At 54.7% G+C, this 229810-nt stretch carries 210 protein-coding genes, 1 tRNA gene, 1 rRNA gene and 1 pseudogene (1 of these 213 only partly in view); 107 read left to right on the top strand and 106 right to left on the bottom strand.

Annotation, left to right across the window (positions count from 1 at the left end):
- On the bottom strand, positions 1–829 hold the beginning of the coding sequence (amt, locus tag QHL1GM_RS03255) for an ammonium transporter (protein WP_071693193.1). The gene continues 2552 nt to the left of window position 1, outside the view; 829 of the gene's 3381 nt are visible here — the first part of the coding sequence; the start codon lies at positions 827–829; the stop codon falls past the left edge of the window.
- Between the two features lie 312 nt (positions 830–1141).
- Here amt and QHL1GM_RS03260 point away from each other — a divergent pair, with 312 nt between their 5' ends.
- From QHL1GM_RS03260 to QHL1GM_RS03275, 4 genes are all read left to right on the top strand, one after another.
- Positions 1142–2383, top strand: coding sequence for an FAD-binding oxidoreductase (locus QHL1GM_RS03260; RefSeq protein WP_071693194.1), 1242 nt, complete (start codon positions 1142–1144; stop codon positions 2381–2383).
- Positions 2384–2523: 140 nt separating this feature from the next.
- Positions 2524–2733: a putative motility protein gene (locus QHL1GM_RS03265; protein WP_071693195.1), complete on the top strand. Its 210-nt coding sequence runs from the start codon at positions 2524–2526 to the stop codon at positions 2731–2733.
- A 246-nt stretch (positions 2734–2979) separates the two neighbouring features.
- Entirely contained in the window at positions 2980–4569 is a 1590-nt protein-coding gene (locus QHL1GM_RS03270; protein WP_071693196.1) for a peptide chain release factor 3, read from the top strand.
- A gap of 23 nt (positions 4570–4592) precedes the next feature.
- Positions 4593–5360 carry a TatD family hydrolase gene (locus QHL1GM_RS03275; RefSeq protein ID WP_071693197.1) on the top strand — a complete coding sequence of 256 codons (768 nt, stop codon included), beginning with the start codon at positions 4593–4595 and terminating at the stop codon, positions 5358–5360.
- Positions 5361–5381: 21 nt separating this feature from the next.
- Here QHL1GM_RS03275 and QHL1GM_RS03280 read toward each other — a convergent pair whose 3' ends face one another.
- Positions 5382–6353 (bottom strand): folate-binding protein YgfZ, encoded by a 972-nt coding sequence (locus tag QHL1GM_RS03280; RefSeq protein WP_071693198.1) that lies wholly within the window; start codon positions 6351–6353, stop codon positions 5382–5384.
- 176 nt (positions 6354–6529) lie between these two features.
- On the opposite strand from QHL1GM_RS03280, the gene QHL1GM_RS03285 reads away from it, so the two are divergent.
- The 7 genes from QHL1GM_RS03285 (at position 6530) to QHL1GM_RS03315 (ending at position 14261) form a co-directional block, all read left to right on the top strand.
- Complete coding sequence (locus QHL1GM_RS03285) at positions 6530–6727, top strand: hypothetical protein (RefSeq protein ID WP_007114205.1); 198 nt, start codon at positions 6530–6532, stop codon at positions 6725–6727.
- On the top strand, positions 6727–7134 hold the full coding sequence (locus tag QHL1GM_RS03290) for an OsmC family protein (protein ID WP_071693199.1): 408 nt from the start codon (positions 6727–6729) through the stop codon (positions 7132–7134). Before QHL1GM_RS03285 ends, QHL1GM_RS03290 begins: the two co-directional genes overlap by 1 nt.
- A 22-nt stretch (positions 7135–7156) precedes the next feature.
- A complete protein-coding gene (gene uvrB, locus QHL1GM_RS03295) occupies positions 7157–9181 on the top strand; it encodes an excinuclease ABC subunit UvrB (protein WP_071693200.1) in 2025 nt (674 codons plus the stop codon).
- A 4-nt stretch (positions 9182–9185) separates the two neighbouring features.
- Positions 9186–10007, top strand: coding sequence for an endonuclease VIII (gene nei / locus QHL1GM_RS03300; RefSeq protein ID WP_071693201.1), 822 nt, complete (start codon positions 9186–9188; stop codon positions 10005–10007).
- A 222-nt stretch (positions 10008–10229) separates the two neighbouring features.
- On the top strand, positions 10230–11735 hold the full coding sequence (locus QHL1GM_RS03305) for a fumarate hydratase (RefSeq protein ID WP_071693202.1): 1506 nt from the start codon (positions 10230–10232) through the stop codon (positions 11733–11735).
- Positions 11736–11859: 124 nt separating this feature from the next.
- Positions 11860–13281, top strand: a complete 1422-nt coding sequence (cls, locus tag QHL1GM_RS03310) for a cardiolipin synthase (RefSeq protein ID WP_071693203.1) — start codon at positions 11860–11862, stop codon at positions 13279–13281.
- 62 nt (positions 13282–13343) lie between these two features.
- Positions 13344–14261, top strand: a complete 918-nt coding sequence (locus QHL1GM_RS03315) for a LysR substrate-binding domain-containing protein (RefSeq protein ID WP_071693204.1) — start codon at positions 13344–13346, stop codon at positions 14259–14261.
- A 17-nt stretch (positions 14262–14278) separates the two neighbouring features.
- On the opposite strand, the gene QHL1GM_RS03320 is transcribed toward QHL1GM_RS03315, so the two are convergent.
- Positions 14279–15373, bottom strand: coding sequence for a bifunctional nicotinamide-nucleotide adenylyltransferase/Nudix hydroxylase (locus QHL1GM_RS03320; protein ID WP_071693205.1), 1095 nt, complete (start codon positions 15371–15373; stop codon positions 14279–14281).
- 154 nt (positions 15374–15527) lie between these two features.
- Between QHL1GM_RS03320 and QHL1GM_RS03325 the strand changes: the two genes are divergently transcribed.
- The gene (locus tag QHL1GM_RS03325; RefSeq protein ID WP_071693206.1) at positions 15528–16427 is read left to right on the top strand and encodes a YihY/virulence factor BrkB family protein; all 900 of its coding nucleotides are present in this window, start codon (positions 15528–15530) and stop codon (positions 16425–16427) included.
- 35 nt (positions 16428–16462) lie between these two features.
- Positions 16463–16738 (top strand): acylphosphatase, encoded by a 276-nt coding sequence (locus QHL1GM_RS03330; RefSeq protein ID WP_071693207.1) that lies wholly within the window; start codon positions 16463–16465, stop codon positions 16736–16738.
- Between the two features lie 35 nt (positions 16739–16773).
- Here QHL1GM_RS03330 and QHL1GM_RS03335 read toward each other — a convergent pair whose 3' ends face one another.
- Complete coding sequence (locus QHL1GM_RS03335) at positions 16774–17715, bottom strand: D-2-hydroxyacid dehydrogenase (RefSeq protein WP_071693208.1); 942 nt, start codon at positions 17713–17715, stop codon at positions 16774–16776.
- 266 nt (positions 17716–17981) lie between these two features.
- On the opposite strand from QHL1GM_RS03335, the gene QHL1GM_RS03340 reads away from it, so the two are divergent.
- The 13 genes from QHL1GM_RS03340 (at position 17982) to QHL1GM_RS03400 (ending at position 28984) form a co-directional block, all read left to right on the top strand.
- Positions 17982–18281 (top strand): FmdB family zinc ribbon protein, encoded by a 300-nt coding sequence (locus QHL1GM_RS03340; RefSeq protein WP_071693209.1) that lies wholly within the window; start codon positions 17982–17984, stop codon positions 18279–18281.
- 65 nt (positions 18282–18346) lie between these two features.
- The gene (gene aspS / locus QHL1GM_RS03345; protein WP_071693210.1) at positions 18347–20128 is read left to right on the top strand and encodes an aspartate--tRNA ligase; all 1782 of its coding nucleotides are present in this window, start codon (positions 18347–18349) and stop codon (positions 20126–20128) included.
- 79 nt (positions 20129–20207) lie between these two features.
- On the top strand, positions 20208–20771 hold the full coding sequence (gene ruvC / locus QHL1GM_RS03350; protein WP_175540344.1) for a crossover junction endodeoxyribonuclease RuvC: 564 nt from the start codon (positions 20208–20210) through the stop codon (positions 20769–20771).
- Between the two features lie 104 nt (positions 20772–20875).
- Positions 20876–21484 carry a Holliday junction branch migration protein RuvA gene (gene ruvA, locus QHL1GM_RS03355; protein WP_071695896.1) on the top strand — a complete coding sequence of 203 codons (609 nt, stop codon included), beginning with the start codon at positions 20876–20878 and terminating at the stop codon, positions 21482–21484.
- Positions 21485–21597: 113 nt separating this feature from the next.
- Positions 21598–22635: a Holliday junction branch migration DNA helicase RuvB gene (gene ruvB, locus QHL1GM_RS03360; RefSeq protein WP_071693212.1), complete on the top strand. Its 1038-nt coding sequence runs from the start codon at positions 21598–21600 to the stop codon at positions 22633–22635.
- On the top strand, positions 22632–23057 hold the full coding sequence (gene ybgC / locus QHL1GM_RS03365) for a tol-pal system-associated acyl-CoA thioesterase (RefSeq protein ID WP_302847850.1): 426 nt from the start codon (positions 22632–22634) through the stop codon (positions 23055–23057). The genes ruvB and ybgC overlap by 4 nt, the downstream gene beginning before the upstream one ends.
- A gap of 58 nt (positions 23058–23115) precedes the next feature.
- Positions 23116–23811 carry a protein TolQ gene (gene tolQ, locus QHL1GM_RS03370; protein ID WP_071693213.1) on the top strand — a complete coding sequence of 232 codons (696 nt, stop codon included), beginning with the start codon at positions 23116–23118 and terminating at the stop codon, positions 23809–23811.
- 11 nt (positions 23812–23822) lie between these two features.
- Positions 23823–24260, top strand: a complete 438-nt coding sequence (gene tolR / locus QHL1GM_RS03375) for a protein TolR (RefSeq protein WP_071693214.1) — start codon at positions 23823–23825, stop codon at positions 24258–24260.
- A 16-nt stretch (positions 24261–24276) separates the two neighbouring features.
- Positions 24277–25443 carry a cell envelope integrity protein TolA gene (gene tolA / locus QHL1GM_RS03380; protein WP_071693215.1) on the top strand — a complete coding sequence of 389 codons (1167 nt, stop codon included), beginning with the start codon at positions 24277–24279 and terminating at the stop codon, positions 25441–25443.
- Positions 25443–26729, top strand: a complete 1287-nt coding sequence (gene tolB, locus QHL1GM_RS03385; RefSeq protein WP_071693216.1) for a Tol-Pal system beta propeller repeat protein TolB — start codon at positions 25443–25445, stop codon at positions 26727–26729. The genes tolA and tolB overlap by 1 nt, the downstream gene beginning before the upstream one ends.
- Positions 26730–26783: 54 nt before the next feature.
- A complete protein-coding gene (gene pal / locus QHL1GM_RS03390; RefSeq protein WP_035579258.1) occupies positions 26784–27323 on the top strand; it encodes a peptidoglycan-associated lipoprotein Pal in 540 nt (179 codons plus the stop codon).
- A gap of 80 nt (positions 27324–27403) precedes the next feature.
- Positions 27404–28198 carry a tol-pal system protein YbgF gene (ybgF, locus tag QHL1GM_RS03395; RefSeq protein WP_071693217.1) on the top strand — a complete coding sequence of 265 codons (795 nt, stop codon included), beginning with the start codon at positions 27404–27406 and terminating at the stop codon, positions 28196–28198.
- 24 nt (positions 28199–28222) lie between these two features.
- Complete coding sequence (locus QHL1GM_RS03400; RefSeq protein WP_071693218.1) at positions 28223–28984, top strand: YciK family oxidoreductase; 762 nt, start codon at positions 28223–28225, stop codon at positions 28982–28984.
- 45 nt (positions 28985–29029) lie between these two features.
- Here QHL1GM_RS03400 and QHL1GM_RS03405 read toward each other — a convergent pair whose 3' ends face one another.
- Entirely contained in the window at positions 29030–29698 is a 669-nt protein-coding gene (locus QHL1GM_RS03405; protein WP_071693219.1) for an HAD-IA family hydrolase, read from the bottom strand.
- Positions 29699–30442, bottom strand: coding sequence for a bifunctional 2-polyprenyl-6-hydroxyphenol methylase/3-demethylubiquinol 3-O-methyltransferase UbiG (gene ubiG, locus QHL1GM_RS03410; RefSeq protein WP_071693220.1), 744 nt, complete (start codon positions 30440–30442; stop codon positions 29699–29701).
- Positions 30443–30593: 151 nt separating this feature from the next.
- On the opposite strand from ubiG, the gene galU reads away from it, so the two are divergent.
- From galU to QHL1GM_RS03445, 7 genes are all read left to right on the top strand, one after another.
- Positions 30594–31484: a UTP--glucose-1-phosphate uridylyltransferase GalU gene (gene galU / locus QHL1GM_RS03415; protein ID WP_071693221.1), complete on the top strand. Its 891-nt coding sequence runs from the start codon at positions 30594–30596 to the stop codon at positions 31482–31484.
- Between the two features lie 3 nt (positions 31485–31487).
- Complete coding sequence (locus tag QHL1GM_RS03420; protein WP_071693222.1) at positions 31488–32780, top strand: nucleotide sugar dehydrogenase; 1293 nt, start codon at positions 31488–31490, stop codon at positions 32778–32780.
- A 9-nt stretch (positions 32781–32789) separates the two neighbouring features.
- Positions 32790–33611, top strand: a complete 822-nt coding sequence (locus tag QHL1GM_RS03425) for a hypothetical protein (protein WP_071693223.1) — start codon at positions 32790–32792, stop codon at positions 33609–33611.
- 104 nt (positions 33612–33715) lie between these two features.
- Entirely contained in the window at positions 33716–35569 is a 1854-nt protein-coding gene (locus QHL1GM_RS03430; protein WP_071693224.1) for an autotransporter assembly complex family protein, read from the top strand.
- A gap of 48 nt (positions 35570–35617) precedes the next feature.
- Positions 35618–39649, top strand: a complete 4032-nt coding sequence (locus tag QHL1GM_RS03435; RefSeq protein WP_071695898.1) for a translocation/assembly module TamB domain-containing protein — start codon at positions 35618–35620, stop codon at positions 39647–39649.
- Positions 39650–39660: 11 nt separating this feature from the next.
- Positions 39661–40293, top strand: a complete 633-nt coding sequence (msrA, locus tag QHL1GM_RS03440; protein WP_071693225.1) for a peptide-methionine (S)-S-oxide reductase MsrA — start codon at positions 39661–39663, stop codon at positions 40291–40293.
- Positions 40294–40343: 50 nt separating this feature from the next.
- Positions 40344–40871 (top strand): cytochrome c, encoded by a 528-nt coding sequence (locus QHL1GM_RS03445; protein WP_071693226.1) that lies wholly within the window; start codon positions 40344–40346, stop codon positions 40869–40871.
- A gap of 42 nt (positions 40872–40913) precedes the next feature.
- On the opposite strand, the gene can is transcribed toward QHL1GM_RS03445, so the two are convergent.
- Entirely contained in the window at positions 40914–41561 is a 648-nt protein-coding gene (gene can, locus QHL1GM_RS03450) for a carbonate dehydratase (protein WP_071693227.1), read from the bottom strand.
- 203 nt (positions 41562–41764) lie between these two features.
- Between can and gorA the strand changes: the two genes are divergently transcribed.
- The 4 genes from gorA to QHL1GM_RS03470 all read left to right on the top strand — a co-directional run bounded on the left by gorA (position 41765) and on the right by QHL1GM_RS03470 (position 45790).
- Entirely contained in the window at positions 41765–43147 is a 1383-nt protein-coding gene (gene gorA, locus QHL1GM_RS03455; RefSeq protein ID WP_071693228.1) for a glutathione-disulfide reductase, read from the top strand.
- Between the two features lie 205 nt (positions 43148–43352).
- Positions 43353–43931 carry a diaminobutyrate acetyltransferase gene (ectA, locus tag QHL1GM_RS03460; RefSeq protein WP_071693229.1) on the top strand — a complete coding sequence of 193 codons (579 nt, stop codon included), beginning with the start codon at positions 43353–43355 and terminating at the stop codon, positions 43929–43931.
- 109 nt (positions 43932–44040) lie between these two features.
- Positions 44041–45309, top strand: a complete 1269-nt coding sequence (gene ectB, locus QHL1GM_RS03465) for a diaminobutyrate--2-oxoglutarate transaminase (protein WP_071693230.1) — start codon at positions 44041–44043, stop codon at positions 45307–45309.
- Between the two features lie 91 nt (positions 45310–45400).
- Positions 45401–45790 carry an ectoine synthase gene (locus tag QHL1GM_RS03470; RefSeq protein ID WP_007114243.1) on the top strand — a complete coding sequence of 130 codons (390 nt, stop codon included), beginning with the start codon at positions 45401–45403 and terminating at the stop codon, positions 45788–45790.
- A 130-nt stretch (positions 45791–45920) separates the two neighbouring features.
- Here QHL1GM_RS03470 and QHL1GM_RS03475 read toward each other — a convergent pair whose 3' ends face one another.
- Positions 45921–46451 carry a DUF3833 domain-containing protein gene (locus QHL1GM_RS03475; RefSeq protein WP_071693231.1) on the bottom strand — a complete coding sequence of 177 codons (531 nt, stop codon included), beginning with the start codon at positions 46449–46451 and terminating at the stop codon, positions 45921–45923.
- 238 nt (positions 46452–46689) lie between these two features.
- On the opposite strand from QHL1GM_RS03475, the gene QHL1GM_RS03480 reads away from it, so the two are divergent.
- From QHL1GM_RS03480 to yidD, 6 genes are read left to right on the top strand one after another with little or no spacing between them, the layout of a single operon-like run.
- Positions 46690–47526, top strand: a complete 837-nt coding sequence (locus QHL1GM_RS03480) for an ATP-dependent zinc protease (RefSeq protein ID WP_071693232.1) — start codon at positions 46690–46692, stop codon at positions 47524–47526.
- Between the two features lie 33 nt (positions 47527–47559).
- Positions 47560–49083 (top strand): inactive transglutaminase family protein, encoded by a 1524-nt coding sequence (locus QHL1GM_RS03485; protein WP_071693233.1) that lies wholly within the window; start codon positions 47560–47562, stop codon positions 49081–49083.
- Positions 49080–50093 (top strand): alpha-L-glutamate ligase-like protein, encoded by a 1014-nt coding sequence (locus QHL1GM_RS03490; protein WP_071693234.1) that lies wholly within the window; start codon positions 49080–49082, stop codon positions 50091–50093. Before QHL1GM_RS03485 ends, QHL1GM_RS03490 begins: the two co-directional genes overlap by 4 nt.
- Before the next feature lie 43 nt (positions 50094–50136).
- Positions 50137–50583 (top strand): transcriptional repressor, encoded by a 447-nt coding sequence (locus QHL1GM_RS03495; RefSeq protein WP_007114248.1) that lies wholly within the window; start codon positions 50137–50139, stop codon positions 50581–50583.
- A gap of 5 nt (positions 50584–50588) precedes the next feature.
- Positions 50589–51065, top strand: a complete 477-nt coding sequence (gene hisI, locus QHL1GM_RS03500) for a phosphoribosyl-AMP cyclohydrolase (RefSeq protein ID WP_071693235.1) — start codon at positions 50589–50591, stop codon at positions 51063–51065.
- A gap of 2 nt (positions 51066–51067) precedes the next feature.
- Complete coding sequence (gene yidD, locus QHL1GM_RS03505; protein ID WP_071693236.1) at positions 51068–51400, top strand: membrane protein insertion efficiency factor YidD; 333 nt, start codon at positions 51068–51070, stop codon at positions 51398–51400.
- 9 nt (positions 51401–51409) lie between these two features.
- Here the strand turns inward: yidD and QHL1GM_RS03510 are convergent, their stop codons facing one another.
- Together QHL1GM_RS03510 and QHL1GM_RS03515 are read right to left on the bottom strand one after the other, a co-directional pair.
- Positions 51410–51826, bottom strand: a complete 417-nt coding sequence (locus tag QHL1GM_RS03510) for a SufE family protein (protein WP_071693237.1) — start codon at positions 51824–51826, stop codon at positions 51410–51412.
- Positions 51827–51892: 66 nt separating this feature from the next.
- Complete coding sequence (locus QHL1GM_RS03515) at positions 51893–53056, bottom strand: tyrosine-type recombinase/integrase (protein WP_071693238.1); 1164 nt, start codon at positions 53054–53056, stop codon at positions 51893–51895.
- 211 nt (positions 53057–53267) lie between these two features.
- On the opposite strand from QHL1GM_RS03515, the gene QHL1GM_RS03520 reads away from it, so the two are divergent.
- Positions 53268–54308: a DNA-binding protein gene (locus QHL1GM_RS03520; protein ID WP_071693239.1), complete on the top strand. Its 1041-nt coding sequence runs from the start codon at positions 53268–53270 to the stop codon at positions 54306–54308.
- A 64-nt stretch (positions 54309–54372) separates the two neighbouring features.
- Here QHL1GM_RS03520 and nfuA read toward each other — a convergent pair whose 3' ends face one another.
- Positions 54373–54996, bottom strand: a complete 624-nt coding sequence (gene nfuA, locus QHL1GM_RS03525; protein WP_071693240.1) for a Fe-S biogenesis protein NfuA — start codon at positions 54994–54996, stop codon at positions 54373–54375.
- Between the two features lie 292 nt (positions 54997–55288).
- Between nfuA and metH the strand changes: the two genes are divergently transcribed.
- From metH to QHL1GM_RS03545, 4 genes are all read left to right on the top strand, one after another.
- Positions 55289–58984, top strand: coding sequence for a methionine synthase (metH, locus tag QHL1GM_RS03530; RefSeq protein ID WP_071693241.1), 3696 nt, complete (start codon positions 55289–55291; stop codon positions 58982–58984).
- Between the two features lie 3 nt (positions 58985–58987).
- Positions 58988–60313 (top strand): MATE family efflux transporter, encoded by a 1326-nt coding sequence (locus tag QHL1GM_RS03535; RefSeq protein ID WP_071693242.1) that lies wholly within the window; start codon positions 58988–58990, stop codon positions 60311–60313.
- A 155-nt stretch (positions 60314–60468) separates the two neighbouring features.
- The gene (locus QHL1GM_RS03540) at positions 60469–62121 is read left to right on the top strand and encodes a nitrite/sulfite reductase (protein WP_071693243.1); all 1653 of its coding nucleotides are present in this window, start codon (positions 60469–60471) and stop codon (positions 62119–62121) included.
- On the top strand, positions 62114–62662 hold the full coding sequence (locus QHL1GM_RS03545) for a DUF934 domain-containing protein (protein ID WP_071693244.1): 549 nt from the start codon (positions 62114–62116) through the stop codon (positions 62660–62662). The genes QHL1GM_RS03540 and QHL1GM_RS03545 overlap by 8 nt, the downstream gene beginning before the upstream one ends.
- An 81-nt stretch (positions 62663–62743) precedes the next feature.
- Here the strand turns inward: QHL1GM_RS03545 and smrA are convergent, their stop codons facing one another.
- A complete protein-coding gene (gene smrA / locus QHL1GM_RS03550; protein WP_071693245.1) occupies positions 62744–63334 on the bottom strand; it encodes a DNA endonuclease SmrA in 591 nt (196 codons plus the stop codon).
- 208 nt (positions 63335–63542) lie between these two features.
- Here smrA and QHL1GM_RS03555 point away from each other — a divergent pair, with 208 nt between their 5' ends.
- Genes QHL1GM_RS03555 through QHL1GM_RS03565 form a run of 3 tightly spaced genes read left to right on the top strand, consistent with a single transcriptional unit; the run spans position 63543 to position 65090 of the window.
- Complete coding sequence (locus QHL1GM_RS03555) at positions 63543–64022, top strand: gamma-glutamylcyclotransferase family protein (protein ID WP_254795251.1); 480 nt, start codon at positions 63543–63545, stop codon at positions 64020–64022.
- Positions 64023–64080: 58 nt separating this feature from the next.
- Positions 64081–64704, top strand: a complete 624-nt coding sequence (wrbA, locus tag QHL1GM_RS03560; protein WP_071693246.1) for an NAD(P)H:quinone oxidoreductase — start codon at positions 64081–64083, stop codon at positions 64702–64704.
- A complete protein-coding gene (locus QHL1GM_RS03565) occupies positions 64701–65090 on the top strand; it encodes a DUF2069 domain-containing protein (protein ID WP_071693247.1) in 390 nt (129 codons plus the stop codon). Before wrbA ends, QHL1GM_RS03565 begins: the two co-directional genes overlap by 4 nt.
- 14 nt (positions 65091–65104) lie before the next feature.
- On the opposite strand, the gene QHL1GM_RS03570 is transcribed toward QHL1GM_RS03565, so the two are convergent.
- The gene (locus tag QHL1GM_RS03570) at positions 65105–65794 is read right to left on the bottom strand and encodes a cytochrome b/b6 domain-containing protein (protein WP_071693248.1); all 690 of its coding nucleotides are present in this window, start codon (positions 65792–65794) and stop codon (positions 65105–65107) included.
- Between the two features lie 206 nt (positions 65795–66000).
- On the opposite strand from QHL1GM_RS03570, the gene pdxH reads away from it, so the two are divergent.
- Positions 66001–66645: a pyridoxamine 5'-phosphate oxidase gene (pdxH, locus tag QHL1GM_RS03575; protein WP_071693249.1), complete on the top strand. Its 645-nt coding sequence runs from the start codon at positions 66001–66003 to the stop codon at positions 66643–66645.
- Positions 66646–66730: 85 nt separating this feature from the next.
- Here pdxH and QHL1GM_RS03580 read toward each other — a convergent pair whose 3' ends face one another.
- Positions 66731–69478, bottom strand: a complete 2748-nt coding sequence (locus QHL1GM_RS03580) for a bifunctional acetate--CoA ligase family protein/GNAT family N-acetyltransferase (protein ID WP_071693250.1) — start codon at positions 69476–69478, stop codon at positions 66731–66733.
- A 103-nt stretch (positions 69479–69581) separates the two neighbouring features.
- On the opposite strand from QHL1GM_RS03580, the gene QHL1GM_RS03585 reads away from it, so the two are divergent.
- On the top strand, positions 69582–70523 hold the full coding sequence (locus QHL1GM_RS03585) for a histone deacetylase family protein (RefSeq protein WP_071693251.1): 942 nt from the start codon (positions 69582–69584) through the stop codon (positions 70521–70523).
- Between the two features lie 124 nt (positions 70524–70647).
- A complete protein-coding gene (locus QHL1GM_RS03590; RefSeq protein WP_071693252.1) occupies positions 70648–71280 on the top strand; it encodes a helix-turn-helix domain-containing protein in 633 nt (210 codons plus the stop codon).
- Positions 71281–71314: 34 nt separating this feature from the next.
- Here the strand turns inward: QHL1GM_RS03590 and QHL1GM_RS03595 are convergent, their stop codons facing one another.
- The 5 genes from QHL1GM_RS03595 to QHL1GM_RS03615 all read right to left on the bottom strand — a co-directional run bounded on the left by QHL1GM_RS03595 (position 71315) and on the right by QHL1GM_RS03615 (position 73507).
- Positions 71315–71665, bottom strand: coding sequence for a TusE/DsrC/DsvC family sulfur relay protein (locus QHL1GM_RS03595; RefSeq protein WP_071693253.1), 351 nt, complete (start codon positions 71663–71665; stop codon positions 71315–71317).
- 2 nt (positions 71666–71667) lie between these two features.
- A complete protein-coding gene (tusB, locus tag QHL1GM_RS03600; RefSeq protein WP_071693254.1) occupies positions 71668–71958 on the bottom strand; it encodes a sulfurtransferase complex subunit TusB in 291 nt (96 codons plus the stop codon).
- Between the two features lie 17 nt (positions 71959–71975).
- The gene (gene tusC / locus QHL1GM_RS03605; RefSeq protein WP_071693255.1) at positions 71976–72341 is read right to left on the bottom strand and encodes a sulfurtransferase complex subunit TusC; all 366 of its coding nucleotides are present in this window, start codon (positions 72339–72341) and stop codon (positions 71976–71978) included.
- 10 nt (positions 72342–72351) lie between these two features.
- Complete coding sequence (tusD, locus tag QHL1GM_RS03610) at positions 72352–72741, bottom strand: sulfurtransferase complex subunit TusD (RefSeq protein WP_071693256.1); 390 nt, start codon at positions 72739–72741, stop codon at positions 72352–72354.
- A gap of 85 nt (positions 72742–72826) precedes the next feature.
- A complete protein-coding gene (locus QHL1GM_RS03615; protein ID WP_071693257.1) occupies positions 72827–73507 on the bottom strand; it encodes a Bax inhibitor-1/YccA family protein in 681 nt (226 codons plus the stop codon).
- Positions 73508–73681: 174 nt separating this feature from the next.
- Here QHL1GM_RS03615 and QHL1GM_RS03620 point away from each other — a divergent pair, with 174 nt between their 5' ends.
- Positions 73682–74440 (top strand): dienelactone hydrolase family protein, encoded by a 759-nt coding sequence (locus QHL1GM_RS03620; protein WP_071693258.1) that lies wholly within the window; start codon positions 73682–73684, stop codon positions 74438–74440.
- A 94-nt stretch (positions 74441–74534) separates the two neighbouring features.
- Here the strand turns inward: QHL1GM_RS03620 and QHL1GM_RS19305 are convergent, their stop codons facing one another.
- The gene (locus QHL1GM_RS19305) at positions 74535–74705 is read right to left on the bottom strand and encodes a hypothetical protein (RefSeq protein WP_175540345.1); all 171 of its coding nucleotides are present in this window, start codon (positions 74703–74705) and stop codon (positions 74535–74537) included.
- 147 nt (positions 74706–74852) lie between these two features.
- Positions 74853–75035 (bottom strand): hypothetical protein, encoded by a 183-nt coding sequence (locus tag QHL1GM_RS03625; RefSeq protein ID WP_071693259.1) that lies wholly within the window; start codon positions 75033–75035, stop codon positions 74853–74855.
- Positions 75036–75247: 212 nt separating this feature from the next.
- Here QHL1GM_RS03625 and QHL1GM_RS03630 point away from each other — a divergent pair, with 212 nt between their 5' ends.
- On the top strand, positions 75248–76309 hold the full coding sequence (locus QHL1GM_RS03630) for an ion channel (RefSeq protein ID WP_071693260.1): 1062 nt from the start codon (positions 75248–75250) through the stop codon (positions 76307–76309).
- A gap of 56 nt (positions 76310–76365) precedes the next feature.
- Here the strand turns inward: QHL1GM_RS03630 and QHL1GM_RS03635 are convergent, their stop codons facing one another.
- Both QHL1GM_RS03635 and QHL1GM_RS03640 read right to left on the bottom strand, forming a co-directional pair.
- Entirely contained in the window at positions 76366–79101 is a 2736-nt protein-coding gene (locus QHL1GM_RS03635; RefSeq protein ID WP_071693261.1) for an HAD-IC family P-type ATPase, read from the bottom strand.
- Positions 79102–79161: 60 nt separating this feature from the next.
- The gene (locus QHL1GM_RS03640) at positions 79162–81828 is read right to left on the bottom strand and encodes a bifunctional acetate--CoA ligase family protein/GNAT family N-acetyltransferase (protein ID WP_071693262.1); all 2667 of its coding nucleotides are present in this window, start codon (positions 81826–81828) and stop codon (positions 79162–79164) included.
- Between the two features lie 474 nt (positions 81829–82302).
- On the opposite strand from QHL1GM_RS03640, the gene QHL1GM_RS03645 reads away from it, so the two are divergent.
- The gene (locus QHL1GM_RS03645) at positions 82303–82752 is read left to right on the top strand and encodes a hypothetical protein (RefSeq protein ID WP_071693263.1); all 450 of its coding nucleotides are present in this window, start codon (positions 82303–82305) and stop codon (positions 82750–82752) included.
- Positions 82753–82795: 43 nt separating this feature from the next.
- A complete protein-coding gene (locus QHL1GM_RS03650) occupies positions 82796–84523 on the top strand; it encodes an alpha/beta hydrolase (protein ID WP_071693264.1) in 1728 nt (575 codons plus the stop codon).
- 43 nt (positions 84524–84566) lie between these two features.
- On the opposite strand, the gene QHL1GM_RS03655 is transcribed toward QHL1GM_RS03650, so the two are convergent.
- The 4 genes from QHL1GM_RS03655 to QHL1GM_RS03670 form a co-directional block, all read right to left on the bottom strand.
- The gene (locus QHL1GM_RS03655; protein ID WP_071693265.1) at positions 84567–85472 is read right to left on the bottom strand and encodes a PHB depolymerase family esterase; all 906 of its coding nucleotides are present in this window, start codon (positions 85470–85472) and stop codon (positions 84567–84569) included.
- 279 nt (positions 85473–85751) lie between these two features.
- Positions 85752–87374 carry a BCCT family transporter gene (locus tag QHL1GM_RS03660; protein ID WP_071693266.1) on the bottom strand — a complete coding sequence of 541 codons (1623 nt, stop codon included), beginning with the start codon at positions 87372–87374 and terminating at the stop codon, positions 85752–85754.
- 367 nt (positions 87375–87741) lie between these two features.
- Positions 87742–88989, bottom strand: coding sequence for a carboxylate--amine ligase (locus QHL1GM_RS03665; RefSeq protein ID WP_368087068.1), 1248 nt, complete (start codon positions 88987–88989; stop codon positions 87742–87744).
- A gap of 381 nt (positions 88990–89370) precedes the next feature.
- Positions 89371–90492 carry an endonuclease/exonuclease/phosphatase family protein gene (locus tag QHL1GM_RS03670; protein ID WP_071693268.1) on the bottom strand — a complete coding sequence of 374 codons (1122 nt, stop codon included), beginning with the start codon at positions 90490–90492 and terminating at the stop codon, positions 89371–89373.
- Positions 90493–90776: 284 nt separating this feature from the next.
- On the opposite strand from QHL1GM_RS03670, the gene QHL1GM_RS03675 reads away from it, so the two are divergent.
- Both QHL1GM_RS03675 and QHL1GM_RS03680 read left to right on the top strand, forming a co-directional pair.
- Complete coding sequence (locus tag QHL1GM_RS03675) at positions 90777–91718, top strand: cobyrinic acid a,c-diamide synthase (protein ID WP_071693269.1); 942 nt, start codon at positions 90777–90779, stop codon at positions 91716–91718.
- A gap of 63 nt (positions 91719–91781) precedes the next feature.
- Positions 91782–92993 (top strand): toxic anion resistance protein, encoded by a 1212-nt coding sequence (locus tag QHL1GM_RS03680; RefSeq protein WP_071693270.1) that lies wholly within the window; start codon positions 91782–91784, stop codon positions 92991–92993.
- 57 nt (positions 92994–93050) lie between these two features.
- Here the strand turns inward: QHL1GM_RS03680 and QHL1GM_RS03685 are convergent, their stop codons facing one another.
- Entirely contained in the window at positions 93051–93338 is a 288-nt protein-coding gene (locus QHL1GM_RS03685; RefSeq protein WP_071693271.1) for a conserved coiled coil protein, read from the bottom strand.
- Positions 93339–93503: 165 nt separating this feature from the next.
- Positions 93504–94409 carry a LysR family transcriptional regulator gene (locus QHL1GM_RS03690; protein WP_071693272.1) on the bottom strand — a complete coding sequence of 302 codons (906 nt, stop codon included), beginning with the start codon at positions 94407–94409 and terminating at the stop codon, positions 93504–93506.
- A gap of 240 nt (positions 94410–94649) precedes the next feature.
- Here QHL1GM_RS03690 and QHL1GM_RS03695 point away from each other — a divergent pair.
- A pseudogene (locus QHL1GM_RS03695) lies at positions 94650–95384 on the top strand (SDR family oxidoreductase).
- Positions 95385–96073: 689 nt separating this feature from the next.
- On the opposite strand, the gene QHL1GM_RS03700 reads toward QHL1GM_RS03695, so the two are convergent.
- On the bottom strand, positions 96074–96604 hold the full coding sequence (locus tag QHL1GM_RS03700) for an outer membrane beta-barrel protein (RefSeq protein ID WP_071693273.1): 531 nt from the start codon (positions 96602–96604) through the stop codon (positions 96074–96076).
- Between the two features lie 189 nt (positions 96605–96793).
- Here QHL1GM_RS03700 and QHL1GM_RS03705 point away from each other — a divergent pair, with 189 nt between their 5' ends.
- Both QHL1GM_RS03705 and QHL1GM_RS19310 read left to right on the top strand, forming a co-directional pair.
- Positions 96794–96991 (top strand): hypothetical protein, encoded by a 198-nt coding sequence (locus QHL1GM_RS03705; protein WP_254795254.1) that lies wholly within the window; start codon positions 96794–96796, stop codon positions 96989–96991.
- A gap of 27 nt (positions 96992–97018) precedes the next feature.
- A complete protein-coding gene (locus QHL1GM_RS19310; RefSeq protein ID WP_175540346.1) occupies positions 97019–97180 on the top strand; it encodes a hypothetical protein in 162 nt (53 codons plus the stop codon).
- A 492-nt stretch (positions 97181–97672) separates the two neighbouring features.
- Here the strand turns inward: QHL1GM_RS19310 and QHL1GM_RS03710 are convergent, their stop codons facing one another.
- The 3 genes from QHL1GM_RS03710 to QHL1GM_RS03720 all read right to left on the bottom strand — a co-directional run bounded on the left by QHL1GM_RS03710 (position 97673) and on the right by QHL1GM_RS03720 (position 100975).
- A complete protein-coding gene (locus tag QHL1GM_RS03710; RefSeq protein ID WP_071693274.1) occupies positions 97673–98635 on the bottom strand; it encodes an SLAC1 anion channel family protein in 963 nt (320 codons plus the stop codon).
- A 494-nt stretch (positions 98636–99129) separates the two neighbouring features.
- Positions 99130–99220 (bottom strand) — tRNA-Ser (locus QHL1GM_RS03715).
- Positions 99221–99268: 48 nt separating this feature from the next.
- Entirely contained in the window at positions 99269–100975 is a 1707-nt protein-coding gene (locus QHL1GM_RS03720) for a potassium/proton antiporter (RefSeq protein ID WP_071693275.1), read from the bottom strand.
- Positions 100976–101187: 212 nt separating this feature from the next.
- Between QHL1GM_RS03720 and QHL1GM_RS03725 the strand changes: the two genes are divergently transcribed.
- A complete protein-coding gene (locus QHL1GM_RS03725; RefSeq protein ID WP_254795255.1) occupies positions 101188–102264 on the top strand; it encodes an ABC transporter substrate-binding protein in 1077 nt (358 codons plus the stop codon).
- Positions 102265–102303: 39 nt separating this feature from the next.
- Positions 102304–103689: a 3'-5' exonuclease family protein gene (locus QHL1GM_RS03730; RefSeq protein ID WP_071693277.1), complete on the top strand. Its 1386-nt coding sequence runs from the start codon at positions 102304–102306 to the stop codon at positions 103687–103689.
- A 35-nt stretch (positions 103690–103724) separates the two neighbouring features.
- Here QHL1GM_RS03730 and QHL1GM_RS03735 read toward each other — a convergent pair whose 3' ends face one another.
- The 3 genes from QHL1GM_RS03735 to QHL1GM_RS03745 form a co-directional block, all read right to left on the bottom strand.
- Entirely contained in the window at positions 103725–104528 is an 804-nt protein-coding gene (locus QHL1GM_RS03735) for an alpha/beta fold hydrolase (RefSeq protein WP_071693278.1), read from the bottom strand.
- Between the two features lie 42 nt (positions 104529–104570).
- Entirely contained in the window at positions 104571–105239 is a 669-nt protein-coding gene (locus QHL1GM_RS03740; protein ID WP_071693279.1) for a 7-cyano-7-deazaguanine/7-aminomethyl-7-deazaguanine transporter, read from the bottom strand.
- A gap of 229 nt (positions 105240–105468) precedes the next feature.
- Complete coding sequence (locus QHL1GM_RS03745; RefSeq protein WP_071693280.1) at positions 105469–107406, bottom strand: propionyl-CoA synthetase; 1938 nt, start codon at positions 107404–107406, stop codon at positions 105469–105471.
- Positions 107407–107704: 298 nt separating this feature from the next.
- On the opposite strand from QHL1GM_RS03745, the gene QHL1GM_RS03750 reads away from it, so the two are divergent.
- A complete protein-coding gene (locus QHL1GM_RS03750; protein WP_071693281.1) occupies positions 107705–108025 on the top strand; it encodes a metalloregulator ArsR/SmtB family transcription factor in 321 nt (106 codons plus the stop codon).
- Between the two features lie 17 nt (positions 108026–108042).
- Here QHL1GM_RS03750 and sohB read toward each other — a convergent pair whose 3' ends face one another.
- On the bottom strand, positions 108043–109086 hold the full coding sequence (gene sohB / locus QHL1GM_RS03755; protein ID WP_071693282.1) for a protease SohB: 1044 nt from the start codon (positions 109084–109086) through the stop codon (positions 108043–108045).
- Between the two features lie 197 nt (positions 109087–109283).
- On the opposite strand from sohB, the gene QHL1GM_RS03760 reads away from it, so the two are divergent.
- Complete coding sequence (locus QHL1GM_RS03760) at positions 109284–109595, top strand: SCP2 sterol-binding domain-containing protein (protein WP_071695900.1); 312 nt, start codon at positions 109284–109286, stop codon at positions 109593–109595.
- A 25-nt stretch (positions 109596–109620) separates the two neighbouring features.
- On the opposite strand, the gene nudC is transcribed toward QHL1GM_RS03760, so the two are convergent.
- The 13 genes from nudC to pqqA all read right to left on the bottom strand — a co-directional run bounded on the left by nudC (position 109621) and on the right by pqqA (position 126275).
- Complete coding sequence (gene nudC / locus QHL1GM_RS03765; protein ID WP_071693283.1) at positions 109621–110406, bottom strand: NAD(+) diphosphatase; 786 nt, start codon at positions 110404–110406, stop codon at positions 109621–109623.
- Positions 110399–111157, bottom strand: a complete 759-nt coding sequence (dnaQ, locus tag QHL1GM_RS03770) for a DNA polymerase III subunit epsilon (protein WP_071693284.1) — start codon at positions 111155–111157, stop codon at positions 110399–110401. The genes nudC and dnaQ overlap by 8 nt, the downstream gene beginning before the upstream one ends.
- A 454-nt stretch (positions 111158–111611) precedes the next feature.
- Complete coding sequence (fdhF, locus tag QHL1GM_RS03775; RefSeq protein ID WP_071693285.1) at positions 111612–114515, bottom strand: formate dehydrogenase subunit alpha; 2904 nt, start codon at positions 114513–114515, stop codon at positions 111612–111614.
- Between the two features lie 21 nt (positions 114516–114536).
- A complete protein-coding gene (locus QHL1GM_RS03780) occupies positions 114537–116270 on the bottom strand; it encodes an NADH-ubiquinone oxidoreductase-F iron-sulfur binding region domain-containing protein (RefSeq protein ID WP_083570968.1) in 1734 nt (577 codons plus the stop codon).
- Positions 116271–116398: 128 nt separating this feature from the next.
- Positions 116399–116968: an S-(hydroxymethyl)glutathione synthase gene (gene gfa, locus QHL1GM_RS03785; protein WP_071695902.1), complete on the bottom strand. Its 570-nt coding sequence runs from the start codon at positions 116966–116968 to the stop codon at positions 116399–116401.
- A gap of 138 nt (positions 116969–117106) precedes the next feature.
- A complete protein-coding gene (locus tag QHL1GM_RS03790; protein WP_071693286.1) occupies positions 117107–118216 on the bottom strand; it encodes an S-(hydroxymethyl)glutathione dehydrogenase/class III alcohol dehydrogenase in 1110 nt (369 codons plus the stop codon).
- A 162-nt stretch (positions 118217–118378) separates the two neighbouring features.
- Complete coding sequence (locus QHL1GM_RS03795; RefSeq protein ID WP_139245598.1) at positions 118379–121024, bottom strand: insulinase family protein; 2646 nt, start codon at positions 121022–121024, stop codon at positions 118379–118381.
- A complete protein-coding gene (locus QHL1GM_RS03800; protein ID WP_175540347.1) occupies positions 120996–122819 on the bottom strand; it encodes a prolyl oligopeptidase family serine peptidase in 1824 nt (607 codons plus the stop codon). The genes QHL1GM_RS03795 and QHL1GM_RS03800 overlap by 29 nt, the downstream gene beginning before the upstream one ends.
- Before the next feature lie 8 nt (positions 122820–122827).
- Complete coding sequence (gene pqqE / locus QHL1GM_RS03805; protein WP_071693288.1) at positions 122828–124006, bottom strand: pyrroloquinoline quinone biosynthesis protein PqqE; 1179 nt, start codon at positions 124004–124006, stop codon at positions 122828–122830.
- Positions 123999–124280 carry a pyrroloquinoline quinone biosynthesis peptide chaperone PqqD gene (gene pqqD / locus QHL1GM_RS03810; protein WP_071693289.1) on the bottom strand — a complete coding sequence of 94 codons (282 nt, stop codon included), beginning with the start codon at positions 124278–124280 and terminating at the stop codon, positions 123999–124001. The genes pqqE and pqqD overlap by 8 nt, the downstream gene beginning before the upstream one ends.
- On the bottom strand, positions 124277–125059 hold the full coding sequence (gene pqqC, locus QHL1GM_RS03815) for a pyrroloquinoline-quinone synthase PqqC (RefSeq protein ID WP_083570970.1): 783 nt from the start codon (positions 125057–125059) through the stop codon (positions 124277–124279). Before pqqC ends, pqqD begins: the two co-directional genes overlap by 4 nt.
- Before the next feature lie 70 nt (positions 125060–125129).
- Positions 125130–126059: a pyrroloquinoline quinone biosynthesis protein PqqB gene (gene pqqB / locus QHL1GM_RS03820; RefSeq protein ID WP_071693290.1), complete on the bottom strand. Its 930-nt coding sequence runs from the start codon at positions 126057–126059 to the stop codon at positions 125130–125132.
- A 144-nt stretch (positions 126060–126203) separates the two neighbouring features.
- A complete protein-coding gene (pqqA, locus tag QHL1GM_RS03825; protein ID WP_071695905.1) occupies positions 126204–126275 on the bottom strand; it encodes a pyrroloquinoline quinone precursor peptide PqqA in 72 nt (23 codons plus the stop codon).
- A 359-nt stretch (positions 126276–126634) separates the two neighbouring features.
- Here pqqA and QHL1GM_RS03830 point away from each other — a divergent pair, with 359 nt between their 5' ends.
- The 8 genes from QHL1GM_RS03830 (at position 126635) to QHL1GM_RS03865 (ending at position 134558) form a co-directional block, all read left to right on the top strand.
- Positions 126635–128476 carry a methanol/ethanol family PQQ-dependent dehydrogenase gene (locus tag QHL1GM_RS03830; protein ID WP_071693291.1) on the top strand — a complete coding sequence of 614 codons (1842 nt, stop codon included), beginning with the start codon at positions 126635–126637 and terminating at the stop codon, positions 128474–128476.
- A 151-nt stretch (positions 128477–128627) separates the two neighbouring features.
- Complete coding sequence (locus QHL1GM_RS03835; RefSeq protein ID WP_071693292.1) at positions 128628–129116, top strand: cytochrome c; 489 nt, start codon at positions 128628–128630, stop codon at positions 129114–129116.
- A 127-nt stretch (positions 129117–129243) separates the two neighbouring features.
- Positions 129244–130026 carry a quinoprotein dehydrogenase-associated putative ABC transporter substrate-binding protein gene (locus QHL1GM_RS03840; RefSeq protein WP_175540348.1) on the top strand — a complete coding sequence of 261 codons (783 nt, stop codon included), beginning with the start codon at positions 129244–129246 and terminating at the stop codon, positions 130024–130026.
- Positions 130023–130655 carry a hypothetical protein gene (locus tag QHL1GM_RS03845; RefSeq protein ID WP_071693294.1) on the top strand — a complete coding sequence of 211 codons (633 nt, stop codon included), beginning with the start codon at positions 130023–130025 and terminating at the stop codon, positions 130653–130655. Before QHL1GM_RS03840 ends, QHL1GM_RS03845 begins: the two co-directional genes overlap by 4 nt.
- A 45-nt stretch (positions 130656–130700) precedes the next feature.
- The gene (locus QHL1GM_RS03850; protein ID WP_083570971.1) at positions 130701–131954 is read left to right on the top strand and encodes an ABC transporter substrate-binding protein; all 1254 of its coding nucleotides are present in this window, start codon (positions 130701–130703) and stop codon (positions 131952–131954) included.
- The gene (locus QHL1GM_RS03855; RefSeq protein ID WP_254795256.1) at positions 131939–132979 is read left to right on the top strand and encodes a PQQ-dependent catabolism-associated beta-propeller protein; all 1041 of its coding nucleotides are present in this window, start codon (positions 131939–131941) and stop codon (positions 132977–132979) included. The genes QHL1GM_RS03850 and QHL1GM_RS03855 overlap by 16 nt, the downstream gene beginning before the upstream one ends.
- Positions 132976–133752 carry an ABC transporter ATP-binding protein gene (locus QHL1GM_RS03860; protein ID WP_254795257.1) on the top strand — a complete coding sequence of 259 codons (777 nt, stop codon included), beginning with the start codon at positions 132976–132978 and terminating at the stop codon, positions 133750–133752. Before QHL1GM_RS03855 ends, QHL1GM_RS03860 begins: the two co-directional genes overlap by 4 nt.
- A complete protein-coding gene (locus QHL1GM_RS03865; protein WP_071693295.1) occupies positions 133749–134558 on the top strand; it encodes an ABC transporter permease in 810 nt (269 codons plus the stop codon). The genes QHL1GM_RS03860 and QHL1GM_RS03865 overlap by 4 nt, the downstream gene beginning before the upstream one ends.
- On the opposite strand, the gene QHL1GM_RS03870 is transcribed toward QHL1GM_RS03865, so the two are convergent.
- The 7 genes from QHL1GM_RS03870 to QHL1GM_RS03900 form a co-directional block, all read right to left on the bottom strand.
- Complete coding sequence (locus QHL1GM_RS03870) at positions 134559–134948, bottom strand: cytochrome c family protein (protein ID WP_071693296.1); 390 nt, start codon at positions 134946–134948, stop codon at positions 134559–134561.
- Positions 134948–135268 (bottom strand): hypothetical protein, encoded by a 321-nt coding sequence (locus QHL1GM_RS03875; RefSeq protein WP_254795258.1) that lies wholly within the window; start codon positions 135266–135268, stop codon positions 134948–134950. The genes QHL1GM_RS03870 and QHL1GM_RS03875 overlap by 1 nt, the downstream gene beginning before the upstream one ends.
- 151 nt (positions 135269–135419) lie before the next feature.
- Positions 135420–136223, bottom strand: coding sequence for an ABC transporter ATP-binding protein (locus tag QHL1GM_RS03880; protein ID WP_071693298.1), 804 nt, complete (start codon positions 136221–136223; stop codon positions 135420–135422).
- The gene (locus QHL1GM_RS03885) at positions 136220–136966 is read right to left on the bottom strand and encodes an ABC transporter permease (RefSeq protein WP_071693299.1); all 747 of its coding nucleotides are present in this window, start codon (positions 136964–136966) and stop codon (positions 136220–136222) included. The genes QHL1GM_RS03880 and QHL1GM_RS03885 overlap by 4 nt, the downstream gene beginning before the upstream one ends.
- Positions 136963–137985 (bottom strand): ABC transporter substrate-binding protein, encoded by a 1023-nt coding sequence (locus QHL1GM_RS03890; RefSeq protein WP_254795259.1) that lies wholly within the window; start codon positions 137983–137985, stop codon positions 136963–136965. The genes QHL1GM_RS03885 and QHL1GM_RS03890 overlap by 4 nt, the downstream gene beginning before the upstream one ends.
- 109 nt (positions 137986–138094) lie before the next feature.
- Positions 138095–138565 (bottom strand): ribonuclease HI, encoded by a 471-nt coding sequence (gene rnhA, locus QHL1GM_RS03895; RefSeq protein WP_071693300.1) that lies wholly within the window; start codon positions 138563–138565, stop codon positions 138095–138097.
- A complete protein-coding gene (locus QHL1GM_RS03900; protein WP_071693301.1) occupies positions 138558–139430 on the bottom strand; it encodes a class I SAM-dependent methyltransferase in 873 nt (290 codons plus the stop codon). Before QHL1GM_RS03900 ends, rnhA begins: the two co-directional genes overlap by 8 nt.
- Positions 139431–139541: 111 nt before the next feature.
- On the opposite strand from QHL1GM_RS03900, the gene gloB reads away from it, so the two are divergent.
- The 6 genes from gloB to QHL1GM_RS03930 all read left to right on the top strand — a co-directional run bounded on the left by gloB (position 139542) and on the right by QHL1GM_RS03930 (position 147367).
- The gene (gene gloB, locus QHL1GM_RS03905) at positions 139542–140309 is read left to right on the top strand and encodes a hydroxyacylglutathione hydrolase (RefSeq protein WP_071693302.1); all 768 of its coding nucleotides are present in this window, start codon (positions 139542–139544) and stop codon (positions 140307–140309) included.
- 30 nt (positions 140310–140339) lie between these two features.
- Entirely contained in the window at positions 140340–141563 is a 1224-nt protein-coding gene (locus QHL1GM_RS03910; protein ID WP_071693303.1) for a transglycosylase SLT domain-containing protein, read from the top strand.
- Between the two features lie 42 nt (positions 141564–141605).
- Entirely contained in the window at positions 141606–143561 is a 1956-nt protein-coding gene (locus QHL1GM_RS03915) for an extracellular solute-binding protein (protein ID WP_071693304.1), read from the top strand.
- A gap of 77 nt (positions 143562–143638) precedes the next feature.
- Entirely contained in the window at positions 143639–144712 is a 1074-nt protein-coding gene (locus tag QHL1GM_RS03920) for a microcin C ABC transporter permease YejB (RefSeq protein ID WP_007114307.1), read from the top strand.
- A gap of 2 nt (positions 144713–144714) precedes the next feature.
- Positions 144715–145791, top strand: a complete 1077-nt coding sequence (locus tag QHL1GM_RS03925) for an ABC transporter permease (protein WP_071693305.1) — start codon at positions 144715–144717, stop codon at positions 145789–145791.
- Positions 145784–147367 (top strand): ABC transporter ATP-binding protein, encoded by a 1584-nt coding sequence (locus tag QHL1GM_RS03930; protein WP_071693306.1) that lies wholly within the window; start codon positions 145784–145786, stop codon positions 147365–147367. The genes QHL1GM_RS03925 and QHL1GM_RS03930 overlap by 8 nt, the downstream gene beginning before the upstream one ends.
- Positions 147368–147489: 122 nt before the next feature.
- Here the strand turns inward: QHL1GM_RS03930 and QHL1GM_RS03935 are convergent, their stop codons facing one another.
- Entirely contained in the window at positions 147490–148194 is a 705-nt protein-coding gene (locus QHL1GM_RS03935; RefSeq protein WP_071695910.1) for a pseudouridine synthase, read from the bottom strand.
- 2 nt (positions 148195–148196) lie between these two features.
- On the bottom strand, positions 148197–149009 hold the full coding sequence (locus QHL1GM_RS03940; protein ID WP_071693307.1) for an amidohydrolase: 813 nt from the start codon (positions 149007–149009) through the stop codon (positions 148197–148199).
- 72 nt (positions 149010–149081) lie between these two features.
- On the opposite strand from QHL1GM_RS03940, the gene rarD reads away from it, so the two are divergent.
- Complete coding sequence (gene rarD, locus QHL1GM_RS03945) at positions 149082–149990, top strand: EamA family transporter RarD (RefSeq protein ID WP_071693308.1); 909 nt, start codon at positions 149082–149084, stop codon at positions 149988–149990.
- Here rarD and QHL1GM_RS03950 read toward each other — a convergent pair.
- The gene (locus tag QHL1GM_RS03950; protein ID WP_071693309.1) at positions 149961–151628 is read right to left on the bottom strand and encodes a methyl-accepting chemotaxis protein; all 1668 of its coding nucleotides are present in this window, start codon (positions 151626–151628) and stop codon (positions 149961–149963) included. The two genes, rarD and QHL1GM_RS03950, sit on opposite strands and share 30 nt — an antisense overlap.
- Before the next feature lie 245 nt (positions 151629–151873).
- On the opposite strand from QHL1GM_RS03950, the gene QHL1GM_RS03955 reads away from it, so the two are divergent.
- The 8 genes from QHL1GM_RS03955 (at position 151874) to QHL1GM_RS03990 (ending at position 162799) form a co-directional block, all read left to right on the top strand.
- Complete coding sequence (locus QHL1GM_RS03955; RefSeq protein ID WP_071693310.1) at positions 151874–153574, top strand: SulP family inorganic anion transporter; 1701 nt, start codon at positions 151874–151876, stop codon at positions 153572–153574.
- Between the two features lie 224 nt (positions 153575–153798).
- Positions 153799–154959 carry a TAXI family TRAP transporter solute-binding subunit gene (locus tag QHL1GM_RS03960; RefSeq protein ID WP_071693311.1) on the top strand — a complete coding sequence of 387 codons (1161 nt, stop codon included), beginning with the start codon at positions 153799–153801 and terminating at the stop codon, positions 154957–154959.
- Positions 154960–155009: 50 nt separating this feature from the next.
- On the top strand, positions 155010–157016 hold the full coding sequence (locus QHL1GM_RS03965) for a TRAP transporter fused permease subunit (RefSeq protein WP_071693312.1): 2007 nt from the start codon (positions 155010–155012) through the stop codon (positions 157014–157016).
- A 19-nt stretch (positions 157017–157035) separates the two neighbouring features.
- Positions 157036–158181 carry a TAXI family TRAP transporter solute-binding subunit gene (locus QHL1GM_RS03970; protein WP_071693313.1) on the top strand — a complete coding sequence of 382 codons (1146 nt, stop codon included), beginning with the start codon at positions 157036–157038 and terminating at the stop codon, positions 158179–158181.
- A 44-nt stretch (positions 158182–158225) separates the two neighbouring features.
- Positions 158226–159659, top strand: a complete 1434-nt coding sequence (locus tag QHL1GM_RS03975; protein WP_071693314.1) for an enoyl-CoA hydratase/isomerase family protein — start codon at positions 158226–158228, stop codon at positions 159657–159659.
- Positions 159660–159661: 2 nt separating this feature from the next.
- Positions 159662–160855 (top strand): acyl-CoA dehydrogenase family protein, encoded by a 1194-nt coding sequence (locus tag QHL1GM_RS03980; RefSeq protein WP_071693315.1) that lies wholly within the window; start codon positions 159662–159664, stop codon positions 160853–160855.
- Positions 160856–160865: 10 nt separating this feature from the next.
- Positions 160866–161984, top strand: coding sequence for an acyl-CoA dehydrogenase family protein (locus QHL1GM_RS03985; RefSeq protein ID WP_071693316.1), 1119 nt, complete (start codon positions 160866–160868; stop codon positions 161982–161984).
- A gap of 35 nt (positions 161985–162019) precedes the next feature.
- Positions 162020–162799, top strand: a complete 780-nt coding sequence (locus QHL1GM_RS03990) for an enoyl-CoA hydratase/isomerase family protein (protein WP_071693317.1) — start codon at positions 162020–162022, stop codon at positions 162797–162799.
- Here the strand turns inward: QHL1GM_RS03990 and QHL1GM_RS03995 are convergent.
- The 7 genes from QHL1GM_RS03995 to QHL1GM_RS04025 form a co-directional block, all read right to left on the bottom strand.
- Complete coding sequence (locus QHL1GM_RS03995; RefSeq protein WP_071693318.1) at positions 162781–163740, bottom strand: nitronate monooxygenase family protein; 960 nt, start codon at positions 163738–163740, stop codon at positions 162781–162783. The genes QHL1GM_RS03990 and QHL1GM_RS03995 overlap by 19 nt on opposite strands.
- An 81-nt stretch (positions 163741–163821) precedes the next feature.
- A complete protein-coding gene (locus QHL1GM_RS04000) occupies positions 163822–164748 on the bottom strand; it encodes an electron transfer flavoprotein subunit alpha/FixB family protein (protein WP_071693319.1) in 927 nt (308 codons plus the stop codon).
- A gap of 28 nt (positions 164749–164776) precedes the next feature.
- A complete protein-coding gene (locus tag QHL1GM_RS04005) occupies positions 164777–165526 on the bottom strand; it encodes an electron transfer flavoprotein subunit beta/FixA family protein (RefSeq protein WP_071692892.1) in 750 nt (249 codons plus the stop codon).
- A 147-nt stretch (positions 165527–165673) separates the two neighbouring features.
- Positions 165674–167062 carry a hypothetical protein gene (locus QHL1GM_RS04010; protein ID WP_071693320.1) on the bottom strand — a complete coding sequence of 463 codons (1389 nt, stop codon included), beginning with the start codon at positions 167060–167062 and terminating at the stop codon, positions 165674–165676.
- Entirely contained in the window at positions 167059–167529 is a 471-nt protein-coding gene (locus QHL1GM_RS04015; protein WP_071693321.1) for a PaaI family thioesterase, read from the bottom strand. Before QHL1GM_RS04015 ends, QHL1GM_RS04010 begins: the two co-directional genes overlap by 4 nt.
- Positions 167526–169127 carry a class I adenylate-forming enzyme family protein gene (locus QHL1GM_RS04020; RefSeq protein WP_071693322.1) on the bottom strand — a complete coding sequence of 534 codons (1602 nt, stop codon included), beginning with the start codon at positions 169125–169127 and terminating at the stop codon, positions 167526–167528. Before QHL1GM_RS04020 ends, QHL1GM_RS04015 begins: the two co-directional genes overlap by 4 nt.
- Complete coding sequence (locus QHL1GM_RS04025; RefSeq protein ID WP_071693323.1) at positions 169127–170278, bottom strand: acyl-CoA dehydrogenase family protein; 1152 nt, start codon at positions 170276–170278, stop codon at positions 169127–169129. The genes QHL1GM_RS04020 and QHL1GM_RS04025 overlap by 1 nt, the downstream gene beginning before the upstream one ends.
- Before the next feature lie 220 nt (positions 170279–170498).
- Here QHL1GM_RS04025 and QHL1GM_RS04030 point away from each other — a divergent pair, with 220 nt between their 5' ends.
- The 7 genes from QHL1GM_RS04030 (at position 170499) to QHL1GM_RS04060 (ending at position 177803) form a co-directional block, all read left to right on the top strand.
- Positions 170499–172022, top strand: a complete 1524-nt coding sequence (locus QHL1GM_RS04030) for a 3-hydroxyacyl-CoA dehydrogenase (protein WP_071693324.1) — start codon at positions 170499–170501, stop codon at positions 172020–172022.
- 26 nt (positions 172023–172048) lie between these two features.
- Positions 172049–173257, top strand: a complete 1209-nt coding sequence (locus tag QHL1GM_RS04035) for a 3-oxoadipyl-CoA thiolase (RefSeq protein WP_071693325.1) — start codon at positions 172049–172051, stop codon at positions 173255–173257.
- Positions 173258–173359: 102 nt separating this feature from the next.
- Complete coding sequence (locus QHL1GM_RS04040; RefSeq protein WP_071693326.1) at positions 173360–174181, top strand: IclR family transcriptional regulator; 822 nt, start codon at positions 173360–173362, stop codon at positions 174179–174181.
- A gap of 93 nt (positions 174182–174274) precedes the next feature.
- Complete coding sequence (locus tag QHL1GM_RS04045; protein WP_071693327.1) at positions 174275–175408, top strand: ABC transporter permease; 1134 nt, start codon at positions 174275–174277, stop codon at positions 175406–175408.
- Positions 175408–176232, top strand: a complete 825-nt coding sequence (locus QHL1GM_RS04050; protein ID WP_071695911.1) for an ABC transporter ATP-binding protein — start codon at positions 175408–175410, stop codon at positions 176230–176232. Before QHL1GM_RS04045 ends, QHL1GM_RS04050 begins: the two co-directional genes overlap by 1 nt.
- Before the next feature lie 6 nt (positions 176233–176238).
- Positions 176239–177180 (top strand): MlaD family protein, encoded by a 942-nt coding sequence (locus QHL1GM_RS04055; protein WP_071693328.1) that lies wholly within the window; start codon positions 176239–176241, stop codon positions 177178–177180.
- Positions 177177–177803 carry an ABC-type transport auxiliary lipoprotein family protein gene (locus QHL1GM_RS04060; RefSeq protein ID WP_071693329.1) on the top strand — a complete coding sequence of 209 codons (627 nt, stop codon included), beginning with the start codon at positions 177177–177179 and terminating at the stop codon, positions 177801–177803. The genes QHL1GM_RS04055 and QHL1GM_RS04060 overlap by 4 nt, the downstream gene beginning before the upstream one ends.
- A gap of 25 nt (positions 177804–177828) precedes the next feature.
- Here the strand turns inward: QHL1GM_RS04060 and QHL1GM_RS04065 are convergent, their stop codons facing one another.
- The 10 genes from QHL1GM_RS04065 to QHL1GM_RS04110 form a co-directional block, all read right to left on the bottom strand.
- A complete protein-coding gene (locus QHL1GM_RS04065; RefSeq protein WP_071693330.1) occupies positions 177829–179676 on the bottom strand; it encodes a protein kinase in 1848 nt (615 codons plus the stop codon).
- Between the two features lie 11 nt (positions 179677–179687).
- Positions 179688–180980, bottom strand: a complete 1293-nt coding sequence (locus tag QHL1GM_RS04070) for a 2-oxo acid dehydrogenase subunit E2 (RefSeq protein ID WP_071693331.1) — start codon at positions 180978–180980, stop codon at positions 179688–179690.
- A gap of 38 nt (positions 180981–181018) precedes the next feature.
- A complete protein-coding gene (locus QHL1GM_RS04075) occupies positions 181019–181996 on the bottom strand; it encodes an alpha-ketoacid dehydrogenase subunit beta (RefSeq protein WP_071693332.1) in 978 nt (325 codons plus the stop codon).
- Between the two features lies 1 nt (position 181997).
- Positions 181998–183200 carry a thiamine pyrophosphate-dependent dehydrogenase E1 component subunit alpha gene (locus QHL1GM_RS04080; RefSeq protein ID WP_071693333.1) on the bottom strand — a complete coding sequence of 401 codons (1203 nt, stop codon included), beginning with the start codon at positions 183198–183200 and terminating at the stop codon, positions 181998–182000.
- Between the two features lie 182 nt (positions 183201–183382).
- On the bottom strand, positions 183383–184162 hold the full coding sequence (locus QHL1GM_RS04085; protein WP_071693334.1) for an ABC transporter permease: 780 nt from the start codon (positions 184160–184162) through the stop codon (positions 183383–183385).
- Positions 184149–185111 (bottom strand): ABC transporter ATP-binding protein, encoded by a 963-nt coding sequence (locus QHL1GM_RS04090; RefSeq protein ID WP_071693335.1) that lies wholly within the window; start codon positions 185109–185111, stop codon positions 184149–184151. Before QHL1GM_RS04090 ends, QHL1GM_RS04085 begins: the two co-directional genes overlap by 14 nt.
- On the bottom strand, positions 185108–186307 hold the full coding sequence (locus QHL1GM_RS04095) for an ABC transporter permease (protein WP_071693336.1): 1200 nt from the start codon (positions 186305–186307) through the stop codon (positions 185108–185110). Before QHL1GM_RS04095 ends, QHL1GM_RS04090 begins: the two co-directional genes overlap by 4 nt.
- Before the next feature lie 48 nt (positions 186308–186355).
- Positions 186356–187282: an ABC transporter substrate-binding protein gene (locus QHL1GM_RS04100; protein WP_071693337.1), complete on the bottom strand. Its 927-nt coding sequence runs from the start codon at positions 187280–187282 to the stop codon at positions 186356–186358.
- A 141-nt stretch (positions 187283–187423) separates the two neighbouring features.
- Positions 187424–188827, bottom strand: coding sequence for a cysteine--tRNA ligase (gene cysS / locus QHL1GM_RS04105; protein WP_175540413.1), 1404 nt, complete (start codon positions 188825–188827; stop codon positions 187424–187426).
- A gap of 19 nt (positions 188828–188846) precedes the next feature.
- Complete coding sequence (locus QHL1GM_RS04110) at positions 188847–190526, bottom strand: glutamine--tRNA ligase/YqeY domain fusion protein (protein WP_071693339.1); 1680 nt, start codon at positions 190524–190526, stop codon at positions 188847–188849.
- Between the two features lie 74 nt (positions 190527–190600).
- On the opposite strand from QHL1GM_RS04110, the gene QHL1GM_RS19805 reads away from it, so the two are divergent.
- The 3 genes from QHL1GM_RS19805 to QHL1GM_RS04120 are packed head-to-tail and all read left to right on the top strand — an operon-like array spanning position 190601 to position 191982.
- On the top strand, positions 190601–190723 hold the full coding sequence (locus QHL1GM_RS19805; protein ID WP_007114329.1) for a hypothetical protein: 123 nt from the start codon (positions 190601–190603) through the stop codon (positions 190721–190723).
- A complete protein-coding gene (locus tag QHL1GM_RS04115) occupies positions 190695–191195 on the top strand; it encodes a peptidylprolyl isomerase (RefSeq protein WP_071693340.1) in 501 nt (166 codons plus the stop codon). Before QHL1GM_RS19805 ends, QHL1GM_RS04115 begins: the two co-directional genes overlap by 29 nt.
- 13 nt (positions 191196–191208) lie before the next feature.
- Positions 191209–191982: a UDP-2,3-diacylglucosamine diphosphatase gene (locus tag QHL1GM_RS04120; RefSeq protein ID WP_071693341.1), complete on the top strand. Its 774-nt coding sequence runs from the start codon at positions 191209–191211 to the stop codon at positions 191980–191982.
- Positions 191983–192065: 83 nt separating this feature from the next.
- Here QHL1GM_RS04120 and QHL1GM_RS04125 read toward each other — a convergent pair whose 3' ends face one another.
- From QHL1GM_RS04125 to QHL1GM_RS04160, 8 genes are all read right to left on the bottom strand, one after another.
- The gene (locus QHL1GM_RS04125; protein WP_071693342.1) at positions 192066–193886 is read right to left on the bottom strand and encodes a SurA N-terminal domain-containing protein; all 1821 of its coding nucleotides are present in this window, start codon (positions 193884–193886) and stop codon (positions 192066–192068) included.
- Between the two features lie 126 nt (positions 193887–194012).
- Entirely contained in the window at positions 194013–194285 is a 273-nt protein-coding gene (locus QHL1GM_RS04130) for an HU family DNA-binding protein (protein WP_007114333.1), read from the bottom strand.
- Between the two features lie 193 nt (positions 194286–194478).
- Complete coding sequence (gene lon, locus QHL1GM_RS04135; RefSeq protein WP_071693343.1) at positions 194479–196890, bottom strand: endopeptidase La; 2412 nt, start codon at positions 196888–196890, stop codon at positions 194479–194481.
- A 272-nt stretch (positions 196891–197162) separates the two neighbouring features.
- A complete protein-coding gene (gene clpX / locus QHL1GM_RS04140; RefSeq protein ID WP_007114335.1) occupies positions 197163–198443 on the bottom strand; it encodes an ATP-dependent Clp protease ATP-binding subunit ClpX in 1281 nt (426 codons plus the stop codon).
- A 74-nt stretch (positions 198444–198517) separates the two neighbouring features.
- Complete coding sequence (gene clpP / locus QHL1GM_RS04145; protein ID WP_007114336.1) at positions 198518–199135, bottom strand: ATP-dependent Clp endopeptidase proteolytic subunit ClpP; 618 nt, start codon at positions 199133–199135, stop codon at positions 198518–198520.
- Between the two features lie 68 nt (positions 199136–199203).
- Complete coding sequence (tig, locus tag QHL1GM_RS04150; RefSeq protein WP_071693344.1) at positions 199204–200556, bottom strand: trigger factor; 1353 nt, start codon at positions 200554–200556, stop codon at positions 199204–199206.
- Between the two features lie 278 nt (positions 200557–200834).
- The gene (locus tag QHL1GM_RS04155; RefSeq protein ID WP_071693345.1) at positions 200835–201212 is read right to left on the bottom strand and encodes a hypothetical protein; all 378 of its coding nucleotides are present in this window, start codon (positions 201210–201212) and stop codon (positions 200835–200837) included.
- Positions 201213–201215: 3 nt separating this feature from the next.
- A complete protein-coding gene (locus tag QHL1GM_RS04160) occupies positions 201216–201680 on the bottom strand; it encodes a flavodoxin (RefSeq protein WP_071693346.1) in 465 nt (154 codons plus the stop codon).
- 143 nt (positions 201681–201823) lie between these two features.
- Between QHL1GM_RS04160 and QHL1GM_RS04165 the strand changes: the two genes are divergently transcribed.
- Positions 201824–202030 (top strand): DUF2788 domain-containing protein, encoded by a 207-nt coding sequence (locus QHL1GM_RS04165; RefSeq protein ID WP_071693347.1) that lies wholly within the window; start codon positions 201824–201826, stop codon positions 202028–202030.
- A 161-nt stretch (positions 202031–202191) separates the two neighbouring features.
- Here QHL1GM_RS04165 and QHL1GM_RS04170 read toward each other — a convergent pair whose 3' ends face one another.
- The 13 genes from QHL1GM_RS04170 to QHL1GM_RS04230 all read right to left on the bottom strand — a co-directional run bounded on the left by QHL1GM_RS04170 (position 202192) and on the right by QHL1GM_RS04230 (position 214647).
- Positions 202192–202491, bottom strand: a complete 300-nt coding sequence (locus tag QHL1GM_RS04170) for an integration host factor subunit alpha (protein WP_035579533.1) — start codon at positions 202489–202491, stop codon at positions 202192–202194.
- Positions 202492–202619: 128 nt separating this feature from the next.
- Entirely contained in the window at positions 202620–205001 is a 2382-nt protein-coding gene (gene pheT / locus QHL1GM_RS04175) for a phenylalanine--tRNA ligase subunit beta (RefSeq protein WP_071693348.1), read from the bottom strand.
- A 26-nt stretch (positions 205002–205027) separates the two neighbouring features.
- Complete coding sequence (gene pheS / locus QHL1GM_RS04180) at positions 205028–206047, bottom strand: phenylalanine--tRNA ligase subunit alpha (RefSeq protein WP_071693349.1); 1020 nt, start codon at positions 206045–206047, stop codon at positions 205028–205030.
- A gap of 159 nt (positions 206048–206206) precedes the next feature.
- A complete protein-coding gene (gene rplT, locus QHL1GM_RS04185) occupies positions 206207–206560 on the bottom strand; it encodes a 50S ribosomal protein L20 (RefSeq protein WP_007114344.1) in 354 nt (117 codons plus the stop codon).
- A gap of 64 nt (positions 206561–206624) precedes the next feature.
- A complete protein-coding gene (gene rpmI, locus QHL1GM_RS04190; protein WP_009724291.1) occupies positions 206625–206819 on the bottom strand; it encodes a 50S ribosomal protein L35 in 195 nt (64 codons plus the stop codon).
- Between the two features lie 82 nt (positions 206820–206901).
- A complete protein-coding gene (gene infC / locus QHL1GM_RS04195; RefSeq protein WP_007114346.1) occupies positions 206902–207393 on the bottom strand; it encodes a translation initiation factor IF-3 in 492 nt (163 codons plus the stop codon).
- Between the two features lie 60 nt (positions 207394–207453).
- Entirely contained in the window at positions 207454–209376 is a 1923-nt protein-coding gene (thrS, locus tag QHL1GM_RS04200) for a threonine--tRNA ligase (RefSeq protein WP_071693351.1), read from the bottom strand.
- A 220-nt stretch (positions 209377–209596) separates the two neighbouring features.
- Positions 209597–210466, bottom strand: coding sequence for an OmpA family protein (locus QHL1GM_RS04205; RefSeq protein ID WP_071693352.1), 870 nt, complete (start codon positions 210464–210466; stop codon positions 209597–209599).
- 338 nt (positions 210467–210804) lie between these two features.
- Entirely contained in the window at positions 210805–211263 is a 459-nt protein-coding gene (locus QHL1GM_RS04210) for a DUF2489 domain-containing protein (protein ID WP_071693353.1), read from the bottom strand.
- A gap of 132 nt (positions 211264–211395) precedes the next feature.
- Complete coding sequence (gene cyoE / locus QHL1GM_RS04215; protein ID WP_071693354.1) at positions 211396–212313, bottom strand: heme o synthase; 918 nt, start codon at positions 212311–212313, stop codon at positions 211396–211398.
- Positions 212314–212327: 14 nt separating this feature from the next.
- Positions 212328–213380 (bottom strand): heme A synthase, encoded by a 1053-nt coding sequence (locus tag QHL1GM_RS04220; protein ID WP_071693355.1) that lies wholly within the window; start codon positions 213378–213380, stop codon positions 212328–212330.
- Positions 213381–213412: 32 nt separating this feature from the next.
- Positions 213413–213922, bottom strand: a complete 510-nt coding sequence (locus tag QHL1GM_RS04225) for a hypothetical protein (RefSeq protein WP_071693356.1) — start codon at positions 213920–213922, stop codon at positions 213413–213415.
- Between the two features lie 5 nt (positions 213923–213927).
- Complete coding sequence (locus tag QHL1GM_RS04230; RefSeq protein WP_071693357.1) at positions 213928–214647, bottom strand: SURF1 family protein; 720 nt, start codon at positions 214645–214647, stop codon at positions 213928–213930.
- Between QHL1GM_RS04230 and QHL1GM_RS04235 the strand changes: the two genes are divergently transcribed.
- On the top strand, positions 214646–214837 hold the full coding sequence (locus tag QHL1GM_RS04235; protein WP_071693358.1) for a DUF2909 family protein: 192 nt from the start codon (positions 214646–214648) through the stop codon (positions 214835–214837). The two genes, QHL1GM_RS04230 and QHL1GM_RS04235, sit on opposite strands and share 2 nt — an antisense overlap.
- A gap of 5 nt (positions 214838–214842) precedes the next feature.
- Here the strand turns inward: QHL1GM_RS04235 and QHL1GM_RS04240 are convergent, their stop codons facing one another.
- The 5 genes from QHL1GM_RS04240 to QHL1GM_RS04260 all read right to left on the bottom strand — a co-directional run bounded on the left by QHL1GM_RS04240 (position 214843) and on the right by QHL1GM_RS04260 (position 219556).
- Positions 214843–215703: a cytochrome c oxidase subunit 3 gene (locus tag QHL1GM_RS04240; protein WP_071693359.1), complete on the bottom strand. Its 861-nt coding sequence runs from the start codon at positions 215701–215703 to the stop codon at positions 214843–214845.
- A complete protein-coding gene (locus QHL1GM_RS04245; protein WP_071693360.1) occupies positions 215700–216347 on the bottom strand; it encodes a cytochrome c oxidase assembly protein in 648 nt (215 codons plus the stop codon). Before QHL1GM_RS04245 ends, QHL1GM_RS04240 begins: the two co-directional genes overlap by 4 nt.
- Positions 216348–216388: 41 nt before the next feature.
- Positions 216389–218023, bottom strand: coding sequence for a cytochrome c oxidase subunit I (gene ctaD, locus QHL1GM_RS04250; RefSeq protein ID WP_071693361.1), 1635 nt, complete (start codon positions 218021–218023; stop codon positions 216389–216391).
- 48 nt (positions 218024–218071) lie between these two features.
- Positions 218072–219184: a cytochrome c oxidase subunit II gene (gene coxB / locus QHL1GM_RS04255; RefSeq protein ID WP_071693362.1), complete on the bottom strand. Its 1113-nt coding sequence runs from the start codon at positions 219182–219184 to the stop codon at positions 218072–218074.
- Between the two features lie 126 nt (positions 219185–219310).
- Positions 219311–219556 carry a DUF2970 domain-containing protein gene (locus QHL1GM_RS04260; RefSeq protein WP_368087060.1) on the bottom strand — a complete coding sequence of 82 codons (246 nt, stop codon included), beginning with the start codon at positions 219554–219556 and terminating at the stop codon, positions 219311–219313.
- A gap of 130 nt (positions 219557–219686) precedes the next feature.
- On the opposite strand from QHL1GM_RS04260, the gene QHL1GM_RS04265 reads away from it, so the two are divergent.
- The gene (locus tag QHL1GM_RS04265) at positions 219687–219902 is read left to right on the top strand and encodes a hypothetical protein (protein ID WP_071693364.1); all 216 of its coding nucleotides are present in this window, start codon (positions 219687–219689) and stop codon (positions 219900–219902) included.
- Between the two features lie 27 nt (positions 219903–219929).
- Here the strand turns inward: QHL1GM_RS04265 and hrpB are convergent, their stop codons facing one another.
- A complete protein-coding gene (hrpB, locus tag QHL1GM_RS04270; protein WP_071693365.1) occupies positions 219930–222368 on the bottom strand; it encodes an ATP-dependent helicase HrpB in 2439 nt (812 codons plus the stop codon).
- Between the two features lie 7 nt (positions 222369–222375).
- A complete protein-coding gene (locus QHL1GM_RS04275) occupies positions 222376–223050 on the bottom strand; it encodes a TetR/AcrR family transcriptional regulator (RefSeq protein WP_071693366.1) in 675 nt (224 codons plus the stop codon).
- A gap of 189 nt (positions 223051–223239) precedes the next feature.
- On the opposite strand from QHL1GM_RS04275, the gene xdhA reads away from it, so the two are divergent.
- The 4 genes from xdhA to guaD are packed head-to-tail and all read left to right on the top strand — an operon-like array spanning position 223240 to position 229306.
- Entirely contained in the window at positions 223240–224709 is a 1470-nt protein-coding gene (gene xdhA, locus QHL1GM_RS04280) for a xanthine dehydrogenase small subunit (RefSeq protein WP_071693367.1), read from the top strand.
- Entirely contained in the window at positions 224693–227116 is a 2424-nt protein-coding gene (gene xdhB, locus QHL1GM_RS04285) for a xanthine dehydrogenase molybdopterin binding subunit (protein WP_071693368.1), read from the top strand. Before xdhA ends, xdhB begins: the two co-directional genes overlap by 17 nt.
- Positions 227113–227988, top strand: coding sequence for a xanthine dehydrogenase accessory protein XdhC (gene xdhC, locus QHL1GM_RS04290; protein WP_071693369.1), 876 nt, complete (start codon positions 227113–227115; stop codon positions 227986–227988). The genes xdhB and xdhC overlap by 4 nt, the downstream gene beginning before the upstream one ends.
- Before the next feature lies 1 nt (position 227989).
- Complete coding sequence (gene guaD, locus QHL1GM_RS04295) at positions 227990–229306, top strand: guanine deaminase (RefSeq protein ID WP_071693370.1); 1317 nt, start codon at positions 227990–227992, stop codon at positions 229304–229306.
- A gap of 231 nt (positions 229307–229537) precedes the next feature.
- On the opposite strand, the gene rrf is transcribed toward guaD, so the two are convergent.
- Positions 229538–229653 (bottom strand): 5S ribosomal RNA (gene rrf / locus QHL1GM_RS04300).
- Positions 229654–229810 lie beyond the last annotated feature (157 nt).

A 229810-nucleotide genomic window follows, 5' to 3' on the forward strand; every position in this document is an offset into this window, starting at 1 on the left:
CCGCAATGGCGCCATTAATCGCAAACATGACGTCGGCATAACGCCGCGTGCGCAGTCCCATCAGCATCCCCGAGAGGATCCCGCCGACCGCGCCCAAAACAGTATTGGCTATTATGCCGGGTATTTGCTCGGTAACGGCCAGGGTGCTGCCGCCGTTAAAGCCAAACCAGCCTAAGATCATAAACAGTGCGCCCAGCATAGCGAGGGGTAAGTTGCCCGAAGGAAAGGCAGTGGGAGGCTTACCACGGGTGAAGCGACCGCTGCGTGGGCCGATGCAGAGTACCGCTGCCAGGGCTACCCAGCCGCCCACGCTATGCACGACCGTCGAGCCGGCAAAGTCGACAAACCCAAGGGAACCAAGCCAGCCTTGGGCGCCACCCAAAAGCCCGCCCCATGCCCAGTGACCAAAAACCGGATAAATAAGCAAGGCTATCCAGAGGGCCGTCCAGGTATAGGCTAAAAAGGGCATACGTTCTGCCACCGCCCCCGACACAATGGTGGCGGCGGTGGCACAGAACATTGCTTGGAAAATGAAAACGGTAATCACCCAGCTGCTGGAAGCTTCTAATTGCCAACCCAATAGCGTTGTGCCGATCAAGCCATGGTGGGAGTCGCCAAACATGAGGCCAAACCCGACCAACCAAAAAACACTGACGGCAATGGCAAAGTCCGCTACGTTTTTCATAGCGACGTTGATAGCGTTCTTGGTGCGCGTAGTGCCAGCTTCCAGACAGAGAAAGCCAGCTTGCATCACAAATACCAGGGCTGCGGCCCACAGTACCCAGAGCGTATCGAGCAGTGAACTATCAAGATCTAGCGTGGCAGGCATGGTGTTTTCCTTGGCAACTTTTGGTGCAAGTACGCTTCTTTTTAGTGCTTTATTTGTTTTGCCCGTTGGGAAAAGTGGCCGTTATATCGGCACTATCCGAATGCTATTAAGGTTTCCTAATAGAAGCTAAGCAATTGTTATGCCGTTAATAGTGGAGTCATCCTTTTTAACGCGCATGACAGTATAAATTACTGATTTTTGGAATTAAAACAGCGTTTTAAGCTATATAAATGCGAGTGAATTGGTGATATTTTTCAAATAGTTATCGGTGTTCAATTGTGGCTTTGAATCGGCAAAAGGGAGTGCATCAAAATGGCACGTCAAACGGTAGTTTTGGGAGCAGGCATGGTGGGTGTCAGCATCGCTTGGCATCTGCGTCAGCGTGGGCATGAGGTCACCCTGGTCGATCGCCTTCAACCTGGCCGCGAAACCTCGTTTGGCAATGCGGGTATCATTCAGCGCGAAGCGGTAAGGCCTTACCCTTTTCCCCGCGACGTTAAAACGCTGCTTAGCGTTTTACCGAACCGTCGGGTAGATATTCGCTATCGCCCCGCGGGTATGGTCAACGCCGCCTCCCCGCTATTGCGCTACTGGATGAACTCTGCGCCCAAGGCTTACCAGAAAATTGTGCCGGAGTACGCCTCATTGATTCAGCTTTCGCTGAAAACCCACGGCCCGATGATTGATGCCGCAGGCGCCGACCACTTGGTGCGCCGACAAGGGTGGCTTGAGCTATATCGCACCCCTGAAAAACTCGCCGCACGGATAAAAGAGGCCGAAGAAGCGCGTCGCCTTTATGGCGTACAGTTTGAGCAGCTGGATAGGGCTGCGCTTGAGGAGAAAGAGCCTTCGCTGAGTGACGCCATTATCGGTGCGATTCATTGGCTTGACCCCTGGACTGTCGCTGACCCAGGTGGGTTGGTCGCGGCTTACGCCCAAGCGTTTAGCAATGATGGCGGGCGTATTTTGCAGGCGGATATCAAGTCGGTTCAACAAATGGGTGACCGCTGGCAGGTCAATACCGCTGCTGAAGCGTTAGAAGTAGATGACGTCGTTGTGGCTCTAGGACCCTGGGCGGGCAGCTGGCTTAAAGAATTGGGCTATCACTTCCCTACCTTTGTAAAACGTGGCTACCACATGCACTACGCGCCCCAAACGCCAGCCAAGCTAAATTTCTGGGTCATGGATGCAGAAGTGGGCTACCTGCTGGCGCCGATGAACGCAGGGGTTCGATTAACGACTGGCGCCGAGCTGGACCGGTTGGATGCACCTGCTGACGTCAATCAATTAGGCGCCGCCGAGAAAGTTGCGCGCAGCGTGTTCCCCTTGGGCGAGCGCCGTGATGATGCCCCTTGGAAAGGCGCGCGGCCCTGCTTGCCGGACATGAAGCCGGTGATTGGACCAGCGCCACGGCATCCTGGCCTATGGCTTGCCTTTGGTCATGGTCACCAGGGCTTTACCTTAGGGCCAGCAACCGGTCATTTGCTGGCGGATATGATGGAAGGGCAGCCAACGGCCATTGATATGGCGCCATTTCGTGCTGACAGATTCTAGCTAGCGCTATATACATTAATGGTTAGGCAATTTAAGCCGATAATAGTAGATACTAGCATCGTTAATAGGAACGATATTTTTGCGCGTAACCTAATGCTTTGCTAGTTTATAAGCACATTTACACACCATGAGGTGGATATATGGATGTAGGCATCAGCAGTTCAGTGAGCGCGTCGCTTTATATGAACCAAGCGCAAACTCCCGAACAGGCTCAAATGCAGGTGTTTAAAGAAACGCTAGATACTCAGGCACAACAAGTGACTGAAATCATGGCCTCTGCGGATACTGGTTCTCAGCCAGATTTAGCCAAAGAAGGCAGTGTAGGTACGCAGGTTAATACCTACGCCTAGAGCACGGTATTTAGTGACTAGCATCGGCCTTGTGCCGTTTAGTACGATAAAACGCTGACCTGGTCAGCGTTTTTTTTGGTCCTTTTCAAGGACGTCCTCAAGAGCATCACGTTTCACGCCACCCGCGACAACAACTGCCTCCAAGCGTTACAATTGCCCCAATGGACATTGCTCATTGCGCGGCGGCTAGTTATCGAGAGCTGCTGATTGGGTGCTGCGCTGAGTAACAATATTTGAAGAGGCATAATGAAAGAGACTCAATTAGCCCGTGAAGCTGAGCTTCGCAGGACATTCGCTATTATCTCGCACCCCGATGCTGGTAAAACCACGATTACCGAAAAGATGCTGTTGTTTGGCAACGCCATCCAGTTGGCCGGCTCGGTGAAGAGCAAGCGTAACGATCGCCACGCAACGTCGGACTGGATGAAAATGGAGCAGGAGCGGGGTATCTCAGTGACGACCTCGGTGATGCAGTTCCCCTACGGTGGCCGCATCGTCAACCTGCTGGATACCCCTGGTCACGAAGACTTCTCTGAAGATACCTACCGCACACTCACAGCGGTTGATTCTGCATTGATGGTAATCGATGGCGCTAAAGGCGTTGAGGATCGCACCATTAAATTGATGGAAGTGTGTCGTCTGCGTACCACGCCGATTCTCACCTTTATCAACAAAATGGATCGCGATATCCGTGACCCCATTGAAGTGATGGATGAAGTCGAAACGGTGCTGAATATTCAGTGTGCGCCGATGACCTGGCCGATTGGCATGGGTCGCCACTTTAAGGGCGTTTATCACCTCTATAACGACGTGATTCATCTTTACACCCAGGGGCAGGGCAGCCGGATCCCCGATGATAAGCGCATTGAAGGCCTGGATAGCCCCGAAGTGGATGCCGTTCTGGGAGAAGATCAGGCCGAAGAGCTACGCATGGAAGTGGAGCTGGTGCGCGGTGCTTCCCATGAGTTTGACCTGGATGCTTATCGCCGTGGTGAGCTTTCGCCGGTCTATTTCGGTACCGCCATGGGTAACTTTGGGGTGCGCGAGATGATGGATGGCTTTGTTGAGTACGCACCGCCGCCCCAGGCTCACGAAACTAATACTCGGGTAGTCACTTCCGAGGATGATCGTTTCACCGGTTTCGTGTTTAAAATCCAGGCTAATATGGATCCCAACCACCGCGATCGCATTGCGTTTTTGCGGGTCTGTTCAGGCAAATACGAAAAGAACATGAAGATGCGCCATGTGCGTATTGGTAAGGACGTTAAAATTGCCGATGCGTTGACCTTTATGGCCTCTGATCGCTCTCAAGTTGAAGAGGCTTGGCCTGGCGACATTATCGGTCTCCACAATCACGGTACGATTCAGATCGGCGATACCTTTACCGTAGGTGAGGATATGCGCTTTACCGGCATACCCCACTTCGCTCCCGAGCTGTTTAAGCGCGTGCGGCTTAAAGACCCGCTAAAGATGAAGGCATTACAAAAAGGCTTGCAGCAGCTTTCCGAAGAGGGTGCTACCCAGGTCTTTATGCCGATGGACAACAACGATCTGATCCTTGGCGCGGTAGGTACTCTGCAGTTCGATGTTGTCGCCCATCGCTTGAAAGAGGAGTACAAAGTCGACTGCTTGTACGAAGGCGTCAATGTTCAGACCGCTCGCTGGGTCTACTGTGAAGATGCCAAAAAGCTCGAAGAGTTTAAGCGTAAAGCTAGCGCTAACCTGGCGATTGATGGCGGCGGTTACCTCACCTATATTGCGCCTACCCGGGTTAATCTGCAGATGACCCAGGAGCGCTGGCCGGATATTCGCTTCCAGCCTACCCGCGAACACTAAGTTTTAACTATCTAGGCATGCAAATGCTGATCGATGCCCACTGCCATCTCGATTTTACCCAGTTCGATGATGATCGGGCTGAGGTTTATGAAGCTGCTAGGGCAGTGGGTGTGGCGCACTTTGTGGTACCGGGTACGACCCGTTCGCGCTGGCAGCAGGTGCTAGCGCTGGGCGAGCGGGTGGATACGTCAGTATGTCTTGGCCTACATCCTTACTTTATCAATGAGCATCAAACGTCGGATATTACCGCGCTTGATCGTTTGCTCGCTGAGCACCCAGAGGTGGTAGCTGTGGGGGAGTGCGGGATCGATGGCCGCTTTACCGACACGCTTGAAGCGCAGTGGCACTACTTTGATGCCCAGTTAAAGCTAGCGAAACAGCATTCGCTGCCTGTAGTGGTGCACTGTGTCCGCGCCAACGATAAGGTCGCTAAGCGCCTTCGCCAGCTCGCGCTACCCAAGGCAGGGCTAATTCACGCCTTCTCAGGCTCCATTGAGCAAGCGACCAAGTTTCTCGACCTGGGGTTCAAGCTGGGGTTGGGCGGCGCAGTCACCTATGAGCGCGCCAAGCGGTTGCGGCGAACCGTTCAGGCACTGCCTGATGATGCTTTTGTGCTGGAAACCGATAGCCCCGACATGCCGCTTAGCGGTTATCAGGGCAAACGTAATGAGCCGCGCCGAGTTGCCGAGGTATGCAGCGTTGTGGCCACACTGCGCGGGCAAACAGCGGAGCAGGTCGCGGCTCTGAGCAGACATACCGCCGCGACACTGTTTAATTTGCCTTCAAACTAGAAACGCTAACCTAGAGCAAGCCTAGCCGTTAAGGGTAACCGCCAGCTGTTCTGGGTCAACGCGCTCAATCGCATAGGGTAATGGGAGAAGGGTTGCTGGCGCCCCATCTAAATAGAGCGGCATGGTTTCTTCGGCGACTTTGGTGCTCATGACTGCCAGCAATTCGACGCCGCCTTGATGATTAAACGCGCTGACCACCACTTCGCCTACCGCCTTATCGTCACCATTAACCACGCTAGCGCCAACCTCGGGCGGCCTTGTAGTCTCTATACTGATACGCATTAAGCGCTTTTTCACCTGGCCACGGAAGTGCGCTCGGGCGACGACTTCCTGGCCGGTGTAACAGCCCTTTTTAAAGCTAATGCCACCCAGCGCTTCCCAGTTCAGCATTTGGGGGAGGAAGTGATCCTGCTGAGTATCGGTTAGCCACGCTAAACCGCTACGAATATCCTCAAGCTGCCAAGCGTTTCGGCCCGCTTGGTCATCCTGAAGCGACGCTACATCGGCTGTGGTGTCATTATCGAAACACAATAGCCAGCGGGGTGTCTCACCTGGGTAGCGGAGTACGCAGGCTTGGTCGTTATTGGTGTGGGTGCCTACTCTATCAGGTAGCTCCATACTCAGCTGATCCGCAAACGCTTGGGCCTCATCGCTAGCACCAATAAATACCAGGTCGCGTTGAGTGGTTAGTTCAGCGCGGTAAAAAGCGGCGAATTTTTTAAGATGATTCGCTAGGCTATCTAATAAGGTGTTGCTGAGCAGCAGACGATAATGCTCTTCGCCCAAGCGCATCAATTGGGCGTTGGCAAGCATGCGGCCCTTAGGCGTACAAAAACAGGTGAGCGGCGCAAAGTATCCGTCGGCCAGGCTGACCTGGGCGCTGGTCTGGCCCTGTAGGAACTTTTCTGCATCCGCCCCCTTCACATCCAGCGCGGCTAAGTGGTTAAGGCGGACGCTGCCAAGGGCGGGGGTGCTAGCGGTAACGGTCGCCATAAAAACTCCTGCAAAAGTGGGAAAGCGTTCAATAGTGATGCATTCAGTACGAAAAAATAAAAGTGCCTTTAGGGCTATTAAGTGTGGGCAGTCGGCACTGATTGCAAGGCACCATTAGCGTGCTAGACTCTTTCTCTTGTATCAGTTTTGCACAGGTCAACAGGTAGGAAAACGCTATGGCGCAGCAGTCGTTAACATTTCAGGGTGTTAAATCGGTCGATCAGGTGAACAAAATCACCACGGCGCTCATGATGCTTGATGGCGTTGATAGTGCCGAAGTGGGGCGCCATGGCGCCGATGTGGATGGTCGGGCAAAACGTGAGACCCTGATTAATGCCATTGAAAAACTCAAGCTAGGCGTAAAGGTATCCTAATGCACCCTCCCATTACCGTGATCAGCGAACGCAACCATGTCTTTAGGCAGCGAGTTGAAGTCAATGGCTTGGAAGATCTATACGCCGATGTGCCACCGATAGTAGGTGGCGAGGGCAGCGCCCCTGATCCCCACGACTATTTCGATATCGCTCTGGGTACCTGCAAAGCGATTACCGTGCAGATGTACGCCAAGCGTAAAGAGTGGCCGCTTGAGGGCATTACCGTCACCGTGCAGCGGGACGATAGCCAGGAAAAAAAGGGCATCTACAAGCTAGACGTAGCATTAACGCTACACGGTATTGATGACCCCGAGCAGCGCGCTAGGCTGGAAGATATTAGCCACCGCTGCCCCATTCAGCGGTTGATGACCCAGTCCACGGTCGAGATCGCCACCCGTTTAGTTTAAATTCTCTTGTTTAGGAGCACCGATGAGCAAAGCCTTTCGATTGCAGTCAAAATTTCAGCCCGCTGGCGACCAGCCTGCTGCCATCAAGGGGCTGATTAGTGGCCTGGAATCTGGGCTTGCCCACCAAACGCTGCTTGGTGTAACCGGGTCGGGTAAAACCTTCACCATGGCCAATGTGGTGGAACAGCAGCAGCGCCCCACCATTGTGATGGCGCCAAACAAGACCCTGGCTGCCCAGTTGTATGGTGAGTTCAAGGCGTTTTTCCCGGATAACGCCGTAGAGTATTTCGTCTCCTACTACGACTACTACCAGCCGGAAGCCTATGTGCCTTCATCGGATACCTTTATCGAGAAAGATGCCTCGATAAACGACCATATCGAGCAGATGCGGCTTTCGGCCACCAAAGCACTGTTAGAACGCCGCGATGCGCTGATTGTGGTATCGGTGTCGGCAATTTACGGCTTGGGTGACCCTGATCAATATTTAAAGATGCGCCTGCACTTTACCCGCGGCGAACTCATCGATCAGCGCGCTTTCCTACGCCGTTTGGCCGAACTTCAGTACACCCGCAATGATATGGATTTCCGTCGCGGTACTTACCGGGTGCGCGGTGATGTGATCGATATCTTCCCTGCCGACTCTGACGAGGAGGCGGTTCGGGTGGAGCTGTTTGACAGCGAAATCGACACTATCCGACTGTTTGATCCGCTCACCGGTGCTGTCCGCGGCGAGGTGCCACGGATGACCATCTACCCTAAATCCCACTACGTCACCCCGCGGGAAACCATCCTGGGCGCCATCGATGCCATTAAAGAGGAGCTCAAAGAGCGCCTGGTGTGGATGCGTAAGCATGAACGACTGGTAGAGGCGCAGCGTCTTGAGCAGCGTACCCTTTACGATATTGAGATGATGCTGGAGCTGGGTTACTGCAACGGGATTGAAAACTACTCCCGCTACCTCTCTGGCCGTGCCCCAGGCGAGCCGCCACCGACATTCTTTGATTACCTGCCCGATGACGCACTGCTGTTTATCGATGAGTCCCACGTCAGCGTGCCCCAGGTAGGCGGGATGTACAAAGGCGACCGCTCGCGCAAAGAGACCCTGGTCGAGTATGGCTTCCGGCTGCCCTCGGCGTTGGATAACCGGCCCATGAAATTTGAAGAGTGGGAGGCTATTTCCCCACAAACCATCTTTGTTTCTGCCACCCCGGGTCGCTATGAGGGTGAACACGCCAGCCAGACCGTTGAACAGGTGGTGCGTCCCACTGGGCTGCTGGATCCTGAAATCGAAGTGCGCCCGGCCAGTACCCAGGTAGACGATCTGCTTTCGGAAATTGGCCTGCGCACCGCGGTAGGCGAGCGGGTGCTGGTGACCACGCTAACCAAGCGTATGGCGGAAGACCTGACCGAGTATTTTGACGAGCATGGCATTCGGGTGCGCTACTTACACTCGGATATCGACACCGTCGAGCGGGTTGAGATTATTCGTGATTTACGCCTAGGCAAGTTTGATGTGTTGGTGGGCATCAATCTACTGCGCGAAGGCCTGGATATTCCTGAAGTGTCGCTGGTGGCAATTCTCGACGCCGATAAAGAGGGCTTTCTGCGTGCAGAACGATCGCTGATACAGACCATAGGCCGCGCTGCCCGTAACGCCCATGGTAAGGCGATTCTTTACGGTGATCGGATTACTGACTCTATGCGCAAGGCGATCGATGAAACCGAGCGTCGCCGCGCCAAGCAGACCGAGCACAACCTAGAACACGGTATTACGCCAACAACGGTTACCCGCTCAGTGGCCGATATCCTTGAAGCCGCCCAGGCACCAGGCAAGAAGAGCAGTCGCCGTCGTGGCAATGAGCGCAAGGTGGCGGAAAGCGCCGCCGAGTATGATGTCACCACGATGAGCAAGCAAGACCTGCTGGGTGCCATCAGCAAGCTCGAAGACGCCATGTTTGAGGCAGCGCAAAATCTGGAGTTCGAAGAGGCGGCGCGGCTTCGCGACCAGCTACATCAAATGAAAGACAAACAGCTGGCGCTGGGCTAGCGGTATGCCGGAAGGCCCAGAAATTCGCCGCGCGGCGGATCGTATTGAGCAGCAGATAGGCGGACGGGCGATCGACGATGCCTGGTTCGCCTTCCCAGAACTTGCCGAGCAGGCAGCATCATTTATGGGTGTTCGGGTTACCCGAGTAGATACCTGGGGCAAAGCAATGCTGATCCGGTTTGCCGATCAGCGCGTGCTTTACTCCCACAATCAGCTCTATGGTGTTTGGAAGCTGCATAGCGAGGATAAGCCTCCCAGCACCAAGCGTACGCTGCGCGTTCGATTAAGCGCAGAAGGGCGCTGCGCCAGTCTCTATAGCGCCTCCGATATTTCCCTCTGGCACGCAGAAAATCTCACCGAACACCCTTTCTTAGCCCGCTTGGGTCCTGATTTGTTGAGTCAAGATGTGGCTCCCTCCGATGTGCAGCAGCGGCTGAATTTAAAGCAGTTTCATAAACGCAGCCTGGGGGCGCTGCTGCTCGATCAGGGGTTAGTCGCCGGGCTGGGCAACTATTTGCGCTCTGAAATTCTGTTCTGCTCACAGCTTCCACCCAGCGCTCGACCGGTGGATTTAACCCCAGAACAGCAGCAAACCCTGGCTGAATGCATCATTGACGTTACCCGCCAAGCCTACCAAACCGCAGGCGTTACCAATCGTGAGGCCTGGATTGCGCAGGCCAAAGCAGCGGGTGAGCCGCGCAGACAGTGGCGTTTTGCGGTTTTCGAGCGGGCAGGGCTAGAGTGCCACCGCTGTGGAAAGGTGATCGAGCGCAAAATGATTGGGTCGCGAAGACTCTATCTATGCCCAAACTGTCAGTCGGCATGAGCAGGCCTTTAGCGCGCTGATGGCATACGCTATCAATTTTTATACCGTTATCTTGTTTAATAGTATCCATCGACTAAAGCCCTAGCCATAGTGTTCAGATAGCCGCCAGGGATTGCTGCTGCGTAAGGGCCAATACGGTATACTAGGGTCACGCTAAGACGGCACCTCCGCGGGCGCGGAAGAAAGCCGCAGACTAGACGATAACCTAGGAGCTATTAGTCCATGACCGTGATTCGCCAGGACGACGTTATTCAAAGCGTTGCCGATGCTCTGCAGTACATCTCTTACTACCATCCCAAAGATTTCATCGACGCCATGGCCGCCGCCTATGAGCGCGAAGAGAACCCCGCCGCCAAAGACGCCATCGCTCAGATTTTGATTAACTCGCGCATGTGCGCCACTGGGCACCGTCCAATCTGTCAGGATACCGGCATCGTCACCGTGTTCGTTCACGTGGGCATGAACGTTACCTGGGAAGCGGACATGAGTTTGGACGACATGATCAATGAAGGGGTTCGTCGCGCTTACTTGCTCCCCGATAATATCCTGCGCGCCTCGGTACTGGCAGATCCAGACGGTAAACGCGCCAACACCAAAGACAACACCCCGGCGATTATTCACCACTCGATTGTGCCCGGTGATACGGTCGATATTCACGTAGCGGCGAAGGGCGGTGGTAGCGAAGCAAAATCCAAGTTCGCCATGCTGAATCCCTCCGACAGCGTGGTTGATTGGGTGATGGAGCAGCTTCCGAAGATGGGCGCTGGCTGGTGTCCACCCGGGATGCTGGGGATTGGCATCGGCGGCACCGCTGAAAAGGCCATGATGATTGCCAAAGAGGCGCTACTCGATCCTATCGATATCCAAGATCTACAGGCCCGTGGCCCCAGCAATCGTGCCGAAGAGCTGCGTTTAGAGCTGTTTGATAAGGTCAACAAGAGCGGTATCGGTGCCCAGGGGTTAGGCGGCTTAACCACCGTGCTGGATATTAAAGTCAAAGACTACCCAACCCATGCGGCCAACAAGCCGGTAGCGATTATTCCCAACTGCGCGGCGACCCGTCATGCCCACTTTACTCTGGACGGTTCTGGCCCCGCGGTACTTGAAGCGCCGAAGCTTGAAGATTGGCCGGAAATCACTCGCGAGGCGGGCGAGAACGTCAAACGTGTCAACCTTGATACAGTGACGCCCGCTGAAGTCAAAACCTGGCAGCCCGGGGATACGCTGCTGTTGAACGGTAAGCTGCTCACGGGCCGTGACGCTGCTCATAAGCGCATGGTCGATATGCTGGCCAAAGGCGAGCCGCTGCCGGTGGATATGAAAGGTCGCTTTATCTACTACGTCGGTCCGGTTGATCCCATTGGTGACGAAGTCGTGGGCCCCGCTGGTCCAACCACCGCTACGCGAATGGATAAATTCACCCGCACCATGCTTGAAGAGACTGGCTTGTTGGGTATGGTCGGTAAAGCAGAGCGTGGCCAAGTAGCCATTGATGCTATCCGTGACAACGAAGCGGTGTACTTAATGGCGGTCGGTGGGTCGGCTTACCTGGTCGCCCAAGCGATTAAAAAATCGCGGGTAGTGGGCTTCGAGGACCTAGGCATGGAGGCGATCTACGAATTCGAAGTTGAAGATATGCCGGTGACCGTAGCCGTTGATAGCCTGGGCATATCGGTACATCAAACCGGGCCTGCGAAGTGGAAAGAGATTATTGCCCAGTCGGCGTAATGTGGTGGTAAGGTTGATTAGGCTTTTAATGCATAAGTTTTTAAACATTTAGCTTTTTAAACGCATAAGGGCCTCGCTGACGGCGAGGCCTTGTGCTTTGTAAGGGCTTGATAAGGAAGTGGTTATGACCTCCTGGTTGCTAGGGACCAGCATCTTACTGATACACCTGATGGGCATCGTTTCAGCCATTATGGCGCTGATGTCTAGCCGCACCTCCCAGGGGGCCGTGGCATGGATCATATCGCTCCTGACATTTCCCTATGTGGCGCTTCCCGCTTACTGGTTTTTTGGGCGGCCGCGGTTTTATGGCTATGTGTCTGCACGAGGCCAGCGGGACACCGTGCTACGCCGGGTTCTAGTGCGCTATCGGGCTAATGTGCAGCCCTACGTCGCACCTTCTAGCAATGCGGATATTCAAGCAGTCGAACAGCTTGCCATGATGCCGCTAACTCATGGTAATCAAGCGACACTGCTTATTGACGGGCCAGCAACGTTTGAAAGCCTGTTTGATGGCATTGAACGTGCGGAACAGTATGTCTTGGTGCAGTTTTTCATTGTTCGAAACGACGCCCTTGGACAACGTTTGAAACACCATTTACAGCATGCTGCTCAGCGCGGCGTACGGGTATATTTTCTTTACGATGAAGTGGGCAGCCGCAAGTTAGCCGATAGCTACCTCAATGATTTAATTAGCGATGGTGTGGCCGTGAGTGCCTTTCGCTCATCGCGTGGCTTTAAACACCGTTTTCAGCTTAACTTCCGCAACCATCGCAAAGTAACGGTGATAGATGGCAAGAAGGGCTGGATAGGGGGCTTTAATGTCGGGGTCGAATACCTCGGTGAGAATCCTCGACATGGGGCTTGGCGGGACACCCATCTCAAGCTTGAGGGGCCCAGCGTGTTGGGTTTGCAGGAGGCTTTTTGGGAGGATTGGCACTGGGCGAGGGATGAAGTGATTAGCCTGAACTGGATGGCCGACACGTCTTCCTCTGCCATCGACCACCATGTGGTGATCGTGCCCTCTGGGCCCGCTGATCGTCAGGATACTGCCAGCCTGCTCGTCCAGCAGGTCATTCATAGCGCCAAACAGCGGCTGTGGGTGACCAGCCCTTATTTCGTTCCCGACCAGGGAGTTCAGGACGCGTTGCGGCTAGCGGCGATGCGCGGCGTCGATGTTCGGATCATGATTCCGGAGCGTCCCGACCACTTGTTGGTTTTCCTCTCTGCGTTCTCATTTTTACCCGATATGTTAAGAGCGGGCGTTAAAATATACCGTTATCTTCCTGGGTTTTTACATCAAAAGGTTATGCTGGTGGACAACGACGCAGCCACAGTTGGCACTGTTAATTTAGATAACCGCTCGTTCCGGTTAAATTTTGAGATTACTGCGTTTATTCCTAGCCGCGATTTTGCTACCAGCGTCGAGGCGATGCTTGAACAAGACTTTGCACAATGCCGTCGTGTCACCATTGATGAGATTAGTCAGCGCCCAGTGTGGATGAAAGTTATTTCGCGGGCGGCCTATTTAATGGCCCCGGTTCAATAGATACGTCAGCCTAAAAGGAAAACCGAGATGCTCAAACGCAGGGTGAGACAAGGAGTCATGGGGTGAATCTTGAAACAAAATGGCTGGAAGATTTTGTAGCGCTTGCCAATACGCGTAGCTTCTCTGCGTCAGCACGCCAGAGACACGTAACCCAACCGGCATTTAGTCGTCGTATCCGAGCATTAGAGCAGGCCGTTGATGTTACCTTGGTGGATCGTTCAACCACCCCCGTGGGGTTAACGCCAGAAGGGCAGCTGTTTTTGGTCACTGCGCGCAATCTGGTCGAACAGTTAAACGAATCGCTAAGCCATTTGCGCGGCCTCTCTATCGCCAATGAAGCGCTGGATATTGTTGCGGCACACTCCCTGGCATTGAGCTTTTATCCGCCTTGGATCTCTCGTCTGCAGCAGGGCTTGGGCGAGTTGCCGACTCGCTTGGTGGCCATGAATGTGGGGGAAGCGATTCATGTGCTGCGGGAGGGCAACTGCGATTTAATGCTCGCCTACTACGATCCCTTTGCGACGATGCAGCTGGACGCCGAGGTATTTCCCTCATTTTCTATTGGAAAGGTCAATATGCTGCCCGTTTCGTTGCCCGGCGAGAATGGGAAAACAAAGTTTTCACTTCAGCACGACACTTCCATTCCCTATCTGTCTTACACCCAGGGGGCCTTTTTAGGGCGCAGCGTGCGCATGCTGCTGAAGAATGACCCGCTGCGTATGAAGCTGCGTACGGTATATGAAACGGCCATGGCCGAAGGTCTAAAGGGAATGGTGCTCCAGGGCGTTGGCGTAGCTTGGATACCCGACTTTTGTATTCGTGAAGAGCTGAAAAGTGGCCGTTTGGTGAGGGCAGGTGACCCGAGCTGGGATATCCCTTTGGAAATCCGCTTATACCGCTGCTCGATGGTGCATAAGCCCGGCGTAGAGCGTTTGTGGCGGCAGATGATGAAGCTGCCGCGGGATTTCCTGCAAGCATAACGCTTGTCAGTGAGCGTTTAGCTACTGCCAAAATCGGCGGGTAGCCCTAAGAAGTTCTGGATAATAAAGAAGTGATCTTCAAATAGGCTGTCGGGCTCAAGATCGGCAAGCGCTACCCAGCGTGCATGATCACCGCCTTTAACGGGCTTTAGGCGTGGCAACTGCTGATCAGGGCGTAGCGCAAAATAGAAAGCTTCCGCCAGGGTACGCCCACGCCAGCTGCGGTGGGGCTCATCAAACAGGCGTTGGCCACGCAGTGAGCCTTTGAGTACGGGTTCGGGAACTTTTAAGCGTATGCGCTCGCGAAGTTCCCGCAAGCAAGCATCCAACAGACGCTCGTGGGGGTTAATAAACCCCCCAGGCAGGGCATAAAGCCCTTTCCCCGGTGCTGCCGTGCGCCGCACCAGCAGCACATGCCCCGACTGCACGACCACCGCGTTGACCGTAACAAAAATAGGCGGGTAGGGCGCGTGAGCCCAGGCCTGACGGTACTGATCCAATAGCTGCTGTTCTTCCAACAATCGCTGGTAGGCGCGTTCATTGCAAAAGTGTTTGACGCTCTCCACCACGCCCGGCGGTAAATCGTGGTAGGCGCCGGTGCTTAGATAATCATCCGTTGAGCTGGGGGAGCGAAACAGACGCTCGCGTATTTGACTGGCTGAAATTCCCTCCACTGGTGGCACGCTGACCGACTCCCATTGAGGAAATAGTGAAAGGTAGTAGCTGGACTGGCCACGGCTGGCTCCAATCAAGCCAATACGGGGTAGACGGGCATTGGCAGGTGCTGCCAAATCGCGGACTTTGCGCTGCACATCGCGCACCCAAACATCGTCGTTATAGAGGGCGTCGAGTAGGGGAGTGATTTCTAAGCGTTGATTATCGGCGTCGTCAAATCCCGCGCGAAGCATGGCTTGACGCTCATCGAACCGCCAGGGGTTGCGCAGTGAGCGCGCCTGCCAGGAAGAGCCGACCAACACAATGACCTGACGCGCACGTTTGAGCGCCTCACGTATAATCGCTAGATGCCCCAGGTGCGGCGGCTGGAAACGGCCGATAAACACCAAACAGTCGAAGTCGCAGGCGGTCGCGGAGCGCGAAGTTTCAGTAGCCATCCAAGCTTCCTTTTTCGTTTGGTGATATCAGAGATGCAACGTACCAGAAAACTGCGCTAAACGCTGTGGTTAGGTATGCTAGAAAAATAGGATATTGATAACGCTTATAAAACGTCCGGATACTTAAAATCGATACCCAGCACAGGGAGTGACTATGATTAAAAGCGCGGCTATCTTTTGGTGGAGAGTAGTACAAGACGCCACGTCACTTTGGTTGGAGCGGAATGCCTTTAGCTACGCGGGCTCACTAGCGTTCTATACACTTTTCTCCTTGGCGCCCACGATTATTATCGCTGTCACGGTAATCGGTGTTGTATTGGGTGAAGAGGCTGCCCATGGCCAAATAGTCGCTCAGCTACAAGGCACATTGGGAATGGATGCAGCAGTGGCTATTGAACAGGCTGTTGCCCAGTCGAGAATAGAAGAGTCCGGTATCTTGCCAACACTTTTAGGCGTGGGAGCGCTGGTGATTGGGGCGACGACAGTCTTTGCACAGATGCAGTTTTCGCTCAATACCATTTGGGGCGTAACAGCAAAGCCCACCTCTAATAGCGCTTTGCGCTTTATTAAAAGTCGATTGCTCTCGTTAACGGTGGTGCTCTCCATCGGATTTATACTGATGGTATCGCTGGTGTTAGGCGTTGTTTTGCGCGGTATGCTTCAGGCCGCCGATAATTTAGTGCCTTATGCCAGCTTATTAACCACGTCCGTTGAGTCGCTGGTCTCGCTGGGCGTCGTCACCTTACTATTTGCCACCATTTTTAAAGTACTTCCCGACGTTGTTTTGCGTTGGCAAGATGTGTTTATTGGTGCTGTCGTAACCGCCGTGCTGTTTACCATAGGCCGTAGCGTGATTGCTATTTACTTGGCGTATACCGCAACAGCATCCACCTATGGCGCTGCCGGGTCGGTGGTAATGATTTTGCTATGGGTCTACTACAGTTCACTAATACTGCTGTTTGGGGCAGCGTTCACCCGCTCACTACTGCTACGCCGTGGCCGTCCTCTGATTCCGCGCAACAGTGCAGTGATTGTCAAACGCGAGTTTGTTTAACACTTCGGTAAGGCCAGCAAGGTAAGGAGGTAATGATGAGCGATTGCTGTGTACGTGCTTTGGTGACCGGCAAGGTGCAGGGCGTCTGGTATCGCCGTGCTACTCTAGAGAAAGCCCTTCAGCTTAGCCTCACCGGCTACGCCAAAAACTTGCCTGATGGCCGCGTTGAAGTGTTGATGTGTGGTCACTCTGACGCAGTCAAGCTGCTGAGCGAATGGCTATGGCAGGGCTCAGAAGGGGCGCAGGTTACCCATGTGGAGCTCGAGGTGCTAGATAATTGTCGCGCCCCGAGCCACTTTGCCACCCAGTAAGACCTTTTAAGAAACTCTGGCTAGTCGGCAAGTTTCTATTTAGCGCTTTTCCATTCAAGAATATTGTTGGCCGTTAGGCTGACAATATTCTGGCGCGCTTCCGGTGTGATCCAGGCGTTGTGAGGCGTGACGATTAAGTTGAGCGGCTCGCTAAGGGCATCCAGCAGCGGATGGCCATCTCTGGGCGGTTCAGCGGGCAGTACATCGACACCTAATCCACCCAGCTTGCCGCTACGCAGCGCCTCCAGCGCGGCCACTTCATCGATAACCCCGCCACGGGCGCAGTTGATCAATAGCAGCGAGTTCTTGGCGCGCGCTAAGCGTTCCCGGTTAATCAAGTGTTTGGTGGCCTCGCTCAACGGGCAGTGCAGACTGATAACATCGGCATCCGGTAGCAGGTCGTCCAGGGCAGGGCGCTTATCATTCGCCTCATTACCCGGGCGGGCGGCAAAGGTGACCTGCATGCCAAAGGCTTCCGCCAGGCGTGCTACTTCAGTACCTAATTCACCTTGACCAACCATCACTAGCTGTTTGCCTGACAGCTGGAGCGTTGGGTAATCCTGCAAGCAAAAGAACGAGCTACGCTGCCATTCGCCGGCGGCGACATCGCGCTGGTAGCGGGGGAGGCGATTGGCTAACGCGAGGATGAGCATTAAAGTGTGTTGAGAAACGCTGGCGGTGCCATAAGCCGCGACGTTTTTAACTTCGATATTGTGTTCTTTTGCACTCTCAAGATCGATATTATTGAGGCCTGTCGCCAACACGCATATCAGTCGCAGTTTAGGCAACTGCTGAAGCGTCTCGGCGTCCAGCACTACCTTGTTCACAATCGCTATATCGGCGTTAGCAAGGCGTTCCCGCGCTTGTTGAGTCGTGCTCTGCTCAAACACCTCAAGGTTTGAAACCGTCTCTTCAATGGCGGCCAAATTGATCTCGGGACCGAGGCTTTGCGCATCCAGTATCACCGCATGGGGCATTTTCTTCTCTCCATTAACTGCAGGGGGCTGTATAACCTTGCTCGCTAGGGGGCACAAAAGGGTATAATGGCGGCGCTTTATCAACCGCAGCCTTGGAATTTACCCCGACTGGCCACATATTGCAGCCTGGCAGCGTTTGTGTTCGCCATTGTTCTCTCTTTTCAGAACTGAGTCTTTTAGAACTGGGTCTGCCAGAGCTAAGCCTTTTAGAACTATGTTTGCCAGAACCATGCTTGTCAGGGTTGAGCTTATTAGGAGTCATCAAGATGCCCATCTACGAATATGAGTGCAAGGCCTGCGGCCATCGCATGGAAAAATTGCAGAAAATTAGCGCCGATCCCCTTAAGGATTGCCCTGCATGCCAAAGCGATGGTTTGGAACGGCTTGTCTCGGCAGCGGGTTTCCGTTTGGCCGGCGGCGGTTGGTACGAAACCGATTTCAAAACGGGTAGCAAAAAGAACCTGGTTGCTGATGGCAAAACTGCCTCTGCAGATGCCGGTAAAGCAAGCGATTCCAGCGCTACCGCTAAGAGCGTTACTCCCACAGACAAGGGCGCCGCGGCATAGCCGCAGCAGTCAGGGTCGGGACGCCCGCGACACACTCATTGCCACGTAACAGAACAGGATTTGACATGCGCAGCCATTATTGCGGCCAGCTAAACGAAACTTTGGTGGATCAAACGGTTACGGTATGCGGGTGGGTTCATCGCCGCCGTGACCACGGTGGGGTAATTTTCCTCGATATGCGCGATCGCGACGGCATCGCTCAGTTCGTGGTCGACCCTGATACCGCCGAGGCGTTCGCTAATGCCGACCGTGCCCGTAGTGAATTTGTCCTGCGTATCACTGGTCGTGTTCGGCTGCGCCCAGAAGGCACCCAAAACGCCAACATGCCGACGGGTATGATTGAGGTGTTGGCAAAAGACGTTGAAGTGCTCAATACCGCCGTTACCCCGCCATTCCAGCTGGATGAGCATGGTAGAGTTGGTGAAGAGGTGCGCTTAAAGCACCGCTATATCGATCTGCGTCGCCCGGATATGATCGAGAAGCTGCGCCTACGCTCGCGTATTTCTCATAACGTGCGCGCTTACCTCGAAAACCAGGGCTTCCTGGATATCGAAACGCCGGTGCTCACCCGCGCGACGCCAGAAGGTGCTCGTGATTATCTGGTGCCTAGCCGTACCCACGCGGGCAGTTTCTTTGCGCTGCCCCAGTCCCCGCAGCTGTTTAAGCAGCTGTTGATGGTGGCGGGCTTTGACCGCTACTACCAAATTGCCAAGTGCTTCCGCGATGAAGACCTACGCGCCGACCGTCAGCCTGAGTTCACCCAGATTGATATCGAGGCGTCTTTCGTGGAAGAGAATGACATCATGGGCATTACTGAAACCATGATTCGTCAGCTGTTCAAGGACGTATTAAAAGCCGAACTACCTGAATTTCCGCGCATGACCTGGCAGGAAGCGATGGATCGTTTTGGCTCTGACAAACCGGATCTACGCATTCCGTTGGAACTGACCGATGTCGACGACCTTATGAAGCAAGTCGATTTCAAAGTCTTCTCTGGTCCTGCCAGCGCAGATGATGGCCGTGTTGCGGCGCTGAAAGTGCCCGGTGGTGCTAAGCTGTCGCGCAAAGAGATCGATGAGTACACCAAGTTTGTCGGCATCTACGGTGCCAAAGGCCTGGCGTGGATTAAAGTCAACGAGCGCGCCAAAGGGCTTGAAGGTCTGCAGTCTCCGATCGTCAAGTTTATGGAAAATATCGTTGAAGAGCTGCTCGATCGTGTGGGCGCTGAAGATGGTGACATTATCTTCTTTGGTGCCGATAAAGCCCGGATCGTTAACGAAGCCATTGGCGCGCTGCGCGTCAAGCTGGGTGCTGATCTGGAGCTCTATACTCAAGAGTGGGCACCACTTTGGGTCGTCGACTTCCCGATGTTTGAAGCCGACGACAATGGTCGCTTAAGCCCGCTGCACCACCCCTTCACTGCGCCTTCCTGCACGCCGGAAAAGCTCAAGGCCGATCCTGCCAAGGCGCTTTCACGCGCTTACGATATGGTGCTCAACGGCACCGAGTTAGGCGGTGGTTCGATCCGTATCCACGACCAAGCCATGCAAAGCACGGTGTTTGAGATCCTTGGTATTGGTGAAGAAGAAGCCCAAGAGAAATTCGGCTTTCTGCTGGATGCGCTTCAGTACGGCGCGCCGCCTCATGGTGGCTTAGCTTTTGGCTTGGATCGCTTGGTCATGCTGATGGTCGGTGCCAAGACTATTCGTGAAGTCATCGCCTTCCCGAAAACCCAAAGCGCTGCCTGTTTGATGACCAACGCACCGGGCGAAGTCAGCCCCGAGCAGTTGAAAGATTTGAACATCCGTCTACGCCAGAAAGTCAAAGCGGAACCCACCGCCGAATAAATCGGTTCGGTTGGCCGTTCAACACCGACGCCACGGCGTCGGTGTTTTTGTATGTTCTAGTCACACGAGTAACGACGCCATGGAAGAGCAAAAGCCCGTCGTACCCATTCGCATTTTGGGCATAGACCCTGGCTCACGGGTAACCGGTTACGGGGTGATCGATATTATTGGCGTTAAGCCCAGCTACGTAGCGAGTGGCTGTATTCGTACGGCGGAAGGGGCCTTAGAGCAGCGCTTGGCGCAAATTTACGCCGGCCTTAGCGAAGTCGTGGGCCTGCATCGACCTTCCCAAGTGGCCATTGAGCGGGTATTTATGGCCAAAAACCCCGATTCAGCGCTAAAGCTGGGCCAGGCTCGGGGGGCGGCAATGGTGTGTATGGCCAATCATGGCTTGAGCCTTGCAGAGTATGCCGCGCGGCAGATTAAGCAGGCGGTGACCGGCCAGGGCGGCGCGGATAAAGAGCAGGTGCAGCATATGGTGACTGCTATTCTGCAGCTCTCTGCTACCCCTCAAGCTGATGCCGCCGATGCGTTAGCCATTGCGCTAACCCATGCTTATAACGGCTCTGTCATTAACACCCAAGGGTTGCCCGCTGCGCCATCTAGGGGCCGGCGTCGCTCCACCGGACGCTGGCGGCTTTAATTCCCGCTGTACCGGTGGCTGAACTACTGGTCACCTGTACAGAGTCGCTTTATAGTAATCATCTGTTTTTTACTCTATTTTTTCATTCCGGTGCGAGCGAATTTATGATTGGACGTCTGAGTGGTCAGCTAGTGGCAAAGCAACCTCCCTGGATTGTGATCGACGTTCACGGCGTAGGTTACGAACTGGAAACCTCAATGAATACGCTGGTTGCACTTCCGGCGATCAACGAGAGCGTTTCATTATTCACTCATTTAACCATTCGTGATGACGCCCACTTACTCTATGGGTTCGGCCGTGAGCACGAACGTGCTCTCTTTCGCGCATTAATTAAGGTCAATGGCGTAGGGCCCAAGCTTGCACTAGCCATCCTGTCGGGTATGGACGAAGACGCCTTTATGCGCTGCGTCCGTGATGACGACAGCAAAGCGCTGACAGCACTGCCAGGGGTGGGTAAGAAAACCGCTGAGCGGCTGATTATTGAAATGCGCGACCGTTTCCCCGAGTGGGAAGACGGCAGCAACACGCTGCTGCCCCTTGAGGCCACTAATGGCCGCGCCGCTGCCCGTGATAGCCTCGCCGATGCGGAAGCCGCATTAGTTAGCTTGGGGTATAAACTGACTGAGGCGTCGAAAATGCTCGCCGATATCGACCCCAATCAGTCCACCGAAGCGCTGATTAAAGCCGCTCTCACCCAGCGCATGAGTGGCTAAGCAGAGCGGAATAAATACGAAATTGCGGGTAGCGGATAGTCCTTTGTTAATAGGCCTTTGTTAATAGGCCTTTGTTAATAGACCTTTCTGAATCGCCATAAAGAAGAGCACCTATGTTAGAACACGATCGGCTGATCGCCGCTGAGCCTGAACAGGGGGAGGGGCGTATTGATTACGCGATTCGCCCTAAGCGGCTGGATGACTATATTGGCCAGCCGCGTGTGCGTGAACAGCTGGAAATCTTTATCGGCGCCGCCCGGCAGCGCGAAGAGAGCCTGGATCACACCCTAGTATTTGGCCCCCCAGGGTTGGGTAAAACGACCCTTGCGCATATTATTGCCACCGAGATGGGGGTCGGTATGAAATCGACTTCCGGCCCGGTACTTGAGCGGGCAGGCGATTTAGCCGCCATGCTGACTAATTTAGAGCCTGGCGATGTACTCTTTATCGACGAAATTCATCGCCTTTCGCCGGTGGTTGAGGAAGTGCTCTACCCAGCCATGGAAGATTTTCAGCTCGACATCATGATTGGCGAAGGGCCTGCGGCGCGTTCGATTAAACTGGATCTTCCCCGCTTCACCCTGGTGGGTGCCACTACCCGGGCAGGGTTACTGACTTCCCCGCTGCGTGACCGGTTTGGTATCGTGCAGCGGCTTGAGTTTTATAACCTCGAAGAGCTAACAGAAATTGTCTCGCGCTCGGCGCGCTTGTTAGGCGTTGAAACCAGCCACGATGGCGCCATTGAAGTAGCCAGACGTTCACGTGGTACGCCGCGAATTGCCAACCGATTGCTGCGCCGGGTGAGAGATTACGCCGAAATGAAAGGCAACGGCGTAGTCGATGTCGCCATGGCTGATGCGGCACTCAACATGCTCAATGTGGATCATCACGGTTTGGATCATATGGATCGACGACTACTGCTAGCCATGATCGATAAATTTGACGGTGGGCCGGTGGGCATTGATTCACTCGCCGCTGCGATCAGTGAAGAGCGTGACACGATCGAAGACGTTATTGAGCCCTATCTTATTCAGCAGGGCTTAATGATGCGGACCCCCCGAGGCCGGGTGGTCACCCGCCAGGCATGGCTGCACTTTGAGCGCGTGCCTCACGAACAGGCAACCGATATGGAAGGAGAGCGCCGTCCGTGAGTAAGCAAGTGAGCGTGCCTGCGAACGATAGTTATCGCCTGCCGCTGCGCGTTTATATGGAAGATACTGACGCAGGCGGCATTGTCTACTACGTTAACTACTTGAAGTTTATGGAGCGTGCGCGCAGCGAATGGCTCCGACAGTTGGGCCTGAATCAGCAAACGCTGCTAGACGAAGGTACACAGCTAGTGGTATACCGCTTGGCCTGTCACTACGCGAAACCGGCTTGCCTAGACGATGCGTTGCAAATTAGTGCTCACATTTCCGACGTTGGGCGCTGTCGAATGACATTTGAACAGCAGGTTTGGCGTGGAGAGGAACTCCTTTGCTCTGCCACAGTCGAGATAGCCTGCTTGAGCACCGAGCGTCTACGGCCAAAAGCATGGCCAGCGTCGCTTAAAGTTTTGACCCGGGCCTCTTAACCAAGAGGTCACTCACTGCGTCGGCAATCCCGACCCTAATAGATTGATGAGGGCACCTGTGAACGATAACACCATGTCCATTCCCCATTTGATAATGAGTGCCAGTACGGTAGTGCAACTGGTAATGCTGCTACTGCTGGTGGGGTCGATCCTCTCGTGGGTAGTAATTTTTCAGCGCAGCATTGCGTTGGGCCGCGCCAAGAAAGAGTACAACCAATTTGAGGAGGCTTTTTGGTCAGGTGTCGACTTAAACGAGCTCTACCGTGAGATCCCAGCGGACGACCCGCGCCACGGCGCCGAACATATTTTTCAATCCGGTTTCCGCGAATTTAACCGCTTGATGCCTAAAACCCGTGACCCGGATACCGTGCTAGAAGGCGTGCAGCGTAGCATGCGGGTCGCGTGGTCACGGGAAGAGGATCGCTTAACTCAACATTTAGTATTCCTGGCCACCGTTGCCTCTGTTAGCCCCTATATCGGCCTGTTTGGCACTGTATGGGGAATCATGGGGTCTTTTCAGGCGCTATCTCTGACGCAACAAGCAACCCTAGCCACGGTGGCTCCCTGGATTGCCGAAGCGCTAATTGCGACAGCCATGGGTCTATTTGCGGCGATCCCAGCGGTGATTTTCTATAACCGACTGTCCAACACGTCTTCTCGCCTGCTGGGTAAATACGAAGACTTTGCTGAAGAGTTTCACGCTATCCTGCATCGCAATTTGCAAGGGCGTGACGGCAAAACGAGCGCCAGCTAAGGGAGAGAGCCATGCAAGGACCATTCAATCGTAGCGGTAAAAGCAAGCCGATGGCGGAGATTAACGTTGTCCCTTTCATTGACATCATGCTGGTACTGCTGGTGGTTTTCATGATCACCGCGCCCATGTTGACCCAGGGCGTACAAGTTGAGTTGCCGCAAGTCACCTCTCAGCCCATTGAGACCCAGGAAGATAATGATCCCATCATTATCTCGGTTAATCGCGACGGTGGGTACTTCATCACGCTGGGGGAAGACTCCACGTCGGTCACGCTGGATGAGATGTCCTCAAGAGTGACAACGATTCTAGAGCGTCGGCCAGGTACACCCGTGATGGTGCGCGGTGACCAAAATGTGGCCTACGGACAGATTGTCGTCTTGATGAGTACCCTGCAAGGCGCTGGTGTGGCTAACGTGGGGCTGCTTTCTGAGCCGCCACAAGATGGGTAAGGGCAAGGCGCAGCACATGGCACTGAAAACCCCGCGCGATCCTCAAGATGTCGGCTACAAGTGGCCGACTGTTCTGGCGGTAGGCGTGCACGTCGCGATTGTAGCGTTTAGTTTGATCAGTCTACCTAGTCGCGACGCAGAGCCTGACAGCTCCTCAATTGTGCAGGCGACGTTGGTAAGTACCGAAACGTTTACCAATCAGGCACAGCAGTCAACAGAAGAGCAGGCGGCGATGAATGCGCCCGCCGAAGCCCCTACCGAGCCTGAAGCACCGGAAGAGCCTTCAGCCAGTGAAGAGCAGGCCGCTGCCGAACAGCAAGCCGCAGATGATGCGGCCCAGCAGGCGGCGGAAGCAGAGGCGCAAGCGTTAGAAGAAGCACGTGCGGCCGCGGAGAATGAGGCCCAGCGCAGAGCTGAAGAAGCGGCTGAGCAGGCTGAACAGCAGGCGGCCGAAGCGGCTGAACGTGAAGCCGAAGCGGAAGCTGCCGCACAGCGCCAGCGTGAAGTGGAAGAGGCGCAACGCCAGCAGGAAGCCGCAGAGCAACAGCAACGCGAAGAGGCGGAAGCAGAACGCCAACGCGAAGCGGAAGAGCAGCAGCGCCGTGAGGCGGAAGAAGCCGAACGTCAGCGTGAAGCGGCAGAACAACTGCAGCGCGAAGAAGCTGAAGCAGAAAGCCAGCGTGAAGCCGAAGAACAGCGTCTTCGCGAGCAAGAGGAGGCGCAGCGGGAGCAGGAGGCTGAAGCACAGCGACAACGCGAAGCGGAAGAGCAGCAGCGCCGTGAAGCAGAAGCTGAGCGCCAACGTGAAGCTGCGGAAGCTGCAGAGGCGGCTATGCAACGCCAACTCGCCGGTGAGGCCGAAGCGGCTGCCAATGCCCAACAGGCTGAACAAGCGGCTAATAGCTTTATTAACATTGTTCGTCGTGCTGTTGAGCAGGCCTGGGTGATTCCGCCCGGTGCAAGTGATGCGATGAGTGCTACCCTACAGGTACGGCTAGGGCCTTCAGGAGAGTTGTTGGCAACGTCGATTGTGACATCAAGCGGCGATAGTGCTTTTGACCGGTCTGTGATGCAGGCCGTGGAACATGCTGCACCGTTTGGTGAATTGCGAGATTTACCAGCCGATCAGCAGCGTAATTTACGTCAGTTTAATCTGCGATTTACTCCAGGAGATGTTCGCTGATGCATAGCTTGAGCAAAGTGTGGTTGTTCTGTCTGTTGCTGCTAGTCAGCAGTGCGGCAAGTGCTAACTTAACCATTGAGATCACGCGAGGCAGCGATCAAGCGCTGCCAATTGGGGTGGTGCCGTTCGCTGGTTCAGACGGTCTACCCGAAGATGTCGCACAGATTGTTCAAGATGACCTTGAGCGCAGTGGCTATTTTGCCCCCTTAGCGCGTAGCGCTATGTTTGAGCAACCTAGCCAATCTGATGATGTTCAGTTTGACACCTGGCGTTCGCTAGATGTGCGCTATCTGGTCGTCGGCCAGGCAGAACAAACTGACGGTGGCTTTGAGCTTCAGTTTGAACTGATGGATATCAGCGGACAGCGTCGAATGATTGGTGAAACTGTAACAGTGAGAGGCGATGACCTGCGTGGCGCGGCACACTATATCAGCGATCAAATCTTTGAAGAGATTACCGATATCCGCGGCGCTTTCTCCACCAAAATTGCCTATGTCACTGCTCAGGGTATCGGTGACGATATGCAGTTTGGTCTGTACGTTGCCGACGCCGATGGCCGACGCAGCGAGCAGGTGTTGACCTCTGATGAGCCTATAATGTCACCAGCGTGGTCACCCGATGGTACCAAGCTCGCCTATGTCTCCTTTGAGACTGAGCGCCCGGCAATCTATATTCAGGATGTGGCTACTGGCCAGCGCGTGCAAGCGACCTCGTTTGAAGGCATTAACGGCGCACCGGCATGGTCACCAGACGGTCGACGTATCGCCATGTCACTGTCTAAAGATGGCCAGCCTGAAATTTACATCATGGATGTTGGCAGCCGTTCCGCAGAGCGCATCACCAACAATAACAGCATCGATACTGAGCCAGCATGGGCGCCAGATGGCCAAAGCCTGCTGTTTACCTCCGATCGTAGCGGTGGTCCCCAGCTTTACCAGTATTCATTGGGTGGGGGCGAGGCCCAGCGCCTGACATTTACCGGTAACTACAACGCCCGTGGTCGCTACTCGCCGGATGGTGAGCAGATATTTTTGATCCACCGCTCAAGCAATGGTTATCAAGTGGCAAGGCAGGATCTAAGCGGTGACCGCTTAGTGGTATTAAGTGAATCAACAAGAGATGAATCTCCTAGTGTTGCGCCGAACGGGACCATGGTAATCTTCGCTACCCAACAGGGTGGTAATGGGGTGCTTAGTGCTGTTTCAGCAGATGGTCGCTCATCATTTAGGTTGCCATCAGCACAAGGTGATGTACGTGATCCAGCTTGGTCACCCTTCTTAAATTGATCAAATTAGTCGATAAACATCGAAATTTTTAGTTTTCAGGCAAGGAGTCTGATTATGCAACTTAAACCGTTGGCTCGCTCATTAGCAGCAGCGCTATCTATCGTGGTAATCGCTGGCTGTTCCAGCACCGGCGGAACCCAAGACGGTGACTCGTACGGTAGCCAGGATGGCAGCACGACCGGTTCCAGCACTTCGGGTACAGGCACGGGTAGTCAGTATGGTTCCACATCTGGTTCAGGCGCTGGTCAGCAGGCTGATTCACGCATCCCAGAAGTACGCACCATCTATTTCGATTACGACCGCGATACAATTAAGAGCGAGTACGAATCCGTTGTAATGGCACACGCGCGCTATTTGCGTGCCAACCCTAATGCTCAAGTGGTACTCCACGGACATACCGATGAACGCGGTACCCGTGAATACAACATGGCGCTAGGTGAGCGTCGTGCCGGTGCAGTAGAACGCTTCCTGAATATTCAGGGTGTTTCTTCTTCACAAATGAGCGTGGTTAGCTATGGTGAAGAGCGTCCGGCCGTCAATGGCCAAGACGAGAGCGCTTACGCTCAGAACCGTCGCGTCGTATTTAACTACTAAGCATTTAACAATTGAATGCTTAACCACTGATGAATCCGGCGTGCGGCTAACCGCACGCCGTTTACGTCTCCGGAGTCATCATGAATCACAGTCTCAAGCGTTTTATTGAGAGGCTGTGCGGTGCGGGAGCCATAGTGCTCCCGCTATCCGTATTGCCTTTAACGGCCGCCGCTCAACAGCCACTCGTGCAAGACCTATCCAACTCTTCCAACAGCAGCTTCTATCAGCAGACGCAGCGCCAGGAAGCATCCAGCGGCAATCTTGTGCTGTTTAACCAGGTACAGGAGCACCAGCAGGAAATTCAGCAGCTACGCGGTCAGATTGAAGAGCTTCGTCACCAGTTGGAACAGCTGCGTCGCCAATCACAGCAGCAGTATCTCGATATTGAAGATCGACTGATGAGCAGCGGCCCAACTCAGATTGAGCAGTCAACCCCAGCGGTAGAGCCTGCAGCCGCCGAGGAAGTTGTCAATGCGCCTTCTACCCGCAACGTAAGTGAGGGTGCCCAAGCCGATTACCAAGCCGCCTTCGGACATGTTCAGGCGCGCCGTTTTGACGAAGCGATCGCGGCCTTTGAGGCCTTCGTTACCGATCACCCTGATACTAGTCTAACGGCTAATGGTCACTACTGGCTGGGCGAGCTATATGCTGCGGAAGGCGAGCTGGATGCCGCTGACCAAGCGTTTAGCCGTGTGATCGATGAATATAGCGGCAGTAGTAAAGTGCCGGATGCGATCTATAAGCTAGGCTTAGTGAAAGCGCGTAAAGGCGAAGCAGAGCGCAGCCGTGAGCTACTTGAGCAAGTGCGCGATGACTACCCGCAAAGCAGTGCCGCGGGCCTTGCCAATGACTTTTTACGCCAATCAGCAAGTTAAAATTTTTTGCTTCAAGGAATCAGCATGAGCTGCAAGATCGACTATCAACCAGCGCCCAACCTATTGGAAAATCGCATCGTGTTGGTAACCGGCGCAGGGGACGGGATTGGCCGTGCGGCAGCGTTGAGCTATGCCCAACACGGAGCAACCGTGATTCTATTGGGGCGCACTATTGCCAAGTTAGAGCGCGTTTATGATGAAATCGAAGCCGCTGGGGGCCCGCAGCCAGCGATTTTCCCGCTCAATTTTGAAGGCGCCACGTTAAAAGATTTTCATGATATGGCGGAAACGCTGGATAAAGAGTTTGGCCGCTTGGACGGTTTGCTGCATAACGCCGGGCTGTTGGGTCGTATCACGCCTTTCGAGCAGTATAATCCGGAGCTTTGGCAGCAGGTAATGCAGGTGAACATTAACGGACCAATCTGGATGACCCAAGCGCTATTGCCTCTGCTGCAAGCGTCTGACGATGCATCGGTCATTTTTACCTCCTCCAGCGTCGGCCGTAAAGGCCGCGCCTATTGGGGGGCATACTCGGTCTCTAAGTTCGCCACCGAAGGGTTTGTCGAGGTGTTGGCCGACGAGTTGGATAACCAAACCAATGTACGCGTTAATTCTCTCAATCCTGGGGCTACGCGCACTCAAATGCGGCGTACCGCGTTTCCCGGTGAGGATCCCTTCACTTTGCGCACGCCGGAAGACATCATGCCTACATACTTATGGCTTATGGGGCCAGACAGTAAAGGCACCAACGGCCAAAAGCTTGATGCCCAGCCACCACGGGTATAGCGCTTACTTTTAAAACCCTTATCTGCCAGTCGATGCCCGAGGTACTTAGCGTTTAAATTCGTTCAGGGCATCGACCAGTGCGTGGCACTCTCCAAACCACAAGTCAGCAGGCCACTGCTGATAGTCATCCTCTTCGCTGATATAGCCGTAGCCAACGGCCACGGCGGTCATGCCTGCGGCGACGGCCGCCTCGATATCCCGGGCGTGATCGCCGATATACCAGCACTGCTCAGGTTCAACGCCTAGTCGCCGGGCAGCTTCCCAGAGTGGCTCAGGGGCTGGCTTTTTAACACTCAGATCATCCGCACACAGCAGGGCGCCGGGCTGGAGCGCTAATGCGTTTAATAACGGTAGCGTATAGCGGCGAGGTTTATTGGTTACAATCCCCCAGGGCCGCTGGTTACCATGCCACTCTTTCAGCCATACATCGAGCGGCGAAAAAACCTGGCTATACACGGCCACTGCCTGCTCGTAGGCATCCAGCAGAAACTGCCGTGCTTGAATATGTCCGTCCGCTTTCGCTTCTAAACCCAGCGCCAGCGTAACTAGCGCGCTACCACCATTAGAGACCTGTCGACGGATCACTTCAAAGGGAAGCGGCTCTAACCCGTGATGAGTACGTAGTGCATTGGTAGCTCGGGCCAAATCGGGGGCGGTATCGACCAGGGTGCCGTCTAAATCGAAGAGAATCGCTTGGGGCGCTTGCATCGGCATTTATTCGCTCACCTTACGGCAGTACATCATGTAGTTGACCGAGACATCATGGCCAACTAAACGGTAGTGTCGGGTTAGCGGGTTATAGGTAAGACCTGTCTGTTCACGTACTTCTAAACCACTGTCGCGTGACCAAGCGGCCATTTCTGAAGGGCGGATAAATTTCGAATAGTTATGCGTACCCCGGGGCAGCAGTCTAAGCACGTACTCGGCGCCTAGTATTGCGAATGCGTAGGACTTGGCAGTGCGATTCAGCGTAGAAAAGAACACATAGCCACCTGGGCGAACCAAGGCACTGCAGGCTCGAATGACAGAGGCGGGATCGGGTACGTGCTCAAGCATCTCCATGCAGGTCACTACATCGTAAAAGCCGGGCTTTTGAATCGCCATGGCTTCCACACTGATGTGCTGATAATCAACCTCAACGCCGCGTTCTTCCGCGTGCAGCCTAGCCACCGCTAGTGGCGCTTCACCCAGATCAATGCCGGTTACTTTCGCCCCGCGATTGGCCATCGATTCACTCAAAATGCCGCCGCCACACCCCACATCCAGCACTTTTTTACCCGCCAGCCCTGCGCGCGCATCAATAAAATCGAGGCGCAAAGGGTTAATCTCGTGGAGCGGTTTAAATTCACCCTGCGGATCCCACCAGCGGCTAGCGAGCGCTTCAAATTTAGCGACTTCGGCGGCATCGACGTTGCCTTGATAGTGACCAGCAGTGCTATCCTGTGGTGTCGCTTGCATGTTTTGACTCCCATTGTCATTGAGCATTAAGCGAAAAGTTGACGCTTAATCACTGGTTATCGTCCATTGGCGAGGTGGCATCCATCCACGCCTTCAGTATTATGGACATTCTAACCACTCCTGTGTCGGAACGCATGAAAAGGACCTCTCTATGATTCGCAAGGCCGTACTTCCTGTTGCTGGGTTTGGCACCCGCTGCTTGCCGGCTTCGAAGGCTATTCCCAAGGAGATGATTACGATTGTTGATAGGCCAGTCATTCAATATGTGGTCGAAGAGGCGATTGCCGCGGGTATTCGCGAGATAGTGCTGGTCACCAGTAGCAACAAAAGCGCTATCGAAAACCACTTCGACACCCACGCCGAGCTTGAAGCCAGCCTGGAAGCGAAGGGTAAGCACGAGCTTTTGGCGATGCTACGCAACTTAGTGCCTGATGATGTCAGCATTATCAGTATTCGTCAGGGTGTTCCGTTAGGGCTGGGTCACGCGGTGCTATGCGCTCGCCCGATCATTGGTGACAATGAGCCTTTTGCTGTGCTGCTTCCCGATGTGCTGGTCGATAATAGTGCCAACGAGTCGACCGATTTGGCCGGCATGTTGGCGGCGTATGATCAGCAGCAAACGGCGCAGCTGATGGTAGAAGAGGTAGCCTGGGAGCAAGTTGAGAAATATGGCATCGTGGCGCCAGCCGGTGACGTGCCTGCCCCAAATCAATCGGCAGATCTAGTGGGTATGGTGGAAAAGCCGAAGCGTGATGCGGCGCCCTCAAATCTAGCAGTGATTGGTCGTTATGCGCTGCCAGGCCATATTTTCCCTATTTTAGAAGCAACACAGCCCGGTGCGGGCGGTGAAATTCAACTCACCGATGCGCTGGAGACCCTGCGCGAACAGTCGGGCGTTCAGGCATACCGTATGCAGGGCACTACCTATGACTGTGGTCAGCCGCTGGGTTACCTTGAAGCCACGCTTGCCTATGCGCGTCGTCACCCTGAGTTTGGTGAGGGTTTCCAAGCCCTGCTATCACGTTACCAACAGGGAGAGTAACCCATGCGGGTGTTACTTTACGGTAGCGAATTGAGCGCAGCGACAGCCGCCGCTGCGTTGGCCTGGGTGGGGCATCAGGTGCAGTGGTTGCCACACGCTGATGCCCCCTGGTCAGCACTTTCCCAAGTAGATTGGCTCCGCAGCGAACCTCAACTGATGGCGCATCTGGAGCATGGCCTTGCGGAAGGGACGCTGCAGGTCATTGAGCAGCTTAAAGAGGCCCACACGCCTGAAGTGATCTGGCTGGCGTTATCTCCTGCGCAGCGTAGTTCAGCCAGTGCGCTGGTTGAAGACCCGCTGCTGGTCGATCAGCACGGCATCGTGCTTATCAATAATTCAACGTTCCCGGTTGGCGAGACCGAGCGCCTGCATGCGCTGATGGGCATGCAGCACACCAGCGTGGCGCTCCCTGATACGTTGGAAGAGGGACGGGCGTGGGACTCGTTTACCCGCCCCACACGGCGGCTATTAGGCTGCGACGATGCCACTGGTGAGCAGGTGACCAGGGAGCTCTTACGCGCCTTTAACCGCCGCAGCGAGGTATTTCAGTGTATGCCGCGCCGCGCTGCCGAGCTCACCAAACTGGCTATTAATGGCATGCTCGCCACGCGCATCAGTTATATGAATGAAATTGCGGGCTTGGCTGATACCCTGGGGGTGGATGTTGAGCATGTCCGCCAGGGGATGGGCGCCGACTCACGCATCGGGTTTGAGTATCTCTACCCCGGTTGTGGGTTTGGTGGGCCGAACTTCTCCCGGGACTTGATGCGTCTGGCCGATGTTCAGCTGCAAAGCGGCCGCTATTCAGCACTGCTTGAGCAGGTAATGGATATTAACGAACAGAAGAAAGAGACCCTATTCCGTAAGCTCTGGGCTCACTTTGCGGGCGAGTTGGCAGGTAAAACAGTGGCAATATGGGGCGCGGCGTTCAAGCCTGGCACCGCGCGTATTGACCACGCGCCAGTGTTAACGCTGCTCGAGGCACTTTGGGCGCAGGGTGTTCATGTTCAACTCCACGACCCGGCGGCAGTGCCTGCGCTTCACGCCTTGGTAGGCGAGCGTGACGACCTGCGCACCTATACGCATGACCCCTACCAAGCCTGTGAGGGAGCCGATGTACTGATGCTGGTGACCGAATGGAAAACGTATTGGAACCCAGACTGGCACCGACTCGGCGCACTACTAAACGCTAAGCTCGTCTTAGATGGACGCAATATTTACGACCCTGAGTTTGTTGCCAGCTGTGGATTAATGTACCGAGGTATTGGCCGTCGTGCCGACCCGAAGACTCTTTGAGGAAATGTCATGCCAGACGCCACCGCATCCTCTCGTATAGTGCCCGATGTGGATCAAAGCTTGACGGCGCACCACTTGCGTCACCGAAAGGGGCCCACGCTATGGCCACTATGGCTATCTTTGCTACTGATTATTGCGCTAATGGGCGCAGCGGCGGCTGGACTTTGGTACGAACGTGAACGACTGTTAGATGAGTTGCATCGGGTGAGTGGGGAAGTCTCCAATGTGCATGCTCGGTTGGATTCGGATGACACTGGCGTACAAGATACGATAACCTTTGTACAAGCTCAGATGTCGACTCTTTTCCAAGAGCAGGAGCAGCTATCAATGTCGTTGGCCGCTACCCGGGAAGAGTTATACGGTTTTCTCACTTCTAGCGAGGATACGGTCTCTAGTGATTCCATCAACACACTGGTGCAGCAGTTGTCTCAGCTTAGAGAGCAAGCCGAACTGCGCGATAGTCAATTAATGGCGGTGCGGGAATCTCTTGACGCCTTGGAACAAACGGGGTCGTCGGGCCGTCAAAACCTTGTTCAGGAAGTGTCTCATCTGGAGCAATTGACCGACCAGCGCATTGAGGGACTGGATAGCCAGCTCAACAGTATCAGTAGCGCTTGGGAAGAGCAGCTGGCGGCGCAAAGAACCGCGATAGAGGCCCGTTTTGATGAGCTGGAAACATCCGTTGCAGAGATAGAGGCACCAGTAGATCAAGCAGCCCTGGAAGCGTTGGAGCAGGAGTGGTCTCAACGGCTTAATTCGCTGGAAAGCGATGTGCGTCAAGTGCGTCAGGCACAGCTTGCCTTCAGTGCTCAGTTAGAAATGTTGCGTTAATGAGTCTCATTGGAAGTATGAGTGTGATTGCTTAATTTTTAACATGCTAATGCGTTGAAATGCTTAGGCGATGAAGCCGCTGATTTAGGTTTGGATAAAAATGTATGGGAAGACAACGGCGATGGACATCAGCCACAGAGCGCACCTTTACAGTCGTGCTATCGCTGCTGTGCGTTTCACCTGGCGCATGGGCATTAGAAGCGACTATCGAGGGTGTTTCTGATGAGGTCGAAGGCAATATTCAAGCCTATTTACAGAACATCGATGCGGCACAATACACCGAGGTGCGTTTAGAGGGCGAGATTCGTCGGCGTACCGAGGAAGCAATGCGTGTTTATGGCTATTACGAACCTGAAATAACGCTTGAACGCGCCACTGATGAACGTGCGTGGCTTGAAATCGAGCCCGGCCCTCAGGTTGAGATTGAAATTCTGTCAATCAATGTGGAAGGCGATGCGAGTGAAGACCCGCCTTTCCAACAGGCCGTAGAAGACTTTCCCCTGGAAGAAGGGGATGTGTTACGGCATGCCCCCTGGGATCGATTAAGCAGCCAATTTTCAGGATTGGCTATCGAGCGTGGCTACTTTGACTGGGGCTTTACAGATCGGCGCATGGAAGTGCGTCCGTACCTACAAAGTGCGCGCCTCTATATGGGTTTTGACAGTGGCCCCCGCTACCAATTTGGTGAATCCTCCATTATAGGCAGCCATATTGAGCTTGATCGGCTGCGTCGCATGCAGCCCTTTGAGCGAGGCGACCCCTATTTGGCACAGGCCCTGGCAGACTATAATCAATCGCTTGCTGAAACCGGCTGGTTTAGCTCGGTGTCAGTGCGCCCGCGCCTTGAAACAGCTCAAGAATTAACCATCGCTCCCTCTGGTGGTGGTGATCCTTGGTGGAGTGAAGCCACCGCCTCTCAGCCAGAGCGCCCGCGAGTCACCAGTGCTGCTTTGGCCAGCGCGCTTGGTCTCAATACCTCCAGTGATAAACAGCTGCCTATCGACGTCACTGTTGAACCCGCTGATCGTCACCAGTTTGAAGTGGGTGTGGGCTACGCCACCGATGTAGGGCCGAGGCTGCGTTTCGGCTGGGAACAGCCATGGATTAATCGCTATGGTCATAGCCTTGATCATGACCTCTATTTATCCGCTCCGGAGCAGCGATTTACCGGCGTATATAACGTGCCGCTTGAGGATCCACTTCGCGATAGTTATCGGCTTCAATATGGCATCCGTAATATCGACGATAGTGATACCCAGTCGCTAGAAGGTACCGTCGAGCTGGCCCGGCGATGGGAGTTTGATAACGATTGGGTCCAAACGGTCTATTTCCGCACTACCTATGAGGACTTCGAACAGGGCGGTGAAGCGGATCAAGTGTGGCTCTTCTATCCAGGTATCCAGTGGTCGCGTACGCGGACACGCCCTCAGCGCTTTCCATTATGGGGTGATCGTCAGCAGCTCTCGTTAGAGTATTCCGATACCGTTTGGGGCTCGGATGCAACATTCGCCCGCATCACGGGGGATACGGAGTGGATCCGTATGATCGGCAACGACAATCGCTTCTTGGCGCGTATTAGTTTAGGCGCCATTGAAACCGATGACTTTGCCAAAATACCACCATCGCTGCGTTTTTTCGCGGGTGGTGACCGCAGCGTGCGTGGTTACTCCTATGAGAGCTTATCTCCCCGCAACGAAGAGGGACGGCTACGCGGTGGGCAGCAAATGCTCACCTCGACTCTGGAATATCAGCGTCGAGTAACGGGGGATTGGTGGGGCGCCACCTTTATAGATAACGGCGATGCATTTGATAACTGGGGGCCTAATGATTTGAAAACGGGCGCCGGGGCCGGGGTGCGCTGGGTCTCGCCGGTGGGGCCCATTCGCTTTGACATCGCCCACCCTTTTGACCACGAAGACGATTGGCGTTTGCACTTTTCCATCGGACCGGAATTCTAGGAGAAAGACTTGTCGCAGGTTGCACCAGCTACGTCTGATAAACGCCGTATGTTGTCTCCCAAATATCGCGTCTGGCTCCTGTTCTGGAGCCTTGTGCGACTCGTGATCGTACTGCCTATTTGGCTGTTCGGCATTGTGGCGCTGATTGTGGGGATAGCGTTATCACCCTGGGGCACCGGCGTGCTGCTCTCCCAGGGAGAACAGCGCGATTTTTTCTCCTATGCACATCATGAAGGTGGCTTGCTCGACCATTTTCAGCTCGAAGATTTCCAGCTACAGCTGGGCGAAACTCGCGTAAACGTGGATGAGTTCGAACTGCAGTGGGCGGATGACTGTGTGCTGTCAGGGCGCTTATGCATCGATACGCTGCGTGTGGTAGGCGCCGACATCCGGCTAGGTTCATCCGGTGAGCAAGCGCCACCTCCCGAAGAAGCAGGGAGCCCGCTGGCTATTCGTTTTCCTTTTCCCATCGAACTTCGTTCGCTACTGCTGGACGATGTTAGCCTTAGGCTTGCCGATGGTACCGAAGTGGCGTGGCGCTCATTAAGTTCGGCGGCCCTTGCTGAAGGAAACTCGGTACGACTCTCGCCAACGCACCTGGAGCAACCCCGCCTATACTTGCCACCATCGTCGGGCGTTCTGCTAACTCAAGGCATTGAAACAACGCTTTATGCTGAAGCTATCGATGCCGCCATCTTGCTCAATCAACCACCCCAAGAGGTCCAGGCGGCGGTGGATACGCCAGAACAGCAGCTCGAAGAACGCGAGCGCCTGGAACTACCGGATATCACGCTACCGGTAGATATCCAAATACCTGAATTCACGCTCAACGATTTCCGATTGGAAGGAGCCACCGAGTACCGCGTTGAGCGACTGCGGCTTGGGTTGTTAACCGAAGGTGATAACGTCGAAGTAACTGAGCTTTCCGTTGTTACCCCGGATGTAGAGGCTGAATTAACCGCGAGCGCCACCTTAACCGGAAATTACCCACTCGAAGCACGTTTAGCCGTCGAACTGTTTTTACCTGAGATATACCCAGAGTTAAGTGGTGAATCTTTAATCTTGACGCTGTCTGGCCCACTGGATGCACTTGAAGCCCAGTTGGATGCATCCGGTGCGGTCAATGCGTCACTAAGCGGTCAAGTCGACGCACTCGCCCCGACGCTGCCGTTTCAACTGCAGCTGCAAAGTGACCAAGTGCAGTGGCCTTTGCCTGTCAGCGAAGATATCAGTAGAGATGAAAGCGTCGATGACAGCACTGAAAACGCGACAGCCCAAGGCGAAGCTTCCACCGAGCCTTATATAGTCGATGGCCTGGATCTACAGTTAACCGGCAGCCTAAGCGATTATAGTGCTCAGTTAGCTATGACGGTTGAGGGCCCGAGCCTGCCGCGCACGCAAATTAGCGTCACCGGCGAGGGCGATCTAGAACAGTTCAGCTGGCAACCGCTCACCCTCGCAGTCGACGAAAGCTCCCTGCGCAGCGCAGGCAACATCAGCTGGGTAGCACCGCTACAGGTCAATACGACTATCCGTCTGGATCAGTTTAACCCTGCCCACTTCGTGGATCAGCTAGAGGGTAATTTAAACGGTGATATTGAGCTTACGCTGAGTCAGCAAGAGGACGAGTGGGCGATTAGCGTACCCAATTTAGCGATTGACGGTGAGCTGCGCGACTACCCACTAACCCTGCAAGCGGCTTTTGATGCTAACAGCAACCTGGAACTGGATATTGAGGAGTTGTTGTTTACCCAAGGGGATAATCGTTTAGAGGCGGCTGGACAAATCAGTGAACAGGCCATGTCGTTAAACGCCGATATTGCGCTGCGCCAGTTGCAAACGCTCTCCCCGGACTTGGCGGGCACTATCGTGGGCACGCTAGAGGCCAGCGGCAGTTTTAATCAGCCGCAATTACTCGCCAATTTACAGGGTGATGGCGTGCGTTTTGGCCAAAATCGCATTGAACGGCTTGCCTTAGATGCCGATGTGCAGGGTATCGATGACCCTATCCTCGACGTACAACTGGCACTACAAAACGTCAATGCCGGGGGGCAGGCACTTACTAATATTGAGGCCAATCTTGCCGGACGCCTCTCTGAACATCAGCTTGAACTGACCGCCCAAGGCGCCAACAACAGCGTTCTAAGCCGTGCGCAGCTTGCTTTAGCTGGCCGTTTCGACCAACAGGGCCAGCTGTATCAAGCTCGTGTTACTCCTCTGGAAATCGATTCTGACGCGGGGGATATTCGTCTTGAAGCGCCCCTAGACCTGCGCTATGACCTGGCCAATGGTCAGGCGCGCCTGTCACCGTTCTGTCTGCGCCGTGAGCAGGGCGGGTTGGTCTGTTCTGAAGAGGAGATCAATGCGTCTGCGCAACAGGGCAACGCCGTGCTTTCGGTGCGGGAAGTGCCGATGGAAATGCTGGAGCCCTTTTTGCCGGAAGAGTGGCAATTAGAGGGTGATACAACGGCGGATCTCGTCGCCAACTGGGGCCAGGGCGGTGCCCAATGGCAGGCAGATCTACAAATTCTTAGCGAACTCGCGATTACCGCCGTGAACGATTATGGTCAGCCTGTGCAACTGCCGGAAATCAGTTTAGACGCTCAGATTGAAGCCAACCAAGCCCAGGCGGATGCCAATGTATCTCTCTCGCTTGCCGAGGCGGGTGACCTCAACTTAGATTTGTCGGTCAACGACCCACTTGGGGCCGGCGCATTATCCGGTGAGCTGCGCGCCAACAATGTATCGTTACAGCCTTATCGGCCCATGCTGGTGGGGATGGAACGATTGGAAGGCGATCTTAGCGGCAGTGTCCAAATTAGCGGTTCGAGCGCTGCGCCGGACTTACAGGGTCAGCTTGGACTGCGCGGCATAGGGGTAAGTGGCCCGGATATACCTGTCGATGTTCAAGATGGTGAACTGGTGGTCTCTTTCGACGGTGAACAGGGAGATATTGACGGTTATCTGGCCGCTGAGCGCGGGCGTATGGAAATCACCGGTGACGCTTATTGGCCAAGCGGCGATGGTTGGCGAATTGGTGTTGACCTGAATGCCGTCCAAGAGCCTATTTTGGTCGTATTGCCCCAGTTCGGCCGGCTTGAGGTAGCCCCTGATATACGTATCCGGGTTACGCCGGAAAGACTGCAGGTGAGAGGGGATGTCAATTTGCCCTGGGCACGGCTTGAAATTGGCGATATGCCCTCATCGGCCGTCACGCCGAGTGGCGATGAAGTGATTATTACCGAGCGCGATGATCGCCAGGCGGAAATTGAGGCTCAGCGAGCGGCTGCCAATGAGGATGGCCCCAGCGCCGCGGACGAGCTTGCTGCTACCGGCATGGCTATTGATGTGCTGGTGACGTTAACGCTGGGCAGTGATATGCAAATTTCAGCCTACGGTTTGGAATCTGGCTTGGGAGGCTCACTGGAAATTCGTCAAAGCAGCGGGGCGTTGCAGCTGTTTGGCGATGTTAATTTGGTTGATGGCCGTTTCCAAGCGTTCGGCCAAGACCTGGTTATTCGCCGTGGTGAGCTGCTGTTTAGTGGACCGCCAGATCTACCTACACTCGACTTCGAGGCCATTCGTAACCCTGACGTTACCGAAGATGATGTCATCGCAGGCTTGCGGGTAACAGGCAGCGCCGAAGCGCCGAACGTCCTGATCTTTTCTGAACCGGCGATGGATGAATCCCGTGCGCTCTCTTATCTATTACGGGGTCGCGCGCCGGATTCCTCAGGTGGCGGTGTTGATAGCGCACTAACCACTGCTTTAATTGGTATGTCATTAGGGCGCACCGGTGGTGCGGTGGGCTCCATTGGTGAAGCCTTCGGTATTGAAGATTTAACTCTGGATACCGCTGGGGCCGGCGACGACAGCCAAGTCGCTGTCAGTGGCCAGCTCACCGACGATTTAAGGATTAGTTACGGCGTGGGAATTTTCTCGCCGATTGCCGAACTAACACTACGCTACACGCTGTGGCGTAACCTTTATGTACAGGCCGTATCGGGTACCAGCCAAGCGGTGGATTTAATCTACACTTTTACCCGTTCCGGTGATCCTGAGATCATACAACAGCAATAAGTGAGGGCGAAATGTCATTGTTTTCAAAAACGTTTTCAAGTGCTAGCCGTGTACTACCTGGGCGCGATGCGCCCATAGAGACAAGCGACGTACATACCATTAATGGCCATTCGCTACATACGCCATTTCCCGAAGGCCACGAGGAAATCGTGCTAGGTATGGGCTGCTTCTGGGGCGTTGAGCGTCTGTTTTGGCAGTTGCCCGGCGTATATGTCACTGCAGCGGGTTATGCCGGCGGAGAGACACCTAACCCTACCTATGAAGAGACGTGCACTGGGCGTACTGGCCACACCGAAGTGGTGAGGGTGATTTATGACCCACAGCAAGTTGAGTTGGAAACGCTGCTGCAGGTTTTCTGGGAACAGCACGACCCGACCCAGGGAAATCGCCAGGGTAACGACATTGGCTCGCAGTATCGCTCCGCCATTTTTACCACCAGCCAAGCGCAGCAAATGGCAGCCGAACAGAGCGCAGCAGCCTATCAACAGGCGCTCGACAAAGCGGGCAGAGGGCCGATCACCACCGAGATAAAGCCGCTAGAAACGTTTTATTACGCGGAGGCCTACCATCAGCAGTATCTGGATAAAAACCCCAATGGCTACTGCGGGCTAAAAGGTACTGGCGTCACCTGCCCAATCGGTTAAAAATCGTATTATTAACTATTTAACCAACGATTCATCGACAGGAAGCCGTTATGCAGCAACGTTATCACCAGAAGTGGGCTTCCCCGCGCGGCGCGCTAGCCAGCGCCTTGGCATTATTGCTTTGCACGCCGCTGGTTTGGGCAGGCGAGGAGGCGAGTGCGCCAGCTATGCCCCAAGCCGTTAGCGACACGCCATTCGCAAGCGAACGCGAAGCCGTTATTTGGCGCCGCGAGGAGCTTAAAGATATTGAGAGTCTGGTGCGACAGCTACGCTTTGATCTGATTAACAATCAAGATATAGAGGCCGCCACGCCGCGCCTTCTCGAGCTACAAGAGCGCGCCAGCGCACAACGTTTGCTGCCTGCGTTTATAGCGGGCACCCACGGCAGTGGTTCCGAGGCGCGAGCCTCAATTTGGGAGGAGTGGGAGGACTTTGGCGCTGGTTTTATCGACCTCGAAGGTAAAATCGCCAATTTAATAGAGGTGGCCGAACAAGAGAATCCCCGTGACACTACACGCGCGCTTTCAGAGGTAGGTGCCAGCTGTAAGAGCTGTCATCGCACCTACCGCTACGACTAGCGTAGCGGCAAGTGCTGGAGAAATGGGCGCGGAGGAGGGCGTTTAGTCGCCTTGCTGAACGCGATCAATGCGGTAAAGCGTTTCTACCTGTTCTAAGCCACTTACAGTGCAATTAAGATCTTTAACGCGGCCATCACTTAACCCGTAGACCCAGCCATGCACTGAGATCTGCTGTCCACGCTGCCAAGCGCGCTGCAAAATCTTGGTGCGGCATAAACTATTAACTTGGGCTTTAACGTTGAGCTCACACATGCGATCGATTTGATCTTCAAGTGGGAGATGATCCAGCGAATTCCTGTGGTGGTTGTACTGTTCGCGCACCGAGTGCAGCCAGTAATCCACTACGCCACATTCGCCTCCCATCATGGCAGCCTTGATGCCCCCGCAACCATAGTGACCGACGATCATAATATGGCTGACTTTAAGAACATCCACCGCGTACTGAACCACCGAGAGGGCGTTCATGTCGGTGTGGTGAAGCAAGTTGGCGACGTTGCGGTGTACAAAAACTTCCCCGGGCGGGAGTGCAATAATTTGATTCGCTGGCACGCGGCTGTCGGAGCAGCCAATCCATAAATAATCGGGGTTCTGCTGGTTCGACAAGCGTTTAAAATAGTCGGGGTCTTCTTCGCACATGCGCTCAGCCCAGGCGCGATTATTATCGAGTAGCGTCGCAATAGGGTCAGACATAGCGTCTCCAGAAATGTTAAAGGGCGTCAAAGCGGATGATCAAGGCCCTACTCAGGGTGAAATTAGGCCGTGTATGACGTAGGCCAGTACAGAATAGCAGAAGAAGGTTTTAACCTTCCCAGGTAGTCAGGTCAACCACTGGACTTGGCCAATGGGCAACACGATATTGATTCATACGAATTCTAACTCCCCAGGAGCAAATCATGGCAGACGTTTCTGAATACGAATATGACCTTCTGGTTATTGGCGCAGGCTCTGGAGGGGTACGCGCGGCGCGAATGGCCGCGGCTACCGGCGCCAAAGTGGCCATTGCCGAAGATCGCTATTTGGGCGGAACCTGCGTCAATGTCGGCTGTGTGCCCAAGAAGCTTTACTCCTACGCTGCCCATTTCCATGACAGCTTTGATGATGCGGCAGGTTTTGGCTGGCAGTTGCCTGGCCCCGCCAGCTTCGATTGGGCCACACTACGTGACAACAAAATCAGTGAAATCAAGCGTCTAAATGGCATCTATCAACGCATGCTGGAAGGCGCTGGAGTGACACTCTTCAACGCCAGAGCACGCCTGGCCGATGCGCACACGGTGACGTTAAGCGGCGAGCATGGCGATACATCGGTGACTGCTCAAAAAATCGTTCTCGCTACCGGTGGATGGCCCTGGGTGCCCGACTTTCCCGGCAGTGAACACGCACTGGATTCCAATCAGATTTTTGATCTGGATACGTTTCCTAAGCGCTTTTTAGTGCTGGGCGGGGGTTACATTGCGGTGGAATTTTCGAGCATCTTTAATGGACTGGGCAGCGAGACGCACCTCATCTACCGGGGCGAGCTGTTTTTGAAAGGCTTTGATCAACAGGTTCGCGAGTTCACTTGCGCTGAAATGGAAAGAAAGGGGGTCTACCTCCACTTCAACACTAACATCGAGCGTATTGAACCCAGCCAGGACGGCTACAATGTTCATCTTACCAACGGCGATGTGCTTGAAGTCGATGTGGTGCTTGCAGCCACTGGGCGGAAAGCCAATATTCGTGACTTAGGACTTGAAGCGTTGGGATTATGCTTGGATGACGCGGGCAAAATCCCCGTAAACGAGCGGTTTGAAACAGCGCTGCCTTCAGTTTTAGCGTTAGGCGACTTGATTGATGGGCCTGAATTAACGCCGGTCGCGCTGGCAGAGGCGATGCAGCTTGTCGATATTCATTTTGCCGATACGGTTCCCCAGCCGTTGGATTACAGTACGATTCCTACCGCCGTTTTTTGCCATCCTAATATCAGTACCGTAGGGCTTTCCGAAGAGGCCGCACGGGATAAATTTACCAATATACGTGTGTATAGCACCGATTTTCGGGCCATGAAGCACACGCTGTCGGGTAGTCATGAGCGCACCTTAATGAAGCTGATCGTGGACGATGCCACCGATGTAGTCGTCGGGGCCCATATGGTTGGTGATGATGCGGGTGAAATCATTCAGGGAATTGCTATCGCGGTAAGGGCTGGTCTTACCAAGCAGGACTTTGACCGCACCGTGGGCATTCACCCTACGGGGGCGGAGGAGTTCGTCACGCTACGTACGCTCACGCGTACTTAACAACACTCAAGGATAGGCGTGCCAATGGCGCGCCTTTTTTGTCAGCTGCTTGCGCTATTCTAAAGGTGATAGCGGTGAGCGGTGATTGCATCATCCTCTCATAACAGAAAATTATGGAAAGCGAGACGGAGAATAATATGGCTTTTGAATTGCTCATAATCAGCTGTTATAATGATCATCAAATTCGCTACAGCGAAGCATAACTATGAGCACGCCGACACAACCTTTTACTCCGTCTGCTGACCTTGCTAGACCAACAGTGGCTGATGCTGTCGTGGGTCATGCGGAGACACCGCTGTTTATTCGCAAACCCAATGCGGATGATGGATGGGGAGTTTACGAGCTTATTAAAGCCTGCCCGCCGCTGGATGTGAATTCCGCCTATGCCTACCTGCTGCTTGCGACCCAATTTCGTGACACCTGTGCAGTGGCGACCAATGAAGAGGGCGAAATCGTTGGTTTTGTGTCTGGTTACGTCAAGGACAACGCTCCTGACACCTACTTTCTATGGCAAGTGGCTGTCGGTGAAAAGGCGCGTGGTACCGGGCTAGCGCGGCGCTTGGTCGAGGCGATTATGTCGCGCCCCGAACTTGACGATGTGCATCATCTTGAAACCACCATCACGCCAGACAATCTAGCCTCTTGGGGCTTGTTTCGTCGCTTGGCTGCACGCTGGCATGCGCCGCTTAACAGCCGCGAATACTTCTCTACCGAACAGCTCGGAGGAGAGCATGATCCGGAAAACCTGGTTCGTATTGGCCCGTTCCAAACAGACCGCATCTAATACACCGCTTTTAAACGGTAAACACGTATTGGACTTACTGTTTTTCCCGCTCATGTTGCTCCGGGCAAGCAACGCCTAAAGGCAAACTGATCAACTAAGGAGGTCGCTAATGCAGACCCAGACGCTTGAACGCATGGAATCCAATGTACGTACTTATTCTCGTTCATTTCCGGTGGTATTTACCAAAGCGCAAAATGCGCGTCTAACCGATGAGAATGGCCGTGAGTACATTGATTTCCTCGCCGGCGCGGGCACGCTTAATTACGGCCACAACAATCCTCACATGAAGCAGGCGATGATTGATTACCTGTCGACTGACGGTGTTGTTCACGGTTTGGATATGTGGACCAATGCCAAGCGTGATTATTTGGAAACGCTTGAAGAGGTTATTTTTAAGCCGCGTGGGCTTGACTACAAAGTGCATCTGCCTGGGCCAACCGGTACCAATGCCGTGGAAGCCGCTATCCGCCTAGCTCGAGTGGCTAAAGGACGCCATAATATTGTCACTTTCACCAATGGTTTCCACGGTGTCACCATGGGTGCTTTGGCGACTACGGGTAATCGTAAATTCCGCGAAGCGACCGGCGGTATACCCACTCAGGGCGCTAGCTTCCTGCCTTTTGATGGCTACATGGGTGAGCATACCGACACCCTGGATTATTTTGAAAAACTGCTCGGCGACAAATCTGGCGGTTTGGATATACCGGCGGGTGTCATCATTGAAACCGTGCAAGGCGAGGGCGGTATTAACGTTGCGGGCCTAGAGTGGCTTAAACGCCTGGAAGGAATCTGCAAAGCCCACGATATTCTGCTGATTATTGATGATATCCAGGCAGGCTGTGGCCGGACCGGTAAGTTCTTTAGCTTCGAGCATGCGGGTATTACGCCCGACATTATTACCAACTCCAAATCGCTCTCCGGTTTTGGCCTGCCGTTTGCGCATGTACTGATGCGGCCAGAACTGGATAAGTGGAAGCCGGGTCAATATAACGGCACTTTCCGTGGTTTCAGCTTGGCGATGGTGACAGCCACAGCCGCGTTGAAAAAGTACTGGACTAATGACACCTTTGAACGCGATGTTCAGCGTAAAGGACGCATTGTAGAAGAGCGCTTCCAGAAACTAGCGGCACTATTGACGGAGCACGGCATGCCCGCCACGGAGCGTGGTCGCGGTTTGATGCGCGGCATCGACGTAGTGTCTGGTGACATCGCCGATAAAATTACCAGTAAAGCTTTTGAACACGGGCTGGTGATTGAAACCAGTGGTCAGGACGGCGAAGTGGTTAAGTGCCTGTGCCCGCTAACCATTAGCGATGAAGACCTGATGGAAGGTTTGGATATTCTCGAAATGTGTGTAAAAACTGTTGCTAGCGAGTAATTAAGCGTTACGCTGAAGCAGTAAGCTCAATAGTTTTAGTCAAGGATATAGCGGCTGGTAATCGCCAGCCGCTTTGCAACGGAGTACTCCTATGATCGTTCGTAATATTGAAGAAGCGCGTAAAACAGAGCGTCTAGTGACCGCCGAAAATGGCAACTGGGACAGCACGCGCCTGGTGTTGGCCAACGACGGTGGGAACTTTTCTTTTCATATCACGCGAATTTTCGAGGGCACTGAAACACATATTCACTACAAACATCACTATGAGTCTGTGTACTGCATCGAAGGCGAAGGCGAGGTGGAAACCCTAGCGGATGGCAAAATTTGGCCTATCAAGCCGGGCGATATCTACATCCTTGACCAGCATGATGAACATTTGCTGCGGGCACATAAAACCATGCACCTAGCATGTGTATTTACACCGCCAATTACGGGCAACGAAGTTCACCAGGAAGACGGCTCATACGCACCTTCTGAATAGCTACAGCACTTAACGAACGCTTTGTTGTCTCAAGAGTAGACAAGCAATGGAAAAAGCAGTCTGCTAAAGTAGGCTGCTTTTTTTGCTAAGTATTTGTTTTTCTGTGATTAAATCCTGTTTTAACAAAGGGTTATGATTTATCAAATACTAGCGTAATTTCACCAAGCGTGAAGCCAAATTTGCGCATGGCGGTTCGATTAATCAAGCGGCCATCCGGCTGAAGGTACATCCAGTCATCCATGGTGAATGAGATCATTCGACCATCGATTTCGACCTCTAACGGATAGCGCATGTGGAAAGCGTGACCGTATTGACGTGCTTCGACTTGGCCCTCCACGTCATTGGCAGTGCCAATCCAACGGTGCTCATCGATTCGGTCAAATGTCCAAACGCGTCTATCGGTTTCACCGTCTGAAAACACGAAAGACTCGTCCAGTGTCAGGGTGTTATCTTCGTAACTGCCTTGGATCTCCACGGTAAAACGTCGCTGTACCTCGCCGGAGTAATCCTGCACCATGCCCCAGGCTCGGGTGGTGCCCGCAAAGTATTCGGCGATATCCAAACGAGGTTCAGAGTCAGCGTAGTCTTCAATATCAACGCCAGCACAACCAGCCAACACAAAAAGTAGTGCGAAAAAGCTAATACGCAGTGAGCGGATCATAAGTCATTTCCTATATGAAAACGGATATCGGTACAATTGTGGTAAAATATTTTAATAGCATAGAACACCTCAGAGCTTATGACTACAGCGTACGGACGAGTTCGCTTAATATATATTATGTTAAATCAAATAAACTAAGCTTCTGTAAATTGGTATCCGAAAAGCTGTGATGGCGTTGGACACTAGTCTCCCATCTCCTTATCATTCCCCAACCTATTGTCCAAGGATATCTCTTGATATGCGCCCAGGTGTTTTGTGGCTTATAGCTGGCTTGTCACTTTCGATCGCAGGTTGTGCAGCAACCAAGCCGGAAACGAATCAACCGCCCCCTTTAAGTGAAGCCTCATTCAATTCTCGTATCCTGGAATTAGAAAGCCAGTTAGCGCAGCAATGCGACACAGGTACGGAGCTGCAGGAACGCCAACTTGATCAGCAGCAAACACTGACTGCCGATATGCGTGAAGTGGGCAGTTTGCTGCGCTACCTTCGCCAGGATGTGCAGCAGTTAGAAGCCATGCGTGAAGAGCCTGTCATCATCCGTGAAGAGTGTGAAATTGACGAGAGTTTGACCACTAAAACCCTATTGGGGCGCAACGAGTGGGTAGGTTTTCCGAGCCTAGGAACGTATTTAAAAGCGCGTGTCGATTCCGGTGCCAACACATCTTCACTTTCAGCGGACGAAATAACGCCTTTTGAGCGCGATGGCGAAGACTGGGTACGTTTCAAATTGGCGCTTAACGAAGAAGATGTAGCCGTAGATTCACAGCGAGAAGAGTGGATTGAAGCGCCAATCGTTCGCCGAGTACGCATTATTCAAGCTTCCGGTGAAGAGTCACGCCCGGTCATTTCTCTATTAATGACCCTAGGACCAATTCGCGAAAATGTCGAATTCACGCTCAATAACCGCTCTCATCTCGATTACCCGGTGCTGCTTGGACGGCGCTTTATAATGGATATAGCGTTGATTGACGTCGCTAGCACCTATTTACATGACCGCCCCGAGTTTCCTGGTGGCGAGCCAGCGGAACAAGCTGGTGAAGATGAAGCGGTTGATGAAGACGATAGCGAAGAGTAACCGCTCTGACGCTTTACGAAGAAAGGAATCTCCATGTCACGGTTAATGTTTTATATTATTGTCGGCTTCCTGCTAGTCGTAGGTGTTGCTACCAGCGTGCATCGCCATGTGCAGTTTGAGATTCCCTGGCTGCCCGGTGAACAGCGTCAGGTGTGGGAAATTGAGGCTGGCATTACTTTTAATGCTCAGGATGGTCCCGTTCAGGTCGACTTGGCTTTGCCATCACACCAGGCTGGCTACCGTGTATTGACTGAAAACACGGCTTCATCTGGGTATGGGCTTGCATACCAGGCGGATGAATTGGGCCGTACTGCCCGCTGGACTATTCGCGAAGCCGTGGGTAGCCAAATGCTTTACTACTCGGTGCAAATGCTGGTATCTCAAGATGCGCGTTCACCGGTACAGACACCTCCTGAAGCGCCCGCTAGCACGCCCTGGGAAAGCCCCTATGACACGGCGGCCAGCCAGCTAATTGAGCAAGCTTGGGCACGCAGTGCCAATAACGCTACCTTTGCTCGCGAGCTAATCCTCGATATTAACGGTGAGCGCCAGGGTGAAAATGCGCGGCTGCTGCTTTCACAAGAAAACCCTGCGGCGCTAGTGGTTCGGTTACTCAACCAAGCGGGCGTTCAAGCTCGTGAGGTAAGTGGTCTGCTGCTGGAAGATGGGCGTCGTCGCCAAACGCTAAGCAGTTGGATTCAGGTGTTTGATGAAACTGGCGAAGAGTGGGCCATTTTTCACCCGCTGACGGGTGAGCAAGGCAAACCGGATAATTTGCTGCTGTGGGAAACCGGTGGCAGAGCCGTGTTGGAAGTTCAGGGCGGCACCAATTCCCGGGTCACCTTCTCCATGATGACCCATGATCAGCCTGCTTCGGCGGCGGTACGTAATCACTACTCTGAAGACACGCTGCTGAATTTCTCCATCCACAGCCTGCCACTGGAAGAGCAAGCTCTGTTCCAAACTATCTTGCTCATTCCCATTGGCGCGTTAATGGTGGTTTTTTTGCGTGTGCTGGTGGGCATTAAAACGTCCGGTACCTTTATGCCGGTATTGATCGCCCTCGCCTTCATTCAAACCACCCTTCCCACCGGCTTGATTGGTTTCCTGCTCATCGTTGCCGTTGGTCTGATTATTCGTAACTATCTTTCCTACTTGAATTTATTGCTTGTAGCCAGGGTCTCGGCGGTAATAATAACGGTGATTGCGATTATCTCGATCTTCACCGTGCTGGCCTACCGTATGGGGCTTAGTGCTGGCTTAACGATTACCTTCTTCCCGATGATCATTTTGGCCTGGACCATTGAGCGCATGTCGATTCTATGGGAAGAGGAAGGCCCTAAGCAGGTGTTAATCCAAGGCGGCGGCAGTTTGATCACGGCTGTCCTTGCCTACCTGGCGATGAATAACCCCTGGGTGCGCCACATTACCTTCAACTTCCTTGGTGTTCAGTTGATATTGATGGCGTTGATCTTGCTGCTGGGCAATTACACCGGCTACCGTTTACTAGAGCTGCGCCGCTTCAAACCAATCACTGACGATGAGAAGCCCTCATGAGTTGGCTGAAGAACTGGACGTGGCCCACGCGCTTGCGGGATAAAGGCATTATCGGCATGAATCGCCGCAATATTCGCTACATTGGGCGATATAATAGCCGCCGTCTCTATCCCCTGGTCGATGACAAGCTTAAAACCAAGTTACTGGCTCAACAGTATGGGATTACCACGCCCGAACTGATTGGCACGGTAACGACACAGTTTGGCGTTAAGCACATTGGCGCGATGCTCACGGGGCACGCAGGTTTTGTCATCAAGCCTGCCAAGGGGAGCGGCGGCAAAGGCATACTGGTGATTGAAAAAGTTGAAGATAATAACTTTATCAAACCCAGTGGTGCGAAACAGACGCTTGTTGATATTGAACGTCACGTTTCGAATATTTTGTCCGGCCTCTACTCATTGGGCGGCTCACCCGATGTGGCGGTGATTGAAACGCTGATTAATTTCGATGAAAGCCTGATGGATTACACCTATGAAGGGGTTCCCGATATCCGGGTTATCGTCTTCAAGGGTTACCCCGTTATGGCCATGATGCGTCTCTCCACCGCGGCATCCGACGGCAAGGCTAACCTGCACCAAGGGGCAGTGGGCGTTGGCTTGAACATTGCGACTGGTGCTGCCCTGCGCGCCGTTCAATTTGATAGGCCCTGCTTTAGCCACCCGGACACGGGGCACGATCTGGCAAGCCTGGTCGTACCCCAGTGGGAAACGCTGCTTAACTTGGCGGCGGGATGTTATGAAATGACCGGGCTAGGCTATCTAGGTACTGATATGGTGCTGGATCGTAAGTATGGTCCTATGCTGCTTGAGCTTAACGCGCGGCCCGGTTTGGCTATTCAAATGACCAATGGTGAGGGTTTGCGCCGCCGCCTTGATCTCATTGAGCGTCAACCCGACAACGTGCCCCCGAAACAACGAGTGGCCTTTGCCCAACACCATTTTGCGCGGCAAAGTGAGCTGGTAGACAGCGAGTCGGTAGAAAGCTCTGACACCTCGTCCACCGGCGCGTAGACTACTAACGAGAGCTAGGCTAACAACGTTCAACGAGTTGCCCATGACCCAAGCGAGTACACTACTACAGCAGGCGGAGTCGCAGTGCCATATCCGCGGCGTCCGCTTCACCCCTATTCGCCGCCGCGTGCTGGAGATGATTGCCGAAAATGGCGGCGGGCTAAAAGCCTACGACCTGCTTGATAAGCTCTCTACCGAGCATGCGGCCGCCCGCCCACCGACAGTTTACCGGGCGCTGGAGTTCTTGATTGATCAAGGCTTGGTGCATCGCATCGAGTCGCAGAATTCCTATGTGGCCTGCGCTTGCCCAGAGCATGCCCACGGTTTTCAGCTACTCATTTGCCGTCACTGCGGTTATGTCGAAGAGCTGCACCTGGATGAGATTAGCGATCAACTGGCAGCGCTGGCAAAACGCCAGGGCTTTAACGTTGAGCGCCAAACCATTGAGCTCCAAGGGCTCTGTCAGGATTGTCGAACAGCTAGCGAGTAAATTGTATGTCCCGTTTTGATCACATCGCACCGGATGCGCTGTTTAAGCAACTAGAGCGTGCCACTCCCGAAGACAGTCTACCCGCGGTGTCTACCCTGCTAGCGGCAGTGCGTTTTAATGCTGATGGTTTGATCCCCGCCATTGCACAGCAGCACGATACGAACGAAGTGTTGATGATGGCGTGGATGAACCGTGAGGCGCTGGAAGAGACGCTAACCACCCGGCGTGTTTGCTACTATTCGCGCTCGCGGGAAAAACTATGGCGCAAGGGTGAGTCGTCGGGTCAGCAGCAGCAACTCGTCTCTGCCGCCCTTGATTGCGATGGCGATACGCTATTACTACAAGTCGAACAAACGGGCCCTGCTTGCCACACTGGGCGACGCAGCTGTTTCTATATCGCTGTAGAGAAAGAGCAGGCCTCAATTACCAGTAATCCGCTGATTGACCCTGACGACCTTTACGGCAAGAAAACCTCGTCATAGCCATGGCACAATGGATTTCAGCACTGCGAGCTGGTTCGCGCTGGTTATTGATGAAGATGATGATTGGCTGCGTAAGAGTCTATCAATATACACTCAGCCCCCTTTTAGGCCCGCGCTGCCGCTTCTGGCCGAGCTGTTCGTCTTACACGATCGAGGCGATTCAGGTACATGGGCCATTAAAAGGCGGCTGGATGGCACTCAAACGGATCGTTAAGTGCCACCCAGGTAATCCTGGTGGTATGGATCCAGTGTCTGGTGGCCGCAGCGAACAGCTTTGCCGCGAGGATGATGAAAAGGCATCGTCGCCCTCTTGCTGTGATCATCACCCTCGCTAGCTTGTTTTGCTACTTCTGCTGCGCTACCGCGTAGATCTTCTCGAGCATGGCGTGCAGGCCATTGCTACGTGTAGGTGACAAGTGCTTGTCTAACCCTAAATCAGTCATAAAGTGCGGTTCGGTAGCACGGATTTCAGCGGCTGTGCGTTCACTATAAATACGCAGCAAGACGGCAATCAGTCCGGATACGATGGCTGCATCAGAGGTCGCTTTAAAAACCAGCTTATCGCCCTCCTCCTCATGGCGCATCCATACGTTTGACTGACAGCCCTGAATTTTAAACTCCTCGATCTTCCACTCTTCGGGAAAGTCAGGCAGCTGCTTACCCATATCGATAATGTACTGATAACGATCCATCCAGTTATCGAATATCTCGAAATCTTCGATCAGCTCTTGCTGGGCCTGCTCGGCGCCGGAAGTGCTCATGCTATTTCCTTCTCTATTGGAATTGGCGACTGATATTTTGAGTCATAGGGATACTCATTGGGGCCATTATAACGGCTCGAAGGAGTCTTGAGGGAGGTTGTGTCCTGAAACAGTCAATCGATGGCGCTGCTGCTCGCGATGCCACTCATTATCTTCGGTATGGAGATAGCGTGAGGTGGTATCGAGGCGCGCGTGACGGGCACTTTCGGCCAGATGGCGCAAGCTAATGCCCGATTGAGCTTGGTGGGTAATCGATGTGTGCCGTAACCAGTGCGGCGTTGCTTGGTTAAGTGCGGCAATATGTTCAGGTGCGCCGCCATTATCTTCAAGTGCTTGCGCAGCCTGCTGAAATGTAGTCCGAATAAGCCGATAAAGCTGGTTATGCCCCAGGCCGCGCTGGCCATCCAGGGCGCGAAGCAACGGTGTCTCTGCGTCCAGCTGGCTGGGACTATCAGACAGGCCCAGTGTTTGGCGCCACCGCTGCAGGCAAGTCAGCATATCCTCGGGCAGCGGAATTCTTGCCATTTTGCTGCCCTTGCCCACCACATGCCACCACCAGCGCCCTTCGCTGCGCTGGAAATCGCCCATACGCGCATCCGCCATTTCGCTAATACGTGGCGCAAGCAGATAGGAAAAGCCAAAGATAAAGCGCCGCCGGGCATGTTCAAAATGAGCGCGATCGCCCTCCCCAGCTTCTAACGGTTTATTCAACCACTCCCACAGCCATGCCCATAGATCGCCCTCAAGATAGCGCTCAATTCGCGGCGTTTGATTATTCAGGCGGCGGGATTTATCGCGCATTAAGCGGAACGGGTTGTGGTTAACCCACCCCGCTTCTACCAACCACGCGAACAGACCTTGCAGTATCACCAAGCTTTGACGCCGGCTGGCGGGCGATAACACGCCGCGAAATGGCCGCCACGCCGGGTGCGCACGGGGCTTGGAGGGCCCAACCCACTGCTCACTAGGCTGTGGGTCAGCAAGAAAGGCTTCAAAGCGGCGCAGCGTTTCGCGATTTATATTGTCAAGCGTGAGCCCTTGGCTAGCCAGCCAGAGCAGTAGCCGCTCCGCCTCTCGACGGTACGTTTTCCAGGTTTGCGGGCTGTCCACGTACTCCTCAAGCCATGCGGATACTGCCTGGGCATCGTTTTGGGCGCTAATACGCCCTCCATTGGGCGTCTCTTTTAGCGTCAATAGTTGGCTGGTGGGTGTAATAACTTCGTTCGCCATGCCCGTAGCTACTCTCTTTTAAAGGCCTTTTATATCCAATGGCCTGAAGTGTGCCTCTGTAGTCGTATAAATTCAAGATAAGACGGGTAATCTTGAATTTATGCCTATTATCATAAATAAAATTACGTATTACATAATACGTAAATATTGCCTTTTGCCCGGTAAATCCCGACAATGGCGGTCACAAAAGCTCTCAAGGAAGGATCATTTCATGGCCCGCAACGGCATACAGTACAGCGATGTTCAACAAGCCATTGATGCCCTGCTGGCCCGTGGCGATACACCTAGCGTGCAGCGTATTCGCGATGTGCTGGGCACCGGCAGCTTCACGACGATTAGTGATCACTTTCGCTTGTGGCGCAGCGAGCGAGAGCTGAATCGCGACGTGCCCCCGCCCAAGGGTGTACCGGAAGTCGTGGTGACCATGGCCAGCGAGCTATGGCGTGAGGCCCAGGAAGTGGCGAATCAAACGCTGCTTCACTACCGCGAAGATGCCGACCGCCAAGTGGCGGATGCCCAGCAGCTCGCAGAGGATGCTAGACAGCAGGCGGCTAACGCCGAGCAGCGTGAAAGCGCCCTCGGAGAGCACTTGCGTCATATGGAGCAGCGCATGGAGGCGTTGAACCGGGAATTAGCCGCCAGCCAAACCAGCGAACATCACTGGCATCAACAAGCCGAAGCGTCGCAGGAGGAAGTCATTCAACTTAAGCATGCGCAACAGCAGCTAGAGAACCAGGCAGGCGCGCAGCGCGATGCGCATAGCCAAGCCATTAAGGAGCAGCAGGTAGCGTGGGAGCAGCGCCTAGCACAAGAGGAGCAGCGCCATGAGGCGGCTGAAGGAAGACTGATGGCGATGCTGGATAACGCTCAGCAGGCGCGCGCCCAGGAAGAGAAGAGTTACCAAAAACGTTTGCAGCAGTCAGAGCAGCGCATTGAGTCATTGAGCCAGGAGCTAAAAACAAAGCAGCAGGCTATGCATCAACTTCAGCTAGAAGCCAGCGAACGCGAGCAACAGATTAGCGAGCAGAAGCAGACAATGGCAGCATTGGAAAAGCAGGAGAAAACGCTGACCAAGCAGCTAAATGAGGCTAAAGCCGCGCTAAACAGCCAAGCCCAGCAGCATGATGAGCGCGAAGCTGCGCTACAAAAAGCGTGGCAAGAGAAACTTTGGAGCCGCATGGAAGCGCTGCAAACACAGCTTACGGCGCTCCCCGATGCGCTTTCAAAACAGAGCAGTGAGCCAGGCCAGTAATCAAACTAAAGACGTAAAAAAGCCCAGCGTTTCAAGGCTGGGCTTTTGACCGTGTACCGTAAATTTAGCGGTAGTAGGCGTTGGTGGTATCACTATGATCAGTAACGTCGCGAATACCGGCAAGCTCCGGAATGCGCTCCATCAGGGTTTTTTCAACGCCATCTTTCAGGGTTAAATCAACCGCTGCACAGCCCTGGCAGCCACCGCCAAAGGCGAGGACGGCGTACTGCTGCTCGGTCAGTTCAACCAACTTTATTTCGCCGCCGTGAGCAGCAAGCCCGGGATTGATCTCGCTGTAAAGCACGTAATTAATACGGTCTTCAAGGGGACTATCCGCATTTACCTTGGGCATCTTGGCGTTGGGTGCTTTGATCGTCAGCTGACCACCCATCCGGTCCGCGTTGAAATCCACCACTGCCTCTTCCAAAAAGGCCAAGCTGTTTTTATCGAGAAAAACGTTAATTTTCTCGAGCTCCAGCGTGACATCGGTAGGCTCTTCTTCGCCGGGACGGCAGTAAGCTAGGCAAGTTTCCGCGTAGGGTGTGCCCGGCTGAGTAATGAAAATGCGTACCGCAATACCTTCGACGTTCTGCTTTTCCAGCAGTTCTGCCAAGTATTCCTGCGCACTGTCTGTGATATCAATACCTTGGGTATCGATTTTAGTATCTGCTTCGCTAGTCGTGGTCATGAGGGCTGTCTTCCTCCCGTGGTAGTGGCGGCGCCACTTCACATGTCATTTGTGTCTATGGTAAGCAAAACAGCGCGCTGACACAATCCCGACTGTTTTAGTAGGCTATTTAAGTGTTGCGTCTCAAGATCGCGTATTGATTGTCTTTACTTATGCAACGTATAGCACTCCCTAGGGGCGCCTTTTGCACTCCCTTTTGTTATCATTATGCGCCTTATAACGACAGATGCTGCTTTTCCGACGATAACAACATCCCCTTTGACGACTGTGACGCTGGAGAACTCCCCCTGCCATGGCTGATAGTGCTTTGATCGCGACCCTCACCCAACGCCTTGCCGAACGTATCCTGATTCTGGACGGCGGCATGGGCACCATGCTGCAGAATGCCCAGTTGAGCGAAGAGGATTTTCGCGGCGAGCGATTCAGCGACTGGCCCTCGGACCTCAAAGGCAATAATGATCTGCTCGCGCTCACCTGCCCTGATGTCGTCACGCGGATTCACCGTGACTACCTGGAAGCTGGTGCCGACATTATTGAGACCAACACCTTTAATAGCACTCAGCTGTCACAGTCTGATTACGGCATGGAATCGCTGGTGGTTGAACTCAACCGCGAGTCAGCACGGCTGGCCCGTGAGGTGTGTGATGCAGTGGCCGCCGAAACCGGCGTTCCTCGCTACGTTGCCGGTGTGTTAGGCCCCACCTCGCGCACCGCTTCACTATCGCCGGATGTGAATGATCCCGCCAAGCGTAACGTTACCTTTGATGAGCTGCGCGAGAACTACTACGAAGCCGCCGAAGCGCTAATTGCAGGCGGTGCCGATCTGATCATGATCGAAACCATTTTCGATACGCTTAACGCCAAGGCCGCGATCTATGCCCTGGAAGAGCTATTCGATGATCGCGGCGAGCGCCTGCCGGTAATGATCTCCGGCACCATTACCGATGCCTCGGGCCGTACTCTGTCAGGTCAAACTACCGAAGCCTTCTGGAACTCGGTACGCCACGCCCAGCCGTTATCGGTGGGTTTAAACTGCGCCCTGGGTGCCGAAGAGCTTCGTCCTTATTTGGAAGAGCTCTCTACCAAAGCCGACACCTTTGTCTCCGCCCACCCCAATGCGGGTCTTCCCAACGAGTTTGGTGAGTACGACCAAACGCCGGGAGAGATGTCGGAGATTGTCAGCGAGTTTGCCGCCAGTGGCCTAGTCAATATTATCGGCGGCTGCTGTGGCTCGACGCCTGAACATATTCGCGCCATTGCGGATTCTGTTCGCGACATGGCGCCGCGGGTCATTCCAGAGCGCAGTCGCGCCTGCCGGCTATCCGGTCTAGAACCGTTCAATATTGAAGCCGATTCGTTGTTCGTCAACGTTGGTGAACGTACCAACGTCACCGGCTCGGCACGTTTTAAGCGCTTGATAGTAGAAGAAGACTTCACCACTGCCTTGGAAGTCGCCCTGGAGCAAGTCGAAAGCGGCGCTCAGGTCATCGACATCAATATGGACGAGGGCATGCTCGAGTCCAAGGAAGCTATGGAGCGCTTTCTTAACTTGATCGCCGGCGAGCCGGATATTGCCCGCGTACCGATTATGATCGACTCCTCCAAGTGGGAGATCATCGAAGCGGGCCTCAAGTGCGTCCAGGGCAAGGCGGTGGTGAACTCCATCTCTCTGAAGGAAGGCGAAGCCGCCTTCCGCGAACAGGCGACCAAATGCCGCCGCTTTGGCGCTGCCATTGTCGTCATGGCCTTTGACGAAGAAGGCCAGGCAGACACCTTCGCCCGCAAAACCGAAATTTGTCAGCGCGCCTACCGCCTGCTGGTCGATGAGATAGGCTTCCCCGCCGAAGATATCATCTTCGACCCCAATATTTTTGCCATCGCCACCGGCATCGATGAGCACAATAACTATGCGGTCGACTTTATCGAAGCGACCCAGTGGATTCGCGAAAACCTGCCCCACGCGATGGTGTCGGGCGGGGTTTCTAACGTCTCTTTCTCGTTCCGCGGCAACAACCCGGTGCGCGAAGCGATCCACTCGGCGTTTCTTTATCACGCGATCCGCGCGGGCCTAACCATGGGCATCGTCAACGCAGGCCAGCTTGCTGTTTACGACGACCTGCCCGCCGAGCTGCGCGATGCGGTCGAAGATGTGGTGCTTAACCGCCGCAGCGACGGTACCGAGCGGCTGCTGGATATTGCCGATAAGTATAAAGGCGACGGTAGCGGCGCGGCCAAGAAAGAGGATCTCGAGTGGCGCAGTTGGCCGGTCAATAAGCGTATTGAACATGCGCTGGTGAAAGGCATTACGGTGTATATCGAAGATGACACCGAACAGGCCCGCGCCGAAGCCGAGCGCCCTATTGAGGTCATCGAAGGCCCGCTGATGGACGGCATGAACGTCGTCGGCGATCTGTTTGGCGACGGCAAGATGTTCCTGCCTCAGGTGGTTAAGTCTGCGCGGGTGATGAAACAGGCCGTCGCCTATTTGATCCCCTACATCGAAGCCGAGAAGAGCGAAGATACCAAGGCCAAAGGCAAGATCGTAATGGCAACGGTCAAAGGCGATGTTCACGATATCGGTAAAAATATCGTCGGCGTGGTCTTGCAGTGTAATAACTACGAAGTCATCGATCTTGGCGTTATGGTCGCCGCAGACAAGATCTTGCAGGCGGCCAAAGAGCACAATGCTGATATTATCGGCCTATCGGGATTGATCACCCCGTCGCTGGATGAAATGGTCCACGTTGCGAAAGAGATGCAGCGCCGCGGGGTGGATCTGCCGCTGCTGATTGGCGGTGCCACTACCTCTAAAGCGCATACCGCGGTGAAGATCGAACCGCAGTATGAGCATCCGGTGATTTATGTCACTGACGCTTCCCGTGCCGTTGGGGTAGCGGGCAAATTATTGACGCCTGCTTTAAAAACACCTTACGTCGCCGAGATCCGCGAAGAGTACGAGAAGGTTCGCGAGCGTAACGCCAAGCGCCGTCCCAAAGCGGCGGATCTGGACTACACCCAGGCGCGTAAGCGGCGTTTCCGTACCGACTGGAGCGCCCATACTCCTTCCGAGCCGAATATGCTGGGGCTAAAAACGTTCGATGACTACGACCTCGAAGAGCTGATTGAGCGCATCGACTGGACGCCTTTCTTTATGAGCTGGCAGCTAGCGGGCAAGTACCCCAAAATTCTCGACGACAAGGTCGTCGGCGAGGCAGCCCGCAACCTGTTTGAAGATGCCAAGGTCATGCTGCGTAAGCTGGTCGATGAGAAGCGCGTTCAGGCCCGTGGTGTTATCGGCCTGTGGCCCGCCAACAGCGTTGATGACGACGTGATTGAGGTGTACGCCGATGAGTCGCGCAGTGAAGTTGTTGAGCGTCTGCATCACATTCGTCAACAAACCACCAAGGGTCGCGACGGTATCTGCTACAGCCTAGCCGATTTTATTGCCCCCAAAGAAAGTGGTAAAGCCGACTGGATTGGGGGCTTCGCGGTCACTACGGGCCACGGCGTTCATGAGCTATCCAAAGCTTATGAGGCGGCAGGCGACGACTACAATGCGATTATGGTACAGGCATTGACGGATCGTCTTGCAGAAGCCTTTGCCGAACGCATGCACGAACGGGTGCGTAAAGAGTATTGGGGCTACGTACCCGATGAAACGTTGGACAACGATGCCTTGATTGCCGAGAAGTATCAGGGCATACGCCCCGCGCCTGGCTACCCTGCCTGCCCGGATCACACCGAGAAAGCCACGCTATTCCGGCTGCTTGATGCCACCGAAAATACCGGCCTAGAGTTGACCGAAAACTTCGCCATGTGGCCAGCGGCGGCGGTTTCCGGCTGGTACTTTGCGCACCCACAGTCGAAGTACTTCTCCACCGGTAAAATCACCCGGGATCAGGTCGAGGCTATCGCCGCACGTAAGCAGATGCCCCTTGAGGAAATGGAGCGCTGGCTCTCACCAGTGCTCTCCTACGACCCGAGCTAATTAATGCTGTTTGTCGCTCGCCGTCACGGCAAGGTAATTCGCCTTGCCTTACCCATCATGCTGGGCATGCTGTCGCAGAGCATGCTCAACTTGATCGATGCCGCGCTGGTGGGGCATTTGGGCGAGGTAGCGCTGGCGGGTGTAGGCGTGGGCGGTTACGCGATGTTTATGCTCAGCGCTATTGTGTTTGGGCTCTCTTCCAGCGTGCAGTCACAAACCGCCCAGCGCTTGGGCGCTGCCCACACGGACATCGCCCATCCGCTTAACTCGGGGCTGGTGATTGGGCTTGCGGTTGCCCTTCCGCTGTCGCTCTGGGCTTGGTGGCAAGCACCGCTGCTGATTGGTTTGATTAGCCAAACCGCCGACGTTCAAAGCGTCGCCGTCGACTATTTCCGTTGGCGGGTGGTGTCACTGATGGCCATTGCGCTAACGCTGTGCTTTCGTGGCTACTGGAACGGTCGCCAGCAAACGCATCTCTACTTGCGTATCATCGTGGCGGTTCACTTGATTAATGTGGCCGTCAGCGCGGGTTTGATCTATGGATTTGCCGGACTACCCAAAATGGGCGCGAGCGGCGCGGGGGCTGGTACTACACTATCGCTGTTTATTGGCTTGATTGTATGGTGCTGGGTGAGCACAAAAAGTCTTTCTATAGCGCATTTTTTGAAACATCTGCCACGCATAGCCACTCTGCGCACTACCCTGTTACTTGCCGCCCCTCACTCTTTACAGCAGTTTTTATTTGCAGCGGGTTATGCGGTACTCATTTGGTTACTTAGTCAACTAGGCACCGCCAGTGTCGCAGTTGGCCATGTGTTGATTAATCTGTCACTACTACTGATTTTGCCTGGGGTGGGCATCGGCGTAGCTGCGATGAGCTTAGTGGGTGAAGCATTAGGTCGGGATGCGCAGCACGAAGCCCACCGCTGGGGACTGGATGCGCTGCGGGTCGCTTGGCTGCTACTGCTTGTGCTGGCGCTGCCTATGCTAGTGATACCTGAACAGGTACTTGGGATTTTTTTTAGCAGCGGAGAGCTAGTCGAGCTGGGAAAACTCCCTCTGCAGCTTACCGGCGTGATGATTGTGCTGGATGCCGCAGCTCTAGTGCTCGCGCAGGCCTTAATGGGTGCGGGCGCGCAACGTACAGTAATGATGCTGACCCTAGGGATGCAGTGGTTGCTTTTTTTACCCCTGGCTTGGTGGGTAGGGATTGGTTTAGACCAGGGCTTATTAGGTATCTGGCTTATGCAACTGCTTTATCGATTGATAAATTCGGCTGGATTTTTATGGGTATGGCAGCGCCGCCGGTGGCTGGCCCCGGCTTTCTGACCAACTGCCTAGCCCATAGCTGTGTTCTAAATAGCTTTTAGAGATAAAAAGATAATTATATATTCTTTTGTAGAATATGACGCCCGCGTTAAGGTGACGCTACATTAACGTCCGTCTCAACGTGACCATTTCGCTTTTTAGCAGGATCGTGCCACATGTACCGTTATGATATTCACGACCAAACCCTGGTTGATGAGCGTGTCGCTCAGTTTCGCGACCAAATGGAACGCTACCGCGCCGGGCGTTTGGGAGAAGAAGAGTTCCGCCCCTTACGTTTGCAGAACGGCCTCTATATTCAACGCCATGCGCCCATGCTGCGTATTGCGATTCCTTACGGCATGCTGGCGGGTAACCAGCTGCGTGCCCTGGCTGAGATTACCCGCCGCTACGACCGCGGCTACGGCCACTTTACTACCCGGCAAAATTTGCAGCTGAACTGGCCTGCTCTTGAAGACGTGCCGGATATTTTGGCAGATCTCGCCAAAGTACAGATGCACGCGATTCAAACCAGTGGTAACTGCATTCGTAACACCACCAGCGACCAGTTTGCTGGCATCGCCAACGATGAAGTGGAAGACCCACGCCCCTGGTGCGAATTAATCCGCCAGTGGTCGACTCTGCACCCAGAATTCGCCTATTTGCCGCGTAAGTTTAAAATCGCGGTTAGCGGTGCGGCCCAAGACCGTGCAGCTATCCAAGTACACGATATTGGCCTGCGCCTATGGCACAACGCCGACGGCGAGCTACGGGTTAAAGTGTTAGCCGGTGGTGGCCTGGGCCGTACCCCGATGATTGCGGACGTGGTACGCGAAGACTTGCCCTGGCAACATCTGCTCACCTACCTGGAAGCCTGTGTCCGGGTTTACAATCAGTTTGGCCGGCGGGATAACAAGTTCAAGGCGCGGATTAAAATCCTTGTTAAAGCCCTGGGCATTGAGGAATTCCGTCGCCGGGTGGATGAAGAGTGGGCACACTTGAAAGACGGCCCGCAAACGCTTAACCAAGCAGCCGTCGATGCAGCCAAAGTTCACTTCCCCGAGCCTGATCGCCGTCCGGTTGCAGAGAACGCCAACGAAGATTTTGATCGTTTACGCGCTGAAAATCGCAGCTTTGCGCGTTTTGTTACCAACAATGTGACCGATCACAGAGTGCCTGGCTACAAGGCCGTAACGCTGTCGCTGAAACGCCGTGAGCACGCCCCTGGAGATGTCACCGCTGACCAAATGGAAGCCGTCGCTGATTTAGCCGATCGCTACAGCTTTGGTGAAGTGCGCGTCACCCACGAACAGAACCTAGTGCTTTCTGACGTACCGGTCGATGATCTGGAAGCGCTATGGAAAGAGCTTGAGGCTTTGGGTATGGCGAACCCCACCGTGGGCACGCTCAACGACATTATCTGCTGCCCTGGCGGCGACTACTGCAGCTTAGCCAATGCGGTCTCTATTCCCATCGCACAGGCACTGCAGGAACGCTTTGAAGATCTTGATTTCTTGTATGATCTCGGCCCGCTGGATCTGAATATCTCCGGCTGCATGAACGCCTGTGGCCACCACCATGTTGGCCATATCGGCATCCTGGGCGTGGATAAAAAAGGCGAAGAGTTCTATCAGATATCGATTGGCGGCAACTCCACCGACGATGCCTCTCTGGGCAAAATTCTGGGCCCGTCCTTTTTCCGCTCCGACGTGCCGGACGTGGTTGAAAAAGTATTGGAAGTCTATGTGTCGCAGCGTCATGAGGACGAACGCTTTTTGGATACTTACCGCCGTATTGGCTTAAAACCCTTTAAGGAGCGTGTCTATGCCTAATAAAGCTGATGAGACGCAAGCTGAAGCGGTTGAACAGGCGCCGGTTCATGTCGATCATTTGATTGTCAATGGCGAGCTTGCGGCACAGAACGCTTGGTGCGTCTCCTACGATGAAGACGCGCTACCGGAGCAGCGTCCGGCGTTTGTGCCGCTAGCGTTGTGGCAGGCCAATCAGCAAGACGCTGAGCTGGCGCCGCTTCTGACCAGCGATACTGCGCTTAATACAGAGCTTGCAGCGGAAGTAAGCAAAGCGACGGCGATTGCCGTCGACTTCCCCGCCTTTACCGATGGCCGTGGCTACACCATCGCCCGTCTGCTACGCGAACGCTACGGCTATAGCGGCGAAGTGCGCGCGGTGGGTGACGTGCTTGTAGATCAGTTAGAGTATATGCGCCGCTGTGGTTTTACCGCTATGGCGCTGCGCGATGACCAGCATCCTGAGGATGCCCTACGCGCACTAAGCTTTATCAGCGTTCGCTATCAACCCGATGTTGAAGAGCGTCAGGCGCTGTTTGAACGCCGCTTAGGTGCAAATAAGTAGACACAGAGCGTGAATCTTATAAGCACAATAGGGCAGCTTCAGCTGCTCTATTTATTTGTGAATAGCTGGAGTTTTAAACCATTAACCCCGCCTTTTCTGCTGGCGCTCGCGGTTATTGGCTTTGGCACGATCGCTTTTGCGAAGCATCACCCAGGTAGCACCTAACCCACCTTCCGATGGCTGTGCGGAGACGTACGCCTGCACTTCCTCAAACTGGCTGAGCCACTTGGCAAGGTACGAACGCAGTACGTTCGTAGGGCTATCAATCTCACGCCCGCGGCCGTGCACGATCATTACGGAGCGTAAATCGTGGGCATAGGCTTCTTGAATAAAAGGGAACAACATGCGGCGGCACTCAGTTAATGGGCGCCTAAGCAAGTGGAGCTGCGCTTGAACGCTATAGCCACCGTGCTTTAATTTATCGACAACGCCCTGCTGAATGCCCTCGCGGCGATACTCCATGGGATCAAAGGGGGGCAGCAGATCGACAAAGTCGTCGGATAGAAAGTTGCGCGCGCCCATCTCTTCCTCTGCCCACTCCCGCCGAGCCAATTGGGATTCAGAGGGGCTTTTGCGATTAGCGCCTGGGTCAGCACGATTTCTCGGTGGCAGCGGTTTCACATCACCTACGAGAGCACGAAAATCCATCTCATCACGAAGTGGCTGATTCATTGCAGGCTCCTACGGCAGGGTGTAATGAGCACCTATTTTACATACATACTTTACACACATAGCCTAGCAAACCCGTGTAGTTTGCTTAAGCTGATTCTGTAAGTCGATAACATAGAACTTGTCATCGCCTCCTTGGCGCGACAAGCTAAGCATCAGTTTATTATCGCCCCTGTTCACTTTTTTACCGTACATTGCGAGGCGCCCTGGTGTGATTAAAACGGTCTGGCTAAAACGCCTTTTGATTTTAAGCGGTGTGGGGCTACTCAGCCTAGCCGGGTGGCTCTGGTTAACCATGCTCAGCCCGTGGTTTTATGACCGCCCCGATGATCTTCCCACTATTGAACAGCGCACTCATCAGGTCTTTGTGTATGGCACGCTACGCTATGCCCCTATCCGCTTGGCCGTCATGGGTAGTTTTGGCGCTCCAAAGGAAGCCGTGCTAGAGGGGTATCAGCGCAGCGGTCTCGACCTTTCACCCCAGCCAGGAAGTAACGTGGAAGGCTTATTGTTACGCGTGGATGCCGAAGAGTTGGCTCGCCTTGATCGCTACGAGCGGCTGGGAGTTCGCTACGAACGGATGGCAATAACCCTTGGCGATGGCACTCGCGCTTGGGTCTATCTTCGCCTCCCAGAGCAACAAAATGCCTTTGTACCACACACGGACTTCCCGATTGCTCTGGTACCATAGACCCCTATGGTAAGACGTATTTCCGTAACAGTTTCCATGAACCCATTCAGGAATAGTGATGAGTGAAATGACACCCTACGTTTTGGTTCTTTACTACTCGCGCTCAGGCGCGACTGCCACCATGGCGCAGCAGATTGCCGCCGGGGTAGAAAGTGTGCCCGGCATTCAAGCGCGGTTGCGCACAGTGGCGCCGGTTTCAACCACCTGTGAAGCCGTAGAACCAGAAATTCCTGCAGAAGGTGCGGTGTACGCCGTCCTGGACGACCTGCGCAACTGCAGCGCGTTAGCACTAGGCAGCCCCACCCGGTTTGGTAACATGGCTGCGCCACTTAAATATTTTATCGATTCCACCAGCAGCCTTTGGATGAACGGCGCCTTGATAGACAAACCCGCGACTGCATTCACCTCGACTTCAAGCCTGCACGGTGGGCAAGAGAGCACCCTACTCACCATGCTGGTGCCGCTATTGCATCACGGCATGGTCTACGCAGGCGTTCCTTACAGTGAAACCACGTTGCTAGAGACACGCACAGGCGGCACGCCCTATGGCTCAAGCCATTTGGCTGGAACACGTAGCGACCGCTCTGTCGATGAGCACGAACGCGCGCTGTGCGTTGCCCAGGGCAAACGACTGGCACGCCTCGCTCTAGCGCTTCACGCCATGCGGCAGGAGGCATTATGAGGCAGTGGCTGGAGGATGTAGAAACACGCCATGGGCTTGATAAGCTTACCCTTAGAAGTCGGCAGGTTGTATTAGCCAGCTTCGCGATTCTGCTGGTGCTGGTCATTTACCGCGGCTTTTTACTCCAAGACGACGAATTTAACTGGCGGCCTGTATTAGCCTTCGTTTTGCCCCTGGTGCTGTTTTTACCCTCAATCATTGGTAAACGTGCACGTGGGCACGCTTGGCTCGCCTTCGTCAGCCTGCTCTACTTCACTCAAGGTGTGATGTTGGTCACCCTGCCTGGGCAAGGTTTTCGCGGAATTCTAGAAGCCATTGTCGCGCTGGTGCTATTTGCCGGTTGCATGGGCTATGCGCGCTTTCGCAGTCGACAGCTGAGACAGTAATAGTAAAAACCAGGTCAATAAAACCAAAGCCATAGGACGACGCCAGCGGCGATAAGTAATGCACCCAGCGCGCGTATACGCAGCGTGGCAGTATTAAACGGCTCATTACGTTCATCGACAGGCTGCTGGCGAAAACGTTTGGTACCTACAAACATCGCCGCTACCAGCGATTCGCCCAGCAGCCGATGTACGATCAGACCAGCGAGATGCAGCCCGATTAGGATGATGAGTAGATCACTATTGAGCTGATGCAAGGTTCTAAGCTGGCTGCCCACCCCATCGCCAAATAAGCCATAGAGCGGTGCCTGAAAAAAGATATCGTCACTTAAGAACAGGCCACTCACTGCTTGAAAACTTAGCGAGAGCAGCATCAATAGCACCATCCAGCCGCCTAGCGGATTGTGACTGGCATAAGCGCTGGGTTGGCGCTTGAGGAGCATCTTGGAATAGGCGACTGTTTCAGCGGGTGGATATAAAAACGTTATAAATCTCGCATACACACTGCCCAGAGCTCCCCACAACCAGCGGAAGATGAGCAGACCTATTACCAGGTAGCCCGCTTGTGCGTGCACTTCAACCGGGAATAGGAAGGGCGCACCGCTGGTCTTGGTGGTATAAAAAGAGACCAACACCGCCGCCACTAAGCCCCAGTGAAACAGGCGAATCCAACCATCCCATACCTCAATCGCTACCTTATCGCGCATGGCCTGTTCTCTCCCAGTAGTGATGAGCCCAAAATGATGAGATAGCTTCGCATTAATTTTGGCTTTCTCCTAGAATGCGAGACAGTTAGCCGCAATCGATAGTCACAACGATAAATCGCGACGCGTTTAACATCCTTTGATGTCGGTCACTTGAGCTTTAAAGGCAGACCAGCGAACATGGATGAAATTCCAGGGAGAAGCATTCGATGACACGTAACATAGCCGATATCAGGCGTGATTATGAAGGCGGCAAGTTAGACGAGTCCCAGGCACCCGATGATCCATTCGTGTTATTCGATGAGTGGTTCACCCTTGCGTTGGAAAAAGAGGGTCAAGATGGCAACGCCATGACGCTAGCCACCGTTGATAGCCAGGGCCGCCCCCACGCTCGAGTGGTGCTGTTAAAGGGATTTGATGAGCACGGCATGGTTTTTTTTACCAATTACCACAGCCATAAGGGCAGTGAATTGAGCAATGTGCCCTTCGCGGCCATGACGTTCTGGTGGCCTTCACTCTCCCGTCAAGTGCGCATCGAAGGGCCTGTTGAACAGATTTCAGCCGATGAGTCTGATGAGTACTTTGCCAGCCGCCCCCGGGGCAGCCAATTGGGCGCTTGGATTGCGACTCAAAGCGTGGTGATTCCTGGCCGTAAATGGATCGAAGAGCGTCAAAAGCGCTTTGAACAAGCCTACGATGGCCAGGACATCCCCCGCCCGATCCACTGGGGTGGCTATCGTGTCACTCCGGAAATGATCGAGTTTTGGCAAGGCCAGCCTAGCCGCTTACACGATCGCCTACGCTTTGAGCGTCGCGACGGCGGTGAATGGAGCCGTTTCCGCATGGCGCCATAACGTCAGTTCAGCAACAAGCTTGTGGTTTGGGCCTGCGTTTTATACGCAGGCCTTCTTATAGCTGTTATTAAAGCTTTTAAAAGGCCTAATCGGGTAGGCTCTCAAGCCGGTGGCGCTGCCATTCACTTTCGGGTTCATTTAGGCGCAGCACGGCATCAATCACCTGCTCCTCCATGTTGTAGCGGCATTTAAAGCCTAAGTGCTTCATTAGCGCCCGCATCGGATGGTTATCGACCATAATTTTGCCGATCATCTCCAGAGTGCCAATGTTAGTGCAGTAATCGATCATCTTCTTCATCAGCAGGCTACCAATACCCAGCCCCTGCAGGTCATCGCGAATAATGACCGAGAACTCGGTACGAATATTGTCCGGGTCATTCCATACCCGCACCACCCCAAGCATCTCTTTGCTGCCATCGTCGCCTAAATATTCAGCAATGAATGCCATCTGTCGGTCGTAATTGATATGCGACAGAATAGATAAGTCACGCTGGGTTAAGTTGGACTTGTTATGGAAATAGCGGAAACGAATACTCTCTTCCGAGAGCTGACGATGGAAAGTGGTAATTAGGTGAGCGTCTTCGGCACGAATAGGCCTTACCTCGACCTGCCAGCCGTTTTTCAGCGTCACCCATTCACGTAGCTCTTCAGGGTACGGCATGATCGCAAAGCGCGATGGTGTACCCAGATCCATGGCGAAATCAACGGCGACCATGCCGTCACGATTCAGCAGTAGTGGATTCACTTCCAAACCCCGCAGATCGCTTAGATCGGAGGCCATTTGCGATAGCTTGACCAGCATTTGGCACAAGTGCTGAATGTCACGCTCTGGGTCGGCGGAGTGTTCCCGAATTAATGAGGCAGCGTGGGTTCTACCCACGACATCGGCAGCCAGGCTCATATTGAGCGGCGGCAGAGCCACTTGGCGGTCGGCCAGCACGTTGACCTTATAGCCACCGATGCCGAAGACAATAAGCGGGCCGAACACCGGGTCCCGAGTAATGCCCGCGCATATCTGCATTGAGTGCTTGCCACGCTGCATGGGCTGCAAGCAGTACTCGCGGATCGCGTACTCGGGAAATTTCTCAGCGACCTTCTCGCCTAGCTGACGAACGCCTTCCGCTACCTGTTCGGGCGTGTCTAAATCCTGTAACAAGCCCGCGGAAATTTTATGCGGGTGCTTGCGGTAGCGGTAAGGTCGGCAGTTGCCTTCATGAACCACTTTCAGCGCTTTGGTGCCAGGAATCTCCGCAGCGCGGGCAAGCGCTTCATCGGGGTTGGCCAAATACACGCTGGGCGCCGTGGGAATACCATAGGCTTCAAGCACTTGCGCGGTTTCAGAGTGAGTTAAGGTTTGCCTGCCTCGCTCTTTTGCCTGCTTAATCAACGTACGGCACTGGGCGCGTATTTCTGGACTGGTGGAGAACGGCAGACTGGGGGGAATCTCCTGCAGCAGCGCTTGAACGCGCTGATAAATCACCATATGCATAAACGCCTTAACGGCTTTTTCTGGTGAAATATAGGTCGGAATCCCAGCTAAATTGCAGATATGGCGCGCATTAAGCGCCTCTTTTAAACCCATCCAACTGGTCAGCAGATTGCGGCGAAACTTCTTGCGGTTATCGATCAGCGCCTGGGCAGTCACTAGCGATGGCGCCATCCGGGTGGGCGCGTGAACCACCAGCACCGCATCCACGTTGGCATCCGCGGCCACAATCTCCAGCGCTTGGACAAATCGTTCGGGCGAGGCGTTGCCGCCCAGATCCACCGGGTTTTCGCCCGGCTTGCTCATGTCGACCTCGCTACGGTGCAGCGCTGCCTGGGTTTCAGCGCTAAATTCAGCCAATTTGCCGCCTGCGCTAATCAGCTTATCGATAGCCAGCATGGCGGGACCCAAACCGTTTGACACGATGGCTAGACGATCGCCCTTTAGGGGTTTCATGCGCGAAAGCGTTTCCAGCGCATCGAGTAGCTCGTCGGAGTCATCTACCCGCACGACCCCTGCCCGGGCAAAAGCAGCATCAAACACTACGTCGCGGTTAGCAATCCCCGGCGTGGGTGCCATGCCGGAAATATCCGATTCTGGCGTGCGACCGCTTTTTATCGCCAGAACCAAACGATTACGTGACGCATCGCGCACGGCGGTCATAAAGTGCTGGGCGTCGCTGATTCGCTCAAGGTGCAGCATAATGGCCTGAGCGGGCGAGAATTGATTAACGTAATCGATCAGGTCTGGCAACAGCACGTCGACGCTGTCGCCAACGGTAATCAGGTGAGAAAAGCCCACATCACGCCCCGCGGCCCAGTCGATCATTGCATTGGCAAGCATTCCGGACTGGCCCAGGTAAGCGACGCGGCCCGCTTGCACCGGTTGACTGGCATACGAGGCGTTAAGCTTTTTGCCTGGGACAATCAGCCCCATACACTCGGGGCCTAGTACACGAATGCCCGAGACGCGTGCTGCACTCAACATGCGTTCGCGAACGGAGCCCTTATTACCCTTATCCCGATCCAGGTAAGCGCCTCCTGAGAGTACCAGGGCCGCTTTGACACCGTACTGCCCAAGCTTTTTAATCAGATCAGGGACGCCTTCAATAGGCGAGCAGACCACGGCTAAGTCGGGCACTTCAGGTAGCTCGCTTACGCGGCTTACGCACGGTACGCCGAAGACCTGGGAGTAGCCTTTAAGATTGACCGCCCAGAGCGGCCCTTTAAAGCCACCCTCCTGAATGTTTCTCAGCACTAAACCGCCCAACGACCCAGGCTTTTCAGAGGCACCAAACACCGCTAGTGTGCGAGGTTCGAAAAAATGGTGTAAAAAGCGCGTACTCAAAATGCGTCTCCCCTGAAATGAATCGCGGCTGTACGACTTATTGACACTGTCGCCCAGGCCCTGAAGGCGATTAAGGTGGCATCAATAATAATGGAGCGTTGGAATGATTACCGCCTACCTTACCCACCCAGACTGCTCATTGCACCACATGGGCCCGGAGCATCCTGAAAGCCCCCAGCGTCTGGAGGCCATTCGCGCTCGCCTATCTCTTGCTGGGTTATTACAGCAAACCATGCAGGCCGATGCCAAGGAAGCCTGCGAGGAGGCTCTTGCCAGGGTACACCCCTTGCGCCACCTGCGCTCTCTGGATAAATGTTTGCCCACCGAAGGTATCGTTACGTTAGACAGCGATACCATGATGAACCCTGACAGCCTGCAAGCCGCGCGGGTGGCCGCAGGAGCGGTGATTCGTGGGGTAGATCAGGTATTTAAGCGTCAGGCGGATAATGTCTTTTGTGCGGTTAGGCCGCCAGGCCACCATGCGGAAGCCAGCGATGCGATGGGGTTCTGTTTTTACAACAATATCGCCGTCGGCGCGGCCCATGCGCGAGCTAAATACGGTGCCAAACGTATCGCCATTTTGGATTTCGACGTGCACCAGTGCAATGGCACCATCGATATCTTTAAAAATGATCCCGAGGTGCTTATCTGCACCAGCTTCCAGTATCCGTTTTACCCGTGGCGTTATTTGCGCAGCGAGTGGCAAAACGTGGTGAATACCCCGCTGGAAGTGGGCACCGATGGCCCAGAGTTCCGGCGCATCATCGAAAACCACTGGCTACCTGCCCTGCACGCCTTTAAACCTGACTTGGTGATGCTATCCGCGGGTTTCGACGCTCACCGTGATGACCCCATGGGTGATATCTGCCTAGAGGATGAAGACTTCTACTGGATTACCCATCTGGCCATGGAGATCGCCACCCTGTATGCCGATAACCGCATTGTATCGGTGCTTGAAGGCGGCTATAACCCAAAGTCGCTGGCGAGTGGCGTTGAGGCGCATCTAAAAGCGCTTTTGGGACTGCCTTTCGCTGAAGTGCCTTAGCATACACCTTAAGCACTCTTGCCTCTGGCGGCCGTTCTTGGCCACTTCTTTGCTGTGATATCATGGTTGTTTACGCGCGCCTATAAACACGCACCGTTAGACAACGCAGCCAATGTGACGACCTATGACAGCTACGACTGAAGAGCATGCCGCGCTGCGTATTGCATCGGGAAGCAAACCCTTTGTTGAACCGTTGCGTTTAGGCGAGCGGCTCAAGCAAATTCGCCTCGCTAATCAGTGGACGTTGGAAGAGGTTAGCCAGCGCACCGGGCTTGCTCGCTCAACGCTCTCTAAAATTGAGAACGACCAAGTCTCCCCCACCTTTAGCGTGGTGCAAAAACTCACTACCGGGCTTAACATCGACCTGCCGCAATTGCTCACGCCCCCCAAACGGGAGCGTTACACCATGGGGCGGCGCGATTTGACCCGTAAAGGCAAAGGGCAACTGCACCCCACGCCCACGTACGAGCACGAATTATTGGGCCATCAGCTCGCCCAAAAGCGCATGATTCCGTTCAAAACCATCGTACGGGCACGCAGCTTTGACGAGTATCATCAGTGGGTACGCCACGATGGCGAAGAGTTTTTGATGGTACTGCACGGCGATATTATGCTGTATACCGAATTTTACGCCCCGCTAGTGCTAACCGAGGGCGACAGCATCTATTTTGATAGTGATATGGGCCACGCCCTGGTATCCACCAGTCCAGACGATGCCGTTGTTTTGTCGGTGTGTACGCGCGGTGATGTGGATTAAGACTGTTCCAAAACCTGCAAGTCATTCACACCGGCTATAGGCAGTTGGTAGGCTTCGGCAGTCCGGCCAGACGAGCAATTCGCTTTGCCGGGCTGCCGGGGAATAGCTGCATCAGGTAAATCGAGCGCCCTTTCTCTTCACCCAGTGCGTTTTTGGTTGCTTTCACAAGCGGCCGCATCGCCGGTGCCATTTCATAACGATGGTAAAATGCCCGCACTACTTGGATGACTTCCCAATGTTCAGCGGTAAGCGTTAAACCCTCTTCTTCAGCCATTAAATGAGCAACGGATTCGTCCCACTCTGACTGATTAACGAGATAACCCTCCGGGTCTAGCGGAAACTTATTTGGCGAATAAAGATAACGGTATATTTTTGGTTCGGACATACTTAGTACCAGGTAACTGTCTTTTCATACTGCTCGGTGAGTGACACAAAACCGTCCATCTCAAGCGTTGGCAGCTCATTATCCTCGGCGATGCTGGCCAGTCCGCGCGCGGTAAGATCTTCTGATAATAGGAATATGCGCGCCTTGCACTGCTGCCATGTTGCCCAGGAAGGATCAAGGGCAGCTGTTACCGCTTCTTCGATCAGCAGCACTGCATCCTGATCGCCTATCGCCTGCTGCATTTGAGTGGATGCACTACTGTCAGGCGCTTTGGTGAGGATGTGTAGAATCATAGTGCGCTCACTAGGCCCTAAAAGTTAAGTATCTTGGCGTGTTGCTGCAATAGCCCGGGTATTTCCTGATCCGCTATTAGGGAGATGCCCTCCACCAGGGAGTCGGCGGATAGATGCATCGCATGCAGCGCCCCTTCTGCTACCCAAAGCTTGTCAATATCATACATTTCCAACATATCGATGGTAGGCAGCGTGGCTTTTTGGCCCGGCGCGCCACTGCCCTGCTCGTTCAGCAGTGCCATTATACCCTGCCCCATAAACAGCAAATGTACGGGCTGACCAAAGGCAGCCGCGACCAATGCGGCATCTAACCCTTCACGTAACCAGTTTGAACCGTGGGGCGCGTGGCGAATTATCACTAATAGCGCATCAGATGTCGCCATTGGCACTCCTTTAAGCAAACGTAATCAGGCGATCAGTGCGTTGCTGTAGCTCAAGCAGTTGCCCAAGCCCGGTCAACTCAAAAGGCGGTACTACATTAAAGGCCTGCTTGCCGTGTCGCTGCGCTTCAGACTCGCTCATCAGCCCACGCCGAAGCGCTGCAGCAATACAGACATCCAATTGAACTGCGTGCTGCTGATTCAGCTCAGCCCAAGCCTCTGTAAGGTTGAGCTCATCCTGGGGGGGAGCCATCAGCGAAGAGGCATTATGAACGCCGTCGTGATAGAAAAAAACACCCGCAATTTTATGCCCACGTGCGAGGACGGCATGGGCAAAACGTAATGCAGAGTGAGGGGCTGGGCTGCTATACGGCGCCCCCATCACCAATAAGCCGTACTGCATGATGATAATACCTGGTAACGGTTACCCTAAAAAAAAGACAGGCCCTAGCAATAGGGCCTGTCATATCGTCTATCGCTTGCTTAGATCAATCGTTGCTCATAATACCCAAGATCGACAACAGGCTAACAAACAGGTTGTAGATGGATACGTAGAGCGTCACTGTGGCGAGAATGTAGTTAGTTTCGCCAGCGCGGTGAATAATCTCACTGGTTTGATACAGAATGGCCGCTGAAGCAAACAGCACAAAACCAGCAGAAACCATCAGTGAGAGCGCCGGGATATTAAAGAAGAAGCCAGCCACCATGGCCAGAATCAACACAATGGCACCCGCCATCAGGAAATTGCCCAAGAAGCTGAAGTCTTTCTTGGTGGTTAGCGCTACCGCTGAAAGGCCAACAAACGTCAGGCCTGTCATGGCCAGCGCATTCATGATCAACGCACCGCCGTTAGGCAGGGTCAGATAGGCAGACAGAATCGGCCCAAGCGTAAAGCCCATAAACCCGGTAAAGGCGAACGTTGCCAACAAACCGGCTGCAGAGTTCGCGGTTTTGTGAACCAGGAACATCAAGCCGTAGGCACCAATCAAGAACACAAAGATGTTCATTTGTTGGATACCGAGGGCTACAGCAGCGCCTGCGGTGACTGCTGAGAACAGCAGCGTCATTGCCAGTAGCGCGTAGGTGTTACGCAACACCTTGTTAGTGCTAACACTGTTGGCAACATCACTCGATTGAGGACGAGCCATACGTGAATCGTTGTAAGCCATGTGTTCATGCTCCCTAATGGTATTTCCAACAACTGACAAGCATGCCGTTACCGAGTTCCAGACGCAAGCCTTTGTCTATTTAGCAAAGTCTTCCTCGTAAATGGTTATTCAACGTTGAGCCAGCCTAACCAGCATTGTCTATGCTTGTTGAACACTCCTTTGGACACCACAACGATGAAAAAAATTCTACTCCCCGCCAGTGCATTAACCCTTTTAGCGTTAGCAATGCCCACCATGGCTTTCTCTCCTGCCGGAGAGGATATTGCCTATAGCGTGAATGAAGAGGATTTTCAGGGCTATTTTGTATCAGCAGGTGACAATGCCAAGGGTAGCGTATTGATCGTTCATGACTGGGACGGGCTGGATGATTATGAGCGCCAGCGCGCTGATATGCTGGCCGATGAGGGTTACGACGTATTTGCCGTAGATCTTTACGGTGAAGGCAATCGCCCCCAGGCTGTCGAAGATAAACGAGCCGCTACCAGTCGACTCTATCAAGACAGAGAGCGGATGCGCGCCTTAACCCTAGGCGGTTTAGCCCAGGCTAGAGAGCAAGGCGCTGCGGAGCAAACGGTGATCATGGGTTACTGCTTTGGTGGTGCCGTGGCGCTAGAGATCGCCCGCTCCGGTGAAGCCGACAACATAGCAGCGTACTCCAGCTTTCACGGTGGACTAACAACGCCCGATGGCCAAGCCTACTCAAATGAAACCGCACCTATCTTTATCGCCCACGGCGGCGCCGACAGCGCGGTGAGTTTAGAAGACGTCGCCGCTCTGGCGGAGGAGTTAGAAACGGCAGGCTTAACTTATGAAGTAGGTATCTATTCCGGCGCACCCCACGCCTTCAGCGTATTTGGCAGCGACGCCTATCATGAACGCGCCGATCAACGCTCTTGGACGGCCTTTAATGTCTGGTTAGATGAAATGCTTTAAAAAAATAACCCTAGTAGCTTTTGGCGCTGCTAGGGTTATTGACCATGCAATTTAGCAAAGGGTATTTAAAAACCTGTATTTAGGTGACCACTGATTAGCTTTTCGCTTCACCTGCATCTTCATTTTCATCTTTATGCGGTGTAACGGTGGTCAGAGCCGTTTGACGGGCATCTTGAGGGGAATTATAGAGACGCACATCGACCAAATGCAGTACCGCCAATTGCGCAAACAACACCGCAAAACAGACGATCAAACCTTTCAACATGGCGGCATATCCAGAGATGGGGGCTAATATCCGAATATTAGCCCATCGCTAACCAAACACAATCTATTTTATATGTTTCAGACAGCCAGTTTGAAAATGCGGAATAGCGCGCACAGCAGCGGTTCAACGGAGAAGATCATGCATCGGCTACTCCTTAACAGATACCTTGCGCAGATCTTCAACCGTCACCCCCTCTGGCAAATCTGATTCCTCCGCAGGCAGCCATACAGGAGAGAGATCGCTATCTTCTCTACCATCTTCATGTTTATGACCTGGAATGCGATAAACCACCTGACTGTGGTGGTGATCCCATGCAAATATACGATCCATATGCTTAGCCTATTAAAAAGAGAATTGTAGCTATGACATGCGCGTCTAGCATGATGTTCCACCGCATCTCATCAATGCTAATATATGCAGCCTTTATTAAGCCCGTTGAGGTTTCAGGCAACTAAATAAAGAAGCCATTTAGCACCAGCACCAAATCATCAACTCCATGCCGAGCAAACTAGGCTGTCACACCATCATCATAAGAGAACGCTATGCCTGTTATTCAGCGACTGCTCCGCGTACTTAAAGCGTCTACGCTACAAATTTCGTGGACATTTCTACTTCTGATTGTGCTCGCCCATATGGGTACCACCTGGGTGCTTTTTTCGCTGGTCGGCGAAGCGATGGCCGACTCCCCTACCGATTGGGTTTATTTTTATATTGTCGTCTCCAGCACAGTGGGGTTCGGTGATTTCAGCCCGACAACCGTGGTGGGAAAGTGGATCGCCACGCTCTATCTCATTCCAGGCGGCATTTCTCTGTTTGCTGCCTTAATCGGTAAAGCAACAGTCACACTTTCAAATTTTTGGAGACTGCAGATGCAAGGTAAAGGCGATTTCAGCCACTTATCCGGCCACACCCTCGTGATTGGCTGGCACGGCGAAACCACAGAGCGCATTTTGGACATTCTCAAAGCTGATAAAAGCTTGCCCGATGAAATAGTGCTCTGCGTTATCAAAGAGATGAGCAACCCCCGTCCGGCAGATTTAAAATTTATTAAAGGGGAGAGTTTCTCCAACGCTGAGCTTCTCAAGCGGGCCGGGGTTCAGAGCGCCAGCCGCATCATCATTTACGACACCAGCGATGACCGGGTTGCCACCGTCGCGCTGAGTGCCTACAGCCTTAAAGCTAAAAACGCGCATATCGTCGCCCACTGCGCCAATCCTGATACCGCAGCCATGTTGCGGCGTACCTTGCCAGGCATAGAATGTACCCAAGCACTAGCGCTGGAAATGCTGGTTCGCTCAGCGTCTGATGCAGGAATTTCACGGGTCGTCAACGAACTGCTCGCGGTTGATCGGGGCGCTACCCAATACCAAACCAGGTTAAGTCAGCCGCCTGCCGGTGCCACCTTTGGGGACTTATTTATGCAAGCCAAAAAGGTCTTCAACGCCACTGTGCTCGGGCTTGCCAATAGCAGCGATGACAGCGAAGGCAACATGCTCAACCCCGCCACTGATCGCACCCTGCAGGATGGCGACATTGTCTACTACATGGCCAATACGCGGCTTTCACCGCAGCAGCTGAGTGAGCTACTCACCGCGGAACGTTAAAAAGTGGGGGGTAGCCTTCTTTCATGAGCTAAACAGAATGGCTTGCCCTTGCTAGCTCACTGCCCTAGCCAGCCTGCCCTACGCACCAGCATTTTCTCAACTTCCAGCACCATCATCATGGCGATGCCGATACTGATGATTAACACCCCGTCTGCAATACCGAGCGGCCGAGTATCGAACAGGCTATGCATAACTGGCAGATACGTGAATGCAAGTTGAGCAAAGACGACCAAAGTGACCGCTATCAGCACAGCGGGGGTACCCAGTACGCCACGCCAGTTAAAGGAGGTCATGTGCAGATAACGCACGTTGAAAAGATAGAATATTTGCAGTACCACGATGGTGTTAACTACCAAGGTGCGACTCATGGCTAGCTCATCCCCTCGGCCAAGCGAGTAGAAGAAAATACCCAGTACTGCCATCAGGAACAAGAACGACACCAACACGATGCGCCACACCAGAAAGGGCGTCAGCAAGCCCTGCCCTGCAGGCCGTGGCCGACGCTGCATAACATTGGGTTCGGCCCCCTCAAATGCCAGCGATAACCCCAGTGTGACCCCTGTGATAAGGTTGATCCACAGGATCTGAACGGCTGACATCGGCATAGCGAAATTAAACAGAATCGCGGCGATGACGGCTAAGACTTGCCCCCCATTGGTCGGTAACGTCCAAGCCGTCACCTTACGAATATTGTCGTAGACCACTCGACCTTCATTCACGGCGGCCACGATGGAGGCGAAGTTATCGTCGAGCAGAACCATCTGCGACGCCTCTTTTGCCGCATCGGTACCTTTATGCCCCATACCGACACCGACATTTGCCTGCTTCAACGAGGGCGCATCATTAACGCCATCACCGGTCATTGCCACTATGGCACCGGTCGATTGCAGCGCTCGAACAATACGCAGTTTGTGTTCGGGGTTGGTTCGGGCAAAAACACTGGTATCGGTAACGATGCCAGAAAGATCGCTATCGGCAATATCGTCGAGCTCACGCCCCGTTAGTACGTGGGGGTCGTCATCAAGCCCTAACTGGCGAGCAATAGCCGCTGCGGTCGCGGCGTGATCGCCGGTAATCATTTTCACCATAATACCGGCGGAGTGGCACTCCTTAATGGCGGCCATTGCCTCTTCCCGCGGCGGGTCAATAAAACCTATTAAGCCAATAAAAACCAACTCGTCATCGAGGTCAGCAAACGCTAGCTTGTTGGTACCGGATGAAAACCGCTTAGTCGCTAAGCCGAGCACCCGTTCCCCCTGAGCAGCCGCCTCTGCTATGCGTGCTGTCCAGGCATCCCGTTCCAGCGACACACTTCCCTCACCATCCGCCTGAAGAGAGCATAGTTGCAGCAGTTCGTCCGGGGCACCCTTGACGAAAACCTGAGCCCCCTCCGATGCATGGCAGTTGAGCGTGGCCATAAAGCGGTGTTTGGCATCGAAGGGAATCTCAGCAAGGCGGTGCCACTCATGGCGAGTAGGCTCGGGTTCCAGGCCAGCCTTAATAGCCAACGCCACCAGCGCCCCTTCCATGGGATCGCCAATCACATGCCACTCCCCGTCGGTATGGTTCAACTGGGCATCGTTACACAGCAGCCCGGCCAGGATCAGGCTATCGATATCCGTCGGCCGGGTATCCTCCGTGAAGTTCCCCGCCGTCTCCACTGTCAATCGCCCTTCCGGCACATAGCCCGATCCGGACACCGTCATTCGGCCACTGGGGGCTTCCAGTCGGCGCACGGTCATCTCGTTGCGCGTTAGCGTACCGGTCTTATCGGAGCAGATAACCGACGTAGCCCCCAGCGTCTCCACCGCTGGAAGCTGCCGGATAGCGGCGTTACGCCGTGCCATACGCTGCACGCCGATAGCCAGCGTGATGGTAATGACGGCGGGCAGGCCTTCAGGGATCGCCGCAACGGCCAAGGCCACCACGGCAATCAGCGCCTCCGACCAGACATGGCCGCGCACCAGCACCGCAAAGGCAAACAGAACAACCGTCACGGCCAACGTGACCCAGGTAAACTGCGTTCCGAAGCGATTTATCTGCTGTAGCAGTGGCGTGGTCAGTGGTTGAACATCGCGCAGCATTGTACTGATTCGCCCGATTTCAGTATCGCTACCGGTGGCCACCACAACCCCTGTCGCCTGCCCAGTGGCCACCAGCGTGCCCGAGTAAGCCATGGAGTGACAATCACCCAGCGCGGCCTCCTTTGGGGCCGGTGACACCCGCTTTTCTGCCGCTACCGACTCGCCGGTCAGGATAGCTTCCTCTATCCGCAATGAGCTGGCACGGATAAGTCGCAGGTCTGCAGGCACTCGATCTCCTGCTTCCAGGGATACGATGTCGCCCAGAACGATCTCATCGACGGGCACTTCGACGTGCTTCCCTTCTCTGAGTAGATGAGCGTGAGGTGCGATAAGGTTGCGGATTGCGTTCAGCGCTTTTTCCGCCTTGCCTTCCTGTACAAAGCCGACCACAGCGTTGACCAAGACCACCGCAACAATGACCGACGCATCGACAAAATGCCCCAGCAACGAGGCAGCAACAGCCGCCGCCAAGAGGAAATAGATCAGTGCATTATGAAAATGAGCAAGAAAGCGAAGCAGCGGGTGTCGACCAACTACTGCCGGTAACTGGTTCCGCCCATACTTCTCCAAGCGCTTGGTAGCTTCATCTACTGTCAGCCCCGATTTCGAAGTTTCCAAGTCAGCAAGGACATCATCGGCATGCCTCGCATGAACCTGCAAAGACGGGCTTTCTGATGACAAACCGGTATCGGCAGTAGGCGTGTCCATCCTGTCTCCCTAGCAAGCGAAAATAGCGGTAATGCGATACTGTCGTTGCAGACATTAGCGTTATAGATTGAGCACCACCGTCACGGTGTCGGTCTCATCTTTGACTGGCTGGGTGACAAACCCAAACTCATCCGCCATTTGCCGCATGGCATGGTTTTCTCGCAGAATATCGGCGTAGAGCTGCAGAATGCCACTATCCCGAGCATAGTCGAGAAGTTGCTGCATAAGACGATAGCCAAGTCCCGTTCCTTTCATATCGCTACGCACCATAATCGCAAACTCAGCTTTTTCCTTGTCAGGGTCAGCAGACAGTCGAACCACCCCGACGATTTCCTGCTTGCCAGGAGTCATCGCGACAAAGGCCATTTCTCTGTCATAGTCGATCTGGGTGAGCCGAGCCGCGAAAGCATGATCAACACTCCGAATGGCGGCAAAGAAGCGTAGTCTCACATCGTCGGGCGAAGAGTGACGCAGCATGTCGACCAGCGCGCCTTCGTCTTCAGGGCGTATGGGGCGCAAAGCATAACGCTGGCCATTACGGGTTTCGATAACGCGTTCGAGCTGCTGCGGGTAAGGGCGAATAGCAAGCGGGCGACGTTGGCCATGGGCGTCCCTGACCACAATACGCGCATCCAGGGCGACCACGCCGGAGGAGTCGGCCAATAAAGGATTAATATCGAGCTCGGCGACGCGGTCCAGATCGCAGACCAATTGTGACAGTTTGATCAGCGTAAGCGTAATGGCTTCCAAGTCGACCGCAGGACGATCTCGATAACCCTGTAGCAAGCGCGAGATACGTGTCGTACGGATCATCTCCTTCGCCAGCAGAGGATTGAGCGGCGGGAGGCCGATGACTCGGTCGCCGATGACTTCCGCCGCCGTGCCACCCTGGCCAAACAGAATGATCGGCCCAAAGACGCTGTCTTCAGCGACGCCTAGAATCAGCTCATGCGCACCAGGGCGGCGAATCATCGGCTGCACATTGAAGCCATCGACCCGCGCCTCCGGCGCAACGCGTCGAACGCTAGCGAGCATATCCGTAGCCGCCTGAGATACCGCAGCGGATGAGGCAAGGTTCAACTGCACTCCCCCCACATCAGACTTGTGCGAGATATCCCGCGACAATATCTTCAGTACCACGGGGAAGCCCAACTGCTTTGCCGCCTCGCTGGCTTCCTCCGGCGTCTTCACCGCAATGGCCGCTACGGTTGGAATACCATAAGCCGACAGTATTGCCGCTGCTTCCGGCTCGGTCAGTACGCTACGACCATCCTCGAGCACACTGTCGATGATGGCTTCCGCGCTGGCTTTGTCGATGATGATATCGTCAGCAACGGCTGGCGGCGTCTCCATCAACGCTTGCTGATTACGCCAGTAGTTCGACAAGTGCGAAAAGGCTGCAATGGCCTGCTCCGGCGTTTGATACGTGGGGATGCGCTTCGCGGCAAACAGCTGGCGGGCCTCGGCAGGCGCCGCTTCACCCAGCCAGCAGGTTAACACCGCAGGGCGCCGCTCCCCCAACGTCGCGACCACGGACTGGGCAGCGTCAAGGCTATCGGCAACCGCCGCGGGGCAGTTCATCACCAAAATCGCATCTGCTCCACGCTCATCGAGTAACGCTTCAAGTGCGCCTGCATAACGTTGACCCGGTGCATCGCCGAGGATATCGACCGGATTGGCATGGGACCAGGCTTTGGGCAGCAGAGCATCCAGCCGCTCGATCGTCGTCTCGGAAAGCTCTGCCAGGTGACCCTGCCGATCAGCCAGCTCATCGACCGCCAGCACACCGGCTCCTCCACCGTTGGTAAGGATGGCCAGCCGGTCGCCTTTTACACGGATGCCGGTCGCCAGCGTGCCTGCGGCTTGGAATAGTTCATCGAGGGTATTGACCCGTAGCATACCCGCACGCCGGAACGCCGCGTCGTAAACAGCATCAGAGCCGGCTAGCGCCCCGGTGTGTGATAGCGCGGCCTTGGCGCCCGCATCGCTGCGCCCTGCCTTAACCACCACCACAGGCTTGTTCCGCGAGGCCATACGGGCCGCCGATAAGAACTTACGTGCCTCGGTCACAGCCTCCATATAGATCAGGATGGAGCGCGTTTTAGGATCAAGCGCCAGGTAGTCGAGCATGTCCCCGAAATCGACATCACTCATCGAGCCAAGGGAGACCACATGCGAAAAACCGATGCCCCGCGCCGATGCCCAGTCAAGAATCGAGGTCGCTACTGCGCCGGACTGGGTCACAAAGGCAATGTCCCCTTTTTGCGGCATGATATGCGCAAAGCTTGCGTTGATACCTCTGTGCGGCAGCAGAATACCCAGGCAATTGGGCCCGACAATACGCATCAAATAAGGCTTGGCGGCCTCCAGCATTGCCTGTTTAAGTGCCTTTCCATCAGCACGCTCGCCTTCACCGAAGCCCGCGGTGATCACCACGGCCGCTCGACACCCCCGCTCCCCAAGTTCGCGGATAAGTCCCGGTACGCTGTCAGGGGGCGTGGCGATAATGGCCAGGTCGGGAGCCAGCGGCAATTCACTGACGGTGTGGTAGTTGAGCGACGAGCGAATGGCCCGCTCGTTTGGATTCACGGTCAGAATAGGCCCTGCAAAACCACCCTCGAAGAGGTTACGCGCCAGCACCGCACCCACTGAACCAGCGCGGTTGCTTGCACCGATCAGCGCTATCGTGTCAGGCGAAAACAGCGCATTAAGATTGCGTATCGACATGGTAGCGGTACCTAGTGAGGAGTTTTACTAGAGCTGCATGCTTACCTTGCCACCCGTGACAGCAGCTTCACGTTATGAACGTGTTATAGCGTGAGCTCACTTACAGGGAAACTCAGCTATATAAATAACATGGTTTTATTTTTTAAATCATTGACCTAGAGCAACTATTTTCGATCATGCTTGCTGACACATTTAATAAATAAACAGTCACTCTATTTTTACCTTAATATGCTCATTACTAAATTAGCTAGAATACTTGCAAATACAATAACTGCATACCGACCGAGGAAAGTTACCGCTAATTACAAGTGGGTAGAAAAGCGCACTACGTCATCCATACCATTTTATTAACTGACTAATTAGTAATGACTTGCGTATTCAAACAATGATACCGGTCAAAAAACAGGCTATTAAATCCTTTAGTAAAAGCGATGAGTACTATACTTTTTCCACATCACTGGAGGAACCAAGACAATGACAAAATCAGCGTTTCAAAAAGCTTCCACTAAAGCAGCTAATGCTAGTTCAGCCGATACTAACTCATCTGATACTAACGCAGCCAATGACAACGTAGGTCATAACAGTGTCTTTAATACCTATGTAGTCGATAACAATGACTTGTTCGCTATGTGGTATCAGCCTTGGGCTGAAACGTCCAATTCGGCGGCCAAGCTACAATGCATTTGGCTAGAAACACTTAACGACGCATTTCGCCACGAAATGGATTTCCTTGCGACCATAGCGCCCGTCTATAGCAAGCTTTCACACTGCATGTTGGGCTTGAATGGGCCGTTGACTCCCGAGTCGATGGCATCCTGCTATCACCAAATCGCTGGCGACATGAGAGAGGCTACGTTTAACCGCATGCGCAACGTATCGGAACTCAGCGAAGACTTTAAAGAACGTATTTGGTGCGAATTATAGGAGCTGTAATAAAAAACGCCATGGTTGGAGGAACATAGCGCTTATGCTGTTAGACGATACACTGCACGACAGTCTGGACAAGTTGATGCGGGCTTCACTAGCGAAGCTAACGCTGGGCATCTCTCCCGCGTCGGTTGCTCTGACATATCTGGACTGGTTGTCGAGCTTGGCTCTATCTCCTGGATCCCAAGCCCATCTAGTGCAGAAAGCCGTGAAGAAACAGCTGCGCTTAGTGCACTGGGCTAGCCATTCAGCATTCGATCCTAATGCGGCTCCCTGCATAGCACCTTTGCCCCAAGACCACCGTTTTAAAGACCCGGCTTGGCGCCACTTCCCCTTTAACGTTCTTTACCAAAGTTTTCTGCTCCAACAACAGTGGTGGCATAACGCCACCACTGGCTTACGGGGGCTGTCACCTCACCACGAACAGGCGTTGGAGTTCGGCGCCCGCCAGTGGCTTGATGTGCTGTCTCCGTCCAATTACTTGCTGACTAATCCCAGCGTACTTGAGAAAACGTTAGCCAGCGGAGGCACTAATCTACTTAAGGGAATGGAGCACTGGTGGGAAGACGCGCAAAACCAATGGTTAGGCAGAAAGCCAGCCGGATGCGAAGACTATGTATTGGGGCGTGATGTGGCAATTATGCCCGGTAAGGTCGTGTATCGAAACCACTTGATAGAGCTGATCCAGTACGCGCCGACCACCAAAGATGTGCACGCAATGCCCATATTGATAGTGCCCGCCTGGATCATGAAGTACTACATCCTCGACCTGTCGCCACATAACTCACTGGTCAGGTATCTGGTTGACCAAGGGCACAGCGTCTTTATGATCTCTTGGCGCAACCCCACTGAAGAGGATCGCGACCTAGGGATGGACGACTATCGTCGACAAGGCATTCTTGAAAGTCTGAATGTCATTGCTCAACTGATACCCGACCAGAAGATCCATACCGTAGGCTACTGCTTGGGGGGAACGCTGCTAGCGATTGCCGCTTCAGCGCTGGCGCGAGACAAAGATGACCGTTTGGCATCGATGACGCTGTTGGCCGCGCAAACCGATTTCCGCGAGGCTGGAGAACTGATGCTTTTCATTGATGAAAAGCAGCTCACTTTCCTTGAAGATCTGATGTGGGCCCAAGGAATTCTCGATACCAAACAGATGGCGGGTGCCTTCCAGATCCTGCGCTCCAATGATCTAATTTGGTCACGTATGGTTAACGAATACTTGCTGGCCACACGCCAACCCATGAACGATTTGCTGGCTTGGAATGCTGACGCAACACGCATGCCCTACCGCATGCACTCCGAGTATCTGCGCCAGCTCTTTTTGAACAATGACTTTGCCGAAGGCCGCTACCGGGTGGATAATCGCCCGGTAACTTTCAACGACATACAGATTCCCGTCTTCTGCGTTGGCACCGAGTGGGATCATGTCGCGCCCTGGCGATCCACCTATAAGCTACACCTGATGTCCGACGCGCCAGAAGTGACCTTTCTGCTCACCAACGGTGGTCACAACGCGGGCATCGTCAGCCCACCCGAGCATCCACGTCGCCATTACCGTATGGCCACTACTCTTGATGGCGACCCGTATATGGATCCGGATAGCTGGTTTGAACAGACACCGTGCCAGGCGGGATCCTGGTGGCCCGCTTGGCAAGGGTGGCTGATGGAGCGTTCAGGACCGCTAGTGCCTGCGCCAGACATCGGCTCACAGGGCTACCCGCCGCTCGAGGACGCCCCAGGCAGTTACGTAAGACAAATGTGACTGCGCGGATGAGGGGCGGGTAATACGCCCGGCCACCGCTCCCCTACTCCGTAAGACCCCAAAAATGCGCTATATGGCGGGTCGATGATATGCCGACTTCCAGCATATACTTGTCAGCTTCCCCGAGGCCTTCATCCCCACCGGCCATGATTGGCGTGCCGTGGCCCATACCCTTAATGATGTATTCCTCAATTACCTCTTGTTCCTGTGCATTGCACCAAACCTGGCGGGGAAAACCGTCGACCTCTTCCACTCGTGTAGGGGGGCCTTCCACCTTGTGGATCTGCTGCCACTGCCGAACAATGGAATCGGCGTTGGCATTGTCGACGGTCGAATCGCTGCCGCCATGCCAGACCGAGATCGTAGGCCAGGGCCCGTCGAAGGTGGAGGCTTCGCGCACAAGCTTGTCGAGCCTGTGATCCGACGGGCCGCCATATCCTTTCATGCGAACCATCGCCTCTATCAAGTTATCCGCGCTGCGGTAGGGTAGTCCGGCGATGATCGCTCCTCCCGCGAATACCTCCGGATAGGTCGCCAGCATCACAGATGTCATCGCGCCACCCGAAGACATCCCTGTAACGAAGATGCGCGAGGGATCGATGCCGTGATCATCAACGACCTGCTCTATCATATGACGAATAGAAAGTGGTTCGCCGCCGCCACGGCGGCTGTCGCCAGACTTAAACCAGTTGAAGCTGCTAGTGGGATTGTTGGTTTTTCTTTGCTCAGGATAAAGCAGCGCTATCCCACACTCGTCGGCAAGAGCAGACCAGCCTGAACCGCGATCATAACCCTCCGCCGACTGGGTACTGCCGTGAAGTACAACGACGAGCGGACCATTCTTAGGGAAGTTCTTGGGTATGTAGGTGTCTGCATGTAACGACCCGGGATCAGTTCCGAATTGTTTCATGTCGGTCAGACGATCTTGGCTATCTGAAGATGTCGGCATATAACCTCCTTTGCCATTTTAATATGCGAGAACAGCGTCAGGTGGCGAGCCCCGATGCCAAGGACAAAGAGCGGGGCGAAGAATAAGTTATAATCGAACAATTGGTTTACTATGAGATAGGGGCGCTGCGTCCAATGCAGCGCATAGCGCAGCGTCCTTGTTCAGGCATATCCTTTGCCTCGCTCACCCTTAGGATGACTTTTAAAGCACACACTCACCGTGCGCTATCGAACATAGCGTGGTGGTATTTTCAAAAAATGAAGACTGGAAGCTGCACGCTTAGTCATCCGGTGCTAGCTCCTCCTGCTTAGGTGGGCTGCCCACCTTCACCTCGCTGAGATCTTCATGGGAAAGGCCACGGAACAACGCGAACATCATCGCAAACACCAAAATAAACATCGGTAGACCAACAACAGTGATCACCTCCTGCAGTGCAGTAAGCCCCGCATCACCAGCAAGCACGATGAGCATCGCAGCCAGCATGCCTTCAGAGACGCCCCAAAAGACGCGCTGGTGCCATGGGCCAGGATCCGCGCTGCCGGTACACAGCATATCGACTACCAATGACGCAGAGTCCGATGAAGTGGCAAAGAAGATGGCGACGATAACAACGGCAAGGCCCTGTATTAATGTGGCACCTGGGAAATTATCGAAAAAGGCAAACATGGCAAGTGGGATGCTTTCGCCTACCGCAGCGGACAAGATACCGGCCTGAGTCCCCATTGCTTCTCGGGCATCGGGCCCTATCCCGTCAATCTCCATTGCGGACCAGCCAAAGATCGCAAACCAGACCAGTGTAAATATGGACGGGGCGAACAGCACACCAAGGACGAACTCGCGGATGGTTCGTCCCCGAGAAATCCGTGCTACGAAAATCCCGATGAAAGGTGACCAAGTGACTGTCCAGGCCCAGTAGAACACCGTCCAACTGCCTTGCCACCCCCAGGTACCGCCATCGCTTGAATAACTTGCCAGCGTGTCATTCCAGAACGCCATTGGCAGCAAGTTCGTTATGTAGAGGCCAAATGTCTCGACAACGGCACGCAAAAGGAAAACGGTCGACCCGGTAAAAAGCACAAACAGCATCAGGCCCACGGCCATGGCAATATTGATATTCGATAACCGTTTCACGCCTGAGTCCAGGCCCGCCACGATAGACCCTACAGCAACGGACGTCAGTACGGCGATGATGATCACCTTAGTTATGACGGCATCTGGAATATCAAACAATTCCGTTAGCCCCGCGTTAATCTGCTGAGTACCCAGGCCGATAGAAACCGCCACACCAAAAAGAGTGCCGAGTATCGCGAAGATATCGAGGGCTTTGCCTAAGGGACCGAAAATACGGTCGCCTAACAGCGGATAAAATACTGAACTGAAACGCATCGGCAGGTTGTAACGGTAGATAAAGTACGCAAAAGCTAGCCCCGGCATAGCGAAAATCGCCCAGGTATGCAGCCCCAGGTGGTAGATCGAAAAACTCATAGCATCGTCGGCGGCTTCCACAGAGAAAGGCACAACATCCGGTCTCGGAGGGTTGGAAAAATGGGAAATAGGCTCGGCCACCCCCCAGAACATCAATACCGTACCGATACCGCCGGCGAACAGCATAGTGAACCAGGATATGTTGCCGTAGGCTGGCTTCGCATCATTGCCACCTAGGCGGATCGCCCCATAACGGCTGAGCGCCACCCACAGCAGAAATGCCACCCAACTCGTTACCCCTAAAATAAAAAACCAGCCTAGATTGGTAACGATCCACTCTCGACCCGCACCAAAGGCTGCCCCGATTGGGCCCGGTGCAATCAGAAGCACCACCAAAAAAACGACCATGATCCCTGCCGATGTAAAAAAAATCACGGGATCAGTCTTGAGGCCCAGCTTTCTCGCGAGTGCATCCATCGTTACGTCTCCCAGTGTCTTTACAGCCCGTTGTTATACTCATCCTTTATAACCAGCTTTATATCCGGCCTTCATAACCAGACATTACAACTCGTCTTTAAAGCTAGCCTCTAAAACAACGTAGGAGCTATGTGCCAATCACGCCAAGCTGGGCGAAAGAAAAACGCTATTTCCAGCACCTCTCGGCTGTATAGAGGTAGGGTGACCAATTCCTATACTCACCCTTGAGAAGACAGTGGCGTCTCGCCTTTATAAACCTTGATGCTTGAACAGAACGTGCTGGTAAAAAACAGGCGAGGCCTATCAGCATCTAATGTGGATGCTGATAGGCCTCGCCTAGAGTTAAACGTATTGCTTTAGTAGAAGCCTAGACGTAGAAATCCAGATCTTCTTGCGCTTTCAATAGATCGCGCATCTTGATGGGGTCGTCTCCAAAGAAGAAGATTAGGCCCCAGTGCGTCCCGAAGGCTGACCGGTCAGGCACTGTCTCTTCTGCCGGTGCGACCAGCTCGTGTGACTCAAAGTACGGGTGATTAATCGTTTCTTCGGGCATTTCCAACTTACTGACAACCCGACGGCGTGGGTACACACCAAAACAGCCTGCGTAGCCCTTCGCATCAACCACTTCACGCGGGAAGAATGCCGCCACTTCCTCTTTCGTGCTTTTCGGGTCGAACACCAACATTGACGCTTGATAAGCGTTGAAACCGTAGGCTTTTTCGATCAGTTCGAAAGCTTTGAAGCCGGGTGGACGATAAGCAACTTCGCCAAAGTACATTTCACCATCGGCCGTAACGAAGTACTCGGGGTGAATCAAGCCGAACTGGATGTCAAAGGTCTTGATCAACAGCTCGATCTGCTTGGTAATCGCATTGCGCCAGCTTTCGAGTTCCGCGGTCGCGGGCACGAATACCGAATAGCCCAATGTCACGTATTCCGAAATATTGAGGAACTGAATTTTGCCATCGTGTATCCAGGCTTCAACGGCAAACTCCCAGCCGCTCAGGTGACTTTCCATTAACAGCGGATATTCTTCATCAGGGATATGGTCAATTTCTTCAATCGTGCGAATCATCCGGTGGCCAAGACAGCCAGCTTTGTCGAAGGCCTTGACGTGAATCGGGTCATCCGGGTCACCGTCCAGTTTGAGCAGCGTCTGGTTGACGCGCTTCATAAAGCGAACGATGTCTTCTTTCTCATGCGCCTCTTCAAAGATCCCGACGCGGATACCGCCAAGCTGGGCACGACGCTTCATCAGGGCCTTGTCACGGAACAGAATGGACTGACCGTACATGCGCGGGCTGTCGAGAAGCACGGAGTTGATGGCACCAGACCACTCAACGGTTTCTTCGAACAGCGGGATGGCAACGTCTACACCTTCTTCCTTCAGCCTTACAGCGATCTCCATGGAGCGATCATTCAAGCGAATAAAGTCCCACGGGATGAAAGGTATGTTGTTCGCTGCACAGAAATCTGCAGCCCATTCGGGAGCAACGACAATATAACGACGGTCAAACTTTTGCGCCGCCTTAATCGCGTTTACACTCCATCCAAGTAAGGCAATGTAACCTTTGTTCGGATCTTTAGGGGTCTCAGTGCCTTTCACCGAGTCCATTTCCGGATCACGCCAAGCTGCTACTGCTTCGGGTAATTGCTTTTCTGATGTTATCGACATTCGATGTCCTCCTTGCTGGTTGACTCAAATTGACTGCGCTGAGATTGGAGCGCACCAAGTGAGCTAAGCCGCAGTCAGTGGTGTTCAGGAGCGATTGAACAAGCCAGCATTAGAAAAGTTTTTAGCGCACCCGTGTAACTAAGCTAGTCGATCCGGTTACATATGGCAATTAAACTGTAGAGTTTCTGTTGAATTGCTGTAGAACTTATCTCGCTGAAAGATGGGGATAATTTCTACAGTCTGTTGCTCAACATGGAGCCGATACGTTGAAAAAAATTCAGGGGATCGAGCCTATACCTACGAATCCCCCTCTACTTTTTATTAACCACCATCATGCTCAGCGGCGTCTTCGGCGCCCTCCTCGACCATCTCCTGGGCTTCCTGCTCCTCCTCTTCTGAAGCCTCTGGCTTTCCGTGATCTTTACGGCCAACAGTGAGCGTTGTTGAGAGGCCGAAGTGATCCGAGCCTTCTACTTTGACTCTGTCGATATCAATCAGGTGGAAGCCGTCAGAAACGAACAGGTGATCAATTGGGTAGCGCCACCAGGGGTATTCCGCGTGGTAGGTGCTGAGCAACCGCCGACCACGGCGAGGGTCTTTCAGATCGCTTAAATCGGCAAAAAGCTTGGTAGTGTCGGACCAAGCGACGTCATTAAAATCCCCCGTAACAATCCAACGGTTGTCCGGATCTTTTTCAACATGGCGAGCAATGAGCATAAGCTCTGCATCGCGTTCACGGCTGTCCCGCCGCTCTTCCTCACTACTAACTTTCCTCTCTTCCAGCCCTGGCGGAACCGGGTGGGCGCCAACAAAGCGCACTGGCCCGATGTCTGGCGCATCAATCGTTGCGAAAACTGACGGCCGACGTTCAGAAACCAAGTGCTTGACCTCCTGTTCCAGCAACGGAATCCGTGACCACAGCACTATCCCCAGCCCCTCACCGCGAACTTCCCCGACCCGGTGTGGGTACTCCTCATCAAGCGCTGCCAGCCCGTCTTCCCAGGCACTATCGACTTCGATTAGCAGCAGTAGATCGGGATCTTCGCTTCGAATCATCGACAGCACCTCTTCGAAGTGATCATTCGAGTAGGTAACATTCGCAGTCAGCACTTTTATAGTCGTCTGGTTTTCGCCGGGTTCTACCTCGGCAGTGGGTACTTCGGTGGACCAGACGGAGGTAAATGGCAGGATATGCATTAAGTGCCAGCCTGCGATTGCAAGAATCACTACCCCCCACACGGCGTGCTCTTTCTGTGGGCGCTTAAGCCAAGCATGCAGGCCAAGAAGCAATACAGGTACGGCCAATAATCCTGTCAACTGAAGCCGTGGAAAATCCCACAGCCTGATCCACCACTGACCACTGGGTATGAATGGCAGCAAGGCCACCACAACCATCAAGAGCACTAACAACCGGATGACCCAGAGAAGGAGCTTTAACAACATGAAACCTCTCAAATGCGGCAACGGTAACCAGGAGAATCCCAGTTATACCGGCCTAGATTGCCGCAAGCATTGTGACGATTTAAGCATACCCTCCTCTGGATAGCTGTTTTACGCATCCTGATAGGGCTTGCAATGATCGTGCTGGCACTAACAGGCACCATTGGGGTCTTGGGCTGGGTCGACGTGCTGCCGTAAGCCATGCGTTACCAACTGGTGCTTAGCGACCTATCTCAGTTATTCTACACGCGGTGTTTGCGTTCCATGACTGAAGGATAGCCGTATCTATGTTGGGATTCCTGCAGGGATTTTCCTATGGCCTGTTTATGACCTGCCTGCCCTGGCTACTGGTCGGCCTCTTCAATCCTGGTCTGGCGCTTGCAGTCACGGCTCCCAATCGTCTCCAGGTGATCGCCCGCTATTGCCTGGTGGTTCCCTTTATCAGCATGCTGCTATGGCTGACCTCCTTGTGGGGTGGATTCAGCCCTAGCCTGTTTGGCTGGCTTGCGGGCATCGTCGCCATTCCTGTGGCGCTACCCGTCGAGCGAACGCTACGCGGCTGGCTGGCCCGCCGCCGTGAGCGTCGTCGTGAGGCGCAAAGACAGGCCGAAGCAAATCAACGCCGTGCTCAGGAAGAGCGCAACGCCTATGAAACGGGTGTGTCAGTACTCGACCCGGCCAGGCCACCTGCGGGGGCCAACGATCTAGTATTGGCCATGTGTCGAGCCAAGCAGAGCCTGCTCGACGTGCAGCGCCCCGATCTCGCGATCCTGACAGACCGCCTCTATAGCCGTTACCGGCATGTGATGGACGTACTGGGCGAGCGATTCCACACTGGCGAACTGGCCTTCGAACGCTCGCAAGGCCTGGTAACTCAAGTCTGTTTTGGCGCGTTAGATACGCTGACGACCATGGCCTCCCAGGCGCGAGGGGTGGTTAGCGTGGACGGTAATTACGTGCGAGGTCGACTGGAGCGGGACGGTAAACGGCTAAGCGATGAAGAGCGAGCCGCCCTAGTGCGGCGCCTCGATCTGCTAGTTGAGACTGAACATCGGCTGAATAAGCTCTCCGCCCGCATCGAATCCGCTCTGACCGTGCTCGACGATACCGCTGTTTCCATGGCGCGCATTGAGACGGCTCGGCCACAGGCGTCGGTCACCACGGATAAAGCGCTGGAGGATCTGCGCCGCTTCGTCGAAGGTGCGGACCGTTATGCGCGCAAGGATTAATCCGGCGGCCGATGGTAATGTGCTCTTTTCACAACGGTTATTTTAATAGCTCAGGAGATGTCCATGGCTCAGCAATCCGATGACAAACGTCGCCTCTCCCTGCCGCCGGTGGACGAGATCGCTGACCAGTTGGGAGCTAACCCATTGGGCGAGAACCAAGCCGACTCGCTCAACCCCAATGAGCGCGACATCGACCCTGAGCTTGAGGCGATGGCCGACCGCTTTATCGAAGATATTCTCGCCGAGGGAGACGAGGCGTCGGTGGTTCGCCAGCGTCATGCCGTGGATGAGATGGGGCTTGAATTGCAACAACAGGCCGCACATCGCAGTGCCATGCTGCAGACGCCGCTGCGCAAGTTGGCCCACCAGGGCGACGAAGGCGGGCCGGTCGCCAAAGCACTGACCGATCTACGCGGGCGCATGGAGGGGCTCGACCCCGCTCGCCATCGCTTGGCGCCGACGACGTTGGATCGCGTTCTGTCGGTCATTCCCGGCCTCGATAGCCGCCTACAGCGCTATTTTCGTAAGTTCGAGAATACCCAGCAGGCCCTGGACGCGATCATCGAGGATCTCGAAGGCGGTCGCGATATGCTGCACCGTGACAACCTCACCCTAAACGATGACCAGCAGGCGTTAACTAAAATTCTTGGCGAGTTGAACCGTCAAATCGCGCTGGGTCGCATGATCGATCGCCGCCTGCAGGACGAGATCGCCGCTCGCGATGGCGATGATCCACGGCGTCACTTCCTTGAGGAGGAGCTGCTCTTTCCCCTGCGCCAACGCATTGTTGACCTTCAGCAGCAACTCGCGGTGAGTCAGCAAGGCGTGCTGGCGCTAGAGGTGATCATCCGCAATAACCGGGAATTAATGCGCGGTGTAGACAGAGCGATTAACGTCACCGTCTCGGCGCTGACCGTCGCGGTGACGGTGGCCATGGCGATGGCAAATCAGCGCCTGGTGCTGGACCGCATCGAAGCCATCAACACCACCACGTCGCAGATGATTGGCGGAACGGCCAAGGCCCTCCGGCAGCAAGGCGTGGACATCCAGAAGCGTGCCTCCTCCGCGATGCTCGACATGCAAGTGCTTGAGGAGGCCTTCAGCGAGGTGATGGGTGCTATTGACGATCTTTCGAGCTATCGGCAGGAAGCCCTGCCCCGGCTGGATGAGCAGATCGACCGCCTAGCGACCTTGGCAAAGCAGGGAAATACGTCCATCGAACGTCTTCAAGAAGGCAACGAATCGCAACCAAAAGATGGTCGCGACCCCAGCTAACGGTTCAGGCTTTTCAAAGTGAAGCGCATGGGTAGTTGTATGAGCTAGCTGAATAAACTATTTGAAACGAGAAGAGGCATCCCGGAAGGCTTTACGCATCAACTCCCATGAGTCTTCCATGCCCTGACGGACAGACTCCCAGGCCGCTTCGCTGGCATGCTGAAGCTCGTCAAGCCTTTGCTGGGTCTCCGCTTGGCGCTTCTTGAGCCGATCGATATCCTCCTGGTACTTCACCCTCGCCTCGTCACTCGCCTGACGAGCCTTGGCGGTCAGCCTATCGATATCAGCATTCCACTCATCGAGCCTGGCTTTCATTTCCTCAACGAATTCGTCGCGTTGTCTCATGGTGATACCTCCCCTTGTGGTGACGGGTATGACGGGTCTTGCTGTGAATCTCTGTCGTCTATAAAGACTCTTCGGCCCATATCTAGTATTGGCCGCGTCAATTTTGGTTATGTTACTCCGAATTCGCGGAGAGACGTAACGCCTTGGCTCCTATCACACATCGAATTACGAAGGCTCCACCGCTTCACGATAGGCACGCACGTGTTCGATCAGCGCCCGCAATTTAGCAGGTTGGTTACGGCGATTTGGAAAGTACAGATAAAAACCGGGGAAAGGTTGTAAGTATTGCTGCAACAACGACACGAGTTCACCGCTTTCAATCCATGGGAGAAATGTCTCCTCCATGCCAATGGTAATACCACCCCCGGCAAGCGCCGTCCTTATCATGAGCAACATATCGTTGGTCGTGATTTGTGGGTTAACCCCCACATCGAACTCTCGCCCATTTTCCGCGAACTCCCAGCGGTAAGGTGCCACGCTCGGTGCGGGCCGCCAGCCAATGCAAAGATGGTTCAACAGCTCGAAAGGCGCCGCGGGCGTGCCATGGCGTTGCAAATAACGAGGAGAAGCCACGACCACTTGGCGTTGTAGCCCAGAAAGCGGCACTGCCACCATGTCTTGCTCGATCACTTCTCCCAAACGCACCCCGGCATCGAACCCGGCACCCACAATGTCGAATTCTTCATCGGTGACGGTCACGTCCAACGTAATGCAGGGGTAAGCAGCGGCAAAAGTGGCAACCAGTGGGCCTGAAAGAAATCGCTCGGCGATTGAAGTAACCGCCACCCTTAATAAACCCCGGGGTGGGCCATCATCCACAACTTCTTCCACTGCCGACGCAATCGCCGTGAACGGCTCGCTTATCTGCGCCCTTAGCCGAACGCCCGCTTCGGTTAGGCTCACGCTGCGGGTAGAACGCTGAACCAGTGCAATACCAAGATCATCTTCTAGTCGGCGCATGCTCTGGCTAACAGCCGAGCGAGTGACACCTAACTGGTCAGCAGCAGCACTAAAGTTTCCGGCCTGCGCGACTGCTAGAAATACCTTCAAAAGATTGAAATCAGCACTCATTGGAAAGCATTCCTAACCAACGTGGTTAGCTTTGGGTAGCTTCTCACCATATCGATGTGTCTCTAAAGTTCTATCTAGCGTTCAGCCCGAGCGCTCACCAGGGGAAATGAGCCCTGTCGCGCAACAGTTGCTTTAACCCTTCGCTTAGCCGCCGACAAAGCTTGTTTCATTAAGGGGACTATCCATAGCAATCCCCCAGAACTCCGTTTTTTACCATGACTATCTTCTAAGGAGATTAACATGAGCAATATCCAGGACAAGGTAATCCTCATCACCGGTGCTAGCAGTGGCATCGGCGAAGCATCCGCCCGCACTCTTGCCAGCCAGGGCGCCAGCGTCGTTCTCGGTGCACGTCGCATCGATAGGCTCGAAAAGCTAGTTGCCGAAATTACCACCGACGGCGGCAAGGCAGTCGCGTGTGCTGTGGATGTAACTCAACGCGAGGACGTCCAATCATTCGCCGATTACGCGCTCGATAAGTTCGGTCGAATCGATGTGATCATCAACAACGCTGGCGTTATGCCCCTATCCCCGGTTGCTGCCCTGAAGGTCGATGAGTGGGATCGCATGATCGATGTCAATATCCGCGGTGTGCTGCACGGGATCGCCGCAGTGCTGCCCACCATGCAACACCATGGTAGCGGGCATGTGATCAATATCTCTTCAATCGGCGGCCTGTACGTGGTCCCTACCGCAGCAGTTTACTGCGCGACCAAATAAGCGGTACATGCGATTTCCGATGGCCTACGCCAGGAACACAGCGATATCCGCGTCACCTGCGTCTATCCCGGCGTGGTCGAAACTGAGTTGGCCGACACCATCACCGATGCCTCGGCAGCAGAGGCCATGCGCAGTTTCCGTCAAATTGCACTCAAGCCCGAACCGATCGCTAACGCTATCGCTCACGCGGTCGGCCAGCCAGCGGACGTCGACACCACTGACATTGTGGTACGCCCCGTCGCAAGCCCGGCCTGAACCCAAGATGGTTGACGGTGCTTCACTATGGAATGCAACCAGCCCTAAACCCACTGACGTAGTACCTCCCCACTTCAATGGGGAGGCACTGCAATCTTTAACAAGGAATTCAGCTAGTCAGTTGTGTGGGGTGAGCGTAGGGCCCTAAACCTGCCTGACAAGTTAAAGGGAGTGTAAATATAGGTTCCATCAAGGGCATAGGACTAGATGGCTAATATCGGCCAGAGGCGGACAATTGATCAAAGCTAATATAACGCTTGAACTATCGGGCGTCGTAAGGACGTGTAGACTTAAAAGCAATTAGGAAAATCACTCCTCACCGAGAAGCTCACCTTCTTAATTCAGGACATGTAAGAAAACAGCAAGGTTGCCAAGCCCCCTCTGTCAGGATTGATGTCGTGTGTCCGTGAAATCCTGAAGCTTGGGAAGGGGAGTCAAATTCCACGGTTAAGCGTTGGGGCCAGTCCTACGGGGACGAGCTAGCTACTTCATTCTGGTCGATGCTGCCTTCTGGAAGTGTTGTTGGATCAAAGGCTGCCGACTGCATTGAGTGATAAAGCGACAGTAGAAGTGTCCCAGAACCCGGCGTCGGAAATGATAGGTGCTGATTTCATATGTCAATCTTGCCCGGTGGTGTAAGAGGAAGGGGGAGGCAACTCCCCCTCCTACTCGGTGCGTGATCGAGCAGTTTAGAACTTAAACAATGCACCGATGGAAAACAGATCAATGTCATTGTCAATATCATACCACTCCCACTCACCGACAATACCGAGCCGGTCAGTGAACATATATTGACCGCCGAGGCCATACATGAGGTCAGTGCCATCGTCGTCAGTACCGGAAGCAGCACCGCCCCCTTTAACATCCCACATAATCGTGCCGAACTTGCCGAACACGCCGAACTGCTCGTTGAGCGGCAAAATGCCTTTCGCAGCGAGTGTCCAGCCGTCCGCTTCGGCGCTGACTGCCGAACCGCCTACGGATCCACTGATCTCACCAAAATCTACCCAGGCGGCCTCAAAGGCGATATTCGAATTCATCTCCCAACCGCCGAAGATCTTCCAGCTGGTATCATTATCGTCGCAACTGGTGACACCATCACACGCATCAATGGTTGCCTGCCCGATGCCCGCTCCCCCATAGAAGCCATTCTCTGCGAGTGCATGACTTGCCAGACCCAGCGTAAACAAAATGGCACTAATAATTTTCGTTTTGTTCATGACCTGCTCCTAGTAGGAACCCCGCAAGAACCATCCGGATAAACCTTTTATAACTGCTGTGTAACAATATAGTGTAATTCGACTGTTCTTTCCTTCTACCTGAATCCGTGAGGCCGTCCCCTGGAATGCTTCTAACCCACTGACCTGCATGGCAATATAGCGGATAACGCCATTCACCCAGACAGTACTATGTCCAGCGTCAAATTCCGCACCAATCGCCGCACCCTCACCAGCCATGCCGGCCTGTCGATCATTGGGCAGTGCTTTGAAAGCACCGTCGTCGACAACAGCATCGATAGCCGCTTCCCCACCACTCTGGGCATGCGCACCAGCGACGTGGTTAAGAGCTACCTGGGCCTGCTGTGTCTGACTATGATGGAGGATTAGTTCCAGTGACCGCCCTAGCTATCACGCGTGCAACTCAGTCCAGAGAAGGAATCCAAGCCCATCGTCTCTGATCAGCTACGACCATTGTGGGCACTGTTCAGCAAGCATGGAGACAGTCTGCGCGTGGTAGCCAGTGCTGCTGAGCTACTGGGGTTCGTCGAGGCCTCCCTGTCTCCCATTGCCTCTTAAAGCGCTAGAGGGTAAGGATCGGCGCAGACTTGCTACGGTGCTGAATGAGCTGAAACTATACTGATAAGAATATGCACCTTTTCTGTACCTAGGCAAAGTCACGCAATTCCCATGCGAGAAAACCGTCCCTACAGAAGCCTCTATAGGTTGATCATCACAACTAAGGAAACGACCAAATACAGCACAGCAACTACCGGCCAAAAACGGTCTTTTAGCACTTCAGCATTTGCGCTCAATTACCTTTATTGCCAAACAAAACTCAGGCTTAAATTCGCGTTTGGCTTTTGATGTTATGTGCCCTCTTTCTGTTTAGGCATCTCACCATACCTTTCGCTGGGTGACTACATTTCCTATGTCACCCCTACACCACCCGGTTACGCCCTTCAGTCTTGGCCTGGTGATGGCATTATCGAGACGCTTGAAATGCCAAACAATGTGGCCAAAGCGCACCAGTCTGATCGAGCCCATGGTTACTGGCTATGAAAACCTCCGCTAATCCTCAATGCAAATCGCCCGGCCCTGCACTGCCCGGGCAGTCTTCCAGACCAGCCTTGCTATCAATAGGGTGAGCAATGTCAAAAGAACCAGCCCCAAGCCTTTGAAGAATGACAGCTGAAGCTGCTCGTACATCATGAAAGTGGCAATGGTGATGGCCGCAATGGGAAAGGAGTAGGCCCAAGATGACAGAGAAAACTCAAGCTTCAGAAAGCGTTTAACCTGCGTCATCAGCATCAGTGTCAGAAAGATAGACACGTAATAGAGAATACGAGCAAAGGCATTCAGCTCACCAGTGAGCTGGAGCCAGGAAATAAACCCCGCCGCCGGTGGTGCGATCAGGATAAACAGGGTTGGCAGCAGCTTGGCTGGCAGCGGCTGATGAAAAAGCATGCGGTAGAAAATAATGGTGAGCAGTACCAGCCAGAATATCAGGCCAATGCTGAAGAAAAACCATGAAATCTCTAGCGATGCATGACTGACGCCGGCAATGGGCACCAGGATGTTGCCAACAACAGGGATAAACCAGGCTGGGTTCAAGTGATCAACCTCGAAATGGGTCTGGTGCAGCCACATCGAAAGCACATGAAGAGTAAATGCTAGGTGGAGCAATGCACCCACGGCCCAGCATATCAGTGAAAGCGAATGGCTATAGGGCAGCAGTACCACGCTGATGAGGATCAGGTCGATGGAGACAGTGGGAAAAAAATTAAGCTTTATCGGATTTGAATATTCCGCCTTTACCTTATTCGGGTATTTCAGAATCTTGGTCAGGTAAAGTGCCAACAGAAGTACAAATGTAATAATGGTCAGCGCTAGCAAGACAAGGCTCGGCCGAACAGGCAGTGTGAGAAGGATTTCTGCATGATGCCAGGCACCCGTGAATCCCGTCATTCCCATGACAACCGCAAACCAGGAAATCGGAAACTTCTGCAATCGTGAAGGCTGGGCCTCAGTCATCTATCCACCTTTGATTATTTAGGAAGATTCTGAATAGGCCTCAAGATCATCGATAATACGTCCTCCGTCAATCGCATAGGAGTTGTTACCGATATGAATCAGATTTTCTTCTCCGAGGCTGATTACCAGAACAGGAAATGCAGAATCCGCCGCGAGATCGTTCCAGGTACTCATTGAAAAGCTTTGCGCATATATAAAAATTTACTAAAAGGCTGCTTTGGGTCGAAACCAGCCTATGGAAAATACTCACAATCCTTAAGACTACAATAACGATGTCATCAGTCTGTGTCATCTTTGGAAGAGCAGCTTAGGGGTGTCATGCAAGTAAAGCTATGGGAAAGGATGCTCAGTGGCGAGACTGTAGCCGCTTGCATGGATAGGAGAACTGTTCATGGCTTGCCAGCCACTTCAAAGAAAGCCAATTACGAGGTGGGTGAGAAACCTTTAGGTAACAAAAAAGCCCCTGAAGAATCAGGGGCTTTTCAGTATTGAGGTGGCGGAGGGACAGGGATTCGAACCCTGGGTAGGTTATTAGCCTACGCCGGTTTTCAAGACCGGTGCATTCAACCGCTCTGCCATCCCTCCGGCTTATGGGTGCGTATACTAACAGCTTTTCCTTGGAAGTCAACGCCTTTAGTACAAACGTAACCCGACGCGGGTAATTTTTCCGCCTTCCATATCGCTCACCACCCAATGGATGCCGTGCCAGTCTACATCGTCCCCGATGACCGGGTGGCCTCCCACGCGCAGGGCAATAAATTCCGCCAGTGTCATGTTTTGCTCACCAGGGCTGAGCGTTAGGCCATAGGCTTGGGCGATATCCTGCATTTGTGCGCTGCCATCCAGGGTAAAGGTACCGAAGAAGGCACGCTCCTGCTTGAGCTTGGCATCGCCATTGAATAGCCGATTAAGCGCGTACAAGTCTTCTGAGCGGCCGATCACGCAAATCACATCGCCCAGCTTTAAGCGTGTGCTGCCCTTGGGGTGCAGCATGGTGTGGTCGCGGAACAGGGCTGAAATCAAAGCACCTGATGGAAAACGCAGCAGTCGGATGGGCACGTCTTCCAAGTCCTGGTTCTCGACCCCGTAAACAAATAGCTCAAAGTCGTTTTCCGGCAGGATGCCCAACGGGCCGCGTCGGTTAGGTACGGTGCCGACCGGCACTTCCACCTTCAACCACTTGGCCATCAGCGTCAGCGAGCCGCCCTGAATTAACAGAGACATCAATACCACGGCAAAGGCGACGTTAAAGTAGAGCGAAGCGTTTTCGACCCCACCGATGACCGGGAATATAGCCAGCACGATAGGCACCGCCCCTCTCAAGCCTACCCAGGCAATAAAGAAGGTTTCCCGCCAGCGGAATTTAAAGAACGGCTTGATGGTGATCAGCACGGCCAGCGGGCGGGCAATAAAGATCAGCGCCAGTGCCACTAAACCCGCGGGCAGCGCCACGTCCCATAGCTCACTGGGCGTAACCAGCAGGCCAAGCACCAGGAACAGGCCGATTTGACTTAGCCATGCCAAGCCATCGTGCACAGGAAGAATAAAGTTGAGGTGTCGCCCGGGCTGATTACCAATCATTAAGCCGGCAAGGTAGATCGCCAAAAAGCCGCTACCGCCCAGTACGCTGGTTAAACCGAACACGCTGAACCCCAGCGCCAGCGCCAACATGGCGTAAAGCCCTGGGGCTAAATCCAGCCAGCGCAAGAGCTTGGCACTTAGCCAACCGCCCCCTAGGCCGACTATCAAACCAATACCAAACTGGGTAATGAAAAACAGCAGAGTTTCAACGGGGCCGCCAATATCACCGACTAACAGCTCAACCAGCATCAGGGTCAAGAAAATCGCCATCGGGTCGTTGGTACCCGACTCGATCTCCAGCGTCGCCCCTACCCGCTCGTTGAGATTAACGCCGCGGCCGCTGAGCATGGAGAAAACCGCAGCGGCATCGGTAGAACCTACGATGGCGCCGACCAGCAGGCCCTGCACTATCGTTAGGTCAAAAATCCACATCGCGATAACGCCAACAATGGCGCTGGTGATAAAGACCCCGAAGGTGGCAAGAGAAAGTGCGGGTTTAAAACCTACCCGGAAAGTTTTGAGACGCGTACGTAAACCACCGTCTAACAAAATCATGGCCAGGGCGAGATGGCCGATGGCAAAGGCCATGGAGTAGTCGTCAAACACGACGCCAAGCACGCCCTCTTCACCTGCTAGCATGCCTAGCCCGAGGAAGATCAGCAGCAGCGGCACACCCATCATTGACGATAAACGGCTGGCCAAAATGCTGAGCGCCATTAGTGAACCGCCTACCAAAAAGAACGTATAAATTGCGTCCATGACTCTCCGTCTCTACATCAATACAGCGCTATTATTGCATGTAACCGTTGAATTTACTGTCTCTTCTCAGCGCTCCTTGATGCTCAAAGGGCTGGTCAGAAGCTTTCCCAGGCAGCTACACTTCGCCGTTACAACCTCTGGAGTTACTGACTATGTTGCGTTGCCTCTCGCGCTGTTGGCACCCTCTTTTGTTGAGTCTCATCGTTACTTTATTGTTTTCTAATTCAGTTATTTACGCAAATGAAGAGAGCGAAGAAAGCCCTCAAGAAACCGCCCCGCTGACGCTCGATACAGACGTTCAGGTGCCTGAAGCATTGTGGCGAACCATCGATAGTGAAAACGTCGAGGAGGTGCCCACCATGGCCCTGACCCCGGCACCGCCTCTCGAACCACCGCCGCTTAAACGCGTGACGCTGATGCTGGATTGGTACTTGAGCCCGCAGCATGCAGCCTTGGTGATTGCTCAAGAGCGCGGGCTTTACGCAGCCCAGGGTCTAGAGGTAGAGATTCAGTCGCCGGCCGACCCTTCCATTGCCATCAAGCTGCTAACCGCAGGCGAAGTCGATTTGGCCTTAACCCGCCAGCCGCTGCTTCATCTCCATGCCCATAACGGTGCGCCGATTACACGAATCGCGACACTGATCGAAACCTCGCTAACGGCGGTTATTGTGACGGGTGAGGAACAGGTGAAAGCCGAAAGTACCTTGGCTGGGTTACATTACGGTTATACCACTGGTGAAGGCCGCGACCTGAGCATTCCGCGCTTACTACCCCGCTCGGTGCAGCAAACGGATGATTTCACCCCACCGGTCAACCTGCATTTTGATCCTATTCGAGCCATGCGGGAGAACCAAATTGACGCTGTCGCCGATGGCTTTTACCACTACCTTCCCCAGCAGTTAGCAACTGAAGGTATTAACACCCACGTCATTCGCTTCGATGAGTTAGATATTCCCCGTAATGACGGTTTGGTGGTACTGGCCAATAGCGATACGCTTGCCCGCCGCGCCGCTACCTGGTCTCACTTCGTGCTTGCCCTCGAGCAGGCAAGCCATTGGATTATTGACAACCCTGACGCTGCCTGGGAACTGCTAATTAGCGCCCACCCTGTAATCGACAATGACATTAACGCCAGCGCCTGGGAGGACATCCTGCGCCGTATAGCGCTGAGCCCCGCGGCGTTAGATAACCGACGCTACGCTGGCTTTGAAACCTTTTTACACCAAATGGGCCTTACTGAAGCGACGTTGCCCGTTTCACGTTTAGCGGTAGATCCCCACACGTTATAACTGCGTATCGACAGTTCTTATCCACTCCCATGGCGGCCCATGAGCGAAACAGCTTTCATTTTTGTAGACGTTGAGACCACCGGCACTCGCGCAACACGGGATCGGATTACCGAAATAGCCGCCCTTAAGGTCATCAACGGCGAGCTGGTTGACCGCTGGTCGAGTTTAATTCACCCAGAGTGCAAAGTACCCGCGCAAATCACCCAACTGACCGGGATTCGCGACGACATGCTGGTTGATGCGCCACGCTTTGCGCAGATAGCCGAGTCGCTCATGGAGTGGCTGGGCGACGGGCAGCTAGTGGCCCACAATGCGCGCTTTGACTACAGCTTTTTGCGCAACGAATTTAAGCGCGCTGGGCAGGATTACCGTGCGGTCTTGATATGTACGCTGCGCTTATCCCGCCGAATAGCGCCCCAAGAGCGCCAGCACAACCTAAAAGCACTGCTTAACCGCTACGGCATTACACCCACCCGCCACCACCGTGCCGGAGACGATGTCGATGCGCTGTGGTCACTCTGGCAAGCGTGGCAGGTTGAGCATAGCGATGAAGCGTGGCAGCGGCTGCTGGGCGATGAGCGCCGCCACCGCACGCTGCCCGCCCACCTGGATAGCGCGCAGTTGGAAGGGTTACCCGCCTGCCCCGGGGTTTACCTGTTTTACGGCCACAACCGGCTGCCCCTGTATGTGGGCAAAAGCATCAACCTACGTAGCCGCGTGCTGGGGCACTTTCAGCGCGACCACCAAGACGACAAAGAGATGCGCCTCGCCCAGCAGGTGCAGCATATCGAATGGGAAGAGACCGCTGGCGATTTAGGCGCCCAGTTGCGTGAAGCGCAGCTGGTTAAAACGTTAATGCCGATTATGAACCGACAACTGCGCAAGCAGCGCAAATTAACTACCTGGCACTGGGCCGAGGATGCAGACCACCCTGAACTGCTCAGCGGTAGCGCTCTGACCCAGCCTCTAGGCGGCACGCTGTATGGTTTGTTTCGCAATGCACGGGAGGCCAAGAACGCCTTGCGCGCTATTGCTGAAGAGCAGCAGCTCTGCCCTCAGGTGTTGGGGCTTGAAAAAGGTAAGGGGCGCTGCTTTGCCAATCAGGTGGGCAAGTGCCGTGGGGCATGCAATGGGCAGGAGTCGATAGCAGTGCATACCCAGCGGGCGCAGGAAGCGCTCACCCAGCTTCAGGTCAACGTGTGGCCCTGGCCGGGCAGTATTGCTATTGAGGAGAAGTCAGCGGGCGCTACAGCGTCTGCATGGCATGTCGTTCGACAATGGTGCTATCTGGGCAGCGCGGCAAGTTTTAACAAAGCGCAGACACTGGCGGAAACGCCCGCAAGCTTCGATGTGGATAGCTACCGAATTTTGAACCGTTTTTTGCGTTACCCCGAGCAGCACGGCTTAACGGTTACGCCGCTCTGATAAGGCAGCGCTTGTTTGTATGACTGCGTGTGCATCTACTGGGCGTCGACGAACGCCTCGACCGCCTGCTGAAAGGATTCCGGCTGGTCGGCGTGTAGCCAGTGACCGGCATTTTTAAGTGTTACCACTCGGGCGCGAGGCAAGACTTCACGCAGTGCGGGCAGCATGTCGTCGGCCACGTAGTGGGAATCGCCGCCACGCAGCACCAGCGCCGGGCCTTCAAAAGGCTGCTCGCCATCAGGCACCCCGATAATGTCGCTATAACCGCGTTTGATCTGATCTAAGCCTACTCGAAGCGCCATCACGTTATCGTCATTGCGCACCAAGTTAGTGGCCAAGAATAGCCGCGTGGGCCGGAAATCCACATGCTCGGCCAGCAGATCATCGGCTTCACGACGGTTTTTGGGCTGCCCTTCCCGCACGTTGTCCAGCGCGGCAAACACATCATCGTGGCCGTGCTCATAAGCCACCGGAGCAATATCGGCCACAATCAGCGACGCCACCCGTTCAGGCGCCAAACGCGCCAAGCTGATCGCGACTTTGCCACCCATGGAGTGCCCCAGCACGTGAGCGCGCTCAATCGAGAGCTTATCGAGTAGCGCTATCACGTCATCCGCCATGGTGGCGTAACGCATTCCCTCTGCATGGGGCGAACGGCCATGGTTACGCAGATCCAGCGCGATCACACGGCGGCTGCGCTGCCACACTTTCAAGTGCGAACGCCAATTATCGGCACTTCCCAGCAAGCCATGAATCACCACCAGCGGGGTGGTATCCACGGCGGTTTCTTCGGCGGGCATATCGATAAAATGGAGATCAACGGTGGCAACGTCAGTCATGCTAGCTCCTAAGCCTTGCGGCCTCTGTGGGATGTTTCACTATTAAGCCGTGCGCGGTGCGCCATCCACCTGGCCTGTCCAAACCACCAAACGGCGTGTAAGCCAGGCAAGCAGCAAGCCATACAGCGGCAGGAAAAACAGCAGGCTGATGGCGAGCTTAATCACGTAGTCGACAGCGGCGATTTCTACCCAATTGGCGGCCATAAACGGGTCTGGGCTGTTATAGAACGCCGCCGAGAAGAATGCAAAAGTATCGGCCAGGTTACCCAGCACCGTTGAGCAAACCGGAGCCACCCACCATGCCCACTGGCGCAAGCGGTCAAACACTTGAACATCCAGCAATTGGCCAATCACATAAGCCAGGAAGCTGGCGAGTGCAATACGGGCGACAAACAGGTTCCACTCCGAAAGCGCTTCAATCCCGGCGAAGCTGCCGCGGGGAAACACCACCGATACCACATAGGAGACCAACAGCGCTGGCAGCATCACGCGCAGAATAATCGATCGCGCCGGTCCTTTACCAAACAGCCGCACCGTTAGGTCGGTGGCTAGAAAGATAAAGGGGAAGCTAAATGCGCCCCAGGTGGTATGAAAGCCAAACAGCGTAAACGGTAGCTGAACGAGATAGTTACTGGCGGCAATAATGCCGATATGGAAAGCCACCATCACCATTAGGCAACGGCTGTGCTGAGTCTCACTCAATGCAAACATGCGGATAGACCTTTTTTTAATAGATAAGAGGGGTTAGGGAACCCTCGGGCTAGTAAGCGCAGTCGGTCAGCTTTTAACAAAACCCTACGCCATTCTGGGGAGCGCATTATACGGCTTCTGCAGGGTATTAAAAGTCAGGCTATTAAAAGTTAGAGCATTTAAAAGCCGAGCAATGAAAGCCGAGCAATGAAAGCCGCCCTAATGTCGGGCGGCTTGGACTTGCGAATCATCAATCCAGCGGTGTGGCTTTGTCCGCAGCGCCTACCGAGCGTTCACGCATGGCGGCGTGAACATCTGCCAGGCTGGTGGGGTCATCAATGGTGGAGGGAATACCAAACTCTTTACCGTCGGCAATTGTACGCAGCAGTTTGCGTAGAATCTTACCCGAGCGGGTTTTGGGCAAACGATCTACCACTAACACCTGCTTGAAGCAGGCAATCGGGCCAATGTGTTCGCGAACCCGCGCAATCAGTTCGGCCTCAAGTGTGGCTTCATCGCCATCAAAACCATCTTTAGGGATTACTAAGCCGATTGGCAGCTGCCCTTTCAGATCATCATTAATCCCAATCACCGCGCACTCGGCCACCGCGCGATGAGCGCCGACCACTTCTTCCATTTCACCGGTCGAGAGCCTGTGCCCTGCCACGTTAATGACATCATCGGTGCGGCCCATAATGAACAGATAGCCCTGCTCATCAAAATAACCGCCATCGCCGGTTAGATAGTAGCCGGGGAACGCCGCCATATAAGCGCTATGAAAACGCTTCTCGTCACGCCAAACGCCGGTCAAGCAACCTGGCGGCATGGGTTGTTTGATCACCACACTGCCCTGCTCCATGGGTTTGGCCTGCTCGCCATCGCGGTTGAGCACCTGTACATTGAAGCCAGGAACGGGGAATGTCGCCGACCCTGCTTTGGTGGGTGCGGTCTCAATGCCCGGCAAGTTGGCGGCTATTGGCCAGCCGGTTTCGGTTTGCCACCAGTGGTCAATCACCGGCACGTCCAAAAGGTCATCCAGCCAGTGAAACGTGGGTGGATCGAGGCGCTCACCGGCCACGTAGAGGTGTTTTAGGCTACTAATATCGTAGTTCTGCAGCAGCTTGGCATCGGGATCCTCTTTCTTAATCGCGCGGAACGCCGTGGGCGCGGTGAAGAAGCTCTTCACCCGGTACTCCTCGATCAACCGCCAGAAGCTGCCCGCATCGGGGGTTTTTACCGGTTTACCTTCGTAGACCACCGTGGTGCAACCCATTAACAAAGGGGCGTAAACTATATACGAGTGCCCGACGACCCAGCCCACATCCGAGGCGGTAAAGAACACCTCGCCGGGCTCCATGGCGTAGATCGCCTGCATCGAATAGGCCAGCGCCACGGCGTAGCCGCCGGTATCGCGCATAACGCCTTTAGGTTTGCCGGTAGTGCCGGAGGTATAGAGGATATACAGCGGGTCGGTGCCTTTGACCGGCACGCACTCTGCAAACGGCGCTTTCGCAACCAGCTCTTCCCAATCGTGATCGCCTGCCCCCAGTTCAGCCCGGTGCGCTTCACGCTGATAAACCACGCAGGCATCCGGCTTATGGGCGCTTAGTTCAACGGCCTGATCCACCATCGGCTTATAGGGCAACACCTTGCCCAGCTCGATACCGCAGGAAGCGGCGACCACCACTTTAGGCTCGGCGTCTTCAATCCGCGCAGCCAGTTCATGGGGGGCGAAGCCACCAAATACCACCGAGTGAATAGCGCCAAGCCGGGCGCAGGCGTACATGGCCACCAGGGCTTCGGGGATCATCGGCATATAGATCACCACACGATCGCCTTTGGTAACGCCCAACTGCGCCAGCGCCCCTGCGAAATATGCCACTTTATCGCGCATTTCGCGGTAGGTAATGGTCTGCTTGGCCTGTGCAGCAGGCGAGTCCCAGAAGATCGCCGCTTGGTCACCGCGCCCGTTTTCGACGTGGTAATCAAGCGCAGCGTAGCTAAGATTCATTTCACCATCGCTAAACCAGCGTGCATGCTTTTGCGAAGAACTTTGCGAAGTGTTTTGCTCATCGTAGCTGAGGATGGTTTGAGGCGGCGTGTACCAAGGAATACGTTTGGCCTGCTCGGCCCAGAACGATTCAGGGTGTTCGATGGAGCGTTGGAAGGTGTGTTGGTAGCGGCTCATGGTGTCCCTATCTTCTTTGTAGTAGCGATTAAGGAGGATTGTTGACACTGTATAAAGGAAACCGACATTTCACCCTCATACTATGGGCTAAATAGCGACCAAAGCGGTAGACGGGCCCTCACATTGTCGACAAGATAGCGAATAACTACCATTGATTAATCGTTAAACAACAGCTTGGACAAAACTCACTAAATTACTGATCATTAAACAACTTGATCCTCGCGACGCGTCGATGCCTTAACAACGTATAACAATGCTTATAAAACGCTGATGTAACAGTGTAGGCAAGGAGAACATTATGTCTGCTTCTACAAGCGCCGCTACACGCCTGCTTGAACATAACTGTCGTGCTATTGAGGCGGGGACTAACCTGCTTAAAGCGCTGGCTAACGAGAAACGGCTGCAAATACTCTGCCTTCTTGCCGAGAAAGAGCTGTCTGTAACGCAAATCAATCAACAGCTTGCCTTAAGTCAGTCGGCGCTTTCCCAGCACTTAGCCATTTTGCGGCGTGATGAGCTTGTTGATACTCGGCGGGAGTCACAAACGATCTATTATTCGTTAAGCAGTGAGAGTGCCAAGGCAGTGATCGATACCTTGGCACGCCATTACGCCGCCTAACGTTTCAAGGTTTAATTTCAGCGCCGCTGCCATCCAGCGGCGTCGATTACACCAAGCGCTTTCAGCGCGGCTTTTTCGACGCCTTCCGACACGGCGAATCCAAGTTTACGGCTGAAGGTTTTGGGTGCTTCTAGCTTCACCGTAAACACTTGCGCCTGGGTCATACGTTCAACCAAATAGGCTTCGCTGGTACCTACGCTATCGACAAGCTGTTGGGATAATGCTTCGCTGCCGTACCAAATCTCGCCCGTGGCAAGGGTGTCGATATCCATGGAGGGGCGCCGTTCTGCCACATAGCTTTTAAACAAGCGATGCGTATTCTCTAAGTCCTCTAAGAATTTTGCCTTACCCTCTTCGGTATTTTCACCCAGCACGGTCAGGGTTCGTTTGTACTTACCGGCGGTAAGCAGTTCGACGTCAATATCGTGCCGTTTAAGCAACCGGTGAATATTGGGAACTTGCGCCACCACGCCGATGGAGCCAATCACCGCAAACGGCGCCGCTTTAATATGCTGTGCGGTACAGGCCATCAGGTAACCACCGCTCGCCGCCACCTTGTCGATGCACACGGTTGTGCTTAGCCCCGCCGTGCGCAGCCGGTCCAACTGAGCCGCTGCCAACCCATAGGCATGCACCAGGCCACCCGCGGACTCAAGGCGCACCACTACCTCGTCCTCTTTAGCGGCGACACCAATAATGGCCGACACCTCTTGAGCAAAATGCTCGGTTTGCGAAGCTTTCAGATCGCCATGGAAGTCGAGCACCCACACCCGCGACGCTGGAGTGGCGTCTTGCTCCGTCTTGTTTGCCTTCTGACGCTTTTTATCTTCGCTGCGAAATAGTTTCAGCAGTTTTTTGCGCGCGCCAGGAAGCGTGGCAGCCAGGCGCAAACGCCGGACACGGCGGCGCCGTTGATCGTTAAGAGGCTCGATAGTGAGCTTCAGGTCACTCTCTTTTTCCTGCTTGGTTCGCGCAATCAGCAGCAAGCCAATGCCTATCAGCGCCATCACGACGGTGGTTTGCACAATAAAGGTGCCTATTTCCGCTACCCATTCATTCATTGACGTTCTCCATTAGAGGCTTGATTCCTTTATGACTCGTGCGTTGGTATATGCGTTTGTGAAGTGTGAGTCCAGCGCTTGATTAGAACGCCCGTATGAAATAACCTCGCATGCCTTTACAATTGTTTCTTTTGGTTACGGTCGCTAGCCTGGACCTAAACTATTTAATGACCATCTACTTAATTGAGAGATATGTTATGTCAAACAATACCCTTGAGAAGCTAAAAGCGCGTTTTAATCCGGAAGCGGCAAAGGGCATGGATGAAGTTTTCCAGTTTCACTTTACCGATGCGGGCAGCTACTACTTAAACATCCAAGATGGCACGCTGGACGTACAAGAGGGTGAGCATGACGATCCTTCTGTCAGCTTAAGCCTAACCACTGACACGCTAAAAGGCATTATGACCGGCGAAATCAATGGTATGACGGCGTTTATGACTGGCAAGCTAAAAGCCACCGGTAATGTCATGCTGGCCACTAAGCTGACTAGCTTATTCCCCAGCGAGTAATCGTCCTATCGGCACGCGACGCCGCTTACTCTTCGCGCCAGCGTGCCAAATGGGTTTCGATCAGTTCGCGGGATATCGAGTAAGGCGGCGGCAGAGAAGGCAACTGACGGGGAGAAAACCACGCAGCATCGCTAATCTCCACCCCATCGATGCGAATGCGCCGGGTGGTGGCTTCGGCGAAGTAACCAAACATCAACGAGTGTGGGAATGGCCACGCCTGACTTTGGTGATAACGCAGTTGATCGATATGTACGCCCACCTCCTCAAACACCTCCCGGTGCACCGCCTCTTCCGCTGACTCCCCCGGCTCGATAAAACCTGCCAACGTGGAGTAACGCCCGGGTGGAAAGCGCGGACTGCGGGCAAGCAGCATCGCCTCGCCGCTGGTCACCAGCGTGATAATGCACGGCGAGATACGCGGATAGTTGCGGTGCCCACAGGCGTGGCAGTGCATAGCGAATTCCGCAGTCAGCTTGGTGGCCGGTGCACCACAGCGACCGCAGAAACGGTGGTTCTCTAACCAAGCACCTACCTGCAGCGCCGTAGAGAGCAGGCTAAACCAGGCGACGGAAAGCTCGCTCATCCATTGCCGACCATCAATCCAACCGCTTTCAGCCTGGGACTCAACCAGCAGCGCCACCGGTTCATCATTCCAGTAGCACAGCGGCTGCATCTGCTCTGTCCAGGGTTGATAGGGCTGCAGCGGGGTTAACTCTTCACTGCCGTTTAAAGGGGCTGGCGCCAACAGGCTACGCGACAGCCGAATCACCCGCCCTGCTTGTTCGTGATGGGGAATTTCTCGCCTAAGCATCGCTGGCCGCACCCTCAAACCAGTTCAATTGATGCGCCTCGCACTTGGCCTGGTGGGCCGCTCGTTCTTCGTCGGTGGGCCGCACCACGCGCAGTTGGCCAGGCGTTAAAGAAAGCCGCTGAATCGACATCCCCTCATTGGAGGTATCCGCCTGCTCCTGTTCCGCTGCGGAGGCCGCGTCCAAGGTCAGCGCGGTCTGTCCCCCAGTCATTGCCAGGTAGACCTCAGCGAGGATTTCCGAGTCTAGCAGTGCACCGTGCAGCACCCGGTGGCCGTTGTCGATATCGTAGCGTTTGCACAATGCATCAAGGCTGTTGCGCTGGCCGGGGTGCATCTTCCGCGCCATGGTCAGCGTATCTAATACGCCGCAATGATCCCTTACCGGCCCCAACACAGGGGATTTGCGCTGCCGATTCAACATGCCCAGCTCGTGGTCAATAAAGCCCACATCGAAGGGGGCGTTATGAATCACCAGCTCTGCGCCTTCGATAAATGCCCAAAACTCATCGGCTATTTTGGCGAACACCGGCTCGTTGGCAACTCTGGCGTCATCAATCCCGTGTACGGCGACCACCTCAGCGTCGATATGCCGCTCGGGGTTGATGTATTGATGATAAGTGCGGCCAGTAAAGCGTCGATTGACCATCTCAATAGCACCAATTTCGACTAGGCGATGGCCATCTTTTGGGTCGATACCCGTAGTTTCAGTATCCAAGATTACTGTACGGTAACCAGATAAACGTTTATTCATAACGTCCCATAAACTTCATAATTTATTGATTTAAAATAATTAACTTCACCTCAAAGCTGAAGCTTCATTCACGACAAAGTGTAATTGACAAGATTTATCTTATTACACTAGATAAAAGTGTAAACATGGCCTTCCAGATAAAATATTTCATCGCCTTCGATGGCGAGCGTTATTCGTAGCTCCTCGATACAGCCGCAAATGGATTTCCATTGTACTACCCAACGAGTTACATCGCTCGTTCGGTACGGCCCAGTGTTACTCATGAAACTCAGAAAGTGCATCTCGAGGCTATCAAGCGTGTATGAGTGGGAGACACACAAGGAACTGTATATCAGGATATTCGCGGCGATGCCTCGCTAGGCGATCTGGTCGATCCGGCACGTTGAGTATCGGCGAATAGTGAGCACAGCACCGGTCGAAAGACCGGTGCTTATGCGGGTTAAAATCGTCGCGACTATGCGCCCGTTTTCAACTTTGGCAAAGCATAATCAAGCAGCGGGTATGCCCCCTCCTCAGCCATGGCCTCCGAGCGACTCAGACGACAAGCAGCGTACTTGAATTCGGGGATCTTGCCGTAAGGATCGAGAGCCGGATTAGTCAGCAGATTCGCCGCCGCCTCCGCATAACAGAACGGCACGAAGACCATGCCTTCCGGCATCTGCGGATCGACACGTGCCATCAGCGTTATCTCCCCCCGCCGGGTGGTAATCGTCAACTGCTCACCCGGCTTCAAGCCCAGGCGTGCCAACTCGACCGGCGCAACGCTAGCCACGGCGTCGGGTTCGAGATCGTCAAGCACCTTGGTGCGTCGGGTCATTGAGCCGGTATGCCAATGCTCGAGCTGACGCCCCGTCGTCAGAACCGTCGGATAGGCATCATCGATAGGTTCATCGGGCGGCAGCGGTCGGGTGGGCGAGAACTTGGCGCGACCACTCGGGGTGGGGAAAGCATCGCTGAAGACCACATCGGCTCCCGGTGTATCGTCCGCTGGGCATGGATAGGTGACCGACTGCTCTCGCTCGAGGCGCTCCCAACTAATATGATCCAGCGACGTCATGCCCTTGGTCATCTCGTCGAACACATCGCGTGGGTGGTGATAATTCCAGGGCAAGCCAAAACGCTGAGCCAGCTGTTGAATGATCCACCAATCAGGCTTGGCCTGCCCAGGTAAGGGCATGGCGGCACGCCCCATTTGCACTTGGCGGTTGGTGTTGGTCACGGTGCCGTCCTTTTCCGGCCAGGCTGAAGCCGGCAGGATTACGTCGGCGTATTGTGCCGTCTCGGTGACAAACAGATCTTGCACCACAAGGTGTTCAAGTTTGGCCAGGGCGGCACGGGCATGATCGAGATCAGGATCGGACATCGCCGGGTTTTCACCCAGAATATACATACCACGGATGGTGCCCGCGGTGATGGCATCCATTATTTCGACCACGGTCAAACCGGGCTTGGCTTCCAGGGTGGTATTCCAGAGTTCCTCAAAAGCACTGCGTACCTGGGCATCCGAGACGGGCTGGTAATCGGGTAATACCATCGGGATCAGGCCTGCATCGGAGGCGCCCTGTACGTTGTTCTGCCCACGCAACGGATGCAGCCCAGTGCCGGGCCGCCCCGTCTGGCCGCACGCCAAAGCCAGCGAGATCAGACAGCGAGCATTATCGGTGCCATGGGTGTGCTGAGAAATGCCCATCCCCCAGAAGATCATCGCCTTGTCGGCGTTGGCGTAAAGCCTCGCCACTTCGCGTATGTCTTCGGCGGAGATACCGCAAAGGTTCGACATGGCTTCCGGCGTCATGTCGATGACGTGAGTCTTGAGCGCCTCGAAACCCTCGGTGTGCTTGGCGATATAAGCCTCGTCGTAAAGCCCTTCCGTGACGATGACGTTGAGCATGGCATTGTACAGCGCCACGTCGCTGCCTGGAGTGAAGCGCAGCGTCTTGTGCGCATAGGCCCCTAAGGCCTGACCACGTGGATCAATGATAATGATCTTGGTGCCCTTCTTGGCCGCCTGTTTAAAGAAGGTTGCCGCGACGGGATGGTTTACCGTGGGGTTGCAGCCGGTAAGAATAACCACATCGGATTCCAGCGACTGCATGAATGAAGCCGTTACAGCACCGGAGCCAATGCACTCCATCAGCGCAGCGACCGAACTGGCATGACACAAACGCGTGCAATGATCGACATGATTGGAACCGAAGCCGGTGCGTACCAGTTTCTGAAATAGCCATGCCTCTTCATTGGAGCACTTGGCGCTGCCGAAACCAGCTAATGCATCAGGGCCATGGTCTCTCTTCAGGCCGACCAAGCCCTGCGCGGCCATATCCAGCGCCTCATCCCAGCTTGCCTCGCGAAAATGCGTGGTGGGGTTGGCCGGATCGAACTCGGGGTCGAGCCCCTTGGCCACGCCCTCGCGACGAATCAATGGGGTGGTCAGGCGTGACGGATGGCGTGGATAATCGAAGCCAAAGCGCCCTTTCACACACAACCGGTTATGATTCGACGGCCCGTCGCGGCCATCAACAAACAGAATTTCCTCATCCTTGATATGGTAAGTCAACTGGCAGCCGACGCCGCAGTAGGGACATACCGAATCCACCGTACGATCGGCGATTTTTGAATCGCCACGGCCTTGCTCATCGATCAATGTCGCCGGCATCAATGCACCGGTCGGGCAGGCCTGTACACACTCACCACAAACCACACAAGTGCTTTCACCCATGGGGTCGTCAAAATCAAAGACGATCTTGGATGAAGCGCCGCGATGGGCCATCCCGATTACATCATTGACCTGAACTTCACGACAGGCACGCACGCACAGGTTGCATTCGATACAAGCATCGAGATTAACGTTCATCGCACTATGCGAGGTATCGTGATTCGACAGCTTTTGCTCAGTTTTATTTGCCTCGACGGGATTGCACGCCGGTATCCATGCCTTGACCGCCGTGGCGTCTATGGCCAGTTGGTCGGCCATTGCCCAGAAGTGGCTGGCTCGATCGGGGCTATCCTCACGTTCGGGTTGGTCTGCGATCAGCAGCTCCATCACGCCCTTACGGGAAATCTGCGAGCGCTCCGAGGTAGCACTCTTGACCACCATGCCGGGTCTGGCTTCGCGCAGGCAGCTCGCGGCCAAGGCACGTTCGCCTTCGATCTCGACCATACAGACTCGGCAATTACCATCGGCGCGGTAACCGTAAGCATCCTTGAAGCATAAATGGGGGATCGTCTCTCCTGCACGCTTGGCGACTTGCCACAGTGTCTCGCCGGAAAAGGCCGTGACGCTATGGCCGTCGAGGGTCATCTCGAATGGCTCGGGCGTACCTGATGTCGGCGATGCAGGGAATAATGCGGTATTCATGTCACTGCTCCTTAGCTTCTGTCAGCCCCGAACGATCACGTTCTGAGCAGCCAGCGGCTCGCGGAAGTCTTTCAAGAGCCCCAACACCGGGTTGGGTGCGGCTTGGCCCAAACCACAAATCGAGGCATCCATCATCACTTGCGACAGGCGTGAAAGCTCAGCCACGTCCCAGGTATCGCGCTGGAGCAATGCCAGCATTTTTTCGGTGCCAACCCGGCACGGCGTGCACTGTCCACAGGACTCATCGGCAAAGAAAGCCAACAGGTTGGTGGCCACCGCCCGGAGATCATCCTGGTCGGACACCACCATCACCGCGGCGGAACCAATAAAGCAGTCATGCGCCTGGAGGGTATCAAAATCCAGAGGAATATCAGCTTTGCTCGCTGGCAGAATACCTCCTGAGGCGCCACCGGGAAGATAAGCGACCAGGGTGTGCCCCTCCTGCATACCACCGCAGTACTCATCGATCAGTTCATTTAGCGTAATACCCGCCGGCGCCAGGTGCACGCCAGGTTTATTGATGCGCCCCGATACCGAGAAGCTGCGCAAGCCACTGCGACCATGGCGACCGTGACCGGCGAACCACTCAGCACCGCGTTTCCAGATCAACGGGATCCAGTAAACGGTCTCGACATTGTTGACCAGGGTTGGACGATCGAAAAGCCCCACCTGGGCCACATAAGGAGGACGATGACGTGGCTTGCCAGGTTTGCCCTCCAGTGATTCGATCAGCGCCGATTCTTCGCCGCAGATATAGGCTCCCGCGCCACGGCGCATCACGATATAGCCGGGCTCGACCAGCCCCGCTGCTTCCAGCTCGGCGATCGCCTCATGCAGGACGCGATGCAAACCGGGGTATTCATCCCGCAGGTAGATATACAGGGCCGTAGCGTCTATTGCCCATGCGCTGACCAGCGCGCCTTCGAGAAAACGGTGCGGGGCACGCTCCAGGTAGTAACGATCCTTGAAAGTTCCCGGTTCGCCCTCATCGGCATTGATGACGCAATAGCGAGGCCCCGGCTCAGCACGTACGAAGCCCCATTTGCGGTAAGTCGGGAAGCCCGCGCCCCCCAACCCACGTAAACCCGATGCCTCCAGCATCGTCGTCAACGCACCGACGCTCACCTTCCCCGTCTGACAATCGCTAAGCAATAGGTAACCGTCTTCGCCGAGATAGTCGTCGAGCTTCTGCCAGTCAATAGCCTCGGGATGATAATGACCTGTATCCAGTACTGCCTCGACCGCATTGCGCGTCGCATAGCCAAGATGGCGATGGCCCATTTCAACGACCGGTGCTGTTTCGCAACGGCCCATACAAGGCGCACGGATCACTCGCACCTGACTTGGATCGACGCCGGCTTGCAGCTCAGCTTGCAGCGTATCGGCTCCTGCCAGTTGACAGGATAATGAATCGCAGACGCGGATAGTGGTGGGTGGAGGCGGCGCCTGATTGTCATGCACGACGTCGAAATGCGCATAAAAGGTAGCCGTTTCATATACCGCCGCCATGGGCAGGTTCATGAACGTTGCCAAGGCGCGCAGGTGGCGCAATGCCAAGTGCCCGTATGCATCCTGTAGGGTGTGCAGATTCTCGATCAACAGATCTCGGCGGCGAAGCGAACTGTCTTCATCCGTGCCCAGCAGGGATTCGACCTCAGCAAACGCAGCGGGGTCGAGGTCTCGACCACGAGGCTTGCCGCGAGGTCCCCGCCTGCCCGACGTTGCACGCTGTGTCTTACCGATTGTACTCACCATCCGCAATTTCTCTCGCTCACTTGAAAATTCGTGGCACTCAAGCACTTGGCGCCGTAATAGCGAGTTATCCTATTACGGCGCCAAGTGTTCAGATCATTATTACGACTAAAGAGACAGGCCGAAGACGATTACAGCACGCCTTTTGCCTTTGCCGTATGCGTCGCAATGGCATCCATCAGAGGCGGAGAAAGACAGTCATAAGGCTCCAGCCCAAGTTCTTTCAAGCGTGAGCGAACAGCGCCCATCTGTTCCGGGTCTGTTCCCGCTTCGATAATTGACGAAGTAAAGGCAGCAAACTCGGGGGCGGCCCATCCTTGCTCACGAGATAGCTCGGTATGGATGAAATCCAAGCCATGAAAGGGATGCGATGTGTTTTCGATACGCCCGAACATGTGCACACCGCAATCCTGGCAAGCATGACGTTGGATGGCAGCGGAAGAATCGACGACCTTCAGCTTGTCCTCATTCGCCGTGACACTCACTGCATCCCTCGGGACCACGGCCACTTGGGAGAAGAGCGCGCCTGATGGCTTCCAGCATTTGGTGCAACCACACACATGGTTGTGCATGCATTGCGCCTTGACGGTTACCTCGACCTGGTTGGAAGGGCAATGGCAGTACAACGTGCCACCGCTAAACTGGTCACTGCCCGCCTTCACGCCATTATCGACCGAAGGGTGGATATTGATTCCGCTCATTTGCTGTTCTCCTTTCTCACCAATGTGATTGTCTTTATTATCCTTATTGTCGGCAGGGGCTGGGTCACTCTCCCCTCGCAAACTGGTCAGAACTTTTGTTAGCCACGACATACTTCACCTCATCTCAACGATGCCCTTTCAATAGTGCAGGACGGTACGAATGCTCTTGCCTTCATGGAGCAGATCGAATGCCTCGTTGATCTGTTCGAACGGCATGTCATGGGTGATGAACTCGTCGATCTTCAATTCACCGTTCATATAGCGATCAACATAGTCAGGTAGCTGGCTACGCCCTTTGACGCCACCAAAGGCCGAGCCCTTCCAGACTCGCCCGGTGACCAACTGGAATGGCCGTGTAGATATCTCTTCCCCTGCCCCGGCAACTCCGATGATGATCGATTCGCCCCAGCCCTTGTGGCAACATTCCAGCGCCGAGCGCATCACGTTGACGTTGCCGATGCATTCGAAGGAGTAGTCGACGCCACCATCGGTCAGGTCGACAATCACCTGCTGGATGGGGTCGCTGTAGTCCTTGGGGTTGACGAACTCGGTGGCTCCGAACTGGCGCGCCAACTCAAATTTATCAGGGTTGACGTCGATGGCGATGATCCGCGAGGCCTTGGCCATCTGAGCGCCCTGAATGACCGCCAGGCCAATGGCGCCGAGACCAAATACCGCCACCGTGGCGCCCTGCTCGACCTTGGCGGTATTGAGTACCGCCCCAATGCCGGTGGTCACGCCGCAGCCGAGCAGGCAGATCTTGTCCAGCGGAGCCTGCTTGGATACCTTGGCCAGGGAGACCTCGGGCAACACGGTATATTCGGAGAAGGTTGAGCAGCCCATGTAGTGGTATAGCTTACGGCCATCCAGTGAGAAGCGGGTCGTGCCATCGGGCATCAATCCCTTGCCCTGAGTGGCCCGCACCGCGCCGCACAAGTTAGTCTTGCCGGAAAGGCAGAACTTGCACTCGCCACATTCGGCGGTATAAAGCGGAATGACATGGTCACCGGGCTGCAGGCTGGTCACGCCTTCGCCAACCTCCTGCACCACGCCCGCGCCCTCATGGCCGAGCACCGAGGGAAACAGGCCCTCCGGATCGGCTCCCGAAAGCGTAAAGGCATCGGTATGGCAGACACTGGTCGCGGTGATACGCACCAGCACCTCTCCCGCCCTGGGCCCTTCGACATCGATCTCGACGAGTTCCAACGGCTTGCCGGCTTCCCAGGCGATGGCGGCACGTGATTTCATAAACTTTACCCTTTTATTATTGTAATACTGGTGTTTTAACAGCGTTCACTGTCATTGATGGTGCCGAACTCACGAGCGCGGCATGTCTAAGTCAGTCTAGGTGAGCGTAGTCGAAAAGGGTATTGACACAGGAGTCATAAGAGTGTTGCCACAGGGCAACAATCAAAATCGGCGATTACCCGCCGGGGAGTGGTACCACCACTGCCTCGGCGCTTCAGTGAACAGGTTCGCGGCAAATTCTTCCAGCGCTTCTGGCGTCACGCCCATCAAGGCATGCTCCATGGCTTCCCAGGGTCGTAAAATTAGCGCCGTACCCTTTGGCGGCATTGCTGTGGACAGGGATGTGCCAATGACAGCATGGCGCAACGCTTGCCAGCTAGCCAAGATAGCCTCGTCAGGCGTTTCGGGAGGGCCCCATTGCATGCTTCTTAGACCATCCCGTCGCCGCGCCAGTGTGGCCTCACCCAGACGGGCCACCGCCATGCTTTTCTGCGTAAGAAAACACTCCACCGCTTCTTGCAGGTCATCGATATCGGCATGCGGGGACTGCACCACATAGCCCAATCGCGGCCAGCCGTCTGCCTCGCGATAGCGCACCGCGGCGACATAACCCAAGCCTTGGTGAACGCGAAGCTCCTGGAAAAAAGCACTATCATGGGCATCGGCAAGTAGCCGCATCAACAGCCGGCTCACGGGGGTATCATCGGGGCCATCGATTTGTAGCATCAGCGCATGATCTTCACCCTGGGGTGCGAGCCAGCGAGGTGCTCCAGCGACGCTTGCAGATAGCGATTCGTGGCTTGATTCAACAGCACCCCAACTGAAATCGAGCAATTCAGACGCCTTTCTGGCCAGGCGCTGCGAGGCTCTAAGGTACTCGCTGGGCCCAAGCCAACCCATGCTCCAACTCAAAATTCGTTTATCCAGCGGTTGCGCATCGTGTCTGGGAAAAGGCTCCTCCAGGTATGCCAGCATACGTTGCGCCAGCAAGCCGGCTGGCGCAACGCGGGGTTGTGAAGAGCGGGGTTGTAAAGAGCGGGCTTGCGAGGGCCCCGGCGGCGAATCAGGCGTGACCACGGCCCATGCCGCCAAGGCTTGAGAAGCCACCGACTCCAGCCCTTGAGGCTCGCCCTGCACTCTCAGCCAATCTCCCCTGGTATCGCCGCCCAGCGTTAATGTCACGGCAGCGTTTCGTGCCGCTTGGCGAAGTGCCAACGTATGCTGATGCCACGCCGCCAGGCGCAATTGCTGAGTCCTCCTGGGTGCAGGCCAGCCGAGACACCAAGCACTATCCTGTTGCCCACTCCCTCCCGCCCACCACAGGTCGAAAGACCCATGCTTGCCAAGGCACTCGGCCACCGTCGGCGAGCCGGCAACAGCGCCCGGGGTCGAATAATCCTGCAGTGCGATGCGTGGTGCCGGTCGAGGCGCCAATCTTGCGGCGCCGGCAGAAGCCCTATCCTCCGGCCAGCTCACCCGTCGAAACGGGGTTAGTGTATTCGGCACATGCTCGACATTGGCATCGAGTCCCTGCTTTTCTTCCATGACGCGACACGCCGATGGCGCCAAACAGGCCTCTAGTTCGTCGAACGCGCACTGCAAGCCATCATCGCTATGCTCAGTGGAGGGCGGCTGAGCCAGTCGGCGGGCCAGTTGTAGCGCATAGTCACCCAGGTCGGTTTCGCTAATTAATGGATATGAGCACCGTTGAGTGACAAGGCGCGATGGCAATTCCCTTACCGCACTTAGGCAGGTCGCCAACAGCCTGTCCACACAGCGCTCGCCCCTTGGGGTCAGCGTCAAGGTTAAGCACAGCGCGGGACCCGTGCCCTCTGGCCTGACGGTCGCCGCCATGTCGGCAATGGCAGCCTGCTCCTGCAGCGTGGCGGCCAGCCGGCCATCGCACAAGGTCGTTAGCGCGTGGTCGAGAACCGCAGCATGATGCTCTGCTAAAAAGGATGACAGTGGCCATAGCATCTCGAGTTTTGGCACTGTCGATGCCTGCTTAGCAGGCAGACACCATTGCAGATAGGCCGGTGGGGCCCAACGACCGCCGCGCAGTCGATTGATAGGCTGCGCGCCGCCAGGAATGACAGCGCAAGCCGCTTCCAACATCTTGAGTTGGCTTGTTAGTGATTCTGGCCCAAGCATTACCAGGCCGACACGCTCGGCACGATAGTGGCTGTTATGAAAGCCACGGAGTGCCTCGCAAAGCAACGGGATATCCTTGCCTAGGCTGTCACGATGGCCGGCATGAAAATGAGCAGCAGGGTGGCTAGCCTCGAATAACCGCGACACTACTGCTTGCCGGTGCAGTGCCGGGTCGGCCAGACGGGCCTGAAACTCGGCATCGATAACCTCTATTTCCCGGCTGATAGTGGATGCTTCGAGGCATGGGCATACCAGCAGGTCGATTAATCTAACAAGCCCCTCCTGCACGGAGGCAGGTGGCAGACTCAGATGATAATCAGTGACAAATTCATTGGTCTTGGCATTGTAGCGCCCCCCTTGCTCTCCCACCCAGGCAGCAAAGGTGGCCGGCTGAGGTGAGTCCTGTGAGCCGAGAAAAAGTGAATGTTCGAGTAGATGGGCCAGACCGGGCCGCTCGCCGGGTTCATCAAGATAGCCCGCCCCCACCACGGCGACCAGGCGCACCTTACGTGCGGAAGGCACCTCCACAGCCAGGATATCGGCGCCGCTTGGCAAGCGTTGACGAGCGACACGACTACCTACCGGCAGTGCTGGCATCCCCGTTAGCAGAGCTTCCTCAACGCCCATATCAACGCCCGGTGTGGGAGGTGGAGGCAAAGAAGGCGAGCTCTTCGGCGATCAGGCGACGTCGATTATCCGGATGCCTAATGCCATGGCCTTCGCCATCGAATAGCACCACCCTAGCCTTCACATCTCGTCGCTGTAATGCTGCGGCCATGGCGTGTGTCTGTTCCGGCACCACCACTGGGTCTTGGTCACCCTGGAAAAAAATCACTGGCGAATTGATCGAGTCGACACGGTAACGAGGGCTTTGTCTACGTTGTGAGGCGGTATCACCCAATAACCACTCAAGGTAACCGGATTCAAAACGGTGGGTTTGTGTGGACAAACGCGGCGCATCGGTGACGCCATAAAGGCTCGCGCCGGCACGAAAACAGGTGGTTGCAGCGAGTGTGTTAAGCACGGTAAAACCGCCCGCGCTCTGTCCCCGAATGAACAACTGCTCTACATCGGCAACGCCCTGCGCAACCAGCTCATCGGCCAGAGCAATGACATCCTCGACATCCAACTGCCCCCACTCCCCCGCGAGCCGTTCGCGAAAAGCGCGGCCCCAGTTGCCGCTACCGCGTGGATTAATATCCGCGACGGCAAATCCCTGCTGCGTCCACCAGTGAACGAGCGGATCGTAGACTGGGTAGCTGGCTGACGTGGGGCCCCCGTGTACGCGAATGATCAGCGGCATCGGGGTGCCCGCCTGTGCCTCCTTACCGTCGCCATGATAAAGGAAGGCTGTAAACCATTCATCGCCACCCACCGTAATGGTCAGTGTTTCCGGTACAAGCGAAATATCTTGGGTGGCTAAGCTGAACAGTTGCTGGTGTTCATTATGACCAAATCGGACACGTTCCAGACGTGCGGTATGGCCGACGCCTTGAGTAATTGCATACAGCCATCCCTCGGCACTTGCCAACCCTGCCACGCGCGACGCATCGGGAAAATAGCGAGCCGACGAATGGCCTTGAGAATCGAGATGCAGCACATGCGCCGCGCCCTCCTCCAGGCGCACCACGATACCGCCATCTCGCTGCCATAGGTGATGGTTTTCTCCCAGTTGCCAAGGAGTAGGAATATGATCCGCCGGCCAGTCACAAAGCAGCTGTACAGTCTCTCCTTCGAGCCGATAAGGTTGCCACCAACCACCGTGATCACTCATCACGATCAAGCCACCATCGCTGGCAAAACGTGGCTGACTGACCGCCGTACCGCCATCCCAACAGTGGATGGCGCGAGCAAGCCCATCGTCTCCGAGTTCAGCAATCTTCAGTGTGGAGCGTTGCCAGGGCATATGCGGCAACTGCCATTCCACCCAGGCGAGCCAGCGACCATCGGGCGAAAGCGACGGTGCGCCATAGAAATCACTACCTTGGGCAATGACTTCGAGTTCTCCTTCGCGGATAGCCACCAGCCTCTGGCTCCCTTGGCGGCCATCGCCGTACTCTTCCACCGCCAACACACGACAACGATGCGGATCGGCAATCATGCCACCATAACGGGCATCCGGACGTGACCACCAAGGGCGAGCCTCACCTCCAGCCAAGGGCTGCTGAAGCAGTTGCTGGCTTGGGTTATCGACGATCACCACAAACTCATCGAAACAGGCATAGGCACCACCTCCATAGCCATTGACACGGCTACCAACATCATAAAGCGGAGGTGTCACGGCACGTGACTCACCATTCGCCCAGTGCCACAGTGTCTTGCGCCCCGTGGCTGGATTCGCCGCGAGCCAGAATGCTCCCGCCGGAGTTGCCTGCAACTCGCTCAGACCATCGGCAGGCAATGCCACAGCGCGGGGCATCGTATCGAGCAGCGAGGAAACATCGAACGTCATGTGCTCACTCATTCGCGGCAAAACACTTGCGATTCGCGTTTATTACGTGGCGTCAGCTCCGCCACAGAGCGGTTATCGGCTGCCGCCTCTGCACGTGCGGCCTCAATCAGCCCGTGTTGAGGCGATAAGCTACAGACAGGATCCGTCGCTGTCTCATCACCGGTAAGCAGGTAGGCTTGGCAGCGACAACCACCGAAATCCTTATGACGTTCGTCACACTCACGACAGGGTGAGGGCATCCATTCATCGCCGCGAAAGCGATTGAAGGAAAAGCTGTCATACCAGATGCTATCGAGCGGCTGCTCACGCACCGTGGGAAATGTCATCGGCAGCTCGCGAGCACTATGACAAGGCAGCACCGTGCCATCCGGTGTAACGGTCATGAATATCGCCCCCCAGCCTCCCATGCATGCCTTGGGACGCTCGGCATAATAATCCGGCACCACAAACAGCAAGCGCATATCCTTGCCTTCGGCAGCTAGCTGCTGGCGCCAACGCTGGGTCGTCGCCTCGGCGGCATCAAGCTGCGAACGACTCGGCAAGAGCCCCGCACGATTGAGATGCGCCCAGCCATAAAGCTGGCAGTTGGCTAGCTCTACGGCATCGGCGCCCAACTCGTCGCATAACGCGATGACCTTATCAATCTGATCAATATTATGCCGATGCAGTACGACATTGAGGACCATTGGATAGCCCGCTGCCTTGACGGCACGCGCCATGGCCAATTTCTTGGCATGGGCTTTTTTCGAGCCGGCCAATGCAGCTGCCATTTCCTCGTCTGCTGCTTGTAGGCTGATCTGGATATGATCCAGGCCGGCGTCGCGCAAGGCTAATATGCGCGCCTCATCGAGCCCCAGGCCAGAAGTGATTAGATTGGTATAAAAGCCCAGTTGACGCGCCTCAGCGACCAGCTCTTCCAGGTCGTCACGCACCAAAGGCTCCCCTCCCGAAAAGCCCATCTGGACGGCGCCCATGGCGCGGGCCTGATGCAGCACATCGCGCCACTCATCGGTGCTAAGTTCCTTTTGCTGAGAAGCGAAATCAAGGGGATTGGAGCAGTAAGGGCACTGCAAGGGGCAACGATAGGTGAGTTCCGCCAGCAGCCACAGCGGCGCACCGATCGTATCGTCACAAGCCTTATCGGAGGCTGTGCTAGGTTCCGGTGAATTCGAGAGTAACTTAGTCATGGCGTATCCACCCCTGGTTGGCGGCGTCGAGCAGGAATTCTCTTACATCCTCCTCGAGCGTGGTGGCTTCGGGGAAACGACGCTGCAGCTCTGCGACCAACATGGCAACGTTACGCTCACCGTCTAGCAAGGTCAGCACCGCGCCCGCGCTTTCGTTGAGCTGAACCATGCCTTCGGGATAAAGCAGAACATGACGTTGTTGAGCAGGCTCCCATTGCAGGCGCCATCCCGGACGCAGCCTATATATAGTAGTTGCCTCAATAGTCGGCGTCATGCTACCCCCCGATGATAGACCCGCTCATCAGTAACGCTATGATACGGGGGACGACCAAGCTGGTAGGCCATGCTCATGGCATCGAGCATGCTCCACAGCACATCCAGCTTGAATTGCAATATATCCAGGGCGCGCTGTTGGGCCTGGTAGTTAGTGCATATTTCCAGGGCAACCTCGAGACCATGGTCGACATCACGACGCGCTTCATTCAGGCGCTTGCGGAAGTAACCGTAACCGGCGGCATCGATCCAGGGGTAGTGCTGCGGCCAGCTCTCCAGGCGACTCTGATGAATTTCCGGCGCGAACAGTTCAGTCAATGAGGAGATCGCCCCCTCACGCCAGTCAGCCCGGCGCACGAAATTGAGATAGGCATCCACAGCGAAGCGGACCCCTGGAAGTACATGTTCCTGGGACCAAAGCTCTTCCCTGGTCATCCCCACAGCCTCGCCAAGGGTTAGCCAGGCTTCTATACCGCCGACATCCTCCTCATAGCCATCATGATCCAGAAGACGCTGAACCCAACGCCTGCGGGTAGCGGCATCTGGGCAGTTGGCCAACAGTGCAGCATCCTTCTGGGGTATGTTGATCTGATAATAAAAGCGATTAGCGACCCAGCCACGTATTTGCTCCGGTGTGGATCGCCCTTGCGCCATATCGACCTGGTAAGGGTGATGAATATGATAGTAAGCACCCTTGGCCATCAACGCAGCACGAAACGCATCGCGATCGAGTGCAGGGCCGTTCTGCTTATTATCCAAAGGAGAAGCGATGGACGTCATGACGAGCTCCTTGTACGGAATACATGCCTTCTGTGATCAAGCAGTTCGCTCGAATCAAGGCTTCTTATGGTTATAATGTGAACTTCATGCCGTCATGGGCAACCTCAATACCGCGCTTGTTCAGTACTGCCCGCTCGGGCGAGGATTCATCGAGAATCGGGTTGGTATTGTTGATATGAATGAGGATGCGGCGTGTTGCCTCCGGCAATCGATCAAGCTCAGACAGCAATCCATTCTCGCCGCTCAGGGCGAGATGGCCCATGTCCGTGCCGGTCGCCTGGCCGACGCCGCTCCGCTGCAGTTCATCGTTGTGCCAGAGAGTGCCATCTACCAACACACAATCAGCACGCTGCATCCAGGCACGTACGCCGTCGGTAAGCTGCCCGAGCCCCGGCGCATAGAATAGCGAGGCACCGCTGCTCTCGTCCTCGATCAGCAGACCGATATTGTCACCTGGCGTAGGTGAACCACGGCGTGGCGAATAAGGCGGAGCATTACTGTCTAGAGCTATCGCCGTAAAGGTCAAGCCCGGGCACGGATCAATCTTGAAGCGTGCCTCATGCTGATTTTCATCGACAGGGATAGGCTGCCAACGCAGCCCCCCCTGCCAATGCGTCAGCATGGGAAACAGGGGGAAACCTGTACTCAGGTCCTGGTGGACGTTCGGCGTGCACCAGACATCCAGCGGACACCCTTCCCGCAGCGACAAGAGCCCGGTGGAGTGATCGATCTGTGCGTCGACTAGCAATACCCCTGCAATCCCCGTGTCGCGAAATTGCCGCTTCGGATGAAGCTCAGGATTATTGGCAATCTGGGCGCGAATATCCGGTGAAGCATTGCATAATAACCAGCGCTCACCATCCGTACTGATGGCTATCGATGATTGAGTGCGACTTTGTGCCATGATGGTGCCATTGCGAATCCCCCGGCAATTGGAGCAGTTGCAGTTCCACTGCGGGAAGCCGCCCCCCGCCGCCGCGCCCAATACCAGTATCTGCATGTCTTCCCCTTAATAAATACAGACTTTATTATTACTTCAATTGACTAAAACTCACAAAAAAAGTGCAGCCGTTTTATCAACTCAAAGAAAAACGGGGCGCCCAAATAGGTACGCCCCGTTCGACCCTAGTTTAGCCATCCTGCTTTAGCGATTAGCTATATAAAGAGTTACCTCAAAACCGAGACGGAGATCCCTATAAGCTGGCTTTGTCCACATACTAGCCTCCCAGAATAGTCTGTTTATTTGAATGCATCCTTAATTTGTTTGAATGCACTCTTAGTTAAGCAGTTTCTGGCAAAACCACATTACTACTAAGGTCTCGTTCTAACATTCCGGCATCTTACGGCCTGCCATAATCCCGTCCCACCCCAGTGTTTACGCGCGCTGTGACTGAATAAAGCGATTATGCACCAGATGGCAAAAGTGTTTTGACCATTGACTCGGATAAATTCGCAGCACCTGCCGTGTTTATTATTTCAACGTGTGCTAAACATTCAAAGTGTTGCTAGGAAAAATATAACAACTAAAAGTTGCGTTACTGGATTGAGCGACGCAACTTAAGTGGAGATAACACTATGCTTCCAGAAACGCGCTTCGCCATAGCGACTATAGGGCTATTGGCCATCTCGATGGCTCAGGCTCAAGCCAACGAGAACCAACTCGAGCTTCAACAAAACCCAGACCTCTGGGCAACTCAGCTAGGCAACTACCAAGGTCATCGCTACAGCGAATTAGACCAAATCACGCGTGAGAATGTTGAGCAGTTACAGCCTGAATGGCAATTCTCTACCGGCGTACTACGCGGCCACGAAGGCGGACCGTTATACGTCGGGGATGGGCGCCTCTATATTCACACCCCCTTCCCCAACAAAGTCTTTGCTCTTGATCTTGAAGACGAAGGCAGAATTATCTGGTCCTACGAACCCGATCAGGATTTCCGCGTCATCCCCGTCATGTGCTGTGATACCGTCAACCGTGGCCTAGCCTATGCAGATGGCAAGCTATTCCTCGGTCAGGCAGACAACACGCTAATCGCTCTGGATGCCGAGTCCGGTGAGCTGCTGTGGGACGCCAACAATGGCGACCATACCATCGGTGAATCCAATACCATGTCGCCGCTGGTCGTTCACGACAAGGTCATCATGGGCATCAGTGGTGGTGAGTTCGGTATTCGCGGCCACATGACAGCCTACAATGTCGAAACGGGTGAAAGGGAGTGGCGCGGCTATTCCAACGGACCCGACGATGAAGTACTGATAGACCCCGAAACCACCCTGATGATGGGCGAACCCATCGGTGAATCCGACCTCGGCGTAACCACATGGCCGGAAGGTGAATGGGAACGCGGCGGCGGCGCGCCCTGGGGCTGGGTTACCTACGACCCGGAACTCGACCTGATCTACTATGGCACTGGTAACCCCGGCACCTGGAACCCCGAGCAGCGCACCGTCGATGGCGAGCCTGCCGACAACAAGTGGGCGATTACCGTCTTCGCGCGTGACCCCAACAATGGCGAGGTGAAGTGGGTCTATCAGAAGGTACCCTTCGATGAGTGGGATTATGACGGGGTCAACGAAAACCAGTTGATCGACGTTGAAATCGATGGAGAACAGCGTAAAGGACTGGCGATCATCGACCGTACCGGTTTTGGCTTCCTGCTTGATCGTGAGACGGGTGAACTGCTGGTCGCAGAGAAGTATGCTGCTGAGACCAACTGGGCATCCCATTACGACATGGAAACCGGCCGTCCGGTGGTTAACGAAGAGTTCAGCACGTATACCCAGGGTGTTGATGTCAATACAGCCGACATTTGCCCCACGGCAATGGGTGCCAAGAACATGCAGCCGAGTTCCTACTCGCCTGATACCGGCCTGATCTACGCTGGCATCAACCGTATCTGCATGAACTATGAGCCCTTTGAAACCAACTATGTCGCAGGTCAACCCTATGTCGGCGCGACCCTGACCATGATGCCGGCCCCGGTTGAAGAAGAAGGTGGCATGGAAGGTCGCATGGGTAGCTTTATCGCTTGGGATCCGGTCAAGGGTGAAGTCGTCTGGGAGGTCGATGAGCGTTTCGCGGTGTGGAGCGGTGCATTGACCACGGCCGGCAATGTGGCCTTCTACGGCACGCTTGAAGGCCATATCAAGGCGGTAGATATCGAAACCGGCGAAGAGCTATGGCGCTTCAAGACCCCCTCCGGCATTATCGGCAACATCAACACCTTCCGGCATAACGGCAAGCAGTATATCGGCGTGCTCTCCGGCGTAGGTGGATGGGCGGGTATCGGTCTCGCCGCGGGTCTGGAGAATCCTGAAGACGGGCTCGGTGCCGTCAGTGCCTTCTCTGGGCTGGATGAATATACCAAACTAGGTGGCATTCTAACGGTATTCGCATTACCCGATAGCAGTACCTAAAAGCACCTGCCCCCTCCTCCCGTCATGGCGGCTATCAGCCCCATGGCGGGAACCGTTAAGAACCATTTTAGGAGTATTGCGTACCACAATATTCGACATTAGCGTTATATGAAACAACAACTACAACACGGTTTCTGACCAAGGGTGAAAGATGTCAAACAAGCAATCTCGCTCCAAGCATATCGGCATTCTGAGTATCGCAGTATTGGCCCTTAGCATCACAACGGCCTCGGCAGATGACCAGAATGCAGATAACCAAGCCCCATCTGAACAACAAGCGAGTCAAGAGCCAGGCAGTTTCATCGTCAAGGATGGCAAGGTCGATCCGAATACCTACCAAGGCTATCTTACCTATACACGTCATTGTCAGGCCTGCCATGGTCCTGACGCAATGGGCTCATCCTTTGCTCCCAACCTAGCCACCGCTGCAGAACGCCGCTCCTTTGAGGAAATTGCCACTACCATCGCCGGAGGCCTCCAGATCCAGCCTGGCCGTGTCATGCCCTCCTTCGCAGAAGATCCCAGTGTCATATCGAACATCGGTAATATTTATAGCTATCTGAAGGCACGCGCTTCTGGCGAGCTGGGCCGTGGTCGGCCAAAAGTCATCGAAGGAATGCAAAACGAGGAAGAGGGTTAAACGGCTACTGCTACATGCGCTTCATCCACTATCTTCCGCCCCTTTCCCACTGGAGGGATTAATGCCCCACTCCATCCGTCTGGCCCTGTTAGTCACAGCCACCACGATTGGCCTTATCGGTACAGGCGTGAACAGTACTTCAGCCGACATGCCCGAGCGTGGCGAACGGGAGCATCTTCGTGTCTGTGCCGATGGCAACAACTTGCCCTTTACCAACCGCGAAGAGCAGGGGTTCGAGAATCGCATCGCGCAGTTATTGGCCGAGGACATGGGCAAGCCGCTGACCTATGTCTGGGCACCGCAAATCATGGGCTTCGTCCGCAATACCCTCGAGTTACGTGTTTGCGATGTCATTATGGGTGTGGCCGCCGGGTATGAGTTCGTACAAGGCAGCAATGCCTACTACCGCTCCGTTTACTCCCTGATCGTGCCTGAAGGCTCCGATATCGAAATCACCAGTCTGAATGACCCCTCTTTGCAGGACCGTCACATCGGTGTGATCGCTGAAACGCCACCGGTCGTCCCTCTGCGCAGGGCAGGCGCTAGCATCAAGGGCTACCCGCTGCAGGTCGATACTCGCGTAAGAGCGCCGGTCAAGGATGCGATAGAGGATATCGTTGCCGGCACCACTGAGGGCGCCGTTCTCTGGGGTCCAATCGCCGGCTATTATGCTGCGCAGCAGGAGCCTGCCCTGAAGGTCATACCGCTTGTCGATGACACCACCGATGCCCATCTGCAATACCGAATTACCATGGGAATCCGACACGGTGAGCCTCAATGGAAGGACACACTCAATGATTTCATCGATCGACGCCAGGACGAGATCAACGCTATTCTCGCCGAATATAACGTACCGCTGCTGGATCGCCATGGTCAGCTTATTGATGAAGGTGCGAGGGACTCAGAATGAATTTATTCAACCTGCGCCCGTTGAGCTTCACCCTGGGCTTCGCGCTACTCAGCCTGCTACTTCCCGTTCATGCCCAAGCACAGCGTGCCGCTGCGGGTCCGCCGGACTGGCCCTGCGTGCAGCGCCTGATTCCCGAGCTTGCCTGGGGAACGCTATGGACAGGTCCCTCACCCGATGAACTAGAACAGGACTGGTGGGAGGACGAACAAGTAGGACGCACCGTACGTCTGGCAACGACCAGGACCATCAGCGAAGAGCAGGCACTTGAGCACATCCAGGAATTCATCGCGGACAACAACCCCGATGAACAGCGTCTGACACTACTTTTCTCCGGCCTTTTCGAACAGATCAATAACGAACGAAGCCGTACCATCGAGAAGATCCGTAGCGCGGCTCGCGCTCAGGTCGCACGTTTGGAGCAAGTCTCCGAGCTGGTCGACGACCTGGAAGCGGCGCGGGATTCCACTAGCGTCGAGCAAGAAGAAGCCGCCCGCCTGGAAGAGGAGCTGCATTGGGAGCGTCGCACTTTCACGATGCGTCAACAGGCGTTACCGGCGCTATGTGAAAAGCCCTACTTACTCGAGGAGAGGCTTTCCAGGATGGTACGTGCCATTGATGCAGCAATGTAAAGGCCAGCAAATCATGGCAAATAATAACAACGCATAGGAGCGGAAATGAGACGCTTAACTTCCGATGTTCTAACCGCACAAGCTGGTTATTTATCAAACATTCCTCGTCTGGTGCTGCTGAGCAGCTTACTTGTCTGTTCGACCGCGACGTTGGCGCAGTCGTCTTCGCAGGATACAGAGACGATCACCTTGGGTTATCTGGGGATCGAGCGCCCTGCGGATATCGAACCGTTATCGGTGCTTGACCCGGTTATCAATGACGAAGGCGTACAAGGTGCGCGACTTGCGGTCAATGACAATAACGCCACGGGGCAATTCCTCGGTCAGGAATTCGTGCTGGTCGAGTCTATCGTTGCGGAGCAAGGAGAAGTCCTGGCGGGTCTGGAATCACTTATCGAACAAGGTGCAGACTGGATCATAAGCGGTCTACCTGACGAGGCCCTGCGTGAGGTACTGGAGTCCTCGGCGCTGGAAGAGCGTGTGGTCTTTAATACTCTTGCCCAGGAAAATACCTTACGCAATGAAGTTTGTCAGGCGAATGTCTTTCATACCACTCCCAGCCGGCGCATGTTGACCGACGCGCTCGCCCAGTTCCTGGGCTACAAGCAATGGCAGGACTGGGTACTGGTACGAGGCAACACCGATGAAGACCAGCTCTTGGCGGAGGCACTTCGCGAATCGGCCCAGCGCTTCGGTCACGAAATCGTTGAAGAGAAGATGTGGCCACACGACCCCATGTCCCGGCGCGCTGAAGGCGGTTTCCACGCCATACAACGAGAAATTCCGGTATTCATGCAGGACCTGCCACAACATGATGTGGTGGTTATCGCCGATGAGAATGATTACTTCGGCGAATACTTCCCCTACCAGACCCAGATACCCAGGCCAGTCGTCGGTACCCAGGGGTTGAAGGCAGTCGCCTGGCACCGTGCTCATGAATCCTGGGGCGCCGTACAACTACAGCGGCGGTTCGAGGATCAGGCCGAGCGCTGGATGACACCGCATGATTTTGCCGCCTGGATCGCAGTACGTTCACTGGGCGAAGCCGCGGCACGCACCGGCTCGGTAGACCGCGACACGGTCACCGACTATATGCTCAGCGATGAATTCGAACTGGCCGGTTATCTCGGCCTGCCGGTGAGCTACCGCACCTGGAACCACCAGCTGCGTCAGCCGATTCTGGTAACAGGGCCCCGTATGGTCGCCTCGGTTTCTCCGCAGGAAGGTTACCTGCACCCGCGTTCCCCACTGGATTCACTGGGCGTCGATGAGGGGGAATCACAATGCAACATTCAGTGATTCACAGTGATAAGAAATCATTCGAACCACGTATTCGGGGAAGCAAAAAAATGCTCAAGCAAGGCTTACAGAGTGTTGCACTTGCGACACTGTTTCTAACGCCCTTCTCAGCGTATGCAGAACGCATTTTCGTCTCGAATGAGAAAGACAACACCATCTCGGTGATCGATGCACAATCACTGGAAGTGATCGAAACCATCGAGGTAGGCAGGCGTCCACGGGCCATGGCGTTCAGCAGCGACGGCAGCGAACTCTTCGTCGCAGTAGGGGATGACGAAGCGATCGACATGATCGATCTGGAGACACTGAAAGTCGTACGCAGCCAATCTTCCGGCGAAGATCCGGAGGTCATTCGAACCGATCCCAATAAGCCCTATATCTATGTCTCGAATGAAGATGACAATATCGTTTCGGTTCTCGATTATGAAAAGCGCACTCATGTTGATCAAATTCCGGTCGGCGTTGAACCTGAGGGACTGGGTATCAGTCCCGATGGCAAATGGCTGATCGCGACCACCGAGACATCGAACATGGCGCATATCATCGACGCCGAGAAACGTGAAGCGGTCTACCATCGCCTGGTGGGTGCCCGTCCGCGTCACGCCGAATTCACCCCCGATGGCAAAGAAGCCTGGGTCTCGGCAGAGATTGCCGCCACGGTGTCGGTCATCGATATGCAGGAGAGCTTTGATGTCGAACATACGATCCGTTTCGATGTCCCCGGTGTCCCGCGTGAAACCGTCCAGGCCGTAGGTATTACCATGACGTCTGACGGCCGCTATGCCTTCGTCGCACTGGGGCCGTCGAATCGAGTGGCGGTCATTGACCAGCAGAGCTACGAAGTGCTCGATTATATTCTGGTCGGTCAACGCGTCTGGCACCTCGCGCTCAGTGCAGACGAGAGCCGTTTATATACGACCAATGGTGTTAGCGGCGATGTGACGGTCATCGACGTGGATGGCTTAGAAGCGATCAAGTCGGTGCCCGTGGGACGCTTTCCCTGGGGAGTGGTCGTCGAGCCGTGAGTCATGAATTGAAACCAGGTGCGCACACTCATTCCGGTTCACCACCGGCACTGAATGTACGCGACCTTGGCTTCAGCTACAGCGGCAAGCCTGTGCTGGAGGATGTCTCCTTTACCCTTGGGGCCGGCGAGTTGGTGATGCTCCTGGGTGCCAACGGCGCAGGCAAGACGACGCTGTTCTCGCTGATCACGCGCCTCTACGATCACCGACAGGGGCAGATCGAGATCGGCGGCTTTAATCTACGCCGACACTCAGTGCAAGCGCATGCCCAGATGGGAGTGGTCTTTCAGCAGCCTACCCTCGATCTGGATCTGACCATAAAACAGAACCTTGTCTATCACGCAGCGCTGCATGGCATGAACCGCCGTGTGGCGCGCGAGCGCGCTATGCAACAAATCAGCCGCGTCGGCCTGCGGGACAGCCTGAATGAGCGGGTACGGCATCTGTCGGGGGGACAGCGCCGACGCGTCGAAATAGCTCGTGGGCTGCTACATCAACCCCGCTTGCTGTTGCTTGATGAACCCACGGTGGGGCTTGATATCGCCTCACGCCGCGCCCTGGTGGAGCATGTCCATCAGCTGTGTGCGGATCAGGGTGTAGCGGTGCTCTGGGCAACGCACTTGATTGATGAAGTCTATCCTCAGGATCGTGTCATTGTGCTGGATAAAGGGCGGATTCGTGCCAATGGCAGCGTCAGCGAGATCAACGCCCAGCAAGCAACTGAAACTATCGGCCAAGCCTTCGATAGATTGACTGGAGGCGAGCCAGGATGAGCCTTCTGCCTTATTTGCACTGCATGTCGGGAGTGGTAGGCCGTGAGCTATTGCGCTTCGTCCATCAGCGCAGCCGCTTCGTAGCGGCCTTGGTGCGGCCATTGGTGTGGTTATTCGTTTTCGCGGCAGGCTTTCGCATGGCGCTGGGCGTTGCCATGACCGAGCCCTATCAGACCTATATCCTTTATGAGGTTTATATCGTTCCAGGCCTGGTGGGTATGATCCAACTTTTCAATGGAATGCAGAGTTCATTATCGATGGTTTATGACCGGGAAATGGGCAGCATGCGAGTGCTGTTAGTCAGCCCCTTCCCGCGCTGGTTCCTGCTAGTCTGTAAATTACTGGCAGGCACTTTTGTATCCATTGTACAAGTCTATGTGTTCTTGTTGATCGCCTATATCTATGGCATTCAAGCGCCACTGCTGGGTTATGTGCTGGTCTTGCCGGCGCTGATAGTGACAGGTTTCATGGTCGGTGCATTAGGATTGTTGTTATCAACGTTCGTGCGCCAGTTGGAAAACTTCGCCGGGATCATGAATTTCGTGATTTTCCCGATGTTCTTCCTCTCATCGGCACTCTATCCACTCTGGCGCATCCGCGAAGGCAGCTATCTTATCTATCAGATTGCGGCGCTTAACCCTTTTACCTATGCCGTGGAAATGATCCGCTTCGCACTCTATGAACAGCTCAATATTGAGGCAGTGCTAATCACCCTGGCGGCAACTTGCGTACTACTGGGGTTGGCGATCCTGGGCTATAACCCGGCACGCGGGATGAGTGCACGCAAGGGCGGCGCGGGCGAATAATCATTCCTCTGCAGACACAGATTCCAAATAGCGGATTACCTGCTCACGTTGCGGGACGCCCAGGCCCCAGAACACCATGAAGGAACCGGGAAGCATGGCGGCGGGATCCTGAAGGAAAACATCAAGGATCTCTGGCGTCCAGACGAAATCTGCATCACGTAACACCGTTGAGAATTCATAGCCCGGCAAATCCCCGGCGGAGCGTCCTATGACACCGTACAGGCTTGGTCCGGCACGCTGTACGCCGGCCTGTACCGAATGACAGCCGGCACACTGTTTATCAAAAACCCGCTCCCCCTGCTCCCGTGCCGATTGATTGCCCTGCGCGGCAGCGTGACCGGTTATTCCCCAGAGCAGAGTTAGTGTTATGACCCACTGGATTCTGAACACTAGAAGCACTGTAAGCTGGCATCGGCCTGTACGCTTCTAAAATTCTGAAGCTGCTCTTCAAGGCTCTTGTCGGTGCGAAACAGCACGCCAAGTTCACCGCGCTTCTCATGCATACGCAAGATGGTCTCCACTTCCTCGTACTCGTCATAGGGGATCTGCTCGGCGATGGCATCGATACTGCAAGAGCACTTCTGCATCGCTAGATAAGTTTGTCCATTCGACGCCATGCAGCCCAGCACATAATCCACTCGTGCTTCTGTCGGAAAATCGTTGGCTACTGCGTGTGACGATAAGCAAAGGCCGAGCATAATGAATGTCATGAGCGCGAGCAGGCCTGTTCTTGCTACGTGCTTGGCGTTGTTTTTATACATGGCGCTACCTCTGATTCAGCCCAATGAAAGAGGGTGTACAGCCTTTCAAGTTATGGCAATTATCGTTTTTTTTCCATTGCATGCGGCATGGTTTTTAGTGTTATGGCGAGTCTACTTCAGTTGATAAAGATGTATCGATCAGACCTGATAGCAAGTCGGGATATTGCGCGGACAGTGTCTGCTGTAGCTGGGCGACAGCTGGGCCCTCCAGTTGGCGAGGGTGGGCAAGCTCAACCCGATAATCGAGAATGACGCGAGCCGGGGGGCGCGACAAGAACAGCACCCGATCCGCTACCGCCAGTGCTTCACGCAAATCATGCGTCACGTATATCACCAGCGGTCGTTGCCGTTGACAAAGCGCGAGTAACGATTCGCGAAGGCGATTGCCGGTGGGCATATCCAGCGAAACAAAAGGCTCATCCAACAGTAGCAGGCGCGGCGAGACCATGAATGCACGGGCTAACGCCGCTCGCCGCTGCATGCCGCCGGAAAGTTGTCCCGGCCAGGTATTCAGGTTATCAGCCAGCCCCACCTCGCGAAGCAATTCCACCGCCCTGGCGGTCACCTGCGACTCATTTAGTACAACGCTCGCATCACGACTCTGGGCTACCAGACGCACATTATCCAGGGTAGTCAACCAAGGCATCAGGCGTGGTTCCTGGAACATTATGCCCAGTTGTGAGGGTGATTCCCCAGGCATGTAAAGCGCTTCTCCATCCCAACTTACCGATCCGGTAAAATTGTGATCGAGGCCGCTGATCAGATTCAACAGCGTGCTTTTACCGGTGCCTGAAGGCCCGACCAGCGCCAGAAACTCCCCTGGGCGAGCGTTGAACTCCAGACCACGCAAAACGGCCTTGCCATTGAAGCGCTTTTCATCTATTCGTACTTCGAGACCTGTCACTGACGCCACCTCGTCAAGCGGTTCTCCACAGGGCGCATGAGCGCCGCTTCGATCAAGAATACAACGCCGGCAAAAGCGAGGGTATACGCCAGAATGCTGGTAATGTCGAAAAACTGATAATACGTATGCAATTGGAAGCCCACACCATTGCTGCGACCAAGCAGCTCCACTACCAACACGATCTTCCAGATCAACGCCAGACCGCTGCGTGCTGCCGCCATCAGGTAGGGATATAGCTGCGGCAGATAGATTTGTCGTAGCGTATGTAACCGGGTCAAACGATACGCCTGGGCCACCTCCAGCAAGCGCTTATCCACGGCACGCGCGCCCTCGCGAACGGTGACGATCACCGTGGGGATCTTGTTCAATGCGACCGCAATGACCGCCGCGACATCTGTCAAGCCAAACCAGATATAACAGAGCACGATGGTGACCAGTGCGGGAATATTGAGTCCCAGCACCAGCGCCCCATCCAGAGCAATATCCAGGCGCCGATGACGGCCCATGAAGATACCGATGGCGACCCCGATACTCATTGCCAGCAGGAAGCTTACCGCGACCCGCCCCAATGTCGCGGAGAGGTGATAAGGCAATTCTCCACTCTGGGTGTGCGACCAGAAGCTGAGCAACACCTCTCGAGGACTGGGCAGAACGAAAGAGTCGGCAATCAGCGCAGCGACCCACCAGAGAGCAACCAGCCCGAGTAGTGATGCCGTACGCAGCAGCCAGTTTCGTGACTTCATGGCAGATGAAACCCATCCCAGAAGATAGCCCTATCCAAGCTGCGTAGATCACCGCCAAGGAGATCGCCCCCTTGTTCCGATAAAATTATGAAGAGCTGCTCAGCCGCCTCGATCTGTGCGAGGCCGTAATGCTTAGGAATACCGGCTCGATATCCCGCTCTGATAGCCGCGAACACCTTGTCGTTTTCCGGCTTCACCATCCCTCGCAAGGATTCCCACGCCTCGTCGGAGTCGGCAAGAATCGCCTTGGCCTCATAGCTCGCTTCAAGGAACCGTGCCAAGGTTTGCGGCTGCGCGTCGGCCCACTCTTCAGCGAAGACCCATCCCAACAAGGGCGGCACTGTCTCGATGCCGAGCTCGTTGAGCATGGTTTCCACACTGAGCAGGGGTTGCATACCCGAGGCGGCGAGTCGAGCGTTGTAGTGCCAGAAATTGACCGCAACCGACAGGTCTCCCTCGAGCATAAGGCGGTTGATCATGGGCGGTGCCGCGTAAGTGGGCTCGACCACTGCTTCGAGATCTATCCCGGCGATTCGCTGTGCATACGCCCGCAATAGAAGCCAGGTCTTGTCTACCGGGCCGCCTGCAATGCCTAACTGACGTCCCTGCAAATCATGGAGTGTGTCGATGCCGGACGCGGGATCAACCATCACCGCACCGATCGATAAGGAATAAGGTGCGAATTGGTAATTGCGGCCCGCCTGCCGCTGATGCGCCACCCATAGCCAATCGGAGACGATAGCATCCACACGCCCACCCTGTAGCGCAACGGCCAGGGCATTCTCGGAAGCCAGCGGAACGATTTCCAGTTCCAGCCCACGCTTTTTAACCAATTGGTAGGCTTCGATGATGTGCATTTCCCAACTGACAGTCCCGAAATTCAGCACTCCGACACGCAGCGACAAGGGCTCTTCAGCCCTCGTCTGGGGTATCAGACCAACCATCAGCAACAGACCGACCAGGAAGCCGAGCCTGTCCCACCAGCATGCTCGTTTAACAGGGTGAACTGCAGCATACATAAGGGTTCGTCCCTTAGTTTATTGTTATCGATGCCTACAGTTAGAGGGCAAATGATAGCCAACGGTAGCCGACTTTAGTATTAGTTCTAGCACCGCTACACTTGACGCATCATGCTCTTCTCTTTTGGTGCTCATCAATCGCTTCATTGGCCAGCGAATCGGCGCGCTCGTTGCCAGGGTGGCCGCTGTGCCCTTTTACCCAGTGCCACTCCACTTGGTGGCGCTGGGTCTCTTCGTGCAGGGTCTTCCACAGCTCGGCATTTTTGACCGGCTGCTTGGCAGCGGTTTTCCAGCCGCGCTTGATCCAGTTATGAATCCACTGGGTAATACCCTGGCGAACATATTGGGAGTCAGTCCAGAGTGCCACTTCACACGGGGTATTGAGGGTGCGTAGCGCCATAATCGCAGCCATTAACTCCATGCGATTATTAGTGGTATCCGTTTCATAGCCTTTCAATGTTTTCTCGTGCTCGCCACTCGCCAGCACGACGCCCCACCCGCCGGGCCCTGGATTGCCCCTACAAGCCCCATCGGTGTACACCGTTACCCGAGGTAGATCTCCCGCCGCCTCTTTAGTCAATCTCTTGATCCCCTGGTGTCTGTAAATCAGCTTTATTTAAATCAGCTTTGTGCATATCCGTTTGCCGTGTTGTGGCTTGAGATGTTTTAGCGGGATGCGCTTGATAAGCTTGGTAGTGGGCGGATGAGCCAGAACGGGTAACACCCAATGAAGCCTGGGGTGCTGGCGCCTCCAAGCCAAACTTCAAGCGCTGCACCGGCGCTTGGCGCTGCTGCCGACGCGCTTGAATCATATAACTTTCGCCCAGCGGCAGGTTATGACGCCGCCCTAACGACTCCCAATACTCACCGCACTTGGCGTTCATCCGCCCCCGAAAACAGCAATAGTCTACCCGCTCCACCTCAAAGTCGACAAACGCCAACCAGTCGCGCAGGCGGCTAGCGGAGCGCCATGTGCCGCTCCAGGGAAACGTCTGCTGGCGCTTTCGCCACTGCCGGGCAAGGCCACTCACGCCAATGGGATTAAAGCCAAACAGCACCATAATGCCGTTATCAGCAGTGACCCGCGCGGCCTCCTGAAGCGTGAAGTGGGCGTCGGTTAAGTGCTCAAGCCAGTGGTGAATGACCATCACATCTAAACAACGATCCGGCAACGCAAGCTGATCCGGAGGACATACCAGGGTGCTATCGTTTTCGGCTAACTGACGCGTAGGCGACCAGCGTATAGGGTGCGCAACGGCCGACATGGTCATCAGTGCCGGCCCCATGCTCATTTCCAAGCTATGGCCGCCCACACGTGATTCCACCACGGGCCCTAAGCAAGCACGCTGCGTTTCCCACAGCGAACGCCCCGCCTCTGTTTGCCAATAAGGCTGGCTACTTTGTAAGCGCTTAGCCAGTGTAGTGGCCGTTGTCGAATTTGACATGAACAGCGCTTCCCTCCACAGTAAAGGCTTTTTAACGCCTTTTACGCACCGATTTAGCGCTAATAAGCGCAATGTTTGATGTGTTTTTACGTAACTTAAAGGATCTCGCCGATGATGAGCGTGACACCGATCCCCGCCCTTAGCGACAACTATATTTGGCTATTAAGACAAGATACTAGTCAAAGCGTTTGTGTGGTGGATCCCGGTGAAGCCGCCCCGGTGATCGAGTTTCTTGAGCGTGAGTCGCTCACCCTAAACTGCATTCTGATTACCCACCATCACCATGATCATACGGGCGGTCTAGCAGAATTAATTAAACGCTACTCTCCACACGTTATCGGCCCGGACAATCCCAAGATTGAAGGTATTGATGAAACCGTGGGCGACGGTGACGAAGTCCGCATTATGGGGCGCTTATTTGACGTCATGGCGACCCCCGGCCATACGCTGGATCATATCAGCTACTACACAGCGGGTATCCCTGCGCTATTGTTCTGCGGTGATACCCTTTTTTGCGCGGGTTGCGGTCGTTTATTCGAGGGTACCCCGGAGCAGATGTACACCGCGTTGAAAAAATTTGCGGAACTCCCTGAAGATACACTGGTCTTTGCAGCCCATGAGTACACTCAAGCAAACCTAACGTTTGCACGTGCTGCGGATCCTGAAAACGAAGACGTTAAACACGCCTTGCAGGAGTGTGAAAAGGCGCGGGCATTGGATCGCCCCACCTTACCCAGCACGATAGGACGCGAGCTGAAAATTAATCCCTACCTTCGCGTGGGCACTGATAGCGTGCGCCAGGCGGCAGGTACCCAGGGTGTTAATCATGATGATCTCGCTACGTTCACCACTCTTCGTGAGTGGAAGAACCGTTTTTAAGAACGCTATCGAAACCAAACGAATGCAACTATGACCTATCGAACGATTCGCCAGCGCTTGATGCTGAGCGCGGGCAGTACCGTAATAATGGGCCTAATGTTAGCCGCTGCGGCAAGCTCACAAGCCTCTGCGACAGGCTATGAAGAATCTACTGCTTCAAGAAGCACCTCAGTAGAGGCTACAAAACCACGCCCCACGCCGTTCCAGATCCATTTTTGGGAGGCGCTGGAGCTTCAACCCCAAGACGCCTGGACAACGCTGCGGAAAAGCTTTCAGTGGCAAGAGAAGTCACTGCCCCCAGAGGCCCAAGCGCGGGTAGATGAGTGGATTGAGTACTACCGTTCCAGCCCCGAGAACATTGCCACTATCACCGAACGAGCCACCCCTTGGCTTGCCTGGATTACCCAGCAAGTTAGTGAGCGCGGCCTACCTGGTGAAGTTGCGTTAATACCCTTCGTTGAAAGCTCCTTTGATCCAGGCGCGCGTAGCCACCGCGGTGCCGCTGGACTATGGCAGTTTATGCCTGGTACCGGCGATGCACTAGGTTTGGTACGTAACGGAAACTACGATGGTCGATTAGACGTGGTGACCTCTACCGCAGCGGCGCTGGACTATTTGGAAATGCAGGCAGATCAATGGTATGAAGGTGATCTGATGCTTTCACTCGCCGCTTATAACGCAGGCGCAGGTACCGTCAATCGCGCTCAGCGCCAAGCCCAGGGTCAAGGTTTGCACGGCGAGTACTGGGATCTCTCGCTGCCCTACGAAACCATGAACTATGTGCCTAAGCTGAAAGCGATCGCGACGATTATTGACGACCCAGAGCAATACGGTGTCAGCCTGCCGGAAATACACGTTGATCCGGCCTTTGCAAAAGTGCAGTTGTCGCATGCGTTGAGTCTTTCAGAAGCCTCTCAACTACTGGATGTCAGCCAAACGGCATTAGCCGAGCTAAATCCGGGCCTGCTGAATGGCAGTATCGACCCACGCAGCGCCCAGACGCTGTTGGTACCCGAAGAGGCGGATACCCAGGTGCTTGCGCAACTTGCACAGGAAGGCAGTCAAACTCAAGATAGCAGCCAAGCGTTTGCGCAAAACAGCAGCGGCAATACCCATCGCGTTGAAAGGGGCGATAGTCTCTCTGCGATTGCAGCCCAGTATAATGTTGACCAACAAGACCTTATACGCTGGAATGCGATTGACCGCCCCGGCGCTTTACAACCAGGCCAACTGCTGACACTTTCAGGGCGTTAAACCGGGTTAAATAGTTGGCTTTGTTCACATGGGATGTCACCAATGCCGCGTGGTTTGTTTTTTGCGAAAACGCTTCTACTCATCAGTGGCCTGATGTTCAACGTATCGATACTGGCTTCAGACGCCGAAACGATAGCGTCAGAGCCGACGTCTAACAGCGATTCGTCACCCACCGCCACCAGCGCCAACGTGGTGGGTGACTTGAACACCGACGCAAACAACGTGGTGCCGGTTGAAACCGTTCACGGGCTATCGCTTTACGATAGCCCTGAGCTACAAGCCGACTTCCCCTACTTTCCCCATGTAAATCCTCAAGCTCCCAAAGGCGGCACCATTACCCATACCGCAGTGGGGAGCAGCTTTGACTCGACCAATCCGTTTATTATTCGCGGCACGCCGGTTACCGGCATTTCACAAATTTACGACACCCTGATGGCCAGCAACCCGAACGAGCCCTTTAGCATCTACGGCTTGCTGGCCGAAGGCGTGCGTCTTGACCCTGACAGGGAATGGATCGAGTTCGACCTACGCCCTGAAGCGCGTTTCCAAGACGGTGAGCCGGTCACGGCCTACGATGTGGTGTTCTCGCTTGACTTGCTCCGCGAAGAGGGCAATCCATTTTACGCCAGCTATTACGCGGGGGTGGAAGAAGCCATCGCTCTCAATGAGCATCAGGTCCGTTTTACCTTTAACGATACTCAATCGCGAGAGCTGCCGTTAATCGTCGCCCAACTGCCTATACTCCCCCGCCACTACTGGGAACCCCGCGAGTTCACATCCCCCACCCTGGCGGCGCACCCAGGTTCCGGGCCCTACCGCATTAGCGAAGTAGACCCAGGTCGGCGAATTGTTTACCAGCGCGATGAGGATTACTGGGGTAAAGATTTGCCGGTTAACGTTGGCCGTTACAACATCGATCGCATCATTTACGACTACTACCGTGACCGGGATATCGCCTGGGAAGCATTTAAAGCGGGCCTAACCGACTTTCGTACCGATGCCCGCGCCGCCACCTGGGCGATTGGCTACGACTTCCCAGCCTATGAAGAGGGCTTGGTAAAGCGGCTAACGGTGCCTGACGTTAATCCTTCGATGATGCAGGCGTTTGTCTTCAACCTGCGTAAAGAGAAATTTCAAGACCCCAGAGTCCGTGAAGCATTGAGCCTTACCTTCGATTTCCCCTGGCTCAATACCAATATTTTTTACGGCACCTACCGGCGCACCGAGAGCTTTTTCCAAAATTCAGAGATGGAAGCCACCGGCTTGCCCTCTGAAGAGGAGCTGGCGTTGCTGGAGCCATTTCGGGAGGAGTTGATCGCCTCTCACGGTTCTGACCGTTTGTTCACGCAGCCACTGCCTATCGATGAGCCCATCGAGTTACGCGAGCGGCTTCGTAAAGCGCTCGACCTCCTCCGCGAAGCAGGTTATCGCGTTGAAGAGGGCATGCTGGTTCATCAACAAACCGGACGCCCTTTAAACCTGGAAGTGCTGCTTTACGACTCTGGGCTTGAACGGGTGGTGCAGCCCATGCTCCGCAATATGGCTCGTTTGGGGGTACAGACGTCTCTGCGTATCGTTGATATTAATCAATTTTTAAACCGGCAGCGTAATTACGACTATGACATAGTGATCAGTCACTTCCCTCAGTCGAACAATCCGGGCAACGAGCAGCGCAACTTCTGGACCAGCGAAGCCGCTGAGGCACCGCAAAGCCGCAACCGGATGGCGCTGGCGCATCCGGCGGTCGATGCACTGGTGGAAGAGATCATAAGTGCCGATGGTCGTGAAGAGCTGGATACAGCCACGCGCGCGCTGGATCGGGTGCTACGTTGGGGGTTCTATGTCATTCCCCACTACCACTCTGGGGAGACCCGCATCGCCATTTGGGATAAGTTCGGCTACCCCGAACCCTTCCCTGAATATGCCATGGATATGGATGCGTGGTGGGTAGACACCGACCGTGAAGCAGAACTTCAGCGCCGCCAGCGCGGTCGTTAACGCTGGCTATATGGCAACTGCTTAAGCGCAACGGCTTATCCTCAACGGTTTCATCGCCATAAACCTTGGAGTGCTCTGTGGCCCGTTATACCCTACGCCGACTGCTGCTAATGATTCCAACCCTTTTCGGGATCATGCTACTCAATTTTATTATTGTTCAGGCGGCGCCGGGCGGGCCAATTGATCAGATGTTGGCGCGTTTTGAAGGCGCCGACGCCATGGCCAGCACCCGCTTGGATATGGGTGGCGCCGACGTTCAGGTTAGCGATGACTCCCGGGGGGCTCGGGGCATTGACCCGCGCTTTATCGAACAGCTAGAGCAGCAGTTTGGTTTTGACAAACCCGCCCACGAGCGCTTTATCGGCATGATGGCGGATTACCTCACTCTCGATTTCGGCACCAGTTTCTTCCGCGACCGACCGGTCACCGAGCTGATGATCGAGCGGCTGCCGGTTTCCATATCGTTAGGGCTCTGGACGACGCTACTGGTCTATTTAATTTCCATCCCGTTAGGCATTAAAAAAGCGCTGCGCCACGGCTCCCGGTTTGACGTCTGGTCGTCGGGGTTAGTGATTGTTGGCTATGCCATCCCAGGTTTCCTATTTGCCATCCTCCTCATAGTCCTGTTTGCCGGGGGCACCTACTGGGACTTATTCCCGTTACGTGGTTTGACCTCGCCTGACTTCGATCAGCTTTCAGCCTGGGGCAAGGTCAAAGACTACTTCTGGCATATCACGCTGCCGGTTATCGCCGCCTCGATTGGCAGCTTTGCCACACTGACAATGCTGACCAAAAACAGCTTTCTGGATGAGATTCACAAGCAGTATGTGATTACCGCCCGCGCCAAAGGTGCCGACGAGCGGCGCGTGCTCTATGGCCATGTATTTCGCAACGCCATGCTGATTATTATCGCGGGCCTCCCCGCCGCCATGATCGGCATTTTCTTCACCGGCGCGCTGCTTATCGAAGTTATCTTCTCCCTGGATGGGCTGGGTCTGCTCGGCTTCGAGGCGGTAATGCAGCGGGATTATCCGGTGATATTCGGCACCCTGTTCCTGTATACCGTGATCGGCTTAATCCTCAAGCTGATTTCCGATTTGACCTACGTGTGGGTAGACCCGCGTATCGACTTTTCGACTCGGGAGTCGTGATAATGGCCTCTTTATCGTCACGTTTATCGCCTATCACTCGCCGTCGACTGGCCGCTTTTAAAGCCAATCGTCGCGCCCGGGTGTCACTCTGGTTATTTGCCACGCTGTTTATCCTCAGCCTGTTTGCCGAACTGATTGCCAACGACAAACCAATCGTGATGCAGTACGACGGCCAGTGGTACTTTCCCATGCTGGTGGACTACCCAGAAACAGAGTTTGACGGCTTTCTACCGACCCGAACGGACTATCTGGATCCCTTTGTTCAACAGCAAATTGATGATCACGGCTGGGCGCTGTGGCCAGTCATTCCGTTTTCATACCAGACCCTGGATATGAATATGACCCGCCCTTCTCCGGCACCGCCGGATAGCCGCCACTGGCTAGGCACCGATGACCAGGGCCGGGATGTGACCGCACGGGTAATTTATGGCTTTCGGCTCTCGGTAGCCTTCGCGCTGGTACTTACCGCAGGATCGTTAGTTGTCGGTGTCGTGGTTGGGGGTGTACAGGGCTACTTTGGCGGCAAAATTGATTTGATCGGTCAGCGATTCACCGAAATTTGGTCCGGCTTGCCGGTGCTCTTCCTGCTGATTATTTTAGCCAGCTTTGTTCAGCCGGGGTTTTGGTGGCTGCTGGGGATTATGCTGCTCTTCTCGTGGTTGGGTCTGGTGGATATCGTACGCGCCGAGTTCCTGCGGGCGCGTAATTTGGAGTATGTACGCGCGGCCAAAGCCATGGGGTTGCCCTCACGCTTGATCATGTGGCGCCACGTGCTACCCAATGCCATGGTCGCCACGCTAACGTTTATTCCGTTTCTGTTTACCGGCGCCATTGGCACCTTGACCGCTCTGGATTTTCTCGGCTTCGGCCTGCCCCCAGGCGCTCCCTCGCTAGGTGAACTGGCGGCCCAGGGCAAAAACAATCTGCACGCCCCTTGGCTGGGCATCACGGCGTTTATGACCCTGGCGATCATGCTTTCGCTGTTGGTATTTATTGGCGAAGGCTTGCGAGACGCCTTTGACCCCCGCCACGTACAGCTGCGCCAAGCAGGCCCTGCCCAGGAGACTCAGCATGTCTAACCCCCTGCTGCGCATTGAACACCTTGATGTCGCTTTTGATAACACCCCGGTGGTGCACTCACTTTCGCTAACCCTCAACGCGGGTGAAACCCTGGCGATTGTCGGCGAGTCCGGCTCGGGCAAATCGGTATCGGCGCTGGGCATGGTGAATCTGCTGCCCAGCAATGCCACCTTTCAAGGCGAACGCTGGCTGGGTGATACCAATCTGGCCACGTTAACGGAAACTGAGTGGAACACCGTGCGCGGTAATCGCGTCGGCTTTATCTTCCAGGAGCCGATGACCTCGCTCAATCCTCTGCATCGCGTTGGTAAGCAGATCGGTGAAGCATTGCGGCTGCATCAAGGGCTGCGCGGCCAAGCGGCCCGTGAGCGCAGCAAAGAACTGCTGGAACAAGTGAAACTGCCGCGCCCAGAAGAACTGTTGGATGCCTGGCCCCACCAGCTCTCGGGTGGGCAGCGCCAGCGGGTGATGATTGCCATGGCGATTGCCAACAATCCCTCACTGCTGATTGCCGATGAGCCCACCACCGCGCTGGACGTCACGGTACAGCAAGAGATTCTCGCTCTGCTGCGTGAACTTCGCGATCACCATGGCATGGGTATGCTGTTTATCAGCCACGACTTAAATCTGGTTCGCCGTCATGCAGACCGCATTTGCGTTATGTACCAAGGGCGCATTCAGGAAATAGGCCCGGTGGAGCAGGTCTTTCAGCACCCGCAAAGCGATTACACTAAAGCGCTGCTCGGCGCTGAGCCGGAAGGTAGGCCCCAAGCCATTGAACAAGCAGCGCCGCTATTGACGGCTCGCCAGTTAAGCGTGAGCTTTAAGCGCCCTAAAACTGGTATATTTAAGCGCCAACCGCCCGCTTTTGTGGCGGTGCACCCCACCGATTTCCATATAGCGCCGGGTGAAACCCTGGGCATTGTGGGTGAATCCGGCTCGGGCAAAACCACGCTGGCGTCGGCGGTCATGCGTCTGGTCACTAGCCAAGGCGATGTGACCCTTGGCAACGATAAACTAAGCGCCCTAACCGGCGATGCGTTACGCCGCCACCGTCACCGTTTGCAGATGGTGTTTCAAGACCCCTATGGCGCGCTTTCACCGCGTATGCCGGTGTTTGATATCGTTAGTGAAGGGCTGCGCTTTCACTACCCCCATCTCACCACTGAAGAAGTCGCCCAGCGGGTCAATCAAACGCTGCACGAGGTAGGTTTACCCGAGAGCTGTGCCGCGCGCTACCCCCACGAGTTCTCCGGTGGTCAGCGTCAGAGAATCGCCGTAGCAAGAGCGATTATCTTAGAACCAGAACTGCTGGTGCTGGATGAGCCAACCTCGGCGTTAGACCGTACCGTGCAGAAGCAGTTGGTCTCCCTGTTACGCGATCTGCAGGCGCGCCGCCAGCTAAGCTATTTATTTATTAGCCACGACCTAGCTGTTGTGCGCGCCATGGCACACCGCATCATGGTGCTCAAGGATGGCGAAGTGGTCGAACAAGGCCCCTGCCTAGAGGTGCTTTCAGCGCCACAACACGCTTATACCCAAGCGCTGATTGCCGCTGCGCATCTGACGCACTAGCTGAATTAGCCACGAAACTAACTGCTCTTAATGGACGTACTAAGATAACGGTATAAAAATTCAGATAAAATAAAGCCGCTTCCTATTTTGGAAAGCGGCCAATGGAGACCTTACCCAAGGACTCAGAAAAGCGCGATTTCGTCGGCGGTTAATTCTCGCCACTCACCGGGCGCCAGATTGGCATCCAAAGCTAAGTCACCGATAGAGCTGCGGTGCAGTGAGTTCACGTGATTACCCAAGGCAGCAAACATACGCTTCACCTGGTGATAGCGCCCCTCGGTAATAGTGAGTTCTGCCTGGGTGGGCGAAAGCAGCCGCAGTGTGGCGGGCTGCGTCGGCGTCTCTTCCCCATCCAGCATCAGGCCATCGGCGACTTGGCCAATCGCCCACTCCGCCGTTGCGCCTTCCATAGGCTCAGCTAGCTCGGCGATATACACCTTGGCGCAGCGATGGCGCGGAGACGTAACGCGGTGAGACCACTGGCCATCATCGGTTAACAGCAGCAGGCCCGTGGTATCCACATCTAGCCGCCCTACCGGCTGTAACCGGTCGGCTTTGGGCAAGTCGATTAAATCGATCACCCGCGGGTAGAGCCCGCGACGGGCGTTACACTCAACGTCGACGGGCTTGTGCAGCATAATGTAGCGAACGCCTACCAGCGCCAACCGCTCGCCGTTGAGCACCACCACATCGTTATCGGTATCGATTTGGGTCGCCGACTGTTTGATCGGCTCACCGTTTAAGGTCACTTCGCCATTTTTGAGTGCCCGCTTGGCGAGGCTGCGGGTTAACGGTGAGGTTTCACTCAAAAAGCGATCAAGGCGCATCATTAACCCACTCCTGGCAGCAGCTTAAAGTGGTCGGCATCTTGCCAGGCAGGAAATTTTTCACGAAAAGCATCAAGGGCAGTTTTATCCAGCGTGCCCGTCTCTATAAACGGGGTATGGGCAGGTTTATCAATTAACGCTTCGCCTTTGAAGTCGACCAACAAGGAGTCGCCGCTGTAGGCAAGTCCTTTGGCATCCTCTCCAACGCGATTAACGCCAATCACATAGCTTAGGTTCTCTACCGCGCGGGCCTGTAGCAGCGTGCGCCAAGGATGACGCCGCGGTGCTGGCCAGTTGGCAATACACAGCAGCGCATCATACTCGAAATGCTCCCCTTCTGCTGGCTGCTGGCGCATCCAAACCGGAAAACGCAGGTCATAGCAAACGCTCAACAGCAGCTTAAAGCCATTAAGCTCTACCACTTTACGCTCACTGCCCATGCCGTAGCGCTCATGCTCACCGGCCATGCGGAATAGGTGGCGCTTGTCGTAGTGGGTTAACTCCCCCTCTGGCGTCGCCCAGATCAAGCGATTATAAAATTCGCCGTTCTCTTCGATCGCCACGCTGCCGGTCATCACACAGTTACGCGCCTTCGCCTGAGCCTGTAGCCAGGCAACGCTTTGGCTCTCTGCCATCGGCTGGGCCATTTCGCGGGAGTTCATGGTAAAGCCAGTGGCAAACATTTCCGGCAATACAATAAGATCCGTATCGCGGCTATCCAACTCGCCCAGCAACTCCTCAAGATGGGTGTGGTTAGCCTGGGGGTCTTCCCAGCGCAGATCGCACTGCACTAGCGTGTTCCTAAGTTGACTCACTTAACACCTCCAATTCGTCAGTCTCAAGGCAACGTTTATGCTAGATTAGCATCTTTAAATAATGAGGCTGCTATGCTTCCTACTCCAACACGCGATCCGGCTGCCGTCAAAGGCGTAATGTTTGGGCTAACCGCCTACACCATGTGGGGCTGTTTTCCGCTATTTTTTGCCCTGTTTGAGGGCGTCCCCGCCTTTGAAATTTTGATTCACCGGATCATTTGGGCGTGTCTGTTTTTGGTCGGCTTGATTACCCTATTACGCCGCTGGCCGCCCGTTGTTACAGCGCTGGGCGAACCCAAGCGGCTAGGCCGTGTATTGGCCTGCGCGCTATTAATAGCGTTTAACTGGGGTATCTACATTTATGCGGTGGAGTCGAAGCAGGTACTGCAGGCGAGTCTGGGCTACTTCTTAACGCCATTAGTGAACGTCGCGCTAGGCATGCTGGTACTGCGGGAAGTAATGGCCAAGCTGCAGCTAGTCGCCTTGGGGTTGGCCAGCGTGGCCATTGCCACGCAGTTTGTCATGCTGGGTGAACTGCCCTGGATTAGTTTAGTGCTGGCGTTAAGCTTCGGCAGTTACGGCCTGTTTCGTAAACAGGTGCCGCTGGACGGCCTATCAGGGCTTTTTGTAGAAACCTTGCTGCTATTCCCCCTCGCCCTTATCGCCTTGACTTGGTTAAGCTGGAACGGCAGCTCACATTTTCTTCAAGATTCGTCATCGACTGGCCTGCTGATCGCCAGTGGCGCTTTGACCGCGCTGCCACTAATGGCGTTTGCTGGCGCGGCACGCCGGCTGCGTTTGGCGACCCTGGGCTTTTTGATGTACATCAACCCCAGCATTCAGTTTCTGATTGCCTTAACTATCTTTGGCGAGCCCCTGGGCATTATCCAGTTGGCAACCTTTGTGCTTATTTGGATCGGGCTCGCGCTTTACTCCTGGTCGGCTTGGCAATCACGCACGCGCTACGCGGCGGCTAGTTAATGCCAGCGGCGCTGATGCAACAGCATTCGCGGCTGTTTCAAGCATAGGCGTCGATGCACTGACCCGTTCAGGCTGGTAGCCGACCCGGAAGCCACCCCAGTGCTTACCCTGCACATACACCGGGACTGAGAGGTCGTGCATGATTTCCCCGGTATCGCGCTTGTAGGTTTGCAGCAGCAGCGGCTTTTCATGAGCGCCACAGCGGCTGCCGGTCGGGTCATCGAAAATGCGTTTGTTGCGGCAGAATTTTAAATCGTGCGCGTAGTCACCGGTTGGCGCGAGGCTTACCGCCTTGTTATGGGTCGGCACATAGCCTTTACGGTCACAGGCAATGGCATAGCTTAAGCCGAGCTGAGTGAGCAAAGGCTCCTGCAAATCGGGCAGATACCTATCGGTGAAACTATCAAAACCGGTTTTATATTGCGGCGGCTGCGTACCCGGGATCTGTTGATAGCTGGGCTGGAATAGCTGGGCGTCTGAAAGCTCCCCGCTGGCAATCGCTTTCTCCAGCAGCTTACCCAGCTTATCAGCCGTTGTTCGTGCAGCGTGAAACACCTGCTGGTGGCGCCCTTCTAAATGCTGTTGAGCCAGCTCACCGTCGACGCCTTCCGCAGCCTCCATCAGCGCTCGGGCTTGCTCAGCCAAATCGTGCATATTGCGGTTGCCTTCATCTACATCGTCCTCCAACTGACTCAAGCCGTCGGCCACGGTTTGACTGTGCTGACGAGTGTTCTCCATCGCATCGGCAACGCGGGTAATTTCGCTCTGCACCTGGTCGAATTCTTGGGTCATCGTTCCAAGACTGTTGCCGACAACTTGCAAGCCTTTAGAGCGCTCGCTGATCCGGGTCATTAAATGGCCCATAGTGGCAACTACCGATTGACCGCTCTGATGCATATCCTTGACCAGCTCATCGACGCTTTGTGTGGCAGTAGAAGTCTTGAGTGCCAGGTTGCGCACTTCGCCAGCGACCACTGCAAACCCTCGCCCGTGTTCGCCCGCTCTGGCCGCTTCAATTGACGCATTGAGCGACAGCAGGTGGGTCTGTTCAGCGATATCCTCAATCATGGAGGTGACGTTGCCTACACGCTCAATTTTATCGTTCAGCGCGGTGAGCATTTCCAGCGCTTGATTTGAGCGGTCGGCAACGTCGCTCATGTCCTGAATAATATCGTCCAGTTCGGCATGGTTGTGATGACTAGCTTCCCGGGCGCTCTCTGCCAGCGCTGCCACTTGGCTGGCACTGGCGCTGACCTGCATAATGGCGGCATTAATGGCCGTCATGCTGGATGAAGCCTCACGGGCCATGGCCTCTTGTTTGGAAAGGCGCTGATCCATCAGATCGGCATAGTGCGACACTTCTGCCGAGGCTATCGCGGTGCTGCTGGCGCGGTTCATTAACCGGTAGGCCATGGCACGCAGCGAACGGTAATCACGTAGCGGTTTAAAGCCACGCTGACGCTGCTCAAGGCGACGTTGGTCGGCCCGGTACACGCCTTCCAGCGCACTGAGCAGCACAGCGCCACCACCCAGTGCGGCGAACAGGAGCGCCAGATAACTCCACAGACCGCCTTGTACGGCAAGCCCTATCGACAGCGCCAAGAACAGCACCGGAACTAACAATTGAAGTAAGCGCATGAGCAGTACTCGTTTATTAACGTTATTGAGTATCAAAAACCCTACATAAGGAGGGCTTAACTCCCCTTTGTGTCTAAGCTTAGCGTGTTACGCTAATGAAAGAAGTAGCACTTTGGGGGAAGACGCAAAGCGTTAAGCGCTTCGTCATCATAGAGTTACCGCCGTGCAAATGAATATAAGCACTGCAATGAAATGGAATATCCCTTACTCTCTTTGTTCTGCCACTCTTACACCCAATGGAATCCATGCTAAAGCGCTACTTGCCGATCCTGACGTGGCTCCCCCACTACCATAAACGTCTGCTGGGGGCCGACCTTTTGGCGGGCTTGATCGTCACGGTGATGGTCATCCCCCAGTCGCTGGCCTATGCGCTGCTAGCCGGGCTACCCGCGGTGGTAGGTCTGTACGCCAGCATCCTGCCACAACTGGTCTATACCCTGTTTGGCACCAGCAAAACCCTCGCAGTCGGGCCAGTTGCGATTATCGCGCTGATGACCGGTGCCGCGCTCTCCTCAGTGGCAGCCACAGGTACGGAGACTTATTTACAGGCAGCACTCATCTTGTCACTGCTTTCCGGTGGCATGTTGGTCGTGATGGGGCTGCTGAAAATGGGCTTTTTCAGCAATTTCCTTAGCCACCCGGTTATCTCCGGTTTCTTAACGGCGTCGGGTATTTTGATCGCAGCTAGCCAACTTGGTAGCTTACTGGGGGTTGAGAGTAGTGGCTTTACCCTGGTGGAACGCCTTATTACCCTGGTGCCCAACTTGGCCACCTTTAACTTACCCACCTTACTGATTGGCAGTGGAACCCTCCTGTTTTTAATTACTATGCGCCGCCACGGTAAAGCCACGCTGCACATGCTGGGCCTGCCACGCACGCTGGCGGACTTGATCGCCAAAGCGGGGCCGGTCTTTGCGGTAGTGATTACCACCCTGGTGACCTGGCACTGGCAGTTGGCCGATAAAGGCGTCGACCTCGTGGGCTCCATTCCCGGTGGGTTACCCGCGTTGAGCTTTCCCTGGGGGGACTACTCGCTGTGGCGAGCTCTGCTAATCCCAGCGCTGCTGATTAGCCTGGTCGGCTTTGTGGAGTCGGTTTCCATGGGCCAGATGTTGGCCGCTAAACGGCGCCAGCGCATCTCTCCCAATCAGGAGTTAGTAGGCCTCGGCGCCAGCAATTTAGCCGCCGGACTTTCCAGCGGCATGCCGGTAACCGGTGGGTTGTCACGCACTGTTATTAACTACGATGCAGGGGCGCAAACGCCTGCGGCGGGTGCCTTTGCAGCGTTGGGCATTGCACTGGTCACTATGTCGTTTACCGGTTGGCTCTACTATCTGCCCATCGCAACCCTGGCCGCGACCATTACCGTTTCGATTTTGACGCTGGTAGACATCCCCATGCTGCGCCAAACCTGGCGCTACTCCCGCAGCGACTTTGCCGCCATGGCGGTAACGATTCTGCTGACGTTAGGCGAAGGCGTTGAGGCCGGCATCATCAGCGGCGTGACGCTCTCTATTGCGCTGTTTTTGTACCGCACCAGCCGCCCGCATAGCGCCTTGGTAGGCCGCGTGCCTGGTACCGAACACTTTAGAAATACCACCCGCCACGATGTCGAAACGGTCAATACCGTTGCCCTGCTGCGCATCGATGAGAGTCTCTATTTTGCCAATGCCCGCTACTTGGAAGACACCGTTTATAACCTGGTGGCGAGTCATCCAGAGCTTGAGCACGTTGTGCTGATCTGTTCGGCGGTTAACCTGATCGATGCCTCGGCGCTGGAGAGCTTGGATGCGATCAATGCACGCTTAAAAGACTCCGATGTAAAACTGCATCTATCCGAGGTCAAAGGTCCGGTGATGGATCAGCTTAAGAAGAGTGACTTCCTTGAGGCGCTCACCGGAAGGGTATTTCTAAGCACTTACGCCGCTTGGCGTGAATTTTCCTAACGACACAGCACTCGCTACGGCTCTGAAAAACCAGGCACTTGCCTGGTTTTTTTATGCCTGACCATTGCCAACGCGAGTCGCCGCTGACAATGGCATTGACAGCCACCCAGCGGCTTCTCTACTATCAGCCGACCACTTAGCAAAATACAATACCGCAGAGCAAAACATAAAGTAACTAAACGTAACCACTAACATCATTACAACCACAATAAAGGAGCATTCCAATGCGCCCATTCGCTCACCGTCTACTTGTTGCAGCCCTACCTTTATCGCTACTCGGCGCAGCAGTAAGCCATGCCAATGAAATTGAACTGCCCGGCACGATGGCCTGGACGGCCTATGGCACTAACTCAAGTGGCTATGCCCAAGCCGTCGCCATCGGCAATATGCTGCAGAACAAATACGATTCGTCAGTACGCATTTTGCCGGGTGATAACGACGTATCACGCATGACGCCGCTCAAGCAGGGCCGCGTTGACCTTTGCGCCTGCGGGATTGCCAGTTACTACGGTGCGGAAGGTGTGATGATGTTTGCCGACCGAGACTGGGGCCCTCAGCCGCTACGCGTGATTACAACGTCTACCGCCTCTTTTGGCCTCTCCCTTGCAGTCGCGGGCGACTTAGACGTTGAAACGCCCGCTGACTTGGCGGGCAAACGCATCGCCTATATCCGCGGCGACGATGCGCTTAATAAAGGCACAGAGGCTTATCTCGCCTTTGGCGGGTTAACCTGGGATGACGTCGAGCGGGTTGATTACCCCGGCTACGGCCGCTCGTTTGACGGCATTATTGCTGGCGATGTGGATGCCTCCTTTACCACAACGGTTACCCCACCCGCCCAGCAGCTGGCCAGTAGCCCCCGCGGCATTAGCTGGCCTGTGCTAGACCCCAACGACGAAGCAGGCTGGGAGCGTATGGCTGCGGTGGCGCCCTACTTCCGCCCTCACGAAGTCACTTCTGGGGCAGGCGGCATCAGCGCCGAAAACCCGGTACCTAGCGCCAGTTACCCTTATCCCATTGTGGTCGCCAACCAAGACCTCGACGACAACGTCGCTTATGGGCTGATCAAGGCCATGCAGGAAAATTTTGACGACTATAAAGATAATGCCCCAGGAGCGCTTGGCTACGCCTTGGAGCAGCAAGACCTGCAGTGGGTAGTGCCGTTCCACGATGCGGTCGTGGAGTACTACAAAGAGATCGATGTGTGGACTGATGAAATGCAGGCTCATCAGGACAAGCTCGTTGAACGCCAGAACGTGCTGTTAACCGCCTGGGAAAGCTTTATGCAGGACGCTCCCAGTGAGGATGAGGCATTTACTACCGGCTGGATGGAAGCCCGTGCCAACGCGCTTAGCGATGCCGGTTTCGAACCGATCTTCGAGTAATACGCCACGGGGCGGCGCCCGCCGCCCCCTGCTGATTGACGGATGTCCCCATGACCACAGATACCTCGCCTGCCAATAATCAGCAGGTTAAAGAAAAGATCAGCCAAATTCGCCAGCTCCCCTCTGCGCTGCGCTGGATACCCGCCACGGTCACCGTCATTTTGATGGCGATGACCCTGGATTATCTATTTAACGTTGGCTTACTGACTTTCGTTACGGGCCTGGAGACACAGTTCTACTACGCCGTTGTGGCGCTGCTGCTTCCGTTGGTGTTTTTACTTTGGCCTATGCGCAGTAGCCAACAAGAGCGGCCCATTCCCTGGTACGACTACCTGTTGAGCGCCTTCACGCTTATCGTGGGCGGCTATTTTGTTTACAACGCAGTGCCCATTTTGGAGCGCGGCTGGGCCTTTTCCGCCCCCCAGATCGCCATTTATGCCAGCTATGCCTACTGGTTGCTGATTGTCGAAGCAGCGCGCCGGGCAGGTGGATTACCCATTGCGATTATTGCCGGGATGTTCTCGCTCTATCCGCTGGTGGCAGATATCGTTCCCGGCCCTATCCAGGCGTTTCCTTCAACTCTTGAACAAACTGCCATGTACCACACCATGAGCACCGAAAGCATCATGGGGGTGCCGCTGCAGGCATTCGCGGGTCTGGTGATTGGCTTTTTGGTGTTTGGTGTCGTGCTGCAGAAAAGCGGCGGCGGTAAGTTTTTTATTAACCTGGCGTTTGCGCTGCTGGGCCATGTCCGCGGCGGCCCTGCTAAGGTATCGATTTTCTCCAGTGGCCTGATGGGCTCCATGAGTGGCAGCGTGATCAGTAACGTACTGACCACCGGCGTTCTGTCGATTCCCGCCATGCGCCGTATCGGTATGAGCCGCTCATTTGCGGGTGGTGTAGAAGCCTGCGCCTCAACCGGTGGTGTATTGATGCCCCCTGTTATGGGCGCTACCGCGTTTGTCATGGCGATGTTTCTGGATGTTCCCTACTCCACTATTGCACTCGCAGCCGTCATACCCTCCATCCTCTACTTCTTGGGTCTGTTCATTCAGATCGACGCCTATGCGGCGCGTCACGATATTAAAGGCTTACCTGCCTCCGAGCTGCCTTCACTTTGGCAAACCCTCAAAGAGGGCTGGTACTTTATTTTTGTCTTCGCGTTATTAGTTTGGATGCTCTTGATTATGCAGCGTGAAGCCGTAGCACCCTTTTATGCTACTGCGCTTCTACTGGTACTTAACCAATTCTCCAAACATAACCGCTGGGGCTGGAAAGACGTGGCCGATACGCTGTCGTCTGCCGCCAAGCTGTTTGCCGAGCTCATCGCTATTTTGGCCGGCGTGGGCATGCTGGTCGGTGCGCTTTCGATGACCGGTCTTTCTGGCACCATCGCTAACGACTTTATCAATATTGCAGGTGGCAGCGTGCCGCTGCTGCTGCTTATGGGTGCCGTTACCAGTTTCGTGCTCGGCATTGGCATGACCGTGACTGCCGCCTATATTTTCCTCGCCGTTGCGCTAGCCCCCGCGCTGATTCAGGGCGGGGGGCTGGATCCTATGGCGGTGCATATGTTCATCCTTTACTGGGGCATGCTGAGCTTTATTACCCCGCCGGTCGCACTGGGTGCCTTTGCCGCCGCTACCGTGGCCGGTGCCCGGCCCATGGAAACGGGCTTGCAGGCCATGCGCCTGGGTAGCGTGATCTACTTTATACCCTTCCTCTTCGTGCTTAATCCCGCGCTGATTATGCAGGGCGCACCGCTGGTGATCGTGGCTGTCTTTATCCAGGCCGTGATCGGCATCATTCTGTTTGCCTCTGCTATGCAGGGCTACCTAATGGGTGTTGGCCGATTGGGCTATGGAGCGCTGCAGGAGATCATTATTCGCGCCCTGGTACTTGTCGCGGGCCTATTACTCGCACTGCCTGGCGGGGGAATGGTGCCATTTAGCCAGTGGGAACTGATCGGCCTCGCGCTTGCCGCGCTAGTACCCGGCGTTTTGATGGCGCGCTTAAGCCAGCGCCACCATCGGCGTTCGCTTACTGCCAACGCTTAATCTAACTTCGAGGAATCTTATGAGCACAAAAACAACACTCTCCCTCGCACTAGGCAGCTTGACTGCGGGACTACTCATTACGAGTCATGCCTTCGCCATGCCTAGTACACTGAACTGGACAGCCTACGGCACGGGCACCAGTGGCAATGCGCAAATCATGGCAATTAGCCAACTGTTGCAGGAAGAGCATGGTACTCAGTCCAGGGTGATTCCCGGTGAGAATGACACCATGCGCATGACGCCCCTTAAAACGGGCCGAGTAGATTTATGTGCATGCGGCATCGCCAGCTACTACGGATCAGAAGGCGTGATGATGTTTGCGCAGCCTGACTGGGGGCCACAGCCTATTCGCGTTATTAGTACTTCTATGGCCAGCTTTGGTTTGGGCATGGCGGTTGCCGGTGACGTAGAAATCGAATCTATCGCTGATCTTGAGGGTAAGCGGCTAGCGTACTTGCGCGGCGACGACGCGCTAAACAAAGCCGCCGAAGCGTATCTCGCCTTCGCCGGATTAACCTGGGACGACGTTGAGCGAGTCGACTTTCCCGGTTACAACGCCGCCTTCGATGGCATCATCAGCGGTCGAGCTGATGCCGCTATTACCACTACCGTCACCCCAGCGGCACAGCGCCTTGCTGCAAGTCCACGCGGCCTTCAGTGGCCTGAACTACCCACTGAAGATGAAGCGGGCTGGGAGCGTATGCTTGAAGTTGCGCCCTACTTTCAGCCTCACGACGTGTCCTCGGGAGCCGGCATAGACGCCGATCAACCACTGGCTAGCGCCAGCTACCCGTACCCCATTATGGTCAGCAATGCTGACCTGGCCCCTGACACCGTTCATGGCCTAATCAAAACGCTGGCCGAATCGTTTGACGACTATAAAGACAACGCCCCAGGCGCCAGCGGCTATGCGTTAGAAAACCAGAACATGACATGGGTAGTGCCTTTCCATGATGCGGTTGTTGATTACTATCGCGACACTGGGGTCTGGACAGATGAAATGGAAGAGCATCAAAACTCGCTGGTCGAGCGTCAGACGCTACTGATGGATGCGTGGGAACAATACAAGGCGGATGCCCCTGAAGATGAGGAGGCGTTTATTTCCGGCTGGATGGCAGAACGTAGAGAAGTCTTGGACAACGCTGGATTCAATCCAGTCTTCTAACACTTATTAGCCTTAATGCCACGATACATACACGGGAGCAAGCTATGTCCGTTCACTACCAGCGCCACGGCGATATAGGCGTTATACAGATTGCTAACCCGCCGGTTAACGCCTTGGGGCAAACCGTGCGTAGCGGCTTAGTCGACGCACTTAAAAAAGGTATTGCCGACACAGATGCTAAAGCGCTGGTCGTGCTAGCCGATGGCCGCACTTTTATTGCCGGGGCGGATATTCGTGAGTTTGGTAAGCCGCCTCAAGCTCCTCTGCTCCCCGATGTGATCACCCAACTGGAAGCCTGCCCAAAACCACTGATCGCCGCCCTACACGGCACGGCCCTGGGCGGCGGTTTGGAAGTGGCATTAGGTTGCCACTACCGAGTGGCGCTGACAGGAACCCGCGTAGGGCTACCTGAGGTAAAGCTTGGCCTACTGCCTGGCGCCGGAGGTACTCAACGTTTACCACGCTTAGTCGGCGTTGAGCGAGCGTTAGAAATGATTACCAGCGGTCGCTTTGTTGAGGCTGAAGAAGCGCTTGAGGCAGGTATCATCGACGCCATTAGCGATGCCCAAACGCCCATTGAAGCGGGTTTAGCTGCCGCCCAGGAAGTGCTGGCAGGCGCCCAAACGCCCCGCATCACCGGCCAACTTCCTGCCCCAACGGCGAATCCCCAGGCCATCACTGCGACGTTGGATCGGCTTAGCCAACAGTCTCCTGAGCTTTTCTCACCGTTTCGCATTGTCGAAGCGATTCAGGCCTGCGTGGAAGCCGAATCACTTGAGGCCGGATTGCGCCGCGAGCGAGAGCTGTTTCTAGCCTGCATGGACTCCCCCCAGCGCGCCGGGCTTATTCACCTGTTTTTTGCCGCACGCAGCCCACACCTAGTGCCCGACGTTGAGAAAGCCAGTGCTTTTAAAAACGTTGCACTGATTGGTGAACATCCGCTTTTTGAACGCCTGCAAAAAGCCGCACAAAAGGCGGGTATTAGCTTAACCAGCGCACCTGACGAGGCCACCGAACTTTGTCTACTGGCGCCCAATGCTCCCAGGGATTCGGGCAAGGCGTGCCCGGTTATCGCACTGGAAGAGATTGGCACCAGCAGCGCCAGCTCCAGCGATACTGCGCTAAGCCTGATCATTGCTGAAAACGGCCATATAGCAGAGCTAGTCAACTTACGTGCAGAGCCACTTACCCAGCAGTGCGCCGCACTCACTCTTAAAGCGTTGCGGCTAAACGTCGTCGTCAGCCACCAAAAAAGCATGCTTCAAGCGATGCATGCTGCCGTTCAGCAAGCCCCGACCAGTGAAAGGCAGCCAGCGCTTGAACAGGTGAGTGTCAGTATTGCGGAACGGGGTTTTTGCTACCGTGCAAGCGACATCGATTTGCTAGCGGTGGAAGGGTTGGACTATCCGCGTCACTTAGGTGGGCCGCACCGACAGGCCACACTTTCAACTGCTATCTCGACTGCTAAGGAAGTATAACCATGAATCTCACCTTTAGCCCTGAAGAGCAGGCATTTCGCAAAGAAGTGCGGCGCTTTCTAGCCAATGCGTTGCCCAGCGATATTAGCGAGCGCGTGCGCTTGGGTCGCCACCTGCGTGCCGATGATCACCTGCGCTGGCAAAACATTCTCAGCGAACAGGGCTGGCTAGCGTCTAACTGGCCAGCGGAGCACGGCGGCCCAGGCTGGGGTCCGGTACAGCGGCATATTTTCGACGAAGAGTGCGCCGCGGCCCATGCCCCTACGGTTGTGCCCTTTGGCGTTAACATGGTGGCCCCCGTCATTATGAAATTCGGCAGCGCCGAGCAGCAACAGCACTATCTGCCGCGCATTTTGAGTAATCAGGATTGGTGGTGCCAAGGCTACTCAGAGCCCGGCGCTGGCTCCGATTTAGCGGGCCTGAATACACGCGCCGTGTGCGATGGTGACCACTATATCGTCAATGGCCAGAAGACCTGGACCACCCTGGGCCAGCACGCCAACATGCTGTTCTGCCTAGTGCGCACCGACCCAAACGCCAAGAAGCAGGCGGGCATCAGCTTTCTACTCATTGATATGCAGAGCCCCGGCATTACCGTGCGGCCAATTATTACCCTTGATGGTGCCCATGAAGTTAACGAAATCTTTTTAGACAACGTGCGCGTACCCGTAGAGAACCGTGTCGGTGAAGAGGGCCAAGGCTGGACCTGCGCTAAGTTCCTGCTCACCCACGAACGTACAGGGATTGCGGGGCTTGGTCACGCCAAGCAGGCGCTGCGCCACTTAAAGTCACTAGCGAGCCGGATTCAACATCGCGGCAAGCCGCTGCTGGAACTACCCAGCTTCCGCCAGCGGGTAGTGAAAGCGGAACTCGAACTGATGGCGCTGGAAGTGACTAACCTGCGTGTGATTGCCGCTGCCCGAGATGGTGGTGTACCCGGCGCAGAGAGCTCGCTGCTAAAAGTACGCGGCTCGGAGCTTCGCCAGGAGCTCAGCGAGCTTACCCGGCGTGCCCTTGGTCCTGCTGCACTGCCGTTCTTCCCCAGCTTTCTGCACGGTGACGACAGCCTGGATGACGAACGCGCCCAAAACGCCTCCGCCAGCGCCCAGTACCTCAATCGTCGCAAGCTGTCGATTTATGGCGGCGCCAATGAAATACAAAAAAGTATCGTCGCCAAAACTATTTTAGCTATGTAAAGAGGTCACCATGGATTTCGCTTTAACCGACGAGCAGCGCATGCTCGAAGAGACGCTCACCCGTTTGGTGGCCGACCAGGTTTCCCCCGAGCAGCGCCGCACTATGCTGGCCGCTGCTCCAAACGGCACTTCTGCACTATGGCGCACCTTTGCCGAGCTGGGACTGCTGCATATGCCCTTCAGCGAAGATGTTGGCGGGCTAGGGGGCGATGGCACCGACCTGATGATTATTATGCAGGCATTGGGGCGCGGCTTAGTGCCCGAACCCTATTTGGCTGGCCTAGTGCTACCTGGCCAACTGCTGGCTCATACCGCCAACAGCGAGCAGCAAACCCGGTGGCTAGCCCCACTGCTAGAGGGCGAGCATCAATTGGCGTTTGCTTGGCAAGAGATTGGCGCCCGCTACGATGCCTTTTCGGTAGCTACCCAAGCTACCCAGCAAGACGGACAATGGCAGCTAACCGGTAGAAAAGACGTGGTACTGAACCTGGAGGCCGCTGCGGCTACGCTAGTCACCGCTCAATTAGATAACGGCCAGCTAGGGCTATTTATTGTGCCCGCTGATGCACCGGGCACATCTACGCACCTGTATCGCACTATAGACGACCAGCCCGCCGGTGATCTGACGCTGGATAATGTCACTCTGCCGCCAGAAAACTGCCTAAGCGAAGATGTCAGTAACGCCCTGGCCAGTGTGCTGGCCCTGGGTCGCGCAGCGCTCTGCGCCCAAGCTATTGGCGCAATGGAAGAGGCCTGCGATCAAACCCTCGCCTATCTAAAAGAGCGCAAGCAGTTTGGCGTGCCGCTTTCGACCTTCCAGGCGCTGCAGCACCGCATGGTGGATATGCACCTGCACCTGGAGCAGTCCCGCTCCATGGCGATTTTGGCCGCCACTAGCCTCGCTCTCCCTGCCAGTGAGCGGGATTACAAACTTGCCGCGGCTAAAGCCTACTGTGGCGAATCGGCACGCTTTATTGCCGAACAGGCGATCCAGCTTCATGGGGCGATGGGTATGACCGAAGAGTGCTATGTCGCTAACTACGCCAAGCATCTGGTCATGTTCGATCACTACCTGGGCGACAGCGACTACCATCTCGAAACGGTCAGCGAGCTGTTAAAAGTTGCCTGAGAACGTTGCCAGAAAAGTTAATTAGGGAGCGAAACATGCCAGATTACGTTGGCGAGTTAGTGACTGTCAGCGCTATTGAAAACGGTATCGTCGAAGTAGCCATTGCACGCCCAGAAGTACGCAATGCCCTGAATGAAGCCACCGCCCTGGCACTCAATGAGGCCCTGGCGGCGGTGGCGGACAATGAGCAAGTTCGCTGTGTGATTCTGCGCGGTGAAGGGAGTGAGTTTTGCGCCGGCGCTGACCTGGCGGAATTTGAGAAGGCGACATCTCAGCCTGCGAGCGAGCGGCTGGAGACTCTCTTTCTGCCCGCCCTGCGCAGTTTAATGGCAATGAATAAACCGGTAATTGCAGCGGTTAGCGGTGCGGCTGCGGGCATCGGTGTTTCCTATGTTCTCGCCAGCGATATGGTGGTAATGGGCCGCTCCGCTTACCTGAAGCTTGCCTTTATTAACATTGGGCTAATTCCCGACGGCGGCGCCTGCTGGCATCTGGTGCGCAAGCTTGGCCATGCCCAGGCATTCGAGATGGCCGCCCTAGCGACCCCCATTTCGGCAGAGCGATGCGTGACGCTGGGGTTGGCCAACCGGGTTGTCGAAGATAACCAAGTGCTAGACGAAGCTCGTTCGTTAGCGCAAGTACTGGTGAGTCAATCGCCCCAGGCGTTAAGTGCCACCAAGCACGCATTGCGGGAAGCGGCGCAGCGCTCGCTAAGTGACACAATGCAATTAGAGGGCCAGCTTCAAGATCAGTGCAAAGCGTCAGAAGATTTTCACACTCGGGTGGCGGCGTTTCGTCAAAGCCGACGCAAATGATCCAGCGCTTTTTGATAATCTGCGCGTAGCGTGGCTACTTCTTCGGCCACGCTATTAAGCGTGGCAATTCCACCCACACCCTGCCCCGCACCCCAGATATCCCGCCACGCTTTTGCCTTACTGCTACCCCCAGAGCCATAGCGCATAGAGGCTTTATCGCCTTCAGGCAGCGCATCAGAGTCTAATCCCGCCTGCTCGATACTTTGCCGCAGATAGTTACCGTGTACGCCGGTAAACAAGTTGGTATAGACAATGTCGCCTGCCGCTGCGTCCAGCACCATCTGTTTATAGGCCGCTTGGGCGTTTGCCTCTTGAGTGGCGATAAAGCGCGTGCCCATATATACCAAGTCCACGCCTAGCGCCTTAGCGGCAACGATCTGTTCGCCTTTGCTAATCGTCCCTGCTAGCACTAGCGGGCCGTCGTAGAAGCGGCGCACTTCGGCCACAAACGCAAAGGGATTTAACCGCCCGGCATGGCCGCCTGCGCCGTGGCAGACCAGTATCAGACCATCGACCCCCGCATCAATCGCCTTCTTGGCATGTCGCAATGTGGTCACATCGTGAAACACCAGCCCGCCATAGGCGTGCACTTGCTCTACCACCTGATTAGGCGCGTGCAGACTCGTGATGACCAGCGGCACCTTGAACTCGGCGCATAGCGCGACATCGTGCTCAAGGCGATCGTTGGTGGGATGCACGATTTGGTTAACCGCAAAGGGCGCTGAGGGTTGTTCGGGGTGCTGCTCGTCGTAGTCGGCCAGGGTTTGGGTAATTTTTTGCAGCCATTCGCGTAGTGCTTCCGCTGGCCGGGCGTTAAGGGCTGGAAAAGCACCGATAATGCCCGCTTGGCACTGGGCAATCACCAGTTCAGGCCCGGAGACGATAAACATGGGGGAACCGATCACCGGTAGGGTTAACGAGGCGGTTAGGCGCGTTAGCATGGGCAACTCGCTGGTTGTTATTGTGAGGTAATCTGCAAAAGGCCCCAATTGGGGCCTTCGGTGAACTGCTTTTAGATGCGCTTACAGCTTGCTCTCGAGCTCCGGCAGGATCTCAAACAGATCCCCTACCAGGCCGTAGTCCGCCACCTGGAAGATCGGCGCTTCGTCGTCTTTGTTGATCGCGACGATCACCTTGGAGTCCTTCATGCCCGCCAGGTGCTGGATGGCACCAGAAATACCCACCGCGATATACAGATCCGGCGCAACGATCTTACCGGTCTGGCCGACCTGCATATCGTTGGGTACAAAGCCTGCGTCTACCGCGGCGCGAGAAGCACCGATGGCAGCCCCCAGCTTGTCGGCAATGCCGTCGAGCAGCTTGAAGTTCTCGCCGTTGCCCATACCGCGGCCACCGGAGATCACCACCTTGGCACCGCCCAGTTCAGGACGATCCGACTGCGCCAGCTCTTCTTTGACAAAGCTGGACTGACTGTTATCCACCACCACGTCGACGGCTTCCACCGTCGCGCTGCCGCTTGTGCCGACCGCATCAAAGCCGGTGGTGCGCACGGTGATCACTTTCAACGTGTCGTCGCTTTTCACCGTCGCGATGGCGTTACCGGCGTAGATCGGACGCTTGAAGGTATCGGCGCTGTCTACGGCGAGAACGTCCGACAACTGGCTGACGTCTTTTAGCGCCGCTAAACGCGGCAGTACGTTTTTGCCAGTAGTGGAGGCGCTGGCGAGTACGTGGGTGTAGCCATCGGCCAGTTCGACCAGCAGCGCGCCCATGGGCTCGGCCAGCTGGTGGGCGTAAACGGCGTTATCCGCGACGCGGACTTTGCTTACGCCGTCGAGTTTGGCGGCGGCTTCGGCGGCGGCTTGCACGCCTTCACCGGCCACCAGAACGTCAATATCGCCACCGATGGCTTGGGCGGCCGCCACGACGTGGGCGGTGGCGCCGGCCAGTTGGCCTTCGTGTAGATCCGCAAGTACCAGAATGCTCATGGCATCAACTCCTTTCAAAGCGCTTGTCTTAAAGAACTTTGGCTTCGTTTTTCAGTTTGTCGATCAGCTCGTCTACCGAGGCGACTTTGACACCGCCTTTGCGCTCGGCGGGCGACTCTACTTTGAGCAGACTGACCTTGGAAGGAACCTCGACGCCGTAATCAGCGGGGGTTTTCACATCCAGCGGCTTTTTCTTGGCCTTCATGATGTCGGGCAGCTTGGCGTAGCGCGGCTCGTTAAGGCGCAGGTCGGTGGTGACGATCGCGGGCAGCGTCAATGCGATGGTTTGCAGGCCGCCGTCGATTTCACGCGTCACGCTAACCTTGTCGCCGTCTACCGCTACTTCAGAAGCAAACGTGCCTTGGGGCAGACCCGTCAGCGCGGCGAGCATTTGGCCGGTCTGGTTGTTGTCGGTGTCGATGGCCTGCTTGCCAAGGATGACCATGCCCGGCTGTTCCTCTTCGACCACTTTGGCCAGCAGCTTGGCCACGGCCAACGATTCGGCGCGCTCGTCGGTTTCGATATGAATGGCGCGGTCAGCGCCCAGCGCCAGCGCGGTACGCAGCTGCTCTTGAGCGGCTTTGGGTCCTACCGTGACGGCGACGACTTCCGTGGCCACGCCCTTCTCTTTCAGGCGCACCGCTTCTTCCACGGCAATTTCGCAGAAGGGGTTCATGGCCATTTTGACGTTGGTAAGGTCGACGTCCGAGTGATCCGCTTTAACGCGGATTTTGACGTTGTAGTCGATGACGCGTTTCACCGCGACGAGTACTTTCATAAGGCGTGCTCCTGGCGATTAAAATGTTTAGCTTCGCTTTTATTTTGCGTAGCATGTATTTTGCATAGCAGAATACTATTTCACTTTATAACAAGAACAATAAAAAAACGCCGACCAAAGGTCAAGCGCTTCCGCATTCTTACCCCCTTAAAAGGGAGACCATACAAACCATGCAGCCAACAACGGTATCGAGGCTACCAGAAACCTGCCGTTCCAGCGGTAGCCAATCCGTGTGGCGGGTACCCCGGTAAATCGGGATAAAATCAGCATCGATGCGGTCATGGGTGACGACATTAGCGCCAGCGCCCAGCCCACCATCAGCGATGCACCTATCAGCGCAGGTGTTAGCCCCTCAATGGCTAACTGCGGTAGCAGCCCCACCAGCAGCGTTACCGTCACGATAGGATTAACGCCTACCTGGGCCAGCCCCACCACCATCAACATGGCCAGCACGGCATTAAAGGCACCCCACTGATTCAGCACCGACAATAGCGGCGCCAACTGCTGAGTGTCTACCAGTCCAACGCATAAGTGCCCCAAATAACCCGCCGCCCCTAGCACCACGATCTCATTGACACTGGGCGAAAGCAGCCATGGCAACTGACGATGCACCGCGCTTACGGCTGCAGGCAGCCCGCCGAAGCCAAGCCTGCGCCGCTGCCAGGCAAGCCAAATCAGCGCCCCCGTGGGAGCACCTAACAGCGCGGCAATGGGTAAGCGCAGCTCTAATAGCCAGGCAAGGCTAAACACCAGCGCCACAATCCCTAGCAGCAACACACTGAACTCGGCCAACGGGCGTAACGAGGGAGCAGCTACCGTTGCTTTATTGGCAGGTGGATGTGGGCCGGTGAGGAAATCTACCGCCCAGCCTGCCAGAAAAATCAGCGTAGCGGCGCCCAAAATATACGGCGCAAGCGCCAGCCAAGTAACCTGAGGAAGGCTCGACAGCACCACCGCCACCCCAATACCCATGGGGGAGATCAGCGGCGCCAGGGAAAAGCCACGTAGCAGCGCCAACATCATGCGCCGCTGGCGAGCCTCTCGCACCCAGGCACGCCCTTGGGCCGCTACCAGCGTGTTGCTTTTTTCAATCATGGCGGCAAACAAGTTAAGCACGCCGATATTGAGAATAATGCCAAACAGCGCAGAACCGAGCGATAAAATCGGGTAGCGGCGACTAGGCGGTTGAAGCAGCATGCTTTGCCCACATCGACGCACCAAACGTGAACGGTAAGCAGGCAAACGTAGCATACTCAACGCCACCACAAAGGTAGCAAAAAATGCAAAACGGCCGCTGGCGTCAAACAGCAGTTGGCTTGGGTTTGGTGAACGCCAGAGCGCTAGCAGCGACATTATAAAGGCTACTAACAGTAACCCTTTGGCCATACGCGTTAGCTTGCCAGCAAGCGTTAATAGATAGAGCAGCAACGCGGCAATGCCGACGGACTGCCAAAACAGGCTGCCGACCACCAGATGAAACAGCGTTGCCAAGGTGACCAGCAGTAATAGAGAGACCCGCAGGCGGGCTGGATTCACTCAGCGGGCTCCCTGGGTTTGTTTTCCGGGAATCCCTCAGCCGATTCACTACCGCTGCGACGACGGAACGATCCCTCACCCATGGCCACTAAATTGCCCTTTTCGTCGACAATCTCACCGCTGGTCATATAGGTTTTTTGCCCACCGCCGCGCAGCGTACCCGTTGCTCGTAGCACGCCCTGTCGAGCAGGACCCACAAAGGTGGTGGTCAGTGACAGCGTCATCCCACGACGAATATTTCCCGGCACCTCACAGTGCAAGCCTGCCAAGCTCAGTGCGCTATCCAGCATCGAGGCCAGCACACCGCCGTGAACATTGCCGCTACGGTTGAGGTGTTTGGCCTCGATAGTGAGCTCCACCACGGCACGGTCTTGCTGCCACTCAACCACATGCATACCCAGTAGCTCGTGATAGCCCATGAGTGCTTGTTGAGACGTATCGGGAGTATGTATTTGCGAATGACTCATGAGGCGCTCTCCTGCTGGGCTAAATCACGCAGGCGACCTTTAAGAATCTTTCCGCTGGCGGTGGAAGGAAGCGTATCCATTAATACAATTTGGGTCGGGCGCTTGTACGGTGCCAACCGCTCGGCGATAAATGCCTTTAGCTCCGCCACATCAACTTCGACTCCCGGCTCGCACTGCACAAATGCCACGACTTCTTCGTTACCGGCGATTTGACGACCCACAACGGCGGCTAGCGTGACTGCCGGGTGCTCGTTGATCACCGCTTCGACATCCGGCGGATAGATATTGAAGCCTGAGCGGATAATTAGCTCTTTGCTACGCCCCACAATATACAGCTGATCATCGTGATCGAGTTTGGCGATATCGCCGGTATTGAGCCAACCATTTTCGGTTAGGGTGGCACGGGTGGCTTCCGGCTGACGAAAGTAGCCTTTCATAATATTGGGGCCGCGCACCCATAGCTCACCCACTTCATCTCCGGCCTGCTCGGCAGTTCCGCTATCGCTAAGCGGTTCCAGGCGATACTCAAGTAGTGGCAATACCCGTCCAACGGTGCTAGTTGCATGGCGATCATCAATACGGGTCTGGCTGATGGTGGGGCTCGCCTCGGTTAAGCCGTAGCCATTGTGCAACGTCAGGCCAAAGGCAGCCTCTACCCGCACTTTGGTGTCGCTATCTAACGGCGAGCCACCCGCAGAGATGTAAATCAGCTCAGGCGCTTCTAATGAGCGCTGCTCACGTTTTAAAAACTCTAACGCGCGGGCATACATCGCCGGCACACCCTGGAGTACGGTAATTCGCTCATGCTTTAGCGTCGCCAGCATATGGGCGGCATCAAAACGCGGCACGGTATACAGGCAAGCGCCGTTATAGAGCGATCCCATGCACACCGAAGAGAGGCCAAATACGTGGGACATCGGCAGCACGCCGTACACCCGCTGGCCTTTGCTCAAATGACGCATGCCGCCCGAAATAGAGGCGATATAGAGAATGCCACGGTGGGTCAGCATGACCCCTTTGGGCGTGCCAGTGGTGCCCGAGGTGTAGATCATCGCCGCCACCTGCTCGGCGCCGCTCGCGCATACCGGCTCGGGTTCGCTGTCATACAGCGGCGAAATGGCCAGCCCACCCAACTGAGGGTGCTGGTAGCGGTCAGCCGCGTGGCGCTCGGCGTGCTGGCACGCCTCTTGGGATGCTTCGCAGGTATAGAAGACTCGCCGGGGCAGGCAGTTGCCCTGAATTAGATCTACTTCCTGTGCAGAGAGGCGCGAATTCACAATCGCCACCCATGCATTCAGCTCACTGGCAGCCAGCAGCAGCACGACCAGAGCACGACAGTTTTCACTCACCGTCATAATCCGGTCGCCAGGGCGAATGCCCAATGCGATTAACCAGTCACAGGCGGCGTGTATTTCTTGGCCAAGCTCCCCATAACTCCAGCGCACATTGCCATCCACAATAGCCGGGTGCTCGCCAAGCAGCTTGGCATTTTCCAGCACGCGGGTACTGAGGCGCTCGGGAAGCTCGGCCACCAGCTCGCTGGCGAGGCGGCCAAAAATAGGCTCGTCCGGCGCTTGGTAGGAAACCGATAAAGCCATTAGGACGCCTCCCGCACCATATTACGAGCAATGACGATTTGTTGAATCTGGGTAGTCCCTTCGTAGATACGAAATAGCCGCACATCGCGGTAAAAACGCTCAACCGCGTATTCCGACATGTAGCCCGCCCCACCGTGAACCTGCACCGCGCGGTCTGCTACCCGGCCAACCATTTCGGCGCAGAACAGTTTGCAGCAGGAAGCTAGTGTTGAAACATTTTCGCCGTCATCTTTACGCCGTGCGGCATCCATCACCATGGTTTTGCCTGCATAAGCTTCGGTTTTGCTATCCGCCAACATGGCTTGGATCAATTGGTGCTCGGCAAGCGCCGCGCCAAACTGCTTACGCTCCATGGTGTAGCGCAGCGACTCTTCCACTAAGCGCTCGGCCACGCCTACACAGACCGCCGAAATATGCAGTCGCCCACGATCGAGCACCTTCATCGCCGTTTTAAAGCCCTGCCCCTCTTTTCCGCCAATAATATTTTCAGCGGGCACCCGGCAGTTATCGAAAATGATATCGCAGGTATGGGCGCCCTTCTGGCCCATCTTGTTATCCGCAGGGCCACGGATTAACCCTGGAGCATCTCCCTCCACGATAAAGGCTGAAATACCGCCTGCGCCTTTATTCTCTGGATTGGTGCGCGCCATCACGGTAAACAGATCGGCTTCTGGGCCGTTGGTGATATAGCGCTTGGTACCGTTCAAGATATAGTCATCGCCATCCCGCACCGCCGTAGTGCGCAGGCTTGCAGCGTCGGAGCCAGAATCGGGCTCGGTGAGGCAGAACGAGCTAAGAATCTCGCCCGTTGCCAAGCGGGGCACATACTTGGCTTTCTGCTCATCGGTGCCATCGATCAGAATACCCTGGGCGCCAATGCCGTTGTTGGTGCCAAACACCGAGCGAAAGGCGGGGGAGGTTTTACCAATCTCCATTGCCACCAGCGCTTCCTCCTCCATGGTCAGGCCCAGGCCGCCGTACTCTTCTGGAATCGACAGCCCAAACAGGCCCATCTCTTTCATTTCTGCAAGAATTTCCGGAGGCACCGCATCCTCTTCGGCTAGGCGTGCCTCATTGGGAATAAGGCGCTCACGGACAAAGCGGGCGATGGTATCGACAAGCTGGTTAATTAATTCGGGATCGCGAATCATGACGGCTCCTGGTGGCAACAGTTTTTATCATTAGAGTTTTATCATTAGCAGTAGCGCTGAGCGTGGACAGTGCGCATATTTTGCATAGCAAAACTATAGTCCACTATTCTTGTCAGGCACTTTTGCATAGCCTAGGATGGCAGTCAATAATTGAAACACTATTTTGCAATGCAGAATCACAATGCTAAATAAGCACCCATTTGCAGAGAGGACTTAGCGTATGGCTAGCGAATCAACACCTACCCCTTTTACCACGCTTGGCATCGTCGGCACCGGCGCCATGGGGCGTGGCATCGCACAGTTGGCTGCCCAGGCCGGTCTGGACGTTATGCTTTTCGACGTTAAAGAGGGCGCCGTACAAGAAGCTAAAACCTTTATTAATGGCCTATGGCAGAGAAGTGCAGAAAAGCAGCGCATTACTGCGGATCAGGCGCACCACTATAGTGAGCGGTTGAATGAAGCCAGCGAGCTTGCCGCGCTGGCCCCCTGCGATATTGTTGTGGAAGCCATTGTCGAGAAGCTGGAGGCCAAGCAGGGGCTGTTTAGCGATTTAGAAGGCATCGTCAGCCAACAGGCGGTATTAGCGACCAATACCTCTTCGCTCTCCGTTACGGCCATTGCCGCCGCCTGCCAGCACCCTGAGCGAGTGATCGGTTTTCACTTCTTTAACCCCGTGCCGCTAATGAAGATTGCCGAGGTCATCCCTGGTCTACGTACCGCAAATGTGGTGACTCAGCGGGTCAATGCCCTGGGCGAAGCCATGGGCCACTTTACGGCTCAGGCCACCGATACACCTGGGTTTCTGGTTAACCATGCCGGGCGTGCATTCGGTACCGAAGCGCTGCGAATTTTAGGCGAAAGAGTGACAGACCCGGCAACCATTGACCGCATTATGGTCGATCAGTGCGGATTCCGGATGGGCCCCTTTACGCTGCTTGATCTTACCGGGCTGGATGTCTCCCACGCCGTAATGGAATCGGTGTATCACCAATATTATGAGGAAGCGCGCTTTCGCCCTTCACCGCTAACCCGGCAACGCCTGGCCGCGGGCTTGCTGGGGCGCAAAACCGGCGAAGGCTTTTACCGTTACGTAGAAGGCAAGCAGCAGATGCCGGATGAGCCGGTCATCAAGCCTGCCTCACCTTGCCCGGTATGGATTAGCCCTGAAGACCCCGAGAGCGTCAAAGCGCTCACTGCGCTAGTCAATGCGGCGGGCTGGGCGTTAGAAACAGGCACGCAGCCGTCTGAACAAGCGCTCTGTTTGCTTACCCCTTTCGGCGAAGATACCACTAGCTGCGCACTACGCCAGGGAGTAGACGCCAAGCAGTGTGTGGCGGTGGATATGCTCGCAGGGCTCGATAAACGCCGCAGCCTGATGGCCACGCCCATTACCCATTCCGCTTTCATCCAAGCAGCGCAAAGCCTGCTCAATCACGATGGTACGCCGGTGAGCACGCTTCAAGACAGTAACGGTTTCGTACTTCAGCGGGTGATTGCCTGCATCGTCAACGTCGGTGCCGACATCGCCCAGCAAGGCGTTGCTGAGCCCGCGACTATCGACCGGGCGGTTGAGCTGGGTTTGGGCTACCCCTTCGGGCCGCTTCGCATGGGCGACCATTACGGCGCCAGACGCATCATGACGATATTGACCAACCTGCTTGAGGCCACCGGCGACCCACGCTATCGGCCAAGCCCGTGGCTGCGCCGCCGCGCCGCGCTGCAAATATCGTTAACTACCGCTTAATCCTACCAATAACAAGGAGCACCACCATGCAAGACGCCTATATTTACGACGGTTTACGCACCCCTTTTGGTCGCCACGGCGGCAGCTTAGCGGCTATTCGCCCAGATGAGCTGTTGGGGCTGACGCTTAAAGCACTGGTAGCCCGCAACCCGTTCGCACTCGAAAGCTACGAAGAGGTGCTGGCAGGCTGCACCAACCAGGCGGGGGAAGATTCACGCAACGTGGCCCGTCACGGCGCATTGTTGGCAGGCCTGCCCATCGAAGTAGCGGGGCAAACCGTTAACCGGCTTTGCGGCAGTGGCCTGGCAGCGATGATGGATGCCGCCCGGGCGGCACGGCTAGGTGAAGGCGAACTGTTTTTAGCGGGCGGCGTTGAGTCCATGTCTCGGGCGCCTTATGTCTTGGGTAAAGCGGGCTCCCCTTATGCCCGCAACCAGCCGATGTACGATACGGTGATTGGCTCTCGCTTTCCCAACCCCAGGATTGCCAAAGAGTACGGCAGCCACAGCATGCCGGAAACTGCTGACAACATTGCCAACGACCTGAATATTGGTCGCGATGCCAGCGACGCCTTTGCCGCTCGCTCTCAAGCTCGCTACGCCAAGGCCCTTGCTGACGGTTTCTATGATGGAGAGATGTTGGGCGTTGAGGTGCCCCAAGGGCGCAAACAGCCGCCACTGTTGGTGGATAAAGACGAACACCCACGCCCGCAAAGCACTGAAGACAAGTTGGCCCAACTGGGCGCGCTGTTTGAGGGTGGCGTTGTCACCGCGGGGAACGCCTCGGGCCTTAACGACGGCGCCGCGGCCATGATTGTTGGCACCATGGCCGCCGGTGAACGTGTGGGTCTAACGCCCCGCGCGCGCATTGTCGCCAGCGCCGTTGCCGGTGTTGCTCCGCGGGTTATGGGGCTGGGGCCAGTACCCGCTTCGCAAAAAGCACTGGCGCGTGCCGGGCTTTCCCTTGAGCAGATGGATGTAATTGAAATTAACGAAGCGTTCGCCGTTCAGGTGCTTGGCTGCGTGCAGCAGTTGGGTCTCTCCGTCGATGATCCGCGCTTGAACGCCAACGGCGGCGCTATTGCCATCGGCCATCCCCTGGGGGCTTCAGGAGCACGCTTGGCGCTTACGGCCCTCCGCCAGCTTGAAGCGACCGGTGGGCGCTACGCGTTGGTCACCATGTGCATCGGCGTCGGCCAGGGCATTGCTACGATTATCGAGCGTCTGGACGGTTAATTTAATTTTAAACTGCCGCTATTTCGTTGATGGGTATGAACGCTGCGTCTAAGTAGATATGCGATACTGGGCGCCATAAGCCACCTATTGTTGGGATATTGAATGCACCCCACCGACACTGATGCTGACGACCCCCAGCTTCCTGGTAAAGATCGTAACTTTGTGACCGCGCTAGCGCGCGGTTTAGAATTGCTGCGCGCCTTTGGCGCAGGCGAAGAGTATTTAGGCAATGCGGAGCTCTCCAACCGTACGAGCATCCCTCGCCCGACGGTGTCACGGTTAACCTATACCCTGACGCAGTTGGGCTATCTACAGCACAATACCCACTTAGAGAAGTACCGGCTCGGCCCAGGTGTCTTAGCTTTGGGGTATCGCTTTCTCGCCAATATGGGCATTCGCGAAATTGCCCGTCCTCATTTACAAAAATTTGCCGATGCTACCGACTGCAACGTTAGCCTGGGCGGCGCTGACCGCAGCGATATGGTCTATTTGGAAACCTGCCACGGCCATGGCCCGCTAATCATTCGCTTAGATGCTGGCTCCCGCCTGCCCATTGCCACTTCCGCGATTGGTCGCGCCTGGCTATGCGGCTTGTCTGTCGAACGGCGCCAGCAGGTGCTCCAAGAGTTGGCCAGCGAGTATGGCAATGATTGGCCGCGTTATGAAGCGGGCATACAACAGAGTTTAAAAGACTATGCGCAGTTCGGTTTTTGTCTTTCTGAGCAGGATTGGCAGCGCGACATTAGCGCGGTGGCGATGCCGCTGATTTTGGAAGATGGTGCCGAGGTCATGGCGATTAACTGTGGCGGTTCTAGCCTGCGCTTGGATCATGACCGCTTGGTGAATAACTTAGGCCCGCGCCTCAAAGAAGTCGCTAATCAAATTAAGCAGGAACTAGCGCCAAGAAACCGCTCTATAAGGTAGGTTTGAGCCAGGGAGGCTTTCACTAACGCTCGTTTGAATGCATCATAGACTTCTAAACAAGTGCCTAGATATCAAGAGCACCAAGGAGTGGGGATGCCAAGCGAGTGGATAGCGCGTCATGATCAAACAGTAGCGCTCAAAGGCGAATGGACGCTTGCCAACTACCGGCATATCAAAACGGCGCTTATTAACACAGAGCTTATTAACACAGAGCTGGGCAAGCCAACGGATGCGACGGTTTCGCTAGAAGCAATAACGCGCCTTGATACCGCCGGTGCCATACTTGTTGTTGAACTGATTGGCGTTGAGAAAGCGCAGGCAGTAGCCGACTGGGCAGCAGAGCTGCCGAGAGAGCAGCAGGCGCTGCTTATTCGTATTGCCGAAGCCATGGAAGCACCGCTTGACGTTGATCCCCCAACCTATTCACGTATTAGCCAAGCGCTTGCCAGCGTGGGCCAACAAATGGTGGGGCTTTGGTCTCAGCAGCGCCAGCTGCTGGCCTTTATTGGTCTTGTGATGGCCACCCTCTTCCAACTGGTATTGCGGCCACGCCACTGGCGCTTAACGGCCACCGTTGCCCATATTCAGCAGAGCGGTCTTAACGCCGTACCCATCGTCGCGTTACTCACCTTTATGGTGGGCGCCGTCGTGGCTTTCCTTGGCGCTACCGTTTTGCAGGATTTTGGCGCCACGATTTATACCATCGATCTTGTAGCGTTCTCTTTCTTGCGAGAGTTCGGCGTTCTGCTAGCTGCGATACTACTCGCGGGGCGAACCGCCAGCGCCTTTACTGCCCAAATTGGCGCCATGAAATCCAATGAAGAGATTGATGCCCTGCAGGCCCAAGGGCTAGACCCTATCGAGCTTTTGGTGCTTCCACGGGTAATGGCGATGTTGATTAGCCTGCCCATGCTCGCCTTTGTGGGTATGCTCAGCGGGTTAGCGGGAGGCGCTATGGTCACCTCCCTATCGCTGGATATTTCACTTACCCAGTTTATGGCCACGCTGCAAAAAGACGTATCGGTGACGCATTTTTTGGTAGGTCTTAGCAAAGCACCGGTGTTTGCCTTTGTGATCGCCGTTATTGGCTGCCTTGAAGGCTTTAAGGTCAGCGGCAGCGCGCAGTCGGTTGGGGAACATACAACGTCAAGCGTCGTTCAGTCGATTTTTATGGTGATTCTGATTGATGCCGTCGCCGCGCTATTCTTTATGGAGATGGGCTGGTGATCGATTCAGACAAACCGACAGAGCAAAACAACCAACCGGTCATTAAGGTTCGAGGCTTGGTCAATCGCTTTGGCACTCATGTGGTTCACGAAAACTTAGATTTAACCCTCGAACGCGGGGAAATACTAGGCGTTGTAGGCGGTTCGGGTACCGGTAAATCAGTGCTATTACGCAGCATCGTCGGTTTGAAGCGCCCCAATGACGGCACGGTTGAAGTCCTTGGCACAACCCTTAACGAGCTTGACGATGCACAGCGCAGCCAAATAGAGCGGCGCTTTGGCGTGCTGTTTCAGCGCGGCGCGCTGTTTAGCTCGCTGAACCTGCAAGAGAATATTGCCCTACCGCTGATTGAGCACGCCAGGCTTCCCCGTGAAGACGCCGAGCATCTTGCCAGGGTCAAGCTATCATTGGTCGGGCTTCCGCCACAGGCCGCGCTGCAATTTCCTGAGTCGCTATCCGGCGGCATGATCAAACGCGCCGCCCTCGCCCGCGCATTAGCGCTTGACCCTGACATTCTTTTTCTTGATGAGCCTACCGCTGGCCTTGACCCTATCGGCGCTGCGGCCTTCGACCAGCTGCTGGTCACCCTTCGCGATGCGCTGGGATTCAGCGTATTTCTGGTTACCCATGACTTGGATACGCTCTACGCCGCCTGCGACCGGGTAGCGGTACTCTCGCAAAAACGCGTATTAGTCGTAGATACCATTGATAAAGTGGCGGACACCGACGACGAATGGGTTCAAGACTACTTTCACGGGCCGCGTGGTCGAGCCGCTCAGCGTGCTCATACCGCCTCTTCAACGAATGCTTACACTCAGGAGTGAGGGTCGATGGAAACCCGCGCGCATCACGTTTTGATAGGTTTGTTCACACTGGGAACCGCCGTCGCGGCGCTACTGTTTGCACTATGGATGAGCTATGCAGCCGGTGAACGTAGCTACCAGCCTTACCGTATTCTTTTTGAGCGCAGCGTCAGCGGCTTATCGGTCGGCAGTCGAGTGCAATATAACGGTATTGAGGTGGGGGACGTTACCGAGCTGAACCTCAATCCTGATGACCCACGGCAGGTGATTGCCCATATCCGCGTCTACGATGACGCGCCGATTAAAAAAGACACCCGGGCAAAACTCGCTTTTGCCAGTATTACCGGCAGCATGTCCGTGCAACTCCACGGCGGCACCCCGGAAGCCCCGCTGCTGATTGACCAATCGGATATCGAAGCGCCGTTTATACGCGCAGACCCCTCGCCCATCGCCACGCTGTTCGATGAAGGTGAAGATATGATTGAGAACATCAACTCAATCCTGAAAAACGTTAACGAGCTGTTTGACGACAATAACCGTGAGGAGACGGGCAATATTTTAACCAACATTGCTCAGATCACCGAAATGATTGCCAATCAACAGGACGCTCTGGACCAAAACATGGCGCTTTTCGGCGAGGCGACTCGCCAAGCGACGACCACACTTAACAGCATCGACGCACTTAGCCAGGAAGCGACGCAGTTGCTGCGTCAAGATGGCCGGCTGGTAATGCAGAGCGCCGCCGATGCAAGCGATGATGTGGCCCGTGCGGCTCAGCGTATTGAGCAATTAGTAGAGACTAACGCTGGCGCCATCGAAGGCAGCCTGCAGGGCGCGCAAGATATTGCCCCGGTGCTCTCTTCGCTGCGCACCACGCTCGCTACGCTGGATCGTATTACTCGTCAGCTAGAGGAGAGCCCAACGAACTTTTTCCTGGGCCGTGATCAGGTAGAGGAGTTCCGTCCATGACTCTGCGCCCCACCGCTATCGTTTTAGTTTGCGCTGCGTTGCTATTCAGCAGTGGCTGTTCAATATTGCCCGAAAGTGAACCAGCGACGCTGTATCGTCTGCCCAGTATCGATGTGCAGCCCGTTACCCCGTCATCCGATTCTATAACAACCCATCAACGCCTAGCAGTGGCTGCTCCCCAGGCGGGACATTTACTAAGTAGCAACCGCATTGTGGTCTACCCAGAGGGCAATATCGTTAATGTGTATGAAGGTGCCCGCTGGCAGGAGGATGCCCCTGATTTACTTCAGTCGCGTTTGATCACGGGGCTACAGCAGAGCCGCCTATTTGCCAGCGTGGGTAGCGATAGCCTGCCTTCCGAGCGACTGCTGCTCAGCGAACTACGTCACTTTCAGAGCGACTACGCTACCCATCCGCCCACGGTGAAAGTTCAGCTCGATGTTCAGCTCGTCAGCACTCAAAACCGCGCGTCAATCGCGACTCAAAGCTTCACCACCAGCGCGCAATCAATAAGTACCGATATACCTGACGTGGTTAATGCGTTTGGTATCGCTAGTGACGAGCTTGCTGAGCAACTGGTCAACTGGCTGGCCAATCAGGAGGAAGCAAATACACTTGATTAAGCTAGCATTGACTAAGCCAGCGTGATTAGGAGGTTTTTTCCCTTCGGACATACTCCCGCGGGTCGCGGGGGTAGTAGCGTTCGGGCTGGCTTTCCAGGTGGGTAAAGTAGCGAGTGTCTTTGTAGGGCATCTTCATGTAGCCCGAGACGCCTAGGCCCTCTATTTGGTCTACTGAAGCGAGAATGCGCGCCAGCAGCGTGCGGAACTCACCCTCTCGAGCCGGATCCAGCAGGCGGTAGTAGCTATGTATTTTGAGGTGTTGCGGCAACGCCTCAAAAATAATCATTCCGGTGTGGTGAATATCATTGAGCTGCTGCAGCACATGCATAATCGCCTCTGGCAGTACCAACAGCTCTTCTGGGTCGGGGCCATCTTCAAAGTAGCTGTGCTGACGGGTGCGATCCTCGAGCTCCGGTACTGCGCTCAACTCGTAGCCTATCGCCATGCTGGGTTCGCTAACGAAGGCTTCATCCACGGAAGCTCGTTCTAAGTGCAGTGTTTGCCGCGCATTAAACAAGCAGCTTTTAAACACGCCCTGGCGGTGGATTGCCCGCGCCAGATGTACCATATTGTTAACCGCTTCGATAAAGGCGGGCTTCAGCGTCGGGTCGTGTAAATTTAGCGACGAGTCGATATATACCCCTTCCCGCTCCCAACGTACCGCCAAGCCCCCCACCACCGGATATTTACCCAAGCGGCTCACCGACGCCAAAAAAGCCTTTTCGGTTTCACCCATACCCTGCATAAACTGCTTATAGTAGCGATCTAACTGCACATCATTGACATCATTCAGGGTTTCTTGAGCATTCGCTTCACGCAGGAAGGCTTTGCGCGAGCTATATACGACGGTATCGATCTCCTGATGCGCGGGGCGCGCCCATACCGGCACCAGCGGTACATTGAGCGATGCGGGCAGATCGATCATTACTACCCTGGCCATACGCGGCATGTTGTTTAAAAAATAGTCGCCCGCTTTACGCCTCACCTGAGGGTCAGGGTCGAGCATGCCATCCAGGGTGCGGGCAAACTCCATCGGCAAACCCAACGAACTGGCGGGAATCGCCCGATGGCCAAATCGACACGACTGCGCCGACGCCAGCGCATACAGGGTTCCCGCTGCTCCCTGCTCATCGAACCGCGGCGATGACAGTGCGCCGTTCAACTGCTCATCGCCGATAAAGTAGACATCGCCCAGGCGGGCATTGGTTTGCTGCAGATTATCCGACATCAGCTCCATTACGTTGGCACCCACAAACTGCAGCTGTGCGTCTAATTGGGCAAATACCGATGAACCCCAGTCGATCAGCGCAATAGACTCCTGCTCGGCGTCATACACCAAGTTAGAAGGCTTAATATCACCATGCACCACCGGCCGTGCCTGGGGGCCTGACTCCCGGCGCAGGGCAATCAGGATGTCGGCCAACTGCTCTGCTATGCGCACAATTAAGCGTGGTGAGAGGCGCCCCTGTTTAAGCGATACCTGCTCTAAATTCCAGCCAGGTGCACGCTCCATCACCAGAATGGACTGCCCCCGGGAACGCTGGTAAGCAATGAGACCTGGAATGCGGGGATGGGAGACCTGCTCGAGCATAAACGCCTCCTCTTCGAGGCGCTCCTGCAAGTGCGTGGGTAGGGTAATGCGCGAGAATTTAAAGACATAGTGCGCTATAGCGCCTTGGTGGCCGGTGCTGCCGGCAAATACAAAACCGTAGGCACCCTTGCCAATGAGCTCGATGCCCTGATAGCCCAACTGGGAGAGTTGCGCCTGGCACAGCGCCACCCAGTCTTTAAGCTTACGGGCATCGTGATGGCTCAGCAGATAGACCGACTGCTCTTCGGGTATGTAAAACTGCTGAAGCGGTGCCTGGGACATAAGTCGCCTTGCTAGCCCAAGTGGAGCAACATGGTCTCTGGGGCTTCCAGAAAGCCCTTCCAGGCATTACAGAAACGCGCAATGGTACCACCGTCAATAAAGCGGTGATCGCCCGCCCAAGTGATGGTCATAATCGCGCGGCGCTGCACCGCACCCTGCTCATCAAAGCGTGGCAACCATTGGGTTTTACCAATGGCCACAATGGCGGCTTCCGGCGCGTTAATAATTGGCGCGGCGTAAGTGCCTCCCAGGGCGCCGATATTGGAAATACTAATCGTGCCACCTTTTAGATCTGCCTGATCAACCCGACCTTCCCGCGCTGAGGTGGTTAAACGGCCGACTTCCCGGGCAATTTCCAACAGGGTTAAGCGCTCAACGTTTTTGACATTGGGCACCATCAAACCCGCTTTGCTATCCACCGCCATACCGATATTACAATGGGGGTAGTAGTGCAGCTCATTCCCCGCGGCATTTAACTGGGCATTAACGATGGGCTCTTCGGCGACGGCTAACGCCATGGCTTTCATAAAAAACGGCATCAATGTCAGCCGCTCGCCCTGGGCCTCAGCCACCGGTTTCAAGCGCTCTCGCAGCGCCAGCAGCGCGGTAACGTCGATCTCTTCGCCGTAGTGAAAATGGGGAATAGTGCTGGCTGCTTCCACCATACGCTTGGCCATGACCGCCCGCACGCCGCGAAGGGGCTCCACTCTGGGCGCCTGGGTTTCGGCTTGGTTTTTAACAGCTGTTTTTTTAACCGCAGGGTTGTTAAGAGCGGTTTGGCTAGATGAAGATGCTTGGTCAAGATGCGCCAGCACGTCCTCTTTTAGCACCCGACCATCTTTGCCGCTGCCGGCGATCTCCGTGAGCTGTAGCGAGTGTTCACGCACTAGGCGCCTAACGGCAGGGCTGGCTGGAACCTTGTTATATAATGCGCCAGCAGCCGGAGTACCTTTAGAAGTGGACGGTTCAGCCGTCTGTGCCTTTGGCCTTTCACTGGCGGCAGATTGGGCAGCTTCTGACTCGGCCTCGCTGTTTTTATTATTAGCTTGGTCGCCAGCTGGGCTTTCCCCCTCCACTTGATAGGCATACAACGGTGCATGGACTTTAGCAATTTGGCCCTGGGCCACATACAGTTTGGTCACGACGCCAGCTTCGGGTGCGGTAATCTCCACCAGGGCCTTGTCGGTCATTACTTCAACGATAGGCTGGTCTTCTTCAATTTGATCGCCTTCAGCGACGCGCCATTCGACGACTTCGCACTCGACGATGCCTTCGCCAATATCCGGCAGTAAAAAATCGCTCATTGTTGTTCTCCCCATGCGTACTTAGGCATTAATAGCCGCTAAAAGTTGACGCTTTCGCGAATCGCTTCAAAAATCTTCAGGTGATCAGGCAGATACTCTTTTTCCAGCACCAGCGGAAAAGGCGTATCCAGACCCGTCACCCGGGCAATGGGCGATTCCAGGTAGAGAAAACAACGCTCTTGAATAGTAGCAGCAATTTCACCGGCAAAACCGCCGGTTAACGGCGCTTCATGGCTCACCACGAGCCGGCCGGTTTTTAATACCGATTCAGCCACCGTATCCGCATCCCAGGGCAGCAGTGAGCGCAGATCGATCACTTCACAGGCGATGCCCTGCTCTTCTGCTAACTCAACCGCTTTGCCGATCACCTCCATCTGCGCGCCCCAGCCCACCACGGTGATATCCGTGCCCTCCTTGGTGATTTCGGCTTCGCCAATGGGAAGCTGGTAATCCTCTTCGGGCACGTCGCCTACCGAAGCGCGATAGAGCCGTTTGGGCTCCAGAAAAAGCACCGGATCCGGGTCGCGAATAGCGGCAAGCAGTAGCCCTTTGGCCTGATAGGGGTTGCGCGGCACCACCACCTTTAATCCAGGTGTATGGGTGAAATAGGCTTCGGGTGATTGGGAGTGATAGAGTCCACCGGCGATACCGCCGCCGTAAGGTGTGCGAATGGTCAATCCGCCAACGTTAAACAGATCGCCTGAGCGGTAGCGGAACTTGGCGGTTTCGTTAACGATCTGGTCAAACGCGGGAAAGATATAGTCGGCAAACTGTATTTCTGCCACAGGCACCGAGCCTTGGGCCGCCAAGCCGTTGGCAAAGCCGATAATACCCTGCTCGACAAGGGGGGTGTTGAAGCAGCGCGCTTTGCCGTACTTCTCCTGCAGATGACTGGTGGCCCGAAATACGCCGCCAAAAATACCTACGTCTTCACCAAAGCAGATGACTTTTTCATCCTCTGCCATGGAGATATCCAGTGCATTATTAATTGCCTGGAGCATGTTCATGGTAGCCATGTTACGCCTCTCCCTGGGTATCGGTCTCGGTGCCCACGTCTAAATCCAACGACTGCGCCCCGCGGGGGTAAGCCTCGGGGTAGCGACGGATATGGCGTTTTAACTGATCGAATTGGCGCTGCAGCGAGGGAGTGATATCGGCATACACATCGCTGATCAGGCTCTCTAGCGGCGGCGATGAGCGCTTTTCTGCCCGCTTCATGGTTTCCAGTACTTCACGGCGAAGAGTTTCCTGCTGGGTGGTCTCCTCCTCTTCGCTCCACCACTGTTTCTTCAAGAGCCATTTTTGCAGCCGCAGCAGTGGGTCTTTGGCGCGCCACACCTCCTCCTCATCTTTCGAGCGATAGCCAGAAGGGTCATCGGAAGAGGAGTGCGCGGCAAGGCGATAGCTCATGGCCTCGATCAATACCGGCTGATTTTGCTCAACGGCGATCTTGCGTGCCTGCCGAGTTGCCTCGTAAACAGCCAGCACGTCGTTCCCATCTACCCGGATCACGTGCATGTGGTAGCCAAAGGCACGCGGAGCGATACCGTCGGCCGCAAACTGCTCGACGGCGGGTGTGGAAATGGCATAGCCATTGTTACGGCAGAAGAAAATCACCGGCACCTGATGCACTGAGGCCATATTCAGCGCGGCGTGGAAGTCTCCCTCAGAGGCAGCGCCTTCACCAAAAAAAGTTAACGTGCAGTGACCGTGACCGGCAAGTTTTTGCCCGTAGGCGTAGCCCGTCGCCTGGGGGATCTGAGTAGCTAAAGGCGACGAGATGGTCATGTAGTGCAGCTTACGTGACCCATAGTGAATCGGCATTTGGCGGCCTTTGCCATAGTCCAGCTCGTTGCCGAACAGCTGATTCATAAATTCGTCGATTGAGAAGCCGCGATACATTAAAGCGCCCTGCTCGCGGTACTGGGCCATAATCATATCGGCGTCATTAAGCGCAGCGGTGGCGCCCACTACGGCGGCCTCTTCCCCGGTACACTGCATGTAGAAGCTCAACCGCCCTTGGCGCTGAGCCGCCATCATGCGCTCATCGAGAATACGCGTGGCCAGCATCGCCTGGTAGATACGCCGGGCGTGATCGCGTTCGAGTACCGGCTCAGTAGCGCCGCTATGCAGCTCACCTTCGGGGTTAAGCAGGCTGAAGGTAGGAATTGAAAATTCGTCGCCGGTCATGAACTCCGGCTGGTGTACGTACTGTGTCATCATTATTGTCCTTGTTTTACCCCTTTTGAGGGCAGTGTTGTTGGTATTGACCGTTTATGCCAGTGGATTTATCTGTCATAGGCCAACGCAACACCTAGCTACCACAACATTTAGGACAATAACGCAGCGCAAGGACTTTAGGGATGCTACTTAAGACGCAGAGACGTTAAACCGCAGAACAATTAGGTATCAGAGATACGTGCACGGAGTTGACGCTGCAACACTTCGAACAGGCTATCAATTGTCAGGGCCAACAACGCAATGGTCAGCGCCCCTTGCACCACATAGGCCATATTGCCGTTCACGATACCGGAGATAATCGGGTCGCCCAGGTTGCTAGCCCCCACGGTAGCCCCTAAGGCAGCCGTGGCGATATTGATGGTTACCGAGGTACGGACGCCCGCCAAAATGACCGGCGCTGCCAGCGGCAGCTCAACTTGGCGCAGGAGTTGCGTTGGTGTCATGCCCATGGCGTGGGCGGCGGTTTTAATATCGCCTTCGACCCCCTGCAGACCGGCAAGGGTATTGCGCACGATAGGTAGCAGCCCATAGAGCATCAAAGCGACAATAATCGGTAAGGTGCCAAAACCCAGAACGGGCACCGCCAGCGCCAGGACGGCCACCGGGGGAAACGTTTGCCCCAGCGATGCCAACTGGGCCACTAACGGTAGAAAGTCACTGCCCCAGCTGCGGGTAACGGCAATGCCTGCGGCGACCCCCACGATAATGGTCACCACCGCGGCAATACCAACCACAAAGAGATGGCGGCCAAGCAAGGTGACAAAACCGGCGCGGTCGTAGATTACCTGGCGGGCATCGGGCTCTATCCAGCGAAACAGTGGCTCGGCTGCGGACATCGCCAGCACACTGAGCAACAGCAGTAGACCCCACACCAACGGCCATAGCCACAGCGGCGCTTTTTTGCCGGGCTGCGCGACGCTAAGCGAATTACTCACGCGCATTTCCCTTATCCAACTGAGCTTCCTTAATAATTCTGCGCAGCGATAGCTCGCCAATGGGGACATCGTGCTGGTCGACGACGGCAAGCCTATCGCTGTGGTCGCGCAGCATCATGGAGAGTGCCTGACGCAGCGAGAAGTCTGCCGGTATTCGCGACTGGGCGGGCAAAGTAGGCCCCATAGAGGTCATGTGATCTTTCACACGGGTTAACGCCGCCTGCTTAAGGCCCCGCTCAAGGCCACCCAGCAGCGACTCGACAAAAGGGTCAACGGGGTTTTGCAATAGCGCCAGCGGTGAACCTTGTTGCACGATTCGCCCTTCACGCATCACCACTAAGTGATCCGCCAGCTTAAGCGCTTCATCCATATCGTGGGTCACGAACACCACGGTTTTGTGTAGCCGCCCTTGTAGCTTGGCCAGCTCATCCTGGAGTTTTTCACGGGTAATGGGATCAAGCGCGCCGAAGGGTTCATCCATCAGCAATATATCCGGGTCTGCCGCCAGGGCACGGGCAACGCCTACTCGCTGCGCCTGCCCCCCGGAAAGCTGATGCGGATATTTATGCCCAAACTCATCGACCGGCAAGCCGAGCAAATGCATTAACTCCGCCACCCGCGACTGGACGTCGGTTGCTGACCATTTCAATAAGCGTGGCACCAGGCCAATGTTGCGCGCAACGTTCCAGTGGGGAAAAAGCCCGGTGTGCTGAATCACATAGCCAATCCGGCGGCGTAATTTCACCGGGTCATACGCGTCAATCGCCTGGCCATCGAGGATGATGTCGCCTTCGCTGTGCTCAATTAAGCGGTTGATCATACGTAGCGTGGTCGATTTACCACAGCCGGAGGTACCCACTAAAGCACAGAATTTACCCTTCGGTACCCGTAGCGAAATATCGTCCACCGCGGTTTCATCCCCAAACCGCTTGGATACGTGGGAGAGCTCGATCATCTTGTTCCTCCGGGGCGCAGCGCTTCTGCCAAGGCACCTAAGCCCGCATCCACCACCAGAGCCAGCATTAAAATAGGCAACGCGCCAAGCAACACCATATCCATGGCAGCCTGACCTAAGCCTTGAAAAATAAAGGTACCCAGCCCGCCTGCACCAATCAGGGCGGCAACTGCGGTGAGCCCAACGGCCTGTACAGTGGTAATCCTCACCCCTTCCAACAGCACCGGCAGCGCCAGCGGTAACCGCACCTGCCAAAAGCGCTGCCCGGCACGCATGCCCATCCCTTTGGCGGCTTCTAATGTGTCGGGACTCACTTGTTCAAGCGCGGTATAGGTATTGCGCACAATAGGCAGCAGGCTATAGGCAATGAGGGCAATTAAGGCGGGCGTTGTGCCAATACCGCTAACGCCAAGCTGGCCTAAAAAAGGTACGTTGGCGGCAAGCCAGGCGAGCGGCGCCAGCAGTAGACCGAATAGCGCCAAGCTGGGAATGGTTTGAAGAAAATTGAGGACGGCGAACGCGCCCTTCTGGAGCCGGGCGTAACGGCGCATCAGCATGGCAAGCGCCAACCCAAGCACAATACTGACGCTAACGGCGATACCAACCAGCTTAATATGTTGCGCGACGGCGCTTAGAAACTGTTGATCACGGGCTTTAAATTCTTGAACGAGGGCAAGCGTTTCCAGCCCTAAAGCCGCACAGAGCCACCACACCATCGCAACACAACACAGCAGCAGCGTAGGCCATATCCGCGTGAGGTTTAAGCGTAACCGTAGTTCTACCAAGCACAGCAGGAGTACAAACAGTACAACCCAATACGCTGCCCCCAAACCCAAACGCGCTTGAGGCATCTCAGGGTCAATGAGTAAATAGCTGCTCGCTATCAACCCCACCGGCATCAGCGCCATTATGACTACCACCGCCGCTAGCAGCGCCCGGTAGTGACGCTGGCTAGGCTCCCAGGCGAGAATGCCTATACAGGAGAGCAATAACGTTACTAATAGCGCACCGGGCCAACCAAAAGCTGTTAAGGCGCCATATCCCGTACCCAACACAATGCGATTGGGGGCCATGCTGACCACGTCAAGGATCCAGAACGCGGCCAACATCGTTAGGCTAAGGCTAACAAGCACAATATTCGGGTGCCGCCCTTCCCAGCGAAGCCGCGGGGTGGGCAGTGCATCCATTAGTGACATTAATTAGTTATCCCGAGCGTCAGCATTGGTTATTAAGAACATCAAGCATTAGTTATTAAGCGTGTCGAGATAGTCACTGGCCACTTGGGCTGGAGACAGCCCGTTAACGGCGACATCAGCATTGAGCGTTTGCAGAGTCACCAAATCCAGGCTGGTGAAAACTTCATTGAGCAGCGTTTCTATTTCTGGATACGTTTCCAGTACGCTTTCACGCACCACTGGGGCAGGCTGATACACCGGCTGCACACCCTTAGTGTCTTCCAGCACTACCAGCCCCAGCGCACTTAAGCCACCGTCCGTGCCATAGGTCATAGCGCCATTAACGCCGCTGGTCTGCTGGGCGGCGGCCCGCATGGTAGCGGCGGTATTACCACCAGAAAGCACTAACAGTTGATCATCGCTTAACTCAAACCCGTAGGCGTCCTGGAACGCGGGTAGGGCTTGAGCAGACTCAACGAATTCAGCGCTCGCGGCAAATTTGAAATCACCGCCATCGGCCAAATAGGCAGCGAGATCTTCAAGGTTCACCAGTTCATTCTCTTCGGCGACATCCTCGCGAATGCTCATTGCCCAGGTGTTATTAGCGCTGGCGGGTTGCAGCCATATCAAGCCTTGCTCCGCATCACGTTCGCGTACTGTTTCATATGCCTGGTCAGCATTATTCCATACGGGACTATCGGTCATATCGAAAAAGAACGCGCCATTACCCGTGTATTCTGGGTAAAGGTCAATTTCGCCTGCTTCTAAGGCAGTGCGCACGACGCTAGTTCCGCCCAGCTGTAAGCGGTTTTCGGTCGCAATGTCATTGCGCTCCAGGGTCTGAACAATCAGCTCCCCCAGAACCGAACCTTCGGTATCGATTTTGGATGACACTACGACGGGCTCGTTGGCACTGACAGGAGAAAAGGCCGCAATGGACACGGCACAGGCAGCGATTAAGGGCTTAGCAATGAAAGAATTAGCTGAAAAGCGCATCTTTGAATTCCTTTTGAAGTGGGCTTTTTAACGAATGAGGCTCTTATATTGCCATTATAAGAGCCTTCAGCTTAGCTATTATAAAAGCCCTCAGCGTTTAAGTTAGCGCATAAGCTACCAACGAGTGATTAAGGTTCTTGATTAAGGCGCTTCAAACACCCAAGAAGTCCCTTCCCTGGAGTCTTTCAGAATAATTCCCATCGCAGCAAGTTCATCACGAATCGCATCCGCCTGGGCGAAGTCTTTATTGGCTTTAGCCTCAATGCGCTGAGCAATTTTCGCTTCGATCTCACTCTCGCTAAGCGGCATGCCCTGCTGCTGCGTGCCTTTTAAGAAGGTTTGTGGCACCTGCTGAAGAAGCCCCAGAATAGACCCAAGCTGCTTTAACTCACCCGCGAGTTTGGCGGCTTCAACTGGCTGCTCTTGCTTGGCGCGATTGACCTCGCGAGCCAGCTCAAACATCACCGCCAGGGCTTCAGGTGTATTGAAGTCATCGTCCATTACCTGGGTAAAGCGCTCACGGTAAGCCGCAGCGTCGTCGTTTGCCTCACCATTTGCATCGCCTAGTTCAAGACCTTCCAACGCGGTGTACAAGCGCGTTAGCGATTTACGCGCCTCGGTCAGTGAATCAACTGAGTAGTTGATCGGGCTACGGTAGTGACTAGCCACCAGCAGAAAGCGCACCACTTCAGGGTCGTGCTCGGCCAGCACGTCGCGAATGGTGAAAAAATTGCCCAGGGATTTGGACATCTTTTCCTGATTCACCCGCACGGCGCCAGCATGCATCCAGGTATTAACGTAGGTTTTGCCGGTGGCCGCTTCGCTTTGCGCGATCTCATTTTCATGGTGCGGGAAGGTTAGATCCGGTCCGCCGCCATGAATGTCGAAGGTATCGCCCAAGCAGCAAGTCGACATGGCCGAGCACTCAATGTGCCAGCCAGGCCGCCCATTCCCCCAGGGGGACGCCCAGTGCGCCTCCCCTGGCTTAGCGGCCTTCCAAAGCACAAAGTCGAGGGGGTCTTCTTTATGAACATCCACATCAACCCGCGCGCCTGAACGCATATCGTCTAACTGGCGGTTATTGAGCTTGCCGTAATCGGCGAATTTGCGCACGCGGTAGTAGACATCACCGTTATCGGCCGCGTAGGCAAAGCCTTTTTCAATCAGCGTTTCAATCATCGCCACAATATCGTCGATATGGCCGGTGGCGCGGGGCTCATGGCTGGGCGGCAAGACAAATAGGCGCGCCTCGTCTTCGTGCATGGCGTCAATCATGCGCTCTGTCAGCGCAGTGATGCTTTCACCATTCTCGTCGGCGCGCTTGAGGATCTTATCGTCGATATCGGTAATGTTGCGCACGTAGTTAACGCCATAGCCGCGCTCACGCAGATAGCGGGTGATGACGTCAAAGGCGACCATGACGCGAGCGTGCCCTAGGTGGCAGTAGTCATACACCGTCATGCCGCATACATACATGCTCACCTTACCCGCTTCCAGCGGGGTGAAAGGTTCTTTGCGGCGCGTCAGCGTATTGTAAATATGCATATGGCTATCCATGTTTGTTTTAGCCCTTCTGCTTGATTTTAGCCCAGCTATCTTTCAACCCCACGGTACGGTTAAACACCAAATGCTCTGGCGTAGAGTCGTGGCGGTCGGCGCAGAAGTAGCCAATGCGCTCGAACTGGAAGCGTGACTCGGGCGTTGCGAGGGCTAAGCTTGGCTCACCGATTGCCTGACAAACGACCAGTGACTCCGGATTAAGATGCTCAAGAAAGTCGACATCTTTGTCGCGATCAGGCTGCTCAACGGTGAACAAATTGTCGTAAAGACGCACTTCCATGGGCACGCCGTGTGCAGCGCTGACCCAGTGAATGACGCCTTTGACCTTACGCCCTTCGGGGTTTTTACCCAGCGTATCGAAATCCACCGAGCAGTGCAGTTCGCTGATCTCACCGGCGGCGTCTTTGATTACTTCGTCACAGCGGATCACGTAGCTATTGCGCAGGCGTACTTCTTTACCGGGTGCCAAACGGAAGAACTTTTTAGGCGCATCTTCCATAAAGTCGTCTTGGTCGATATACAGCTCGCGGCTAAACGGCACCTGACGCACCGTCATATCTTCACGGGCGGGGTGACCTGGAACGTCGTACACCTCCTGGTGATCTTCCGGCACGTTGGTGAGCACGACTTTCAGCGGCTTTAACACACACATGGCGCGCGGGGCATTGTCTTCAAGATCCGAGCGAATGGCGTGTGTCAGCATAGCGATATCCACCAGGCCACCGTCGGCACGAGTAACGCCAATCATTTCGCAGAACTTACGAATAGACGCTGGCGTGTAGCCACGGCGACGCATCCCCGAGATCGTCGGCATGCGCGGGTCGTCCCAACCATCGACGATTTGCTCATCCACCAGCAGCTTGAGCTTGCGCTTGGAAGTCAGGGTGTAGTCGAGATTCAGCCGGGCAAACTCGATCTGGCGCGGTGTTGCGGGTACCGGCAGATTATTTAAAAACCACTCGTACAGCGGGCGGTGATCTTCAAATTCCAGGGTGCAAATCGAGTGCGTAATGCCTTCGATGGCGTCTGACTGGCCATGAGTAAAGTCGTAAGAGGGGTAAATTTTCCACTTATCACCGGTTTGGTGATGGGTGGCGTGGCGAATTCGATAAATTATCGGGTCGCGTAGATTGATATTGGGTGAGGCCATATCAATCTTGGCGCGCACGACCTTTTCACTTTCGCCAAACTCCCCTTCGCGCATACGCGCCAGAAGATCCAGGTTCTCTTCGGCGCTGCGTTCGCGGTAAGGACTGGCTTTGCCCGGCGCGGTCAGAGTGCCGCGATACTCACGAATTTCATCCGGAGAAAGATCGTCAACGTAGGCTTTGCCTTCGCGCATTAAGTGCTGCGCCCAGGCATAGAGCTGGTCGAAGTAATCAGAGGCAAACCGCACCGGGCCTGTCCATTTAAAGCCTAGCCAACTGACGTCCTCTTTGATCGCATCGATGTAGGCCTGCTCTTCTTTGGCAGGGTTAGTGTCGTCGAAACGTAGATGACACTCGCCACCCAGTTGCTCCGCCAACCCGAAATTTAGACAGATCGACTTCGCATGGCCGATATGCAGAAAGCCATTGGGCTCCGGGGGGAAGCGTGTCACGATTTTAGTGACCTGGCCGCCCTCGATCTCGTCGCGTACTTGGTTGCGAATGAAGTTCGGCGCTGGGGTGGTCTCGTTGGTCATGATGGTGTTGATAACCTCGTGGTGGATGGCGTGCTAAGCCTTGAAGACGTGCTTTAAAGACATAGGATACTCCTATGGCCCTTCGCGGTGCAGGGCAAAACCGCTATTATAACGTGACGCCGATGCACAGCGCCAAGGCGAACGTCTTTATTGAACAGGAATTTATCTATGATCGTATTACAGACGAACCATGGTGACATCACCATCGCTCTTAACCACGAAAAAGCGCCGATTAGCGCGGCGAATTTTGAACAGTATGTTCGCGACGGATTTTATGACGGCACCCTGTTCCACCGTGTAATTGACGGCTTCATGGTGCAAGGCGGCGGTTTCGATAAAGATTTTGAGCAAAAACCGACCCGCGACCCTATCGACAACGAAGCCGACAACGGCTTAAAAAACACTATCGGTACGCTAGCCATGGCGCGCACCCAGGACCCCCACTCTGCCACTGCGCAGTTTTTTATCAACGTGGGCGACAACAGCTTTCTAGATCACAGCGGCAAAAGCCTGCAAGGCTGGGGCTATGCGGTATTTGGCGAAGTTGTTGACGGCATGGATGTGGTCAACGAGATTAAAGACGTAGCCACTTCGCGCCGCGGTATGCACGCAGACGTACCCTCTGAAGATGTCATTATCGAGCGCGCGTACGTTAAAGACGCGGAATAACGCTGGGAGCCTTATGCGCACACTGCTTGTTGCCGATCTTCATCTAAGTAGCGATACCCCCGAGATCAATCAGGGGTTTTACCGCTACCTAGAGCATACTGCCCCAGGGGCCGATGCTCTGTACATCTTGGGCGATCTTTTCGATGCCTGGATTGGTGACGACCTGCTCGACGCCACCCAGCATCCACTTAGCGGCGTTGCCCAGGAGGTCATTCAGCGCTTAAACAAGCTGAGCAGCGATGGCACCGCTGTCTACTTAATGCACGGTAACCGTGATTTTTTGCTCGGTGAACGCTTTGTGAACGCCTGCCAGGCACTGCTGCTATCTGATATCGAACAAGTAGAGATTCAAGGCCTTCCCGTGGTGCTCCTCCATGGCGATAGCCTGTGTACCCAGGATGAGGCCTATATGGCCTTTCGCGAGCAGTCACGCAATCCGGCGTGGCAGGCGCAAATGCTTGCTCTACCGCTGGAACAGCGCCTGGAACTGGCCAAAAGCCTGCGCATGCAGTCGGGCGAAGCCAATGCCAATAAGGCTGAGGCGATTATGGACGTGACGCCGCAAGAGGTTATCTCGCTAATGGAGCGCTTTGGTGTTGCCACGATGATTCATGGCCACACCCATCGTCCCAAAGTGCATTCGCTCACGGTAGAAGAGGTGCCTGCTACTCGCTATGTGCTAGGTGATTGGGATGCCCAGCACGGTTGGGATATTGTAATTGAGCACTCCGACCATACGGTTCCAGAGCTGCGTCAGTTCTCTTTGACAGCATTGCCTAACGCCTGAAATCGTTGTGTTTCAGGTATAAAAAAGCCGATCTCGCGATCGGCTTTTTGTGCTTGCTGGTTGCAACTCGAATTTAAGCGATTCTATCGCTCTATATCGGCATCGCTGCGCAGGTCATCAATCAACCCCTGCAGCACCGACTGGGCACGCAACTGCTCGGCCATTTGCGCAACGAATGTCTCCATCTGCTCATCGACCTCACCATCGCTTACGCTATCCAGCGCTACCACAGCAACTCCTTGCGGTAACTCAACCGTGCGATAGACGCTCTCGCCCTCTTCTGGGCGCGCCATGCGGAAGACTTCCTGAACAATCCACTGAGGCACAGTGTTATCAGTTTGGCGGCCTACGTTGTTGGCTTCGAGCCAATCAACATCAACCTGCTGATCTTCTCGCAGGTTTGTGACTAGCGCCTGGGCCTCTTCACGCAGCGCCTCTTGCTGCTGCTCTGCGGCTACGGACATTTCGACGTCCTCGCGCACTTCATCAAGCGGTAGCAGAGTCGCATCGCGCTGCTCAGCAACCCGCAATACCAAGCGACGATCCTGATCCAGCTCGATTACTTCGCTGTTGTAGCCCTCTTCAAATACGTCGTTGCTAAAAGCCGCTGACATTACGCCAGGCTCAGATAGCACCCCTTCAGCCTCATCATCACGAGCAAGCCAATCGCTCTGCTGTAGCGTTAGATCAACCTCATCGGCAACGCTTTGCAAATCATCGGCAGCGAAGCTCTCGTCGATCAGCTGTTGAACTCGCTGATTAAACTCATCATCAACTTCGCGCAGCGCTACTTCCCGAGCCAGCTCGTCGCGTTGCTCTTCAAAGGTGGGCCCCTGAATGTCCGTCACCTGAATGATGTGGAAAGCGTTATCCAACTCAACTGGCTGGGAAACATCACCCTCTTCGAGACCAAAGGCCGCTTCATCGAAGGCGTCGCCAAAGAAACCACGGCTAATCACCCCAAGATCACCACCCTCTTCTGCACTGGCTGTATCGTCAGAGTAGCGAACGGCGGTGTCTTCAAACGACTCACCGCTGTCCAGCGCTTCTCGAGCGGTCTCGGCCAATTCCTGCGCTTCATCTCGGCTGCGCTCATTGCCAAAGGTAACCATAATGTGGGATACGCGGCGATCAGCATCACGATTTTGCTCGCTCCAGGCATTACGCAACGCCTCTTCGTCTACGTCACGTTCCTCCGCCATGGCTTGACGGTCAATCAGCACATACTCAAGGCGTACCTGTTCCGGGCGCTCATAGCGCTCCTGATGAGCGTCATAATAAGCTTGAAGATCGTCCTCGCTGATGTCGATATCAGCGTCCACCTCGTCGCCATCCAGCACCACGTAGCGGAAGTTCCGCTGCTGGCGCTGCAGTTCTGCCAAGCGCTCTTGCTCGTTCGGCAGGCTAAAGTCGCTAAAGGCTAAGCCTTGTTGTAAATGCTGACGCTGGATATCGACGCGTAATTCTTCACGAAAGGAGACCGGCGTATAGCCAGCACCGGAGAGACGATTTCGGAACACCTCTGCGGAGAAACGGCCATCCTGATCATGAAATTCCGGCAGGCTGACAATTAACTGATCCAGCTGCTGTTCAGAAACGGCAAAGCCACCCTCTTCTGCATACTGGGACAGCAGTTGCTGCGTAATAAGCTGATCAACCATATCGTTGCGCAAGGCACGCTCTTGCTCTGGCGGCACTTGGCCTGAGCGCAGCGCGCGCTGAACTTCTAGCTCAACCTGCTGACGCATAATCGGCTGCCCGTTGACGCTCGCCACTTCGTCTGGATCATTGCCAAAAAGCCCGAACAGTGACTCGATCCCGAAAAGTGCCATGGCCGCAACCATAACACCGATAATAATTTTGGCACCCCAGCTCCTGGAGCCATCTCGAATACTTTGCAGCATGCTAGCCTCAGATAGTCACAGCCAAACAGATCGGCCCGCTAAACCTAAATAAATAGTGAACCAGAAAATAACATGGGCGCATCGCCAATGCGATGCGCCCATTAGGTTACAGCAAACGCTGTCAAATTAGTTGACGGCGTCTTTCAGCGCTTTACCTGCTTTGAAGCTGGGTACTTTGGCGGCACTGATCTGAATTGGCTGACCCGTTTGTGGGTTACGGCCAGTACGAGCAGCACGCTCTTTGATCGCGAAGGTACCAAAACCTACCAGAGATACGCTTTCGCCTTTCTTAAGGCTATCGGTGACAGACTCCACCATGGCATCCAATGCGCGGGTTGCCGCTGCTTTCGGAATATCTGCAGACGCGGCAATGGCTTCAATCAGCTCGGACTTATTCACTCTTCACCCCTTGACTGTTTCAAAAAATGGCTCTGAACGGCATGGTCACCGATGGATACGACGATCAAAGCATAGTTGCGTTTTATAGCAATGCCTTGAAACATCTGTCAAGCAACCATGCCGCGAGATACCCGCCAAACGAACAGCGGGCATATATTAAGTAAAATTAAAGACCAGCGAGGACTTTAACAGCTTAATGGGTACTAGCAACGACGTTATTACTAAACGATGCTTCGGTGCTTTTCAATGGCGCACCGTCTTCTACCTTATCAGCTAGCGCTACGGCTAAGACATCATCTATCCAGCGTACCGGACGAATATCCAATGCACCTTTGATATTGTCAGGTACTTCCTTGAGATCACGGCGGTTTTCTTCAGGAATTAGCACAGTCTTTATACCACCGCGGCGGGCTGCCAGCAATTTCTCCTTCAGTCCCCCTATCGGCAATACTTCACCGCGCAGATTAACTTCACCGGTCATGGCCACGTCGCAGCGTACCGCCCGCTGGGTGTAAGCGGAAACAATAGCCGTCACCATGGCAATACCTGCGCTGGGCCCATCCTTCGGTGTTGCCCCTTCAGGAACGTGTATATGCAGGTCCTCTTTTTCGAACCGTTCGGGATCAATGCCATACGTTTCTGCCCTGGCGCGCACTACCGTGTGGGCGGCACTCACCGACTCTTTCATAACATCGCCAAGTGACCCAGTCTTGTTAATTCGCCCTTTACCCGGCGTCACTACTGACTCGATGTTGAGCAGTTCGCCTCCCACCGATGTCCAGGCAAGACCCGTCACTCGGCCAATCTGGTCGTCTTGCTCCGCTAAGCCGTAACTGTATCGGCGTACGCCTGCGTAGTGCTCAATTTGCTCTGCCGTTAAGCTCTGACCCGCTTGGGCGGCTTGCGGCTCACGCTCTTTTTCAAGCCGTTCTCGCAGCACTTTTCGCGACACTTTGGCAATCTGCCGTTCTAACTCACGCACACCCGCTTCTCGAGTGTAGTAACGAATAAGCTCTAAAAGTGCGCTATCTTCCAGCGTTAACTCATCACCTTTTAAGCCGTTTGCGGCTAATTGCTTAGGCAATAAGTAGCGCTTCGCGATCGCCAGCTTCTCATCTTCGGTGTAACCCGGCAGACGAATAATCTCCATACGATCAAGCAGTGCGCTGGGAATGTTCATCGAGTTAGCAGTACAGATGAACAGCGTCTCCGAGAGATCGTAATCAAGCTCCAGATAGTGATCACTAAAGCTGTTGTTCTGCTCGGGATCGAGCACTTCGAGCAACGCAGAGGCCGGGTCACCGCGGTGATCCATGCCCAGCTTGTCGACCTCATCCAACAGGAACAACGGATTTTTAACCCCGGCGCGGCTCATCCGCTGCATCAATTTACCGGGCAATGAGCCAATGTAGGTACGCCGATGGCCGCGAATTTCTGACTCATCGCGGACACCACCTAACGCCAAACGCACATATTTGCGGTTAGTGGCTCGAGCGATGGACTGGCCAAGTGAGGTCTTACCTACGCCCGGCGGCCCGACGAGGCACAGCACAGGGCCTTTCATCTTGCGCACACGTTTCTGGACGGCAAGGTATTCCAGGATGCGCGCTTTGACCTCTTCCAGGCCGTAGTGATCTTCATCCAGCACCTGCTGCGCTTTGACGAGATCGTGCTTAACCCGGGTGCGCTTTTTCCATGGAACGGCGACTAACCAATCCAGATAGGAGCGCACTACGGTCGCTTCGGCGGAGTTTGAGGCCATCATTTTGAGCTTATTGAGCTCTTGAGTGGCTTTCTCAGATGCCTCCTTAGGCATTCCAGACTCTTTAATCGCCAACTCGTACTTGTCAGCCTCATTGGGCACATTATCCAGCTCACCCATCTCTTTCTGGATAGCCTTCATCTGCTCATTGAGGTAGTACTCGCGCTGAGTCTTTTCCATCTGCTCTTTGACCCGCGAGCGGATGCGCTTCTCTACTTGCAGCAGGTCGATTTCAGACTCAATCAGCGCCATCAGGTGCTCAATACGATCGCGTACGCGATCCATCTCAAGCAGCTCTTGCTTGTCGCCAATTTTGAGCGACAGATGGGCACAAATGGTGTCCACCAAGCGGCTTGGGTCTTCAATCCCCGATAGCGAATTAAGCACTTCGTTGGGGACTTTTTTAGAGAGTTTGACGTACTGCTCAAACTGATTGAGCAACACGCGAACCAGTGCTTCTTGCTCACGACTGGTAAGCGGCTCACTCTCTCTGGCCGTTAAATGCGCCTGGGTGTAACCTGCGGCATTCTCTTCGACTTTTAGTACATCCGCTCGGAAATTACCCTCAATGAGTACTTTGACCGTGCCATCGGGCAACTTAAGCAGTTGCATGATATCAGCCACGGTGCCCATAGCGTAAAGGTCCGCGTTGTCAGGCTCATCTTGAGACGCTTCACGCTGAGCCACCAGTAGCACACGCTTATCAGCCTCCATCGCCGCTTCGAGCGCCTGGATAGACTTTTCACGACCTACAAAAAGGGGGATGACCATTTGCGGATAAACAACCACATCGCGCAATGGCAAAAGGGGTAGACATTGTGTCTGTTCGGCGTTCTGCTGCATCGCAGACGTTCCTCGACAAATCGGATGAGTACTTGAAAGAGTACTTGGAAAAGTACTGCACATTTTCTAAATGCTGGCGGTTAAGACGTTAGCATTGAATAAGCTAGGCAGTAACACTTCACGAATTAGGCTTTATAGCTAGATAACTTGGCTTCACAACACGCTTTATAAGAGCGTTCTACAGAAACTCTTTATAATAACAAGGGGTCGCCTAGGCGACCCCTTGGTTTAGTGCAAGCGGTTGAAGCTGGGCCGCGACATTCGACTAACCACTAACCATCAGTGCCGTCGACACGTGCTTCTTCCTGCTGAGAATAGATCAACAGAGGCTCACTCTCTCCAGCAATCACCGAGCCATCAATGACGACTTTGCTGACGCCTTCAAGCGACGGAATTTCATACATAGTGTCCAGCAGCACTGACTCTAAAATAGAGCGCAGCCCACGAGCACCTGTCTTACGTTCCATGGCTTTTTCAGCCACCGCACGTAACGCTTCATCTCTGAATTCAAGCGTTACATCTTCCATTTCAAACAGTTTAGCGTACTGCTTGACCAGCGAATTCTTGGGCTCTGTCAGAATCTGCACCAGCGCATCTTCGGTGAGTTCCATCAGCGTTGCGATGATCGGCAAACGGCCCACAAACTCTGGAATCAAGCCAAATTTAACCAGATCATCCGGCTCGACGTCGGCAAGCAGCTCACCCACCCCACGGGAGGATTCCTTGCTTTTCACCGCCGCATTGAAGCCGATGCCGCCCTTTTCAGCGCGATCACGAATAACCTTATCCAGCCCTGCAAAGGCACCGCCGACGATAAACAGAATATTGCCCGTATTAACCTGGACAAACTCCTGCTGGGGGTGTTTGCGTCCGCCTTGAGGCGGCACAGAGGCAGTCGTACCTTCAATAAGTTTCAGCAATGCTTGCTGAACGCCTTCACCCGAGACATCGCGAGTGATCGAAGGATTATCCGATTTACGCGAAATCTTGTCGATTTCATCGATATAAACAATGCCGCGCTCGGCTTTCTCGACGTCGTAATCGCACTTCTGCAACAGCTTTTGGATGATGTTTTCGACATCTTCACCGACATAGCCAGCTTCCGTCAGCGTGGTTGCATCCGCAATGGTAAAAGGTACATTCAGTAACCGTGCCATGGTTTCCGCTAGCAGCGTTTTACCGCTACCGGTGGGACCAATCAGCAGAATGTTCGATTTACCTAGTTCTACATCGCCGTCTCGTACATCTGTTTTCAGACGCTTGTAGTGGTTATACACCGCTACGGAAAGCACCATTTTGGCGCGATCCTGTCCAATGACGTAGTCATCAAGCGTATGACGTATTTCGCGAGGCGTAGGTAAACGTTCCTCATCGCTCTCGGCATCGGCTTCGAGAACTTCTTCGCGAATGATGTCATTACACAAGTCGACACACTCATCGCAGATATAGACGGATGGGCCCGCAATCAGCTTACGTACTTCGTTTTGGTTTTTGCCGCAAAACGAGCAGTAGAGCAGTTTGCCACCTTCGTCTTTGCCTTTGCCGTCGGCCATTCGCATACCTCTATCACTGCGGCGGCTTTCGCCGCCGGAAAAGCTCGTTAGAAAAGCAGAATCCTATCACGCTATCAGGATGTAGGCCGCTTATCCAGCACTGCATCAATCAAACCATACTCTTTGGCTGTATTGGCGCTCATGAAATTATCCCGATCAGTATCGCGCGATACAGCTTCAATATCCTGGCCTGTATGATGGGCAAGAATTTGATTCAGCTTCTCGCGAATACCCAGAATTTCACGGGTATGAATTTCAATGTCAGACGCTTGGCCTTGGTAACCACCCAGCGGCTGGTGAATCATGACGCGTGAGTTGGGCAGGCAGTAACGCTTACCAGCAGCACCAGCTGTCAATAACAGCGCACCCATGCTGGCGGCCTGACCAATACACACGGTAGAGACATCTGGCTTCACAAACTGCATAGTGTCATAAATCGACATACCCGCGGTGACCGAACCACCTGGTGAGTTAATATACAGGTGAATATCTTTGTCGGGGTTTTCCGACTCCAGGAACAGCAGTTGGGCAACAACCAGATTAGCCATGTAGTCTTCTACAGGGCCTACCAAGAAGATCACACGCTCTTTTAACAGGCGTGAGTAAATGTCGTAGGCTCTTTCCCCTTTGGCGCTCTGCTCAACCACCATGGGCACTAAACCGCCAGCGTTTTGAATATCAAACTCACTCATTCAGGTGATTCCTTGCGTCCGGGAAGGGAAAGGCGCACCGACATACAGGTGCGCCACGTTCCAGGGTGTTAGGCGCTCGCTTGCTCGCCTTCTTCAGCACCCTCATCTTGCTCTGCCTGCTGTTGCGCAGCGGCAAGGGCTTGCTGATAAGACATCTCAACGTCTTTAATGTTCGTTTGCTCAAGCAGCTTAGCCACCGCTTTCTCTTCAAGAATGGCAGATTTTACTTGGGTTTTCAGTTGCTCGTTACCCATGTAGTAGCTAACCACTTCGTCAGGATCTTGATACTGCTCAGCAAGCTCGGTTACTTTTGCTTTGATAGCGTCATCATCAGCATCGAGCTCGTTAGCTTTGATCACTTCAGCCAGCAACAAGCCGACCTGGACGCGGCCTTTGGCCTGCTCTTCGAACAGCTCGTTGGGCAACTGGCTGACATCAAAATCTTCGCCTAAACCAAACTGCTGTGCCGCTTGGCGCTTCATGCCATCGGTCTCTTGCTGAACCAGCGCGCTCGGCACAGGAATTTCATTAACCTTTTTCAGTGCATCGAGCACTTGCTGCTTAACTCGGTTATCAACGGCTTGCGACGCTTCACGAGTCATGTTCTTCTTGATTTCAGCGCGGAATTTTTCCTGGTCGCCGCCTTCAACGCCAAAACGCTCGATAAACTCAGCGTCTACTTCGGGCAGTTTCTGGCTGCTGACTTTGTGCACGGTCACCTTAAAGGTGGCTTCTTTACCGGCTAAGTGCTCGGCTTGGTAATCATCAGGGAAGTTGACGTTAAGGGTCTTCTCTTCACCCGCTTTGGCGCCAATTAACTGCTCTTCAAAGCCAGGAATAAAGCTATTGGAACCAATGACCAGCGTGTGGCCTTCGGCGCTACCGCCTTCAAACGGCTCATCACCAATATAACCCTGGAAGTCAATAGTGACTTGATCGCCGTCAGCTGCAGCAGCGTCCACCTCTTCCCAGTCCGCATTTTGCTTACGCAGCGTATCGATCATCTCATCGACATCCGCATCGCTAACAGAAACCACCGGACGCTCAATCTCTGTACCTTCGATAGAGGTCAGCTCAACGTGCGGGTAGATCTCCATAACCGCAACGAACTCTAGATCTTTGCCTGACTCATTGACCGATGGCTCAATTTGCGGGAAGCCAGCCGGGTTCAGGCCCTCTTCGGTAATAGCGCGCACATAACGCTCACGCATTACTTCGCTGACAACCTCGTTACGTACGTCTTGTCCGTAGCGCTGCTGAACTACTGCCATCGGCACCCGGCCCTGGCGAAAACCATTCAAGCGAACGTTCTTCGCGGTGTCTTTCAAGCGAGCACTAACGGCCCCGTCAATTTCGGCCGCTGGCACTTGAATGGTAATGCGGCGTTCGATCTGGGAGGTCGTCTCGACAGAAACTTGCATGAATTGTCCTCTAACGGCTGGGCGTTGTGTTGATTGCATGTAATTGTGCTGATTAGATCTAAAAAGATCAAAGGGGCAATTTTAAGAACCCCAACGCATAGTGGCAAGCGCCATGCTCGCAACATGGGGGCAGTGATTTTAAAAACAAGGGAATAAGCGAGCAATTAACCGCTTTAAGGCGTGTTTAGCTTCATTATTCGCCCCACGCTGCGTAATTTCTTCCATTCTACTGCTTTGTGCGTCTTGCAGCGACTTTTTCAATCGCTACAGCAAAAAAGCTATTGGGCAGAACGCTCACCCGACCACCATAGGGTAATTGCATGAAGCAACACTCCAAGGGTTGCGCCATGGGAGATGAACACCTGCCAGCTGATCCAGTCCGTAAACAGCGCGTGCCAGCCCCCCATCACAACCATTCCTAGCAGCAGCATAACGACTAACCGTTTGCACAGTTGCGGCAGCCGACGACGTGCCTCCACCGCCAATAGGCGCCACTGGACAATAGCCGCAAAGGCCACCAGTGCTAAGGCGAAAATAATCAACGTCTGGCGGGTTTCATACCCGCCCGCCATGTAGCGAGGTAGGGTTGCCAGCATAACGACACATAGGCCCAGTGCCACGCTAATGCGCTCAGGCGAGGTAGGCGCTCGCTGCATCGCTCAAGCCACCTCTAATTGCTGGTCAACGATCCACTCTTCCACCCAGGGGATAGCAGCATCGTCGGCCATAAAGGTCTCCATGGCGTCGACCTCTAGTCGCTCCCCCAAACGAGTCGCGCCATGATCCGCCAGTAGTTCATCAAGCGCACGGCCGGCACCGCAAAATGTATCGCCATAAGAGCTATCACCGAGTGCAATGAGTCCGTAACGCAGCGAAGTAAGCGCGGGACTTTGATCACGCAACTGTCGGACAAAGGGCACAAAACTGCCTGGAAAATCTCCACTGCCCGTGGTCGATACACAAAACAGCGCCAAATCGGCGTCTCCACTGGCAATATCATCAACCGATGGCTGTTCAAGAATCTCCACAGCGTAACCGGCCTGTTCAAAAAGGGGCTTCACTTGCTCTGCCACATCAAGGGCACCGCCATACATGGTACCCACCAAAATATTTAGCTTTGGCATCGTCACTCCCCTGTCAAAGTGTCACAGTGCCAACCGTCAAGTCGACAAATACCCGATGAATTTGCTCAAATATTAACATGACTGGTTAGAATGAGACACATCACCCGCAACGGGTAGCGCCCACGCAGCACACAGGAGTGGCTATGCAGCAAACCTTCGAGGCTTGGATCACCCCGCTAATGATTGGCGGCCTGATCATATTTATGTGTTTTATTATCTGGGACTTGGCCAAGAAATCGAACGCAGGCAAATTTGGCACCATCATGCTGTTTGTAGTGCTTGGTGCAGGCATGCTGGGTTACGTTATTAAGGTGGTGATTACCTGGCTAATTGAAGGTGGCGGCATATAGGGGCAACGGAAAACCATCATTGCACCAGATACGCTTATCACAAAGGCCATCAGAAAGAGAAAAGGAGCGCCAGAAGGCGCTCCTTTTTATGGGGGACTAATCTTGTTTAGCATGGGATCAGCTACTTACCTGAGAGTAAAAGCATTCCTCAAACCAAAAGGCTATTCCCCGCCCACATAGTGCTCAACCTGCTGCTTAAGCTTCTGCCCTGGGCGAAACGTCACGACTCTTCGAGCAGAAATGGGAATTTCTTCACCGGTTTTTGGGTTACGTCCTGGTCGCTCGCGCTTATCACGCAGATCAAAGTTACCAAAACCCGACAGCTTTACCTGTTCGTTCTCACGAAGACAGGCTCGAATCTCTTCAAAAAAAGCTTCGACCATGGCCTTCGCTTCTCGTTTGGACAGGGCTAGCTCTGCATGCAAATGTTCGGCTAGCTCTGCTTTGGTCAACGCACCCATAAGGCTTCTCCTTATCCTTGAAGCAAACACAGCAACAAACGCTCTGTATCAAACGTACAGTAGCAAGCACATTGCCAAGAACGTGATAAGCATCGTGGCGTAGCCCAGGTACTCACATAGCTACTTACTTAGCCGCGCAGCTCAGCATCTAACTTGACACGCACCTGTGTCACAATTGAATCGACCAACTGGTTGATTTCCTCATCGTTTAGCGTGCGCGATGGATGCTGCCAGGTCAAGCCCAAAGCAACACTCTTGTGCTCTTCAGCCACGCCTTTACCTGCATAAACGTCAAATAGCTTGATGTCCTGTAGATACTCACCTGCCTGCTGCTTGGCACAATCCAGCAAAGATTGAACAGGGATCGTCTCTTTGAGTATAAACGCCAAATCACGACGCACCTCAGGAAAGCGTGATAGCGGTTCAAAGGCAGGTATCCGGCCTTGGCTAAGCGCATCCAGACGCACCTCAAACAGTACGGCATCCATCTTTAAGCCTAACGTTGCACGAACCTGTGGATGCAGGGTGCCGATCCAGCCTGCTGGCTCCCCACGGTGCAGCAGCTGCGCGCTCTGCCCAGGATGAAGGGCCGGGTGCTCTGCACGCTCAAAGCGCCAGGCTTCAGGGTCACCCCCCAACGCCAGGACACTCTCTAAATCGCCTTTTAGATCGTAGAAATCAACCCGCCCTTTCGCCTCACTCCAGCCCTCGGTTCCCCGGGCACCACATACCAGGGCGCCAAGCATCGGCACTTGAGACAGCGCATCCAGCTCGCCATTAAAGACTAGCCCGGTTTCAAACAGCCGCACGCGGGTTTGCTGACGGTTAAGGTTATACTCCATGGCGCGCACCAAGCCGGGAAACAAACTAGCACGCATCACCGACAAATCAGCTGAGATAGGATTAGCTAGCGTCGGGCTAACGGCATCAGGCAGCATGGTCGCTTGCAGCTCGGGAGCCACAAAACTGTAGGTAATCGCTTCCTGAAAACCCCGGGCAACCATCTGGCGACGCAGTCGTGCCTGGGTAAGCGTTGCCTCGTCTCCCGAACGAAGCGCCAAGCGTGCCGACGGGCGGCGAACCGGCAAATTATTGTAGCCGTGGATACGCGCTACTTCTTCGATAAGATCCTCTTCAATGGCCAGGTCAAAACGCCAACTTGGCGCAGTAACCGCCCAACCGGCATCCTGCACGCTGACTTCAAGCCCTAAGCGCTGCAAGATATCGGTCACATCATCGCTATCGAGCGCCTTGGAAAGCGCCTTCTCTAATCGCGCACTGCGCAACAGGATCGAACGCTCAGCAGGCATATGCTCAGCACTTTGTGCTTCAACAACAGGCCCAGCTTGACCACCGCAAATCTCAATTAAAAGCTGGGTAGCGCGCTCAACGGCAACTGGCGTCAACTGGGGATCGACTCCGCGCTCAAACCGGTGCGATGCATCGGTGTGTAGCCCGTAGGAGCGCGCCTGTCCTGCAATGGCCAGCGGGGTAAAGAACGCTGACTCAAGGAAAATCGTCTGGGTATTTTTATGAACACCGGAGTTTTCCCCGCCCATCACACCGGCCATAGCTAGCGGACCGGAGCTGTCGGCAATGACCAACGTTTCGGGACGCAGCGCCAGCTCGCTACCATCAAGCAGCGTTAGCCGTTCGCCCGGTTTGGCCATACGGACTACTATGCCCTCTTGCAGATTGTCACGGTCAAAGGCGTGCATCGGCTGGCCTAATTCCAGCATGACGTAGTTGGTAATATCCACCACCGGGTCAATAGAGCGCACGCCACTGCGTCGAAGACGCTCTACCATCCACAGCGGTGTTTCAGCCTTAACATTAACGCCCTTAATTACGCGGCCAATATAACGCGGGCACTGCTCCGGCGCGTCTATGCTCACCGGAAAGCTATCCTCAATCTCAGCGGCCACCGCTGAGATTACGGGCCCGTTAACCGGCAACCGGTTAAGGACGCCGACTTCTCGCGCCATCCCCTTAATGCTCAGACAGTCCCCCCGGTTCGGCGTCAGATCGACCTCAATCGTCATGTCATTAAGGTGCATGAACTCTCGGAAATCGACACCCACTGGTGCAGAGGACGACAGCACCAGAATGCCGGGCGAGGTCTCTTCTTCAAGCCCCAGCTCCGATGCAGAACAGATCATCCCGCGCGACTCAACGCCACGCAGCTTGGCTTTTTTGATTTTGAAATCGCCTGGCAGCACGCCGCCTACCTGGGCAAAGGGGATTTTCTGACCAATATCTACATTGGGCGCTCCGCAGACAACCTGAACAGGCTCCCCACTACCGTCATCAACGGTGCAAACATTAAGCTTATCCGCATCAGGATGCTTCTCTTTGCTCAGCACTTCAGCCACCACGACACCGCTGAATGCGGAGGCTACCGCTTCAACAGCGTCGACTTCCAAGCCCGCCATGGTGATTTGGTCGGCCATTGCCTGCGTTTCAAGCTGCGGCGATACCCACTCACGCAGCCACTGTTCTGAAAATTTCATCGTTGATCCTGTATTCGGCGGCGGTCTTAAGCGAATTGACGTAAAAAACGCAGATCGTTTTCAAAGAACAGGCGTAAATCATTCACGCCGTAGCGTAGCATTGCCAATCGCTCGGCTCCCATCCCGAAGGCAAAACCGGTATAGCGCTCGGTATCGATACCCGAATGACGGAAGACTTCAGGATGTACCATGCCGCAACCCATCACTTCCAGCCAGCCGCTGTGGGAACACACGCGACAGCCTGACCCACTACACATCACGCACTGAATATCCACTTCGGCGGAGGGTTCAGTAAATGGAAAGTAGGAAGGCCGGAAACGCACCGAAAGATCGTCGCGCTCGAAAAATGCCTGCAGAAAGTCTTCGATTGTCCCTTTGAGGTCAGCAAAGCTAACCCCCTCATCGACCAACAAGCCCTCCACTTGGTGGAACATGGGGGTGTGGGTCAGATCTGAGTCGCTGCGATAGACACGCCCCGGGCAAACGATACGAATGGGCGGCTCGCTGCTTTTCATCGTGCGCACTTGCACCGGCGAGGTGTGAGTACGGAGCAGACGCGTGGCATCGAAATAGAAGGTATCAGCCATACCGCGAGCGGGATGGTGAGCGGGAATATTGAGGGCTTCGAAATTGTGATAATCATCTTCAATTTCTGGCCCTACCGCCACGTCATAACCAATACGGGTGAACAGCCCCTCTATGCGCTCAAGCGTACGCGTCACTGGATGCAGACCACCATCGGCCTGCCCCCGCCCAGGCAAGGTGACATCGATACTCTCCGCGGCCAAACGGGCATTAAGCGCAGCACTTTCAAGCTGCTGACGCTTGGCATCAATTTCATCGGCCAGTGTTTGCTTGGCCTGATTAATACGCTCACCCGCTGCCGGGCGCTCTTCGGCTGAGAGTTTTCCCAGGCCTTTCAGCAAGGCGGTTACCTCACCTTTCTTACCTAAGTAGCGTACTCGTAACTCGTCTAGTGCGGCGACACTCTGCGCAGCCTGAATGGCGTCGCGAGCCTCAGATACCAGAGTAGGAAGGTGATCCATCCGTTTCACTCCGAATTAAGCGGTGTCCATCCGTGAAGATGGCGTGGCACGTTGAAGGTGACAAAAAAACAGGGGAAGAGCGGCTGCTCTTCCCCTGGATGGGTCACTCTGAAATGACCTCAGGCACGTTGCACGGGCAAAAGCCCAGCACAAACTACCTTATTGGGCAGCCTTGGCTTTTTCCACGATGGCAGCAAAAGCAGCCTTCTCGTGTACTGCCAAATCGGCCAATACTTTACGGTCGATTTCGATACCGGCTTTCTTAAGACCGCCTACAAAGCGGCTATACGACATACCGTTGACGCGTGCACCGGCGTTGATACGCTGGATCCATAGCGCGCGGAACTGGCGCTTACGGTTGCGACGGTCACGGTAGGCGTACTGACCAGCTTTGATAACGGCTTGCTTGGCAACGCGGAAAACGCGCGAACGGGCACCGTAGTAACCTTTGGCAAGCTTCAATACTTTTTTATGACGACGACGCGCTACTACGCCACGTTTAACTCGAGTCATAACACACTCCTGACTTTAAGGCTGAGGCAAAAAATTTGTGCACTCAGAAAAACGAAATCCCGACTTACAGATTCGGCAGCATACGCTGGATAAGCGCTTTGTCGGACGCGTGGATCTGCTTCATTCCACGCAGCTGACGCTTACGCTTGGTCGACTTCTTGGTCAAGATGTGGCTACGGAAAGACTGTTTGTGCTTAAAGCCATTAGCAGTCTTTTTGAAGCGCTTGGCAGCGCCGCTGTTGCTTTTGATTTTCGGCATGAGGAAAACTCCGCTCGATATTTTTTAGAAAACCCAGGGCCGACCACCTTGCTAAAGATGGCCCGTTTAAATCGCCGTTGGATCACTTCTTCTTCGGGGCAATAATCATGATCATCTGGCGGCCTTCCATTTTCGGGAAAGCCTCTACCGCTCCGATCTCTTCCAGGTCTGCCGCGATCCTTTCCATCAGCTTACGACCGATGTCCTGGTGCGCCATTTCACGACCACGGAAGCGCAGTGTGACTTTGCCCTTGTCACCACCTTCCAAAAAGCGCGTCAGGTTTTTAAGCTTGACCTGATAATCGCCTTCATCGGTGCCAGGACGGAATTTGACTTCCTTAACCTGGATTTGCTTCTGCTTCTTCTTTTGAGCCGCTTTTTGCTTCTTGGTCTCAAAAACGAACTTGCCGTAATCCATAATCTTGCAGACGATGGGATCGGCATTCGAAATTTGCACGAGATCTAAGCTTTCAGATTCAGCACGCTCTAGCGCTTCGGTGGTGGGCACGACACCCAACTGCTCACCGTCGCTACCAATAAGACGTACTTCTTCTTCGACAATTCGCTCGTTCATTGGTGGGCGCTTGTCTGCTGGACGCCCGCGCTGGTTGCTTCTCTTGATCGTTCCGTCTCCTTAGGCAATTGACGATGTCGCCAGGGCTGCTCTCTCGGCAGTATGGCGTTCAATAAATTCATCGACCGTCATTGTACCGAGGTTTTCGCCGCTGCGTGTTCGCACGGCCACTGAGTCAGCTTCGACTTCCTTATCTCCCACCACAAGGAGATAGGGAACTTTCTGTAACGTATGCTCACGGATTTTAAAGCCGATCTTCTCGTTCCTCAAGTCCGCTTTAACACGCAAGCCACTTTTTTGCAGGCGTTTCTCTAATTCAAGCGCATATTCACGCTGTGAATCGGTGATAGTCATGATAACCGCTTGCTGTGGCGCAAGCCATAATGGCATAGCGCCTGCATAGTGCTCAATCAGAATCCCCAAGAAACGCTCAAAGGAGCCTAAAATTGCGCGGTGAAGCATTACTGGGGTCTTACGTACGCCATCTTCATCAACGTACTGAGCCCCTAAACGTCCTGGCAAATTGAAATCAAGCTGTAGGGTACCACACTGCCAGACACGATTCAGGCAGTCACGTAAAGCGAATTCTATTTTAGGGCCGTAAAAAGCCCCCTCGCCTGGCTGCAGATCCCACGCCAAGCCAGTCGAATTCAATGCCGCTTCAAGACCCTGCTCGGCCTGATCCCACACTTCAGCTTCGCCCAGGAAGTCTTCAGGGCGCGTTGAAAGCTTTAACTCTACATCTTCAAAACCAAGCGTTTTATACACTTGCAGCGTTAGCGCTATGAAGTCTTCCGCCTCAGCTTGAATTTGGCCTTCGGTACAGAAAATATGCGCATCATCTTGGGTAAAGCCACGCACGCGCATCAGACCATGCAACGAACCGGAAGGCTCGTTACGGTGGCAACTACCAAATTCGGCCAAACGCAGCGGTAAATCACGGTAGCTTTTCAGCCCCTGATTAAACACCTGCACATGGCAAGGGCAGTTCATGGGCTTGACGGCGTATTCGCGCTTCTCTGACTCCGTAGTGAACATAAGTTCACTGTAATGCCCCCAGTGACCGGATTTCTTCCACAAGGAGAGATCAACCACCTGCGGGGTTTTTATCTCTTGGTAGCCATGCTCACGCTGAATGTTGCGCATGTACTCTTCCAAGGCCTGATACATCGTCCAGCCATTGGGATGCCAAAACACCATGCCCGGCGCTTCTTCCTGAATATGGAATAAGTCCATTTTGCGGGCCAGCCTACGGTGATCACGCTTTTCCGCTTCTTCAAGACGCTTGAGATACGCTTTAAGCTGTTTTTTATCGCCCCATGCGGTGCCGTAAATACGCGTCAGCATGGTATTGGCTGCGTCACCGCGCCAATAAGCACCAGCCAGCTTGGTCAGCTTAAAGGCTTTTAAGTGACGGGTATTCGGCACGTGCGGCCCGCGACACATGTCGGTGTACTCTTCGTGATGATAAAGCCGGATCGTCGCGTCGTCAGGAAACTCGCGAATAATCTCCTGCTTATAAGGTTCATCACGATGCAAAAATGTCAGCATTGCCTGGTCGCGATTAACGTACTCGCGCACCACATCGTACTCGCGCTCAATCAGAGATTGCATGCGCGCTTCTATCGCTTCTAAGTCTTCCGGTGTTACGGATTGACCAAACTCAATATCGTAATAAAAACCGTCATCAATGACCGGCCCGATCGCCATCTTGGCCTCGGGGTACATCTGCTTAACCGCATGACCGATAAGATGAGCACAGGAGTGGCGGATAATTTCCAGTCCCTCATCGTCACGAGCGGTGATAATCGACACTTTTGCGTCTTGTTCAATCAGGTCAGCAGCATCCACCAGCACACCATCGATCTTTCCAGCGACACAGGCCTTAGCCAAACCAGGGCCAATGGATTCTGCGAGCTGCATAATGGTTAGCGGTGCTTCAAACGTTTTTTGACTGCCGTCAGGCAGAGTAACAATAGGCATTCAGGTTCCTTGAGCGCAGTGGTGATCCATACCAAGGATCACATTTCGCTATCAATGGTCTTGGGAGGTGCAAAATTTACCACTATAAAACAACGGCAAGCCTAGCAGACTTACCTACCGCTTAAAATAAAAACGGGAGGCATAAGCCTCCCGTTTCTTTACCTGTGGATTGCAGTTAGCCAGTTATAGGTCGTCTACAAACCTCAGAAGATAAGTGAACTTAGTTCCACTCATCCAGTTCAACGCGACGGTTCTGGAAGCGACCTTCTTCAGTCTCATTAGAGGCTACCGGCTGCTCTTCACCGTAACCTACTGCACGCATACGGTTAGCTTCTACACCGCGACTTGCTAGGTAGCTTGCAACAGACTCAGCACGCTCTTGTGACAAGTTCTTGTTGTACTCATCAGAACCACGTGAATCAGTGTGGCCTTCGATGCTTACGCGAACATCAGGGTTACTGACCAAACGCTCAGCAACACCGTTCAGTACGTTCTGGGCGTTAGAAGTTAACTGTGCAGAATCAAATTCGAAGTTAACATCTTGAAGAACAACGCTGTCCGGGCAACCCAGTGCGTTCACTTCTACGCCAGCAGGCGTGTTCGGGCACTGATCGCGGTAATCCGGAACACCATCATTATCGGAATCAAGCGGGCAGCCGTTAGCGTTAACTTCTACGCCAGCAGGAGTACCTGGGCACTGATCACGGTAGTCAGGCACGCCGTCACCGTCAGAATCTAGCGGGCAACCTTCAGCGTCAACAGCAACACCAGCCGGCACTTCGCCATAGCTTGGGCACTGCGGAGCAACCGGCTCAGGAGTACGATCAGCACACAGTAGACCGCCGATAGCCGCACCAGCAGCTGCGCCAGTGGCAGCACCGCTCTCTTCATCTGAACTGCTGCTGGTGGCGTAGCCAATGCTGCCACCGATAACACTGCCCGCCAGGCCACATACCGCAGGGTGCTGGTACCAGCTACGGTCGCTGCTAGCGCTTGCTTGGCCGGAAGACTGTGAGGCCGAGCTGGCACAGCCAGATAGACCTACTACCAGTGCGGAACCGATTAGCAAGCCAGTCGTTGATTTTTTCATGCAAGACTCCTTCTTGATCCAATGCTGAAATGGTCATAATTGACCAAATCTGTCCAATGCTTCTTATTTGCGAGAGCATCCATTTTTCGCCTGTCCTATATCAACAGCCAATGCACCAAGCTCCCAGTAGCCACGTACTAATCACTCAAAACATAGTCAATACAGAACGGTGTGCCTATCATTAACGCTTAAGCGCTAGAAGGCAACAATGCCAAGATATCAACTTCTTGCCAATACCGACATCATTCAGCATAGCAAAATTGCCACGATGAGCACTAAAAATTAGTTTGCTATGCATTTTGGCGGTTTTAATCGCTCAAAATCAATATTTAATGCAGCTAGTTTTTATCTGCAGAACGCCATGTTAACACTGCTCGTGCAGCTTCCAACACGGCTTCACGCATGTCATTTTCAACCATCAACCGCTCTTTGTCTTCCTGCATACGCTCGCGGGGTGACAACTGCTGACGGGCGGAATGCGTATTCAGATGCTGAGTGCGGCTATAGTGCTCAGCAAAGGCTTTAAATTCAGCTTTTTCCGTCAAGCTAGGATCAATAATCTCCAGTAGCACCTTACAGCGCCAGGCGCCCTCGGTAATATCGACCTGCTCCTGAACCAGCGCGCTCGCAACATAATCGAGATTTTCTAAGCTATTTTGCTGAGCGCGAGCATCTTCGTCGCGCCGGTAAGCTTCTCGGCGACTTACCTCTTTACGTAAAGACCACGCGTAGAAACATAGCCCTATAATCACCGCAATCGCCACGGCCAGTAATACCAGCGCTATCGTTGAGTTCATGAAACTCCTCATTAAGCGAATAAATTACTTAACGAAAATTGTACACCCTTATACCACCATTAAGCCAATAGCATCGAGACTTGAGCTCGATCTAGCTGAATGGACGGCCTACAGATCACTTTCTGCGCAGGGCTACCAGATCAGCGCCGCAGTGTAGTGATCGAGTATTAGCGCACCGAAAACACCTAACAGGTAGCGAATCGAGAACCAGAATGCGCCGATAGGGGCAGTGGGATCCTGACCACGCCACACTCGCCAATTCCAAACCATAAAGCGTGCATTGAGAAACAGCACAATGAATAGATAGAGTGCGCCACTCATGCCTATCATCACTGGCAATAAAGTGGTTAGCACGGTGAGCCATCCATACAGCCAAATTTGCAATCGCGTAAAAGGAATCCCGTGAGTAACAGGCAGCATGGGAATGCCCGCCCGGGCATAATCGTCACGCTTATGAATGGCCAGCGCCCAAAAATGGGGTGGCGTCCAGGCAAAAATAATCAGCATCAGCAGCAGCGGTTCAGGGGTGATTTGTCCTGTGATAGCGACCCAGCCTAAAAGTGGTGGTGCTGCGCCCGCCACCCCACCAATAACGATATTTTGTGGCGTAGCCCGCTTTAAAAAAGCGGTATAAATCAGCGCATAACCAATTAGAGAGGCAAAGGTTAGCGCAGCCGTTAAGTGATTAACCTGCCACGCCAATAGCACAACCCCCGCGACAGAAAGCAAGCAAGCCCATCCCAGAGCGATCGCCACGGGTAACCGCTTACTTGCCACAGGACGGCGAGAAGTTCGCGTCATTACCGCATCCAAGCGGCGGTCGATGACATGATTAAAAGCGGCCGCACCGCAAGAGGCCAAGCCGATTCCGGCTAGCCCCAGGATGACGTTTGCCAGCGGTGGTAAGCCTGGGGTGGCTAATGCCATCCCTACGGCAGTACACACCAACATAACGGCCACCACTTTGATTTTGCATAGGCCAAGTAGCTCTTTCCAGCCCCAAACCATAGAAGGCAGTGCCGTGGGCAGCGTCATTGTTATATTTCGCATGGCATGCTTCCTTTTTATTGAGCGATTACATTGTTATAAGGTGATTGAGTGGTCGTTGAGTAAGCAGCATTCGCTTGGTAGCGCCAACGCCACCACGCCCAAACGAATCCGGCGGCCAACGCAATGGCGCCAGCTGTATGCAGTAGCGCCAGCCATAGCGGCAACCAAAGCAACACATTGGCAACCCCCAATGCAGCCTGTAGCGCATACAAGCCAACGACTATCGCGAGCGGCCTTGCAACACTCTGCCAATGCCGATAACGCCACCAGAGCGCTATTATTCCGACACCAAGCAACAATGCTCCCAGGCGATGAACCACTTGAATCGCGGTACGTGCATCGGCATGCAACTGCCCATGCAAGTAATTGGGCCCTACAGTCTGGGTAAGATGAAAGCCTTCGCTGATGTCCATCGCAGGCAGCCACTGGCCATTGCAAGTCGGGAATCCTTGGCACGCGATACCGGCATAATTGCTGGATACCCACCCACCTAAAGCCAACTGCACTACTAGCAAAAATGCCGCGACACCCCACCAGCTACTGGCGCGGCGAGATACATTTTTCGGTTTTGGCGTCACCACTAGACGTAAGCGTAGATGCAGCCAGAAGAACAGCAGCAGAACACTCAAACCGCCTAACAAATGAAGAGTAACGACCTGAGGCCATAATTTAAGCGTAACGGTGAAGGCCCCAAAGGCACCCTGGAGCAAAATAACCACTAGCAGCATCAAACTCTGGCGCCACGGGTAATTGCGACGATGACGCAACGGCCAGCCCAAGGCTACAACGCTAATGACCACCAACCCCAGCAGCGTCGCGATATAGCGATGGACCATTTCTACCCACGCTTTAAATGGCTCTAAGGGAACATCGGGATGACGAAGTGTGGCGAGATCAATATCGGGAACTAATAACTTGCCGTAGCAACCCGGCCAGTCAGGACAACCTAAACCAGCATCGACTAAACGCGTCCAGGCGCCTACCAACATGACTACGGCGGTGAACAGAGTACCTACCAGCGTTAATCGCACTAACCAGCGCAAGCGGCGCTCAAATGAATCGTGCATGGCGTTTCCTTAACAGCAGAGGCTAGCGCGCTTTATTGAGGGTTCACTTTAAGTAGATGCTGGATATCCTCAAGCACATACTTAGTGGCGACATTGGCTTCAAAGGCCAGTGCTGGTCGCCCCATAGGATCAAGCAGCCAAACCGAATTGTCTTGACGCCATGAGGGCAAGTGCTGCCATTCGCTGGTCATTTCTCCCGGTAGCGGTTCAGGATCCCCGCCAATCCGTAAACGGGTCAATCTCGGCGCTTCGCGTCCCAAAGCCCGGTGTAAACGCCAAAACTCATCCTTACGCTGCTCGCACTGTTGAGCGCAGTCAAAGGCCAATATCCACTCCTCTTGGCTATTGACCGCAGCTGTTGTTAAAGGCCACTCGTCAAGCATGGGCAATTCCAGATCCACATTTCCGTGAGCGGTATGGCGATCTGGGATACCGATGCGTAGCTCGACCATTCCCCAAGCCGCGACCATGGGTAGTGTAAATATGACAAAAATAAGGATTAACTTGAGCCGCTGACGGCGAATGTGCTTGGCGTCCTGCATACTTTTCACCTCTGTTTATTTTTATTAACTAAACTCTTTTTATCGGCGCCATCGCGACGTAATTTATGTCCGCCAATAACCATCACCACCAAAGCTGCCAATGCTAGGCCCCACCACTGAAAGGCGTATCCCATATGCCGGCTGGGCGGCATCACATTGGCTTCCCACCATGGGCTCAAGACCCCATCGCCTTCGTTGGCGTGCAACCAGCCTGGGTAGCTAAACGCACCTAGCGTAGCGTGCCAAGGTTCAAGGCTTAGCTGCTGCAGCCTTTCCCCTTCTCTATTTTCACCATATAGCGGCCCACCGGCCTGAACCTCCTGCCACTCGCCAGTCAGCTCAACCGTGCCGCTGGGTGTGGCTGTCTGAGGCGTTTCACGACGCGGTCCGGTGGCTAAAAAGCCACGTTGTACCAGCCAAAGCTGACCGTTACTATCACGCAGCGGGGTTAGTACTGCCACACCCACTCTTCCGTCTAGGATGCGATTATCCAAATAGAGTGTTTGCTCAGCCAAGTACTGACCGCGCAACGTTACCTGGGCGCCTTGAGCAGGCTGCTCGGTAGGTTGCACCAAGGCTGGCGCTGCATCGCGTGCGGCGATAGCTAACCGCTTGTCATCTGCCCGCTCCCACTGCCATAGTCCTAAACTGATACCTAACGCTACCAGCAAACTCCAGAACAGACACCAACTATAAAAACGCCATTGCCGAGAGGGTTTTATCATGTGGTTACAATTACTCATTGCCGCCGTGTTTATCGTGATGGTTATCAGCCTGGCCATGGGCGCCGCTTTCCTGATACGGGATAACGCTTCGTCCCGCCGCCTGCTACTCTCTCTCAAATGGCGAATTGGTTTAGCCTGCCTGCTCATGGCCCTTATTATTTTTGGCTACTGGTCGGGCCAGTTAGGCTAATACGGCTATAAGACATAGACAAAAATAAACAGCCCAACCCATACCACATCAACAAAGTGCCAATACCAGCAAGAGGCTTCAAAACCAAAATGGTTTTCGTCGGCGAAATGCCCTTTAATAATGCGCACCAGCATGGTGGCTAAAATCAGCGTGCCGATAATAACGTGCACCCCATGAAACCCGGTCAAAATAAAGAACGTCGCACCAAAGATCCCAGCTTCTAGGGTAATTCCGTAATGCGCGTAGGCCTCGTAGTACTCGACACCTTGAATAAATATGAAACAGAACCCCAGTAGCACGGTGCCCGTTAGCCAGTTGCGGCATGTTTTCCTGTCACCCACTTTTAAGGCTTCGTGGGCAACAGTGAGCGTGATGCTGGAGGTAATCAAAATCAGCGTATTAACAAGAGGGAGCTGCCACGGGCTAAATACTTGCTGGGGACCTGAAATAGACGTGTCTGGCGGGTTCAACAGCGGCCATGTTGCTACAAAGTCAGGCCACAGTAATGCGGAAACACCTTTTGCGCCTTCTCCCCCTAACCATGGAATAGCAAACATGCGTACATAAAACAGTGCGCCAAAAAACGCGGCAAAAAACATTACTTCCGAAAAAATAAACCAGCCCATGCCCCAACGAAATGAGCGATCCATTTGGGCATCGTACAGGCCTCCCCGAGACTCGCTAATCACGTCACGGAACCAGAGCGCCATAACAGCGACAATGCCCACCACACCGATTAGCACCAACGGCAAGCCCGTATCGTAGACGAGTTTGATACCCGTACCGACCATCATGGCGCCTAAGGCAACCGAGCCAAGAACAGGCCATCGGCTACTCGCTGGAACATAATAGCTACCACTGCTCATATCGCTTCTCCCACCGCTTTATTGTTCTTGGAACTGCTCTTGGAATCATTCTGAGGGTCGTTATTCGAACTGTTGTTGAGCGTATTATTCAAAGTGATGTTTTGAATCGCACGCTCTACCGGGTACAAGGTATACACCAGCGTAATGGTATTAATATCGTCGGGAAGGTCTCTCGCCAACTGGAAAACGAGCGGGATAGTCAGTCGCTCATTGGCCGCCAACTGCTGCTCCTGAAAACAAAAACAGCTGATTTTACGTAAATGTGTCGTGGCATTGGAGGGCGACACGCTGGGCACTGCCCGCCCCCAGCTTTCGCTATGACTATTGTTGGTAAAGGTAAAATCGACTTCCGCCATTTGCCCTGGGTGCACGCTCATCTGGCGCATTTCAACGCTCATTTTCCACGGCAGGCCTGGACTGCCCCGAGTGATAAATTGCACGTTTATATAACGCGATTCATCCACCTCTTCATGCACGATGCTTTGCGCCGTGGCATCCACCTTGCCGTTAAGGCCGGTGATTTGACAAAAAACGTCATAAAGCGGCACTAAGGCAAAGGCAAAACCAAACATACCGACCAGTGCGGCGACTGTCCTAATGACCGTACGGCGCACCCCCACTTTTGCCTGATCTTGATCGTCCATAACACCCCTTAGGCCCAGTGGCCCGTGTGGTTTATGCTTTTTTAGTGCGCCGTACGATGAAACACAGGCGGCGTTTCAAACGTATGCAGTGGCGCAGGACTAGGTACCGTCCACTCCAAGTCCACTGCGCCCTCCCAGGCTTTTGCTGGCGCTTTTTTACCACCGCGGACGCACAGTATGACTACCAACACGAATAGCAGCTGTGATGCACCGAAGAAGAAAGCGCCAATACTTGAAAGCAAGTTAAAGTCGGCAAATTGAAGAGCGTAGTCTGGGATTCGCCGCGGCATACCCGCCAAGCCTGCGAAGTGCATAGGGAAGAAGGTTAGATTGACACCAATAATCGAGAACCAGAAGTGCCACTGGGCCAGCTTCTCATTGGGGTAGTGTCCGGTCCATTTAGGCAGCCAGTAATAGACCCCCGCCATAATGGCGAAGATCGCCCCAGGGACTAACACATAGTGAAAGTGGGCAACGACAAAGTAGGTATCGTGATACTGAAAATCCGCCGGTGCGATCGCAAGCATAAGCCCTGAAAAACCGCCGATGGTAAACAGCACCACAAAGGCCAGAGCAAATAGCATCGGTGATTCAAAACTAATCGAACCGCGAAACAGTGTGGTTACCCAGTTAAACACCTTAACGCCGGTTGGCACGGCGATCAGCATGGTGGAGTACATGAAAAACAGCTCTGCCACCAAAGGCAGACCCACCACAAACATATGGTGAGCCCAAACCAAAAATGACAGCAGTGCAATGGCCGCCGTGGCGTACACCATGGAGGCATAGCCAAATAGCGGTTTGCGGGCAAAGGTGGGAATGATCGCTGAGACAATCCCAAAGGCGGGTAGAATCATGATGTACACTTCGGGATGCCCAAAGAACCAGAATAGATGCTGAAACAATACCGGGTCCCCACCGCCTGCGGCGTCGAAGAAGCTGGTGCCAAAGTTGATATCCATCAACATCATTGTGATGACACCTGCTAGTACCGGCATTACTGCGATTAATAGGAAAGCGGTAATCAGCCATGTCCATACGAATAGCGGCATATCCATTAAACGCATGCCCGGCGCACGCATGTTTAAAATGGTCGCGATGATGTTGATGGCACCGAGAATGGAGCTAATACCGGCAATATGCAGGGCAAGGATAAAGAAGGTTGTCGAGGGTGGAGCAAAAGTCGTCGACAGCGGCGCGTAGAATGTCCAGCCAAAATTAGGGCCGCCGCCGGGCATGAACAGGGTTGAAAGCAACAACGTAAATGCCACTGGCAACAGCCAAAAACTGAAGTTATTCAACCGGGGCAACGCCATATCTGGCGCGCCAATCTGCAGCGGTATCATCCAGTTGGCTAACCCGGTGAAAGCAGGCATGACCGCAGCGAACACCATGATCAAGCCATGCATGGTGGTCATCTGGTTGAAAAACTCCGGGTCAACCAACTGCAAGCCGGGTTGAAAAAGCTCTGCCCTGACCACGAGGGCGAATATCCCCCCGATGAAAAACATCGTCAGCGAAAAAATAAGATAAAGAGAGCCGATCTCTTTGTGATTAGTGGTCAGCAGCCAGCGTAAAATACCTTTGGGTGGCGCAGCGTGACCATGACTTTGGCCGTCGGCGACGGCCGTAGTGCTATGTTGCAGCGGGGGCTGTGGGGGTAGTTTGGGCGCCATGTGACTCTCCGAAATATTGTTGTTGTCTGATTGAGTGGCAATCCAGGGTTATTGGGCTATTAATTCAGCCACTTCAGATGGTTGCACCACATCTCCCGTATCATTACCCCAAGCATTGCGCGAATAGGTGACCACAGCGGCCAACTCAACCGGATTCAAGGTGCTACGAAAAGCGGGCATCGCCGCGCCCGATACGCCGTTTATGACCTTATCTAGATGCCAATCCACATCATTGATGAGCTGTTCGTTATTCGCCAGCGCGGGAAAGGCGGGGGGAGAACCTTGGCCTTCAGCCTGGTGACAAGAAGAGCAGATTGATTGATAAACTGATTCGCCCCGCTCCACTAGCTCATCCATCTCCCACTCCCGGTCAACGCCCATTGCTTCTTGTTCAGCAGCCTCTTTCCGCTCGGCCAGCCAACTTTCAAATTCATCTTCTTCTACAGCATGCACCACCACAGGCATAAAGCCATGATCAATACCACACAGCTCGGCACACTGACCGCGGTAAATACCCGGTTCGTTGATTTTCACCCAGTTCTCATTGATAAAGCCGGGAATAGTATCCTGCTTAACCGCTAAGTCCGGCACCCACCAAGAGTGAATAACGTCGTCGGAGGTCATCAGAAAGCGTACTTTACGGTTAATCGGTAGTACCAACGGCTCATCAACCTCTAATAAATAATGCTCCCCGCGGGTTTCTTCGCCGCTGATTTGTGTTCTCGGCGTACTCATATTTGAGTTAAATGCTACATCCTCGCCAAGATACTCATAGCGCCAACGCCACTGCTGACCGGTAATCATTACGTCCAACTCGGCGTCAGATGAGTCGTACATATTTTTTAAGGTTGCGGTGGCAGGCACCGCCATACCCACCAGAATCAAAATGGGGATGGCGGTCCATAACACTTCCACACTGGTATGTTCGTGAAAATGAGCAGCCTTTGCACCCTTGGAGTGGCGGTAACGAAACAGGGAGTAGAACATTGCTCCAAATACCAACACGCCAATCACGACACATATCCAAAAAATGGTCATGTGCAGGCCATAAATATCGCTGCTCACATCTGTTACGCCAACGGGCATGTTCCAGCCGTTCGACTGAGCCTGCGACCCGCTTGCAGCAAGGGATATGGCCATTAGCCACCACCGTGAACGCATAGTTACCTCCAGTTTATTGTTGTTATTACTTATCGTTAGATTAGGACAGGGTTAAATGAGATATTAGCAGTATAGAAAATATGTGCCATTCGTCACGTTTTGCTTATTTAACGCTATCAACGCTTTTCAGCGGGCCGCAAACATGGCCAAAAAAATAAGTAGCAAAACAAACAGTAGCGTAATTACCACACCAGTGAATAGATAGGCTGCTGGCCTACCACTACTAAAGTCTTCCTCCCGCTTTTGGTTGCTCTGAACGCCTAGCAAGGCTGCTAGCACTGACTTCACCACCGACCACATAGAACCTCCGAGGGGATTAGAGCTCTCGCATTTATGCAGGGTTGAGAGGTTAACCTCTATTATCATAGGCATACATAAGCATTACGTCAGGGTAATGAGGCGAAATCTAAGTATTTACAGCCAGGCAAATGACTACCTATAGTTTCTCAATGTGAGATACTCAGCTTATTCTCAGGATCAGCGCCACCCATTGGAGTGCCTTATGCTCAAGCGCCGCCTCGCATTACCCATTGTTGCGTTATTTGTTTTTGTTCCGCTGCTATTAGCAGGGTGTACTACTTATACATGGCCCGACGGCTCACAGGAAACCGTTATTGGTGTTGTGCCTGAAGAGGAGAATCAACGCTACGAAGAAGAACGGGTAGACGGAGTACGCTACCGCATTCCAGACGAGATTCCGGAACAGCGCAGCGAATAAACACCTGTGTCGCGATAACTAAAGCAGTCACACCTTGCGCTTAGTGTGCGCAGTGGCGGGTGCCATTAGAGGATCTTCTGGCCAGGGGTGCTTCGGATAGCGACCGCGCATCTCCTTGCGCACTTCAGGGTAGCCATTTTGCCAGAAGCTGACCAAGTCCTGAGTCACTTGCAGCGGTCGACGCGCAGGCGAAAGCAGATGAATCATCACGGCAACGCCACCATCCACAACGGTAGGCGTTACCCGCCAACCAAAGGCCTCCTGCAGTTTCAACGCTAATACAGGCGGCCGATGGGAAAGACACGGCAGGTAGTCTAAACCAACCTGCTTGCCGCTAGGAACCTCAAGCGTTAGCGGGGTTAAGTGCTCAAATTCGCTTTGCGCCTCCCAGCTCAGTGAATTGAGCAAATAGCGGTCTAGCGGCAATTTCTCAATTTGACTCAGCCGTTTAATACCAACCAGGTAAGGGGCTAGCCAGCTCTCTAGTGAAGCTAATAGCGCTGGATCCGACCAATCGGGCCACGCCTCCCCCCGGTGTTCAGAGAGCAGCGCCATTCGTCCTCGCAACTGCTGTAGCTTATCGCCAAACAACTTTTCAGGGTGCTGACGTAGCGCGCTCAATAACGCCTCTTTTACCGCCTCATCAGGTAAGTGGGCTAAAGGTCTTTTGGCAATGGTAAGGCTACCATGTGCCTGCACCTCCTCACCGAATAAACGCCCCTCTTCTTGTGACCACGTTACCCGCGGCTGCCATTGGCGAATACCAGGATATAGCGAAAGAATTGATTCAAGTGACAACGGCTCGGCTGTGCTAATACGCACCTGATCTCCCACCGAACTATTGAGCGAGACGGCAACCAAAAAGGGCTGATGCGCCAGGGTATCGCTTAAAGGCAGCGTAGCGGTTTTGCCATTCGCAAGCCGAAAGTTACCGGGATTTATTTGCTGGCCAATACGCTCTGGGAAGGCCAGCGCCAAAAGTGGTCCAAGCGGCTCTAGCACGGCGTCACTCAGCCCCACTCCCGCTATTTTAGCCAACCTAAGCGTTTCGCGCTGCCAACCGGGAAAGCGTTTAGGCTGACGAAGACGCAGTGCCAAAGCATCATGCAGCGATCGCTCGGTACTGTCTCGCTCCTCCAGCAGTGCAGCTACCCCACAGGCCAGCGGCACAGCATTGAAGTCAGAAGCTCGCTCCAGCATCACGGCCACTCTCGGTTCAACTGGCCACTTGGCACAGCGGCTACCTAGAGGAGTAAGTTTATGCTCGTGATCTAACACACCTAATTGCTCTAGCAGCGATTGACCACTGCGCCAGGCACCCTCCGGTGGCGGCGTTACCCAACTTAACGCTTGGGGTGACGCGACGCCCCAACACGCCAGTTCGAGCGCCAGCGATGAGAGATCCGCTTGCTGAATTTCCGGCTCACCATAAGGCACCAACGGCTGCTCCTGGGCCCAGAGCCGAAAACAACTGCCCTCCCGCTGACGCCCTGCACGCCCCCGACGCTGATCGGCACTGGCGCGATTGATCCGCCGGGTCGTTAAACGGGTTAGCCCGGTACGCGGCTGAAAAAGCGGCACTCGCTCCAGACCACCGTCAATCACCACATTCACACCATCCACGGTAATGCTCGATTCTGTGATGGCGGTGGAGACAATAATTCGCTGTGTTGGCGTGTTCGCGGCCAACGCTTCCTGCTGTTCAGCAATACTCATTCTGCCGTGCAGCGGCCGAACCACCATATGGGGCACCGTATTTTCCAGCGCCTGAACCAAGCGATTAATTTCGGCGACACCGGGCAAGATCACCAGTATGCCTTGAGTATCAGGCAGTGATAGTGCTTCCTCGACCACCCGAAGGGCGTGGCTAACGCTCTCCTCACCCCTTAGGGCAGGCCGATACGTCGTCGTCACCGGATACTGGCGGCCATGGCACTCAATAACAGGCACCTGCTCGCCCAACACCCGTTTGAGCGCTTCGACATCCAGGGTTGCCGACATCACCAGTAAGCGCAAATCATCGCGAATACTGGTTTGCACATCCAGCGTTAGGGCCAAGCCCACATCGGCTTCTAAACTGCGCTCATGGAACTCGTCAAAGATGATCCCGGCAACGCCTTCTAACAGCGGATCATTTTGCAGCATTCGGGTGAGTACGCCCTGGGTGACTACTTCTAAACGGGTTTGCGCGCTCACACAGCTATCGCCGCGCATGCGGTACCCCACCGTCTGGCCAACGTTTTCACCCAATTGCTGGGCCATAAAGCTAGCTGCCAAACGCGCGGCTACCCGCCGTGGTTCGAGTAAAAGAAGCTTTTGACCTTTGGCCCAAGCTTCTTCAAGTAAACATAGCGGTACGCGCGTGGTTTTCCCCGCCCCCGGCTGGGCAATCAGCATCAGTCGATTATGGGTGGCAAGGACGGTTTTGAGCTGATCAAGATACTGATCAATAGGCAAGTCGCTCATCTGAGGCTCACTTTTCCACCCCGTAAGCGTCAATACTCGGCTTGGGTACAGGTGCAGTGACACCGCAGCCTTTTAGAATAACGTGCTCAAGAAAGGCGGAGATGGATTCAAGATCATCTTCGGTTAACGCATCACGGCCTAGAATACCGCTGACCTGGGCACTATATTCAGTATAGTGCTGGGTGGAAGACCAGATTAAGAAAATTAGCCACCTGGGGTCGACAGCATCCATTTTTCCCTGGACGGACCATTGGCGAATGATCTTGGCACGAGAGGCCACCCACTCACGCAACTCGCCTGCCAAATAATCACTTAAGAAGGGAGCACCGGCTAAAATTTCCGCCGCAAAGAGCTTTGAGCCTTCAGGGTAGCGCTGCCCAAGCACCATTTTTGTGCGTATAAAGTCGCTAAGTACCGTCGCAGGATCACTCTCAGGGGTAATGTCCTCAAGCACTTCGTTCCAGCGGCGCATCATGCGGTTAAGCAGGCGCACGTAAAGCGATTGCTTACTGCCCATGTAGTACAAAATATTGGCTTTGGGAAGACCTGCTCGATCAGCGATCACTTGCAAACTCGCCCCGCGGTAGCCGTGTTGAGAAAACACCTCCTCAGCAGCTATCAGAATACTTGCTTCTATTCTTTCCCGGCTTGGGCTTTCATGAGTGGCAGATACGGCGGTCATTAACAGTATTCCCCAATAGCGTGAATGGATAGGCTGATTGCCCCAAAAATTAGCATTTCACACCAGCTTGCCCCACTCCTGTGCAGCGAGCAAATACTTGCAAGGCAGGGCATTTTGTCCCAAGCTCAACCTATATTGACCGATCGGTCAGCACCATCCCGGTCTATTACAACGACAGTGGAGTTCGGCATGGCAACGATTGCGTTCCTGCTCAATGGTACCCCCCAGCGGTGTAACATTTCACCCGACACCAGCATTTTAACTCTATTACGTGAGCATTTGGCCCAAACGGGTACCAAAGAGGGCTGCGCATCGGGCGATTGCGGCGCTTGCACCGTGGCGATTGGCGAATTAACGGATGGCACGCAGAATTTCGCCAGCGCGAATGCGTGCATCACGCCTGCCCACCAACTACAGGGTAGACACTTGGTCACCGTTGAAGGGTTGTCGCAAAAAGGTCATTTGCACCCGGCCCAGGAAGCGATGATCGAATGCCATGGCAGTCAGTGTGGTTTTTGTACGCCGGGTATCGTTATGTCACTTTTCACCCTGCATAGCGACCTTAACCAGCGCCCTGCTCCGCTGTTGCAACAACTGTCACCAGAACGCCTAGAAGCCACCCTGGGCGGAAATTTGTGCCGCTGCACAGGTTATCGTCCTATCCGCGATGCAGCGCTACGTATGAACGATATTCCCTACGAGCGCCCACTTTGGTTCGACGCGACGCTGCCAGCGTCAGAAAGCGACACTCAATCCACTGATTCGTTAGGAACAGCGCCTTTTTTTGCTCAGCCAACGTCTTTGGAAGGGCTAACGCAATTGCGTCAAGCAGCTCCCCAGGCGCGCTTGGTGGCAGGCGGCACTGACCTCTGGCTGGAAAGCACTCAGCGCCTGGCGCCGCTTGATCAGTTGATAGACGTTTCTCGGGTTGCCGAGCTACTAACAGTCGAAGAGGCTACCCATGGACATCAATCCGGCTGGTGGATAGGCGCCGGGGTTACCTATACCCAGCTTGAGCCGCTATTTGAAACGCACTTTCCTGCGTTTGCTCATCTGCTGCACCGGCTTGGTTCCCAGCAAATTCGTAATCGGGGAACCCTGGGTGGCAATATCGCCAATGCTTCCCCTATTGGCGATACGCCCCCCGTGCTACTTGCCCTGGGTTCTCAGGTAGAGCTTGCTAGCACAAAAGGCAAGCGTTGCTTAGCGCTGGAGGATTTCTTCCTCGATTACAAAAAGACCGCTTTGGCGGCTGATGAAGTCGTTTCGCGGATTTTCATTCCGCAGGCGGTTGAGGCCAGTCAACTGCGCGTATGGAAGCTCTCCAAGCGTCGCGAAGATGACATCTCTGCGCTACTCGGTGCCTTTAGCTACCGCGTTGAGCAGGGTATCTTGCACGATGTAAGAATCGCTTTTGGCGGGATGGCTGCGACTCCTAAACGTGCGAAAGCTACCGAAGCAGTCCTCGAGGGGCGCACCCTGACTGCGGAAGCCTTTCGCGCCGCTCAGCAGGCACTAGAAGGTGATTTCCAGCCCATGAGTGATGTGCGGGGCAGTCAAGATTATCGCCAACAAGCCGCCAAGAATTTGCTTGAGCGTCTCTATCTTTCCCTTTCAGCGCCCGACCACGAGGTGATGCTCCATGCGTACGCTCACTAAACTGGACGGCGATAGCAGCCGTGCCCGCCGCGAACTACACGACCACATCCAAGGCTCTGGGCCCTTGGCACGCCATACGGTGGACAGTAGTGGTCAGCGACAGGCGGGAAGCGCAAGTTTTCACGAGAGTGCCGAAAAGCACGTCACCGGCAAAGCCGCTTATATTGACGACTTGGCACTGCCCGCCGACGCCCTGCATGTGGCGCTTGGTCTATCCCCCGTCGCCCACGGCACCTTAACGCGGCTTGATCTCAGCAAGGTGAAAGAGGCACCTGGAGTAGTCGATGTTATTACCTTTCATGAGGTACCAGGGCATACCGATATCGGGCCGGTCTTTCCGGGCGATCCTATTTTTGTCGATCAAGAGATCAGCTACGCAGGCCAATGCCTCTTCGCCGTTGCCGCAACGTCGCTGCAGGCCGCACGCCGTGCCGTTAAGTTAGCCGCCATTAGCATCGATGAGCAGCCTGCCAGTTTAGACCCAGTGGCCGCGACGGAGCGTGAAGAGTTTGTGCGCCCGACTCATGTGCAGACCCGTGGTGATTGGCAGCAGGCGCTTGATCAAGCGGAACAGATTGTTGAAGGCGAGCTGTTCGTCGGTGGCCAAGAGCACTTCTATCTGGAGGGCCAGGCATGCGTGGCTCATCCTACCGAAGATGAGGGTGTTATCGTCCACACCTCCAACCAGCACCCCAGCGAAACCCAGAAGCTGGTGGCGGAGGTGCTCGATATTCCTTTTCATGCAGTGACCGTAGAAGTACGCCGTATGGGCGGTGGCTTTGGTGGCAAAGAGACTCAGGCGTCTCCTTGGGCGTGTATTGCCGCGATTATTGCCCGCCGCACCGGCAAGACGGTTCGACTCCGCTTACCGCGCAGCGAAGATATGCGCGCCACGGGTAAACGCCACCCCTTCCATAACCGCTACCGACTGGCTATTGATGCTGAAGGCGTTATTCAGGGTGGTGCGATCACGGTGATCGGTGACTGCGGCTACTCGCCGGATCTCTCCGACGCTATCGTCGATCGCGCTATGTTCCACGCCGACAACGCTTACTCGCTGGGGGATGCCCAGGTAGTCGGTCATCGCGCAAAAACCCACACCGCCTCTAATACCGCATTCCGGGGCTTCGGTGGCCCCCAAGGTATGATGATTATCGAAGCGGCCATGGATGATATTGCCCGCCAGATTGGTGAAGACCCACTGACCGTACGTAAGCGCAACTTCTACCGCGATGGCCGCGAGATGACACACTACGGCCAGCAGGTCGACCAGCGGCAACTCCTACATACACTCGTTGAAACCCTCGAAAGCGACAGCGATTACTGGGCTCGGCGCAAAGCGGTCAGTGACTTTAACGCCACCAGCCCTGTGATTAAAAAAGGACTGGCGCTTACCCCGGTTAAATTTGGCATTTCGTTTACCGCCCAGCACCTTAATCAGGCGGGTGCCCTTCTGCATGTTTACACCGACGGCAGCGTGATGATCAATCACGGCGGTACCGAGATGGGCCAAGGGCTACATACTAAAATTTGTCAGGTAGTAGCTAGGGAGCTGGGACTGGATCTGGAGAAGGTGCGCATTACCGCTACGCGAACCGATAAAGTTCCCAATACCTCACCTACCGCTGCCTCTAGCGGTGCTGACTTGAACGGTATGGCCGCGCGGGATGCCGCCAGCAAGCTGCGAGAACGCCTGTTTGATTTTGCCACCGCGCACTATTCAGAGGGCTTGGATCGCGAAGGAATGCGCCTAGAAGATGGCATGCTAGTGGCCGGGTTCGGCGAAAGCGAACGCACTATACCCTGGGGTGAGTTGGTGCAAACCGCCTACCTCAATCGCATATCGCTATCTGAAAAAGGTTTCTACGCCACGCCGCTTATTCACTATGATCGTTCAGTTGGTCAAGGCCGACCCTTCTACTACTACGCGTTTGGCGCGGCAGTGGCAGAGGTAAGCGTGGATACCTTGAGCGGTGAGTATCAGGTAAACCGTGTCGATATCTTGCACGATGTGGGTGATTCACTAAATCCCGCCATTGATATTGGCCAGGTGGAGGGCGGTTTTATTCAAGGAATGGGCTGGTTAACCAGCGAAGAGCTTAAGTGGAACGACAAAGGCGTGCTGGTCACCGATGGTCCGGCGACCTATAAAATCCCTACCTTTGGTGATCTACCGCCTATCTTTAATGTCGCACTACTGGAGGGGCACCCTAACTCCATGGCCAGTCTCTACCGCTCAAAAGCAGTAGGCGAGCCCCCTTTTATGCTGGGCATTTGTGTCTGGTCGGCGCTACGTGATGCGCTATCGAGCCTGACTGATTACGCCCTCTCACCTCACTTAGATACACCGGCCACGCCGGAGCGGGTCATGCTGGCAGCCAACGCTATCAGGAAGAAAGTGCTGTGAGTTCTAGTCAAAATCCAGAAAGCTGGCATGCGGCGCTACACCGCTTACAGCGCGATGGCATACCGCATGTACTAGCCACTCAAGTGACCAGCGCAGGCTCAACACCCCGCGAGCCTGGTGCGCGCATGGTGATCACCGACGATGCGATCTTCGATACGCTAGGTGGCGGTACCTTTGAGTGGCAAACCATTACCGCTGCACGCGCTTGTTTGACAGAACAACGCTACGGCCTCAGCTTAGAAGCCTTTTCTCTGGGCGGACGAAGCGGTCAGTGCTGTGGTGGGTTCGTTAATATCCTTTTGGAAGCCTTTCCAGGCACTACAACGCACATCGCGATCTTTGGTGCAGGGCACGTAGGGCAGCAACTGATAAAGCTAAGTGCGCCGCTTCCCTGGCAGTTGCACTGGCACGATAGCCGAAGCGATGCGTTTGCCGAACAGTATCATCAGCAGCCACGACTTAGCTGTTATTCACTCCAAGACGCACAGCAAAGTGTTGCCGCCTTGCCTGCAAACACCCATTCGCTGGTATTGACGCATAACCATGACGAAGACTATGCCCTGATCGCCGCGCTGATCGAGCGCGATGAAGTCGCGTCGATTGGGCTGATTGGGTCTGACAGCAAATGGGCGAGCTTTGAAGGACGCCTCAAGCGCGATGGTTACTCCCCCGATCAAATTGCGCGGGTGCGAAGCCCCATTGGACGCATTCACGACAATAAGCTGAGTAATAAAACGCCCTACGCGATTGCTTTAACGGTGGTGGCTGAACTGCTTTGGCTAACGGACACGCCCTCTTTTCAAGAAAACCGCGGCCTTGACTCCCAGGCAGTGCGAACGCTAATGACCGACTCTCCGACGACCCCGAGTTAATATGAATTCTTCTACCGATACGTTCATTCGTGCCGAATTGATTAGTTTTGCCCGTGACCCTGGCGATGGCAATACGCCCGAACCGGGCAGTTTAGAGCATTACGGCGACGGCTTGCTGTGGTTGAAAGGCCAGCATATTCATGCCGTCGGCCATTTCGCCGAACTCTCACCTTCACTACCCAAAGGTGCTGACGTTGTCGATTATCGTGACAAATTGATTATGCCGGGGTTTATCGATACCCACGTGCACTATGTGCAGCTGGATATCATGGCTTCTTATGGCCGCCAACTACTTGACTGGCTAAACGACTATACCTTTCCGGAAGAGTGTCGATTCGCTAATCATGCCCATGCAGAAGCGCTGTCTAACGCTTTTTTGGATGAGATGCTGCGCGCCGGTACTACCACTGCCCAGGTATTCGGCTCTAGTCATCCCGGCTCCGTGGATGCATTTTTCACCGCCTGTCAAAAACGCCAGCTGCGTATGCTGGTGGGCAAGGTATTGATGGATCGTAATGCGCCTGAGGCGCTGATGGACGGTGCATCTGGCATTGCTGACAGCGAACGACTTATTGAGGATTGGCACGGCAATGGCCGACTGGGCTATAGCGTAACGCCGCGCTTTGCGCCGACTTCAACTAAGACGCAAATGGACGCTGCCGGTGCCCTCTTACGTAATGACCCTAGCCTTTGGTTACAGACACACTTGGCTGAAAACAGCGGGGAGTTAGACTGGGTAGCCGAACTTTTCCCAGGCAGTCGCGACTATTTGGCCGTTTATGAGGAGGCAGGCTTAGTCGGCCCCCGTAGCACCTTCGCCCATGGCATTCATCTCGATAACGGCATGCGCACGCGCTTGGCGGATCGAGGCGCCAATATTGCTTTTTGCCCTAGCTCCAATCTCTTTTTAGGTAGCGGTTTATTTGATCGGGAAGCAGCCAAGCAGACAGGCATGGCATTTACCTTTGCCAGCGACATTGGCGCAGGCACCGATCTATCAGGATTTGGAACGCTTAAAGCAGCCTATCAAGTGGGTCAACTAGGCGGACAGCCCCTTACCGCATGGCAGGGGTTTTATGGCTTAACCATGGGCAATGCAAAAGCTCTCTCGCTGGATAGCCATATCGGTCAGCTCGCTCCAACCCTTGAGGCTGACTTTGTGGTGATTGACATCCAGGCAACATCGCTACTCTCTCGACGAATCAATCATTGCACAACGCTTGGTGAGCGGCTGTTTGCGCTAATGATGCTGGCGGACGACCGCGCTATTTATGAAACCTGGGCAGGCGGGCAGTGCCAGCATCGAAGGGATAAGTAATTATTAGCTTTTAAAGGCCGCCTGCCAGGGGGCTTTTTTACTCATTTTTCTTTAACGCAAACAAAAAACCCAGCCGGGTGGCTGGGTTCTTCGTTGAATAGGTGCCTGACGATGGCTGGGCCGGCCATCCGGCGGCCGGCGCTCCGGGACTCTCCATGGGGAGACCCCTTGGTTTTCTTTCGCACAATAAAAATACCCCAGCTTCTTTCGAAGCTGGGGTACGGTATAGGTGCCTGACGATGACCTACTCTCGCATGGGGAGACCCCACACTACCATCGGCGCTAAGCGGTTTCACTGCTGAGTTCGGCAAGGGATCAGGTGGTTCACGCGTGCTATGGTCGTCAGGCGTAACTGTTAATGCATATCATGCTGACGAGCGTTTGCTCAAGTGTGTGCGTCTCATGGTGCCGCCCTCGCTGTTGCTGGGGCCACACGCTGCGTATCCGGCTTTTTAATGTTGCGTCATCATTACGACCAGACCCCTTGGGTGTTATAGGGTCAAG

Source organism: Halomonas sp. QHL1 (genome assembly GCF_001882345.1).
In the GTDB taxonomy this organism is placed as follows: Bacteria; Pseudomonadota; Gammaproteobacteria; order Pseudomonadales; family Halomonadaceae; genus Vreelandella.

Coding starts and splice junctions, on each gene's coding strand:
- QHL1GM_RS03260 (WP_071693194.1), top strand. CDS start 1,142: ATGGCACGTCAAACGGTAGTTTTGGGAGCAGGCATGGTGGGTGTCAGC.
- QHL1GM_RS03265 (WP_071693195.1), top strand. CDS start 2,524: ATGGATGTAGGCATCAGCAGTTCAGTGAGCGCGTCGCTTTATATGAAC.
- QHL1GM_RS03270 (WP_071693196.1), top strand. CDS start 2,980: ATGAAAGAGACTCAATTAGCCCGTGAAGCTGAGCTTCGCAGGACATTC.
- QHL1GM_RS03275 (WP_071693197.1), top strand. CDS start 4,593: ATGCTGATCGATGCCCACTGCCATCTCGATTTTACCCAGTTCGATGAT.
- QHL1GM_RS03280 (WP_071693198.1), bottom strand. CDS start 6,353: ATGGCGACCGTTACCGCTAGCACCCCCGCCCTTGGCAGCGTCCGCCTT.
- QHL1GM_RS03285 (WP_007114205.1), top strand. CDS start 6,530: ATGGCGCAGCAGTCGTTAACATTTCAGGGTGTTAAATCGGTCGATCAG.
- QHL1GM_RS03290 (WP_071693199.1), top strand. CDS start 6,727: ATGCACCCTCCCATTACCGTGATCAGCGAACGCAACCATGTCTTTAGG.
- uvrB (WP_071693200.1), top strand. CDS start 7,157: ATGAGCAAAGCCTTTCGATTGCAGTCAAAATTTCAGCCCGCTGGCGAC.
- nei (WP_071693201.1), top strand. CDS start 9,186: ATGCCGGAAGGCCCAGAAATTCGCCGCGCGGCGGATCGTATTGAGCAG.
- QHL1GM_RS03305 (WP_071693202.1), top strand. CDS start 10,230: ATGACCGTGATTCGCCAGGACGACGTTATTCAAAGCGTTGCCGATGCT.
- cls (WP_071693203.1), top strand. CDS start 11,860: ATGACCTCCTGGTTGCTAGGGACCAGCATCTTACTGATACACCTGATG.
- QHL1GM_RS03320 (WP_071693205.1), bottom strand. CDS start 15,373: ATGGCTACTGAAACTTCGCGCTCCGCGACCGCCTGCGACTTCGACTGT.
- QHL1GM_RS03325 (WP_071693206.1), top strand. CDS start 15,528: ATGATTAAAAGCGCGGCTATCTTTTGGTGGAGAGTAGTACAAGACGCC.
- QHL1GM_RS03330 (WP_071693207.1), top strand. CDS start 16,463: ATGAGCGATTGCTGTGTACGTGCTTTGGTGACCGGCAAGGTGCAGGGC.
- QHL1GM_RS03335 (WP_071693208.1), bottom strand. CDS start 17,715: ATGCCCCATGCGGTGATACTGGATGCGCAAAGCCTCGGTCCCGAGATC.
- QHL1GM_RS03340 (WP_071693209.1), top strand. CDS start 17,982: ATGCCCATCTACGAATATGAGTGCAAGGCCTGCGGCCATCGCATGGAA.
- aspS (WP_071693210.1), top strand. CDS start 18,347: ATGCGCAGCCATTATTGCGGCCAGCTAAACGAAACTTTGGTGGATCAA.
- ruvC (WP_175540344.1), top strand. CDS start 20,208: ATGGAAGAGCAAAAGCCCGTCGTACCCATTCGCATTTTGGGCATAGAC.
- ruvA (WP_071695896.1), top strand. CDS start 20,876: ATGATTGGACGTCTGAGTGGTCAGCTAGTGGCAAAGCAACCTCCCTGG.
- ruvB (WP_071693212.1), top strand. CDS start 21,598: ATGTTAGAACACGATCGGCTGATCGCCGCTGAGCCTGAACAGGGGGAG.
- tolR (WP_071693214.1), top strand. CDS start 23,823: ATGCAAGGACCATTCAATCGTAGCGGTAAAAGCAAGCCGATGGCGGAG.
- tolA (WP_071693215.1), top strand. CDS start 24,277: ATGGCACTGAAAACCCCGCGCGATCCTCAAGATGTCGGCTACAAGTGG.
- tolB (WP_071693216.1), top strand. CDS start 25,443: ATGCATAGCTTGAGCAAAGTGTGGTTGTTCTGTCTGTTGCTGCTAGTC.
- pal (WP_035579258.1), top strand. CDS start 26,784: ATGCAACTTAAACCGTTGGCTCGCTCATTAGCAGCAGCGCTATCTATC.
- ybgF (WP_071693217.1), top strand. CDS start 27,404: ATGAATCACAGTCTCAAGCGTTTTATTGAGAGGCTGTGCGGTGCGGGA.
- QHL1GM_RS03400 (WP_071693218.1), top strand. CDS start 28,223: ATGAGCTGCAAGATCGACTATCAACCAGCGCCCAACCTATTGGAAAAT.
- QHL1GM_RS03405 (WP_071693219.1), bottom strand. CDS start 29,698: ATGCCGATGCAAGCGCCCCAAGCGATTCTCTTCGATTTAGACGGCACC.
- ubiG (WP_071693220.1), bottom strand. CDS start 30,442: ATGCAAGCGACACCACAGGATAGCACTGCTGGTCACTATCAAGGCAAC.
- galU (WP_071693221.1), top strand. CDS start 30,594: ATGATTCGCAAGGCCGTACTTCCTGTTGCTGGGTTTGGCACCCGCTGC.
- QHL1GM_RS03420 (WP_071693222.1), top strand. CDS start 31,488: ATGCGGGTGTTACTTTACGGTAGCGAATTGAGCGCAGCGACAGCCGCC.
- QHL1GM_RS03425 (WP_071693223.1), top strand. CDS start 32,790: ATGCCAGACGCCACCGCATCCTCTCGTATAGTGCCCGATGTGGATCAA.
- QHL1GM_RS03430 (WP_071693224.1), top strand. CDS start 33,716: ATGGGAAGACAACGGCGATGGACATCAGCCACAGAGCGCACCTTTACA.
- QHL1GM_RS03435 (WP_071695898.1), top strand. CDS start 35,618: ATGTTGTCTCCCAAATATCGCGTCTGGCTCCTGTTCTGGAGCCTTGTG.
- msrA (WP_071693225.1), top strand. CDS start 39,661: ATGTCATTGTTTTCAAAAACGTTTTCAAGTGCTAGCCGTGTACTACCT.
- QHL1GM_RS03445 (WP_071693226.1), top strand. CDS start 40,344: ATGCAGCAACGTTATCACCAGAAGTGGGCTTCCCCGCGCGGCGCGCTA.
- can (WP_071693227.1), bottom strand. CDS start 41,561: ATGTCTGACCCTATTGCGACGCTACTCGATAATAATCGCGCCTGGGCT.
- gorA (WP_071693228.1), top strand. CDS start 41,765: ATGGCAGACGTTTCTGAATACGAATATGACCTTCTGGTTATTGGCGCA.
- ectA (WP_071693229.1), top strand. CDS start 43,353: ATGAGCACGCCGACACAACCTTTTACTCCGTCTGCTGACCTTGCTAGA.
- ectB (WP_071693230.1), top strand. CDS start 44,041: ATGCAGACCCAGACGCTTGAACGCATGGAATCCAATGTACGTACTTAT.
- QHL1GM_RS03470 (WP_007114243.1), top strand. CDS start 45,401: ATGATCGTTCGTAATATTGAAGAAGCGCGTAAAACAGAGCGTCTAGTG.
- QHL1GM_RS03475 (WP_071693231.1), bottom strand. CDS start 46,451: ATGATCCGCTCACTGCGTATTAGCTTTTTCGCACTACTTTTTGTGTTG.
- QHL1GM_RS03480 (WP_071693232.1), top strand. CDS start 46,690: ATGCGCCCAGGTGTTTTGTGGCTTATAGCTGGCTTGTCACTTTCGATC.
- QHL1GM_RS03485 (WP_071693233.1), top strand. CDS start 47,560: ATGTCACGGTTAATGTTTTATATTATTGTCGGCTTCCTGCTAGTCGTA.
- QHL1GM_RS03490 (WP_071693234.1), top strand. CDS start 49,080: ATGAGTTGGCTGAAGAACTGGACGTGGCCCACGCGCTTGCGGGATAAA.
- QHL1GM_RS03495 (WP_007114248.1), top strand. CDS start 50,137: ATGACCCAAGCGAGTACACTACTACAGCAGGCGGAGTCGCAGTGCCAT.
- hisI (WP_071693235.1), top strand. CDS start 50,589: ATGTCCCGTTTTGATCACATCGCACCGGATGCGCTGTTTAAGCAACTA.
- yidD (WP_071693236.1), top strand. CDS start 51,068: ATGGCACAATGGATTTCAGCACTGCGAGCTGGTTCGCGCTGGTTATTG.
- QHL1GM_RS03510 (WP_071693237.1), bottom strand. CDS start 51,826: ATGAGCACTTCCGGCGCCGAGCAGGCCCAGCAAGAGCTGATCGAAGAT.
- QHL1GM_RS03515 (WP_071693238.1), bottom strand. CDS start 53,056: ATGGCGAACGAAGTTATTACACCCACCAGCCAACTATTGACGCTAAAA.
- QHL1GM_RS03520 (WP_071693239.1), top strand. CDS start 53,268: ATGGCCCGCAACGGCATACAGTACAGCGATGTTCAACAAGCCATTGAT.
- nfuA (WP_071693240.1), bottom strand. CDS start 54,996: ATGACCACGACTAGCGAAGCAGATACTAAAATCGATACCCAAGGTATT.
- metH (WP_071693241.1), top strand. CDS start 55,289: ATGGCTGATAGTGCTTTGATCGCGACCCTCACCCAACGCCTTGCCGAA.
- QHL1GM_RS03535 (WP_071693242.1), top strand. CDS start 58,988: ATGCTGTTTGTCGCTCGCCGTCACGGCAAGGTAATTCGCCTTGCCTTA.
- QHL1GM_RS03540 (WP_071693243.1), top strand. CDS start 60,469: ATGTACCGTTATGATATTCACGACCAAACCCTGGTTGATGAGCGTGTC.
- QHL1GM_RS03545 (WP_071693244.1), top strand. CDS start 62,114: ATGCCTAATAAAGCTGATGAGACGCAAGCTGAAGCGGTTGAACAGGCG.
- smrA (WP_071693245.1), bottom strand. CDS start 63,334: ATGAATCAGCCACTTCGTGATGAGATGGATTTTCGTGCTCTCGTAGGT.
- wrbA (WP_071693246.1), top strand. CDS start 64,081: ATGAGTGAAATGACACCCTACGTTTTGGTTCTTTACTACTCGCGCTCA.
- QHL1GM_RS03565 (WP_071693247.1), top strand. CDS start 64,701: ATGAGGCAGTGGCTGGAGGATGTAGAAACACGCCATGGGCTTGATAAG.
- QHL1GM_RS03570 (WP_071693248.1), bottom strand. CDS start 65,794: ATGCGCGATAAGGTAGCGATTGAGGTATGGGATGGTTGGATTCGCCTG.
- pdxH (WP_071693249.1), top strand. CDS start 66,001: ATGACACGTAACATAGCCGATATCAGGCGTGATTATGAAGGCGGCAAG.
- QHL1GM_RS03585 (WP_071693251.1), top strand. CDS start 69,582: ATGATTACCGCCTACCTTACCCACCCAGACTGCTCATTGCACCACATG.
- QHL1GM_RS03590 (WP_071693252.1), top strand. CDS start 70,648: ATGACAGCTACGACTGAAGAGCATGCCGCGCTGCGTATTGCATCGGGA.
- QHL1GM_RS03595 (WP_071693253.1), bottom strand. CDS start 71,665: ATGTCCGAACCAAAAATATACCGTTATCTTTATTCGCCAAATAAGTTT.
- tusB (WP_071693254.1), bottom strand. CDS start 71,958: ATGATTCTACACATCCTCACCAAAGCGCCTGACAGTAGTGCATCCACT.
- tusC (WP_071693255.1), bottom strand. CDS start 72,341: ATGGCGACATCTGATGCGCTATTAGTGATAATTCGCCACGCGCCCCAC.
- tusD (WP_071693256.1), bottom strand. CDS start 72,741: ATGCAGTACGGCTTATTGGTGATGGGGGCGCCGTATAGCAGCCCAGCC.
- QHL1GM_RS03615 (WP_071693257.1), bottom strand. CDS start 73,507: ATGGCTTACAACGATTCACGTATGGCTCGTCCTCAATCGAGTGATGTT.
- QHL1GM_RS03620 (WP_071693258.1), top strand. CDS start 73,682: ATGAAAAAAATTCTACTCCCCGCCAGTGCATTAACCCTTTTAGCGTTA.
- QHL1GM_RS19305 (WP_175540345.1), bottom strand. CDS start 74,705: ATGTTGAAAGGTTTGATCGTCTGTTTTGCGGTGTTGTTTGCGCAATTG.
- QHL1GM_RS03625 (WP_071693259.1), bottom strand. CDS start 75,035: ATGGATCGTATATTTGCATGGGATCACCACCACAGTCAGGTGGTTTAT.
- QHL1GM_RS03630 (WP_071693260.1), top strand. CDS start 75,248: ATGCCTGTTATTCAGCGACTGCTCCGCGTACTTAAAGCGTCTACGCTA.
- QHL1GM_RS03635 (WP_071693261.1), bottom strand. CDS start 79,101: ATGGACACGCCTACTGCCGATACCGGTTTGTCATCAGAAAGCCCGTCT.
- QHL1GM_RS03640 (WP_071693262.1), bottom strand. CDS start 81,828: ATGTCGATACGCAATCTTAATGCGCTGTTTTCGCCTGACACGATAGCG.
- QHL1GM_RS03645 (WP_071693263.1), top strand. CDS start 82,303: ATGACAAAATCAGCGTTTCAAAAAGCTTCCACTAAAGCAGCTAATGCT.
- QHL1GM_RS03650 (WP_071693264.1), top strand. CDS start 82,796: ATGCTGTTAGACGATACACTGCACGACAGTCTGGACAAGTTGATGCGG.
- QHL1GM_RS03655 (WP_071693265.1), bottom strand. CDS start 85,472: ATGCCGACATCTTCAGATAGCCAAGATCGTCTGACCGACATGAAACAA.
- QHL1GM_RS03660 (WP_071693266.1), bottom strand. CDS start 87,374: ATGGATGCACTCGCGAGAAAGCTGGGCCTCAAGACTGATCCCGTGATT.
- QHL1GM_RS03665 (WP_368087068.1), bottom strand. CDS start 88,989: ATGGACTCGGTGAAAGGCACTGAGACCCCTAAAGATCCGAACAAAGGT.
- QHL1GM_RS03670 (WP_071693268.1), bottom strand. CDS start 90,492: ATGTTGTTAAAGCTCCTTCTCTGGGTCATCCGGTTGTTAGTGCTCTTG.
- QHL1GM_RS03675 (WP_071693269.1), top strand. CDS start 90,777: ATGTTGGGATTCCTGCAGGGATTTTCCTATGGCCTGTTTATGACCTGC.
- QHL1GM_RS03680 (WP_071693270.1), top strand. CDS start 91,782: ATGGCTCAGCAATCCGATGACAAACGTCGCCTCTCCCTGCCGCCGGTG.
- QHL1GM_RS03685 (WP_071693271.1), bottom strand. CDS start 93,338: ATGAGACAACGCGACGAATTCGTTGAGGAAATGAAAGCCAGGCTCGAT.
- QHL1GM_RS03690 (WP_071693272.1), bottom strand. CDS start 94,409: ATGAGTGCTGATTTCAATCTTTTGAAGGTATTTCTAGCAGTCGCGCAG.
- QHL1GM_RS03700 (WP_071693273.1), bottom strand. CDS start 96,604: ATGAACAAAACGAAAATTATTAGTGCCATTTTGTTTACGCTGGGTCTG.
- QHL1GM_RS03705 (WP_254795254.1), top strand. CDS start 96,794: ATGTCCAGCGTCAAATTCCGCACCAATCGCCGCACCCTCACCAGCCAT.
- QHL1GM_RS03710 (WP_071693274.1), bottom strand. CDS start 98,635: ATGACTGAGGCCCAGCCTTCACGATTGCAGAAGTTTCCGATTTCCTGG.
- QHL1GM_RS03720 (WP_071693275.1), bottom strand. CDS start 100,975: ATGGACGCAATTTATACGTTCTTTTTGGTAGGCGGTTCACTAATGGCG.
- QHL1GM_RS03730 (WP_071693277.1), top strand. CDS start 102,304: ATGAGCGAAACAGCTTTCATTTTTGTAGACGTTGAGACCACCGGCACT.
- QHL1GM_RS03735 (WP_071693278.1), bottom strand. CDS start 104,528: ATGACTGACGTTGCCACCGTTGATCTCCATTTTATCGATATGCCCGCC.
- QHL1GM_RS03740 (WP_071693279.1), bottom strand. CDS start 105,239: ATGTTTGCATTGAGTGAGACTCAGCACAGCCGTTGCCTAATGGTGATG.
- QHL1GM_RS03745 (WP_071693280.1), bottom strand. CDS start 107,406: ATGAGCCGCTACCAACACACCTTCCAACGCTCCATCGAACACCCTGAA.
- QHL1GM_RS03750 (WP_071693281.1), top strand. CDS start 107,705: ATGTCTGCTTCTACAAGCGCCGCTACACGCCTGCTTGAACATAACTGT.
- sohB (WP_071693282.1), bottom strand. CDS start 109,086: ATGAATGAATGGGTAGCGGAAATAGGCACCTTTATTGTGCAAACCACC.
- QHL1GM_RS03760 (WP_071695900.1), top strand. CDS start 109,284: ATGTCAAACAATACCCTTGAGAAGCTAAAAGCGCGTTTTAATCCGGAA.
- nudC (WP_071693283.1), bottom strand. CDS start 110,406: ATGCTTAGGCGAGAAATTCCCCATCACGAACAAGCAGGGCGGGTGATT.
- dnaQ (WP_071693284.1), bottom strand. CDS start 111,157: ATGAATAAACGTTTATCTGGTTACCGTACAGTAATCTTGGATACTGAA.
- fdhF (WP_071693285.1), bottom strand. CDS start 114,515: ATGAATACCGCATTATTCCCTGCATCGCCGACATCAGGTACGCCCGAG.
- QHL1GM_RS03780 (WP_083570968.1), bottom strand. CDS start 116,270: ATGGTGAGTACAATCGGTAAGACACAGCGTGCAACGTCGGGCAGGCGG.
- gfa (WP_071695902.1), bottom strand. CDS start 116,968: ATGAGCGGAATCAATATCCACCCTTCGGTCGATAATGGCGTGAAGGCG.
- QHL1GM_RS03790 (WP_071693286.1), bottom strand. CDS start 118,216: ATGAAATCACGTGCCGCCATCGCCTGGGAAGCCGGCAAGCCGTTGGAA.
- QHL1GM_RS03800 (WP_175540347.1), bottom strand. CDS start 122,819: ATGACGTTCGATGTTTCCTCGCTGCTCGATACGATGCCCCGCGCTGTG.
- pqqE (WP_071693288.1), bottom strand. CDS start 124,006: ATGACTAAGTTACTCTCGAATTCACCGGAACCTAGCACAGCCTCCGAT.
- pqqD (WP_071693289.1), bottom strand. CDS start 124,280: ATGACGCCGACTATTGAGGCAACTACTATATATAGGCTGCGTCCGGGA.
- pqqC (WP_083570970.1), bottom strand. CDS start 125,059: ATGACGTCCATCGCTTCTCCTTTGGATAATAAGCAGAACGGCCCTGCA.
- pqqB (WP_071693290.1), bottom strand. CDS start 126,059: ATGCAGATACTGGTATTGGGCGCGGCGGCGGGGGGCGGCTTCCCGCAG.
- QHL1GM_RS03830 (WP_071693291.1), top strand. CDS start 126,635: ATGCTTCCAGAAACGCGCTTCGCCATAGCGACTATAGGGCTATTGGCC.
- QHL1GM_RS03835 (WP_071693292.1), top strand. CDS start 128,628: ATGTCAAACAAGCAATCTCGCTCCAAGCATATCGGCATTCTGAGTATC.
- QHL1GM_RS03845 (WP_071693294.1), top strand. CDS start 130,023: ATGAATTTATTCAACCTGCGCCCGTTGAGCTTCACCCTGGGCTTCGCG.
- QHL1GM_RS03850 (WP_083570971.1), top strand. CDS start 130,701: ATGAGACGCTTAACTTCCGATGTTCTAACCGCACAAGCTGGTTATTTA.
- QHL1GM_RS03855 (WP_254795256.1), top strand. CDS start 131,939: ATGCAACATTCAGTGATTCACAGTGATAAGAAATCATTCGAACCACGT.
- QHL1GM_RS03865 (WP_071693295.1), top strand. CDS start 133,749: ATGAGCCTTCTGCCTTATTTGCACTGCATGTCGGGAGTGGTAGGCCGT.
- QHL1GM_RS03875 (WP_254795258.1), bottom strand. CDS start 135,268: ATGACATTCATTATGCTCGGCCTTTGCTTATCGTCACACGCAGTAGCC.
- QHL1GM_RS03885 (WP_071693299.1), bottom strand. CDS start 136,966: ATGAAGTCACGAAACTGGCTGCTGCGTACGGCATCACTACTCGGGCTG.
- QHL1GM_RS03890 (WP_254795259.1), bottom strand. CDS start 137,985: ATGTATGCTGCAGTTCACCCTGTTAAACGAGCATGCTGGTGGGACAGG.
- QHL1GM_RS03900 (WP_071693301.1), bottom strand. CDS start 139,430: ATGTCAAATTCGACAACGGCCACTACACTGGCTAAGCGCTTACAAAGT.
- gloB (WP_071693302.1), top strand. CDS start 139,542: ATGATGAGCGTGACACCGATCCCCGCCCTTAGCGACAACTATATTTGG.
- QHL1GM_RS03910 (WP_071693303.1), top strand. CDS start 140,340: ATGACCTATCGAACGATTCGCCAGCGCTTGATGCTGAGCGCGGGCAGT.
- QHL1GM_RS03915 (WP_071693304.1), top strand. CDS start 141,606: ATGCCGCGTGGTTTGTTTTTTGCGAAAACGCTTCTACTCATCAGTGGC.
- QHL1GM_RS03925 (WP_071693305.1), top strand. CDS start 144,715: ATGGCCTCTTTATCGTCACGTTTATCGCCTATCACTCGCCGTCGACTG.
- QHL1GM_RS03930 (WP_071693306.1), top strand. CDS start 145,784: ATGTCTAACCCCCTGCTGCGCATTGAACACCTTGATGTCGCTTTTGAT.
- QHL1GM_RS03935 (WP_071695910.1), bottom strand. CDS start 148,194: ATGCGCCTTGATCGCTTTTTGAGTGAAACCTCACCGTTAACCCGCAGC.
- rarD (WP_071693308.1), top strand. CDS start 149,082: ATGCTTCCTACTCCAACACGCGATCCGGCTGCCGTCAAAGGCGTAATG.
- QHL1GM_RS03950 (WP_071693309.1), bottom strand. CDS start 151,628: ATGCGCTTACTTCAATTGTTAGTTCCGGTGCTGTTCTTGGCGCTGTCG.
- QHL1GM_RS03955 (WP_071693310.1), top strand. CDS start 151,874: ATGCTAAAGCGCTACTTGCCGATCCTGACGTGGCTCCCCCACTACCAT.
- QHL1GM_RS03960 (WP_071693311.1), top strand. CDS start 153,799: ATGCGCCCATTCGCTCACCGTCTACTTGTTGCAGCCCTACCTTTATCG.
- QHL1GM_RS03965 (WP_071693312.1), top strand. CDS start 155,010: ATGACCACAGATACCTCGCCTGCCAATAATCAGCAGGTTAAAGAAAAG.
- QHL1GM_RS03970 (WP_071693313.1), top strand. CDS start 157,036: ATGAGCACAAAAACAACACTCTCCCTCGCACTAGGCAGCTTGACTGCG.
- QHL1GM_RS03975 (WP_071693314.1), top strand. CDS start 158,226: ATGTCCGTTCACTACCAGCGCCACGGCGATATAGGCGTTATACAGATT.
- QHL1GM_RS03980 (WP_071693315.1), top strand. CDS start 159,662: ATGAATCTCACCTTTAGCCCTGAAGAGCAGGCATTTCGCAAAGAAGTG.
- QHL1GM_RS03985 (WP_071693316.1), top strand. CDS start 160,866: ATGGATTTCGCTTTAACCGACGAGCAGCGCATGCTCGAAGAGACGCTC.
- QHL1GM_RS03990 (WP_071693317.1), top strand. CDS start 162,020: ATGCCAGATTACGTTGGCGAGTTAGTGACTGTCAGCGCTATTGAAAAC.
- QHL1GM_RS03995 (WP_071693318.1), bottom strand. CDS start 163,740: ATGCTAACGCGCCTAACCGCCTCGTTAACCCTACCGGTGATCGGTTCC.
- QHL1GM_RS04000 (WP_071693319.1), bottom strand. CDS start 164,748: ATGAGCATTCTGGTACTTGCGGATCTACACGAAGGCCAACTGGCCGGC.
- QHL1GM_RS04005 (WP_071692892.1), bottom strand. CDS start 165,526: ATGAAAGTACTCGTCGCGGTGAAACGCGTCATCGACTACAACGTCAAA.
- QHL1GM_RS04015 (WP_071693321.1), bottom strand. CDS start 167,529: ATGAGTCATTCGCAAATACATACTCCCGATACGTCTCAACAAGCACTC.
- QHL1GM_RS04020 (WP_071693322.1), bottom strand. CDS start 169,127: ATGGCTTTATCGGTTTCCTACCAAGCGCCGGACGAGCCTATTTTTGGC.
- QHL1GM_RS04025 (WP_071693323.1), bottom strand. CDS start 170,278: ATGATTCGCGATCCCGAATTAATTAACCAGCTTGTCGATACCATCGCC.
- QHL1GM_RS04030 (WP_071693324.1), top strand. CDS start 170,499: ATGGCTAGCGAATCAACACCTACCCCTTTTACCACGCTTGGCATCGTC.
- QHL1GM_RS04035 (WP_071693325.1), top strand. CDS start 172,049: ATGCAAGACGCCTATATTTACGACGGTTTACGCACCCCTTTTGGTCGC.
- QHL1GM_RS04040 (WP_071693326.1), top strand. CDS start 173,360: ATGCACCCCACCGACACTGATGCTGACGACCCCCAGCTTCCTGGTAAA.
- QHL1GM_RS04045 (WP_071693327.1), top strand. CDS start 174,275: ATGCCAAGCGAGTGGATAGCGCGTCATGATCAAACAGTAGCGCTCAAA.
- QHL1GM_RS04055 (WP_071693328.1), top strand. CDS start 176,239: ATGGAAACCCGCGCGCATCACGTTTTGATAGGTTTGTTCACACTGGGA.
- QHL1GM_RS04060 (WP_071693329.1), top strand. CDS start 177,177: ATGACTCTGCGCCCCACCGCTATCGTTTTAGTTTGCGCTGCGTTGCTA.
- QHL1GM_RS04065 (WP_071693330.1), bottom strand. CDS start 179,676: ATGTCCCAGGCACCGCTTCAGCAGTTTTACATACCCGAAGAGCAGTCG.
- QHL1GM_RS04070 (WP_071693331.1), bottom strand. CDS start 180,980: ATGAGCGATTTTTTACTGCCGGATATTGGCGAAGGCATCGTCGAGTGC.
- QHL1GM_RS04075 (WP_071693332.1), bottom strand. CDS start 181,996: ATGGCTACCATGAACATGCTCCAGGCAATTAATAATGCACTGGATATC.
- QHL1GM_RS04080 (WP_071693333.1), bottom strand. CDS start 183,200: ATGACACAGTACGTACACCAGCCGGAGTTCATGACCGGCGACGAATTT.
- QHL1GM_RS04085 (WP_071693334.1), bottom strand. CDS start 184,162: ATGCGCGTGAGTAATTCGCTTAGCGTCGCGCAGCCCGGCAAAAAAGCG.
- QHL1GM_RS04090 (WP_071693335.1), bottom strand. CDS start 185,111: ATGATCGAGCTCTCCCACGTATCCAAGCGGTTTGGGGATGAAACCGCG.
- QHL1GM_RS04095 (WP_071693336.1), bottom strand. CDS start 186,307: ATGTCACTAATGGATGCACTGCCCACCCCGCGGCTTCGCTGGGAAGGG.
- QHL1GM_RS04100 (WP_071693337.1), bottom strand. CDS start 187,282: ATGCGCTTTTCAGCTAATTCTTTCATTGCTAAGCCCTTAATCGCTGCC.
- cysS (WP_175540413.1), bottom strand. CDS start 188,827: ATGCATATTTACAATACGCTGACGCGCCGCAAAGAACCTTTCACCCCG.
- QHL1GM_RS04110 (WP_071693339.1), bottom strand. CDS start 190,526: ATGACCAACGAGACCACCCCAGCGCCGAACTTCATTCGCAACCAAGTA.
- QHL1GM_RS19805 (WP_007114329.1), top strand. CDS start 190,601: ATGGCCCTTCGCGGTGCAGGGCAAAACCGCTATTATAACGTGACGCCG.
- QHL1GM_RS04115 (WP_071693340.1), top strand. CDS start 190,695: ATGATCGTATTACAGACGAACCATGGTGACATCACCATCGCTCTTAAC.
- QHL1GM_RS04120 (WP_071693341.1), top strand. CDS start 191,209: ATGCGCACACTGCTTGTTGCCGATCTTCATCTAAGTAGCGATACCCCC.
- QHL1GM_RS04125 (WP_071693342.1), bottom strand. CDS start 193,886: ATGCTGCAAAGTATTCGAGATGGCTCCAGGAGCTGGGGTGCCAAAATT.
- lon (WP_071693343.1), bottom strand. CDS start 196,890: ATGCAGCAGAACGCCGAACAGACACAATGTCTACCCCTTTTGCCATTG.
- clpX (WP_007114335.1), bottom strand. CDS start 198,443: ATGGCCGACGGCAAAGGCAAAGACGAAGGTGGCAAACTGCTCTACTGC.
- clpP (WP_007114336.1), bottom strand. CDS start 199,135: ATGAGTGAGTTTGATATTCAAAACGCTGGCGGTTTAGTGCCCATGGTG.
- tig (WP_071693344.1), bottom strand. CDS start 200,556: ATGCAAGTTTCTGTCGAGACGACCTCCCAGATCGAACGCCGCATTACC.
- QHL1GM_RS04155 (WP_071693345.1), bottom strand. CDS start 201,212: ATGCAGCGAGCGCCTACCTCGCCTGAGCGCATTAGCGTGGCACTGGGC.
- QHL1GM_RS04160 (WP_071693346.1), bottom strand. CDS start 201,680: ATGCCAAAGCTAAATATTTTGGTGGGTACCATGTATGGCGGTGCCCTT.
- QHL1GM_RS04165 (WP_071693347.1), top strand. CDS start 201,824: ATGCAGCAAACCTTCGAGGCTTGGATCACCCCGCTAATGATTGGCGGC.
- QHL1GM_RS04170 (WP_035579533.1), bottom strand. CDS start 202,491: ATGGGTGCGTTGACCAAAGCAGAGCTAGCCGAACATTTGCATGCAGAG.
- pheT (WP_071693348.1), bottom strand. CDS start 205,001: ATGAAATTTTCAGAACAGTGGCTGCGTGAGTGGGTATCGCCGCAGCTT.
- pheS (WP_071693349.1), bottom strand. CDS start 206,047: ATGGATCACCTTCCTACTCTGGTATCTGAGGCTCGCGACGCCATTCAG.
- rplT (WP_007114344.1), bottom strand. CDS start 206,560: ATGACTCGAGTTAAACGTGGCGTAGTAGCGCGTCGTCGTCATAAAAAA.
- rpmI (WP_009724291.1), bottom strand. CDS start 206,819: ATGCCGAAAATCAAAAGCAACAGCGGCGCTGCCAAGCGCTTCAAAAAG.
- infC (WP_007114346.1), bottom strand. CDS start 207,393: ATGAACGAGCGAATTGTCGAAGAAGAAGTACGTCTTATTGGTAGCGAC.
- thrS (WP_071693351.1), bottom strand. CDS start 209,376: ATGCCTATTGTTACTCTGCCTGACGGCAGTCAAAAAACGTTTGAAGCA.
- QHL1GM_RS04205 (WP_071693352.1), bottom strand. CDS start 210,466: ATGAAAAAATCAACGACTGGCTTGCTAATCGGTTCCGCACTGGTAGTA.
- QHL1GM_RS04210 (WP_071693353.1), bottom strand. CDS start 211,263: ATGAACTCAACGATAGCGCTGGTATTACTGGCCGTGGCGATTGCGGTG.
- cyoE (WP_071693354.1), bottom strand. CDS start 212,313: ATGCGAAATATAACAATGACGCTGCCCACGGCACTGCCTTCTATGGTT.
- QHL1GM_RS04220 (WP_071693355.1), bottom strand. CDS start 213,380: ATGCACGATTCATTTGAGCGCCGCTTGCGCTGGTTAGTGCGATTAACG.
- QHL1GM_RS04225 (WP_071693356.1), bottom strand. CDS start 213,922: ATGCAGGACGCCAAGCACATTCGCCGTCAGCGGCTCAAGTTAATCCTT.
- QHL1GM_RS04235 (WP_071693358.1), top strand. CDS start 214,646: ATGTGGTTACAATTACTCATTGCCGCCGTGTTTATCGTGATGGTTATC.
- QHL1GM_RS04230 (WP_071693357.1), bottom strand. CDS start 214,647: ATGATAAAACCCTCTCGGCAATGGCGTTTTTATAGTTGGTGTCTGTTC.
- QHL1GM_RS04240 (WP_071693359.1), bottom strand. CDS start 215,703: ATGAGCAGTGGTAGCTATTATGTTCCAGCGAGTAGCCGATGGCCTGTT.
- QHL1GM_RS04245 (WP_071693360.1), bottom strand. CDS start 216,347: ATGGACGATCAAGATCAGGCAAAAGTGGGGGTGCGCCGTACGGTCATT.
- ctaD (WP_071693361.1), bottom strand. CDS start 218,023: ATGGCGCCCAAACTACCCCCACAGCCCCCGCTGCAACATAGCACTACG.
- coxB (WP_071693362.1), bottom strand. CDS start 219,184: ATGCGTTCACGGTGGTGGCTAATGGCCATATCCCTTGCTGCAAGCGGG.
- QHL1GM_RS04260 (WP_368087060.1), bottom strand. CDS start 219,556: ATGCCTATGATAATAGAGGTTAACCTCTCAACCCTGCATAAATGCGAG.
- QHL1GM_RS04265 (WP_071693364.1), top strand. CDS start 219,687: ATGCTCAAGCGCCGCCTCGCATTACCCATTGTTGCGTTATTTGTTTTT.
- hrpB (WP_071693365.1), bottom strand. CDS start 222,368: ATGAGCGACTTGCCTATTGATCAGTATCTTGATCAGCTCAAAACCGTC.
- QHL1GM_RS04275 (WP_071693366.1), bottom strand. CDS start 223,050: ATGACCGCCGTATCTGCCACTCATGAAAGCCCAAGCCGGGAAAGAATA.
- xdhA (WP_071693367.1), top strand. CDS start 223,240: ATGGCAACGATTGCGTTCCTGCTCAATGGTACCCCCCAGCGGTGTAAC.
- xdhB (WP_071693368.1), top strand. CDS start 224,693: ATGCGTACGCTCACTAAACTGGACGGCGATAGCAGCCGTGCCCGCCGC.
- guaD (WP_071693370.1), top strand. CDS start 227,990: ATGAATTCTTCTACCGATACGTTCATTCGTGCCGAATTGATTAGTTTT.